We start from the raw sequence: 230,686 nt of genomic DNA on the forward strand, positions 1-230,686 counted from the left end.
GATGCTGAAAACTCTTTTATTTCTGCTTATCGGCATCACCCCAATAACGATGAGCATTTTGAAATTGTAGTAGAATACCTGGCCTCTCCTTCTCTGGAGGGAAAAACCCTTATCCTTGCCGATCCTATGCTGGCCACAGGTAAATCTTTTGTGAATGTAATGAAAGCTTTAAAGCAAATGGGCACTCCAAAGGAAATTCATTTGGTAGCTGTTATTGGTGCTGAAGAAGGTATAGCTCTGTTAGAAAAAGAATTCCCAAAAGATTCAAAACTTTGGATCGCTACTATTGATAAAGAGCTTAATGATCACGGCTATATTTTACCCGGTTTGGGCGATGCAGGAGACCTTTGTTATGGCGGAAAAATGCAACACTAATCTTTTGTAGTCTTCTTAAGTGGCAGATGCCCTTATGTTCACCTTGGAAATTAGATGGAAAATTTTAAAATATAGCTTATGAAAGCCGTCGGAATAAAAAAATCATATCCCATAGACCATAAGAACAGTTTTATAGAGTTTCAAACCGATGAACCGAAACCCGAAGATTTAGATCTTTTGGTAAGAATTAAATCAGTTTCCGTTAATCCGGTAGACTATAAAATTAGACAAAACGCTGCTATAGAAAAGGAATTGAATCAGCCAAAGATACTTGGCTGGGATGCTTCCGGGATTGTTGAACGAGTTGGTAATAAGGTTACAAAATTTCAACAGGGAGATGAAGTTTTTTATGCCGGTGAAATAGGCCGGCCAGGTTGTAATGCAGAATTTCAGTTGGTAAATGAAAACATTACTGCGCATAAACCTAAGAATGTTTCTTTTGAAGAGGCTGCTGCCCTACCCCTAACTTCACTTACAGCCTGGGAATGTATTTTTGAACGTTTAAAAATTGAAGAAAACTCGGGAGAAAATCAGGATATTCTTATTATTGGCGGCGCCGGTGGCGTTGGTTCTATAACCATTCAACTTTTAAAAAAACTAACAAAATTTAATGTTATTGCCACTGCTTCCCGTAATGAAACCGCAAACTGGTGTAAAAATATGGGAGCTGATGTAATTGTAAACCATAAAAATTTGGTGGAACAAATGAAGGCTAAAGGGCATGAAGAGGTAGATTATATTCTAAACTTTGCCGATACCGATATGCATTGGAATGCAATGGCAGAACTTATAAAACCGCAAGGAAATATTTGTGCTATTGTGGAAACCAAAAATCCGGTAGACATAAACAAACTGAAAAATAAAAGCGCGGCTTTTCACTGGGAATTTATGTTTACCCGAACAAAGTTCAAAACATCAGATATGGCTCGTCAGCACCAAATTTTACAAAAGATTTCGAAGCTTTTAGAAGAAGGAACCATAACTACAACTCTTCATAAAACTTTTAGCAAGCTAAGCCCGGAAACATTTAAAGAAGTTCATAGCCTACAGGAATCGGGGAAATCGATTGGTAAGAATGTAATTTCATTTTAAGAAGAAAACTTCAGGATTCAGGCTGCTTTGAACGCCAATACACTAGATCTAATAACGAATTTAGAATGATGGGGATCATTAAAAAGGATAGCCAATAGCAAAGTTTAACACAGGATTTGCGTAATCAAATTCCCAACGCTCGCCTTCTTTCAGACTAGGGTCGTGCAGTGGTGCCGCGAGATCTACCCGAATCACGAAACTTTGAATATCTACCCTTAGTCCAAAACCGGTACCAATCCCCAATTCATTCATAAAATCTTTACTGAATTTCCCGCCTTCTAGAGTACTATTTTCACCTGTATACCAAACATTGCCGGCATCGGCAAAAACAGCCCCATATAAATATGGGAAAAGCGGAAAACGATATTCTAAATTTGCCTCAAGTCTTATATTCCCTGCCTGGTCGAAAAAAGCACCATCTTCCCCGGGCGGTGTGTAGGTTCCGGGGCCCAAAGAGCGAGTATTGAAGGCCCTTACGCTATATGGTCCCCCGGCAAAATATTGTTTGGTAAATGGTAAAACATCAGAATTTCCGTAAGGCAAACCATAACCGGCAAACAACCTTGATGCTATTTTTGAATCCCGGCCTGTTTTTAAATGATATCTAAAATCAATATCGGCCTTTGCATATTGTGCATATTTTAAACCTAAAAATGTTTGGGGATCTTCTTCGCTATGGCCGCTAATTGCATCTACTAAATTTCCGGCAATATCAAGGGTTGAATTAAGAAAAAACTGATGTCTTTTATTTTCATCTATATGCCCATTGTAAGTAAAAGAATAGGTTAAACCGGCAATAAATTCTTGATTAAAACTGTTTTGTAAAAAAGGATTATCCTCAAGAATTTTTTCAAACTCTTCACTGGTTTTTCCCAGGTTTACATAGTTTACCGAGACAGGATTAAACTCGTGGGTAACATATCTATTAGCATTCCAGATATAACCAAACCTGGCCGATACCGAACCAAGCCTGAAAAGTTGACTTCTATTAAGATAATCAAAGCCTAAACTGGCTTTGGTTTTAGGGATGGAATACGAAAAATAGTTTTTATCAAATTTTATTGGAAATAGCATTCGTGGAAAAATCAAATCGCCTTCTAATCCTATCTGAATACTGTTTAAACCTGCCTGGGTGCCTCCACCTACCTGAAATTCATACCCGAAATCTCCGGTAATATTTAAAACTTCACCTCCTTTAAAAAGATTTCTATTGGTATAACCTAAAGCCAGGCTTGGCCCGGTAAAACCGTTAGATTTTGTTACTGCCCTAACTTCTGCACGTAGAGATCGTTTGTTTAAAGGAGACAAATAAATATTGGTTTCCAAAACGCCAAGGCTATCTGTAGAAAGGCTATCTATTTCCCGGTAATTGATATTCACAAATTTGTAAGCACCTATGTTCCCCAACCTTCTCGCAGTATTTCTAGAGGTTTCTGGATCGTAAAGCTGACCTTCCTCAATTAGCAAATAAGGGTCTAAGTGCTTAGGTTTAAAGAAAAGCTCTTTTTGAAAAAAGTTCTTTTCAGCATAGCGTGTTTTAGCTGTAGAACTATCGGTTCCAACCTCGTATTTGGGGTATACGTTAACGCTATTAATTTTATAAGGAATAATACTTTGAGTTGGCACATCTTTTTTTAACCTCAGAAATAAATCAAATTTTTTTTGCGCATATTGATTAGTATCGGCCTCAAATATTAAAAACCCTGAATTAAAATTGTAATATCCCCTGGCCTTTAATTCCCTATCAATCCTTTCCCTTTCCAGTTTCATTGCAGAAAGATCAAATCGCATTCCTTTTTCAATAGGTGAGTTTTTTAAACTAGTACTTATCTCCTTATAAATTTGAAGACTATCTGAATCTAACTTATATTTTTCTAGCAAGTACGGCGTGGGAACTTCAACAGCATAAGCCACTTGCATCTCCTTTTTCTCTTCATTTTTATTGGTTGTAGAAACTATTGAACTATAAAAGAACCCCCGGTTTTGAAGCCTGTTCTTAATTAAATCCTCGGTTCGAACCGGCTCTACATCACTGGCATACACCGGCTCCTCGCCAATTTTCTTATTTAGAAACTTATTGATAAAGCCCGGTTTCTCCCGCTGCGCTTTATAATAAAAATATAAGCCCGGTTGCATTCCTAAAAAAGAGCTGTTAGGCTCCGGACTTAAAACAGACTCCAATTCGGCTTTCAACGAAGACTTATTTTTAATTATGGTATCACTTTCTAGTGTAATTTCAGCACCCGTATATAGCAATTCTCCCTCGGGAATAAATTTCTTTACGCTACAAGCCTGAAACAGCAAAGACATTAACCAGATGCTAATAATATTTTTAAAATGAATTTTCATTTATACCTAATTTCTATCTCGTATTTTAAATTTCCTATACCCCAATATACTATCGCTAAAGCTTCGCTACTTTTCAGTTGAAAATCAATAGAATTTATTCCTTTTTATCTTCGATTGTAATTTCTTCCTCTTCTTTTAAAAAGAAATTATCCCATAATTCCTGAAATTCGTTGAATTCACGGGTGAAAATAAAAGCAATTCCGCTAACAATGAGTTGCCCATCTATAACATTTTCAAACTCATTTCTTCTAAAACCTTTTAATCTAAAACGACCATTTTCGGTTAGTAAATACTCAATACTTATATTTCCAATTAGTGGGCTGGTTTCTTCTCCAGGCCTGTTGCCGCCCTGCACGTCAACTTCGCTCCCCACACTTACAATTAAACGGTCATCAAGTAAAGACTTTTGCGCTTCTATATCTACCTGTGTGCGTTGTGTTGCCGTATTTCCCTGGTAATCGGTATAGCTGTCTACGCCAAAATTAAGCTGCACCCCAGTATCACCTAATAATTTATCGGAAAACATATTTAATTGATCGGCCAGAGCCTGGTTTAGGTTATCGCGTGCAATAGAAAGGTTTCCACCACTATCGCCTGCATTATTAGATGAAGGATAAAAGCGATTAAGCACCAATAAAGAAAAAACCTGTTTGTTAAGTTCAGCTTCCTGGCTATTTAATTGTTGTAACCTACCATAGACTTCTCCCCCACCTGCACCTCTTTCTTCTTCAGGCATTTGTAAGCCAAAAGATAACTCTGGTTGCATTAATTCGCCGCCAACATTTAAATAAACCAAAAATGGCAAATCTCTTCTAAATTGATCACTTCCGGCTCCCTGTACTGCCATAAGCGATGCAGGAGAGGTCTCCACTTTATAAATTGCACTAACATCTAAATTAGCATCAAATGGATCTCCTGCCCAGGTAATTCGGCTGCCTTCGGCTATTTCAAATCTTCTTTTCACTAAATTATAAAGGCTCATTTCGTAATGTCCGCCATTCATTATATAACGGCCAGAAAGTGACATTCTTCCATTAGGTGAAATATTAAAGTTTAGCTCACCTTCCCCTTTCACTCTAAAATTATCACCGGTTTGTTCATTTATAATGATGTTAAACGCCGCCTTTTCATTAATATTAATTCGGGTATTGATATTATATCCGGTAAGTGTGGCCGATTCCTCCTCTTCATTTGCAGTTAAAATATCATCGGGATTTTCACGATTGGTAAAAATTACTATCCCATCCCGTTGCTGCATTGCCAGTTCTTCTTCGGGCATTACATATGTAAAATCGGTGTTAGCACCTATACTCAGGTCCATATCCAAATTAGGTACATTAAGATCTCCGGTAAGGCTGGCGTCAGCATCAAAAGTGGCCGTACCGTAAAACAATTCGTTGTCTTCTTTTGTTGAATTGAGGGCCTGAAAATTCCTTGCCTTAAAATTAAGGTCAAATTCAGGGTTAAGAAGATTCTCTAAAAGAACTTCACCGTTTACTACAAATGAGTTTGCATCTTTATCCTCTACTTTAAATTCACTAAAATAAATTCCTTTATTATCAAATTTCAATGTTTCCGACGGGAATTTAAAAGGGGCATTAAGCAGGGCCAGTTTTATTTGCGCTTCATCAAAATAAAGTTCACCATTATATTTTGGATTTGTGGTTGTACCGCCAAGACTTAAATTTCCCGAAAGACTTCCTTCTCCATTGGTTATTGCTCCCATAGAAAGACCTTCCAGGGTTTTCATACTAATTTTATCGATATCCATTTTCATATCTACCACGGTGGTAGAATCTAGCGCCTGGATATCCCCATTCATATTAAGATTTACATTATCTCCTTTTATAGCCAGGCCAACATCATAAAAGAAATCGGCTTTTGGAGTAGAGTTTAAACTTAATGTCCCCATAGGAACTTCTAAAACATTAAGTTGATTAATTTCCAGTCCCGCTAAAATTCCAATTTTCTGCAATGGATCTTCAAAAACCAGGTGCCCATTTAAGCTACCAGTAGCAAGCTCTTCTTCTGAATTCAGGTAATTAAGGAAAAGCCCCAAATCAAAATTAATGAACTCTAAGCCAATATGGTTCTTGTCTGAGAATGCAAGTTTATCACTTAAGTTTAATTCCTGATCCTTATTGCTTAATCTAAAATTATTAGCCTTTATTTCACTATCAAAAACAAGTAGTTCATTGTTAGCAGGAATGTTCCATGCTTTTTTGTTGAGAATTAAATCCTTAGGGTTTATGTGTAACTTAAGATTGTTTTGAGGCTTTGTGATTTCTGAAGATATATTAAATAATTGTTCTTCGCCCTGGATAGATGTGATATCAAGAAACAGCTTATCTTCTGAAAGGCTTCCACTAATGTTAGTTTCTTGAATAGCTATGGGCCCGGAGTTAATTGAATTAAACCCAAAATTAAAATCGAAATTTTCGGCATCTGAATTTAATTTGAATTCAAGGCTGTCAATTTCACTATCATAATAATTTATATAAGGTAAGCTAACCAGTGCATCAAGCTTCTTCTCTTTTTCATTAAAATTGGCCTCAATATTCACAGTATCCAATTGTTCTAGATTAGCCAGGAAAACTTCACCCAAAACAGGCGCATTCGTAATGCTGGCACGTAATTTTAATTTTACCGGATTTTGGAGTGTATCCACTGTTTTTTCTTCATTAAAATAAGACTCATAATGCCTATTCAAAGCTGCAATAAAATCTGCAGGGTCTGCATTAGATTTTAAGTCTAATTCCAGTATTTTATTAGTAATCTGCACCGAAGTGGAATCTGGCAGAACAAAAGCCCGGGCATTCAAATTTCCCGGAAGATATGTGTTATTATCATAAACAACCACTGCCTCGGTAACATCGGCATAGGTTTTATATTCCTTAGCATTCCCTTCAAAGGCCGCATTTAACTTGAGTCCTAACCTAATATCCCGGGACGCAATGCCTAATTCTTGCAATCTTGCCCCTTTAAGATCCAGAGTAAGGTCGGCTTTTGGATTTACAGAATCTAATTCTACCCGCGAATTAAGCTCTAATTCTAGGTTTTCATCTTTATAACTTGAAACTATATCACCATTTCCATCTATGATTTCTCCGGAAATTTTAAGGTCTTTTATTATATAATTATTGTAAGAAAAGGATTGTATGTTTGCGTCTAGATTGGCGTTTAATGTATTCACGCTACTTCCGCTTCCAATAGCTTTTAACTCCAGGTTTAAAACACCCAGGCTTTCATTTTTCAAAAGGTTTCCAAGCTCAAGTTCCTCAGAGGTTAGTTTTCCTTTAAATGCAATCTCTTCATTATTGCTAAAGTTTCCGTCTACACGAATATTCCCGTTAGAAGTTTGCAAAAATGCTTTTGTAGACAAGTCTTTCAGGTTTCCATTGAGGTTTCCGCTTAGTTGAATATTTTCAGGAATTTGTATACCAAGATCTTTTTCGCTTATAAAACCGATAAGATCTGTTTTTTTAGATTCTGCCCTAAAATCAGGAATATCAAAGCCTATTTCATTGGGATTGTTGGCATTATAAATAGTCCCTTTAGCAAAAAATGAAGTGTTTTTCCAATTAAGCTTAGCTCTGGATATCCCAATAGCAGAGAGTTTACCGGAGGCTTTAAGATTCCCATAGAGCTTATTAGAGGCCAATTTTTTTACATAAGGATTGGATTTTAAACCCGGCTGAAAACGAAAAACTTCACGTATGTCTACTAAAAACTTTGGTAAATCGACCGAAATTTTTGCTGTTTCGTAATTAGCAATCAACTCTTTAACCGAATTATATTGCAACCCGATATTGCCGGCCAATTGATTTCCATTTAGGGCCATTTCAAGATCGGAAAGGCTTGCATTTGTATCTTCAAAGTTTAGATTAAACTGAAGTTTATTTAAATTTAGCCCTGAAGCTTCCTTAAAATTTAAAGCAGCTACTTCTACTCCTGCTTTCTTGTTTTTAAGGAATATGTTATTTGAACTAAAATTTAGGGAATCCAAAACCAGGGCGTCAGCTTTAAATTCTCCCAATTTTGGTTGTGCCTGGTCAACCAAATAACTTAGCTTATTATTAGCAAACTTTATTTCATCTACATTTACTTGCCATTCTGGCCAGCTAAAAGGAGTTGCTTCGGTTATACTATCTTGCGCACTTCCCAGATCTTTCATGCTAAGCTTTATTTCAGAATTTTGGAGTGCGATTGTATTGATCTTAATATCCTGTTTTTTAAGATCAATCAAAGGAGCTTCGGCTAAAAAATCCTGTATATTTAGGTTGGCGTTAATTCCATCGGGAGCAGCATTATAATTCAACAAAACATTTTCCAGCTTTAGGTTATCTACCACCAAATATGGCATGGGCGCAGGCTCTTCGTTTTCTGTTGCGGGAAAAGCTTTATTTTGGGAATAGGTTATTGTTGTATTCCTAATACCGGCATTTTCAACCCGAAAATCCATTTTTTCAAGATCGGTTTTTTCAAATTCCAGGAAAAGTTCGCCCAGGGATAATCTGGTATCAATGCCCATAACGTCGTCCTTAAAATTAATATCGAAATCCTTTAAGTTTATATTTCCAATATTAATTTCCTGGGAAGCTGAAGTGTCTTTTGAAGTTTGGTTAGCATTGGCCTGCTGAGTAGTATCGCTTGCAAAAGCTTGCATTAAAAACTCGTAATTAAATCCGTTAAGGCTGTCATTTCTAACAACATTAGCTTTTAGACCATTCCAATCTAAATTGTCTATGCTTATGGCGTTTCCTTTTATAATTGGCCAAATAGGAATATCAGCTTCTATAGATTTCGAGTAAATTAGAGTGTCTCCTTTTTTGTCTTCAAGGTAAAGACCATCGAGTTGAATATCTCCGGAAAAGGTAATAAAAAGTTTATCTATAGAAATCTCAGTATCAGTCTTAGCAGTAATATTATTAATCACCTGATTTTTGATGACATCCTGCCCCCACGGACTTCTAATAAAAAGCAATAAAAGCAGTATAAAAATAAAAAGCCCCGCAAAGAATTTTACGAGGATCTTAAAAATACGATATCTACCTTTTTTTTCCTTTTGTCTTTTTTCCAAATCCTAATATCACTTAGTATATCAAATTTATTCTATTGATAAGATAAATTAAACTTTTTATGCTTAAGATTTAGTTAATATAAAGGCGGCTGTGCTTAACTTCAATTCTTGCTCCCTCATAAAAGTTGTGGTTTTATTGCACAGTTTTTGTGATATTTCTACAAAAGAAAAAGTTAAAACGATTTTCTACAAAAACCTTCAAAAGACCCCTTTATTCTTCAAAAGTATCTGAAAATCAACAAACAAAAATTGTTAATATTATTCACAAAGACGAAGTTCACAGGTTTTGGTATAGTTCTGGCTCGTTTTTGAGCGCCTAAAAAATTTAAAAGGCCTAATTAAAAAATCCGAAATAATTATGAAAAGAACAATCACAGTTACAGTATTAGCTGCAGCCATGTTAAGCTCGTGTGTATCTAAGAAAAAGTATGTTGCTTTAGAGAGTGAATTAGACGACACCAGAAGCTCGCTGCAAAAAACACAGGTGGAAAAAGAGGAAATAGAAGATAAATATGCTCGTATAGAAGCGCGAGTGGCAGATTATAACGCAAAAATTAATTCTTTGCGTGAGGAAAATGATAGTAAGATGGAAATGAACGATCTTACTGTTATGTCTAATAATAATAAGGAAAAAATGAGGGCTACCATTGCTAAAATGGACCCCGAAAAAGTAGCAGAAGCTAAAACTTTAGAAGACTCTATTAATTTAGCTGTTTCCCATAACCTAAAAAGCAATATCTCAGAAGGATCTGATGACGAAGATATTGATATTACTGTAGATGAAACGGTTGTTATGATTAATGTTTCTGATAAATTATTATTTGGAAGCGGTAGTTACAGAGTTTCAAGAAACGCACAGCCATTATTGAAAAAGCTTGCCGAAGTAATTAACTCAGAGCCTGCAATGGAAGTTATGATTGAGGGTCACACCGACGATCGTACTATGGTAGAAGGATCTTACATCCAGGATAACTGGGATCTTAGTGTAAGAAGGGCAACTTCTATAGTTCGAATACTTCAGGATAAATATGATGTCGCACCAGAAAAACTTATTGCGGCAGGTAGAAGTAGTTACCAACCTTTAGTAGATAATACTAATAATGAAAACAGAGCCAAAAACAGAAGAACCAGAATTGTAATTATTCCTAATCTGGACAAATTCTTCGCGATGTTGGAGTCTGAATAAACTAATAATTTCAAAGATTTAAAATAGACGGCCTGAAAAGTCAATTCTTTTCAGGCCGTTTTTATTTAACCAGAGATTTCAACCTGATATTTTCCTTAAGTTTCCTTCTAGTTATTAATAAAAAAACAAGTTATGTATAAATAAGAAAAAGTATAATTCTGACGCTGAAGATAAATAGGATCTAGTAAATTTAAAAAACTACCGGTTGAATTAAAAAGGAACTTCTGATTAAAATAAATACCTGTAAGATGATAACAATAAACGAGATAAATAATCTATTTTAAATAATAACTTTAAAAACCCTCCTGTAATTATAGTTAATTTTAGGAAGATTTTTTTATGAATCTTATGTGGTACTTCAACTGTAATAAGGATGAGAAAATTTATCCTTAGAACTTAAACCTTTAGATAAATTCGTCAATTCAAGTGAAATTTGTATCGAGAATAAGAATCTTTCACTTAGTTCTCAATACGATTTTTCGTAACTCAAAATCACTCGAACTGACGTTTCAAAGTAGTTTTAGTCTTTCTTTAAAAGGTGATAATCCAGGGAAAATTTACCGGCACCGGTAAAAAAAAGTAAAAGAAAGCCCGCCATGTATAATAGAGGTAACTCCTGGCTACCAAAACCATCTGTCCAGTGTACAATAATGGCAGCTACAGCCATGGTTAGAATTAATGGAATTGCAGCAAAACGTGTTGCCCATCCAAGAATAATAAGGATTGTACACACAAATTCTGCAAAAACGGCAAACGTAAAAGTAACAGTTTCACCAACGCCTATAGGATCTGCAAAAGCAATCTCACCCTCTCCAAAGAACTTAAGAAGCTTAGGCACTCCGTGGGTAAGCATTAAACCTCCAATAAAAAGCCTAAATAATAAAAGTCCGAAATCAGTATTTTGAAGATTAAGACTTGTAGTGTAAACGTTTTTCATAGTTTTCTAGATTAAATTTTAAAACCCCTAATTTACTTATATTCTTTTCACCACCTAAATATTTTATGCTAAGCTATATGTACTCTGCTCATTCGTGAATGTTCTAATCTAAAATGAAAAATGGTGATTCTCAAAAAGCAAAGCTGACGTTTTAGAACAAAAACATGCATTTCGTCGATTTTTAATGTATTTCATCGATGTAATTTGGAATTAATTTATATCTTTGAATTACGAAAATCAAATTACGCAGCTTAACGATGTTACGATTCTATACCATAGCTTTTATTTTTTCTGTGTTTGCAGTAAGTCCATTGTTTTCCCAGGCTTCTGCATCGGCAAATTTTTCTGCATCGGCAACAATTATACAACCGATTGGAATTAACACCACCAGTCATATGCAGTTTGCCAATATTGACGCGAAAAATGGCGGATCAGTAACTCTAACTCCCGAAAACACCAGAATTACTAATGGGGACCTTGAACTTGCTGAAGGCGGGACCGTTTCAGCAGCTACTTTTGAAGTTACCGGGCAAAACGGATTTGCTTTCGCTATTAGCTTACCTAAAGGAAGCCATCGTCTATCTAATGGTTCTGAAAGTATGCTCCTACAAGATTTTACTACAAATTATGACGGATCTTCATTGTCAGGAGAAAATAAAACGATTAAAATTGGGGCAAGTTTAATAGTAAACCCAAATCAAAAACCCGGTGACTACAAAACCAACGGGGATATACAGGTTACCGTAAATTACAATTAAAGAATCTTCAATTAAATCTATCTTTTTCATTTTAGTTTTAAGGAAAATTCATTGAAACGTGCATTTCAACGATTTTTTTATTTTGATTATCGAAAATGTTTCTTTCCTATAAGGGTTTACCCCCATATTTGCACTGTTAAACATTTGAACCCAAATCAAAATTAAATAAAACTAAAATGAAAAAAATTACTTTTATCCTACTTGCTCTTATTTCCGGAACTACTTTTGCTCAAGTAAAAGAATCTACAGCATCTGCTACAGCTAATGCAGCTGCAGATATTGTTAGTCCTATTGCAATTGAAGCCAGTCAGGATCTCAATTTTGGTAAAGTTGCCAATAACAATGCTGGTACCGTAGTTGTTGCTACCGATAGTGATATAAGCTCATCTTCTTTATCCCAAATCGGTACCACTACACCAACTGCGGCTATCTTTAATGTGACTGCAGCGAATGGCTTTAGTTACTCAATTAGCTTACCGCAATCTGTTGAACTTACTAATGGAGCAGAAAATATTACAGTAGATAACTTTAATCACGATGCTACAGGAAATACAACAGGATCAGGTTCTGCTCAAACTGTTGGAGTTGGAGCTACTTTAAACGTTGCTACAAATCAGGCTACCGGAAATTATAAAGGTACTTTTGATGTAACTGTAACTTACGAATAATCCAATATAATATTTTTATATAAATAAAACGCCGCCCGCTGTGGCGGCGTTTTTTAGTTTTAATTAGATGGTATAAGCATTATTAAATCTCTTATGAAAAATTATGTTTTTCTTTTATTTATTGGCTTATTCGGACTTAGCGTATCTGCGCAAAACTCTGCATCTGCCAGCGTGAATAGTAGGGCAACGGTAATAGACCCTATTAAAATTGATAAAACTGTAGATCTGGATTTCGGCAATATTATTAGTGCCTACAATCCGGGGCAGGTAATTTTATCTCCCGATGGTTCGCGTGTGGCATACGGAGTACAAATTTCTAATGCTATTCCTGGTACGGTAAACCCCGCAGAGGCCGTAGTTACACACGGTAATAATAATTATGCCATTACCCTACCTGAACAATTTACGCTGTATAATCAGGAAAACCCAAACCAAGTACTGGTTATAGATAGGTTTACGGTGCAACCACAGGAAGGTAATATTGTAGATATTATAAAAATAGGTGCTACTTTAAACCTTGAGGCTAATCAAACTTCAGGATTTTACACAAATTCAACAGGCTTTAATGTAACCGTTTCTTACAATTAAACTTGATAAATTGCTTTAAGGTGTAAGTTCTTATTTATTATCTTTGAAATCAAAGAATTAATATTAAATCCAGCCCCACGGATATGATAAAAAAACTACTTAGTCCACTACTCCTTTTTTTCATTTTTATTTTTTCAGGATTTGCAAGCTATGCACAGGGAGATCTTATGATTATGCCCAAACGCCTGGTTTTTGATGGCTCACAGCGCTCTCAGGAAATAAATCTTGCCAATACCGGGAGCGACACTGCTGTGTATGCTATTTCGTTTGTAAACTACAAAATGACCGAAACCGGTGATTTTGAACAAGTTGAAAAACCTGAAAAAGGTCAGCGTTTTGCAGAAGATTTTCTAAGATATTTTCCAAGACGCGTATCCCTTGGTCCCAATGAATCCCAAACAATACGTGTTCAACTTACCCGAACCGGAAATTTAGAACAGGGAGAATATCGTTCACATATGTATTTTCGCGCCGTGGAAGAACAAACGGCCCTTGGTGCCGATGAAGCTGAAGAGAGTGATGGGATTTCCATTAATATTAAAACTGTATTTGGAATTAGTATTCCCATTATTATTAGAGAAGGAGACTCTAATACAAAAATTAAATTAACAGATCTTTCGCTAAATACCGAAGGAGAAAGTCCCAGACTTTCCCTTGTAATAAACCGTACCGGAAATATGTCTGTATATGGAAACCTTAGTGTTACCTATATTGCGCCCAATGGCACTGAAACAGAAGTGGGTATGGTAAAAGGAATTTCGGTATATACCCCAAATACTAAAAGGAGCTTTAGTTTTCAATTAAGAAACGCTGAGGGTATAGATTTAAGCACCGGAAAACTAAAAATTTCTTATGCTGAAGATCAGGGAGATACTTTAGCTACTAGCGAAATAAAATTATAGTTTTTTAGGGTATGAAAAAAAAATACTCCAAACCCTCTATCTTATTAAAAATCACCATTGTAGTGATAGGTTTGTTGTTTTTTGATTTTTCATTTGCCCAAAATATAACTTCTACTGAAGATGGCAACTGGCACCAAATAGTATGGAGCCCCTCTCAACTTCCCCAAGCCAGCGACAATGTAATTATCTCAAATTCAGTAGTAATTGAACAGGGTACCATTGTTGAAATAAATAATTTAAACATTGGAAGGAGCGGTTCGTTGACCATTAATGGTACTTTAATAGTCAATGGAAATATAAATATGGACAATAATGGCTCCTATTTTGAAATGGGGGCTAGTTCACGCGTAATTATTTTTGGAGATTTTTCAGCATCAAATAAAGTAAACGTATCTATATCAAGCTACCTAATTATTCATGGCAACTTTACCAAAAAAGGGAATGAAGGCAAAGGGAATTTTGATGTAGAAAATGGAAATATTTACATTTATGGAGATGTAGATGGCTGGCCAAACTTTGGAAGTTGTGATACAGGAGAAGATTATACCGGCACCCCTCAGGAAAGCGGTTCTTGTGATTATGGTAACGAAGATGATTTTGCAAACAATCCAGATATTCCGGATGATATCATTGAACTAAGCAATTGCTACGACCTAAAGGTAAACGATCAATTTATTTCTATAGGTGAAAATGCAGTATTTACTGCTTCAGATAAAGAACTTCAAGATGTGGCTTCTTACCAATGGCAAACTAAAAATAGGGATGGAAAGTGGATAGATCTTACTGGAGAAAATCAATTTCAACTAGAAATCCCAAATGTTCAGTTAGAAAATGCAAACTCAATATATAGGGTTATTGTTCGTGGAAATAGTAACAAGTGTAGAATATCTATTTCTAATGCTGCCTTATTAAAGATAAAGAACCCCATAATAATTAATTCACAGCCTAAAAGTAATACAACTTGCCAGGGTACTGCGGTAAACTTTTATGTAGATGCCTCTGGACAAAACCTATCTTATCAATGGGAAAGAAATGATGGTGGTGATTCAGAAAATTATTTTGCTATAAAGGACAATACTTATTTTCAAAATTCGCAAACTTCCAATTTAACTGTAAATGCTCAGGGAACCTGGTTAAATAATATACGTTTTAGAGTTGTTATTAAAGATGAATATGGAAACGAAATAACTTCTGATTTTGCAACTCTAAAAGTAGATGAAAGCCCAGGAGGTGTTTATACACAACCTAAAAATCAGGTTGTTTGTGAAGGTCATAATATTTCTTTTCAAACCTATACATCAAACGATCAACGCCAATGGCAGGTAAGTGAAGACAATGGAAACTCCTGGAGGAATCTAACCAACAATGATTTTTATAAAAATGTAAACTCCGAACGCTTAGATATCACCAATGCCCCTGCCAGTTTTAATGATAATCTATATCGTATAGAGGTTTCCAATGAAAACTGTAAGGTATACTCAAACCCAGCAAAATTAAAGGTAGATCCAGACCCAATTACAAAACAACCACAGGATGTTACTGCAGAATTTGGTAGCAACGCCCTTATTGAAGCAGGAGTTACCGGTAATAACCTAACTTTTCAGTGGCAGACCTTTAGTAGCAACTGGTACGATATTGAGGATGGTAGCCATTATGCAGGTACAAAAACCAAATTGCTGGAACTTATTACAGTTGGTTATTGGCCGGAAGATGGTTCGCGCTATAGATTATTGGTAACCAATGAAAATGGCTGTATCTCCATCTCAGATACCGCAGTTTTGAATATAGGTGAAGATCTATGTAAAACAAAAAATACCTGGACGGGTACTGAAAATTCAAACTGGAATAATACCAATAATTGGAGCTGTAATAGCCTACCTACCCTGGAAACCGATGTATTAATTCCAGAAAATATAACTTCCGGAAATTACCCTGAAATAACTGCGGGCGCTAATGCTTTAGCCAGGAACTTAAGTATAGAAAACAATGCATCAGTTATGGTGACCGATAACTGGTTGCGTATTGCCGGAGATTTAACAAACAAGGGTATTTTAGCTACTGAATCCGGTAGCATTTCTTTTGAAGGGACTTCAACTCAAATTATTCCTGTAAATGCTTTTGAAAATAATCGAATTCAAAACCTACAAATAAATAATACTTCGAGAGTAACTTCAGAAGCAATTATTGAAGTGACCGGAACGCTAAATGTTGAAAACGGGCATTTTTATACCGGGAATCAACTCACATTAATTTCAAATGAAATCAAAACAGCCCTTATTGATGGTAGCGGAAATGGCGAGGTAATTGGGCAAGTAAGCATGCAACGTTATTTGGATAAAGCTTTTGGTTATAAATATTTTAGTACTCCTTTTAAAAATACTATGGTGGGAGATTTTGGGTCTTTTATGAATTTTACCGATCCAGTAACTGGTTTCCCAAATTTCTACCGTTATAACGAAAACCGAAGGGTAGAAAACCTAAACCTTGATGCCAGCGGATGGGAAGCATATACAAATACCACAAATGCACTTAATACTGCAGAAGGCTATGCACTTAATTTAGGCAAAAATACAGCCTCTCAAACTATAGAATTAACCGGTGAAGTAAACAATGGTAGTGTTTCGGTACGCCAGCTAGAAAATAATCACCGAAAATATACCCGCGGTTTCCATTTAGTGGGCAACCCCTACCCCTCTCCTATAGATTGGGATGCTCCCCAGGGCTGGATAAGAAATAATATTGATAACGGTATTTACTTTTTTACTGCTAGTGATACCAACCAATATACCGGTACTTACACCGCTTATGTAAATGATATTTCTACAGGAAATATTAACACTCCTAACATTATTCCTTCTATGCAGGGCTTTTTTATTAAAGTGAGCGATTCTGATACTCAAGAGAAAGTAATTGGAAGCTTCGGGATGGATAACAGGGTGCGTACAAACAACTTTGGGCAGCAATTCTATAGGTCTCAAATTAACAGCCAGAAATCCCTAATTCGCCTGGAAGCCGGTTTTAAGGGTGCTAAGGATAGAGATGCCATGATTGTCTATTTTTCGCCTTATGCCACTTCGAATTTTGAAAAGGAAATGGATGCACATAAATTGATGAATACCGACCCCAGGGTACCAAGCCTCTACAATATAAGTCAGGACAGGAAAGAACTGGCTATTAATGCTATTTCTTACCCTGAAACTAAAAGTTACAAAAAAATTCCTTTGGGAATTAAAGCCGATGAAAATGGAGAAATGACTATTGGGCTTGCCCGCATTGAAGGTTTAAATCTTAATTTGAATATTTATTTAATAGATCATTTAAAGGGTATTGGACAAAACCTCAGTAAAAAGCCCGTATATAATTTCAATATCAAAAAAGGAACGCATAATTCTCGTTTTGAATTAATGTTTTCTGAAGAAGAAGTTACAAGTCCTGCAATTGCTTTTAACGAACCTTTTGATGTAAAGGTTCAAAATGGAACTGTAGTGGTTCGCCTTAATTTAGATAAAAATCAAAAAGGTATTTTAAAAGCAACGACCATTACAGGACAAATTCTACAAATAAAAGAAGCTTCAGGAACCAATGAGGTAATTTTTGAGGGTATTACCAGTAATGGCGTGTATATTATTAACCTACAGGTTGGTAAAGCTCTTTACGCAAAAAAAATAGTCATAAAAAAATAAGTAGAGCCCATGCAAAATAGAAGATTTTATAATCATACATTTTTGTTTTTACTGCTTATATTTTCAGTATTAGAAATTAAGGCCCAGGAAAATCCGCCAATTCCAATAGAGGTTGAAGTAAGGACATCCAGAAACCTCAATTTTGGTTCTTTTACCGCAGGAAGTGCAGGAGGAAATGTTACGGTAAGCTACGACGACCAACGTACCGTAGATGGTGATATTTTTGAGCTTAATTTTGGACAACCGGTTTCAGCAGCTTTATTTGATGTGTATGCCAATCCCGGTACCATTATCCAAATTGAAGATATGGGCCCCTTTATTCTGGAAAATCAGGATACCGGCCTGCAAATTCAACTCTTAATTAATAGTTTTAGTACCGGTCATAGAACTTTTGTGACCCAGGCTCCCAATGCACAAGTACCTAATGAGGTTTTTGTAGGTGGCACCTTGCGTATTCCGTCAGATAATTCCGGAAACCTACCCGGAACCTACTTTGGCACATTTACCCTTAATTTTATTCATCAATAGATAAGAAAGCTTCGCTTAATGCAAACACTCTTCTGCTCTTTTTCTGTTGTATTTTATAAAAAATTGCTTTCTGTAATAATATTCGCCTTTATTTCTGTACCAATTATTGCTCAGGAAGATTACCCCGGATATGACGAATTAAGCGTAGAAATGATTGTGCCCAATCTTGGCACTATAGAAATACCAATCGCTATTAAAGGGCAGGATGCCTTTATTCCGGTTAAAGAACTTTTTGATTATTTAAAGATTAAAAATGAAGAAACCGAAGATGGTATAAAAGGCTTTGTTATTCATCCAGATTCGTCTTATAGTATTAATGTGTCCCGCAATAATATAATTTATAAGGACAGGGAGTTTACGCTTAATGAAGGGCAGTACATTAAAACGCCTTTAAACCTTTATTTAAAATCCAATCTCTTTGGCGAAATTTTCGGTTTAGATACAGAATTTTCTTTTAGGAGTCTTTCGGTCACTATGAAAACCGAAAAAGAGCTGCCGGTAATAAAGCAAATGCGACTTAAAAAGTTACGAAAAAATTTGAATCGTGTAAAGGGTATTGTTAAACCAGACACCACCATAGGCAGAAAATATCCTTTTTTTAAAGCAGGAACTTTAGATTGGGGAGTGGTCACAACGCAACAAAGTGAATTTGAAAATGACAATCGATTAACACTTGGCTTAGGGACCATGTTTTTAGGAGGAGAAACCAACCTGATGCTTAATTATTCCACGAGGGTTCCGTTTGATTCCAGGAATCAGTTCTACCAGTGGCGCTACGTAAATAATGAAAGCAAGTTATTTAAACAAGTTACTGCGGGAAGGATTTTTACCCGTGCTACCTCTTCTCTATTTGCACCCGTAAGTGGTATACAGGTAACCAATAGCCCTTTCCAAAATAGAAGATCTTTTGGTACTTATACCCTTAACGATTATATCAATCCCAGGTGGACTATAGAGCTTTATGTAAATAATATTCTTGTAGAATTTACCGAGGCTGATGCTTCGGGGTTTTACACTTTTAATGTGCCCCTAATGTACGGTAACACTGCGGTAAGGTTAAAATTTTATGGCCCCTACGGGCAGGAGCGCGTAGAAGAGCGTATCATTAATATTCCTTATAATTTTGTTCCAAAAAATGAACTAGAATATACACTAAGTGCAGGAATTGTTGAGAATGAAGACTTAAACCGATTTTCCCGAATTAATTTTAATTACGGACTAAGCAATGCCGTTACCATAGGAGGTGGAGTAGAATACCTAAGTGGCCTAAGTTCTGGGGAAGTTATGCCATTTGTAAATTCTTCTATTAGGTTTGCTTCTAATTTTCTCTTTACGGGAGAATATATGCACGGTGTTAAAGGAGAAGGACTTTTAAGCTATAGAACCCCGGGAAATCTTCAAGTAGATCTTAATTATATTAAATACCACGAAGATCAAACCGCAATTAACTTTAATTACCTTGAAGAGCGTAAAATAAGTTTTTCTGCCCCCATTAGAGCTAAAAACTTTTCTATGTTTAGCAGGTTTAGTGTTAACCAAATTATTATGCCCACTACCCAGTTTACTACGGCGCAGTTGTTGTTATCTGGAGCAATAATGGGCATTAGCACTAATCTCACAACCTATGGAATATATAACGACCGGGTAAAAGAACCAACTATTTATACTTCGATTTCGCAAAATTACCGACTTCCGCACAATTTCTTGTTCTCACCGCAGGTACAATACGATTTTAGCCGAAATCAGTTTAATAATATTATTGCAGAATTAGAACGTCCGGTTTTTAAACAGGGTTTTATCAATATAGCTTACGAGCATAATCTCTTACGAAACGCCAATATTTTTGAATTCGGTTTAAGGTATGCTTTTAACTTTGCGCAAACCTCTATGACTTCAAGATTGGGGAATAAAAATAATTCTTTTGTGCAATCTGCGCGTGGAAGTTTAATCTTAGACGATAATACAGGTCATATTATGGCCAACAACCGTACCGCTATGTCCAGGGCCGCTGTAAGCATTATGCCTTTCCTCGATTTTAATACAAACGGCAAGAGAGATCCTATGGAGCCATTGGTAAGCGGTATGGAAATAAAGAATACTTCGGGTAAATTAACATATAACGAAGATGAAACAATACTCCGAATTACCGAACTGCAACCTTATATAGATTTATTATTGGAGATTAATCCTAACAGCCTTGACAATATTGCCTGGAAAGTAAAAAACGAAAAAATAAAAGTACATACTATACCTAATCAATTTCAGGAAATTGAAGTACCAGTAGAAGTTTTGGGAGAAGTTGCCGGCATGGTTTACTTAAAAAAAGGAAATAGTATTAATGGGCAGGGCAGAATTATAGTGAATATTTTAAATAAAAGCGGAAAGTTGGTCAAGGAAATTTTAACCGAAGCTGATGGATATTTTACCTACCTGGGATTAAAACCGGGTGCTTATACCGCTGAAATTGATCCTAACCAAATGAAAAAACTTGGTTATACTGCGGGGAAAGCCATAGAATTTGAAATAAGAGTAGATAAATACGGTGATATTGTAGATACACTGGAATTTATTATTACAACCGATTAATTCAGCATATTATTTATAGGTTATTTTAAGAATTTCAAGTTTCCGGGATTCTTTACCCAGCAAAAAGTCTATTTTATCTCCAACTCTTTTTCCGGTAACCGCTTTGGCAATGGGTGCTATAAATGCAATTTTTTGTTTTTTAACATCGGCTTCATCAACTCCTACAATTTGGAATTCCTGTTTACGTCCGTCCTGCTTTAAAACTACCCAAGCTCCAAAACGAACTTCATCTTTAGGTTGATCTGTTAACTCTAAAAGCCTTGCATTGGTAATTCTTTCTCTTAGTAACTTAAGCTTACCGTCTATCACCGCTTTTGCCCTTCTTCGTTCGGTTTCATTTTCAATATTAATCCCGGCTCGATCTGCTATAAGATTCCCCTCTTCTTCCTTTAGTTCTTTTAGACCATTTGGGGTCACATAATTTGTTTGTCCGGAAGGTAACGCAGCTCTTGGCGGTATAATAGGTGCTTCTTCCTGATCGTCCTCTTTTACAAAACCTCTGCTCATAAGTGTATTTTAAGGTATAAAGTAACAATTATAGAAATGAGGTGAAAATTATCTTTCTATATAAAATCATAAATATTTTAGTAGAAGCCGGCATGCATTATCTATTAGCGTATTTTTATTTTATAAATTTAAATAATGAGTCTGGAGATAGCCATATTGTTTTTTATTATTGTAGTAGTGATAATTTTGTTTGCCCTGGAAGTATTTCCTATAGATAAAATTGCCTTCTTTATTCTTGCAACACTTCTACTCACAAATCTGGTTAGCCCGGAAGAAGCTATCTCGGGTTTTTCAAGTCCTGCAACCATAACTGTTCTCGCTCTAATGATAATCGCCATAGGCCTGGAAGCTAATGGAGTTATAGATTGGCTGGCCGGCGGACTTAAAAATTTAAGAATCCTACCGGTTTTTCTAATGGTACCAGCTTTTATGCTTATTGCGGGTAGTATTTCGGCATTTATTAATACTACAGCAGTGGTTATTGTATTTATTAAAATTATCACCGAATTATCTGCACGATACAATATTCCCAGTTCAAAACTACTTTTACCCATTTCTTTCGCCGGAATTATAGGAGGAAGCTGTACTCTTATGGGTACGTCTACTAACCTTATTGTTAACGCCGTCGCTGTAGAACGCGGTATAGAAAGGTTTAGCTTTTTTGAATTTACCTGGTATGGTGTCATCTTCATGATAATTACAATCATTATGGTGAGTCTTCTAATTAAATTTCTTCCCAGGTCTGGAAAGAATAAGATTAGTGAAGATTATAATTTAGACGAATATATTACCAAAGTAATTATTCAAAAGGATTCCGGTTCTATAGGAAAAAGTATTCAGGAAAGCTTTTTATATGATAATGACGATATTGAAGTTTTAAGATTAAAACGCAACGGCATTATTAACGATTGGCCCGGGAAATTTACTACCCTTAAAGAAGGAGACCAACTACTATTACGCTGTAATCTTGAAAATTTACTAAAATTAAAGGATTCAGAAGGTTTTACGGTTATTAAAGAGGGAGATAAAAGAAAACTGGCAGACCCCATTATCGATTCTGAAGAGTTAGAAGAAAACGTACAGGTAGTAGAAATTTTAATGCTACCCAATTCCCCACTTATAGGAAAAAATATTAAAACCGTTGGATGGTACGACCTACATGGGGCTGTACCGCTGGCAATTAGAAAACGTAGGAATTTTAGAAATCCTAAAAGAAGAATTTTTAACCGCGGAAAAGATGAAATTGAATTAAGGGTTGGAGACCGTCTACTGGTAGAGGTTACCGAAAGTGCTTTAGATGAGTTGCGAAAAATTGAAAATATTACGATACTCGAGCAACACAAAAATATTGAAGTAACTACAAAAACCAAGCGATTCCTTTCGCTATCTATTTTATTAGTGGTTATTGCACTTTCGGCATTTTCTATTTTTCCTATTTTAAAAAGTGCGATAATAGGTTGTTTTCTAATGATTTTCACCAAATGTATAGACCTGGGGAAAATCTATGCCCAGGTAAACTGGCAAATTATTTTCTTGTTGGCAGGAATGATTCCTTTAGGTGTGGCAATGAATAATACCGGAGCCGACCAATGGATATCAGATCAATTACTCCTGGTTTTTGAGAATCAAACCGATACTGTAATTATAGGTATTCTCTTTCTTGTTACTATGATATTAAGCGGGTTTATCTCCAATAATGCTACAGCAATTATTATAACCCCCATTGCTATAAGTATTGCAGCCAGTCTACAAATGGATCCCAAACCCTTTATCTTATCGGTGCTTTTTGCTTCTAATTTTAGTTTCTTCACGCCGGTCGGCTACCAAACCAATACCATAATTTACGGTATGGGTATTTATAGGTTTAGGCATTTTTTTATTATTGGTGGCCTGGTATCTTTAGTGCTTTGGGTAACCGCTTCCCTCCTGCTTTCTACCGGTTTTTAATTAGGAATCCGGTCTAATTTCAGGTATTTTTGAAAAAACTTTATCTCGAATCTATTTAATAATTCCAGATTTAAATGTTTGTATACCTAAGTTCAAACCGGGATTAATTTCTAAATATTTCTATGAGCTTACCTAAAAACCGTCTCCTTGTTATTGGCTGTGTTTGGCCCGAACCTAATTCTTCTGCCGCCGGTAGCCGAATGTTACAATTACTGCAATTTTTTCTTGGCGAAAAATATGAGATCACTTTTGTAAGCACAGCGGCCCGTAGTGAGTTTGCCATAGATCTGGAAAACATGAATATCGCTTCTGAAGTGATTAGAATGAACCATTCTTCTTTTGACGAATTATTAAGGCAAATTCAGCCTAATTTTGTGGTCTTTGATAGGTTTATGACCGAAGAACAATTTGGATGGCGCGTAGATGAAAACTGCCCTGAAGCCATAAAAATACTCGATACAGAAGATCTTCATTTTCTAAGAAAATCCAGAATAGAAGCTTTCAAAAAAAATATACCTGCCGAGAATATTTATTTTGATGCCGACATTACCAAAAGGGAAATCGCCAGTATCTACAGGTGCGATCTTAGCCTTATCATTTCTAAAGCTGAAATGGAATTGTTGCAAAATAAATTTGAAATAAACCCTCGCCTACTTTATTACCTTCCTTTTATGCTGAATTCTATTTCGGAGGAAGAAGCACTGAATTTGCCAAACTATCAAGAGCGTAACAATTTTATAAGTATCGGTAATTTCCTGCACGAACCAAATTGGAATGCGGTGCTATATCTAAAGGAAGAAATATGGCCATTAATACGTAAGGAATTACCGGATGCAAAACTTATTGTTTACGGGGCTTATCCATCGCAAAAAGTATGGAACCTTCATAATGAAAAAGAAGGATTTATTGTAAAAGGACGCGCAGAAACTGCTGAAGCTGTTATGCAACAGGCAAAAGTATGCCTGGCCCCCATAAGATTTGGCGCCGGGTTAAAAGGGAAACTGGTTATGGCGATGCAATGTGGTACTCCTTCGGTTACAACTACAATGGGAGCTGAAGGAATTAACGGAGCTTTAAACTGGAATGGATTTATTGTCAATAAACCTGAACTTTTTGCCGCAGAAGCCGTGCGTTTGTATACAGATGAAAAACTTTGGGCAGAAGCGGTACAAAATGGCCATGCCATAATTAACTCACGATTTAAAAAAGAAAAACATCAACAAAAATTTGCTACAAAGTTAGCAGGGCTTCTTGAAAATAAAGATGTTTATAGAAAAAGGAATTTTGTGGGTAAAATGTTGCAATACCACAAACATAGAAGTACTTATTTTATGGCTAAATTTATAGAAGAAAAGGAGAAAAATAAAAAAACCGCCGGCCATAATTAGCCTCCCGGCGGTTTTTATTACACAAAAGGAACAGTTTCCTGTTCATCAACAGAAATCAAACAAATTGAGGCGTTTCTTGATGTTCAAATAACTTTTGATTTAAACCCTGTAGGGTTTGTATTTTATGTTTAGAAGCTACCAATAAAGAAATATTATTATTACTACCCCCATAAGAAATCATTCGTACAGGAATATCATTTAATAATTCAAACAAACGGCTGGTACTTTTATCTTCAATAAGGCCTTCTCCCACAATACAAATAATACTATGTTCTTTTTCTACGGTAATTTCTCCGTAATCATTCAACTCTTCCAGAATTTGATCTAAATTTCTATCAGAATCTATGGTTAATGAAATTGCAATTTCAGAAGTGGTAATCATATCTATTGCAGTCTCATATTTATCAAAAACCTCAAAGATCTTTTTAAGAAAACCATGCGCCATTAACATCCTGTTAGATTTAATTTTAATGGCGGTAATCCCGTCTTTCGCCGAAATAGCCTTAAGTCCGCGAGAATGTATTTCGTCTGAAATTCTCGTTCCAGGAAGGTCGGGTGTAAATGTATTTTTTAAGAATAACGGGATTTGCCTTTTTATAACCGGCGAAATAGTTTGAGGATGTAAAATCTTAGCTCCAAAGTAAGCTAGCTCTGAGGCCTCTTCAAAACTTAATTCGGCTATGGCATGAGTATTCTCTACATATCTTGGGTCGTTATTATGAAACCCGTCAATATCTGTCCAAATTTGAACTTCGTCAGCCTTTACAGCTGCTGCCAAAATAGTTGCACTATAATCGCTACCACCTCTTTTTAAAGTATTAATACTATTATTTGAATCTATTCTTACAAAGCCCTGAGTAATATAAACCTCAGTGGGTTCCAACTGTGATATGCTTTTTTGAAAAAGTTCCCCAACGAACTCAGTATCCGGGTTTTCCAGATTTGAAACGTGCATAAAGTCTTTGGCATTCAAAAAGTTATTCTGTATTCCTTGCTGAGTAAGAAAAGTAGAAAAAATATAGGTGAGCATTGTTTCACCTGTAGTGACTACTTCTGCGTAAACACCTTCTGAATACTCATTTAGAGTTAGGCTCTTTAAGGTAGTTAAAACATCGTTTACAAAACTCCTGGCATCTGCATTTAAAGTCGCATCGTTTATAAGCGCGTCAATCGTTTCTTCATGCTTATTTTTTAATTCAGAAATAATAGTTGCTATAGCTGAATGATCTTTAACTTTAATAAGGTCGGTTATCTCTACCAACTTATTAGTTACACCAGACATTGCCGAAAGAACAAGTAGCTTCTTCCCTTCGCGACCCGCCAGAATATTTTTTACATTTTTAATACTCTCAACAGAGCCTACAGACGTTCCCCCAAATTTTAATACCTTCATCTTTAAGTGTTTTTAAAATTATTTTAGATCATGCTAAAATAACTTCGTGCATAAATAGAATTTAAGCCTGCTGTGGCAAAATATATCTATCAATTTATATACATTTGCACAAAATGTTTAATATTTAACAATGAAAACAATAACCACCTGTGTTCACGATATTATTAGGCATCAGCCCTTTCTTGACGATGCCATTGCACGAGACATTATAAACTTTAGTGGACTTGCTGAAGACATTCAGCCGCAGGTAGAAAAGGAAATGCGTAAACCTGTAAAGCAAGGTTCTATTATTATGGCATTACGGCGTTACGCACCCCACCGAACCAAAGTTAATATGCAACACTTAAGGGAATTGGGAGATATTGTGGTTAGATCTGGTATTACAGAATATACCTTTTTAAATTCTAACAGCATTATTGCCAATAAAGCAAAACTTCTGGATGCGGTTAAGGATCAAAGTGGGGTATACCTAAATTATTCAAGTAACTACCAGGAAAGTAATATTTTGGTATCGTCCAGCCTTACAAACCTGGTTGAAGATTGTTTTAGGAGTGAAAGACGTGTTTCGGTAAAGGAAGAGTTATCGTCTATAACCATTGCCCTCCCTAAAAATAGTTCACAGTTTGTAGGCCTCTACTTTTATCTCTTTAAGCTTTTAGCTTATGAAGGAATACCGATATTTGAAATGATTTCAACTTCAAATTATTTTGCGCTATTCCTGGAAAAGGAATATGTAAATCAAGCTTTTTTATTGATTAATGAAATAAAGAAGTAGCACGTCTCTCCTATTAAAAAACTATCTAAACTTATTTAAGTTGATACCACCATACAGCATTTTGATGGTTCATAGGTAAAATAAGCTGATTTTCGTTGGTATCGAAAAAGATATCTCCGGCACTTTTTTCTGAAGTTAGGACTTCGGTTAGGTCGCCGTTTTTTCCTGCCAGGTATATTTTCCCACTTGCCCAATCAGATAGGTAAAAGGCTTCTTGCCCTGCCGGTTGTATACCGTCTAGATTTCCTATTCTATTTTTAGAAATCTTTGTTATCTCACGGGTATCTATATCTATTTTTAAAAAATTACCATTTTCGTTCTCTCCCCACGCGGCCGCATAAAGCTGCTTATCCTGTGCAAAAAGCCCGTTAACATACTCCAGCCTTTTGCTATTTAAATACTCGATGATCTCTCCTTCTTTCGCCTCCGGAATCACTAAATCTAAAGCTTTACCGGGCATTAAATAAATAGCACTTTTACCTGAATCAGAAATAAAGATATTTCCCGTTTCATCTACAGTTATATCATTTAGTGATTTGGCACCTTCAACGGGAATTCTTCTAAGAATGCTTTCATTAGGAATACTAATTTCAACAAGTTCGGTATTATTGGTAACATAAAGTGTTTCTTCCTTTACCAATAAACCTTTCGGGTCTCTCAATCCGGTTATCCATTTTAGGTCTATAATTTCTCCTACAGCCGAAACTCTGGAAATAAAACCATCTCCATCTTTTCTATCGGCCATATTTGAAATATAAAATTCATTTGTATTTACATCAAAAACCACTGATTCCGGATGACTAAAACCTTCCAGTTTTTTAATTAAACTGGCCTCAGTACTTTGCGCATAAACGCCACTACTCAGAAAAAGGGTTATTAAAAGCAATTTAAGTTGTGTGTTCATCCTGTTAATTTTTAATTTCAGAATCAGAAATTTAAGTTTTTAGCTAAAATACTGCTAAATATTTACCAATATTTAATTTCAAGAAGACTTTTGAATTAATTTAGTTATTTCAATAATATAATTATGAAAAATATTATAAGAGCTATTTTAGCCGGTTGGGGCGCCAAAAAGTTGGGCGGTGGTTGCGGGTGTTTTGGAATTATAGTAGCCTTTATAATACTTTGGATAATTCTCGGGTATTTGGGATTAGGGTAATTACTCGTATTTGCTCATAATACTATTCCATTCCATAGTTTTTAGTACACTAATAAGCACTGGATTAATCTCATCTACCAGCTCTGAATCTTTTGGAAAACTATAAGCATAATAATCTTTTTTTAGCGTTTTAGGTAAAATTTCTATTTCATCTTCCAGGCCGCTTCTTTTAATTTCATATCTCAAAATAGGCTCATCGTATACAAAGAGTTTTGTTTCTTCATTTTCTAAACGCTTAATACCTTGTTTTTCATTGGCTACCTTAGAATGATCTATATTATAAAGACTTAGCAACTCTTGTGCACTACTGCTTTCTACGCTGGTTATATTAAATTTTGAAAGGTCCTGTACCGAATTTATTTCATCGTTCATGGTTTGTACTGTTAAAGATGAAGCAATTCCTGCAGTTAAACTTGAAATTATTATTATAGCCATAAACATCCATATTAGCGCAATTACACGTCCACCGGTGGTTCTGGGAGATTTATCCCCATAGCCAACGGTAGTCATTGTTACTGCACTCCGCCAAAACCCCTGAAGTATACCCCTTGTACCTGTTCCAAATTCTTCGGCGTTCTTCTTTCTCTCAAAAATCCATACCAAAAAGCCAAAAATAAAGATCACGGCAAGTAGAATTAGGATTGCAGATATAAAATTCCAACTAAATAAATTTGCCAGGTAATTGAATATTTGAGACTCACTTCTTTTAGCCACTCCTGTATGGGAAATAAAATAAGGCTGGGAGAAGTCCATTCGTTTCATGCGGCTATCGGTAACCGTTACCGGGTTAATACTAAAATCTACTTCTTTGTTTTCTATGCCGTTCAATAGTTCTGCCAGCGAACTATATTCTTTAAACTCATAATCCATCCCCATCTCTTCATTTATCAATTCCCAGGAATCTATACTTAAACCGGCATATTGTCCATTCTCTTGCATTACAAATGGCGGAGTTGGTGTTATTCCAATAAGAATTTTTTTAGAAAGTTCCAGGCTATCTGCCGGTTGCTGCGCATTAAAACTTAAACTTGAAATTAAGAGACTAAATAGAAAGAAGTACTTTTTAATCATTTAAAATTATCTTTTTCTGTTTTTGTATTATTTGAAATTGAGTCGGGTAAAACCTCATAATAGATTTTTAATTTCTTCCGACCAAAATTCCTGGCTTTTTTTACATCTTCCCCCATATAAATATCTATTTTATTTTTCCAGCGATAATGCATTTTATCTTTCACAAGAAAGATACTGTCAAAACCTTCAATTTTAACCTTAGTGTTGTGGTCCAAGCCTTTTTTAATTAAATCCCTGGAAACTGCAATGGCTTTTAAACCGGGCCTTAGGGTATCACCCCATGCGGTTATGTTGGCACCGCCCGCCCCTGTTTGCCAGCTCAAAGAATTATATGCTGAAGCGGTAACCTCTAATGTGTCCCAAACTATAGTTGATTCTTTCGAATTTTCACTATTCATTTTACAAGCTAAAAAGCTGAAGTAAAATATAAGCATGCATATAAATACTCCAGCTTTCATAACTTATAATTTTTAAATTAAAATTCTAACTTAATTTCCAACCATCGCGGTAATCTCTACGTACAAACTGGTTTGCTTCATCAAAATTCGTTACCCTCATATTTTCTGAATCCCATAGCATTTTTATATCCCTTCCAGGATATTCAAAATAACGATCTCCGTTGGCACGTTTTTTCTCATTTCTAACATCGTAGCCTCTAATAGCCAAATTAGCAATAAGCAAGGTCTCGGTTAAAGGCCCTGCAATTTCAAATGGAGAACTCAATTCCATTTTTCCATAACCGGCAATAGCTCCTTCTACCCATTGTGCGTAATGTCCTTCCTCTCCTCCAGGTACTCGTTTATATGTTTCTGCCACGTTTACTTCATCGGTTTTTGAAGTAGGTAACAAGCGAGGGTTTCTACCATAAGTACCGCACATAAGCTTACCTTTATCCCCAATAAATAAAACGCCATTTCCACCGTCTCCAAAAGTTTCATTTGGTCCAAGCTCTTCCGGTCTTTTAGGTTTAATTCCGCCGTCCATCCAATGAATGGTCACGTCTTCAGTTGTTTTTTCCGTTTTTGGAAAAGTCATGATCGCATGGCTGGATGGTGGGCAACTTTCGGGGAAATAACCTCTCTTAAATTCATCTACATATACGCTTCCAACACTACACTGAACATCTTTTGGATGTCCAAGGCCCAAAACCCTATAGGGTACTTCAATTAAATGACAGCCCATATCGCCTAAAGCTCCGGTACCATAATCCCACCAACCGCGCCAGTTAAATGGCACCAAGCCTTCTCTATATTTCTTATAAGGTGCGGTGTTTAACCACAAATCCCAATCCAAATCTTTGGCAACTTTGGTATTTTTATCTTTTGGCCAGGGAATTCCCTGGGGCCAAACCGGGCGATCTGTCCAAACATAAACTGTCTTTACATTTCCAATAAGACCGGCATCTATCCATTCCTGAACTTTTCTAACACCGTCACCAGAAGCCCCCTGATTTCCCATTTGTGTTACCACTTTATATTTTTGAGCTGCTTCGGTTAATTGCCTGGCCTCATAAATATCATGGGTTAAAGGTTTTTGCACATATACCGGTTTTCCTAGCTCCATAGCAGCCATAGCCTGCACGGCATGGCCATGGTCTGGGGTAGAAATTGAAACCGCATCTATATGCTTTGCCTCTTTGTCTAACATTTCACGAAAATCGGTATAAAAATTTGCTTTGGGGAACCTTGCTATAGATTTTGCAGCCCTACTCTTATCTACATCACATAGAAAGCCAATTTCGGCCTTTCCAGATTTGTAAAAACTATAAATATCACTCTCTCCTTTTCCACCCACACCAATTCCTGCAACTACTAATTTATCACTAGGAGCTGTAAAGCCGGGACCACCCATTACGTGTCTGGGGATAATACTAATTCCAGCTGTAGCTAAGGCTGTAGTTTTTATAAAACTCCTTCTGGAATTGGGTTTTGGGGATTCTTTTTTCTTCATATTTAATGGAAATTTTTAATTATAACAGGTTCTACTTAATCTAAAATTTTATAAAAGTTAAGTTAATAAATGTATTTACTTATTATGAAAAATCCAATTTTAATATTAATACCTTGTCTCTGAAGACCTAAGAATTCAAAAATAGCAAAACCAAAATGTTAATATTTTTTTAAGATTTTGGGATTATAAGGCCTATAGTTTGGTAGCGGATCTAATAACTGTACCTTTGCCAACTTTAAAGGGCTGCATTCGCATGTCCATGATAATTTTGAAAAACAACATTATGAGTCAAGTAAAAGCAAATGATACGGTAAAGGTACATTACACAGGTAAACTAACTGACGGGCAGGTTTTTGACAGCTCTGTAGAAAGAGGTGAGCCTATAGAGTTTACTATGGGACAGGGACAGTTAATTCCCGGTTTTGAGAAAGGCCTTATCGATATGAAAGTGAACGAAAAGAAAACTATAAATATACCAAAAGAAGAAGCTTACGGAGAGCCAAGAGAAGAGCTTATACAGGAAGTTCAAAAAAGTCAGCTGCCCGAAGAAATTAAGCCTGAAGTAGGTATGGGACTTGTTTCTAAAAGCCCTGATGGTCAGGAAATGAATCTTGTGGTTAGAGACGTAAAAGAAGACAGTATTGTGGTAGATGGAAATCACCCACTTGCAGGTAAAGACCTGGTATTTGATCTTGAAGTAGTAGAGATCAAATAAGTTTTTATAACCTATTTTTTTAAGCCCGAAACCTCCAGGTTTCGGGCTTTTTGTTTTTTAAACTTTTAAGTATACGGGTTAATGTTTTTATAATAGTTTGAGACTGGCAGGAATGATTTTTATCTTAGGTGTAAATCAAAAAATGTTATTATGAAAAGAAATGGAACCGCAATCTGGAAAGGAAATTTAAAAGAAGGACACGGTACAATTAGTACTGAAAGTGGTATTTTAGATAATACACAGTATTCCTTTAAAACCCGATTTGAAAACGGCAAAGGCACCAATCCTGAAGAGCTTATTGGCGCGGCACATTCCGGGTGTTTTACCATGCAGCTTTCGGCAAATTTAACAGAAGAAGGTTTTGAACCCGATACGCTAGAAACCAAAGCTGAGGTTACTTTTGAAGATGGCACCGTTACAAAATCACATCTTATCCTTAAAGCAAAGGTAAAAGATATTGAAAGAGAAAAATTTGCAAATATTGCAAATGATGCAAAAGAGAATTGCCCAATTTCTAAATTACTGGATACCGAAATTACCTTAGAATTTGAGTTGACCCAGTAAACTACCTCTGGGTAAGCCCACGAGGCATTCGTTAGAAACATTTCTTTAATTTCGAGGCAAGCCTCGAGATATTAAAGCCTTTGGTGCTGCCAATAAATTTCAGAAAAAACCTTAAAATAAGGTAAATAGACTATAGGAGGTTGTCTAAAATGTGTACACTTCGTCATTCTGAATTTATTTCAAAATCTAAGCTAATGATTACCAAATTATATTAGAAGCTGAAACATGTTCAGCTTGACGTAATAAAGTTTTAGACAATCTCTTATTTATAATTAATAAATGCTTCTTTTAAAGCAAAAAATATTTGCTTTTTAATAGCTGAGTTCATTTGGTTATTAATTACAAAGCTTTGGTTAACTTCCAATTCAATTCCCATATAATCTTCAGGAAACTTCTTTCGTAAATAGGTGGTAAAACCATCGGCTTTTCCTAAATACGGATAATTAAACCTGATTTTTAAATGAGGATTTTGTTCATTTAAGTATTGTTTGAAATTTTTACAGAAGTGCTTTTCCATCTTTCTTGATGAATCATAAAGCAAGCCAATACCCGTATTTCTTATCTCTTCATTTAAATATGGAGTAAAAGTGTGAACAGAAAGATGTAGCACCTTCTCCCCTTTTTCTATTAAACGTGAAATTTGTGTTTCTACTGAATTTCGATAAGGAAAATAATATGTATCTAAAACTTCTAACTTCTCCCGGCGAGGTAATTTCTTAGTGAATTCTGAAAATAATTGAGGATGTTTTATAGACCTATTTACTTCTACCAAAAGCCTCCCCGTTTCCTGAACCTGGCTAAAATAAGCCAGTTCTTCCAATGTTTTAAATAGTTCTAACGCACCGGGATCATATCCACGATGAGAGTTTAAAATCTTTTCTGCCTTAAGAAATAACCCCTGATATTTTCGGGGAATGTTATTGTATGCATGCTCACAGGTTAATACTAGTTTCACGGCTTAAAAAAATTATTCTCCTCCAGGCAATCGGCTAATTTAAGATAAACCTTTTTTATGTTTTCAGTCGAAAAATTTCCTTGCAGGGCCTTTAAAATACGGCTGGAAAGACTTCCGTTATTCAATAAAAATTGAATATTTCTCCGATATTTACCTGAAAGCTTACTTTCTATTTTTGAAAATAGGATTTTCCATATTTCTAAAACTTCAACTTTACTATTAAGGCCAAATACTTTAAGAAAGGCCAGATTTTCTATTTTGGTAATTTCGGCATCTTTAATAACCGAATCGAAAATTTTAAAAAGCTCGTCTTCATGCCATTTCTTTTGGTCTTCTAAGGAAATTAAATCGCCATTTACCAATAGTTTTAAAGATTCAATAATCAAAATGGCTATAGCCATATCGGCTTTAGGACATTCTTGAATATCTATAACCCTAACCTCTATTGCATTCCTATCAAAGCGGGCAATAGCACCACGAGAATTCAAAAAATGATGATCTAAAATATTTTCAGTATCATAAGGTTTAATCGCCTTATTAATTGGTTCAAATATAATTTTAGAATAGGCTTCTTTAGAAAAAACCTGCTCGGGAATAACTTTTCCCGTCATTAGAGGAATCTCTTTTTGGTTGGTTTTATATACCTGCATGCGGGCATCTTTAAAACCCGTATCATGCCCTTCAAAAATGGGCGAGCTGGCACTCAAAGCCGGAATAATAGGTAAAAGCAAACGAACGGCCGCATGGAGTTTTTCAAATTCAGTATCGTTAAAAAAAGGAAGGTTAATATGCATACTTTGCACATTACTCCAGCCGTGGCCACTGCAATCAAAAATTCGATTATAGAGCGCATAAATTTGATTATAATGGTGTTTCCAGAGCTGGGTTTCTGCTTTTGGGTTCATTAAAGGATGGGCAGCCGTTGGTAACAAACGGGTATTATTTTCCTTTAATAGTAGGTTAACTTCCTTTATGTTTTCAGTAAAAAGAAGGTCTAAATTTTCTAAATCTGTTGTGGGACCGTTGGTTTTTAACTCCACTACGTGGGCTACCAACTCGTTGCTCCACTCAATTTTTCCATTTGCTATATCGGAAGTGATTTCCCCTTTTTTTTGAATAAAAAGTTGATCTACAATTGGGTTCACTTTAAAATTAGAAGCATTAATAAGCATGTATTCCAGCTCAATTCCAAAAACTTCAAAAAGATGATACCTCATATTTATTTCTTTAAAAGCCGGTTTTTTAAAGCCGATAAAATCTCTATATAAATTTGTTCACCATAATAAATATCTTCTACTCCAAAATCTATGTTAGGATTATCATTAATTTCAATAACCAGCGGTTTGCCGCCTACCTCCTTAATATCTATGCCATAAAGCCCTTTTCCCATTAATTTGGCCGACCTTAAAGCAACATTTATAATTTTTTTTGGAACTTTTTCAATAGGCAGGCAATCTGTATTTCCATCCATATCATTTTTTTGCTTTGCTTCCCAATTATAAATTTGCCAATGTCCTTTCGCCATATAATAACGACAGGCATAAAAAGCTTTATTATCTAAAATGCCTATTCGCCAATCGTATTCTGAAGGGCTGAATTCCTGGGCAATAATCAACTCTGACTTCTTTAGCATCGCTGTTACCAATTCCTGAAACTCTACAACAGTATTTGCCTTTTTAACCCCAAATGAAAAGGTAGAATCGGGTGATTTTAATACTACCGGAAGCCCCGTTACTTCCAAAACCTTATCTATATTTTCTTTATGAATTATAATGGTTTTTGGCGTTGGTATATTCGCATTATTTAAAGCTTCAGCCATATACACCTTGTTACAGCATTTAAGAATAGCATCTGGATAGTCTATGATCGCAATGCCTTCTTGCTGGGCTTTTCTGGCAAATGCGTATGCCTCATTATTTACTTCGGTACTTTGCCGAATAAACAAGGCATCAAAAGCCGATAATCTTGAAAGGTCTTTTGGAGAAATAATTTCTACATAAAAATTGAGTTTCTCGGCTACTTCTATAAATTTTTTAATGGCTTTAGCATTACTTGGTGGTGCAATATCATCCTTTTGTACCAGGATAGCCAGGTCAAACTCCGATGTGGTTTTCTTAGGTGTATCGTACCTTTTTTTTGCAAAATACTGAGCTGCAAATTGATGCATACTTTCTATATGTTCCGGCGGAATTTCAGCTTCAGAAATTGCCTTAATACTTTTAATATTCCATTTGGTGGTAAAATTAAATCTCACCCTTAGAAAAGGAATTTGAAAATGTTTATGAAACATCGCGCTTAAATCTTTATATTTTCGTGCGAGGTTTTGCCCAAAATATATACTTAGGGTAAACTCTTGCGATTTGATACCTTTTAAGCTAATTTGAATTAAATCATCAAATTCTTCGGAAACAATTTTTACCAGCTTCGGTGCTCGCAGGTCTACAATATTTTTTACCGTTGGAGTCGCCAAATGGCCTCTGGCCTCAGCCAAAAGTGATACATAATAGCCCTTAGATTGGTAGGAATAGTCCTTACATAAATTAAAAATCCTTGCGTTTTTAAGTTTTGCAAAATCTGGATGGGTAAGGTAAGTCTGAGCTGAAATAATAGTTATATTATCTAGCGTTAATTTCCAATCTTCAGGTTTATTAACAATAATATATTTATTCATTAATTAGATGATAATACCACCAAATGTACACGAAAAACAAATATCTTTTACATTATTCTTTACTCATATAAGTATTCTTTAAGCTATTTTTTTTCTAAACCTGGCACCTGGATTTAATACCTTAATTTTTATTAGTAATTTCAAGGCCTCACAAAACTGAAAAATCATTTATGAAACTAAATCTTTTTAACCTTGCACTAATATTTTCGGCTAACCTTGCAGTTGCTCAACAAGATAATGGAGAAACATTATTAAAAAAAGCAAAAGAAATTCACGAAAACGTAATAACCATAGATACGCATGCCGATATCAATATTAATAACTTTACCGAGGAAAAAAATTACACCATGAATTTAGGAAGCCAGGTAACACTTCCTAAAATGGACGCCGGTGGTCTAGACGTGGCATGGTTTATAGTGTATACCGGCCAGGATGAGCTCTCAGAACAAGGTTTTAAAAGTGCCCATGAAAACGCTATGGGCAAGTTCGACGCCATCCATAAATTGGTCAACGATTTTGCACCAGAACAAATAGGCCTGGCAACTAACGCACAAGAAGTACGTGATTTGGTTGCTGAAGGCAAGAAAGTAGCTATGATTGGTGTTGAAAATGGCTACCCCATAGGTAATAATATTGAAAATGTAGAAAAGTTTTACGATTTAGGTGCCAGGTATATGTCGCTTTCGCACCAGGGCCACAGCCAGCTAAGCGATTCTAATACCGGAGAGGCCAACGATGAATGGCTGCATAACGGACTTAGTAAATTAGGGAAGGAAGTAATTGCAGAAATGAATCGCCTGGGAATGATGGTAGATGTATCTCACCCTTCAAAGGAAGCAATTAAGCAAATGTTTAAACTTTCTAAAGCACCGCTTATCGCCTCCCACTCCTCTGCCCGTAAATTATGTAACCACAGTCGTAATTTAGACGACGAGCTTTTATTGTTATTTAAAGAACATGGTGGCGTGGTACAAACTGTTGCCTTTAAAAATTATGTGGATATTGAGAAAAATAAAGCTTTTAATGCGGCACGAGCTAAAACTTTTGAAGAGGAAGCGAAAAAAGAAAATTTTAAAGCTTTAGACAGAGAGGCTATAAGTAATTTAAATTCTACCGAAAAAGACGCTTATTACGCAAAAGAAGAAAAAGTAAAGCTGGCTGCTGCTGAGGCAATGGAGTTATTAAAACCCGAAATAGCACCTGTAGGAGTCTCAGATTTTGTTGATCATATAGATTATATGGTAGATTTAATAGGCATTGAGCACGTAGGAATAAGCTCAGATTTTGATGGTGGTGGTGGTATTGACGGCTGGGAAGATGCTTCAGAAACCTTAAATATTACCATGGAATTGGTAAAACGTGGATATACCGAAGAAGAAATAGCCAAACTTTGGGGAGAAAACTTACTTAGGGTTATGAATGAAGTTGATGCCGTTGCGGCAGAACTTCAAAAAGGATAAATTCTTCCTTTTCTAAAACTAAAAAATCCTGCCCGGTTAAATATCCGGGCAGGATTTTAATTTTTATCTAAAATCTAGATTATGCATGTTGCAGCTCGTGTTTTCCTTCTTTAATTTCTTCAATCATCTTCGCATTAAATGCCGGAAGATCGTCTGGATTTCTTGAGGTTACAAAAGCTTCATCTACAACTACTTCTTTATCTACCCAAAGGGCTCCTGCGTTTTCCAGGTCTTTCTTAATTGAATTAAAAGAAGTCATTGTACGGCCTTCCACAACCTCTGCATTAATTAAGGTCCATGCTGCGTGGCAAATAGCGCCTACTGGCTTACTTTGCTTAAAAAAGTCTCTAACGAAAACAAGGGCATCTTCGTTTCTTCTTAATTGATCTGGGTTTATCACTCCACCTGGAAGCACCAAGGCATTGTATTCTTTAGCACTCGCTTCTTTTACAGTGCGGTCTACTTCTATTTCACCAGACCAGTTTGTGCCTTCCCAGCCTTTAATCTTACCTTTTTCAAGGCTAATAACATCTACTTTAAAACCTTCGTTTTCTAAAGCCTCTTTTGGAGAAAATAATTCACTTTTTTCAAATCCGTTAGTGGCTAAAATTGCAATTCTTTTTTCCATAATTCTATCTTTTTTTGGTTTAGCACGAAGGTAAAATAAGCTTAAAAGACAGTATATTAAGGTGATTATAAAAAGAGGGCGCTCTAAAGTTAAACTTTATTAATTCTCTTAAAATTTGTAAAATGAACTATGTTTTGCGTTTAGAATTCTCATTCTTTTTAGATTGTTCCTTCCAATCAAGTTTGTTTTTAAGCGTGGCTATAATATCTTTTTCTTCTTCTAAATGGGTACGTTTATCACTTAATTTTTCCAATTCCTGATAAATTGCCGGCTCCCCGAATTTATTGGGTACTACCCTTTCTTTTTTCAGGATAGCATATTGTACGGTAAATTCTGCTCCAAAAAATAAAATAAGGCAGGTATAGTAAACCCATAATAAAATAAGAACTACCGAAGAAGCTCCACCATACACCGAAGCCGGTTCACTTTGCCCAAAATAAAAACTAATAAGTGCTTCGCCCAATAAAAATAAGATAGTAGTCACAGCCGCACCTAAATAAGTAATTTTCCATCGTAATTTTATATCAGGAAGAAGTTTAAAAATAGCTGCGAATAAAGTAGTAATGACCAGGAATGAGATGCTAAAATTAGCCAACTCAACCATAAACTCGGTTATGTTTGGCGCGTATCGTTCAATTTCGTCTTTGAGAACCCTAATTAAAGCTGAAATCACAAGAGATAGCAAGAGTAAAAGCCCGATAACCATTACCATTCCAAAAGAAATCAACCGATCTAACAAGACCCCCAGAAAATCTGTTTTTTTGGCTGCTACGTTCCAAATATTATTCATGGCTATTTTAAGCTGAAAAAATACTCCGGTAGCACCAAAGAGCAGCATTCCCACGCCAAAAATAATGGCCCAGGTAGAATCACTGGAAAGTGCAGCGTTGGCAATCATATTTTCTATAGCCTCTGCAGGCTCTTTTCCTATAAAATTGCTGATTTCTGAAGTTAGCCTTCCCTGAACAGCCTCCTGCCCAAAGAAATAACCTGCTGTGGTCACTACAATAATTAATAAAGAAGGTAATGAAAACAAAGCATAATAAGCTATAGTAGCACTGCGCGCGTAGGGTTCGTTACGCATCCAACTTATATAAGCCTGTTTAAAAAGCGACCATGAGGTTTTAAAAAACTTCATATAATTTGATAATTATCCTTAAAAAACTCAATATGATGTTTGGTATGGCCTGCCACAATAAAGCCTAATGCACGGCAGCTAGTAGCACTTCCACCTACAAAACCCTTACTTGTAAGCATTTCTTCCGAAAAGCTTTCATAAAGGCCAATCCCCGCATCTCTTACCGCAATAAATTCATTTTTAAAAGATTGTATATCCCTGTTTTTTACTGAGCTTGCTGTTACATAAGCATTATGATCAAAACCGGGTAACTCTACACCGGGATCTCTTGCCAGTGTAAGCGATCTATATTGAAAAATTCTTTCAACATCTATTAAATGCTGAATTACTTCGGCCACGCTCCATTTTCCTTTTGCATAACTATAAGTTAAGTCTTCAGGCTTCAATTTTTCTAAAAAGCTAAGAAACTCTTGCTTGTTTTCCAAAAGTAAAATCCCCAGCGCTACGTGGCCGGGGATTTTCTTTAAATACCTATTATAGTACGCATCGTACTCATTGGAATTTAAATTATTTGCTATCATATTAAGCAGAATTTCTACTGGCATTTATGTTTCCGTAAAGGGAACGTGTTACCATTTTTTCATAAACTTCCAGCATTTCTTCTGCACTTTCACCCTGTTCCTGTAATTCCTGAACTTTTCTAAGTGCATGTTGTTGTATAGTTAACAATGGTAGTACAATACGCTCTCTTGCTTCAATAGAAGCTTTTCCGGCCGGTTGGTTCTCCATAAGTTCCTCATAACCGGTTATTTTCAACAACATTGCGTGAGTACGTTTATATTCGGTATAAATAATCTTCCAAAAATCTCCAAACTCTTTATCTTTCTCCATATAGGCCGTTAGCGCAAAGAAAGATTTAGTAAGACTCATCATAGAGTTTTCCAGTAAAGTTTTAAAGAAAACCGAATTTTCATAAAGTGCTTTCACTTTATCAAATTCTCCTGCTTTTTCATACTGCTCTAAAGCAGTTCCCACTCCAAAGAACCCAGGAACATTTTGTTTTAACTGGCTCCAGCTTCCTACAAATGGTATAGCCCTAAGATCGTCTAAATTAAGCTTTGCCGATTTATTCCTTTTGGATGGACGGCTACCAATATTGGTTTTAGCATAATATTTAAGCGTACTCATCTTCTCCAGGTAAGGAATAAACTTTTCGTGCTGTTTAAAATCGGTATATGTTTTATAACTTATTTCAGCCAGATTTGTCATGGTTTCCCGGTCTTCATCGGTCAACTGGTTTTTATCTTCACTAAAAATTTCATTAGAAACACCAGAACTTAGCAATTGTTCCAAATTATACCTACAGGATTCCCTGGTTCCAAAGTTAGAGCTAATGGTTTGCCCCTGTACGGTTAATTGAATTTCTTCATTTTCAATTCCAGAACCTAAAGAAGCGTAGAATTGGTGAGTTTTTCCACCACCACGTGCCGGTGGTCCACCTCTACCATCAAAGAATACTACTTTAATATCATATTTTCTGGAAACTTCTGTAAGCATTTCTTTAGCTTTATAAATACTCCAGTTTGCCATTAAATATCCGCCATCTTTAGTACCATCACTAAAGCCAAGCATAATGGTTTGTTTGTTCCCCCTTCTTTCCAAATGCTGTCTGTAAACAGGGTTTTGGTAAAGGGTTTCCATCACGTTTGGAGAAGCTTTTAAATCGGGTACAGTCTCGAACAACGGAATAATATCTACTGTTGGTTTATCCCATCCGCAAAGCCTTAAAAACGCAAATGGTTCTAAAATACTTTGTGGTACTTCACTATGGCTAATTATATACCTATTGGCTCCGTTTTCTCCATTTTTCTGCTGAATCTCCTGCATCGCGTAAATAGATGAAAGTGTAGATTTGGTAATTCCATCTTCATACTTTTCAGGATCAATATTTCCTTCAACCTTAGTTAGTATATCAATTTGCTCTTCGTTAGAAAGCGAAGCATAGTTTTCAGGGAAGATTTCAGGGTGAGTTTTAATTACTTCCTCTAAAACTTCGGCGTGCTTGCCCGAATCCTGGCGAATGTCTAGGGTGGCAAAATGATAACCAAAAATATTTACTTTATTGATAAGGTCGTTAATTTCTTCTACAAATAAGCCCTGGTGCCTGGTTTCTACAATATTTTTTATTTTATACAATCTGGCTTTAAAATCTTCCAGTGACATTTTGATCTTGCCAGATCTAGAGATTGCACTTTGGTAAAGCGCAGTCTCCATTTCGGCAATAATTACATCAACTTCATTAAAAGTTACTCTTCTTTTAAGCTTTCTTAAATCACGGTAATAATTTAATAAAATAGTGCTTCGTAATCTTTGGGCTACTTTTAAGGTTATTTCAGTAGTCACAAAAGGGTTTCCATCGCGGTCTCCCCCCGGCCAGAAGCCCAAATTAATCACTTGATTACCCAGGTCTTCTCCTTCAAAAATATTTTGCTGGATATAATTATAGATCTTACTTACACTTTGGTAGAATACATTTTCAAAATACCAAATAAGGCTAACAGCTTCATCATAAGGAGTTGGTTTTTCTTTTTTAAAGAAAGGAGTCTTTCCTAACTGTGCCAACAATTTCTTGATAAGGCTAAGATCATTTTTTTGAATTGCTTTATCTAAATCGGTAATAATACCTAATACAGCTCCCGGATAAAACTGCGTAGGGTGTGCAGTTAGGGTTGGTCTCACATTAAAACGTTTAAGGTATTCTCGTAACTCTGGTGTTTTACCTTTGTCTTCGGCTTCCTCTTTTACATTTCTAAGGGTTCCGCGACCATCCATATTATTTACTATAGGAAAAGAAGCATCTTCAATAGCATCAAAAAGCACTACCTGTCTTTCTATATACTGAATAAATCTAAACAGAAGGCTTATTTGATCTTTTTCGGAAGGATTGTCCTGGTATTTACTGAAAAAACTTTCAATAATCTCTGAAGGATTTTTGTTCTCCTTAAAGCCTGCTTCACATAATTCCTGAAAAAGAGGCAGCAGGGATCCTGTTTTACTAATATCGTCAAAGGGCAGCGTTAAAAATATACTGTTATAAACCTGATATTTTGAAAGTACGCTCTCATTGAAACGCTCTAGTCTTGGTTCTCTGTGCATAATAAATTTTAGTTGATTAAGGTTATTTCTAAAAATGTTAAAAAAAAACCCTTTAAACAAGTAGCCTAAAGGGTTTTATATTAAGTTTAGGGCTACTTACATATCCTGAAAAATAGAATGCATTAAACGTTTTTTATCGTTTAAGCTTTCCTCTAAAGAAATCATTGTTTCTGTTCTGTAAACACCTTCAATATCATCTAATTGGAAAATAACTTCCTTAGCATGTTGGGTGTTACGAGCTCTAATTTTACAGAATACGTTAAATTTGCCTGTAGTGACGTGGGCTACGGTAACAAAAGGAATTTCATTAATACGTTCTAGCACAAACTTAGTTTGTGAAGTATTCTTTAGGAATACGCCAACGTAGGCTATAAAGGCATAACCCAGTTTTTTATAATCAAGGGTAAGAGAAGAACCCTTTATAATTCCTGCTTCTTCCATTTTTTTCACCCTTACGTGTACGGTTCCGGCCGATATTAAAAGCTTCTTAGCAATATCGGTAAATGGGGTCCTTGTGTTCTCAATTAACATATCGAGAATCTGATGATCTGTTTCGTCTAATTTAAACTTGGCCATTTTTTAAACTTCTTTGTTTATATGAAATTCAAAATTAATACAAAATCCTTGAATTATTACTAAAGTTTTTGAGAATTATCCACATTTAAGAGCCAATTCTACCCCATTTAAGACTATTTTATTAACTATAACGTTTTCGATGAGTTTAGATTTATTGTTAATCGCAACTTTTTTCTTTTCACAATGAACTTCTTTGTGCGCAAATTTTTCTATTTTATAAGCAATTTTTTCAATTTCAGGCACAAAAATCAACTTCCCGTCCGTTAATTGCTCTTTGTACTGAATCGCAATGTCCACTATCCCATTTTCTGTATTGGCTTCTCTTAAAATAATATCGTTGAATAGTTTTTCATTCTCCGGTATTTCCTGGTATTTACGATAGTCTATATTTTCAAAACTAGCATCGCTTATTGATTTTAAAACCGAAATCAATGCCAAAAACACATATTTCCGGGTTTCTTCCCGCTCATAATCATTCGGAAAGTGACCGGCCTCAAAAAGTATAGTGGGTGTTTGAGTACTCTGAAAAGTATCTCCCGTACAATTTATATTAAAAGCATCATCATACCTTCCTATTCTACTTGGCAGTAACTCAGAAAGATCTTCAGCTATTTTAGCGATTAGCTGCATACTTTTAACTCGAGATGGATAAATTTGCCTGTCTTTATCCATTGAAGGCGTTAAAAATGATAAAACAGCAGGATTGGGTTTATTTCCAGCACTAAATATAGTTCGCTGATCGTGTAGATTAAGACAAAAATCTGGTTTGAAATTTTTAAAAACCTGTTTAAGTACTTTACTTTCCGGCTCATTCAAATTTTGAGCGTCCCTATTAAGATCTATTTTATTTGCATTAACGCGGGTATAAGCTTCAGCACCATCAGGATTTAACATAGGGAGAATACATAAACTACAATTATTTAAAATTTCCCGCACAAAAGCTTTGTCTTTATACATACCTATATATTTAAGGAGGTCAAAAACAGCCTTAGTGGTTGTAGCTTCATTTCCGTGCATTTGTGACCAGGCCATAACTTTTATGGGTCCGCTACCAAATTGAATACTATAAATAGGCTTACCCAAAACCGATGCCCCAATTTCCTTTAAAGTAAATTCTTCCCCTAAATCATGCAGTAAAATTTCTATATCAAATAAACATATATGCCTACCAAAGAGCTCCTTGTTTTTAAATGAATTATAATTATTAAAGAGGTCTATAATAAATCTTGATTTTTCCATGTTTACAAAAGTAAACAAACCAAAATTCACAATTGTAAACAGCTGAAATTACTTTTGTAAGTTACAAGTGTAAACACCAGTTCAGGCCTACAAACCAGAGCTATGGAATAAATCCAAGATAGATTATATCAACATTTATAATAGTGTTTTTTAGTGTTTTACACATTATTATTTAAAACAAAGATTTAATACTAATCTACTGGTTGCATTTGTAATTTGGTTGCTAAAATCAGTTTGATTACATTTGTAAACCACAAATAAACCTCATGTAATTTACAATGGTAAACACAGAAGACTTCTCAAGGAGGCTGCATAAAATACTCGATTATTACGAGCTATCTGCTGCCGGTTTTGCCGACAAAATAGAAGTTGGTCGTTCCTCTATTTCGCATATTTTGTCTGGCAGAAATAAACCGAGTTTAGACTTCGTAATGAAGGTTATTAAATCCTTTCCGGAGGTAGAATTATATTGGCTTTTAAATGGAAAAGGAAGCTTCCCTCCCAATAATGAATATTTAGCTTCAACTGAAGCAAAAGAGCAAGTAAATGCAAACGCAACTTTACCCGAACAAAAAATTCAGGAGAAAAACGAAGCTCCATTCACTTTAGCGCAGCAAGGCAAAAATAAACCTATTCGAAAAATTGTTATTTTTTATGAAGATGGGAGCTTTGAAGCCTTTGAAAATTGATAATTCAAGTAAAATAAGCTTATTTTGCATTACAAAGAAATTGCAATAATGAAAAAGCTCTTACCTCTATTAAGTTTTATTTTTGTTTTCACAGGCTGTTTTGAACCGGAAAGAAATTGTGCCGATTACAGAACCGGTACTTTTGAATTTAAAACCTATTTAAATGGTGATTTAGTTACTTCCACTTTTATTAGAAACGATTCTATTGAAATCGATAAATTTCAAGGCAAATCTGATACCTCATCGGTAAGATGGATAAACGATTGCGAGTATATACTTAAGAACCTCAACCCTGAGAGTATGGCCGAGGAAAAACCTATTCATATAAAGATATTAACCACTAATAAAGATGGCTATATCTTTGAGTATGGTATTGTTGGTAAGGATAAAAAGCAAAGAGGCTCTGTAGAACGAGTTAAATAAATTAACTCATTTTCCCAAAGAGGCATTCAGTGGAATTATTTTTTTTGGATTTTGAGACCAATCCCCGAGGTCCCGATAACTATCGGGATGAACCCTAACTATGGAGTGGACTACTCTTTTTTCGAAAAATTCTTTTTAAGTAATTGATTTTGCTCTTCCATTAACTGGTTCATCTTCGCCAAAAGTTCTATATCTTTTGGGGTAACTTCGCGCTTGTCTTTAGGATTTTCGGCTTTGGCCCTAAACCTATTCATAAATTTAATAACAAGGAATATCGTAAAACCAATTATAAGAAAGTCCAGAAAAGCTTCAATCAAAGCTCCATAACCTATTGCTACTTCCTCTATAACCGATACACCTTCTGCTTCTGGAGTGCCAGGTCGCAGCACCCATTTTTTATCGGCGAAATCAATTCCATTGGTTAAAAGACTTAGAGGCGGCATCACCACCTCTTTTACCAGGGTATTTACAACAGAATTAAAGGCAGTACCTATTATGATACCTACTGCCATATCTACCATATTTCCTTTTATGGCAAACTCTTTAAATTCTTTTATTATACCCATTATTCGTCAAATAAGGTCCCCTGGCTTTCAGAAGACTCCCCTTTGTTTTCCTTTTTTCTAATATTGTTAATTTTTATTTTTTCGTCTGAAACGGCTTCATCATCAATTACCTCAATCTCTTCCGCAGGGGTTTCTTCTTCCTCTTCATAAGGTAAAGGATCCAATGGATTTATCTGTTTTACTTTTTCCGTAGTTAACTGGTTTCCAAGAGCCTTAATCCCTTTTATTGAAATAAACTCTTCAATATTAATTTCTTCGTTAGGACGCTGATCTTTACCTCGTTGTTTGGCAAATACAATCTCTGCCTGGGGGTAAAAATCAGTAGAAACCAATTCCAAATAAGAGTTTTCATGATCACTAATAAACTTCTCTTCCTTCTCCGGATTTTCAATTAAAAAACGTTTCACATAAAAGCGTTCTTTTTCCGGTTCCCAGTAAATTGCCGAAATAGGTTTTTTAGGCATCCATTTTTCTAAAACTACCATTTCTTCATCAAAACGAGTGGTTAGTTCAGGAGTTATAGTTTTTGCAGTACCATCCTGAGTAATGATTAAAATTCTATCTTCTCCTCTAAATTCTCCCAAAAGCTCACCCCGTTCATCTACGTTTAACCTTTTTACCGTTTCATCAAACCAAATTTTTCTGGGTTTTAGGGTAGACACCCCTTCTTCTTTAAGTTCTATACGTTTTACTGCATATTTGGTAACAATATTTCCTTTTACGTTTCGGCCTTTAATAAGCATATCGGCAAAGTCTACATCAAATTTCAACTTTTTTATGCTGCCCACCTGTCTTAAAAAGATCGTAACTACTTCGGCCTCACCGTTAGGGTTTGCTGTAAAATAATGAACTTTTGAGTCCTTTTTTCCCTGAGTTAAATCATATTCCCTATCTCTGGTTACAGAAGTTACCGCAAAACGTTTAATGTAAGACGCACCACCTTTACCATCACGGTAAATCATATTATAAATGGTACGCTTATCTTTTTTCTTAAAAATGGCAACATGAATAATATCTTTTCCTATAAAAGTTTTGGTATCCACCTTAGTGACCATCATCTTACCATCGGCAGTAAAACAAATAATATCATCTATATCACTACAGTCGGTTACATATTCGTCTTTTTTAAGCGCAGTACCAATAAAACCTTCTTTACGGTTTACATAAAGTTTAGAGTTTCTAATCACCACCTTAGTGGCTTCAATATCATCAAAAATACGAAGCTCGGTTTTTCTGTCTTTTTCCTGTCCGTAATCTTTTTTAAGTTTAGTAAAATAGGCTACGGCATAATCTACTAGATTATCCAGATGATGTTTCACCCTGGCAATCTCATCTTCCAGTGCCTCTATTTTTTGCTGTGCCTTATCTAAATCGAATTTTGAAATTCGTTTAATTCTAATCTCGGTAAGCTTAGTAATATCTTCCCTGGTTACGGCACGTTTTAAATGTTTTATATGTGGTTTTAATCCTTCGTCTATCGCGTTAATAACTCCATCCCAGGTTTCCTCTTCTTCAATTTCCCTATAGATTCGTTTTTCGATAAATATTCGTTCTAAAGATGAAAAGTGCCATTGCTCTTCCAGTTCTTCGAGCGTGATCTCTAACTCCTTTTTTAACAGGTGAAGGGTATGATCTGTAGAGCTTCTCAATATTTCTGAAACGCCAAGGAAAATTGGTTTGTTATCTATAATTACACAACCAAGTGGCGCAACCGAGTTTTCACAATACGTAAATGCGTAAAGAGCATCTATAGTTTTATCTGGAGAGATATTGTTTGGTAAATGGATAAGGATCTCTACTTCTGCAGCAGTGTTATCTTCAATCTTCTTGATCTTAATTTTACCTTTATCGTTTGCCTTTAAAATAGAATCTATAAGACTTGTGGTAGTGGTTCCAAAGGGAATTTCAGTAATAGCCAGGGTATTTTTATCATACTGGCTAATTTTAGCCCTAATTCTAACCCGTCCACCGCGTTTTCCATCATTATAATTAGAGATATCGGCAATACCACCGGTTGGAAAATCTGGGAATAAAGTAAATTTTTTACCCTTTAAATGCTTTATAGAAGCATCTATAAGTTCATTAAAATTATGCGGAAGTATACGCGTGCTTAAACCAACTGCAATTCCTTCGGCTCCCTGTGCCAGTAACATAGGAAACTTTACCGGTAAATTAACCGGCTCTTTCTTTCTACCATCATAAGAAAGTTGCCACTCGGTTAGCTTCGGGTTAAATAGCACTTCCAGGGCAAATTTAGATAATCTAGCCTCGATATATCGAGGTGCTGCAGATCGGTCTCCGGTTAAAATATTACCCCAGTTCCCCTGCGTATCTATAAGAATATCCTTCTGGCCCATTTGCACCATGGCATCACCAATACTGGCATCACCGTGTGGGTGGTATTGCATGGTATGCCCAACAATATTGGCCACTTTGTTATAACGCCCATCGTCCAAATCTTTCATGGAGTGCATGATACGGCGTTGCACTGGTTTAAAACCATCTTCCATTGCGGGCACTGCACGTTCCAGAATCACGTAAGAAGCATAATCAAGAAACCAGTCTTTATACATCCCGGTAACTTTTATAAGTTCTTCTTTTGGTTGCTCTAAATGTTCGTCTTTAGCTTCTCCCTGGTTGTCTTCCATTAAGCTGTAGTTTTTTGATTTTCCACTATTTTCTGCATCGAAGCTACCATGCCTCGCTTCTTCTTTTTAGTAAGAAAAGTAGTGTTAAAAGTATATTTCTTGTAACCGCGTCTTCTACGCGAGCTTATATATATTGTAACTGCGGAATAAAAAAAGTAATCGCTAAACCTAAATTTCCCTAATTTTCTTTTTGGAAATTCTGCTTTCTTTACTCGATATTCCATAAATTTTGAAAAGAAAACCCCATTATTCTTTAGGTTAAGCGTCTCCCCATCACTGTCAAATTCAAAACTCTGACCTACCTTATGCACATAGAAACCAAGTATGAGTACTACAATATTGGGTACATAATGACTAAACTTAACCGGCTCGTCGGCACCCATTAGCTCTATATTTACAAAAATATTGGTCACGAACACCGCCACCAGAACAATGTAAATAGAAGGAATTATTTTTACTTCGTTTCTATTGGTGAACCTCATAGGCCTAACTCTTCAATAAGATCAAGTTCAACTTTAAGGTTGTCTATAATAAACTCCTGCCTGTCGGGTGTGTTTTTTCCCATATAGAAATTAAGCATTTCGTCTATAGACTTTTCTTTATCTAACATCACAGGGTCTAAACGAATATCTTCTCCAATAAAATGCTGGAATTCATCGGGAGAAATTTCACCCAAACCTTTAAATCGGGTTATTTCCACTTTTCCGCTTAACTTATCTACCGCATTTCTCCTTTCGGTTTCACTATAGCAATAAATAGTTTCTTTTTTATTTCGCACCCTAAATAGCGGTGTTTGCAAAATATATAGATGGTTTTCTTTAATTAACTCAGGAAAAAATTGAAGGAAAAAAGTAATAAGCAATAATCTAATATGCATACCATCTACATCAGCATCAGTAGCTATTACTATATTGTTATACCTAAGATCTTCCAGGGATTCTTCAATATTTAGTGCGGCCTGTAGTAAATTAAACTCTTCATTCTCATAAACAATTTTTTTACTTAGTCCATAGCTATTTAAAGGTTTCCCTTTTAAACTGAAAACAGCCTGAGTATTTACATCGCGGGATTTGGTAATAGAACCACTGGCCGAATCTCCCTCGGTAATAAACAAGGTAGTTTCTAAATAGCGCTCTTTTTTACTATCTCCAAGATGAATGCGGCAGTCACGTAATTTTTTATTGTGTAAGCTGGCTTTTTTCGCTCTGTCTTTTGCTAATTTTCTAATTCCCGAAAGGTCTTTACGCTCTCTTTCGGCCTGTAAAATTTTTCGCTGAAGCCTATCTGCAGTCTCCTGATTTTTATGTAGGTAGTTGTCGAGCTGTGTTTTTATAAAATCGTTAATATAGGTACGTACAGTGGGCATATCTCCGCCCATATCTGTAGAACCTAATTTTGTTTTGGTCTGACTTTCAAAAACAGGCTCCATTACTTTAATGCTTATCGCCGCAACTATAGATTTTCTAATATCGCTTGCATCGTAATTTTTACCAAAGAATTCACGTACAGTTCTCACAATAGCCTCCCTAAAAGCTGCCAAATGTGTCCCTCCCTGAGAGGTATTTTGTCCATTTACAAAAGAATGGTATTCTTCGCTATATTGAGCCTTACTGTGTGTAATGGCAACTTCAATATCATCGCCTCGTAAATGAACAATTTCATATAAGCGTTCATCTTCATGGATACTGTCCTTTAAGAGGTCTTTAAGTCCGTTTTCTGAATAAAACTTTTCACCATTAAAAATTATGCTTAGCCCGGGGTTCAGGTACACATAATTCTTAAGCATCTTTTCTATATATTCATTTCGGAATTTAAAGTTTTTAAAAATAGTCTCATCTGGCACAAAAGTTACCTTAGTTCCTCTACGGCGAGAAGTCTCATCAAGATGTTCTTCATCTTTTAATTCTCCTTGTTCAAACTCGGCTGCCCGAGATTGACCATTTCTGGAAGATTCTACCCTAAAATAAGATGAAAGTGCATTTACGGCTTTTGTACCAACACCATTTAAACCTACAGATTTTTTAAAGGCACGGGAATCATATTTACCTCCCGTATTCATTTTTGAAACAACATCAACCACCTTCCCTAGCGGGATACCACGACCATAGTCCCTAACAATAACACGCTGATTTTGAACTGAGATCTCTATGGTTTTTCCAGATCCCATTACAAATTCATCTATACTATTATCCAGCACCTCCTTCAAGAGAATATAAATTCCATCGTCTGCACTGGAACCGTCCCCCAGCTTACCAATGTACATTCCGGGACGCATTCTAATATGTTCTTTCCAGTCTAAAGACCGTATATTATCTTCAGTATACTTTGTTTCCTGGCTCATAAGTAATTCATGGAGTTGTGCTGCTAATATAAGGCATAGCCCAAAAAGTTAAAACAAACCCGGGCTATTTTAATTAACAAAGATTTAAAATTAATGTTAACTATAATTTAAGTGATAACTATTTTGAAGGAAGTTTTACCAAATTAACCCAAAACTCTTCAATTTTTGCGACGGCTTTTATAAAATCATCTACTTCTAAGGGTTTTGTTATATAGCAATTTGCATAATTTCGATATGAGTTATCTATATCTTCTTTTGATGAAGAAGTGGTAAGCATAATCACCGGAATTTTACGGAAATCTTTATGCTGCTTTATATATTTTAAAAGTTCATGTCCATTCATTTTTGGCAGATTTACATCTAACAAAATTAAATCGGGCGCAATAGCTTTCACGTATTTCCCTTCTTTGTTCAAAAAGTCTTTAGCCTCTTTTCCATCTCTAACCACACTTAATTTATTCAGAATTTTTCCCTCCTCCAATGCTTCAGAGGTTAAGAGTACATCCCCTTCATTATCTTCAACTAAAAGAATGTGGATAGGTTCCATAATTTTTTAGACTTTTTGTTATATGGTAAAGATATTAATAATTATCGCTAAATAAAATCAATGTAATTTTACAGAAAAACACACAAAAACATTTAATTAACGTTAATTTTCAATAAAATTCTTCGATATAGTAAAATAAAACACACTACCCGTTCCTTCTTCTGATTCCAACCATATTTTACCACCAAGATTTTCTATGATTTTTTTGGTTACCGCTAATCCCATTCCTGTACCGGAATATTCTTCGCGATGATGTAAGCGTTGAAAAATAACAAAAATACGCTCAAAATATGCTGCATCTATGCCAATACCATTATCTTTTATACTAAATTCCCAATAATCTTTAGTTTCCTTAAATTTTATGCTTACCTCGGCTGCTATTCCTTCTTTACTATATTTAATTGCGTTGCCAATTAGGTTCTGAAACACTTGTCTAACCGGACTTTTAGGTGCTTTGATTAAAGGTAGATTAGCGTTTATGATCTTTACCTTTTTATCCAGAATTTTTTTTCTATATAAATGCTTTACATCATCAATTATCTCATTTATATCAATTACCTCTAATTTATCTTCGGTTCTACCAACCCTTGAAAACTCAAGAAGATCCAGGATAATTTGGCGCATGCGCTTTGCTCCATCTACGGCAAAATCTATATAAAGCAATCCTTTTTGATCTAACACTTCAGCGTATTTCTTTTCTAATTGCGTAAGAAATCCGGTTATCATGCGCAAAGGCTCCTGAAGGTCATGAGAAGCTACGTAAGCAAATTGTTCTAGTTCTGCATTTGAAACAGCTAATTCTTTAGCTCTCTTTTTTAAATCTGAATTTAACTTTTCAAGAGATATTTCATATTGCTTTTTACGGGTGATATCCTGCATTGCCCCTACCATTCTAATTGCTTTCCCATTATTTCTAACCACAAACCCCCTGTCAAAAACATCTAAATACTGTCCGCTAATATTCTTGTACCTGTATTCTTCTTCCCATAGCTCACTATTATCATTTATAGCATTTTTAAAACTTTGGTCTACTCTTTCACGATCATCGGGATGAATATTCTCATACCAAACACTTAAATTAGGTGGTAATTTTTTAAGGCTATGGCCAAACAATTTTTTAAATCCTGCTCCCCAAACTACACTTTCATCTATTAAATTGTAGTCCCAAATAGCATCAGATGTTGCGCGGGTAACATAATGGTACCTTTCGTTAGCTGCTTCCAGCTCCTTTTCGTAAACCCTTAATTTTGTAAGATCCCTAAGTACCCCAATCATTCTTTTAGCCTCCCCGGATTCATCCCTAATGATATAGCCATTTTCAATAATATCAAGAAAATTACCCGCTGAAGTCTGAAAACGATATTCTGCATACCACTTATTTGTATTCTTATTTTTAAGGGTGATCTCTAAGCCCCTGGTTATTTCATCTACATCTTCAGGGTGTATTGATGATAGCCATTTACTAAAAGGAAACTTTTCTTCCTGTTTTTGAAATTTAAACATCTTATAAAACCCATCACCCCATTGTATATCATCTGTTGGGATGTCCCAATCATACATCGCATCTTCGGTGGCCTTATTAACAAACTCATACAATTGATTGCTGCGTTTCAAAGCAATTTCATTAAGTTGAAACTCTATAATTAATTGTAATAAACCTATAGAGCGACTAATCTTTCTTTCTTCCTGAATTTTATTAGGTTCAGGGTCATGTTTGTAAAAAACAGCCAAAACCGCCATGGTGTTTCCCATTATATCAACCAGGGGATAGGACCAACAAGAATCGATTTTATTTTCTTTTGCCAAGGTTTTTAGGTTAGAATCTACTGCATTATCAATTTTTGAAATTAGTGATTTCCCATTCTCACCTAAAGCACATATTTCTGTACTATCGTTTATTTCACGCCCATTTAATGCTTTACTTAGTTTAGAAGGTATAGCTCCTGAAGCCCAATTAAATAGTTTATTTTTTTCAACTTTTTGTATTACGAAGTAAGTATTGGAGTTTATTTTTTCCAGATTTTCTAAATAAAAATTAAGAATTTTAGTTAAGCGAAAAGCGTTGTTAAAATTCATTTCCAAAACCTCACGTTCCAGGTTCTCCTGTTCACGAAATTGTTTCTTTTCGGTAACGTCCCTGGCATTAGAAACTATACCTTTAACAGAAGAGTCCTCTAATAAGTTTGTAAGGGTGGTTTCCAACCATAACCAGGTATTATTTTTATGCCTAATTCTAAAGGGCTTAATCGGCACTCTCTTTTGGAAAAGCACCTCATTATATTTTGCTTTTACCCGGTCCACATCGGCAGGATGAATTAAATCGAAAGCATTTTTATTCTTGATGTCTTCTGAATTATATCCCAGAACATGGGTTGACGTTGGACTTACATAGTGATACCCCCCATCCTTATCTAATACAGCTATGAGATCACTGCCATCCTGAACCAGACTTTTAAAACGTTTTTCACTTAAATGAAGCTTCTCTTCTATTTGTTTTCTTTGAGATATATCTGTCAATATCCCTCTTAACCATCTTACTTTCCCATTTTCCTTGACTACCGATACCATATCGCTCAACCACAGATAAGTACCATCTTTTTTGAGCATTCGATATTCAAAACTATGATTTTGACCTTTTTTTGTTTGATTAAGACAAAATTGAACCGCTTCCTGCCTATCTTTCGGATGAATATGATCCTGCCAAAAAGAAGCATCATAATACCACTCTTCCGGTTCATAGCCTAAGATATCGGTAACCTGATGACTAACAAAAGTAAACTCAAAGGTTTCAGCATCCATTTCCCAAAAAACACCTTGAATACTTTGAATTAAGCTACGGTATTTTTCTTTGGTTTTATTAAGCTCAAGCTCAGTTTTGTATTTTTCAGAAACATCTATTCCAATGCATTGGATCTCGGTAGGATGACCTTCTGAATTTGTTAAGCTTACAAAATCCCAAAGTGTTGTTCGTATGCTACCGTCTTTTCGCGCTTTTTCTAACTTTATTTGAAATATTTGGTTTGGATTTTCTTTACACTTACTTACAGTTTTTTTTAGTTTTTCATGATCTTTCTTTATAACTGTTGTTAAGCAACTTTTACCGAGTAAATCACCTCCTTCTGCGATCCAATTAAAATCTTCCTCAAATTTTTTATTATAATAAGTATAATTCCCTTCAATATCGGTTCTAATCACATAGTTGGTTTGTGATTCTAATAAATTTCGCTGTCTGGATTCGTTTAATTGAAGTATATCATAAGCTAATTTTTCTTGCGTAACATCCATAATTATAGCATCCCAAATTACACTACCATCAGAAAACTTATTAGGAGAACCAACACTTCTATTCCACCTAATACCTTTTTCAGGATGCTTTATACGCCACTCGTGAGACCATAAATTTAAATTTTTAGATGAATCTGCAAAGCTTCGTCTAATTTCATCCATATCCTCTTCATGAAACAGCTTCCATACTTTATCATTATCCCCAACTGCATCTTTTGATGAAATCCCCCAAAGATCTATAGCACCTTCGCTTACATATATTAGCTCATCTTCCCCATTAGGTTTTAGCTTATACCTAAAAACAACGCCGGGGATATTATTATTTATATTTTTAAGTCTTTTTTCTGCCTGTTTGCGTGAAGTAATGTCTTGTGTAGCTCCATATATCCGAACACATTTACCTTCCTTAAATTCTGCTTTACCTGTAGCCCTTATCCATTTATCATTCTTTTTTGCGGTAGTAATTTCTAATTCAAGATCGAACTCCTCCCCTGTTTCTACTGCCTTCCTTACAGCGCTCCTTATATTAGTTTGATCTCTTTTAGTTTTATAAAAATCTATAGCAACCTCCAATTTTGGCTTGAAATTTTCAGGCACCTCATGAATCTGTTTTACCATACTGGACCAGTATACCGTCTGACTTTCCAGGTTAAATACCCAACTACCTATTTGGGCAACTTCCTGGGTCTCTTCTAATAACCTTTCATTATCCTGAAGCTTTTTTAATGAGGTCTGCTCTTTTTTCCTGGCTAGAACCAGTTCAGTGATATCTCTAAATCTCTGTAAAATTAATATCACCCCATGCTTATCTTTAATAGGAATATTATCTACTTCCAAAACTTTAGTCTTTAAACTACCGGTTTCAGTATCACGAGATTTATACTCCAGTTCCAAAATCTGATCTGCCTCTACCGACTCCAAAACTTTGGCCAAAGATTTTTTAAGTATGTCAAAACCCTGCTGCCCAAGGCTTAGTTTTTCAAAAAACTCAAACAAATCGTTCCCTAAAATTTTATGTTTTGCTATTTCAGTTTTTTCCTCAAAAGACCGATTTGCTTCCAATATTTTAAATTCTCCATTATGTGGTTGCAACAATAGACAGCTATCTGGAAAAGAATGAAATATCTCCTTTAATTGACTGGGGTTCATCATTATAAATAGAGTTATGGGGCTTAATATTTAAATGAAGTTTATTTCTTGTTTAAATTACTTAAAATCTACTAAAAAACTCATCTACTTAAGGAAAAAGAAACGGTTTATATTCGGTTATTCACTTTACTTAATAAAAGAAATTTATCCTATTAGTTATCGAGACTCCAGGGTTGCCTCAAAATGAAAAAATATTGCCATTTAAAATCTCGTTCAATTGCCGTAAGGTAATTTACTTATAAAGATAGTTCACTTTAATTTATTTGTCTAAGCCACTGAGCAATTAAATTACCTCGGGTTTTACACCCTTTGCCGGTGCCAATAAAGATTTTCTAGCACTAAAAAATTAGGTATTAAACAAAAAAGATCCTGCTTTATTAAAACAGGATCTTTTTTAAAATTGTATCTAATTAAACTGTACGGAGGTTTTCCCGTGAGAAATTAATTAAACTTCCTCAGGCCAAGCCCAGGAGGCATTTGTTAGAAACAAACTTCAATTTCCAGGCAAGCCTTGGGTTAATATAATCTTTGGCAGTGCCAATAAAAAATTATCGAATTTCAAGACAAGCAATAGTAGTTAAGTCTCTACTTTTCGGCAAATAAGTTTATTACTCTTCGTGCATAAACTTTTGTTTCCCAAGTAATTCTTCTTCACTCTCTACATGCTCATCATCGGGAACACAGCAATCTACCGGACAAACCGCTGCACACTGTGGTTCTTCGTGAAAACCTTTACACTCTGTACATTTATCGGGTACGATATAATAAATCTCATCGCTAATAGGTTCTTGAGCCTCATTAGCATCAGCTTCCTTTCCATTAGGTAATACTATATTTCCTTCTAAATCGGTGCCATCGGCATAACGCCAATCGTCTGCACCTTCATAAATAGCCGTGTTGGGGCATTCGGGCTCGCAGGCTCCGCAATTTATGCATTCATCTGTTATAACAATTGCCATAGCTTTATTTCTTTCTAAATTATTAAACGTAAAACTTATGTGGTATTTCCCAGGTATTTTTAGGAGTTTGCCTGCTTAAGTTTTAATTTCGCGTTACAAATTTAAAGCCATTGGCTATCATAACCAAATATGGAAATGACAATCGAAGAAAGAAAATCATATTTTGTTGAAGTAGGAAAATTCTTGAGCCTATTTGGAGACAATTCTAGTGATTCAATAAAAATCACACCACAAAACGAAAGATTTTTTAATGAATTAAATGATAAAATAGATCAGGCTATTCATTATAATGGTTGGTTTACTCGTGAAAATGTGATTTTTTCACTTCAACAGTGGAGCAAGGCCTTAACCCCAAATAATTTAGAAACCTGGCTAAAACCTTACACGTTTAATCAGGAAAAACAAAAAACCGTAGCCATTGTAATGGCAGGAAACATCCCTTTGGTTGGATTCCACGACTTTATTTCGGTTTTAATTTCAGGACATAATGTACTGGTGAAACAGTCTTCAAACGACAAGCAATTATTACCGGTTATTGCCAGTTTTTTAATAGATATCGCTCCCGAATTTAAAAACAGAATAAAATTTACTGAAGACAAGCTAGGCAGTTTTGATGCCGTTATCGCTACCGGTAGTGATAATACGGCACGTTATTTTGAATATTACTTTAAGGGAAAACCAAGTATTATTAGAAAAAACCGAAATTCGGTTGCCATTCTTACCGGTAAAGAAAGTACAACTGAGCTGGAGGCCCTGGGAGAAGATATTTTCAGGTATTTTGGATTAGGTTGCAGAAATGTATCGAAATTATACGTCCCTGAAAATTACAATTTTGATGACTTTTTTAAAGCAATTTATTCCTGGAAAAATTTACTCAACTCAGCAAAATACACCAATAATTACGATTATAACAAAGCGGTGTATTTAATGAGTGAATTTAAACTTTTAGAGAATGGTTTTCTTATTTTAAAAGAAGATGAAGGCTTTGGCTCCCCCATCGCAACCTTGTTCTATGAAAAATACCAAAATAAAGCCCAGCTTCAAAAAAACCTCAAAGAGCATCAGGACAAACTACAATGTGTTGTTGGTAATGAAACCGAAGTAGGTTTTGGACAAACCCAACACCCCAGGTTATGGGAATACGCCGATGGAGTAGATACTTTACAATTTTTAGAAAAAATTTAAGTTAGGAAAGCTGAAACTTTAGATTTAAAATAATCAAATAAATTCAAGATAAATATCAATAGATTAACCCTCTTTTTTAAACCAACTATGAAAAAACATAATTATAGCGCCGGTCCTTGTATATTGCCGCAAGAAGTTTTTAAAGAAGCCGCCAATGGTATTTTAGATTATCAGGGATCTGGCTTATCTATTATGGAAATTTCCCATAGAAGCCCTGCTTTTGTAGAAGTTATAGAAGAGGCTCGAAGCCTATCTTTGGAGCTTTTAGGACTTAAAGATAAGGGATATAAAGCTCTATTCTTGCAGGGCGGTGCAAGTATGCAATTTTTAATGACTGCTTATAACTTATTAAATAAGAAAGCAGCCTATTTAAATACGGGTACCTGGTCTTCTAAAGCTATAAAAGAAGCTAAGCTGTTTGGTGAAGTAATTGAAGTTGCTTCTTCAAAAGATAAAAACTTCAACTATATCCCTAAAGATTATAAAGTTACAACAGGAGTAGATTATTTTCATTGCACCAGCAATAACACCATATTTGGCACCCAAATAAAAGACTTTCCTCAAGTTGATGCGCCACTGGTTTGCGATATGAGTAGCGATATATTTTCCAGGGAATTAGACTTTACAAAATTTGATCTTATCTATGCAGGGGCCCAAAAAAATATGGGACCGGCGGGAACTACCCTGGTAATAATCAAAGAAGATATTTTAGGAAAAGTAGAGCGTGAAATTCCATCTATGCTAAATTATAAGGTGCATTTGGAGAAAGACAGTATGTTTAACACCCCGGCTGTATATGCCATTTATGTTTCTCTTCTAACCCTTCGATGGATTAAAAAGAACGGCGGAATTGCAGCTATGGAAAAAAGAAATGCTGAAAAAGCCGAGCTTTTATATAAAGAGATAGATCGTAATCCTTTGTTTAAAGGTTTTGCTGAAATAGAAGATCGCTCTATAATGAATGCTACTTTTAATCTTACAGACGAAAGTAAAAAAGAGGCTTTCGATAAACTTTGGAAAGAAGCTGGTATTAATGGACTTAATGGACATAGAAGCGTAGGTGGTTACCGTGCCTCTATGTACAATGCACTGGATATAGAAAGTGTAGAAGTACTTGTTAATACCATGAAAAAACTAGAAGAACAATCTTAAAAATCATTTTATTAGGCCAATATACTATTGACTAATATAATTTTATACAGGATAAATAAGCATAAACCTGTCTCATATTCCCGTGCAAGGGATTAAACTATAAACCTATGAAGCCTGAAGATTTTTTTAAACAGCCCGCAACTAAAACTGAAAATATAAAAATACTTGCAAACGACGGACTTTCCGAAGAAGGTGTTACACAACTTGAAAATGCAGGTTTTAAAGTAATAGCTGTTAAGGTAGCCCAGGAACAATTAGCTGAATATATCAATTCAAAAAAAATACAGGTTTTATTGGTTAGAAGCGCAACTACCGTAGATAAAGAGCTCATAAATGCCTGTAAGAATTTAAAATTAATAGGTAGAGCTGGTGTTGGCCTGGATAATATAGCCGTTGAATATGCCGAGAGCAAAGGAATTAAAGTTATAAACACTCCCCTTGCAGCTTCAGATTCTGTGGCCGAATTGGTGTTTGCTCATCTTTTTAGCGGAGTTAGGAGCTTATTTGATTCTAATAGGAATATGCCTCTGGAAGGAGAATCGCGATTCAGAGAACTAAAAAAATCTTATTCAGCAGGAATTGAGCTAAGAGGAAAGACCCTTGGAATTATAGGTTTCGGCAAAATTGGACGTAAAGTGGCTAAAATAGCTTTAGGCCTTGGAATGAAGGTTATTGCTAGCGATAAAGAAGAGGGAGAAGTAAATATTACTTTAGAATTTTACAATCACCAAAATATAGCTATCCCAATTAAAACAGAACCTGTTGAAGAACTAATAAAACATTCAGATTTTATAACATTACATGTACCGGCCCAAACGGAACCACTAATAGGTAGTAAAGAGTTTGAAGCCATGAAACCCGGCGTAGGTATTATTAATACAGCACGTGGCGGAGTAATTGATGAAGTTGCACTTTTAGATGCTATAGAAGATGGAAAAGTTGCCTTTGCAGGACTTGATACTTTTGAGGCTGAGCCAAGACCGGCGATCAAGCTCTTAATGAACGAAAAGCTTTCTTTAAGCCCACATATAGGAGCCTCTACCCTCGAAGCGCAACATCGTATAGGTATAGAGCTGGCCCAACAAATAATTTCGTATTTCAAAAAATAGAATATAGTAAAGCTTTAACGTATAAAATTATTTAAAAACCGTAAATTCAATTAATTAAAGACAAAATATATGGCTTCTATATTAGATTTATTAAAGACACAAATTGGCGAACAGTTGGTAAATAAGGCCAGTGAAAAAACTTCTGAAGATAAAGAAAAGGTAAGTACAGCACTTGGAATGGCTTTGCCATTAATTATCGGTGCAATGAAGCGAAACACAAGGGATCCCGAAGCTACCAAAAATTTGGATAAGGCACTGCAAAGTGAAAAGCATAATGGAGATGTTTTAAACAATCTGGAAAATAGGGAAGCTGAAGAACTCAGCCAGGAAGGCAGTAGCATTTTAAGTCATGTTTTAGGTGCTAAGCAAAATGGAATAAGCAAAACCTTAGCCGCCAGCTTAAATATGGACGAAAGTTCGGTTAAAAATATTCTTGAAATGGCAGCACCGGTTATTATGGGGCTTTTAGGTCAGCAGAAACGAAAAGATAATGTAAGTGCATCAGGTTTATCTGGTTTATTAGATTCGGTGTTGGGTTCTAACTCTTCACACGACCAATCACTCCTGGAAACTTTATTAGATTCCGATGGAGACGGTAGTGTTATAGATGATGTAGCAGGAATGGTATTAGGCGGTAAAAATAAAAAAGGCGGAAGCTTACTTGGCGGTATGTTCGGCGGCAAATAAAGGAAAGCATCTGTAAGTATATATAAGATTTTTTACATAGGTCTTTTAAATTAGCTCCATTGAAACAAGCATGAAAATTATCGTTTATTAAGAATTACAGATTCTAATCGGAATATATTTGAGGCAATTATAAAGTTTATCAAGCCTACAAATTGAATTAAAAAACAAAAATGAAAAACCTCATTTACATATTATTATTAGGTTTATTTTTATACAGTTGCGGAAGTACCAAAAATAGAAAGTTGGGCGATTCCCAAATCAATGAAGATACCGTACGTATTGCAAACGACAGTTTAGAATATGAAATTATTATTATTGAGCCCGGTTTTAATTTATTTATAAATTCCGTTGCCAAACCAGAGGGCTATTACTCCCAACAGTATTTGGAAAATAAAAATCAATTATTAGTTTCAGAATACAACCAACGGGTTAGACAACCTCAAGTTTATAATCCAGACCTATATCTTCAGGAAATAAACTACGATCCCTCAATAGATTATGGTTACGAAGTTAATTATTTACTCTACAATTATTTCGTATACTTTAGTCGACATTACAATCAAAGGTTCTCAGTACCTACGCGCATTTAACAATGTTTATTTTAATTCTTCGAAGCTTTTAGTATTTTTGCCATATGAATAAATTAAAAAAGCGTTGGGGTATAGATTCTAACTGGCAAATATTTATCATTATTATAGTATTTGCGATCACAGGATCTGTATCGGCTAAATTAGCCGGGCCCCTTTGTAATTTTTTAGGTATTTATCAAACTACTTCTCACTGGGCTGTTTATTGGAGTGTTAGAATTTTACTCATTTTCCCTATCTATCAGGTATTATTGGTTAGTTTTGGTTGGATCTTTGGCCAGTTTACATTCTTTTGGGCTTTTCAAAAGAAGATGTTAAGCAGGTTAGGTCTCTCAAAATTGTTTCAACAGTAACATTTGAAATTATTTAAACACATATTTGTTTGCCTAATTGCGGCGATGCTATTAATGCCTTCGGCTTTAAGTTTTTCGCATATTTTTAGTGGCCACGGTCATGAATTATGCGATAATTATGCCGATGAACATTTTCATGCAACCAGTATTGATTGTGAGCTACACTCATTCAATAACAATCCGGCTCTCATTGCAAGCTTCATTAATTTTGAAACCTTCGATGAGAAGCATGTAAAAAAACAATTTTTCGACTTTTACCAATTTTTAAGTGATTATCAAAGGCTTCCGTTTGAGCTTCGCGGCCCGCCTATGCCTGCCTAACATTTCGTTTTTTATTTGTTAGAAGTATAATTATTTAAAGATTTTATATGAAAAGTTTACTTTTCTCATTGCTATTCATAGCAGTGACCCCTATTATATATGCCCAAAATACTTTTTCGGGCAAAATTACCAATACTGCAACCGGAGAACCTATATTTAGTGCCAACATTTACTTTCCTGAACTCAATAAAGGCGATATGAGTGATATGGACGGGAATTTTAGTATCGCTAATATTCCGAATGGAACATATAAAGTATTGGTTTCATCTATAGGATTTGCGACCTATTCTAAAGAATTGAATTTTCCTGAAACTTCTAATTTAAATATCGCACTGGAAAAATCGGCTATAGAAATGGAAGAAGTGATCGTGTCTACTCCTTTTCATCAATTACAAAGTGAAAATGTAATGCGGGTAGAACGAGAAAATATCGCAGACTTAAATCAAAAAGGCGCCGTTACCTTAAGTGATGGAATTGCTCAGATAGCCGGGGTAGAAAGCTTAACTACAGGCGTGGGTATTGGAAAACCGGTAATAAGGGGCTTAAGCTCTAATCGCGTTTTGGTATATACCCAGGGAGTGAGGTTGGAAAACCAGCAATATGGAGACGAGCACGGACTAGGAATAAGCTCTAAAGGAATTGAAAGTGTTGAGGTTATAAAAGGTCCTGCTTCCCTACTCTATGGCAGCGATGCCATTGGCGGGGTCCTTTACTTAAACCCTGAACGTTATGCCGCTGCAAACAAAACCAACGCCGAAGCAGATGTCAACTATTTTAGCAATACACAAGGCTACCAGGGAAGTTTAATGGCAAAAACTTCGGGAGAAAAGATAAAGTTTCTTGCGCGTGGAGGTTACGCTACTCATAGCGATTATAAAACGGGAAATGGCAAAAGAGTTACCAATACCCGTTTTAATGAAACCGATTTTAAAGCGGGCATTGGCTATCAGGATGCTAAATTTAAAACCGATTTAAGGTATAACTTTAATAAATCTAATATTGGAATACCCGAAGAAATTGGTGCACAATCTACAGCTAAAGACCCTCTCCTTCCTTATCAGGAAATAGATAACCATATTGTAAGTTTAGACAATAAAATTTATTTTAAAAATTCAAGTCTGGATATTAAAGTAGGTTATCAATATAATAACAGAAAAGAATTTGAAGAGCATCACCATGAAGAAGAGCACGGCACGGAAGAAGGTGAAGAACATGCTCTTGAGGAGGAAGGTGAAGATCACCCTGCTTTAGAAATGCATTTGGAAACTTTAAACTATAACCTTAAATATAATCTACCAAGAACCGGTAAGTTTGAAACAATTATAGGAGTGCAGGGAATGCACCAAACCAATACCAATTATGGAGAAGAACTTTTAATTCCTGACGCCACCACAACAGATTTTGGCGTATTTGCCACTACCCATTTGCATTTTGAAAAATGGGATTTTCAGGGCGGAATTAGGTATGATTTGAGAAATATTGATAGTAAAGCAGTAGAAGCTCATGAAGAAGCACATATGGAAGAAGAGCACGAAGAGGAACACGAGCACGAAAGTGGTGAAATTGCAGCCTTAAATAATTCATATAAAAGTATTAATGGTGCTTTAGGGGCAAAATATAATATTACAAGTAAACTTAGCGCCCGTTTAAATTTGGCTACCGGGTTTCGCGCTCCAAACCTATCTGAATTGACTTCTAATGGTTCTCACCACGGCACCAATAGATATGAGGTTGGGGATAATGCTCTGGAAAACGAACAAAATTTTCAGTTAGACCTTTCTTTAGAATGGCGAAATAAGCATTTTGAAGCTTTTGTTAATGGCTTCCACAACACTATTAAAGACTATATTTATCTACAGCCTACCGGAGAATTAATAGACGAAAACCCTGTTTTTCAATACACACAAAACAATGCCGAATTATACGGAGGCGAAATAGGGCTTCATATTCATCCGCATCCACTAGACTGGTTACACCTGGAAAGTAGTTTTGAAACTGTTACCGGTAAAAGAAGCAATGGAGAATACCTACCTTTAATTCCTGCAAATTCTATTACAAATACCTTTAGAGTAGAGTTTGAAGACCCGGTAAAAAAAGTATACAGTAAATATGCGTTTGTACGCTTAAAAAATGTTTTTGATCAAAATAATGTAAGTGCCTTCGAAATCCAAACCGGAGGCTATGGCCTGCTAGGAGCCGGATTTGGAGGAGAGTTCTCCGTTAACTCTACCAAAATGAGAGTTGGAGTTAGTGCAAATAACATTTTAAATAAAAATTATATTTCGCATCTATCCCGTTTAAAACCAGACGGTATATCAAATATTGGAAGAAATATTTCAGTTTCGGTTAACTGGATGCTCTAAGTTTAGAGTTCAAGAATTTTTATAAATTGAAAATATTTAAATTGAAACAAAAAATGCCTCACAATTTTAAAATTGTGAGGCATTTTTTAATCTTTTAAATCTTCTTTATACCACGATTTTCTTTTTTCCTTCTATTTCGGGGTTATTATTTTCTATATCATCTATATGGGTTAAATTCTTTTTATGATCTTTTTTAAAATAGCTGTAAGCAGCCACGCCCGCACCAGCAGCTAGCGCACCAACGGCAAAAACACCGGCAGGTTTCCTGAGAATTATTTTTCCTGCTTTATAAATAACAGCTCTCTTAAGCCACACTATCCCATTTTCAATTACCTGATTATTCATAATTTTGTTTTATTACTTAGTACTGATTTACACTTTCAATATCGTAGTAATCACTTGATAATAACGTTAAAAAGTTTTCAAATAACACAGTTTTAACTTCTTTAGGCCAGTAAGTATTGATAATTAGAAATAAAAAAAGAGGCCAATATTAGCCTCTTTTATAATACTTTAAAAGCATCTTAATAGCTTTCTACTTCTATAGTTCTAGGTTGCGAGTGTTTATTCTTTTTCCAAACAAATGTGTAAAAATACATAAGGGTAAATGTTGGTATAATATCGGTTCCTGGAAGAATTTCTTCTAAAAAAACCAATACCGAAGCTACTTTTCCTTTTTTACCGGGGTACATATCTCCCATTTTCTTTGCAGCATATGGAGCCCATACTAAATCCAGAAACGGCCCAATTAAGGGAATTGCCACAGTAATCATCCCTATCGCGTCATACGCAAGGCTTTTTACAAATAATTTATCTTTTAATAATTTCATTTTAAATGCTTTTTAAGTTAATGAAGCAAATAAAGTGCCAATTCTCTATTTTAAATCTGAGCTAATGAGCTTTAAAAATTCATTTCTGGTTTCTATTTTTTCAAATTGCCCTCTAAAGCCAGATGTTGTTGTAGCACTATTTTGTTTTTGTACGCCACGCATCATCATACACATGTGTACTGCCTCTATAACCACAGCCACTCCTTTTGGTTTCATTGTTTTATTTATACACTCCAAAATATCGTGGGTTAAGCGTTCCTGCACCTGTAACCTTCTTGCAAAAACATCTACCACCCTTGGTAACTTACTTAAACCTACAATATGGCCGTTAGGGATATAAGCTATGTGGGCTTTTCCAAAAAACGGTAGCATATGGTGTTCACACATAGAGTACAACTCAATATCTTTTACCACTACCATTTCATCATAACTCTCCTTGAACATGGCTTTTTTTAAGATGGCTTCAGCATCCATTTTATAACCCTGGGTTAAAAATTGCATGGCTTTGGCCGCTCTTTCTGGTGTTTTTTCAATTCCCTCGCGCTTCACATCCTCTCCAATACCTTCAAGGATATTTTTGTAATTTTCCTGAAGGCCACCGGTAACTTCAATATTATATTCTTCTTTAAATTTATAAGCCATTTTTATTATTTCAATTTGTCTGAAAAGACTTCGGTTAGTTTTTTTATTTTAGGGTCTATTATATATTGGCAATAGGGTTGATCTCTGTGTTCATTATAGAAATTCTGATGCTCCTTTTCGGCGATATAAAACTCTTTTGCCGAGGTAAACTCTGTAACAATCTTATTTGTAAAAACCTCTTTTTTGTCAAGTTCAGCAATTATGGATTCAGCTTGCTCTTTTTGTGATTCTGAATGATAAAACACAGCACTTCTGTATTGCGTGCCTACATCATTTTGCTGCCGATTAAGCGTGGTAGGATCATGTATTGCAAAAAAAACATATAACAATTCCTGAAAACTTATTTCCTGTGGGTTAAACTTAATTTGAATTGCTTCGGCATGACCGGTCCTTCCAGTTATTATTTCGCGATAAGCAGGATTTTTAATATTTCCACCTGTAAAACCTGAAACTACTTCCACTACTCCATTTAAACGTTGAAATACAGCTTCGGTGCACCAAAAACAACCTCCTGCTAAAGTTGCTACTTCTAAATTTCCTGAATTCATAGCTTAATTTTGTTTAGCAAATCTAAATAATTAATAAACAGAAATGATAGATTTAACTTGATTTTAATTTAATGGTATTAGTGCTTACAAATAATCATCTTAATTTAATTCATTTAAAATCATCTTTAACACCTAAAATGATCAATCTACTTGAATTCATCAAAATTATACTATCTGCCTTTCATAGAAAAACAGATGACTTGAAATTAAATAATTGAAAGTTTAACATGGAAACTCCATTCTAAAAAGATCACACGAAAAAAATAGCAATATCAAAACATATTCTATTCTTAACTTGGGCATTCTGCTTAATTTGGCTAATTTTCACCAATTCTAAAACAAACGTAAATAAGATAATAAAGATAGTAGTCTTAGCGTTATTTTGATTTCTTAAAGCCCGTGAGGGGCTTTTAATTTTGATATTAAGCCAACAAATGATTATAGCCAGGAATATTCATAAGTATTACGGAGACCTTCACGTATTAAAAGGTCTTGATCTCCATATTAAGAAAAGTGAAATTGTCTCTATAGTAGGAGCTTCCGGAGCCGGTAAAACAACTTTACTTCAAATTTTAGGAACCTTAGATAAACCAGAGAAAAATAAAGCCTCTTCTCTTAAAATTAACGATACCAATATTTATCAACTTTCTTCAAAGGAATTATCTAAATTTAGAAATAAGAATATTGGTTTTATTTTTCAATTTCATCAACTACTGCCTGAGTTTACTGCACTGGAAAATATTTGTATCCCGGCTTATATTCACAATACACCAAAGAAAACTGCCGAAGAACGTGCAATGGAGCTTTTAGGCTTCCTGGGACTTAAAAACAGGGCTAATCATAAACCGGGAGAGCTTAGTGGTGGTGAACAGCAGCGTATTGCGGTAGCCCGCGCACTTATTAATAATCCTTCAGTTATTTTCGCCGATGAACCATCGGGAAATTTAGATACAGAATCTGCCGAAAACCTTCATCAGCTTTTTTTTAAACTAAGGGATGAGTTTGAGCAAACTTTTGTAATCGTAACTCATAACGAGGAGCTTGCGGATATGGCCGATAGGAAAATTACCATGCAGGACGGGAAAATTATTGATAAAAAAGAAATTTAATCAACTTGAAAAAAAGTGAACTGAAATCTTTTCTGGATTTCAAAGCCGAACAATACAATACCCCGGAATTTATTGAAACAGATCCAATACAAATTCCACATCTGTTCAGTAAAAAGGAAGATATTGAGATTGCCGGATTTCTTACCGCAACAATTGCCTGGGGCAATAGAAAGAGTATTCTTAAAAATGCCCATAGGTTAATGGAAATGCTAGACCAGAGTCCGTATGATTTTGTTTTAAATCATTCAACAAATGATCTTAAAAACCTATCTGGCTTTGTGCATCGCACCTTTAACGAAACAGATCTGAGATTTTTTATTTCAGCTTTGCAAAACATCTATAAAAACCATGGTGGGATGGAAAATGTTTTTACGAAAAATGCTGAAAAAAATTCGCTGCAATCGGCCATACACGTATTCAAAAAAAAGTTCTTTGAAATTCCACATGAGCCCAGAACACAAAAACATGTGAGTGATCCCCTCAAAAATTCGGCAGCCAAAAGAATTAACATGTATCTGCGCTGGATGGTACGCAATGATAAAACGGGAGTAGATTTTGGTTTATGGAAAAAACTTAATACTTCACAATTAAGCTGTCCTTTAGATGTCCATTCGGGGAATGTAGCACGTAAGTTAAACCTTTTAAAACGTAAAGCCAACGATGCAAAAGCTTTAACTGAGCTGGATAGTTCATTAAGAGAACTTGATACTGTTGATCCTGTGAAATATGACTTTGCTCTATTTGGCTTAGGAGTTTTCGAAAAATATTAATAAAAATTTAACAAAATCCATTAAATTAGTTAAATTTGTTTCAATTCAATTATTTAGTTTATGTTAAGTCCGGCAATTCCTGAGAACGAAAGTCAACGTCTAAAGGCGCTTCAGGATGCTAATATTTTATATAGTCCTTCCCAGGAGGAGTTTGATAATATCACACAATTAGCTTCCTTTATATGCAAGACACCAGTTTCCCTTATTTCATTGGTTGGGGAACACGAGCAATGGTTTAAGTCTAAGTACGGCACTGAATTATGCTCCTCGAAACGTGATATCTCTTTTTGTAGCCATGCAATTTTAAATCCGGAAGATTTAATGGAGGTTCAGGATACAAGACTGGATAAACGTTTTGTAGACAATCCGTTTGTACTTGCAAAAAATGAGCCTATTCTTTATTATGCCGGCATGCCTTTAAAGGATTTTAACAGGATGCCATTAGGCACACTTTGCGTGATAGATACCAAACCCAACAAACTGGATGAAAATCAAAAAAAGGCTTTAAAATCTCTTGCCAAACAGGTTGAAATTCTTCTGGAGCTAAAAAGAAAAAATGATTACCTGGAGAATGTAAAAAAAGAATTGAACGACCATAATGCTATGCTAAAAAACTTTGCAGGTGTCGTTTCTCATGATATGAAAATGCCATTGGCAAACATGATTATAACTGCTGATATTCTTAAAGCTAAATTTGGTGAAAAGCTAGGAGTTGAAGGTTTATCTTATTTAAAAAACCTAAAACAAGCCGGATTAAGACTTAGTGGCTACATAAATGGTATTCTAGACCATTACGAAAGCGATAGTATTGCTGCCTCAAATTGTGAAGAATTTGATGTTCATCAGTTATTGGAGGAAATTATAGACATCCTAAATATTACCGAAGATTGTATAATAAACCTACCGGAAAATAACACCATAATTAGTTCTAACCGGGCGGCTTTAGAACAAATATTTTTAAACCTACTGGGTAACAGCCTTAAATATAATGACAAGCCAAAAATTATAATTGATATTGAGTTCTCGCAAACTCCAGATTTTTATTATTTCAGCGTAAAAGATAATGGGATTGGGATTCCGAAGGAAAAAGAAGAAGATATTTTTAAACTTTTTACCATTGTAGCTAAAAGTGATCGTTCTGGTAATAAAGGAAATGGCATCGGATTGTCTACGGTAAAAAGACTGGTTGGCAATTTAGGTGGAAATTTAAATATAGAGTCTGAAATTGGTAAAGGCACCAGGTTTAATTTTTCCATTAGACGAAAGCTTTCATAAAACTTATCCTTTTAATAGAGGGAAAGATTTTTTATCTTATAGGTTATAACCTTTAAAAGATATGCAGCAACACTATATTTCTTCAAAAGAAAAATCACGTAGGGCAGCTCTTGCTGAATATGCAATCTTTAATTCGGGAGAAGATAAAGATTATGACCAGCTAACCTTTTTAGCAGCACAAATATGCCGGGTTCCAGTAGCAAAAATTAGTATTATTGGTAAAAACAAGATTTGGTACAAATCTATTTATGGCGCTCAGCAAGACAGGATATCCAGAGAAAATACTTTTTGCGAGCATACCATTTGGGCCGAGAAAAAAATCTTAATAATTAATAGCAAAGATCAACCCATAATTTTTGAAAAAGCCAAAGCGATTTACTCACAGGAATACCATTTCTATGCCGGTGTGCCTTTACTGAGCGAGAATGGCCACGCAATAGCCGTATTTTGCATTTTTGACACAGAAATTAGAAGTTTAGATCAGGTACAAAAAAAATCATTACTGGCTTTAGCTAACCAGTGTATGAATCTTTTTGAGAGTAGAAAGCAAAAAACAAAACTGCAACATATTCAGCGCAAATTAAAACAGAAATATAAAGAACTTGAAAAATTTGCCAGTCTGGTTTCCCATGATATCAAATCACCCTTAGCCAATATTATTTCTTTAACAGAATTACTAAAGGAAGAAAACAAAAAAAATCTAGATGAGCAAAGCAAACAGTATCTTGATTTTCTGGTAGAATCTTCTTATTCGCTTCGCAATTATGTAGATGGAATTTTAAAATTTTACCGTAGCGATCATATTTTGGAAAAGGATTTTGAAGACGTACACCTTCCCGGTCTACTTAAAAAAATTACTGATTTATACAGCTGGAACGAAAAGGTAGAATTTACATACCCAGATAGCGGACTTTTAAAAAATGTGAATAAGGCCGCACTTACCCAGGTTTTCATGAACCTTATAAACAATGCTTTAAAATACAACAGTAAAACTATTAGAAAAGTAGATATTGGTTTTGAAACCACAGACACTCATTATTGTTTTTCAGTAAGTGATAATGGCAATGGAATAGAAAAAGAAAATTTTAAAAAGATCTTTAAACTCTTTACTACATTAGATGTAAAAGATAGGGATGGTAATCCCGGTAGCGGAATTGGTCTTGCTACTGTAAAAAAGCATATAGAGCAAATGCAAGGCAATATAGATGTTATTTCTAAAAAAGGTAAAGGCAGTACTTTTAAATTCAAGATTAAACGCCCTTAGCTTAAATTCCATTTCCTATATTTGAAAAACTTTTTAAAACCTTATGGAATTTAAACAGCCGGAACTTCTTTACGCACTGTTTTTGCTACTTATCCCGTTGGCTGTTCATCTATTTCAATTACGTCAATTTCAAAAAGAAGATTTTACAAATGTAAAATTCCTGAAAAAAGTTATTCGCCAAACCAGAAAAAGCTCACAATTAAAGAAATGGCTGGTGTTAACTTGCAGAACATTGTTGCTAACTTTCTTAATTTTAGCGTTTGCCCAACCCTATTTTCCTGCTAAAAACCCAAAAACAAGTTCAAGGGAAAAAGTAATTTTCCTGGATAATTCTTACAGTATGCAGGCCGGCGGTAAAGACGGTGAACTCTTTACAGCAGCTATTCGGGATTTAATAAAGAATCTTCCAGAAGAGCAAGAGCTCGACCTTTTTACCCATAATGAAGAATTTAAAAATCTTTCTTCATCAAATTTAAATACTACGCTTCAAAACCTGGAATTCACCCAAAAGCCTTTAGACTTTAATACTCTTAAACTAAAAGCATCGCAATTATTTAAAGATTCTACACAAGAAAAAGATTTTATTTTTATCTCAGACTTTCAAAAAAACCTTGGAATAAATAAATCTTTAGATACAAGCTACACTTATCACTTTATACCTGTATTTCCCGAAAGCACAGAGAATATTAGTATAGACTCTATGTACATTAAGCATCGGGAAGTGAATGAAATTGATTTTCGGGTTTTGTTAAGCAGCACCGGTAATTTCAATAGTCCCCAAAGTGTCTCCCTTTTTAGTGGTGAGGATCTTTTGGCAAAAACTTCGGTAAACTTTCAGAAGGCTGATACTGTAACCGCAAACTTTAAAGTTAATCAGGTTGAAATCCCTAATGGTGTTATTAAAATTGAAGATGCTTCTTTGGATTATGACAATAGCTTATTTTTTAGCCTGAATAAGCCTAAGCCTCCTAAAGTGGTGATTATTACTGAAAATGCCGAAGCAACTTTCTTGAGACGTATTCTTAGTGGGCCGGAGTTTATTACTGAAATATTTAAAAAAGATCAGCTTGATTTTAATAAACTAAACACTGCCGATCTTATAATCTTGAATGAACTTGAATCTATTTCAGGGCCGTTACAAACAAACTTAACCAACCTACATGGTAATGCGGTCCCACTGGTAGTTATTCCATCAACTAATAGTAATCTTAATTCTTATAATAGCTTTCTTAATAGGTTGAATGCTCCCCAATATTCTGAAGTAAAAACAAGAGAAGCCCTAATCACCGAATTGGCTTTTGACCATCCGTTACTTCAGGGGGTGTTTCAGGAAAAAGTTGAGAATTTTGATTATCCTAAGGTGCAAACGTACCATAAAGTACAAAATGGAAATAAAATTATTTCTTTTCAGGATAATTCGGGTTTTTTAGTAGAAGAAAACGAAGTTTTTCTATTTGCAGCAGCCCTTAATGAGAAAAATTCCAATTTCAGAAATTCACCTTTAATAGTTCCTGTAATTTACAATATAGGGCTCAAAGCTTTTAAAAGTCCAAATTTATACTACGAAACGGGTAAAAATGAAAAAATTAGAATTCCAATCGATGCCCAAAAAGATAAGGTTGTTCATGTTATTTCAGAAAACATAGATTTTATACCTAAGCAAAGATCTCTTGGTAACACGGTAGTTATAAGTACAGATTTACTGGAAGTCCCATCCGGGAATTATACCGTAGAATACAATAAAAATCCAAAAGCTTACCTTAGCTTTAATGCCCTCAGAAACGAAAGTGATTTGGAGTATTTTCTCCCCGAAAATGCAAAAAACATACATATTTACCAGGATATAAACACTTATTTTAATGAGCTAAAACTAGCCAGCCAAAGCAATGAGCTTTGGAAAAGCTTTGTTATTTTTGCATTGATATTTTTAATCATAGAGATGCTACTTTTAAAATATCTAAAATAACCAGTGCGGTAATAGACTTTAAATCTATACAGGAATTAGGTTATAAGCGCGTAATAAAATTCCCGATTTGGGATTAAATTTATAAAGAAATGAGACTACTATTAAAATCGGCCACTATCATCGATAAGCAATCGGTTTACCACAATAAAAAACAAGACATTTTAATTGAAAACGGAATAATTAAAGAGATTGCAGAAGAGATTTCCATCACGGTCGATAAGGTAATAGACAAAAAGAACCTTCATGTTTCCAGAGGATGGTTTGATAGTAGTGTTAGCTTTGGGGAACCCGGTTTTGAAGAAAGGGAAACCATAGCAAACGGATTAGACACTGCTGCTAAAAGTGGTTTTAGCAGTATTGCCTTAAACCCCAATACTGCTCCGGTTATTGATAATAACGGGGCAATAACATCGGTTAAATCCAAGGCGGCCCATCACCCGGTTAAGCTATTTCCTATTGGTGCGCTTAGCCTTAAAGGAGAGGGTGTGGACCTTGCCGAGCTCTATGATATGAAACAAGGCGGTGCGGTAGCATTTGGCGATTATAAAAGCCCTATTAAAAACCCAAATTTACTTAAGATAGCACTTCAATATGCACAAAATTTTGATGCGCTTGTACAATCCTTCCCTCAAGAAAATCGCATTGCCGGAAAAGGAATGGTAAATGAAGGACAAAGTAGTACTTCGTTGGGATTGAAGGGAATTCCTAATTTAGCAGAAGAGCTGCAAATTACTCGAGATCTTTATTTATTGGAGTATACCGGTGGTAAAATACATATCCCGACTATTTCAACAAAAAAATCTGTAGCACTCATTAGGGAGGCCAAAAACAAAGGTTTGGACGTTAGCTGTAGTGTTGCCGTTCATAATTTAATTTTCACCGATGAACTCCTACAGGATTTTGACACAAATACTAAGGTTTTACCACCCCTAAGAATAAAAGAGGATACTGAAGCTTTAATTGCAGGTGTAAAAGATGGCACTATAGATATGGTTACCAGTGACCACAACCCTATCGACTCTGAAAACAAAAAAGTAGAATTTGACAATGCACTATATGGCACTATTGGCCTGGAATCTGCATTTGGTGCTTTAAACACCTTGTTTTCTACCGAAGAAGTGATTGAAATCTTAACTAAGGGAAAACAACGTTTTGGTTTAAAAGATGTAGCAATAGAAGAAGGAAATGTTGCCGATTTAACATTGTTTGATCCAGACAAGCAATATAAATTCACTGAAGTTCATATTTTTTCAACCTCGCAAAACAGTATATTTAAATCCTATTCGCTTAAAGGTAAAGCCTTTGGTATAATTACTAAAACGGGGGATTTCGGTTTATAATTCCGGGCTAAATTTAATATCTTTGTTTTACAAATTAATAGTTATGAAAACAGTGGTCGAAGAAGGAAAAACGGCGGCTATAGTGGCCTATATTACAATAATTGGTACAATAATAGCCTATTTCATGAATAATGACCATAAAAATCCTTTTGCTTCATTTCACATAAGGCAGGCCTTTGGTATCCATATTACTTTTTACGTGCTGGGAGTTTTGGTTGGTTTATTTGACAGCTGGCTAATTTCATCGGCCTTTTATGTTTTTATTGCCGTTTCGGGTATTTATGGGCTGGTGATGGCAATACAGGGCGAACAAAAGGAAGTACCAATTCTTGGTGCTTATTTTCAAAAATGGTTTAGTACAATACAATAAATGAATACCAAAGAACTTTCCCTTCAACATCTTATTAGAAAACCTAAAGTAGCTTCAGAAAATCCACCGTTGCTTTTAATGTTGCATGGATATGGGAGCGATGAAAAAGATCTCTTTTCTTTTGCTGAAGAATTACCCGATGAATTATTTGTGGTTTCAGTAAAAGCGCCTTACGCAATGCAGCCTTATGGAAACGCATGGTATGCGATTCACTGGGATAACCAGGAAGGTAAATTTAGCGATGATGAACAAGCCAAAGAATCTCGTGAAAAAATAGTTGATTTTATTGATGAAGCTGTTGAAGCCTACCAGTTAGATGCTAAAAATGTGACACTTTTAGGCTTTAGCCAGGGTAGCATTTTAAGCTATGCCGTAGCACTCTCCTACCCCAATAAGGTTAAAAATATAGTTGCGTTAAGCGGTTATATTAACGAAGGAATACTAAAACCGGGTTTCGAGAAAAACGATTTTTCTAACCTGGCGTTTTATTGTTCTCACGGTTCGGTAGATCAGGTTATACCTGTAGAGTGGGCCCGTAAAACCAAGCCTGTTTTAGACACGCTTAATATTGAAAACAGCTATTCAGAATTTCCGGTGGGTCACGGAGTAGCCCCGCAAAATTTCTTTGAATTACGGGAATGGCTTAAAAAGAGAATCTAATTTACAGGGTATAAAAACGATTTTTCTGCAGTAAGGTTTAATTTTCCTTTTTCATCTACCTCGTAGGTAAAAAACACCTCGCCCCAATACTTTCCATCGGTAAAGTCGGCGATGATCCATTTATGGTTTAAAATCTTGATTTTGTTGATACGCATACTGCCTTCCATCCCGGCAAAAGGAACAAAAGCATTATCATTATCTACCTTATTTTGGCTTATCAGTTCATTCTCTATAGTTTCGGCAATAGTTGCTGCCTCTATTCCCCTATTTTCAAAATAGCTCATCGCATCTTCATTATCGAGTAAAGAGAAATAAGCTGTTCCTTCGTTTTCTTCAGCTAAAGAATCATTTTCAAACTCAAGCCGCTCCACCTCGCTTTTCAATTCCTTAATAGTTTCATCTCTAGAATCCAGTATTTTTTTATCGTTCACATAGATGAAAATGGTAAACAAAAGAGAAAAAATAAAAAGATAGAGTACTAAATTTTTCCGCATATTAAAGAGTGATTTCAAGATTATCGTAAGCTAAAAAAACATTTTCAGGAAGCTTTTCCTGTACTTGGTCATGAAAGCCAAGTAAATGGCTTATATGTGTTAAGTAAGCTCGTTCTGGCTTAACCCGATCAATAAAAGCCAGAGCTTCTTCCAGGTTTAAATGAGAATGATGTGGTTCAATTCGTAAAGCCGTAACTACTAATACTTTTACACCATCCAGTTTTTGAATTTCTTTTTCTTCAATAGATTTTAGATCTGTGAGATAAGCAAAATCTTTAAGCCTAAAACCAAAAACCTGCAAACGATTATGTTTATAATCTATTGGAATAATTTTTAAATCATTAAAGAAAAAAGGTTTGTTTTCAATTTCATTTTCAATTACACCTGGAGCACCGGGGTACTTATTGGTAGAAGTAAAAATATATTCAAAGCGTTTTCGCAGTGAATTCAATACACGTTTATGGGCAAAAACCGGAATATCTCCCTGCCTAAAAAAGAAAGGCCTAATATCATCTAAACCGGCAGTATGGTCGTTATGCTCATGGGTATATAATATGGCATCTAGTTTTTCTATAGGGTTTGTCAACATTTGCATCCTAAAATCGGGGCCACAATCTATAAGTATATTATTGCCCTCCCACTTAACTAAAACCGATACACGTAAGCGTTTGTCTTTAGGGTTCTTACTAAGACATACCGGATGCTTACTACCAATTATTGGGATTCCCTGAGAGGTGCCAGTGCCTAAAAAAATTACTTCCAAGAATTACATGTTTTGCTGCAAAAGTAAAGATTATTTTTTTCTATACCCTACTGTTTTTAGTACCTTTGGTATACACAAAAAAGAAATCACACTTAAAGAAGAAATTATGCCAATTACAATAATGGGCGATAAGGAATTTGAAAATGTTCCCTCTATAAAAAGTAAAGCGCTACGCATTAATTTAAATGAAAACATCTACGGAACTTTTTCTGAAATTGGTGCCGGGCAGGAAACTGTGAGAAATTTTTTCAGGGCAGGTGGCGCTTCGGGTACTATTGCGAAAGCCATGAGCGCTTATGATAAAGATTTTAGTGATGCAATTTATGGAGTTGAAAACGATCGAAGATATGTAACTGAAGCTCGATTAAAAAAAATGCTTTCTCACGAAATTGGCTTAATAGAACAGCGAATTTCTCGTGAAAAACATCCTAATAAACTTTTTTTTAGCTATGCCAACACCGTGGCGACCATAGACTTTGCCAAAAAATATAAAGGCCATGGTTGGGTAGGAATTAAATATCAGGTAAGGCCTGAAGAAGATTATAATGAAATTAGCTTACACGTAAGATTTCACGAAAATGATGCAAGACATCAGCAGAATACTTTAGGTATACTGGGTGTTAATCTTATTTATGGTGCTTATTATAAATATGATAATCCCAAAAAACTACTACGCTATTTGTACGATCATATAGACAAAGATCAAATAGAAATTGATACTATAAATTTTAGCGGCCCCAGGTTTGAAGGGGTAGACAACCGCTTAATGAGCCTACAATTAGTAAAAAACGGGATGACAGATGCCGTTATGTTTGCTCCCGATGGGAATAACGTACTTCCGGCCAAAATTTTATACAAAAAAAATATTCTGGCATTTCGCGGAAGTTTTAGACCCGTAACCAAGGTTAATATGGATATGTATGAGCGTTCGCTCGAGCTATTTTTAAAGGAAAGTAAGGTTGAAAAAGAAAACACCGAAGTTATTTTTGAAATCACACTTTCTAACTTAAGGGCTGAGGGTGAAATAGATGAACGTGATTTTATGGACAGGGCAGAGCTTTTATGCTCCCTGGGACAAACCGTAATGATATCTAACTTCCAGGAATACTATCGTGTAGTTGAATATTTCTCAAGATATTCAAAACAACGAATGGGATTAAGTATGGGAGTAAATAACCTTATTGATGTATTTGATGAAAAGTATTACAGGCACTTAAGTGGTGGGATCCTGGAAGCTTTTGGAAAATTATTCTTTAAAGACCTTAAGGTTTACCTCTACCCTCTTAAAGATCCTGAAACAGGCGAAATTACTACCAGTGACAACCTAAAAGTTCATCCAAGAATGAAGGAATTGTATAAATTCTTTAAATACAATGGCAGGGTTGAGGATATTAAAAATTACAATCCTGAAATCCTTGACATTTATTCCAGGGAAGTATTGCAAATGATTAATGAAGGTAAAGAAGGTTGGGAAGATATGTTGCCTGAAAAAACCACAAAAATGATTAAAGAACATAATCTTTTTCATTATAAAGAGAGCAAGAAAAAGGCAAAAACTGAAGCCTAAAAAGTTAGACATTAAACATAAAAAAATCCGGATGATTATATAAATTATCCGGATTTTTTATTTCAGCTTTGAAAGCTCTAGGCTATTCGCTTTATTCTAGCACCAATATTTTTAAGGCGTTCTTCTATATTTTCGTAGCCTCTATCTATTTGTTCTATATTATGGATAGTAGATGTTCCTTTGGCAGAAAGCGCAGCTATAAGCAAAGAAATACCCGCCCTAATATCTGGCGAAGTCATAGTAGTAGCTTTTAACTGAGACTGGAAATCGTGCCCAATTACGGTTGCACGGTGCGGATCACATAAAATAATCTTTGCCCCCATATCAATGAGCTTATCAACAAAAAACAAACGACTCTCAAACATTTTTTGGTGAATAAGTACACTACCACGCGCTTGTGTAGCCACTACCAGCAAAATACTAAGTAAATCTGGAGTAAACCCAGGCCATGGCGCATCACTAATATTCATTATAGAACCATCGATAAAGCTTTGTACTTCATAACCATTGGTATGTGCAGGGATAAAAATATCGTCCCCTTTCCGTTCAATAGTTATTCCCAATTTTCTAAAAGTAGTTGGAATAATACCTAACATATCCCAGCGAACATCCTTTATGGTAATTTCGCTCTTAGTCATTGCTGCCAGGCCTATCCACGATCCTATCTCAATCATATCGGGAAGGATGCGGTGTTCACAACCTTTTAAAGAATCTACACCTTCTATAGTTAAGAGATTAGAACCTACACCACTTATCTTTGCCCCCATGGCATTAAGCATGGCGCAAAGTTGTTGTAAATAAGGTTCACAAGCAGCATTATAAATAGTAGTAGTACCACTGGCAAGAACAGCTGCCATCACAATATTGGCTGTACCGGTAACCGATGCTTCTTCCAGGAGCATAAAGTCTCCTTTTAGTCCGTTTGGAGCTTCAACCCCATAAAAACGTTCTTCTTTATTATATCTAAATTGAGCTCCTAGTTTTATAAATCCTTCAAAATGGGTATCTAGCCTTCTTCGCCCAATTTTATCACCTCCCGGCTTTGGAATAAATCCTTTACCGAACCTAGCCAATAAAGGGCCAACAATCATAATAGATCCTCTAAGCCCACTACCATCTATTTTAAACTGTGCACTGCTTAAATAGTCTAAATCGAGATCGTCACTCTTAAAAGAGTAACTACCTTTTCCTAGTTTTTTAATTTTAACTCCAAGATTTTCAAGAAGTTTAATCAGTTTATTTACATCCAGAATATCTGGTATATTATTAATTACTACCTCTTCAGAGGTTAATAATACGGCACAAAGAATTTGCAGGGCTTCGTTTTTGGCTCCTTGTGGCTGAATTTCTCCACTAAGTTGCTGCCCGCCTTCAATTTGGAAAGTTCCCATGAAAGTAAAATGTTTTTTTAGTAGCGCTTACGTCCGGATCCTCCTTTACGGTTGGACTTTTTAGAATGATTGCTTTTACCGCTGTGTTTCTTTTTATTTCTAATTAAATTTGAAGCATCACTAAGATCTTCATCGGCATTTTTAAGGTTAATTTTACCATCACTAAGTTCTCTAAGGTGTTCAAAAATAATACTATCTTCTACCGTATCACGATTCCAGTTTAGATAAGACTTTTTCATATGGTTGGCTATTGTTAAAACCAAACCTTCTTTTAATGGCCCTTCTTCCCAATCTTTAACTTCATCTATCATTCGGTAGATATTATTCCCGTAGAAACGATATTTTGGGAAATTTTGTGGATAATCTAACATCTCGGGACGCTCTTCCAACAATTCTTTACTGGGCTTGGGAAAAGGTGATTCCACATCGAGTTTAAAATCACTAATTATAAATAACTGGTCCCATAGTTTATGCTGAAAATCGGGCACATCGCGTAGATGTGGATTCATATTTCCCATTACAGAAATTATAGATTTTGCAACCTGGTTACGTTCTTTATCGTCCTCTATCTCAACGGCTTTTTCCACCATTTTTTGAAGATGTCTCCCGTATTCAGGAATAATTAAGTGGCTCCTTTCAGAGTTATATTCTAATGCGTGTGTCAAAATTGAAATTTATATGGTAATACTTTATTCGATAATCGAGACTTAAACACCTTGAAGTTTGTTTCAAAATCAAATTTCTTCCATTTAATGCCTCTCAGGCCCTCCTTTTAGAAATTCGCCTGTGATAGTTGAGAACGGCAAAGTACTAAATATTATTGAGATAGATAAAAAATTAATAATTTAAAAAGACAGAAACTTCAAATGCTAAAAGGCAAATTTAAAAATTCTCGTTTTAAAATTTATAAGAATTATAGGGAAATTACACCCTCTACCTTTGCTGCCACTTCCTTATATTTTTCAATAACTGCATCGGGATTTCTCATACGAACATTAATTGATGCACTAATATAAGTTCCCTTTTTAGATTTTTTGGTAGTAATTACCGCTCCCATATTATCAAAAATCTCTTCAATCTTTTCTATGCGATTAGAATTAGCTGGCACTATAAACTTATATAAATATTCGGTTGGCCATAGCGAGGTATCTTGTAATTGACTTTTTAATTTACTGTAAAACTCTTCCTGATCTTTCGTTCCACTCATAGCTTTCTAACTTAAATTTAGTTTGCAAAGATACAAGGATTGCAAACATTTTTATAATCAATTTCAAATGTCGAAATTTGAAGCGTGAAAAAGCAAAAAATAGTAATAACCGGTGGCCCCGGTACAGGAAAATCTTCTATCATTCGCCAACTTGAAAAACACGGGCATGAATGTCTACATGAAATTTCAAGACAGGTTACCCTAGAAGCACAAAAGCAAGGGATTTCTCAGTTATTTCTGGAAAAGCCCGTACTTTTTAGTGAAAAATTACTGGAAGGAAGAAAAATACAGCATCGGGAAGCCGATATGATTCCTACTTCCCCTATCTTTATAGATCGCGGTATTCCAGATGTACTGGCGTATATGGATTACTTCAATACAGCATATTCAGCATATTTTACCAATGCCTGTAAAGAGTATCCTTACGATAAAATATTCTTTTTACCACCCTGGGAAGAAATTTACCAAAGTGATAACGAGCGTTACGAATCTTTTAAAGAAGCTAGTTTAATTTCAAAACACCTTTTTGAAACCTATAAGAAATATGGTTATAGCCCCATTGAGGTTCCAAAAACTTCAATTAAAGAAAGAGTTCAATTTATATTAAACCAAATTGAATAAGCTATTTGCAAGACGCACATTACATATTAAAAAAATATTGGGGACATTCGTCCTTTAGATCGCTACAGGAACCTATAATAGCAAAAGTCCTTAAGCAAAAGAATGTCCTGGCACTAATGCCAACAGGGGGCGGAAAATCACTTTGTTTTCAAATCCCGGCTTTATTACAGGAAGGAATATGCATCGTGGTCTCGCCGTTAGTGGCCTTAATGGAAAATCAGGTAAATGCCCTTCAGCAAAAGGGAATAAAAGCCATGGCTTTAACCGGGGGAATGACTTACCAGGATCTTGATACCGCCCTGGATAATTGTATCTACGGAAATTATAAATTTCTTTACCTATCGCCTGAAAGACTCCAACAAAACCTGGTGAAGGAGCGTATTAAATTGATGAACGTCAATCTAATTGCCGTAGATGAAGCACATTGTATTTCACAGTGGGGCCATGATTTTAGGCCGGCTTACCGAAATATTTGTCTATTAAAAGATTTAAAACCTGAGGTGGTATTTATAGCACTAACAGCCACTGCAACCCCTTTAGTTGTAAAAGACATTATAAAAGAGTTAGAGCTAGAAAATATAGATGTACTTAAAGACTCTTTTTATAGGGCAAATATTGCCTATAATGTATTAAAAGCGGAAGACAAATACTACCATCTTAGTAAGCTACTAAAAACTAAGAATGAACCGGCAATAATTTACGTTAGAAGCCGAAAAGCAAGTCTTGAAATTGCCGGTTTTTTAAATAAAAAGGGCTATAGTGCTGATGCGTTTCATGGTGGTTTACAGCCAAATGAAAAGACCCGAAGACTTAATGAATGGCTGGAAAACAAACACCAAATCATGGTAGCCACCACTGCTTTTGGTATGGGGATAGATAAAGCCGATGTACGCCAGGTTATTCATCTAAATCTTCCAGAATCTTTAGAAAGCTATTTTCAGGAAGCCGGAAGAGCCGGAAGAGATGGGGAAAAAGCCGTTGCCACTATTTTAACCAATAAAGGTGATATTCCGGTTTTAAAGAGTCAATTTTTGGCAAATTTACCCCAACTGGAAGATGTAAAACTGGTCTATAAAAAACTAAACACTTATTTTAGGATAGCTTATGGCGAGGGTGAACAAACCGAGCACAACTTTAGCTTTTCCAAATTTTGTGCTCAATACGAATTACCGTTTTCAAAAACTTACGAAGCTCTTCAGCTCTTGGACCGCTGTAGTATTTTGAAGCTTTCTAAAGAATTCCATAAAAAAACCAGTATCCATTTTAGCGTTTCAGGAAAGCAGCTTCAGTTTTACTTAGATCAAAATCAAAAATATGAAGAATTTGTTCGTGCACTTCTTAGGACCTATGGTGGGATTTTAGAGAATAAAACCAATATAGACCTGGCTTCAATTTGTAAAAAATCGAGTATAGATCAAAATACAGCACTTAAATACCTTGAAGAACTTGAAAAGGCTCAACTATTGGAATACGTATATGCCGAACATGATGCTACGGTTTTATTTTTGGTACCGCGGGAAGATGATTCGGTTATTTTTCCACTCGCACCCTATATAAAACAATATAATAATTCTAAAAAAGAAAAAATAGATGCGGTATTAGATTATTTGGAAAACGACAATTTATGCCGAAGCAGACAACTTCTAGCCTATTTTGGAGAAGAAAAAGCAGGAGACTGTAAAATTTGTTCTGTATGCCAAAAAAACGTAACACCGCTAACGCGAGAAGTTAAAAATGCTATTTATATAGCGATTACAAAAGTTTTAAAAATTAAAAATGCTTCATCCCGGGAACTAACTGAAGCAATAAATTACCCTGAAGATCAGGTTTTAGAGGTTTTACGCCTATTAATAGACAAAGAAATAATTTTCAGAGAAACGGGGAATATCTATAAAATAAAAAATTGATGAGTGAAATAAGAATAGTATTTATGGGAACACCAGACTTTGCTGTTGCAAGTTTAAGTAGCATATTAGAAGCTGGGTATAATGTGGTAGGTGTAATTACCGCTCCCGATAGGCCAGCGGGTCGTGGTAGAAAAGTACAGGAAAGTGCTGTAAAAAAATTTGCAAAAGATAAAGGATTAAAGCTCTTGCAGCCTACCAATTTAAAGGACAAAAGTTTTCTTGAAGATTTAGAAGCTTTAAACCCAACCATACAGGTGGTAGTTGCATTTAGAATGCTACCTAAAGCGGTTTGGGATTTACCAAAACTTGGAACTTTTAACCTTCACGCTTCGCTGCTTCCGCAATACAGAGGTGCAGCACCAATTAACTGGGCAATTATTAATAACGAGCCAAAAACAGGGGTTTCTACTTTTTTTCTGGATGAAAAAATTGATACCGGTGCAATGATTCTTCAGAAGGAAGTGAATATAGGTACAGAAGAAACCGTAGGTGAATTACATGATAAACTAATGGGTTTAGGGGCTCACCTGGTGGTGGAAACACTCACACTAATTGAAAAAGGAAATGTAACCCCTACCCCACAGCCGCTTAATTTAGAGCTAAAAGAAGCCCCCAAACTAACTAAGGAAAATACCAAAATTAACTGGAACGACTCTTTAGATCAAATTTACAATTTAATACGCGGACTTAATCCTTATCCCGCCGCCTGGTCTTATTTTTTTAATGGTAAAAAAGACGAAAAGGTTAAGATCTATCAATGTAAAAAAGAAAATTACGATCATAACTTAGAAAATGGTAGTATTCTCATTGAAGATAAAAAGTTGAAAGTAGCTGTGCAAGATGGCTATTTAATAATTGAAGAGTTACAACTTCCCGGAAAAAGAAAAATGGATGTAAAATCACTTTTAAATGGTTATGCCTTCCTCAATGAGGCAAAATTCTTCTAAGCCCTTATGGTTATTGAAACGGAAGAAAATCAACTAAATGGAGACTTCTTTATCAACAAAATGCCCGACTTATTAACAAAATCCTGCATTTCCCTTGATATTACTTGCACGGCCGAGAATTCCATATAAATTTGTAAGGCAATTTAACAGAATGTTTAACCAACAGTTTATTTAAAATTCAAATTATGAACAAAACAGATTTAATTGACGCAATGGCCGAAAATGCTGGTATTTCTAAAGCAGCAGCTAAAAAAGCACTAGAATCTTTCTTAGAAAACGTAGAAGGTTCTCTTAAAAAAGGAGATCGCGTTTCTTTAGTAGGATTTGGATCCTGGTCAGTTTCTAAAAGAGCTGCAAGAGAAGGAAGAAACCCACAAACCGGAAAAACTATTAAAATTGCTGCTAAAAATGTAGTTAAATTTAAAGCCGGTGCAGATTTACAAAAAGCTGTAAACTAATAATTTAAATTAGTAAAGCACTAAAAGCTTCCCATTTGGGAGGCTTTTTTAATGAAAAATTTTAGCATTTTATTTGATTTTTTTTTCAAATAATGGTAGCTTAGAGTAAAACAATGCTAAAATGATTGCTTTAAAACCAACCAAAGGCCATCTATTGGTAGCAGAACCATCGATAATTGGAGATGTTGCATTCAACCGATCTGTGGTATTGCTCGCCGAGCATTCTAATGCAGGTTCGGTTGGTTTCATACTTAATAAAATTTTAGACTTCACCCTACAAGACCTTGTTCCCAATCTTTCCGGTAACTTCAAAATATACAACGGCGGACCTGTAGAACAAGACAACCTATACTTTATTCATAAAATCCCGGACCTTATTCCGCAAAGTATAGAAATAGCCAACGGGATTTATTGGGGTGGCAACTTTGAGGTCGTTACCGAACTTATTCAGCAAGGGCTTATAAGCGAGAAAGAAATACGTTTCTTTTTAGGCTATTCTGGCTGGGATGCCAATCAATTAAGTGAAGAGCTCGATTCACATGCCTGGATAATTACTACAAATGATGACACCAAAGACATTATTGAACGTCCTTATGGTTCTTTTTGGAAAGACAAGATGATGCAATTAGGAGGCGAATACCTTTTATGGTCTAATGCTCCAGAAAACCCAAGTTATAATTAACCCAATCTTGCCTTTACATTTAACTTTGAAAGTAAATCCTTAGCCGATTTGTTCTCAAATTTTTTCTTACGATATTTTGTAACAGGTTGAATACCGCAAATAACATTTGTTATAAATAATTCATCTGCTTTCTGAAGTTCAAATGGAGAGATAGAAGCTTCTTCTATACTTAGATCTGGTAGAGTTTTTATTATCTCTAAAAGTTTTTTTCTGGTAATTCCGTTTAAAGCACCATCTGAAAGCGGTGGAGTTTTAATCTTATCACCTTTTCTAAGAAAAAGGTTTCCATTAAGAGCTTCTACAACATTTTTCTTTTCATTGATTAAAAAGCAGTTTTCGTATCCATTTTCTGAAGCAAAAATACTGCCCAATACATTAATAGCACGATTATTAGATTTTATTGTAGAAAATAGACCACTGGTAATGTAATGGTCTTTAAAGAGCTCTACTTCATAATCCTCTTCATTCAATAAATAAAAAGCATTTTGGAGTTCTTCGGCAGTTATAATAAAACCAATTTCACGTGTGGTAGGCTTATAATATCCGCCTTCTTGACGAAATGCAAAAAACTTTACACGAGCGGCGTGAGTATCCAGTCCGTTTTCTTTTACTAAACTCAATATTTCCTTTTCTAAAAATTCGGGAGAAAAACTCGCCGGAATTTCCATTCGCATAATACGCATAGAAGCCATTAACCTAAAGTAATGATCTTCCCAGAACATTACTTTTCCATTAATTGCCCGAATGGTTTCAAAAACAGCATCTCCATAGGCAAATCCTCGATTCGCTATAGAAAGTGATGCTTGATTCTCTTCTACTAATTTTCCGTTTATATTTATCATAAAAAAACCCCGTTTTAGAACGGGGCAAATGTAATGTTTATCTTAGAAATATTAAACTGATCCTAAAACGTGTTTTAGATCTGAAATCATATTTTCCCAAAGCATCTTTCCCTCTTCAACTTCATCTTCATCATCGGCAAAATCAGTAATCATTATAGAAACATCTTTAGTGATTTCATCTACCTGTATTCTTATTTCAAAAAAATATGGAGTATCTTCATCGTCCAACCACTTAAATTTTATGCGTTCATCGCTCTTTTTACTTACCAATTTGGCTTTTTCTTCACTTCCTTCCCAAATAAAAGTAAATAATTCACCTCGTGAATTTACATTATCTGCATACCATTCGCTTAATCCTGAAGGAGTTGATATATATTGGTATAACAATGAAGGAGAAGCTTGAATGGGAAATTCCATTTCGTACTTGATCTTATCTTCCATTTTTAGATATAATTAGTTTTGGGCAATATAGATATTAATTAGAAGGATAAAAAGAAAACAAAATAAATATTTTAGAAAATAAAGTTTGCGTCAATACAAAATGTTTATATATTTGCACCCGCAATCACAGTTGGTGAAAATGCTCGTTAAGTCAGGCCAATAGCCGGCTAACAAGAAAATGGCGAGGTAGCTCAGTTGGTTAGAGCGTCGGATTCATAACCCGGAGGTCACGAGTTCAAATCTCGTTCTCGCTACAAAGAAATAAAAGCTCCACAAAGATGTGGAGCTTTTATTTTTTATACTAGTCCCGCATAATCAAAATGGATCAAGACCATTTTCTGGGTTTTTGCTTTTTTAAGCAAATAATTTTTCGAGTCTAAATAAGAAGAACTCGGTATTTCCTACTCCTCTTAATTGTGCTCTAAAGGCTTTTATTTTGGCATTGAAAGTATTCTACTGATTCGCTAGCTAATGGTGTTTAAGCTATTTCTAAAAGCCAATAAACCCTGTTCCCTGCATATATCTCTATTTTAACAAACAAGTTTTATTCAAGAATCTATATCGAGATTGATTTTTGTAACTATTAAAAAGTACCTTATAAATAATTCGTTAAACAAGACCTTTACTGCATATATACAACCGCAATAAGTTTTATATGCAGAAAAACTTTCTAAATATTTTACTCCACTTCAAAATAGAAATCCAATATATATTTCCGTTTGATGACCAATAAAATTAAACAGAGAAGGCAATAGTTTAGGTAATAAAACCTTGACCAGGCCTGTATAGTGATTAGATACTTTTAGTTTAAAATCAAACTAATATTTCAATTCACAACCAATTTTTGAGATGTAATCTTGAATTATAGTTGGTTATACTTAAAAAAAAGACAGACTCAAAAAAGTCTGCCCTGTTATTTCAATCTTAAATACTTTCAATAGACAATGTTTAAGAAGATCAATTACTTAAAAAAAGAAACATTTCCTCATACATCATTTTTTCAAATCTACTTCTCCACCATTCTATCAAAATACTTAAATAATTCGCCCTTAGTAATGTTGCTCCCCTGTTTTATAAGCGCAAATATATCTTTGTTCCTATCATCACTTAAAGCTTTAGAAGAGGTGTATATATTCACAGATTCATCCAGCAAGTTAGTTTGCAACCAACTATAACCTTCTCTTGTAGTAAGATCTACCCCCTCGTGCTCAATCTTTATAGCAATAAGATGAATACTCACCTCTGTTATATGAAATAGATAGATTTGATTGGCTGAAAAATGCTCCAGGTACTCTACTTTATTCAAAACACCTTCCCAAATAAGATCACTAAAAACATCAAGTTCCTGCTCTGCAACTTTTGGCTGGTCTTTTTTTATATTCTCCCATTCATCCGCAGTAATAGATTGCGAAGCAAGGAAATTTATAAATTCCTGCTTCATTTCTTCAAACTGCTCTTTGGTTAATCTGGAATATTTCATCTTCAAAAAAATTATTATAAATCTACAAAATCGTCATCTTAAATTTGTTTTAGTGCCTGACTGGGTTGTACCTCTATGCTCTTTAAGAGTCAAAACCAGGTTAGCTTGACGAAAATAATACCCCGAAACCTCAATTACAGTAGGGGCTCATTAAAATAAGAAAAGCCCACTACTTGAGCGGGCTTTCAACTTTATTATAAAATAAATTAAGCTTCAGATACTACATCAAAATTGTAAGTAGTAACTACCTCACGATGAAAACGTAAAGTTGCTTCATACTGGCCCAATCTCTTGATGTTTCCACCTGCGATGCTAATAAATTTCTTGTCGATTTCAATTCCTTCCTTAGCAAAAGCCTCAGCAAGATCGCCGTTAGTAATAGATCCAAATAATTTGTCTCCGGCACCAGCTTTAGCAGTTAACTTAATCTCTACATTATTAAGTTTTTCTGCCTGCTTTTTAGCTTCATCGATATGTTTTTGCTCTTTATAAGCTCTTTGCTTCAGGGTTTCTGCTAAAACTTTTTTAGCAGAAGGAGTAGCAAGATGTGCATACCCCTGAGGAATAAGATAATTTCTGCCGTAACCATTTTTAACGTTTACAACATCATCTTTAAACCCTAAATTATCTACGTCTTTTCTAAGTATCAATTCCATAATTGCTTCTTTTTATTTTAATAAATCACCAACATATGGCATTAACGCAAGATGACGCGCTCTTTTAACAGCAACAGCCACTTTTCTTTGGTACTTTAAAGAGGTACCTGTTAAACGACGAGGTAAAAGTTTCCCTTGTTCGTTAACAAAGCCCATTAACCAATCTGGATCTTTATAATCTATATACTTAATTCCAGATCTTTTAAAACGACAATACTTTTTCGTTTTGCTTGTCTCTATATTAAGAGGAGTAAGATATCTAATCTCTCCATCTTTTTTTCCTTTTGCTTGTTGTTCAATAGATGTAGCCATACTTACGCTTTTTCTTGTTGTCTTCTATTTCTTCTTTTTTCAGCCCAGGCGATAGCGTGCTTATCTAACTTTACAGTTAGGTAACGCATCATACGCTCATCTCTTCTAAAAGCAAGTTCCAATGGCTCTATAGCCTCTCCTGGAGCTTTAAATTCAAACAGATGGTAAAATCCGCTTTTTTTGTGCTGAATTGGATAGGCTAATTTTCTAAGCCCCCAATCTTCTTTAGATACCATCTCGGCCCCTTTAGAAACAAGAAATTCTTCGTATTTCTGAACTGTCTCCTTTATCTGCTCATCAGATAAAACGGGATTCAAGATGAAAACAGTTTCATAAGTGTTCATAAAAATTTACTTTAAATTAAATTGGCTGCAAAAGTAACTTATTTATTTCTTTTCTCAAAGCATACTTCTAAAGTAAATTTCCTTCTTAAAAATTATAAGGAATCAAATAATATTTTTAGAGCTCGAACCTGGATCCAGGCTTACTTAATTTAACCTTATTAAATGAATGCTATCTTCTGTTATTCTAATTTATATGAAATTTATTGCTATTATTGCTTTTTATATGGATAAAATATGAGTTAAAAATTAGAGATATAGGTTAGAAAAATTCTTAAATTAATCTTAACTTATACTAAGTTTATCTTGTAATTACGATATTTTATGTTTAATATTGTTTCTACTTAACCTGAATTACCGTGGAAGAAATTTTACTCAAATGCCTTGTTGTTGACGATTCCAGCTTACAGCGCCTAGCTATTGTAAAGTTGATTAAAGATCATGCTAACTTAGAACTTGTAGCGGAGTATAACAATGCTATTGAAACTAAAAACGGCCTTCTTGATAACGAAATTGATCTAATATTTCTCGATATCGAAATGCCGGTGCTAACAGGTTTTGAACTTTTAGATGACCTTCCCAATAAACCGCAAATTATTTTTGTAACTGGAAAAACACAATATGCTTTTAAAGCATTTGATTATGATGCAGTAGATTACATTCACAAACCGGTAACGAAAGAACGTTTTAACAATGCGGTTAATAAAGCCATAAACCTTTATAAGCTAAAGCATCAAATTGCTTCTGCCCCTGAAGATGATGATTATATTTTTGTAAAAAGCAACCTCAAAAATCGTAAGGTCTTTTTAAATAAATTAAAGTACATCCAGGCTCTTGGAGATTATGTGAAATTTGTAACTGAAAAAGAAAATTTTGTAGTGCTCGCTACTATGAAATCATTTGAGGAACAACTACCTACTAACAAGTTTCTTAGAACACACAAATCTTATATAGTTAATTTAGATAAAATTGAACGCTATAACTCTAAAAATATAGAGATAGACAAACAAAAATTACCTCTTAGTCGTCATAAAAAAACAAATCTGGTAGAAGCCTTAAGTGCTATTCAGTAAATTTACCGCTGGCAAGCCCAAAAGACATTAAATAGATTTTTTAATTCTGATTCAAATCCTGGAATCCCTAAGGTACCGGTATATGCATCTATAAACGAATAAATTAACGCAGTACAATTTCAGAAAATATTAAAAGAAAAAACTAAGCAAGTCCTTATTGCTTTAACTTTTTAATAAACCAGATTTTCTAAAAATGGTTCTTAGTTCCTAATTATAGAAAGGCTATCCAACTCAACCTATATAGGATCTACGTTAATCACAATTTTTACACCTCTAAAAGCACCAATAGCCCTAAAGCTTTCCATAATTCGTTGCAGGACTTTTTTTGTTTTCCCTAAGGATTGCTGCTGTGGGATTTTAAGTAAAATATTCTTATAGTACTCATTTCTAATACGTGCAACAGGAGGAAATTCAGGTCCCAATACATTTTCTTTAAAAACATTTTTCATTCCTGTGGCCAGCCATTCAGCAGCATCGTTTGTTTTAGAATAGTCCCTGCACTTAAGTGTAATTCTAATTAAGCGATGAAACGGTGGATACTTATAATTATAGCGTTCCTCCAGCTGATCTTTATACATCCCGGAATAGTCTCCGGTCGAAACTTGTTGAATAATTTGGTGATGAGGGTTGTAACTCTGAATTAAAACCTTCCCACGCTTCTTTGTTCTTCCTGCTCTTCCGGCAACTTGCAACATTAATTGAAAACTACGCTCATGAGCCCTAAAATCGGGGAAATTCAACAAATTGTCGGCATTCATAACCCCTACGAGATTTACCTTTCTAAAATCAAGTCCTTTAGAAAGCATTTGAGTACCAATTAAAATATCTATTTCCTGCTGCTCAAAAGCATTAATCAATTTTTCATAAGCATACTTCCCCCGGGTAGTATCCTGATCCATTCTTGCCGTTTTATAATCGGGAAAAATAGCTTTTAGTTCGGTTTCAATTTGCTCGGTCCCAAAGCCTTTAGTTGTAATTTCGGGGCTATCGCATGCCATACATTTTTTTTGCATAGCAATATGGTAACCACAGTAATGACATCGCAATTGATTATTATGGCTATGATAGGTTAAACTTACATCACAGTTGGGACATTGCGGAGAATGCCCGCAGGTATTGCATTCAAGAACCGGGGAAAACCCTCTTCGGTTTTGAAACAAAATAACCTGTTCTCCCCCATCCAGGGTATCTTTAATTTCAGTAAGCATTCTATCGGAAAAATGCCCTTTCATCTCCTTCTTCTTATATTTAGTCTTTATATCTACAATTTCAATTTCAGGATCTAAAACATTCGCATACCTTCGGTTTAATTCTACAAAAGCATATTTATGATGTTGCGCGTTGAAATAAGATTCTAAGGAGGGGGTGGCAGACCCCAGTATAATTTTTGCTTTAAATAATTTCGCCAAAACCACCGCAGCATCCCGGGCGTGATAACGCGGTGCCGGATCAAATTGTTTAAAAGAGGTTTCGTGCTCTTCATCTACCACAACCAAACCTAAATTAGCAAAGGGTAAAAATATTGATGATCTCGCTCCTATTACTATGCGGGCTTTTTCCGAATCCTGCAAAATATGCTGATATACCTCTACCCTTTCATTAACTGAATACTTGCTATGATAAACCAAAACTTTATCCCCAAAATAAGCCCTTAATCTATCTATAAGTTGCGTTGTTAATGCAATTTCAGGTAAAACATAAAGCGCTTGCTGCCCCTTGTCAATTACCTTTTCAATGAGCTTAATATAAATTTCAGTTTTTCCGGAAGAGGTTACCCCATGAAACAAACATACATCCTGCTCTACCAAACCAGCTTCAATTTCCGAAAATGCTTTCTGTTGTATTTCACTCAGCTTGATATTAGTTAAAGAGCTTTCTTCTTCAAAAGATACCCTATCGGTTTTTTTATAAAATTCCTCAAGGATTTCTTTTTTAATCAAACTTTTAATAATTGCTGCAGAAACACCAGATTTATCACTAAGCTCTTTCGCTTTTAAAGGCTTCTTATGTTGTGCTTTAAGGCTAAAGTAACTTAATAAAGCTTCTTTTTGTTTTGGTGCATTCTCAAGTTCATCAAGAAGCCTATGCATATTAGCTTCATTGTCATACATCGAATTTAATCTAACATAGCGTATTTTCTTTGGTTTATATTGTTCATAAATCTCCTGGTTAAGCAACACCAAGCCTTTCTGTACAAGCTCATTAAGAATAGGTAATACATTTTTCTTATCCAGAATCTTTGCTACTTCCTGAATTTTTATCGAGGATTGACGTTGCAGAGCTTCAATTACCAGGTATTCTTCGTCTTTTAATTCCGTTTCTTCAATATTTGCTTCTTTGGTGAGTTGCACAATACTTTCACTTTCCAATAAAAAAGCCCCGGGTAATGCTGCTTTTAACACCTCACCCTCGGCACACATATAATAAGACGCAATCCAGTTCCAAAATTTTAATTGATGATTGGTGATTAAAGGTGCCTTATCTAAGATTTGATTTATAGGTTTAGCCTCATAAACCTGTGGTGGATTTTGATGAATTGCAGCCGTAATCGCTGTATAAATTTTAGATTTACCAAATGGCACGGCTACGCGCATTCCTTCTTGTAGAAAATTAGCTTCAGCTTCAGAAATTGCGTAGGTAAAACGCTTTTGTAAAGGCAATGGTAAAATAACATCTATAAAATACGGCATACATAATAAATAAATAACCTGAAGGAAAACCTACGAGGTATTAAGTGTTTTAATTAACAAGGGGGCAAGCCCCGACATATTTGAATCATGATAGTAGCATAAACTACTTTACAAAAAACCACAAGACATAAGCCAACTAACCACCGTATCAACCTAAGGGCCATAAATCTTATCGATGATTAGTTTATTCAAAAATAAAAACCATCCTCAAAAAAGAATGGTTTTTAAACTATTTAATTTCTTAAAAACTTACTCTGCCCGTTCCCAAACTTTAGTCTTATAAAAAAAAGCAATATATCCTCTCACGTTAAGTTTGTTAGGCTCTGCTTCATCAACCCATAGCTTTCCTTTATATTCCTTTCCAGATTTTGGATCTATTAAAGTGCCATCTACATACTCATCTCCTTCCTTTTTAAAGTCACGAATAACATTTAAGCCTTCGATAGGCTTATTTTTTAGTTCCCCTGGGCATTCAGTGCATTTACGATCGCGGTCTTCTTCTTTTGTTATTCTTATAACTTTACCATGAACAGCATTATCTTTTTTATAAATTTCTACTATAGAATTTACACGACCTTCATCATTCACTACTTTCCATTTCCCAAACACTTCCTGTGCCTTAGAGTTTGAAGATATTAGCATAACTCCAATAAAAAATAGATTAAGCAGGTTAAATTTTATTCTCATTTTATCAGTTTTTATCCATTACCCAGCATTCCCTTTTTTAGGTCTTTATCGGCTGGTTTATTTGAAAGCCATATACCGAATAAAGCTTTTTTAAACGCCAATCCCTGAATGGTACCACTTTCATTTCCATTTTTATAGATTACCATACCTCTTTCAGGCAGGTAAACCAAATCAAAAATATCGCCTTTATTGATTTCTTCCTCAAAAAAGCTTATAAATTTCTTGATTTCATCGGAAAGCGGAGCCGTATTTCCTCCGGTAGCATTTTCAAAACCTTCGTTTACAGCGTCAATCATTCTTTCACTGGTAATCATTTTAGAGACTATATGCAATTTAAGTGCCATGGCCTCATTTTTATTCATTATTTCGGATGCATTTCCCGATTTGGTTTTAAGGTAAAGTCCACCGGCATACATATCCATCCAAAATTTCTCTCTTACTCCGGCTCCATTAAGAACTAGTTTTTCTGAGCCAAAATTTAAAGTATTGGGCAATGTTGCACCCCCTATTTCAGTTTGTGCTGAAATAGAATGTAAGCTGAAAACAGCAATAAATAAGAAGATTATTTTTTTCATGTTCTTTAGGTTTTAAGTGGTTAAGTTATTTAATTTTTTTCTTCATTTTTATCAATGATGCATTTAATTCAAAACCTAACAGCAATATATTTGAATTTAACCAGATATATACCATTAAAATTAATAATGCACCAATTGAGCCATATAGCTCGTTATAGGTAGAAAAGTTTTCAATATATAATCCAAAAAGATATGTGAAAATTAAAATCAAAAAAGTAGTAAAAAAAGCACCTATAGAAAAGAATCGAGCCTGCCGGGCCTCTTTGGTGCCAAAATAATAGAGAGTAGCCACTGCTGTGTAAATTAGCAACACAAAAACCAGGTATTTTACAAAAGCGGCACTAAAATCGCTAAAACCTACTCCTAAATTATTAAAATCGTTTATTGCATAGGTTAAATAAACAGCCAGGATAACGGTAAGCAATAAAAGTAAAGCCATTATAAGCGAAACCCCAACTGCTACAAGGTATTGTCTTACAATAGAGCGGTTGGTATTGGTATGATAAGAAAACTCAAAACCGGTAAAAATGGCATTTACCCCATTAGTCATTAAAAAAATAGAAATGATAAATGCTAACGAAAGTAAGCCACCACGCGGCGTATTGGCAATATCCAGAAATATATCATTAAAAAAATCTGATGTATTGGGTGGCAACAATGAGTCCATAAAAATTAGGAACTGCAGCTGAAAATCGTCTATAAAATTAATGTAGGGAATTAGGTTAAGCATAAATAGCAAAAACGGAAATAGCGCCATAAAAAAACTAAAAGCAATGGCACTTGCCCTGGTAGAAAAAGTTCCTTTTATAATTCCGCCAGAATAAATTTCCCAAAGATCATAAAAAGACAAGCCATCAAATCCGGGCAGAATCATACCCTTGGTGGTATTTTCCCACCAATTTGAAAATTGTTCTATTTTTGATAGAAGGGCTTTTTTGGGCGCCATACATTATATTGCTTTTAAACTGAGGTCTAAATTATATACCGAGTGGGTTAAAGCGCCACTGGAGATATAATCTACCCCACATTCGGCATATTTTCTAGCCGTATCAAGCGTAATACCTCCACTAGATTCGGTTAAGCATTTTCCATTAATAAGTTTTACCGCCTGCCGGGTATCTTCGTAACTAAAATTGTCAATCAAAATACGATATACACCTTCACTTCTTAGAATTTCTTCAATCTCCTTTAAATTTCTTGCTTCTACAATAATTTTAAGGTCCAGTTTATTTTCCTTAAGATAATCATTTGTCTTCTTGATAGCTTTTGTAATTCCGCCAGCAAAATCTATATGATTATCTTTTAGCATTACCATATCATACAACGCAAATCTATGGTTTTCTCCGCCTCCAATTTTTACGGCCCATTTTTCTAAAGCTCTAATCCCGGGCGTGGTTTTCCTGGTATCTAAAATCTTAGTTTTTGTACCCTCTAATTTACGAACAAAAGTGTTGGTTTTGGTCGCTATGGCACTCATTCTTTGCATAGCATTTAAAACCAGCCTTTCTGCTTTTAATATAGATTGTGAGTTTCCCTCAACATTAAAAGCAATATTTCCAGGCTCTATAACATCGCCGTCTTCCATTAAAGCTTCAACTTCTAATTGAGGGTCTACTTCTTTAAAAACCCGTAAAGCAAAATCAATACCGGCTATAATCCCTTTATCTTTAACTAATAATTTAGCCTTTCCCCTGGCGTCAGGCGGGATACAGGCCAAAGAACTATAATCGCCATCGCCAACATCCTCTCTAATGGCATTTTTTATAATTAAATCTATTTCTTTTTCAAATTGTTCTTTTGAGATCATTTGCAATACTTATTTTTGTAAATGTAGCAAAGTCTGCGTAAAATCTAGTGAATGACCATAAAATTACTCTGTATAGGAAAGACCGATAAGCGAGAATTAAATCAACTTATCGAGATTTACAAAAAACGACTTCAGTTTTATAATAAATTTGAGATTGAAATTATTCCAGATCTTAAAAAGACAAAAAATCTAGATGAAAATCAGCAAAAAGAAAAAGAAGGTGAATTAATACTGGCTAAAACTCAGAATTCAGATTTCCTGGTGCTTCTAGATGAAAACGGAAAAGAGTTTTCTTCTGAAAAGTTTTCGGAATATATTCAGAAACGATTAAACAGCGGATTAAAACAGCTTATTTTTGTAATTGGCGGCCCTTATGGGTTTTCTGATGCTGTTTACCAAAGGGCCAATAGTAAAGTTGCGCTTTCACAAATGACTTTTTCTCATCAAATGGTAAGACTCTTTTTTACCGAACAACTCTATAGGGCTTTCACCATTTTAAAAAACGAACCCTATCACCATAAATAAAACCTGGCTTATGAAACTTGTATTTGCAACGCACAATAAAAATAAATTAATTGAAGTAAAAGCACTTTTACCACATTATATTGAGCTATTATCTCTAGATGATATTGGATGTACTGAAGAAATTCCGGAAACCGCAGATACCATAGAAGGTAATGCTATTTTAAAAGCAGAACATGTTAGGCACCGCTATGGATATGATTGTTTTGCCGATGACACCGGTTTAGAAGTAGATGCCTTAGATGGAAAACCGGGTGTTTTCTCGGCCCGCTATGCCGGAGAAGGAAAAAATGACCAGGCAAACGTCACTAAATTGCTCAATAAATTAGAAGGCAAAAAAAATAGAAAAGCACAGTTTAAAACTGCGATAGCTCTAAACTTAAATGATAACCAAAATCTTTTTACAGGAATTTGTAAGGGAGAAATCTTATTAGAAAAACGTGGAGACCAGGGCTTTGGTTATGATCCTGTATTTATACCCAAAGGTTTTTCAAAAACATTTGCCGAAATGAGCTTAAGTGAAAAGTCTGAAATTAGCCATCGCGGGATCGCCTTTAAAGAGCTAATTACCTATCTTTCAAAATAAAAGAAGTAGATAGGCATATATTGCCAGCTAAGCCTTACCTTTGCCGCTTATTTAATTTTTTATATGAACAAATTTGAACAATTAGGTTTAAACCCTTCTATTCTTAAAGCAGTCGAAGATATGGGTTTTACAAGCCCAAGTGAAATACAGGAGAAAGCGATTCCTGTTTTATTAAATGAAGATACCGATATGGTGGCATTGGCCCAAACCGGTACAGGAAAGACAGCTGCTTTTGGATTCCCGCTTATCCAGAAAATAAATGTAAGTAAAAAACATACACAGGCATTAATTCTTTCGCCAACTCGTGAACTTTGCCTGCAAATTACCAACGAATTAAAAAATTACTCGAAGTTTGAAAAAGGACTTAATCCGGTAGCTATTTATGGTGGAGCCAGTATTACAGAGCAGTCCAGACAAATTGAGCGTGGAGCACAAATTATTGTAGCTACCCCCGGGCGTATGCAGGATATGATAAATCGTAACCTTGTAGACATTTCTAAAATTGAATTTTGCGTTTTAGATGAGGCAGATGAAATGCTTAATATGGGCTTCTTTGAAGATATTAAAGCAATTCTTTCCCATACCCCAAAAGAAAAACACACCTGGTTGTTTTCTGCTACCATGCCTAAAGAGGTGGCAACTATTGCCAAAAAATTTATGCGTACTCCTATTGAAATTACAGTAGGTTCTAAAAATCAAGGAACCTCTAATGTTTCTCATGAGTACTATCTTGTTAATTCAAGACAACGTTACGAAGCTCTAAAAAGGCTGGCAGATGCAAATCCAGATATTTTTTCAGTGATTTTTTGTCGCACAAAAAGAGATACTCAAAAAGTAGCTGAAAAGCTTATTGAAGATGGTTATAGCGCTGCTGCATTGCACGGAGACCTTAGCCAAAATCAAAGAGATTTGGTTATGAAGAGCTTTCGAACAAAGCAAATTCAAATGTTGGTAGCTACCGATGTTGCTGCCCGCGGAATTGATGTAGACGATATTACACACGTAATCAATTACCAACTACCAGACGAGATCGAAACCTACAACCACCGTAGTGGCCGTACCGGTAGAGCCGGTAAAAGCGGAGTTTCTATGGTAATTGTTACCAAAAGCGAAATGCGCAAAATAAAAAGTATTGAGCGTATAATTCAGCAAAAATTTGAGCAAAAAGATATCCCTGATGGGATGGAAATTTGCAGGGTACAATTATTTCATTTGGCAAACGATATTAAAGAAACAAAAATTAACCACGAAATTGATACCTACTTACCGGGCATCAATGAAGTACTGGAAGATTTTACCAAAGAAGAACTTATTAAAAAGTTCTTTTCAGTAGAATTCACCCGATTCTTTAATTACTACAAAAACTCCCAAGGCTTAAGTTCTCCTTCTGCTCCAGCAGATGGAGGTGGTTCTGGAGATTCTACCCGATACTTTATAAATGTAGGTGCCAAAGATGGTTTTGACTGGATGAGTCTAAAAGACTTCCTTAAAGCAACACTAGATTTAGGCCGTGACGATGTGTATAAAGTTGATGTAAAAGATAGTTTTTCTTTCTTTAACACAGATGCAAAAAATACCGAAGCAGTTTTAAGCATTTTTAAAGACTTTAAACATCAGGGTAGGTTTATTAATGTTGAAGAAACCACAGATACCGGTGGACGTGGAAAACGCGGCGGCGGTGGCGGAGGCCGAAAAGGCGGGAAATTCAATAAAGGTGGCAAAAAACCTGATTTTAAATCTGGTGGCCGCAGGCGCTCAAACGATTTTAAAGGAGGTTCTGGAAAAGGAAAAAAATCAGGGAACCGAAGCAAAAACATAGAGAGCTCTATAAAAAGAAGACGCAACAAAAATTAAATTTACAGAAGGCGCCTAATTTCTAATTTATGGCATTATTTTTTATAAGTATTTTATAAATTAGGCGCTTATTGTTATGAAAAAAATTCTGTTTACCCTTTTACTGTTTAGCTTAGCTTTTCAAGCATTCTCCCAGGATGTTGTTTCCGGAACGGTTATGAATGCTGCCAATGATAAACCTATTGAAAAAGTTCATATCGTGAACCTCAACCAGGTTAAAGGTGCCGTTAGTGAAGAAGATGGAAGTTTTGAATTACAGGCCACCGTAAACGATACCCTATATTTCTCATATCTTGGATTTAGGTCAATAAAGGTTAGGGTTACTAACGACTGGCTTAAGTATGGAAGTGTAAAAGTAAAAATGACAGAATTGGGCATTGCCTTAGAAGAAGTTGTTTTAAAACCGGTTACCCTTACCGGATATTTAGAGATTGATGCAAGGAATATCCCAATTTACGAAAATAATCGCTACAGCATATCTGGCTTGAACGCAGGCTATGAAGCCGGCGACAATTCTGCCAGCGCAATTTCCCGGAACCTGGGAGCCATTTTCAACCCTGCCGATTTAATGCATAATATTTTTGGAAAAAAACCAAAGCAAATGCGTAAATTAAGGCAAATGAAAGAAGATGATGAAATTAGAAACTTGCTTAGAAATAAATTTGACAGGGAAACATTAATTGCCTTGCTCCCCTTAAACGAGGTAGAACTTAATGAAATTCTGCAAAGATGTAGTTACTCTAAAGATTTTTTAAAAACTGCCAACGATCTACAAATTCTAGATGCTCTAAATGGATGTTACGAAGAATATAAAGTTTTGAAGCGAAATTAAGATTTTACTTTTTTCTCCATCTGGGTTTTTAAATTAATAAGTCCTTTTTCAATATCATCTCCCATCAATTTATTAGGGCTGTAAAAAAGACTTATTACCGAGAGAGGAAAAGGCAAACTCCCTCTAATTCCCCAAACCACTTTAGATTTACCGGGTTCCAGCTCTTTTATAGCAAAATAAGTAAGCATACTTACTTTTACAGGTTTCACGAAAAGTACCCTTGTTTCAAAAACCCTGGGATGCTTCACCTTTATAATTTTTTGAATGCCCTCTCCTATTCCCTTATTATCTCCTTTCCAGTAAATAGCAGAACCAACTTTACCATCCTCTCCTTTTTGCTTTAAAACAGTCTTAGGATATTTAAAAAACCAGGGGACCCAAAATGGGTGATTTTTTAGTCTTCTTATAAAACTAAATACTACATCCCTGGGTGCATTAATCACCATAGTTCGGCTTATATCGTATTTCTTTTTTGCCCAGGCGTGCAGAAAAGCAATAAATGTAATAAATGCAATAAGTAGATAGAAAAAGAGGGTCATTTGTTAAAATTATTCAACTAAATTAAACATTTTCTGAAATGTAACGTGATATTATTGTATCAGAATTTTTAATACATTTCTTCAACCACTCATATTTAAGGTTTTCTTTTTCCTCAATAGATAATTCCCAATTGATAGTACTATTTTTTAATACCGAAGTAATATGCTGTAAAATAATAGCGGCCGAAACCGAAATATTCAAACTTTCTGTAAACCCTACCATAGGAATTCTAATACTACAATCGGCCTCACTTAGAATTTCTTCACTTAATCCATCTTTTTCAGTTCCAAAGAAAATCGCAGAAGGTTTATCTATATTAAAATCATGCAGTGCCGTACTTTCTCCGTGCGGTGTGGTCGCTACAATCTGATATCCTCTATTCCGTAATTCCTGAATACATTCTTTTGAAGTTGAATATCGATTAACATCTACCCATTTTTGAGCACCCATTGCTATTTCCCTATCTATTCTCTTAGGTTTTCGTTCCTCTATTACGTGGATATTTTGAATGCCAAAAACCTCGCAGCTTCTTATAACAGCACTGGTATTATGAAGCTGATAAACGTCTTGGGTTGCCACGGTAAAATGATTGGTTCTTTCTTGAATTACCTTATCGAATAAAGCAATACGCCTTGGTGTAAGAAAGGTTTCAAGATGAGATAGAAGCTTATTTTTTTGCATAGGCTAAAATAAAAAACCCAACAATAACCTGAACATTTAAAAAAAGAAATATTTGTATGAAATATTTCTTTTTGCTACCGCCAAAGGGTATAATACCCCCTAGGCTTAATTCGATTTTAAAATTTGTTTTCTAAAGATAAAGTATTCGCATAAAAAAACCCGGTCTTATCGAGACCGGGTTTATACTTATATTTAATTGATAATTACTAAGAGTTAGAACCTACATCTCCCTGCGCAACCAGGGTCTCTAAATCTTCAGCACTTAAATGCACATTTATATAACCATCGTAATTCAGGAGTCCGTTATAGTCTATAGCTTCCCCATCTTCACCATTAAATTTAGTTACATTAGTCATACTCATTCCGGTAGTACCATTAACTGAATTTAAGGTAATTGCAATAGCTCCGGGAGCTTCAGAAACAGAACCTACGTGAATATGTGCAGGATGCATTCCACCATCAGGTGTTCCATCTAACATAATACTAACCAAAGTTTCTCCATTTTTTCTTTCTTCAAAAACTACTGAACCACTTATACCATCTACATCTTTTTCATCTAACTGATAGGTTTTGCTTTCGCCGGTTAGTTCATTAGCACCTATATCTCCCTGTGCTACAAGCGTGGTTAATACTTCGGCGCTTAAATGTACATTTACATAACCGTCAAAATCCAAAACATCGCTATACATAAACGAAGTTCCATCGTTTAGCTCAGCTATATGAGTCATACTCATTCCCGTAGTTCCATTTACGGGGTTAAAAGTAAAGGCAATATCACCAGGCCCCTCGGCAGCAGTTCCCATATGAATATGCGCTGGGTGCATACCTCCATTAGGAGTTCCATCTAGCATAATAGTAGCCAAAGCTTCTCCACTCATTCTTTCTTCAAAAACTACTGAACCACTTATACCGTCTACAGCTTTTTCATCTAACTGGTAGGTTTTGCTCTCGCCGGTTAGTTCATTATCACCTATATCACCTTGTGCTACAAGTATGGGCAATTCTTCGGCACTTAAATGTACATTTACATAACCGTCATAACTAAGAATATCACTATACATAAATGCAGTACCGTCGTTTAGCTCAGCTATATGAGTCATACTCATTCCAGAGGCTCCATTTACTGGGTTAAAAGTAAAAGCAATGTCGCCAGGACCTTGAGCTGCTGCGCCTATATGAATGTGCGCTGGGTGCATCCCACCATTAGGAGTTCCATCTAGCATAATAGTAGCTAAAGTTTCTCCACTCATTCTTTCTTCAAAAATTACCGAACCACTTATACCGTCTACAGCTTTTTCATCTAACTGATAGGTTTTGCTTTCGCCGGTTAGTTCATTAGCACCTATATCACCTTGCGCTACAAGGGTAGGCAATTCTTCGGCACTTAAATGTACATTTACATAGCCATCATAACTAAGAATATCACTATACATAAATGCAGTACCGTCGTTTAGCTCAGCTATATGAGTCATACTCATTCCGGTGGCTCCATTTACAGAATTAAAAGTAAAGGCAATAGCTCCAGGACCTTCGGCTGCAGCGCCCATATGAATATGTGCCGGGTGCATCCCATCGTCTGGAGTTCCGTCTAGCATAATAGTAGCCAAAGCTTCTCCACTCATTCTTTCTTCAAAAACTACTGAGCCACTTATACCGTCTACGGCTTTTTCATCTAACTGATAGGTTTTACTTTCGCCGGTTAGTTCGTTGGCTCCAATATCACCTTGTGCTACAAGGGTAGGCAATTCTTCGGCACTTAAATGTACATTTACATAGCCATCGTAATTAAGGACATCGTTATACATAAAGGCAGTTCCATCATTTAACTCGGCTATATTTGTTTTACTCATTCCGGTAGCTCCATTTACAGGATTAAAGGTAAAGGCAATAGCTCCCGGACCTTCGGCTGCAGCACCTATATGAATATGTGCCGGGTGCATCCCATCTTCTGGAGTTCCATCTAGCATAATAGTAGCTAAAGCTTCCCCATTCATTCTTTCCTGAAACATCACATTTCCTGAAATACCATCTACAGCTTTTTCATCGAGCATATAATTTTTAGATTCCCCGGTAAGTTCGTTTTCGCCGATATCACCCTGGACAACTAGTGTTGTTAATTCATCTCCACTTAAATGTACATTGATATACCCATCAAAGCTTATGGCTTCCTGATAAGTAATATCTGTACCATCATCTAAGGAAGAAAAAGTTGTAGAACTCATTCCTGTAGAACCATTTACAGATTCAAAGGTAAGTGCAATATCCCCACCTTCTGCAGCCGTATTGTAGTGAATATGTGCCGGGTGCATTCCCCCATCTGGAGTGCCATCTAGTTCAATTTCAACCGTGGTACTGTTGTCTTCATTTTCCATAAAAGTTGCAGTTCCAGAAATAGAAGGATCAGCAACCGAAAAAAGCTGGAAAGACTTTGTCTCTCCCTGAAAATTGTCATCATCAGAGCCGCCGGCATCATCATCGCTACTGCAACTCATAAACATAAATGGTAGTGCTATAAAAATAGCAAGTAAAAATTTTCTCATAATTTAAATTTTTGGTTTTTAATAATTTAAATGCATCAGAACAGCATTTCTACTAATTCTAATCCACAACTCACCAATATTTACGAGAGGAAGGTTTTTAGCGGATGTTAATATTTTTAAAAAGTAATCCTAAATTGTGTTAATAAACACTTCGGGAACTGATAAGGTTAAATAGAGAAAGTAATTGAATCTTTAAATTATCTTTAAGCATTTCTGGAAGAGCGATTTTAAATAAGTTATTTCAAAGCTTCCACCTTTTAATAATAATGATAGCAGACTTAGCTCATTTAAAAAAATCATTTTAAAATAAAAAAGCCCGACATGTTGTCGGGCTTTTAATTGATTAAATATTAAAGAATATTATTCTTCAGAAGCATTTGCTCCCATATTTCCTTGTGCAGCAAGTGTTTCAAGATCATCTGCACTCGCGTGTACATTAATGTATCCGTTGTAAGTTAGTAAGTCTTCGTAAGTAATAGCCTCACCTTCTTCTTCCTCAGTACCATCAGTCATAGCGATGTTGGTCATACTCATACCGGTAGCTCCATTTACAGGATTAAAGGTAATAGCAATAGCTCCAGGAGCATCTTCTACAGATCCTACATGTATGTGGGCTGGGTGCGAACCTCCTTCTGTAGTACCATCAAGGTCTAAAGTAGCTAAAGTTTCACCATTCTCACGTTCTTCAAATACAGCTACACCGCTTACACCAGCGATGTCCATTTCATTAAGATCGTAGCTAACAGACTCTCCGGTAAGTGCATTTCCACCGATATCGGTTTGTGCAACAATTGTTGGTAAATCATCTTCGCTTAAATGTACATTGATATAACCATCGTAGGCAACTAATTCTTCGTAAGTAATAGGTTCACCATTTAATTCAGAAACCTCAGTAATGCTTTCTCCATCGGTAATTGGATTGAAAGTAACTACAATCTCACCTGTTTCAACAGCAGAATTCATATGAATATGTGCCGGATGTACACTTCCGTCTTCTGTACCTTCCAGGTCAAATTCTACAGTAGTAGATCCGTCTTCATTTTCATTAAAAGTAACGGTACCACTAACGCCAGAATCTCCAATAGTGTTTAGGGTGTATTCTTTTGTTTCTCCTTCAAAAGGAATGTCTACACCATCATCGTCACTATCACAACTTGCGAAACCTGCGACCATCATTAAAGCAAATGCTAATTTTTTCATTTTAAATTTAATTTTTGTGTTATTAATTTATTCAACTTGTAGATACGAATAACAGTAAATGGTTGCGTGTTATTATGAGTGTTGCGAAGACTTTAACAAGAAAAAAAACTTACTTTCCTGACTGTAAGCAAAATCGCTATGTGCCTTTAACATTTTTAATTATCTAAGATTAACATTATCTTAGAAATTACAATAAATACAACCGCATGTTAGAAAAAATAGTCGTGCTAACCGGTGCCGGCGTAAGTGCCGAAAGCGGCATAAAAACATTTAGAGATGCCGGGGGGTTATGGGAAGGTCACGATGTAATGGAAATTGCCTCACCGGCAGGCTGGAAAAACAATCAAAAAAAAGTTTTAGAATTCTATAACCAACGAAGACGCCAATTACTAACAGTAAAACCCAATGCTTCGCATTTTGCCTTGGCAGAACTTGAAAAAGAATTTCAAGTAGAGATTATCACTCAAAATATAGATGATCTTCACGAAAGGGCCGGAAGCACCAAGGTTACCCATTTACACGGCGAACTTTTAAAAGCCAGAAGTACGTTTAATGAAAACCTGGTATTAGATTGGAAACAGGATATTAATATAGGAGACTTTTGTGAATTTAATTATCAGCTGAGACCTCACGTGGTATGGTTTGGTGAAGCCGTACCCATGTTTGAAAAAGCAATGGAAATTGTAAGTGAAGCAGAAATGCTAATAATTATTGGCACCTCTATGCAGGTATATCCGGCGGCAGGACTCCTGGATTTTGCTCCAAACGGGATTCCTATTTATTTTATAGATCCTAAACCTAATATTTCAGAAAAAGGAAACCTGCAAATTATTGCTAAAAAAGCTTCCCTGGGAGTTCCCGAGTTGGTCAAAAACTTGTTAAATCCCTCCTGAATATTGTCTTCTATTTCTATACAATAAAGTTCTTGGCAAACGAAAAAAGCATCTAGCCCTGATTCTTGAAAACAAGAATTGATTTTTAAGTAAACTACCTCGGGGCAAGCCCACGAGGCATTCGTTGAAAACAAATTTTTAATTTCGAGGCAAGCCTCGGGGTATTACACCCTTTGGCTGTGCCAATTAACTCCAATAGCACTATGCTCATTTATCACACAGGCTTTTATAAAAATTTAGCTAAAAAGAAATGCTGCCGTAGTTTTAAAGATTGGCTGGAAGCAGTATCTTTATGGCTTTTAATTTCTAATTTAAACCCATGACACCGCTAACAGCTATTTCTCCTATAGACGGAAGATATCATTCCAAAACAAAACAACTTTCTGCTTATTTTAGCGAAGAAGCTTTAATAAGATACCGCGTAAAGGTTGAAGTTGAATATTTTATTGCGCTTTGTGAATTACCCTTACCGCAATTAAAAGATATTGACCATTCGATATTTCCGGAATTACGTGCTATTTATGAGAATTTTACAAGCATAGATGCCCAGGCCGTAAAGGAAATTGAAAAAACTACCAATCACGATGTAAAAGCTGTAGAGTATTTACTAAAAAATAAGTTTGATGAATTGGGGTTGGAAAAATCTAAAGAGTTTATCCATTTTGGACTTACTTCTCAAGACATCAATAATACGGCAGTCCCTTTAAGTTTAAAAGATGCAATAACCGCCCATTATCTTCCCGAAGTTGAAGAAATAATAGCGAAGCTAACGCAGCTTTCGCAAGATTGGGCTAATGTTCCTTTATTGGCCAGAACCCACGGTCAGCCTGCCTCTCCTACCCGATTAGGAAAAGAAATAGAGGTTTTTATAAATCGCCTGGAATCTCAACTCGATCTTTTAAATAAAGTGCCTCACGCGGCTAAATTTGGAGGTGCTACCGGTAATTTTAATGCACATAAAGTAGCCTATCCTAATACCGACTGGAAAGAATTTGGGACAAATTTTGTACAGGAAAAATTAGGCTTACACCATTCTTTTCCAACTACTCAAATTGAGCATTACGACCATATGGCCGCTTTATTTGATACCTTAAAAAGAATCAATAATATTCTAATAGACCTGGATCGCGATATTTGGACCTATGTTTCAATGGATTATTTTAAGCAGAAAATTAAAAAGGGGGAGATTGGTTCTTCGGCTATGCCACATAAAGTAAACCCAATAGATTTTGAAAACAGCGAAGGAAATTTAGGGATTGCCAATGCCATTTTTGAACATTTAGCAGCTAAGCTTCCAATTAGTAGATTACAACGCGACCTTACCGATAGCACGGTGCTAAGAAATATTGGAGTGCCCCTTGGGCATACCAGTATCGCTTTTAAAAGTACCCTTAAAGGCCTTGATAAATTATTATTAAACGAAGAAAAGCTAAACGAAGATCTAGAGGCTAACTGGGCTGTAGTAGCTGAAGCAATTCAAACCATTTTACGCCGTGAAGGATTTAAAAATCCGTATGAAACCCTTAAAGGCCTTACCAGGACCAACGAAAAAATTAATAAAAAGAGTATCGCCGATTTTATTGAAACCTTAGAAGTTTCAGAAACAGTAAAAGAGGAACTCAAAAAAATAAGTCCGCAAAATTATACAGGGATTTAAGATAAAAAGAGGTTGTTTGAAACGAATCGTCAATCTGAACTTGTTTCAGATTCTAAGTTCATTAACCCCTGAAACAAGTTCAGGGTGACGTCCATAAGTTTTCAAACAACCTCTTCAATTATTAACTAAAAACTACTTTTCAATTTCGGTTTGAAGCATACCGGAAATCCCTTTTAATCCTGCAACATCTATATCACCTTTGTCAAGGGATTTCATAAACTCCATTAATTTTTGTGGATTCATATCTTCTCCCAAAACACGTGCTACCCCAACACCTTTCGTATCGTCATAACCATATACGATAATTTCGTCTATAGCATCTTCATTTCCGGTAAAATAAATTTCAGCTTTACGGGTATTTGAGCCATATCGCATTAAAAGCTGGTACTTTTCATCTTTTAAAATTTCAGCCAACCTGGCTTTTTCAATTTCATATTCTTCTTTGCTATCTTTTACCGGTAACGCCAGAACATTAATTTTCTTTACGGTTTCCAGAGTTTCTTTTTGGGTTTCATCCAGTTCCTCGGTATTTGTAAACATACTGGTAGGTATATCTACCGCTATAAATTTATTATCCTGTTGATTTTCTACATAGTACTCCTGCAAACTAGCTTCGTTAGCACAGGAAACAAAAGCTGTAGCAGCAAGCGCAAGGCTTAATATTTTTATTACTTTCATTGTTATAGATTTAATAGTATTATTCTAGGATTTATTTTCAACATTCTTGAGCTCTTCAGCTCCCGGAATTTTAAGATCGGAGGTTAAGCGGGATAACTGAGAAAGATCTATTTCGCCGGTAATACTTAAAATTACCGAAATTGGATCTCCTTCTTTTTCACCTTCCATAAACATAAAAAGTTCACTTACATAGTTATCGCTTTTCCCACTTTTTGAATAAAACCGAATGTTCTTACCATCTTCTTTTACCCGCATTAACTGGTCTAATTTATTAGAACTTAAATAAGATGCTACATCTTTTTGCATTTGACTTCTTACTGATGCGGTGGTACTGGTAAACATTTTAATTTCATCCAGGTTTTCAATAAGTTTTAGATACTCCCTGGCTTCAGGGTTATCGTCGCTTAGGTCTACTTTGGCAAGCATTTTAAACATCTTACTGGTCATTACCATCGCATCTACATCTTTCATGTTTTCATACTTGGCAAAAGATTGGGCCTGCGTTATTAGTGGTAACAACCCAATGATAATTATTAGTGCTATCTTTCTCATGGTTATTCGGTTTTGATAAATTTATTTTTAGTGTTATTAAATTCTTTTAAATATTTAAGGTCTTGTTTTCCTTCATTCATTATTTCGGAAACCATTTTTAATGCTTCCATACTCTTTTGTAATGCCTCTTCCCTATCCTGAATAGTGCTAACATCCTTATCATTCATTTCCAAAGGTTTATTCTGAAAAAAGAAAAGGCCTATTACTAAAATTATACTGGCCGCAATAGCCGTCCAGAGATATCTATTCTCTTGTTTGTTAGCAGGCAAATTAATCTCCCGGTCATAACTTTCTCGATTCTCTTTTGCAGAAAAGGCAAACATTAGCTGATAGGGCTTTAAATTTTCAGAAACTTCGTTCCTTTCAAAATATTTCCTAAGTTGCTGCTCTTCGGCCAAAGAAGTTTCCCCGGCATCATACTTCTCAAGTAAATCTTTAATTTTTTGTAATTCCATAATCGTGCTTGTTTGTTAAGCGCTCTCTTATTTTCTTTCTTGCACGCGATAAGGCCACCCTTACCGCTGTACTTTTCATTTTTGTTATTTCTTCTATTTCTTCAAAATCCAGTTGCTCTATATCTCTAAGCTGAAAGACAATTCTTTGTTGTTCGGGTAAATCGGCTACAATATCCTGTATCCAATTCATTTCATCTTTTAGCTCCAAATCTCTTTGAGGGGAAATAGATTTATTTTCATAATTTTGATGAACAATTCTTAAATTATTATTCTTTTTAGCCTTCAATTCATCTAAACAGTGATTTTTTACCACCATCATTGCAAAAGCTTCAAGGTTGGTATAATCCTTGAGTTTATGTTTTCGGTTCCACAATTTTAGAATCACCTCCTGGGTAGCATCTTCGGCCGCTTCTTTAGAAACAAGTAGTCTTAATGCAAGCCGGTACATTTTATCTTTTACCGGGTTTATTTTATCCAGGAAGGCTTGTTGTTTCATATATGTGTTGGTTTATTAACCTTCTTATCCTTTAAACGATTAGTGGTAATATTTGTTACAATAAGATTTTGGTTTTAAGTAATTGTAGGTATTTTTAGCAATCTAAAACAAACTTAACATTTATGAAGATTAATAAACTAATTTTATTTTTAGGCTTATCGCTGGGAATATTAAGCTCCTGCTCTACAGATAATGATGATGAGCGCTTTCCTGTGGTAAAAGGTGAAGAAGATCCCGATTTAGAAATAGAGAATTATCTATATAATGCCATGAGTATTTTTTATGTTTACGAGGCAGATGTTGCAGAACTTGACGAAAATTATTTTGATTCTGAAGCCGATAAAGATGAATGGCTCGCCAGTTTTGATTCGCCGGAGGATCTTTTTAATGAAGGATTAAAAGTTCCCGCTCCAAAAGACCGATTTAGTTTTATTCTTGACGATTATACAATCCTTGAAAACAGCCAAAGCGGTATTAGTACTACCACCGGAATGGACTATGGTCTTGTAGCTTATGGAGAAAATGGGGTTTTTGGTTATGTACGCTATGTAATTCCCGGAAGCCCTGCCGATGAAGCCGAAGTAAAAAGAGGAATGCTTTTTACCGAAATTGATGGAGAAGCCATGAACCGATCTAACTATCAATCGCTTTTGGCACGCGATGGTTATGAAATTTCTTTAGCTGAAGTAAATGAAAATGTAATTAGTGAAACCGGTGAAACAATCGCTTTAACCAGGGAACAAATTACCGAAAACCCGGTTTTTATTTCTAAGACCATGGAAATAGACGGTATAAATGTGGGGTACCTAATGTATAATAGTTTTACTGCCGATTTTGATGATGAATTAAATGCTGCTTTTGGAGATTTAAAGGCTGAAGGCGTGGACGAGTTGGTTTTAGATCTTAGATATAATGGTGGCGGTTCTGTAGAAAGTGCGGTAGACCTTTCCAGTATGATTACCGGGCAGTTTGAAGGTGAAATATTCTCTAAACAAACCTGGAACGATCTTTTACAAAGTGAATTTACCCAGGAAGAATTGGTAGATAGGTTTAACGATAAAATTAGAACTGGCGAGTTGATTAATAGCTTAAACTTAAATAAAGTTTATGTTATTGGAACAGGTTCTACGGCATCAGCCAGTGAGTTGGTAATGAATGGCCTGGCGCCCTATATAAATGTAATACACGTAGGCTCATCTACCGTTGGTAAATTTCAGGCGGCCGCTCCTTTGTACGATTCGCCAAACTTTAACAAACAAAACCGTAATCCTAATCATAAATATGTAATTCAACCACTCATTTACGAATCAAAAAATGCTAATGAAGACGCTTATTATGAGGAAGGTTTAATCCCCGATATTGAGGCTGAAGAGGATATTGTTAATCTTTTACCTTTAGGCGAAGCTAGCGAAACACTTCTAGCTGCTGCTTTAGCCGATATAACCGGAAACAAAATGGCTATTCCAGCAGTTTCTTACGATACCAGGTTTACTAAAATTGGAGAAAGCGGAGAGTCTAATGTAGATTACCAGAGAATGTATATTGATAAAATCCCAGAAGAAGTTAGGAAAAAAGCAGTAGAATTACAGAAGTAATTCTTTAAACTAAAAGGAAAAGCCCCGTCTCATTAATGAAACGGGGCTTTTTTATATAAGCAAATAACAGAAAAACAATATACTTAGTCGTTAAAGTAGAAGCCATTAGGGTTTACCCCTCCAGAGTCTATTTCATCTACCAATTCACCATTCATATTATAAATTCTTATTGTGCCATTAGAACTATAATCATTGGCATCTCCTGTATAGAAGTAACCATCTTCTAACTCGAATCCATAAAGAGCAAAAATATCTTCACTTAAAGTAAAAAAACTTTCAGTAGGTAGCTCTTCAGCAGAAGTTTCCATAGAATAAACAGCACCATTAAGGAAATAATAAATTTTATCATTCTCAATTTCAAAGCTTGATGGATGATCTGTTATATTTGGAAAAATTATTTCATCAGATATCTCGTTAGTAGACAAATCTATTTTAGAGATACGCCCAGCCGTTTCTTCAATATCTTCAGGCCAAGATGGTATCCCGCTAGACATAACCCATAAGTATCCATCTTCAATCTCTAAAGAACTAGGTACATCTCCAACTTCTATACTTTTCTCAATAGAGTTAGAAACGGGATCTATAACCAAAATCTTATTATTAAAATTATATCCACCTTGTAAATTCACATATAGCTTATCATTCTCAGCAATAATCATCTCCGGCCCCTCCTCTACACTAATAGTTCCGGTAGTTTCATAGTTTTCCAAATCATATATTGCGATATAATCATCATTTGCATCAAAACCATCTCCCCAGTTAGTCACATAAATATGATCTTTGTAAACTACAACATCCCGTGGATAACTTAAACCGCTCTCTATTGTATGAACAAGCTCCATAGAGTTTCTATTTACAATATGAATTAAGTTTGAATAATTCATAACAATAAAAGCATAATCTTTTGTAAATGTAATATTCTGCCCGGTATCGCCCATTGGCTGATCATTCACTTTAGAGAATATCTCGGTATCAATGATCGAAAAATCATTACTTACGTAAGTTATCGTACTATTATTTTTACCAATTCCCCCCTCATTCAGTACAAAAAAACCATTGGTATAATCTCCTTCTGCTTGTGGCCCATCGGGATCAACAATATCATCGTCACTACTACAGGAATTTAATAAAAGCCCTCCTATTAAGGCCATAGACAATAGTTTGCTAATTCTCTTCATTGTTTAAAAATTAAGGTTTAGGTATATATTAAAATTTCTACCGGGCATCCACCGGTTTTCTACACTTTGGTATGCTTCATCAAAAATATTGAGTACTCTTGCCCCAATTTTATAGCTATGTCTTTTTCCAAAATCATAGCCTATTCCCAGGTTTGAAACCGTATAGGCATCCATATTATAACGGGAATTATTGTCTGATCTGGTAAAGGCTTCTCCATTATATAAAAGCTGATAATCCAGGCTTAAATTTTTAAAAGAATAGGTAAATGCCACCGTAGCTTTATGAAAGGGTACATAAATAAGCTGGTAGCCGGTATTCATATCTTCTGAAACGGTATAAGCATAAGTTGCAGAAGCACCTATACTATGATTTTTTAAAATATTTTTTTGCCAATTAGTGAGTACCTCAAAGCCATAGGTTTCTACTTTCTCTTCATTTATTGGACGCCAGGCCCCTGTTTCTGAGGGTAGCCAACGAATCATATCATCAATTTGGTTGTAATAACCGGTAAGGCTAAAATTTAAATTTTTATAGTTAAAATGGTTTCCAAGTTCTATTTGGTTGGAGGTTTCGGGATTAAGATTGGGATTTCCGGCGCCCGTCCAATACAGGTCGTTATACGTTGGAATTCTAAAATTTCTGGAAGCGTTTATTTTAAAACTATATAAATTGGTTACATCATAATTAAGACCCGCCGAAAACAATAACGGACTCTCATAATTATTGGTAACTTCTTTTCTTAAACCCAATTCGTACTGAAGTTTCTTAAACGGCCGGTGTTTCATTAAAAATGCCGAAGAAAAAATATTCCTGGTATTTTCAGTAATTCCCGATCCCGTTCCATCGGTATAGGTATTGGTTAATACAGCATTAAATTGCAATGTATTTGAAGGTGTGTATTTTATATCATACTTTCCTATGGTAGTCTTTGCTCCTCCAAACGTATAATTATTGGAAGCAATATTTGGATAATATCTATAGTTTTCATCCAAATAGGCCAACCTGGCTACCGAGATAAAATTGCCAAACTCACTAACCCATTCCAATAAATTCCGTGAATTTACATTACTGTATTTGGTTTTAGTTTCTGAAGGCCTTATCAATGAAAAATGACGTTCTCCTTCAAAAACTTCACTGTAAAACTTTAAGGTATTTCTTTTAGTAAACCTATATGCCAAACCAATATTTAGGTTATTGTTATAAAAGCTCCCATTTACGTTCTTCTTTCCTTTCAGCGGCCATTCATAATCATTATCTGAAGAGTTTCTGGCAAGAGCGGCACTTAAGCTCCATTTTTTGGTTGAAGTTTTAATTTTATATCGAGCATCTAAGGTGTTAAAACTCCCGTATTGTAAAAATAAATCCTGTTTTGTTTTTCCACTAAAATCAAGTTGGGTATTTAAGTGAATACTTCCGCCAATAGCCCCAGAGCCATACACAACACTTCCACCCCCACCACGAACACTTATATTATCAAATCCGCCCGCGTTTATGGTATTAAAGTCGGTTTGACCGTTAAATTGAGAATTAATATTAATTCCATTCCATAAAACCGCGGTTTGAGACGCAGTTGTTCCACGAAAAGATGGCGAAGAAACCATTCCCAGGCCATTTTCTTTAAAATAGATATTGGTATTAAAATTTAAAGCTGAAGTAAGTAGTGCTCCGTTTTTCTTTAAAACCGAATCGTTTAAAACGCTCACATGCTGTCCGGTAGAGAAATCTCTTAATTTAATATCGGTTAAAAACACCTCGTCCAAAACGTTTATAGTATCGTTTTGAGCCCATAATGGCAAGCCACAAAGCAAGCCAAGAAATAAAATATAAAATTGTCTATTTTTCATCTGCCCCTGACTTTTATCCCGAAAGTCTAAGAATTAATTAGTACTATTTTGGCAGGTCTCCTGGCTCGCGTCTTGTTGTTTACCTTCCCATCCTTAACTAAGAACAGTGGTTTTTGAAGTGATAACAACAAGCATTCTGATTTAAAAATCAGAACTTAGCTTACAGTTGCGGGAACAGCTCAGGCTTAACAAAAGTTTGAAGAAGAAGTTTGAAATACGAATAAAACATTCTTGCTTCGTATTTTGTACTTCTAACTTCGTACTTTTTTCCTGATTCCCTTTTAATCGGCGTGATAAAACACATCCGAACCAAAAATTTCAGTGCGAAATTAAACATTTATACGAGTTGTAACTATTAAATTCTAAATAATATTACTTTTGACAATTCCTCTTCCAAAAATACCTGAAACACTATGTTCAAAACAAACAAGGTTTCAGTCTGGAAAATGAGAAAAAGCAAATTTCAGCCAATTAGATTTAAGCGTATTAAAATGAAAAATAAGTTTACCTGGATTCTTAATTTTGTTATTCTATTTCTATTCCTAACTGCATGTAAGAATAACCAGAACGAACAAAAAACAACTTCTAAAAAGCTTGAAACAGCGCTTGAATTAAGTTACGCTAAGAGTTTTAGTATCAAAACATTTAATGATTTCTACCTAATAGAACTAAAATCTCCCTGGCCTAATGCCAAAGAGCCCTTCACTTATCTTCTTTTTAAGGAAAATGCTCAAATCCCCGAAGATTTGGAGTACGATCAAAAAGTGCAAATTCCGGTAAAAAAAATGGTTGTTACTTCTACCACTCATATTCCGGCACTCGAAGCTTTAAATGAAGAAAACAGCCTTATTGGTTTCCCGGGCTTAGATTACATCTCTTCTGAAAAAACCAGAAAACTGATTAATTCCGGCAAAATTAAAGAGTTGGGGAAAAACGAAAATATCAATACCGAAATACTTATAGACCTGGAACCCGAAGTAGTTATTGGTTTTGCTATAGATGCGAATAACAAAACCCTGGAAACAATTCAAAAAATGGGAATTCCGGTGATGTACAACGGCGATTGGACAGAAAAAACTCCACTTGGAAAAGCAGAATGGATCAAGTTTTTTGGTGCTTTTTACGATAAGTTAGCTGAAGCCGAAGAAGAGTTTGAATCTATTGAAAAAGCTTATAAAGAAGCTAAAGATTTAGCAAAGTCGGCTAGAAATACCCCAAAAGTCTTAAGTGGTGCTATGTATAAAGACCAATGGTATTTACCTTACGGAAACTCATGGCATGCACAGTTTATTAAAGACGCCAATGCTAATTACGTATATTCTGACACCCGTGGAAACGGCAGCATGGCATTATCTTTTGAAAGTGTGCTGGAAAAAGCCCAGGACGCCGATTTTTGGATAAGTGCCGGACAGTTTACTTCTTACTCGCAACTTTTAGAAGAATCGGAACATTACAGGCAATTTGAAGTGTTTCAGAAAAAAAATGTTTACAGCGTAAGCCTTACTAAAGGTGAAACCGGCGGAGTAATTTATTTTGAACTTGGCCCGCAACGCCCAGATTTAGTACTAAAAGACCTGGTTGCTATATTTCACCCAGATCTACTTCCTAATTACGAAACTACTTTTTTTAAGGCCCTGGAAGAGTGATTTAGCAGCTTCAAGGCACTGGTTAAAACCTTATCTAAAAGTTTTTTTGAATTTCCGGGTAAGTATCATTGTGCATAAATCTTTTATATTGAGCACCCGGAAGTTTAAAATGGCCTTATATAGGCATCCATTTTTTATTATGCTTCTTCATTAATTTTATCTCCTCATTTTATTTCAGATATTTACACCCAAATAAATAACCGGTCTTGTTACATTCCCAAAAATATGTTCTTCCGCTGGTACTCCTTTTTCTGGGAGTGCTATTTCTTGGATTTTTGAATATTAGCCTTGGCTCAGTAAATATTCCATTTAAAGATGTTTTTGCTTCTATCTTTAACCTGGAAGTCTCTAAAGAAACCTGGCGATATATTATTGTGGAATATAGGTTACCAAAAGCCATCACAGCCATTATAACCGGTTCTGGATTGGCCATTAGCGGGTTATTGATGCAAACGCTATTTAGAAATCCATTGGCCGGGCCATATGTTTTAGGGTTAAGTAGTGGCGCAAGTTTAGGCGTAGCCATTGTAATTATGGGAGCTTCTATTTTTGGAGGTGTTTTTGCAGGAGTACTGTTATCTAAATGGAGCCTTGTAATAGCATCCAGCCTGGGAAGTTTATTGGTTCTTATGGCAGTAATACTGGCTTCAATAAAGCTTAGGGATACCATGGCCATCTTAATTATAGGCTTAATGTTTGCCAGTTTAACCGCTGCAGTGGTAAGTGTTCTCTCCTATTTTAGCCCTGCAGCACAACTACAGCAATATATATTCTGGTCTTTTGGAAGTTTAGGAGACCTTTCGTGGAACGAAGTTGGCATTTTAACCATTTTTTGGCTGGTAGGTTTGGCACTTGCCATGTCTTGTATAAAAAACCTGGATACCTTACTGCTTGGGGAACAATACGCTAAAAGCCTGGGGGTAAGTATTAAAAGAAACCGATTTGTAATTATTATTGCTACCAGTTTACTTGCGGGCAGTATTACTGCTTTTGCCGGGCCTATTGCTTTTGTAGGTTTGGCTGTTCCGCATTTAATAAGACAGGTAATTCCTGTAAACAATCACCAAATTTTAGTTCCCGCAGTTATTTTAGGCGGAGCTGCATTAATGCTTATTTGTGATATTGCAGCCCAATTACCGGGGCAGGAATATACCCTCCCCATAAATGCCATTACTTCTTTGATTGGTGCCCCGGTAGTGATTTGGCTTTTAGTTCGCAAACGAAAATTTCTATTCTAACATTGGAGAAATCCCAACAACATAGCATTCTTAAAACCACTAACCTGGATATTGGCTACAGCACAAAAGCTAAAAAAACCATTATTGCTAAGGCTATTGATATTGAAGTAAACCAGGGAGAACTTGTTGCCGTAATTGGTGTAAATGGAGTTGGAAAGTCTACATTTCTACGAACATTAAGCGGTGTTCAGGATGCACTTCAAGGCGAGGTTTTAGTAAAACACCAAAAAATTAAACAAATAGATTCCCTGGAACTAGCCTCTTTAATAAGTCTTGTGCTTACCGAGCAACCCATTTCTAAAAATCTGAGTGTTTTTGAGTTGGTGGCACTGGGTAGGCAGCCGTATACCAATTGGATTGGCCGATTAGGTAAAAATGATCTTCGCCAAATAAAGAAAGCGTTGCAGCATGTAGGCATTGAAGACCTGCAAAACAAAAAATGCTACGAATTAAGTGACGGGCAATTACAAAAGGTATTAATAGCCCGTGCTATAGCTCAAAACACCCCCCTGGTTATTCTGGATGAACCCACCACCCATTTAGACCTTTACCATAAAGCTTATGTGCTAAAACTGCTAAAAAAGCTTACCAGGAAAACAAACAAAGCTATTGTGTTTGCTTCGCATGAAATCAATCTAGCCATTCAGCTGTGCGATAAGATAATTTTAATGCAGCCTGACAAAGTTAGTACAGGTTCTCCCCGGAAACTGTTGGAGTCTGGTGCCTTTTCCAGTGTCTTCCCTGAGGGCTTAATTGTTTTTGATAAAGCTTCCGCTTCTTTTAAAATTAAGCCTTAATTCTCCTTAAAAATATATTTTAAACCAAATGTAAAGTTATTGGAGTAAAAGTTTTTTAGTGTATAAAATTCGGCCCGGGCATCAAAATAAAGATACTTTGAAATAGGCCAGGTTATATTTCCGCGGTAGCGTTGGAATTCATCAGAAAAAGTATCGAGGAAATAACCCGCATCCAGATTAATTTTCCAAAAATTATTTTCATCTAAATATTCGTATGCCAGTCCCATTCCGCCATATAATCTTTTATCTAAGGTCCAGTAAGGATATCCGCCCGTTCTGGTTGAATTTCCCAACATTCCTGAGATTTCGGAATAAGGTTTAAATTTAGACTTATCATTAAGGACAACATCCATAGAAATACCGGTTAAAGCCTGTATATCCTGCACATCGTCGCTAAAATGATTCCCCTCCAGGTAAAGAATTGCGCGAAATTTTTTCTTAAACTGAAGTTCTTCGTAAATATTTAATTGGGTTTGGTAAATATCCAGGGAATAGGCCGGTCCTGTAATAGCAGGTTTCCTGGAAAGTTGCACCGAACTATACAGGCTGTCTATAGAAATAGAGGCCGAAGCATTTAAATGCAAATAAGCTTTCCCTACTTCATTAAACTCCAAACGGGTACCAAAACCATAATTAATCTTTTCAAGCCTTTCCCGTGATTTAAACCTATAAATCAAACCGGGCAATTGCTCATCTATATTGTTTTTTAAACTTTCCTGCACAGGTATGGCATAGGCTTTATAATAGCTAAGTCCGAATTGATGTTGATGTAACTTTTTATCCCGGATACCATACACAGCCTCGGTGCCAAAAGAAGTAGGGTCTAGCCTATCGCTAATAATATTACTCTTCAAACTTAGAAAATCACCTTCGGTAATTCTTAGGTTATGTTTTAGTTGTGCGGCCACTTCCGGGTAAAAAAGAGGTGGATATCCCTTCAATAGCATTCGTTTTTCCAGGGAACTTAAATAGCGAACATCTTTGTTGAGCTGTCTTCTTAAGCGTTCTTTTTTCTCTGAATCTACCAATTGTGAAGTTAATTTCCAGGCCTTGGTTATCTGGCCCCGCCCCAAATAATATTCCGCCATAAATGCCTGGATAAGCTCTTTTTCCTTCAAATTATTTTTTATGGAATAATTAGCGTACAAACGTTCTACTTCGTTATAATTCTTTAAGGCATACAACCACTGCATTCGCTCTACAACAGGAAAATTATCGGCACAGGCAGACCACTCCAATGCTTTTCTAAAACTTCCCTGGTTGCCATAGGTGTAGGCAATTGTAGCTGCCAGCGGCTTGAGTCCTTTATCACAAGCTTTTATCTCCAAAAGTTCCTGAGCCGCTTTTTTATTATTATCGGCAATAAGATATTCTATATAAATAGGAAAATTCTTCTCTTTAAAAAATTCGTAATCCCCAGATTGCAATCGCCAATTATTCACTGATTCTTCACCAATTTCTTTGCTGCATTTAGACCATAAAATGGCTTTTTCATATTCTCCGGCATCAGCAAAAATCCAGGAGATAGTTGAAGCGGCAGACCTAAAATCTTCCCGGCAGGGTGCAATGTCCTTAACAAGATTAAAGGCAGTTTCAGGAAATTTTTCATTTAAAAGTGATAAATAGCCAAACCTGTCCTCAGCCGAATTGGCATTGTCAATTAATTTTAATAATTCATTACGGCTTAGCTGAACTTCGGTATCACTACCAAAATAAGCAATAAAATCTTTCCTGAGATCTACATTTTTCGGATATAATTCTATTTGCCTTAACATCCATCGTCTTCTGGTTTCCAAATTTGGGTAATCGCTTTGGGCTATAAATTCTACAGAAAGCGCAACATAAACCGAAGATGCATTTTTGGAATATTTTTGTTCTAGTAAAGGCCATATTTCATTCTGACGTCCCTCCCAGCCCAGATACTTAAATAAATCTATCCAGGTTTGCCGATTAAAATTATTAGCAATGCTAATTTCAGACTTTAACTCTTCGATTTTCCTTTCTACCTCTATATCACCTTGATTTTCTGAAGGTTTTGTAGACAAATAAACCTTATACTCCTGTAGCAACGAATTTTGTAAATTACGAGGAGAATTATTTTTAAATTTAGGTAAGCTCAGTTGGTTTTTAAAAGTTTGAATATTATATAGAAAACCTTCCAAAAGAGGTGTTTTAGTATATTTACGCTTATTCTGAGTAAGATAGGACTCTATTTCATTATTATTTTCTGCGGATATATAAACAAACCAAAAATTTTCATTTTCTGCTGAATTTTTGGTCTGGGCAGACACCTGGACAGTCTTTTCCCCTTCCGAAAATTGATACGTAGTCTCTCGCCAATTTTTGGTGATTTTTGCCGCTTCTGAAACCTTTAAAAATCGAATAAGAGGAAAGGTTTCTTTTACTCCTTGTATATAATCCCTAAATCTGGGCAGCAAACCGGGAGAACCATCATCTGAAACCCTCCAACCATAAGCGTTTATATTTCTCAAAATATAATCTCCAGCGCTGTCCAAACCTTCGTCCCCGGGAATTTGATAAATATCATCGGGATGGATAAAATGGGTCCAAATACCGGTATAAAGATACAATGACTGTTGATTAAATTCCTGGGTTGATGTTAGGGCATAACCACTTGTTATCCTGGGGAAATTAAAGAAATGGTAATTGTAAGGTTCGGGATCAAACTCCCGATATCCCCCATCCTCAAAGTCCCCCAAATAAATGCTGGCATTATATACAATATTGGGAATATTTTCTTCTAAAGCAACAAAACCGGTACTATCTATAATATTTGATGGCGGCACATACGATTTAGGTAACTCGCCATAACCACGTGCAGCCCAACGTTTTTTAACCGCCTGCAAACTTAACCCCATATAGCTTTTGCTAGGCCAATCTGCCTGAGTAAGTGAAACGTGATTATATCCGTGCAGCTCCAATTCATGATTAGAGTTTTTTATACTCAACATCAATTTATCGGCTCCATTTACTCCATTCAAAACAGATCTCTCCCATTCCCTAAAGTTAAAGGGAGGGGTGGTGTGATTGGAATAATCGAAACAAACATAAGCCGAATAAGCAATATCTTCTTCTTTAGCCAATTTCAACATATCTTTCCACCAAACTTTTGAATAAAAGTCGGCCTGGCTTAAGTCCATCTCCGATTGCACCGGCTCCATTTTGGCATTATAAAGCGGTGCCGGAAAATCATCTAACATAATACTTGAGGCATTTGCTATTGGGTAAGGAACCCCTTCTAAACCTTCTAAAATGGCAGCAAAAAATAAACCACGCTCCTGCTTTTGCGAAAATTGTTCTGTGTTAAAGGAAATAACCGTCCCCTTTTCTATTCTATTCTTAATGATAAGCGGATAACTTTCTTCAGAAAATGCAGTTGCCAAAACCTCAACCTCTTCTTTAAAGTTATTTTCTTTTAATCCATAATGAATGGTACTGTTCCTGTAGTGCTTTCCTTTTAATCCGGGTATAAAATCTGTTTTAAATAGAAATCCCTTAGCGGTAGTGTTTATTTGTAAATCGGCGTCTGCTTTTACTCCGGCTAAAAACCCAAAATTTTTATCTACTCCGGTCGTAGGAATAAAAAGATGTCCGCCATTTGCAACAAAATTGATAAGAAAATCCATAGCCCGGGGGTTTAATTGGGCCAGATTATAAATTACTATGCTTTTTACCGAACCCGGTATGCCGGGTTCTTTATTAAAATCTTCCTGTGAAATTTCACCAAAAGGAATTTTTGCATAATTAAGGGTCTTTCGAATGTGCCTACTGTTTTTTAGGCTTAAATCATTCTCTGCATCTAAAATATAAGCTACCAGGGGCGTATTGCTAATTTCATCATAAAGTACCCGAGGATTGCTCTTTATACTTTTAGAGTCTTCACCATCGGCCTCACAGCCCGCTATAAAAGATACAAGAAAGCCTAAGGATATATATATTAATAAATTGATTAGTAGTTTTATTCTCATCAAAATAATAATTCATTAATGTTGCTGGAACGAGGCCTATTCTCTACCTTATATACTTTTAAAAGCCTGGTATTATAATAGACACTTACTGCCCTACCTTTGGCTTTTAGTAATTCTATTCTCTCTTTTGTTAATGATTGCTGTGCTTTAAAAGCTTCTTTTTCGGTAGTATCTTCATATACAAAAACAAACAAGGTTTCAGGCAAGATAATATCTGGATTATTCAAAAGATAGGTTGCATTATTTCTATACGTGTTGAACCTTCTATCACGTTGAATATAATTTTCATTAAAATAATCGTAGTTATAATAATAATGGTCGTTATTACTAAAGCTATAATAGGGCAAAGAATTTACAATAGCATAAGAATAGGGCAAATTTTCTGATTGTATCTTTGCATAAGCTTCAAATACATTGTTTTCTGTTTTATTAGACTCAAAATTGAAAGTAGCTTCCTGCGGAAATGTGTATATAGCAAAACCTAAAATTATTGCGGCACCACTAACAACTTCAATAATGGTGCTCAATGGACTTTGCTTTTTAAAAATAGCAATTAGATTTACTACAATGTTTAGTATTATTCCGAAGAAAATTGGAATAAACACACATAGCACCTGACTTAAAAGATCCAGATCTAATAAAACCTCGTCTATATGGTAAAGACCGAATAGTATATTAAGGAAAATTAAGAAAATAAGACTCGCAAGCCATTTATGTGGTTTCTTTAGGTATTTAAAGATGGTGATAACTAAAAAAACAACTGCTGCAACCTGGTAATAATAAATAAGTTCTTTGAATGGAAGAATTAAACTGGAATTGTATGTATAAGCATCAAAAGAAAAAAGATTGGAAACAATAAAAGCCCCCATATCTTCTTGCTTTATAAGAGCTGCCACTCCATAAATAACAGCAATTAGACTAACCGAAGCAAGATATGCGAAAATAACTTGAGACACCTGCTTTAAGTTATCCCTAAATTTAAAGAAGAACAAAATAAATAGGAAAAGAGGAATTATTAGCAAGCCTACAAACAAGTCTAAAATTAAAATAGTTGTAAAAAGAACCACAAACCATCCAAATATGAGCTTTCTATTAAAACGAAAACTTTGTGGATAAATACCAAAAAACATGGTAGGCACTGCAATAATTAGGGCCGTAAAAACAGACTTGTGTTCCGCTACTAAATCTAAATTCATTGGCAGAAAGGAATATAGTAAGGCAAAACTTAAGCCTGCCAATATACCCGGGGCGTGTTTTCGGGAAATCTTATAAACTACCCAATATATAACCAGGGAGAGCAAGGCAGATTCCAGAAGTCCGAAAGATTGCAAAGCCTCAGCATTCGTGATACTGGTTATTTTTGCATAAAGATTTATAATTAAGTAATCTCCCATCATTTCACCCGGATGGAAAAACCACGTCTCAAAAGAAAGGTCATTAATTAGGTTTAACTTTTTAAACCAGTGGTACGAAAGCGTGAATACATCTTCACTAAATAACGAGCTTCGGGAAACATAAGTTATTATAGGCAATAAAAAGCCAATTGCCAATTGCCAGTTTTTATGGTATTCAGATAATCCTTCCCCTCTATTCTTATATGTGGGTTTTATAATGTTATCTCTATCCAAAAAACTCTTTCGCCTTTCTAGCTTGATTACGGCATACAGAATAGTACGGGTATATATTCTTTGTAGCTGATCCCTAATTGGTTTTCTGTAATTAAGGTTCATAAAGGTTAAGCTAATAACGGCAATAGCAATACAAATTATAACAAATAGATCAAATGTATTAGTAAGCACTAATATAAAACCTCCTAAAAGCACGGAAGCAAGAATTAAGGTGATGGTAGGAATTAAGAAGTTTAATGCTGTTTGCGCAGAGACACGGGCAGAAATTATTCTATGTATTAAAAGAATTAATACAAAGAACAAAATAATTCTTAAGGGTCCGGCAAGTAGGTAGGGCTCTAAAAACATAATTCACTTCAGTTTTTATCAGGAATACTTTGTAAATCTATTTTCCCAATAAAATAGGGCCAGTTATTTTCTTCCAATCTTTGGTCTATGGCCTTTTTTAATTTCTTAGTTTCGGCATATTCTATTAAAATTACGGGGACTTTATAATTCCTATAAGCTTCTTCAAGTTCGTGTAAAAGTCGTAAATAGGTTTCTTCTTCCCTTAATTGATATTTATTTTTACCGAAATCATAATCGGTTACCACACTCTCTTTGGCTACCGAATTGATATACGGATGAGTATCTTCAATTATTGATACACCTGCATTCTGCATTAAATAAATCTCAGGGAAAAGAATCTTTACAGTTTTTAGAAAGTCTAAAAGAGCAGGTTTCTTTTCTGGAGTTGGACCAAATTTGGTATAGTTGTCTATGTTGTCCAAAAACATTCCGTCCAATCCCTTTTTCATATTAAATTTAATAATATCCATAAGAGATTTACTGGTCTCCTTATTTTCTATATCCAAAATATGACTATTCCATATATTGTTTTTTCCCAGGGAAAAATCTTTTATTTCAGGATAATGGGCCGCCGATTCATTGACCTCCCCTAAACTTATATATCCTAATACTGTATTATTTTGCTGCTTTAGTACCTGAATATCCTTACTATCGAAATGAGCACTTTCCAATACCACTATTTCATATCCTGAGACATCTTTGGGGTAAAAATCGCCATAAGTAAAAAGTATTTGCTTTTCTTTAGTAAGTTGCTGAGCTAAAGCCTGGGCAGTTTGGAATAAAATTGCGCCTGTAATCATGAAAATTTTAATAAGATGCATAATAGTAATAATCCAGGTTTTTAAAGAAACTGTATGTTTCCTTTGTAGTAAGTAGCATAAACACAAAGGATCCTATCAACATACCTACCACACTATATTCGTAAGAGACCCATCGACTTAGTAAAATTCCTATAGTAATATTTACCAAGAAGGCAATCACTATATTTAACAAAGGCCTTCTATGTTGACCCAGTGTGTAGAGATATAAAACATTAAGCATACCAAGGCTTAAAAACAAGTATCCTACACTTCCCAAAATACAAACCCTAAGGCTCAATTCACTAAGATTCTCATCAAAACCCGAAGTATATCCCCAGGGCTGGGTAATTAGCAAGTATAGGAAAATTGCAATCCCCAGTGCACTAATTGCAAATAATCGTAAATGTTTAAAATACATTTTTTTCATCTTATCATTAAAGGTTTGAAAACTGGAGTACTTTGTTTCCAATTGATGAAAATCCATATGCCTTATATAAGAATGAATGGCGTATTCCATAACTCCTCCTAAAAGAAAGAAAATTAAAATTGCAAGATCCATCCCTATTTCATAATCCTTTTCGTAATAAATAATGTAAGGTATATCTCTATTTAATGTAGAGGACCATGCTACAAGCCTATCCAGAAATACAAATGTAAACAAAAAGGTACCATAAAGGAAATAATTAAAATTTCTGTATAAAGAGAGCATAACCTTAGGCTTCTTCTTTTCGGCTTTGTTTTGTTTTAACTTAAACTGTAGAAAGAAGTAAATATATCCCACCGATATTAGAGAAGCGGTAAGAATACCTATCCAATGCACAAAATAGGGATGAATTGCGGTATACCAATGTAATGCCAGTGCCAATCCAGTACCTACAGAAACGCTTAAAGATAATACCCACCTTTGTTTTAAAGCATACAAAGGCGCCAACACCAAGAGTAAAAATCCGATAAATAAAGCATATAAAAACGTGATTATTACAAAAAGAAAACTATAAAGTGGAACAACCATATTTACCAACAGCGAAAAAATAAAAAAAACTATTATAGTAAATGTTCCGTTTATAATAATTTTCCTGGTAGAATAACTAGCCATATGGTAATCTTTATTATACCAATAGTAGGAAACCTGTTTACCTATAACCTGAACAAAACCAGCACTTAAAATAAAGCCAAAAATTACTCCCAATACTACTGCCGTAGATTGCAGGTTGTTGAATTTTGAATAGGTCCAGAGCGAAAAACCAAATATTATAATAGAAACCACCTGTAGGAAAACAGGAAATAAGTGGATTAATCCAGAACTATAATCTGCAATAAATCGTTTGGTGTTTTTTGTCGTGATATATTCGGTAAGCGCTAATCGTTTAAATGTCTTTGCCTCTGCTATACGCTGATTATTGTTTTTAAGGTTTGCCAGGGTAATCGCGTCATAGGCCTTATAAATATATTTGGAAAGTTGAAAAATATCATCAAAGCCATAGTCCTTTTTCACATCTACGTCCCTAATCCCAAAAGATTCTATGGTAGCAGCTACTACATAGACATTTACAGGTTTACCGTTGCGCTCTTTAACAGAAACCACAAGCTTGGCAATAGCTTTAATTTGATCCTTGTTCATCCTCAGTTAAAATCTTTAATCTTAGTCAGTTTAGCTTTTGAACCTTCAGCCTTCATCATATCCTTATACACATCTTCATACTCCCTTATAAACTTATTTAAGGTAAAGTTGTTTAAGACTTTTTCCCTTGCACTTTCCCCCATGTTTTTTCTTAGGTCCTCATCTAAAAGCAACTTCGCTACATAGCTTCCAATTTCTTCGGCATCTTTTGGTTTACAGGTAAATCCGCAACTTTCATCAAGCGCTTCTTTCACACCGCCAACATCGGTAGATACCACCGGGATTCCACAGCTCATAGATTCTATAACAGTATACGGAAAGCCTTCAGAAATAGATGTTAAAATAGAGATATCACCTTCCAGAAATATTTCCTGAGGATTGTTTCGAGGCCCCATAAACTTAAAATTATCCTGTAAACCTAATTCTTTGATAAGCTGAAGACATTCCCTGGTGTAATCCGGAACCGCTGTATCATCTCCATAAACCATATATTGCACATTAGGAATGGTGTTTTTTACCACTGCACAAGATCTAATCATTGTTAAAATATCTTTTAACTCAAAAACCCTTGCTAAGGCAACTACGGTTGGAACATTTTTTAAATGAGACGGTTTAGGCCCGGGTTTAAAAACCTCGGGATCTATTCCATTATAAATTACTTTAAATTTTTTAGGATCTGCACCATACCATTTTTCCCATTTTTGATTAAAGGTAGTTACCGAAATAATCACATCAGATTTATAATAGGCTAAACGGGCAATAGCCTCGGAGAAACGAATAAGTAAGCTCTTTAAAAAATAGGGATATTCAGATTTATTAATAGCCAGTAACCTTTCCCTTATAAAAACCCCATGCTCTGTTAGCATGATCTTTGTCCCATATTTATAATTGGCAATAAGTGCGGGAATAAGAGGGAAACCACTTAGTGTAAGATGCGCAATATCTACCCTGGGAATATTTACAATGGCAAGCGGAATTAGAAATCTATAAATCCAGCGTAAACCCACAGTTATATCTATCAAAGAGGCATCAGGGTTGCGTTCACCAATAATAAACCTGGCTAGAATATCACGGTAAGTAAGCCAAACATGCTTATTCCTCATGGTTTCTTTAAAATCGTAGTCTTCAAAGTAAAACCATAATTGATGAAAAATGATATCCAGATCTTCTATTTGTTGGTCTTCACTATATATAAACTCAAGTAAACTTTTAAAGAGCGGGATAAATTTTTGTTCAACCACCGCATCTGTGGTCCATTCTTTTTTAGCTACTGTTTTATAATATTCTTCTCCATAACTTATATAATCGTAAGGCTCGTCTGGTGTCCAAAGAGGTACCTGTATAACTTCACTTATGTTGCTACTTAGTTTATACTTTGTTTCCTTTTCAAACGAAGCATTTATGGAATACAACTTAAAATCTATATTACCAACCTTGTTACATAAGTGATGTGCCCAGGTTGAAACACCACCACCATTAAAAGGGTAGGTACCTTCTAAAATAAGTAATACGGAGGGCTTCGGCATTAAATTATCTTTTAATTCAAAAATATAGGAAAAAATGTCATTTATACACTTCCAAACCAGAAATTATAAGCGCCTTTCTAGCTATTAAACTTTTTTCAATGAAACTTCTTTAGCGTTAAAAAATATGGCTTTTTAAGCATAATAAATACAAAATCCACAATTAATCGTTTGGTAATTTCACATATCTTTGCCTTAAATTTCAATAAGTAAATGAATTTAGCCCGAATTCCAATATTTATTTTTAGTTGTTTACTCTTTTTATGTCAGAATAGCACAGCTCAAGAGGTAAATTACCGCCAGCAGATGCGAAATTTAGTTATTGAAATTAGTGAAAACGCAAAAGCTAAAAATGAGAATTTCCTTGTAATTCCCCAAAATGGTATAGAACTCATACTTTCCGAATCCAAAAATCCCGCTTTAAACTATTTGAAAGCTATAGACGCGGTAGGACAGGAAGATCTCTTTTATGGTTACCCTGAGTTTAACCAACCTACCCCTAAGCCAGACATCACTTATTTGCTAAAGCATCTTGAAATTGCAAAAAATCAGGGAAAAGAAGTGTTGGTAACAGATTATTGCTCTACTTCCAAAAAAATAGCCAATTCCTTCTGTTTAAATAAAAAAAATGAATTTATCTCTTTTGCAGCCACTCGAAGGGAATTAGATGAAATCCCGGACTATGCCATTTTTAATGAAAATAAAGCAGATATAAAACATATTTCTGAAGCTAAGAATTTTCTGTACCTGCTCAATTACGCCAATTATCCAGGCAAAAAAGATCTTATAGCTGAAATTGCATTCACCAATTACGATTTAATTATTATAGACTTGTTTTTTAATAAGGAAGCTTTCACTGCTGAAGAAATAAAGAAATTAAAAAAGAAAAAAAATGGTGGAGACCGACTGGTAATAGCCTATATGTCTATTGGCGAAGCAGAAGAATATAGGTATTACTGGAAAGACTCCTGGAACAAAAATCCCCCAATCTGGTTAGCGGAAGAGAACCCATATTGGAGCGGGAATTTTAAAGTGAAATATTGGCATCCCGAATGGAAAAGACATATATACAGGAATAAAGATGCTTATTTAAAAAAAATAGTTAATCTTGGCTTCGATGGCGTCTATCTGGATATTATAGATGCTTACCAATATTTTGAAGCAGGTAATTAATTTTCTTTCCCCTTAAATAAGCATTAAACTAAGCCCAGAATTTTAGAACAATTCGGGCAAATAAGTATCTTTGGGAAAACTGCTAATTTCCCATGATTAACTACCTACTTGTTACTGCCATTTTTATTGCCCTCTTCCTCGGAATTTACTTTGGCAAACTAATTTCTGGTTTGAAAAGTAAAAATAAGGAAGCTGTTTTGGAGGAAAAAAACAATCAACTATTACTTCAGGTAGAAGAAATTAAAACCCAACTAAACAACAATTTAAACAATTATAAGACTGAAATTTCAGAACTACAAAATAAAGCCCAAATACAATCTGAAAAAATAGAGAACGAGCGTGAAGAAATACGCCGCGAAAAAGATTTTCTTAATACTGAACTAACAAAAAGAAACGCCGAGTTTAGAAACCTGGAGCTTAAAAACAAAGAACAAAAGGCCGAGGTTGAGAAACTTCAGCAAAAATTTGAAAAAGAATTTGAAAACCTTGCCAATAAAATTCTGGAGCAAAAGTCAGAAAAATTCACACTTCAGAATAAAGAAAACATTCAGAATTTATTAAATCCTTTGCAGGAGAAAATCCTTCATTTTGAAAAGCGTATCGAAGAAGGAAATAAAGAAAGCATAGACCGCCACGCCATGTTAAGGCAACAAATTATTGGTCTTAAAGAGCTTAATGAGCAAATGAGCAAGGAGGCCACCAACTTAACCAAAGCTCTTAAAGGCGATACCAAAACCCAGGGGAACTGGGGCGAAATGATCTTAGAGCGTGTCCTGGAGCGCAGCGGACTTAAAAAAGGAAGTGAATATTCAGTTCAACAAAGTTTTACCAATGCCGATGGCAAAAGGGTTTTACCCGATGTGGTGATTAACCTACCCGGTGACAAAAAAATGATTGTAGATTCTAAAGTTTCGCTTAATGCTTACGAACGTTATAGCAATGAAACTCGCGAAGAAGAAAGCAAAAAGCATTTAAAAAATCATTTAACCGCCATAAAAAACCGTATCAACGAGCTAAGCAATAAAAATTACCACCAGTTATATCAAATGGACAGCCCAGATTTTGTTTTGCTTTTTATCCCTATAGAAGCTGCTTTCGCCGTTGCTTCCAACGAATATCCCGGATTGTATGCTGAAGCATTTGATAAAAATATTATTTTGGTGACCCCCACCACCCTACTGGCTGTGTTAAAAACCATAGATAGTATGTGGCAAAACGAAAAGCAAAAACAAAATGCAATCGCTATCGCAACACAGGCCGGTGCATTATACGATTCCTTTACTGCTTTAACCGAAGAACTCACAAAAATAGGCAGGCAATTGGGAACTGTACAAAATTCTTATGATGTAGCCATGAAAAAGCTTTCAGGCAAGGGTAATTTACTACGAAGAGTAGAAAATCTTAAAAAACTTGGTGCGAAAGCCAGCAAACAAATAGATCATAATATGCTATCGACTATAGAAGAGAGCGATATTGAAGAACCCAACAAATAGACTAACTTGCAACCAATTTAAAATTCGGAAAGCAGAAAGATTATTTTGATTTCCAGGCAAACCCTGGATCTTTTTAACTCGATTATCAAACGAAAAAATACTTAGCTATCAAAACATCGAAAAAATGAAAAAGACACTTTTTGGAATTTTAGGAGTCATTACACTTCTTTTTATCGCCTGGTTTGCTTTTATCTATTTTGTGCCCTACAGCGAGGGCACAAGAAGCGGTGAACTTATAAAATTCAGTAAAAAAGGCGTTATTGCCAAAACCTGGGAAGGTGAAATTAGCCAGGGAATTAGCGGTGCGCAAATCTTCCAGTTTTCGGTTTTAGATAATAACCAGGAGGTTATTCAAGCTCTCCAGGAAAACGAAGGCAATTATGTAAAGCTTAAATATAAAGAGCGCTACGCTACCTTCTTTTTTTGGGGAGACACCAAATATTTTATAACCCAGGTAGAAGAAGCCCAATCCCCACATTTTAGAGACAGATAAATTATGGACCATTTTAAAAAAGTAAAAGATTCACAGGTAGATATTTCAGAATTAATGCTGCCTTCCCATTCTAACTTTAACGGTAAAATTCACGGAGGTTACATTCTATCCCTTATGGATCGTATTGCATTTGCCTGCGCCTCTAAACATTCGGGTGCATATTGCGTAACGGCCAGTGTAGATACGGTAGACTTCTTAAAACCTATAGAAATTGGCGAGTTGGTAACTATGAAAGCCTCGGTAAATTACGTAGGTAACAGTTCTATGGTTATCGGGATTCGGGTTGAAGCCGAAAATATTAGAACAGGAATAAAAAAACATTGTAATTCTTCTTATTTTACGATGGTTGCCAAAGATAAAGATGGAAAATCTATTGCCGTACCAGGATTACACCTAACTACCGATGACGATATTAGACGTTTTGCCAAAAGTATAAAGCGAAATAAAATGACGATAAATAGAAAACAAGAATTCAGCGAAACCGATTTTTCTTCAGAAGAATATGTGCATTTACTGGAGAATTATAAAGTTAAAATAGATAAATAGCTTGGCAATTGAAGTTTAACGGATTTATAGTAGCCATTTTTTTAGCGATCCTTATCGCCTATCTATTTCCTGAAGGTGTCGTGCTTTTCCCACTTAAAACCATCACGGATATTGGAATTGGATTTATCTTTTTATTCTACGGATTAAAATTATCTCCAACAGAATTTAAACTGGGCTTTTTAAATTATAAAGTTCATATTGTGATTCAATTGACCACATTTGTAGTGTTTCCGTTACTCACACTCTTATGCCTACCACTGTTTGAAAACGGAACCGCTTCAAACCTTTGGATAGCCCTATTTTTTCTTGGCACCCTTCCTTCTACCGTTTCATCTTCAATTGTAATGGTTTCCCTGGCAAAAGGCAATTTACCTACCGCGATCTTTAACGCCAGTCTTTCAGGAATAATAGGGATTTTTGTAACTCCAATTTGGTTAAGTTTTTTTCTTAGCCATAATGCCAGTTTTGAGTTTTTAGATGTACTTTTAAAACTATTCCTGCAAATAATTCTTCCCTTAATTCTAGGGTTAATCCTGCAAAAATTTCTTGGTGAATTTGCCAGGAAGCACAACAAAAAACTTAGCCTGATAGATAAAACTACCATTATACTAATTGTTTACTCCAGCTTTAGTAACTCCTTCTCCTCCAATATTTTTAGCAGTGTAGCTACCCAGGATTTATTAAAACTGACCGGAATAGTGGTTATACTCTTTTTTGTAGTTTACTTTGGACTGGCTTTACTCAGTAATTTTTTAGGCTTTAAGATAGAAGATAAGATCACTGCACAATTTTGTGGCACGAAAAAATCACTTGTTCATGGCTCTGTAATGGTAAAAGTGATTTTTGGAAATGCCGCCAATACCGGGCTTTTACTTTTACCCATTATGATCTACCATTCCCTGCAGTTAATATTAATTGCTTTTTATGCTGAAAAATACCGAAAACGGGTATTGCGTGCTGAAACTTTAGAAAATACTGCTTAGATGTAAGTTTATGCTGATTCTTGTTAGATGCTGAAACAAGTTCAATATGACGATTTACTCAATAATAGTAATATCATCAAATTAGACCTCCTAATAAATTTCGGAGCTAGCTTTGAATCAGGATGACATTTATATCTTAAAACATTTAAAGATAACTTGCGATTTCAGCAATATTGATTGTAAAAAAAATCCAGCCAAGAATAAGCAAAAGTCCGCCAAGTGGTGTTATTGGCCCTAAAACTTTTATTTTCCTTCCTGCTGAAGTGCTTAAGGTTAATCCATAAATGCTAAAGGAAAACAAGAATATTCCTATAATAAAAAACCAGGCAATAAGCTGCTGGGAAACCCCGATAAACGGAAAAACAATTCCCGATATAATAAGCATAATCGCATGGTACATTTGATATTTTACGCCAGTCTCAAAACTTTTTAACTGGTCTTCAGAAAAACGTTTTTTTAAAGCGTGTGCTCCAAAAGCTCCAAAAACAACCGCAAGTGTGCCGTAGATTCCACCAGTTATAAGTACAAATTCTTTCATAAATATTTTTTAAAGGCTAAGAGGTTAACTACTTAAATTAGAAAAACCTACAAGATATTAAAATCTTGTAGGTTTTTGGTTTATTGTGTTGTCTAAAAAGACCCGGCTTCGTCAAGCTTAACTTGTTTCAACTTCTAGCATGTTTGAACTTTCAATGAAACAAGTTCAGAATGACGATTTATAAAATCTTTTCAGATAGCCTATTCTTTAAATACTATTTCTTATTTACTCAAATACATTTTTCTTCTACTGTAAAGCTCGTAAAATGCATCATCTCTAAGACTATCTATAAAAAGAATACTTTCCCCGGTACTCTTCATCTCTGGCCCAAGTTGTTTATTCACTTTATGGAACTTATTAAAAGAGAAAACCGGTTGTTTTATAGCGTAGCCTTCTAACTGCGGGTTAAAGTTGAAATCTTTAACTTTCTTCTCACCCAGCATTACTTTAGTAGCATAGTTTACATAGGGTTCTTTATATGCCTTGGCTATAAATGGAACCGTTCTGGATGCCCTTGGGTTAGCCTCTATAATATAAACCTTATCATCTTTTAAAGCAAACTGAATATTGATTAAGCCCACCGTATTAAGTGCTAAAGCAATTTTACGGGTATGATCTTTAATTTGCTCCATTACCAGGTCTCCAAGATTAAATGGAGGTAGCAGCGCATTAGAATCTCCCGAGTGAACCCCACAAGGTTCAATATGCTCCATAATTCCTATAATTTGTACATCTTCGCCATCACAAATCGCATCTGCTTCAGCTTCAATAGCACCATCCAGATAGTGGTCTAACAATAATTTATTATTCGGAATTTTTCGAAGTAAATCCACCACCGTTTCTTCCAGCTCATCTTTGTTGATCACAATTTTCATTCCCTGCCCTCCTAATACATAAGAAGGTCTTACCAGGATAGGAAAATCCAGGTCATCGGCAAGTGCCAGGGCTTCATCTGCAGTTTCGGCAGTACCAAATTCAGGGTAAGGAATGTTATTTTCCTGAAGCAGTTTAGAGAAGCTTCCTCTGTCTTCGGCCAGATCCAGCGCTTCGTAACTGGTTCCCATAATTTTAATACCGTAACGCTCTAATTTTTCAGCAAGCTTTAAAGCAGTTTGACCTCCAAGCTGTACAATTACCCCTTCCGGTTTTTCGTGACGAATTATATCGTAGATATGCTCCCAGAAAACAGGTTCAAAATAAAGTTTATCGGCTACGTCAAAATCTGTAGAAACCGTTTCGGGATTACAGTTAATCATTATCGTTTCATAACCACACTCCGATGCCGCTAAAACACCGTGCACACAACTATAATCAAACTCAATTCCCTGGCCAATTCGGTTAGGACCAGAGCCCAATACTACAATTTTCTTCCTGTCGCTAACCTTGCTTTCGTTATCTACATATCTTTTGCCATCTGGAGTTTCAATTTCAGCTTCGAAAGTAGAATAGTAATAAGGAGTTTCGGCTTTAAACTCGGCTGCACAGGTATCTACCAGTTTATACACCCGGTTTATTCCTAAATCTACCCTTTTATTATAAACCTCACTCTCTAAACAGTCAAGCATATGGGCTATTTGTCTATCGGCAAAACCTTTTTGTTTTGCTTCCAGTAATAACTCTTTAGGTAAAGAATCTTTATCAAATTTTGAAATTTCTACATCCAGCGCATAAAGTTCTTCATACTGGCGCAGGAACCACATATCTATTTTAGTGATCTCGTGAATTCGGCTTAATGGAATTCCGGCCTTAATCGCATCATAAATTACAAACACACGATCCCAGCTGGCATAAGTAAGTTTTTCTATAATTTCGTCGTACTTGGTATAGCTTTTTCCATCTGCTCCAAGTCCGTTTCTTTTAATCTCCAGAGATTGTGTAGCTTTATGCAGTGCTTCCTGGAAAGAACGACCTATTCCCATTACCTCTCCTACAGATTTCATTTGTAGGCCTAAAGTGCGATCTGCTCCTTCAAATTTATCGAAATTCCAACGTGGAATCTTTACGATCACATAATCTAAAGTAGGTTCAAATAACGCCGATGTTGACTTTGTAATTTGGTTTTCAAGTTCATCTAAGTTATAACCTATAGCAAGTTTTGATGCAATTTTTGCAATTGGATATCCGGTTGCTTTAGAAGCCAAAGCCGATGACCTTGAAACCCTTGGGTTAATTTCTATGGCTATAATATCTTCTTTTTCGTCTGGACTTACCGCAAACTGCACGTTACACCCACCGGCAAAATCTCCAATGCTACGCATCATTTTTATTGCCATATCACGCATACGCTGGTAGGTAGAATCGCTAAGCGTCATAGCCGGTGCAACCGTAATTGAATCTCCGGTATGAATCCCCATAGGGTCCATATTTTCTATTGAACAAATAATAACTACATTATCGTTCTTATCCCTAAGCAATTCCAGCTCATACTCTTTCCAACCTAAAAGCGCTTTATCTATTAACACCTCGTGAATTGGTGATGCCTCGAGCCCATAGGTAAGCATTTCATCAAATTCTTCGGGACCGTGAACAAATGAAGCACCACTACCACCCAGGGTAAAAGAAGCACGAATTACTAATGGAAAACCAAATTCCTGTGCTACTTCTTTCCCTTCAAGATAAGAAGTTACCGTTCTTGCCGGTGCCACAGGAACTCCAATTTCACCCATAAGTTGCTTAAACTTATCCCGGTCTTCGGTAATGTTTATGGCGTCTATATCTACACCAATAAGTTTGATTCCAAAATCTTCCCAAATTCCCTTTTCATCGGCTTCAATACACAGGTTAAGTGCAGTTTGTCCACCCATAGTAGGCAAAACAGCATCTATGTTTGGATGTTTTTTAAGAATTTCAATAATAGATTTGGTCGTTAACGGCTTTAGATAAACGTGATCTGCCATAGACGGATCGGTCATTATCGTTGCCGGATTAGAATTAAGCAGGATAGTTTCTATACCATCTTCACGTAATGAACGCAAAGATTGGGTTCCTGCATAATCAAATTCACAGGCCTGACCAATAATAATAGGCCCTGAGCCAATAATAAGAATACTTTTAAGGTTGTTGTTTTTAGGCATTTTTTGTAAATTGTAGCATATTAAACTTAAAAATAAGGAAGCGCTTGGATATAAAAAAAGGCGTTACTAAAAAAAGTAACACCTTTAAATATTTTAAAAACTAATTATCATTAGTGCTTATGTCTGTTTTCAGAAGAGACAGATATTTTCTTTCTACCCTTAGCCCTTCTTCTGGCAAGGACTTTCCTTCCGTTTGCACTAGCCATTCTTTCTCGAAAACCGTGCTTGTTCTTTCTTTTTCTCTTAGATGGTTGAAACGTTCTTTTCATTTTAAATATCTTTAAATCTTCTGTATAATCGTTTTTTAGCTCTCTGTAAAACTGCGTGCAAATATACAAAGCTTTTTAACTATTACAAGAGGTATTTTAAATTATTTTTAATTGTTTTTGCTACCTTTGCCGCTTTAAAAATAAATACATTTATGTTTAACAAGAATATCAAGTTAGTTTTAGCAGGAGCTGTATTAGGCGTTGCAATTTGGCAGTTTGTAGAAGGAAACATTGGAAATGGTATCATGTTTATACTTCTTTCCTTAATTTTTGTATTCCTGTATTTTAAAAACGAAATGATATTACTTGCTTTCTTACGCTTAAGGAAACAAGACTTCCCCGGAGCAAAAAAGTGGCTGGATAGAATAAAGAACCCCGAAGCTGCCCTTACACAAAAACAACAAGGCTATTATTGGTATCTACACGGCCTTATGGTTTCACAAACAAATATTACACAGGCTGAAAAATTCTTTAAACGCGCTATTAAATTAGGTCTTTCTATGGATCAGGATTTAGCTATGGCCAAACTTAATCTTGCCGGTATTGCGATGACCAAACGCCGAAAAAGAGAAGCAACCAATTTACTTGCCGAAGCTAAAAAGCTTGATAAACACGGTATGCTTAAAGACCAAATGAAGATGATGAAGCAACAAATGAAGAAAATCTAACTTTATTATAATTTTAGTTAATTTCTATTTTTATTGATAATTCAAAAAATCACAGTGCATATATCGCCCTCTTATCGATAATATCTCAATACCTTCTTCTACCGAAGTACTTTTGTTAAATGTAGACTAGAAGAACTTGCATAAAACATTTTTTACTCTTTCTTTTTATAATTTTCAGATTAAATGTCCAGGCACAAACTGAAAAAAGCGATAAGCTTTACTTTTCTGATGCGCTTGCTATGCACTTACCTAAATATGCTGTAAAAGCAAAAGAAGCTTATAGGCATAGGGAGTTTAAAAAAGCAAAACACTTGTTTGACACGCTGGTAGAAACAAAATTAAAAGGAACTTATATAGATAATTTTAAATTTTTAAACCTGAAAGATAAAACTGTTGCTTTATACGATTTTAAAAAGCCGGTTTATCTCTTAACTTATGTTTCCTGGTGTATTCCCGGCAAAAAAAAAATTCCTGTCCTAAATGAGCTTGCTAAGAAATACCAGGATAAAATAGATTTTGCAATCTTATTTTGGGATACAAAACAAAAAGCTAATGAACATAAAAAGAAGTGTTTTTCACCATATAACTTATCGAAGGAAGCTTCTTTTAAACTTAATTACGAGGCTATTAATTCTGCCATAAGCAATAATTTGCTTGGAAAGTCAGGGCAAGAAGCTCCTGAAAATTTTAGGGAAATATCCCCACAATAGAAATTGATCGTAAAGTCTATTAAAAAACATACTTTAACACCCTTACAGTAAAGGAGCCCACAGTCTCGCAAGTGCTTCCCTTATTTTTTCCGTTGAAGGGCGCTTTAACCAATCTTCTAAAATCAATTCGGTAGTTTCCTCAAGGTCAACATTATACACTTCAGTCATTTCTTGTGCCACCCTAGTATCATATAAAAAAGCATTGATTTCAAAATTTATATCAAAACTGCGATTATCAAGGTTACAGGAGCCAATACTGGTTAGCACACCGTCTACCACCATAGTTTTGGCATGAACCATCCCTTTATGGTAATGATAAACCTGAACACCAGACTCCAGTAATTGCTCTATATAAGAATTGGTAGCGTAGCGCGCAATCACTGAATCTCCCTTTTCCGGAATAATAATCTTTACATCAATACCAATTCGGCTGGCCATACAGAGCGCGGTAAGAATCTGATTATTGGGAATAAAATAAGGTGTGGTAATATAAATATATTCTTCAGCCGTGTTAATTGCCGTTAGAATGGCTTCCATAATATTCTGCCAATCGGTATCAGGGCCACTGGCAGCAATTTGAACTGCTGTCCTTTCTGGTATTCCAATCTTCGGGAAAAACTCCTCTTCAACTTTTAAGACTTTTCCGCTAATAAAATTAAAATTAAGTAGAAATTGTACCTGTAAAGATTTTACCGCATGCCCTTCCACTCTTAGATGTGTATCCCTCCAAAACAATTTTTCTTTTGGATTTTCTTCAAAATTCACATATTCATCACAAATATTAATGCCGCCAATAAAGCCTATATCACCATCTATAATGGCCATTTTTCTGTGATTATGATAATTTAATTTACGTGTTAGATTTGGAAACCAAACCGGCATAAAAGGAAAAATTTCAATCCCATAGGATTTCATTTTCTTTACCGCTTTAGAGGAAAGCCTGCTAGCTACATAATCATAACTAACCCTTACCTTCACCCCTTCTTCCGCCTTTTCGCAGAGTAATAAAATGAGTCGGTTTCCTATTCTACCGCTGTTAAAAATATAATATTCAATATGAATATGATGCTTTGCCTTTTTAATATCTTCAAATAAGGCTGAAAACTTATTTTCGCCATTTATAAGAACCCTGACTTTATTTTTAAAGGTGACCGGCTTTTTTTGATTATTCTGAAGCAAACGAACCAGTTTCATTTTTTCCTCGATAGTACCCCTCCCACGATACTTCTCGATAAGTTCCTGCTCATTAAGTATTAACTTTTCTTCCCAGCGCTGAATGATATTTTTATCATAAAGTTTCTTTCGGTTAAACAGCTTACTTTTTCTAAATTCCTGGGCAAAAAAGTAATAGACCAAAAGGCCTATTACCGGTAGGGCTAATAATGCAAAAATTAGGGAAATACTTTTTACAGGCTCTCTAAAATGCATCAATTCGTAGCCAATCGTTATAAAAACGATAAGGAAGTTGGCAGAAAGTAAAATCCACCAAATATTATCCAGGAAATAATTCATTTATTTCACAGCCGTATAAGAATTTTCTTCAGGAATCTTAATTTCATATTCTTTTCTTGAGGCATTATTTAAATGCGCTTCCCTAAGCCAGGGATTATGGATCTTTAGGATTTTATAATTGATGTTAAAATGTTTCGCAAAATCAGCGAAATCATTCACCACGGTATCTACCTTTACGGTTCTGGTTGGAATATTTTTATAAAGATGTTTTTCTTCAAAATTAAAACCGTATTGCTCCGGATTGGTTAATATTTCTTTTAAAGCCAAAATCCTAAACATATAGCGGCCGGTTTCTGTGTTTAACAATAATTCGTAATAGTCATTTACCTTTTGTCGTTCCAGTTGCCTTTCAACTCCCCTGTTCCCGGCATTATAAGCGGCAGCTGCCATTGTCCAGCTACCAAATTTTGCTTTAGACCTCTTAAGATAATCGGCGGCAACACGGGTAGATTTTTCAATATGGTAACGTTCATCTACATTATCATTTATTTCAAGGCCGTAATCTCTTCCGGTTCCTTTCATTATTTGCCAAAAACCTCTGGCACCGGCCGGAGAAACTGCCTGGGTTAAACCACTTTCTATCACGGCCAGGTATTTAAAATCGTCTGGAACACCTTCTTCCTTTAGAATAGGCTCTATAATTGGAAAGTATTTATTTGCCCTTTTTATTAAAAGCAAGGCATTAGATTGCCAGTAAGTATTCACCAGTAATTCCCTGTCCATTCTCTCATAAATGTCTGGATCATCTAAAGGCACTTCTTCTCCGGCAAAATTTATATTTTCTGGCATCGGTAAAGCGTAAATATTGTAGTCTTTTACCGGCCTATCGTTTGCGTTGGTTTTTACATATTCCTGTATTTTGGAATTGGGGGCCTGTTGGGTTGCATTAACACTTACAAACACAATGGTAAGTAATCCCACTATTATTAAAGCAGATTTTAAAATTCTCATAGCAATTATTTTTTATTTTATTTTTCTTCAATTTTTCCTGAAAGTATTAATTCAGGTAGGTACTTATTAAACCAACGGTAACGATTTAAAATCATTATATGCGTACCGTTTTTAACATTGATATAATTTGAAATATATTTAGCGGGAAAAATCTCATCTTTATCCCCATGAATATGAACAATATCTTTTCGAGCTTTTGCACAACTCCATAAAACCATATTTTTTATGGCCCAGTCTAGATACCGTTGATTTCTAACCGAAAGATACTGTCTATACAGTTTTGCTCTTTTTTTTATAAAGTCTCCCACCGCAATTTTCTCAAAATGGTCTACATAGTCTAATAAGCTTGTAGGTATAAGTTTAAATAAACCTGTACTTGCCGCATACCGCATACGTCTTGGCAACTCTGCCCTACATTTTACGCTAGAAACTATAATAAGCCGTTTTAAGTCTAGGTTTTTAGCCATTTCCTGCACAATAACCCCACCAAAAGAAACCCCTATTAATACCGGGTTTTCGTGTTTTACATATTTATTCATACGTAGGGCATAGCTTTTTAAGCTTTCGTCCTTTTTAGGAATAATCCATTCTAAAAAATGCATTTTAAAACGATCTTCGGGAAGTTTTATAAATTCAAAAATAGATGAATTTGCAGCCATTCCCGGCATAAAATAAACATGAATCAACTCTTTTTCATTAGTCATTTTAACAAGTATATAACACTCTCAATTAGCCTAAAACCGTAAATTTACTTATCAAAATTACTGCTAATTATTTGGCTTTCACAATTGAAAGATTAAAAATAATATACAAATCCTCAAAGCCTTTTATTTTTATGATTCTTATCAGGATTTCAACTTTCAAAGCTTTATTTAACTACCTTTATATCAAGAACTAAAAGTAACTTTTATTGGTCCATTTTTATTCTTATTTAGGATAACCTATACTGTTTTAAAATAGCTATCACAGAAAAAAAGAGAAATGATGAATGCTGAAGAAATTATAATTACCGACAACGAGTTCTTAAGACAATTTGAAACTACCATTAACGATCAACTTGCCACCATAGAATACTCTCAACAAGAACGAAAAATTTTCCTTACAAGAGTTTTTATGCCCGAGCCTTTAAAAGAACAGGGATATATGGATGCTTTTATTGAAGCCGTGCTGGAGGAAATAAAAGATCGAAACACGCGTGTAATGCCCACCAGCCCCGATATAGCTAAATTTATGAGAAAGAACAGAAGAAAATATAAAGACTTGTTACCGGTAGGAATTAATATTTAAAGCGCTACCTTTTCTGCAGCAAACTCAAATCTAACTATACCATCTTCATCAATTGAGGTGAGTTTTATTTGATGTAGTGTATTTACCAATGCAGGGTCCCAGGGAGCTTTCACTTTTACATAGTTTTCAGTAAATCCGTGAATATAACCTTCTTTATTTTCGCCTTCAAAAAGTACGGTGCAATTACTTCCTAACTGGCTTTCATAAAAAGCCCTTCTTTTCTTAGCCGAAAGCCCACGTAGCATTTTACTTCGTTTTTTTCTAACTTTATTAGAAACCACGCCTTCCATTTCTGCTGCAGGAGTATTATCCCTTTCAGAATAGGTAAAAACATGCAGGTAAGAAATGTCTAATTCATTTAAATAATTATAGGTTTCCAGGAAACGTTCTTCTGTTTCTCCGGGGAAGCCTACTATAACATCAACCCCAATACAGGCATTAGGCATCACTTTTTTAATTTGTGCCACTCTATCGGTATAAAGCCCACTCATATAGCGTCGCTTCATAAGCTTTAATAACTCATCGCTTCCACTTTGTAATGGAATATGGAAATGAGGAACAAAGGTCTTGCTTTGTGCAACAAAGTCTATGGTCTCGTTTTTCAATAAGTTGGGTTCAATAGAAGAGATTCTTAAACGTTCAATCCCATCAACCTTATCTAGAGCTTTTACAAGATCAAGAAAAGTATGCTCGTGTTTTTTATTACCAAATTCTCCTTTGCCGTAATCGCCAATATTTACGCCGGTAAGCACGATTTCCTTAATTCCTTTTGCCGAAATCTCAGCAGCATTGGTAAGTACATTTTCCAGTTTATCGCTTCGTGAAATTCCTCGAGCTAGCGGGATGGTGCAATACGTACACTTATAATCACAGCCATCCTGAACCTTTAAAAAGGCTCTTGTCCTGTCGCCAATAGAATAAGCTCCCACATAGAAATCGGCTTCATCAATTTCACAAGAATGAACTTCACCCATCTCATTTTTAGAAAGGTCGTTAAGATAATCGGTAATTTTAAATTTTTCAGTAGCTCCCAGCACCAGGTCTACCCCCTCTACATCGGCCAGTTCCTCGGGCTTTAATTGCGCATAACAGCCAACAGCAATCACAAACGCATCCTCATTTACTTTTTGCGCTTGCTTTACAATGGTTTTAAAACGTTTATCGGCATTTTCGGTCACCGAGCAGGTATTAATCACATAAATATCAGCTGCTTCAGAAAATTCTACACGCTCAAAACCTTCATCTTTAAAAGATCTTGCAATAGTAGAAGTTTCTGAAAAATTGAGTTTACAACCCAGGGTATAAAATGCGACCTTCTTAGTATTCATACATCTGCCTGTTTCTGTAGAAGTTAAATGTTTTTTGGGGCTACAAAGATACCAACAATTATTGTTTTAGGAAAACATTGTTTTGGTTATCGGTTTTCAGTTATCAGTTCTCAGTTCTCAGTTTTGAGTTATCGGTTTATGGTCATCATCGAGGAGGCGATAGCCAACGTGACATTCTGTTGTTGAAATTCGCCTTCAAGTGTCATTCTGAACCTGCCCGTCAAGGCAGGCTTTCTTCAAAATGACGCAATGCACAAACAATTAAAAAAGATTGTCGCGCTCTTTACTCACTAGTTGTTACTTTGAAAACCACTATACTTCTACCGATGCAATTTTAATTTCTGGTTCCAGAATAATCTTAGATTTTATAGAGTTGGAGATCAAGCAGGCTTTTTCGCTCTTTTCAAGGATGCGTTTTGCCCTTTCAGCATTATTTACGTTAGAAATCTCCAGAACAGGTTTCAATATAATCTCTGTCATTTGAAACTTCCCATCAACTTTATCTAATTTTCCTATAGCTTGAGATTTAAAACTGACAAATTCAAGTTTAGAATTTTCAGCAATTGCCAAAAAAGTAGTCATCAAACAACTTTCTACAGCAGCAACCAAAAAATGTTCGGGAGACCAAATATTAGGGATTCCTTTTGGAAAATCGGGCGGGGTTGCAGTTTCAATTATATCGCTTAATTCGGGAGAAGAAACTTCCCCCTTTCTATCTTCTTTCCAGGTTAAGTCTACCCGGTATTCGTGTTTATGGGCCATTACTATTTATTTTAATCCCAAAAAAGGGTAATTACATAACAAAGTAACGGCAATTTAAAACCTTAAAATATGACCTCGATCAGCCTCTTAAAGACTAATTTTGAATCTTTTAAGATTCAATAAAGTCTTTTAGGGTATTTACCACGTAGTCTAATTCTTCTTTGGTATTAAAACGTGAAAATGAAAAACGAACCGAGGGCTTTTTAAGATCTTCATCATCTAAAAATGCGTTTAAAACGTGAGAACCTTTATCGCTTCCACTTTGGCAGGCGCTACCCTTAGAGCAGGCAATTCCTTTTAGATCCAGCTGAAACAATAGCATTAGTGCTTTATCTTCCGGTACCGGCAAACATATATTTACCAGCGTATAGGTACTTTTTTCTAAATCGGCACATTCACCATTAAATTTCACACCGGGAATTTCAGCCTTTAACTTGGAAATAAAATGAGCTTTTAAATCACTAACATAGGCTTTTTCTTCGGCTAAATTATCTAAAGATAGTTTTAAAGCTTCTTCCAGGCCTACAATATTATGAACTCCTTCGGTGCCGGCACGATGGCCACGCTCCTGCTCTCCTCCAAAAATAAGTGGTTTTAATCCACTGTTTTTTCTAACAAAAGCAAATCCCACGCCTTTGGGACCATGAAATTTATGAGCGCTTACCGCTGTAAAATCTACCGGGATTTCACTAAAATCAAGATCATAATGACCCACCGACTGTACACAATCTGAATGAAAAATTGCACTGTGCGTTTTACACAGTTTTCCAATTTTTTTGATATCTATTTTATTGCCAATCTCATTATTTACGTGCATCAGACTCACCAGTGTTTTCTTATCTGATGCTTTCAGCAACTCCTCTAAATGAGTTTCCTTTATATTTCCGCAGGAATCTAAATCAACATAAGCCACTTCAATATCAAAACAATCTTGAAGCTGTGCTACAGTATACAAAACTGCATGATGCTCAATTTTAGACGTAATAATACGTTTTACGCCAAGATCTCGTAAAGCAGAGTTTAGGACAAGATTATCGGCTTCGGTACCTCCGGAAGTAAACACAATTTCAGATGCTTTAACATTTAAATAACCGGCTACGGTTTTACGCGCCTGCTCAATTAAAGATTTGGCAGACCGCCCAAAAGAATGTGTAGAAGATGGGTTCCCATACACCTCTTTCATTACAGAGGTCATTTTATCTATTACTTCGTCACGCATTTGCGTGGTTGCGGCAGAATCTAGGTATACATTTTTCATCGCTGCAAAATTAAACGAAATAAAATTATTTAAAAGAACCTACCCTAAAAATCCTTAATTCCGCTATTTTTGTTTCAGTTTGAATATATGCGCATACCTATGAAAAAGATTTTTGCAGCCCTGTTATTTAGTTTCACCCTCTACTCCTGTGACGATGGGGACATTACCGTAACCAGTTTTGATTTGGAAGACAGTGATTTAAGCATTTGTGAAATTGATGATAAGAAGGTACTTTGGGTAGTGAATAATGAAGATGTTTATGAATCTATGTCGTTAGAACTGGACGACAACGCTTTAAACGACAGCCTTACAAATGTCTTAACTTTAAATGTTGAGGATACTATAGAGATTAGTCTTAGCGGTGAAAAAAACCGATTGGTTTATAGAATTTACGATGCCGAAATTAATGGAAGGAAATATTTTTGCCAGGGAGTCCCTCCCGGATCCCCAAGGGTTTTAGAGGAATATGTCTCTGCAGGAGGAACTGTAACCATCACTACCAGTTTTAACGATCTTGGCTTAAATGAAGATGCAGATGCCGATGGTGATGGCATACCGAATGCTGAAGAAGGTTTTGACCCCAATGGAGGTAATCACCTGGATACCGATGGTGATGGTATCCCTGATTATTTAGATATTGATGACGATAATGACAATGTCCCGACAGAAAGTGAAATAACTGCGAACCCGGGAGAACCAACCACAGAAGAAGGCTTTTTGAATACCGATGGTGAAGATAATCTTCCCGATTATCTAGATCCTGACGATGATAAAGATGGTATATTAACAAGGCACGAGGTAAGGCAATCTGATGTGGAAGATGGAAATATAGACCCCCGATCATTGATAATTGCAGAAGACGGCATTCCAAATTTCCGCAAAAAAGAACTTAGCGAGATTAGTTTTGAGCACGAGCTTCAACTAGACCATTCTATTGAACGGGATTATAGATCTGTTATAGTAATAAGAAATTTCAACCTAATTCGCCAGGACGGTAGCGGGGAAGATATTCGGTTTGATTCTTATAACCTGGGGAGGTTGGTAGCAAACGGTATTCTCTTTAAACAACTAACAAACCGCCAACAGGAATTACAGGATGCAGAAGAGGAGAATGAAGAAGGGACAGAAGAAAACCCTGGTAACTAAGCATTCTGAAAAATATAGACTTCGGTAGCGCCCAGACCATATTTTTGATAATCGGCGTCATAGAATTTTAGATTATCGTAGCGACCCAGGAAAAAGTCGAGTTCAGCTTTGAGCACGCCTTCGCCTACCCCATGAATAAACACAATTTTTTGAATGCGTTTGCTTATTGCAAATTCCAGTTGTCTTTTGGCAGTTTCCATTTGCAGGTTCAACATATCGTGATTACTCATTCCGCGGGAAGACCTGGTTAGTTTTTCTATATGCAAATCTACTTCCATAGGAGGTAAATTTCGCTCTTTGGGCTTTATACGTCGGGATTTGGGTTTTGGAGGTAATTTCTTTTCCTTTAAAACCTCATCAAAATCTACGTCTCCCGGCATTACATCTATAGAAGTTTCTATTTTCACCAATTCTTCCCTGTTAAAATCCATTTCAAAACCATCGGTGGTCTCTATATAAACTTTATCGGCTTCAGTTTTTAATACATAGCCTTCTAAGACATCGTCTAAAACCGCAACTTTATCTCCCTTTTTGAACTCCATTATTCCTTATTTTCATCTTCTTTATGATCGTCTTTCGTTTCTACCCAAAAATTGGTAGCACGATATAGACCTAGCATAATAGTAATCAGGCCAATAATCTTAAAATATGGATGGGCATTTTCAGCAGCGATAGCATATAGTAAAAGGCCACCACCTACTACGATTAAAATTGTATTTAGTACTTGAGAATTGTTCATTATTTTACCTGTTATCCCTTATTTTACAGCTGTTAAAAAAAACGGTTATTGTATTTGCTGCAAAGTTACAGGAATTATGAGGCAAATTTACTTCTTAGCTTTTATTTTCTCGTTTTCCTACGGAAATGCCCAACTGTATATTGCTCCTTCCCAAACGGGAGATTCTTATATTTACCTTAGTGATAGATTGTTGTATGTTGAAGATAATATTAACTTAGAAAAGAACCATTCTCCCGATACTGAAGCCAGTATTTATTTACGCAAGGAATCTCAATTACTACAAGGTGTAAAAAGCACTAATAATAATTCGGGGAACGGTTGGATTTCGGTTTTTCAGGAAGGCACCTCTAATGCTTTCGATTATAATTACTGGTCGCTACCAGTTAGTAACAATATAAGCGCTAACCAATTTGGCGCAGTAATCTTCCAGCCAAAAACAAAAACCAGAAGCCTCCCCGCATTGATTACCAATAATTTAGAGGGGAGTGCTAATCCTTTAAAAATTTCTACACGATGGATTTATAAATTTTCGGGTAGCAGCTACGAAGATTGGACATATATAGGAAATAATTTTGATGTAAAACCGGGAGAAGGTTTTACGATGAAAGGTGTAAATGGTAGCGATCACAACCTAATAAATGGTATAGAAAACAATCCCGGAAACCGACAACGCTACGATTTTAGAGGTTTACCCAATGATGGAGAAATAAAAGTCCAAATAAAGAATAATAAAAGCGTTTTAGTAGGCAACCCTTATCCTTCGGCCCTTCATTTACAAAGTTTTTTGTTAGAAAATCCCAACAGTACAGGAATAGCCTATTTCTGGGACTCCAGGGATAATGGAAACTCCCATTATCTAAAAGACTATGAAGGCGGTTATGGTTCGTATTCCCCGGGTGCCAATGCCTATGCACCGGCTGTTTTTAAAACTTATAATGATGGCGGTGCAGAAACAGGAAATTCTGGAGCAAATGGCAAGCATATAGCCCGGGAGTACAGTCCCATAGGCCAGGCATTTATGCTTACAGGAAAAAGTGACGGCTATATTTCGTTTAAAAATTCACATAGAAGATTTCAAAAAGAAAATAACCTAAATTCCGAATTTAAAAATCAACAAAGAAATGAGTTTCCTTTATTAAAGCTCAATGTAAATTTTAACGATTTATATACGCGCAAGCTTTTATTGGCTTTTAGGGAAGATTCTTCCAAAGAAGAAGATTGGGCTATGGACGCAAAAATTTATGGCATGCTAGACAACGATGCCGGCTGGAATATAGCAGAAGCCTTATATAATATTCAGGTTAGGCCTTTTAGAAAGAACGATAAGATCCCATTGTACATAAACTTATCTGAAGCCTCCAAATTGAGTTTCAGCATGGAAAATATTCAGGGTTTTAAAGCAAAAGAAATCTTTGTCTTTGATGCCTATTTAGAGACCTATAATTCTATTTCCGAAAACGAATTCACGATAGATTTAGAAAAAGGAAACTATAGTACACGTTTTTTTATTAGTTTTATGCAGGAAAAAGAGTACAGTCCTTTACCAAAGGAAAATGAAGTTGACTTGGAAATTACATCCCCGGAAGTAATTATTGCTCAAAATAATTCACTTTCACAATTGGAGGTAAAAATGCTGCAAGCCAATTTAAAACAAATATTACTTTATAATCTTAATGGGCAAATGATATTTAAACAAAACATAGCAGCTGGAGGCAAAGGCTATAAATTATCTACTTCCGGTATTCGGGATGCCATCTATATTGTAAAGGTAATTTCTTCTGAAAACCTGGAATTCACCAGTAAAATTAGCATCAAAAATTAGTGATGGAAGAATTTATGCTGCCTTGTCTTAACAAGAGCCTTACCGGGGTAGATTGCTTTGGTTGTGGGGGGCAACGTGCTTTGCTTATGATTTTTAAAGCAGAGTTTACCCAGGCATTTTTTATGTTTCCTGCTATTTATCCTATTTTGGCATTACTCGCTTTTCTAATTGTAAACCTATTTGTAAAATTCAGATATGATTTTCAAATAAAAATTGCCCTCATTATTTTTAGTGGTGCAGTGATGCTTATAAGTTATTTAATAAAAATGAACACGTATTTTCAACTAACCCAATAAACCAAACTTTATGGAAAGACAACAACTACCTAACTCAACTTTAATTTTAATTTTCGGGATCCTCTCTATCATTGGCTGCTGCTGTTATGGCGTACTCGGTATAATTTTCGGGATCATCGCCCTGGTTATGGCAAAGAGAGCCACAGAAATATACAACGCCCAACCTGAATCATACACCGGTTACCAAAATGTAAAAACCGGAAAAATTCTTTCTATAATTGGTCTTGTATTAAGTGTAATTTATGTGATTTTTATGATTATAGCTTTAATTATATACGGTGGATTTGAAGGGTTGCAGGAAATACAAGAAGAGTTTGTAAGAGAGGTGCAACAAAATCAATAAATTATCTTAATTCTAAAAAATAAAAAAAGCCTTTCTAAATAGGCTCTTTTGAGTAAACTGCCTCGTGCGATGCATTAAAAAGCCAGCTAAAATAGCTGGCTTTTATGTTTTAGGTTATGAAGATGGAAAATTTAATGTCGCTTTTCCAAAACTTTGGCAATATCTTTTAAAGAAAAACCTTTGGCCTGTAATAAAATTAAATAATGAAAAAGCAAATCGGCACTTTCATTTAAAAACAAATCATCGTTATTATCCTTCGCTTCAATAACCGTTTCTACGGCCTCCTCGCCTACTTTTTGAGCTATCTTATTCATTCCCTCATCAAAAAGGGAAACTACATAAGAGTTTTTATCCTCACGTAACCCGGGCTCTACCTCACTCATTCTTTTTCGCCTGGCGATAATTCCTTCTAATTGAGATAGAAATCCAAAATTAGGCTCATTTTCTTCAGCCCAACAAGTATCTGTTCCCTTATGACAGGTTGGACCTTCAGGATTCACCGAGATTAACAAGGTATCTTTATCACAGTCGTTTTTAATACTTACCAAATGGAGGTAATTACCGCTTTCTTCACCTTTTGTCCATAAACGATTTTTAGTTCTGCTAAAAAAAGTTACTTTTTTTGTTTCATTTGTTTTCAAAAAAGCCTCCTCATTCATATACCCTAACATTAGTACCTTTTTTGTAGATGCGTCCTGGATTATCGCCGGTACAAGTCCGTCGTTATTCTTATTAAAATCTATATTCATGTCTACTTTTCTTTTTATAAATGTCATCCTGAATTTCTTTTCAGTGCCTGCCCCGATTTTTATCGAGATCTAATTATATTTTTTTGAATAGGAACTTTTTTTAAAAGCTTTAAAAAACATCATCTTAGACCGTAGTTTCGGGATTAATTTCAGGATCCAATATTTTATTTTAAACCACTTAGAAGCTGAAACAAGTTTAGCTTTACGAAATATAGCACTAATCAAGCTTGTTTCTCTATTCTATCTTCTATTCTCTTTTTTCTTGCTATTATTTAAAGCCTAACTTCCACGCCATTTCTACGAAGTTCTTCTTTTAAGTCTTTAATTTCAATCTCCTTAAAGTGAAAAACACTAGCGGCAAGGGCGGCGTCTGCTTTTCCTTTTATAAAAGCATCGGTAAAATGCTGCATAGTTCCCGCACCTCCTGATGCGATTATGGGTATATTTAAGTCTGAAGATAAAACTGCCAATGCTTTATTGGCGAAACCTTCTTTGGTTCCATCGTTATTCATGGAAGTAAATAGAATTTCCCCTGCTCCGCGTTCTTCCACTTCTTTTGCCCACTGAAACAAATTTACATCGGTGGGCACTTTTCCGCCTACCAGGTGTACTAACCATTCACCGTTTACCTGTTTGGCGTCAATAGCCACGGTAATACATTGACTCCCGAATTTAGCAGCAAGCTCATTAATTAGGTTTGGTTTTTTGAATGCTGAAGAATTTATGGAAACTTTATCGGCTCCATTTTTAAGCAAAATATCCACGTCTTCTATAGATGAAATTCCACCACCAACGGTAAAAGGAATATTAACTTTTTCGGCAACCCGCCTCACCAAATCGGCCAGGGTTTTTCGTTTTTCTTCCGTAGCCGAAATATCAAGAAAAACCAATTCATCTGCACCGGATTTTGCGTAGATTTCTGCTAGTTCAACCGGATCTCCGGCATCCCTTAAATCTATAAAATTTACGCCTTTTACGGTTCTTCCGTCTTTAATATCCAGGCAGGGTATAATTCGTTTTGTAAGCATTGTTTGTATATTAAAGTTCCTTTCTTTTTTAAGGGAAAGTAACCGGGGTACATTTAATTCTCTAAAATAAACTTCTCCAATTCTTTCATTTGAATACGACCTTCATAAATTGCCTTTCCAATTATGGTGCCTTCACAACCAAGTTCAGCCAGTTTGGGTAATTCGCTAAAGGTAGAAATTCCTCCTGAAGCTATAAGTTTTAGCTTTTTATCGTCTGAAGAAGTTTCTTCCAGAATTCTGCGGTACAGTTCAAAAGAAGGACCTTCCAGCATCCCATCTTTAGAAATATCGGTACAAATCACATAGTTTATACCTTCTTGCTGGTATTCCCTAATAAAAGGAATGAGTTCTTTATTAGATTCTTCCTGCCAGCCGCTAACCGCAATTTTTTCGTTATTGGCATCAGCTCCCAGGATTATTTTTTCAGGACCAAATTTCTTAATCCAGGATTTAAAAACTTCAGGATCTTTAACAGCAATACTACCACCGGTTATTTGCTGTGCGCCACATTCAAAAGCAATTTGTAAATCTTTATCGGTTTTTAATCCGCCACCAAAATCAATTTTTAAACTGGTTTTAGAAGCTATTTCTTCCAAAATTTTATGATTTACAATATTTTTTGATTTAGCACCATCCAAATCTACCAAATGTAAATACTGAATCCCGTGCGCCTCAAAGTTTTTGGCTACTTCTAGCGGATTTTCATTATAAATTTTCCTGGTATTGTAATCGCCTTTTGAAAGACGAACACATTTACCTTCAATAATATCTATAGCTGGAATTATTCTCATTTAAAGTACAAAGTTAGAAGTTTGAAATATGAAGTATTAAAAATTAAAATTATGTTTTCTTGTTTTGTTGTTTTCGTCTTGCTGTATTTATTGAGGCTACTGTAATGGCCAAAATCTCTTCCGCTTCACGGTGTAAGTTTTGAGCTTTTTTAATGTCTTTACCTTTCATGATTTCCATAAATAATTCAAGAAAATACATACTCTCGTCTGCTTCTTCTTCAACGATTTTAAGTTTATTTATAAAATCGGCAGTAGATTTGGCACGTTGAGAAGCTCTATAATTTGCTCCCACAGAACTTGAACAACGGATGAGTTGATTGGCAAAAGCATTATACTCTCTGGAATAAGGTATTTCTTTACAGAAAAACCAGCAATCTAATGCGAACTGTTTTGTTCTTTTTTTTAAGTCGTTCATTACTTCGTACTTTTAATTTCGTACTTCTAACTTCAAAAAATTTCCCAGAATTTTCTCGCCCGCTTCACTACTTTTCTCGGGATGAAATTGTACTCCATAAAAATTATCTTTTTGGATAGCCGAGGTATATTCTACTCCGTATTCAGTAGATGATATGGTTTCTGAACATTCCTTAACGTAAAAACTATGTACTAAATACACGAATTCTCCTTCTGAAATTCCGCTAAACAATGGGGATTTTAGATCATAAATTTTATTCCAACCAATTTGCGGAACTTTTAATTTATTATCGAATTTCACTACGTTGGCGTGAAAAATTCCGAGGCCATCTGTATCTCCTTCCTCGCAATATGTACACATTAACTGCATTCCAAGGCAAATTCCCAATACCGGCTGTTCTAAAGTTGGAATTAGCTTATCTAAACCGGTAGACTTTAGCATTTTCATTGCGCTGCTGGCCTCACCTACTCCGGGGAAAATCACTTTATCTGCCGTTTTAATTTCTGCGGGATCGCTACTTAAAATCGCCTCGTAACCCAGTCGCTCTATCGCAAATTTTATACTTTGAATATTACCCGCCCCGTAATCTATTATTACTATTTTCATATTTTAGTTTTCAGTAGTAAGTATTGTGTATTGAGATTCTTTACATCTTTTAACACACTACTTATATCTGTCATTTATTGGCATTGTTAAAGGGTGTAATACCCCCAGGCTTGCCTCGAAATTAAAATTTTGTTTCCAACAAATACCTCGTGGCCTTACCTCGAGATAGTTTACTATAACATTCCTTTGGTTGATGGCAGAATCATTTTTTCGGCATCTCGTTTTACCGCCACTTTAATTGCCTTGGCAAAAGCTTTAAATATAGCCTCAATTTTGTGGTGCTCATTTTGCCCCTCAGCTTTTACATTTAGGTTGGCCTTAGCACCATCGGTAAAAGATTTAAAGAAATGATAGAACATCTCTGTAGGCATTTTCCCCACCATTTCACGGTTAAATTCGGTTTCCCACACTATCCAATTTCTTCCGCCAAAATCTATAGCTACCTGGGCCAGGCAATCGTCCATAGGTAAGCAAAATCCGTAGCGTTCTATACCAAGTTTATTGCCCAAAGCTTTGCTAAAAACTTCTCCCAGGGCAATGGCGGTATCTTCAATAGTATGGTGCTCATCAACCTCTAAATCGCCCTTTACCTGAACCGTTAGATCCATTTGACCGTGACGGGCTATCTGATCTAACATATGGTCAAAAAATGCAATTCCGGTACTAATATCAGATTTTCCGGTTCCATCTAAATTTAGTTGAATAAAGATATCGGTTTCATTGGTTTTCCTTGAAATTTCTGCCCTTCTATCCTTCAGCTTTAAGAATTCATAGATATCTTTCCAACTATCGGTATTAAGAACTATAGCTTCTTTAATTTTCTCCTGGTCATTCTTCACTTCATCGGTGGCCAAATCTTCATGTGTATCTATAAAAATACCTTTTCCACCAAAATTATAGGCAAACTCAATATCTGTAAGCCGATCGCCAATCATAAAAGAATTCTTTAGGTCGTATTCTTTTTCATTATTTAAATACTTTCCTTCTAAAAGCCCCGTATTAGGTTTTCGGGTAGGAGAATTATCTTTTGCGAAAGTACGGTCCATTAGAATTTCACTAAACTCCACGCCTTCATTTTTGAAAGTTTGAATGATAAAATTTTGAATAGGCCAAAAGTCTTTTTCCGGATAAGAATCTGTGCCCAGGCCATCCTGATTGGTTACCATCACCAATTTAAAATCCAGTTCTTCAGCAATTTTTTTTAAATAGTACAAAGCTTCAGGATAAAATTCCAATTTTTCAATACAATCTACCTGATAATCTTCCGGCTCGTGAATTAGGGTTCCATCACGATCTATAAATAATACTTTTTTCATAACTTACCTTGCAATTTCCGCAGCCTGTGCTGAATTTATTTCAGTAAAGGCGGAAATCTTTTATTTTCAAATCTTTAAACTAATATCTCTGAGTTATTTAACCAGCCAAATAATAGGCTTTATAAAATTACTTAATTCGTCATCCTAATTTTACTTCAGGATCTATGCTGTTTGGTATCGAGTATCTTAGAAGCTGAAACAAGTTCAGCTTGACGAAAACTATACTTTTTATTATTCTATACTCTTCAAAGCTTCTATTAACTTTTTATTTTCCGCTTGGGTTCCAACAGTTAAGCGTAGTGTATTTTCGCAAAGCGGTTGCGTAGTACGGTTTCTAATTACTATTCCTTTTTCTAACAATTGCCCATATCTTTTATTGGCATTATCTACTTTTACCAAAATAAAATTAGCATCAGATGGGTATATTTTCTCAACAAACCCAACATTCGCTAGAGCCTCACTTAAGAGGGTTCTTTCTTTAATTAAATCGGCTATTTCAGAAACTACCTGCTCTTTTTTAAGCACTCTATCTAAAGCCCTTACTTGCGTTAATTCATTTACATTGTAAGGAGGTTTAATTTTATTTAAGATTTCAATAATTGCTGTAGAAGCATAGCAAATTCCTAAGCGTATTCCCGCCATACCATATGCTTTAGAAAGTGTTTGGGTAACTACCAGATTTTGATATCGCTCGAGTTTATGTAACCAGCTTTTTTCTTCTGAAAAATCTATATAGGCCTCATCTACAATCACTAAACCATTAAAACTTCCCAGAATTTGTAAAATCTTTTCTTCTGAAAATGAATTACCCGTAGGATTATTGGGAGAACATAAAAAGATCATTTTTGTATTTTGATCTACCGAATTCAGAATCTCTGTTACATTAGGTTCAAAGTCTGAATTTAGCAAAACTTCCCTATTCTCTATGTTATTGATATTGGCCAGTACTTTGTACATACCATAGGTAGGAGGCAAGGTAATTATATTATCATCTCCCGGCTCGCAAAATGCACGAAACAGCAAATCCAGTACTTCATCGCTTCCATTGCCCAGTAGAATATTTTCTGAAACAATACCTTTTAATTTTGCCAATTCAGCCTTTAGGTTACGTTGCTGCGGATCTGGATACCGATTTACATCGGTTTGAAACGGATTTTCATTTGCATCTAAAAAAACCATTTCAGAACCCGTAGACTGGTATTCGTCCCTGGCGGAAGAATAAGGCTTTAAAACGGCCACATTAGGCCTTACCAGATTATTTATATTAAATTTATTCATTCTATTTGAATGGTCTTTAATCTTCATTCTGAAATTATTTCAGAATCTAATATGTTCTAACAGTCTATATCTTAGACCCTGAAACAAGTTCAGGGTGACGAAGAGAATAAATTCAGAATGAAGATATTTTTAGTATTACTTTAATTCTTTTAACCGTAAGCTCACCGCATTTTTATGGGCTGCCAAACCTTCGGCTTCTGCCATTAACTCAATGGCAGGACCAATTTCACGAATACCTTCTTCAGATATTTTTTGAAAAGTCATACTCTTCATAAAACTATCTAAGTTCACTCCGCTATATTGTTTGGCATAAGCATTTGTGGGCAGGGTATGGTTGGTTCCCGAAGCATAATCTCCGGCACTTTCGGGAGTAAAATTTCCTATAAAAACCGAGCCTGCATTCTGAATACCTTCGGTGAAAAAACTTTCGTTAGTCGTACAAATAATAAAGTGTTCCGGGCCATATTCATTAATTAAATCCAGAGCATCTTTCTCTTTTTCAACATATATTAGCCTGGAGTGGGCTATGGCCTTTTCGGCAATATCCTTTCTTGGTAAAACTGCTAATTGATTGGTTACTTCCTTCTCTACCTCTTCCATTAAACTTTTAGAGTTGGAAACAAGCACTACCTGGCTATCTGCCCCGTGTTCGGCCTGGCTTAACAAATCTGAGGCAACAAAAGCTGCATTGGCAGAATCATCGGCTAAAACAAGTAATTCAGAAGGACCTGCCGGCATATCTATAGCCACATTATAACGAGTTGCCAATTGTTTCGCCACGGTAACAAACTGATTACCGGGACCAAAAATCTTATAGACCTTTGGGATGGTTTCGGTACCAAATGTCATTGCAGCAATTGCCTGAATCCCACCAACTTTATATATTTTAGTCACACCACATAATTCTGCGGTATATAAAATGGCTGGATGTACATTTCCATTTTTATCTGGCGGCGTACACAGTACAACTTCTTCACAGCCGGCAATATTTGCAGGAGTAGCCAACATTAAAATTGTAGAAAATAAAGGAGCACTTCCACCCGGGATATATAATCCAACTTTTTGAATAGCCCTTTTTTCCTGCCAGCACTTTACTCCATTAGTTGTCTCAACCTCTATTCTATCGGTTTTTTGTGCAGCATGAAATTTTTCGATATTGCTTTTAGCCAATTTGATAGCATCTTTCAATTCGTTGGAAACCTTAGCGGCAGCAGTAGTTACTTCTTCTTGTGTAACTTTTGTTTGCAAAAGATTTATTCCATCAAAAAGTTCGGTATATTTTGATACTGCGGTGTCCCCTTTTGTTCTTACTTCACTAAAAACCTGGTTTACGGTTTCTTCAATATCTTCTATAGTTTGCGTAGGCCTTTTTAAAATTTTGGCCCATTCAGACTTAGCAGGATTATAAAATTTTTCCATCTTAAAGTACCATTTTTTCTATAGGTGCAACTAAAATACCTTCGGCACCATTTTGTTTTAATTCATCTATTACCTCCCAGAAACGTTCTTCATTAATCACGGTATGAATAGAACTCCAGCCTTCATCGGCAAGCGGAAGAATTGTAGGACTTCTCATTCCAGGCAGTAATTCGATGATCTTTTCTAAATTTTCATTGGGAGCATTCAGTAAAATATATTTAGAAGTACGCGCATTTAAAACCGATTTCAATCTAAATTGCAATCTCTCTAGAATTTGCTGTCGTTCTTCTGAAATTTCAGGAGAAATAGCGAGCACGGCTTCACTCTTCAACATAATTTCTACCTCTTTTAATCCGTTTTTAAACAAAGTGCTACCGCTGGAAACAATATCACAAATACCATCAGCTAACCCAATATTAGGAGCTATTTCTACCGAACCATTAATGATATGAAGTTCGGCTGTAATACCTTTCTTCTCCAGGAATTCATTTACCGTGTTAGGATAAGAAGTGGCAATTTTTTTGCCGTCAAGATCTTTAAGGCTATTGTACTCCATAGATTTTGGCACAGCCAAAGAAACACGACATTTTGAAAACCCAAGTTTTTCACCCTGAATAATATCTTTTCCTTTCTCAATTAGCACATTCTCGCCAATTATGGCTACATCAACCACTCCATCTCTTAAATACTGTGGTATATCACCATTTCTAAGATACATTACCTCTAACGGAAAGTTACGTGATGAAGCTTTAAGTTGTTCTTTTCCATTATCTATAGAAATACCGGCATCTTTCAGTATTTTGAGGGAATCTTCATTTAATCTACCCGATTTTTGAATAGCAATCCTTAATTTTTCCTGGCTCATTTTTTAAATTTCTTTTACGCTTTAGTTGTTGGTTATAAAGTAAACTATCTCGGGGCAAGCCCACGAGGCATTCGTTGAAAACAAATTTTTAATTTCGAGGCAAGCCTCGGGGTATTACACCCTTTGGCGGTGCCAATAAAAAAACCCGTTTGAATAGCTCAAACGGGTTTCAAATATGCTGAAAATTACAACACACCAAATTTACCTCGCCTGAGCGCAGTAATAAATATGATGGTGATGTAATTGAAAATTCTTCATTGTGATTACAAATCTAAATATAAATTTTAAACTGCAAAACAGCTTTCTTATTTTTTATCAATTTTTGTCTAAAACAATATAATTAATTCTCGAATTTCAAATTAATCATCAATAGCACTAAAAAGCATTTGCCTGAATTTCCAGGCGGTTTCATCGCCGGTATTTCCTTGTGTTTGCTTCAACAAAATACCGATTACCTGCTCCTGGGGATCGGCAAAATACTGCGTGTTAAAATAGCCACCCCAATCGAAAGTACCGGCACTTCTCTGCCCTCCGGTTATTTCTCCTATTTCTGTTATCACGCCAAAAGCGAGACCGTAATACTGATTCGGAAAATTAAACTTTTCCCCAACCTGGTTCCCCATAATAATAGCTACTGTTTTTCGGCTTAACAAACGAGTACCATTATACTCCCCTCCATTTAAATACATTTGAAGAAATTTGGCGTAATCTTTTGCCGTACCCGATAGCCCTGCACCACCTGAAAAATAAGTACCATCTTTTGTTAATGGATAATTCGTATTATAAAATGTATTCGGAAAATTTCTCCAATTGCCATCTTTTCTATGCTGAATCGCCACCAGACGATCTTTTTTTGATGAAGGCTGATAAAATCTTGTGTCGTTCATTTGTAGGGGATCAAAAATTCTTTCTTTCAGAAATGTATCAAAATCCTGCCCTGAAATTACCTCGATAAAATAACCCAAAACATCTAATCCTACACTATATGTAAATTTTTCACTGGGCTCATGGTGTAAGGGCAAAGCGGCCATTTTCTTTACATTTTCACCAATGCTAATGTCTTCTTCGGTAAATAACTCGACTATTCCTGCCCTGGAGTAAATTTTCTTCATACGCTGATCGCCATCTATCCTTCCATAACCCAAGCCCGAAGTATGGGTTAAGAGATGCCGAATAGTAATTTCATTTTTAGCCGGTGTCGAGGTGTAACTACTGTCTGCTTCGTTAAAATCTTTTAAAATTACTGGATTTTCAAATTCGGGAATATACTTAGAAATAGGGTCGTCTAAACGAAACTTCCCTTCCTCCCATAGCATCATAACTGCAGTGGCTGTAATGGCTTTTGTTTGTGAGGCCAATCTAAAAATCGCATCTTTTTCAAGTTCTTTTCCCGATGCATTTGCATCTCCATAGGCTTTATGAAGAACAATTTTCCCATCCCTGGCAATTAGGGCAACTGCACCCGGTACTTGATTTTCATTTATGGCAAATTGAAGCATCTCTTCAATTTTCTGTATTCTTTCTGAAGATATTCCTACTTCAACAGGACTAGCTGTTTGAAGTGTCCCGGAATTGGTAACCGAAGTGGTTTGGGCAAAAACAGCAAGGCTTCCTATAAAAATAGAAAGCCTTGCAAAATTTAAGAAAATAGATTTCATTTTCATTATTTTAATTTCCTCCACCTAAAATTAAAGGCATTCCATCTTCACCCGAACCTATAATCACGGTTTTAGAATTACCCGATCTGGCCAATTCCAGCGTTGCCTGAATTCCTTTTTCTTTCAGGATATTTGGGGTTAAAGAGGCATTCAAGATATCGTTGGCTCGTGCTTTACCTTCAGCATCAATACGCTGTCTTTCAGCTTCTTGCTCAGCTTTAGTTAAACGAAATTCGTATTCCAAAGATTCTTGCTCCTGGCGTAGTTTACGCTCAATTGCATCTTTAATATTTGGCGGAAGGGATACATCTCGCACCAAAACTTCATTTACCTGCACATATTGATTTCTAAGTAAAATTTGAGTTTCTTCTAAAATTTCTTTCTGAATCGCTTCTCTTTTACTCGCATATAATTGCTCAGGATTATACCTTCCTACCACCGCCCTTGCGGCCGATCTAACTGCGGGCTGAAGTAAACGCTGAATATATTGCTCGCCTTTTTCTCTATGTAGTTTTCCCAGTTGCTCATAAGAAGGTTGAAACCAGGTAGAAGCATCTAGCTTAATTTCAAGACCATTAGAACTCAAAACCTGCATTTTTTCTTCTAAAGATTGTTGCCTTACTTCATAAACATACACTCTATTCCAGGGTGCTACAAGGTGAAAACCTTCATTTAAAGGCGGTTCATCGGTAACCACACCACCTCCAAAGGTTTTATACAAAACCCCTGCCTCACCAGAACCAATTGTAACGGTAGATTTTGCGACAAAAATTATTAAAATAACGATTCCTATAAGAATAGGAACTCCAAGCTTGGGTAATCTTTCCATATATAAATTAAATTTAAATTAATCCTTTATACTTTCTGTAAAACCATTCTATTGCCAGTATTAAAACCAGCAGAAATAGAAGGTAAAACCAGTCTATCAAAGGTACGTCTTTTTGTTGGCTTTTTTGAACAGGCTTGTATTTATCGGCATTTAAAAGCCTATTTATAAATTCTTGCGTTTGATTTTGGTAAAAAATCCTCGTTCCAGAATTTTCAGCTAAGGCCTGCATTGCATTTTTGTTAGCTGAAATAAATTTTTGCTCAATATTATAACTTATTACTCCAAAACTTCCCGAACGAGAAAGCCCGGTTTCTGCTTCGTTAACCTGAAAAGTATAAATACCTGGTGGTAAACCACCTAAATCTACCTGGTAGGTATTATTTTTTAAGATAAATTGGGACTCAAAGCTGTTTAAAGAATCTTCTACCGTAATTAGTAAGTTAGCCTTTGGATCGAACTGATAGTTTTGATCGAAAAAATTCGCATTAATTATAGCCGATTCATTTTCATAAAAAAAAGACTCGTAATCTAAAGTTAATCGCTCTCGTTGCTTTGTAGAGGCCAGGTTTTGAACCAGTTTTCCGAAGAAATTATCAAAAGCTTCAAAAGATTTATCTTCCAAAAAGCTAGCCGAACGCCAACGCCAGATATTTTCTCCAAAAATATAGCCTATTTTACGCTGTGCATTGCCCTGTATAGCCAATAAAGGTTGTGTGGTTTCTACATTTTCAATTTCCTGAAAATAAATACTTTCAATACTATTACTTTCAAACTCAATATTACCAAACTTATCTTCAAGCGGGGGGAAATTTGAAAAAACAGCATCTTCAAATTGAAACTGGTTGAAATTTGGATTTCTCACCGCGAATATTTCCTGATTTTGATTCGTAAAATCTTTTATTATAAAATCCTGAATATTATTTATAAAATTCCAATTGGTTTTTGTGCCGGTAATAAGAAGATAGTTTTGGTTATTCTTCTTCAACTCTTCAAAGACAGATAAAAAACCAGCATTGGGCTGGTATAATATTACTAACTGATAGTCTTCCAGGATAAGGTCATTTTCACCAATATACTTAATGGCAAGCTGCCGTTGCTTGTTGGTTTCTACAGCCTTTTTAATGGCTCCTAAATCTGGATGCGACATAGCACTTAGCAGCAAAATTTCAGTACGCTCATCAATTACTTCTATCGCGAAACTTTTAATGTTGTTCGCCTGGTTTTTTTCGGTTGCCAAAGGCGCAATTTCAGCTTTATAAGAAAGTACTCCTAAATTTGTGGCGGGAAGTTCAGCCTGGATTATTACAGAATTATTATCGTTATCTAACGAAACCTCTTCAGAGAAAATAACCTTTTCGTTTTCTTTAATAACAAACCTGGTATTTACCGCATCTTCTCCCGAGTATGAAATAAAGGCTTCTACCGGAAAACGATTATCCAAAAATGCGTAATTATTTAGGTTTAACCTGGTTAATTCCAGATCGGGATATTGTGTGGTATCGCCAATTACAAGGGGGTAAATTTCTGTATTTTTAGAATTAAAGTATTCAAAATTACGACCGGAAGTTTGATTTCCATCGGATATTAGTGCAATAACCGATTTCCTTTTTTTAGAAAGTGCTTCAACCCCTTCTAATGCCGAAAAAATATTGGTTTCAGTATCCTTAAAGTCATTAATATCGCCCGATTTGAGTTCTTTTCCGAAGTTATACTGAACGAGATCAAAACGTTTATTTAATTTTTCGTTAGACTTAAAGCTTTCCAGTATAAGTTTAAGGCTATCTTCCTGCTTAAGATGATTTATAGACCAGGAATCGTCTGCCAACAAAATAAGCATAGGTTTTTCTAACTTATAGCTGGTAAAACCAATTTTAGGGTTAATAAGCAGCAAAAGAAGTATAAAAACCGAAAAAAAGCGTAATGAAAAAAGAATATAAGTATCCCTACCTCTTTTTCTAGACTTATAGAGGTATTGAAAAAAAGCAAACCCCAGCGCAATCAATGCAGCCAGGGCGATAAATAAAATTTTAGATAACTCCATTAAAGTGAAGATAGTTAATCCTTTCCGGGTAAAAGTTAAAAGTTCTAATAACTAATCACTCTTAACTTCTAACCTATCTATGTATGCATCCCCCCATCTACGTGAAGTACCTGCCCGGTAACATAAGCACTTAAATCGCTCCCTAAAAACACACAGGCGTTAGCTATATCTTCTGGGCTTCCACCTCTTTTTAAAGGAATTGCCTGTCTCCAGCCATCAACTACTTTGTCGTCTAACTTTTGAGTCATTTCTGTTTCTATAAATCCGGGGGCAATAACGTTGGTTCTAATATTTCTTGAACCAAGTTCCTGGGCCATAGATTTAGAAAAACCAATAATTCCGGCTTTTGAAGCAGCGTAATTTGCCTGACCCGCGTTACCGGTTACACCTACTACAGAACTCATATTAATAATGCTTCCCTTACGCTGTTTTAACATGGTACGTTGTACAGCTTTGGTCATATTAAAGATCGACTTTAGGTTCACTTCAATAACCTTATCAAAATCTTCTTCGCTCATTCGCATAAGGAGATTATCTTTTGTGATACCTGCATTATTTACCAGAATATCTATAGCCCCAAAATCTTCGGCTACATCTTTTATAAGTTGTTCGGCTTCTTTAAAACTCGCTGCGTTAGATTGATAGGCTTTGGCTTTTACCCCCAATTCGCCCAATTCGTCTGCCAATGCATTGGCAGACTCAGCTGAAGAATTATAAGTGAAAGCTACGTTAGCACCGTGCTGGGCAAAAACTTTAGCAATTCCCTTGCCTATTCCACGGCTACCACCGGTTATTATGGCATTTTTCCCTTCTAATAATTTCATATTTATAAAAAGATTGATGTTAATTAAACAGTTTCAAATATAACAAAAGCTAATACCAAGAAATAAAAAATCCTCCTGTATTTGGTGAAACACTAAATACAGGAGGATTTCAATATGATTTAGGAAGGTTTTAGCCCTTCATTACCTCGGCTACTTTTTTCCCAATTTCTGCCGGTGAATCTACTACATGAATTCCATTTTCTTTAAGAATAGCTTTCTTTGCTTGTGCAGTATCTTCGCTTCCACCTACAATAGCTCCTGCATGTCCCATAGTACGGCCAGCAGGTGCTGTTTCTCCGGCTATAAAACCTACAACCGGTTTTTTGTTTCCATTTTCTTTAATCCAGGTTGCGGCATCTGCCTCTAATTGACCTCCAATTTCACCGATCATTACAATACATTCGGTTTCCTCATCGTTCATCAATAATTCTACAGCTTCTTTGGTGGTTGTTCCAATAATTGGATCTCCCCCTATACCAATTGCAGTTGTGATTCCAAGACCTTGTTTTACTACCTGATCTGCAGCTTCATAAGTTAAAGTACCAGATTTAGAAACAATCCCTACTTTACCTTTTTTGAAAACAAAACCTGGCATAATACCAACTTTTGCTTCTCCGGGAGTTATTACACCTGGACAGTTAGGCCCTACCAAACGGCAATCTCTATCCTGAATATAATCGTAAGCTTTTACCATATCTGCCACCGGAATACCTTCGGTAATCGTGATAATTACTTTTATTCCGGCATCTGCTGCTTCCATAATAGCATCTGCTGCAAAAGCTGGTGGTACAAAAATTATAGAAACATCGGCTCCAGTTTTTTCAACAGCATCAGATACCGTATTGAAAACAGGCTTATTAAGGTGTTTTTGACCTCCTTTACCAGGAGTTACACCTCCAACCACGTTGGTTCCATACTCTATCATTTGTTCAGCGTGAAAAGTACCTTCACTACCGGTAAATCCCTGAACTATTATTTTTGAATCTTTATTGACTAAAACGCTCATATTTTTTTTGATTTTGCGATTACAAAAGTAAGTTTTTAAAAATGAAAGATAAAGTGATTTATGAAGTTTATTAAGGCTTTAATCTTAAAATTAAGTAAAATTCAAGCCTAAAAATCAGATTATTTGAGAACTCAAAATTAAGTCCATGGACTACCGTCTATTTCTTCACCCAGTTGTGAAATTTGAACACCCTTAAGAAGTTTGTTATCTTTTAATTCCCAAATAGCCATAAAGTGGGCCAGTGGCATTTCTTCGTCGGGATTTTCTATTGTTTTTACATGGTAGGTAAAGTGTATGGCTATTTGATTGTCTTCTTCGACAATCTTTTCCACTTCGGCCTTAAGCGATTCGAAACTCTTTCCTAGATTATCCCTAAGCTCTAATATTTTGTCGAAATCCAGCTTTTTAAATCCGGTGGTACCGTACCAGGAAAGATTTACATTGGGATGTAAGTAATTGTCTAGAGCTCCTTTTTCGTCTTTAAATAGGGATATATAAAAATTCTCAACAATCTCTTTACTTTGTACGCCCATAAATTTATTATTTTAATTTCTCAAGCAATTTAGGTAATTGCTTTAAAAGCGCCAATTCTTTTAATTTAGCCCTGGCTTCCATTGCTGGGTTTCCTGTATATACTTTGTTTGCTTTAGTAGATTTTGTAATTCCAGCCTGCCCCATAAGAACACCACCTTTTTCTACGGTAATTCCGCTACGCATTCCTACCTGCCCCCAAACGGTCACCTCGTCTTCGATAATTACTGCCCCGGCAATCCCTACCTGACTGGCAATAAGACATCTTTTGCCAATAACCGTATCATGGCCAACCTGTATTAAGTTATCAAGCTTAGTACCCTCTTTTATGGTAGTATCTCCGGTAACACCTTTATCTATAGTGCAATTAGCTCCAATTTCAACATTATCTTCTACTACTACGCGTCCACCAGATCTTAATTTATCAAAGCCTTGTGGTCTTGTTTTATAATAAAAAGCGTCTCCTCCCAAAACAGTTCCGGAATGAATAATTACGTTATTTCCAATAATAGTATTATCGTATATACTAACATTTGAGTGAATTAGGCAATTACTGCCAATCCTTACATTATTGCCAATAAACGTGTTGGGCTGAATATGAGTACCCTTTCCTATTTGAGCCGACTCTGATATAGATTTATCAGCTTTTTTGAAAGGTTTAAAGTACTGAGTAAGCTTATTAAAATCGGAGAAAGGATCTTCTGAAATCAACAAAGCCTTACCTTCGGGACAAGCTACTTTTTTATTAATCAAAATTACAGTAGCAGCCGAATTTAAAGCCTTATCGTAATATTTTGGATGATCTACAAAAACAATATCCCCGGGTGTCACCACATGAATTTCATTCATCCCGGTTACCGGGAAATTAGCGTCACCAATATACTCGGCATCAATAATAGTTGCTATTTGTTGTAAGCTATGTTCCTGGGGAAATTTCATATACTAATTATAAAAAATTAGCCATCCTGCTCCGGTATTTGGAGATTATCTCAGAGTCTAAGCGTTTAATATCTAAACAAACTAGAAGCTAAAACAAGTTCAGTCTGGCCTAAAACTTTTTGAAAGACTAAAAAATTATTCTTTAATTCTTTCTTTATAAGTTCCTTTATCTGTTTCTACTTTAATTTTATCACCTTCATTTATAAATAAAGGAACATTCACCTCTGCACCTGTCTCTACAGTTGCCGGTTTAGTGGCATTGGTGGCAGTATTTCCTTTTACACCAGGTTCGGTATGTGTTACTTCCAATATTACACTTGCAGGCATTTCTACTGAAAGCGGTGCATTATCTTCGGTATTGATTATTACTGTAACCACTTCGCCTTCCTTTAAAAGTTTAGGTTGATCTAAAGCTTGTTCCACCAAACGAATTTGAGTGTAATCCTCCACATTCATAAAATGATAAAATTCATCATCATTATATAGATACTGAAATTTATGAGTTTCTACACGAACATCGTCTATCTTATGTCCCGCTGAAAATGTATTTTCTACAACTTTCCCTGTGGTTACACTTTTTAGTTTGGTACGTACAAAAGCAGGACCTTTTCCGGGTTTTACGTGTAAAAATTCAACTATCTTATAAATATCGTGGTTGTAACGAATGCATAATCCGTTTCTAATATCACTTGTACTTGCCATTTAAATTTCTTTTAATTTGAACTAAAGTATCCTTTCATGATACCTCGTTGTGAGTTTTTAATGAATTCTAAAATTTCGTCTCTTTCTGCCGTTGCTTGCATTTCGGCTTCAATAATAGCTACAGCTTGTGTATTATTATAGTTTCTTTGATAGAGAATTCTAAAAATATCCTGAATTTCCCTAATTTTTTCGGTAGTAAACCCTCTTCTACGCAAACCTATAGAATTGATACCAACATAAGATAAAGGCTCCCTTCCCGCTTTAACAAACGGAGGAACATCTTTTCTAACCAAAGAGCCTCCTGTTACAAAGGCGTGTCTTCCAATACTGCAAAATTGCTGAATTGCCGCCATACCTGCCAATACTACGTGGTCTCCCACATTTATATGGCCGGCAAGCGTACTGTTATTAGAAAAGATACAATTATCGCCCACAATACAATCGTGCGCAATATGGCAATAAGCCATTATCCAACAGTTTTTCCCTATTACGGTTTTCATTCTGTCTGTAGTCCCCCTATTAATGGTTACACATTCTCGAATAGTAGTATTATCACCAATAACCGTAATAGTATCTTCATCATCAAATTTTTTATCCTGCGGAATGGCAGAAATAACGGCTCCCGGAAAAATACTACAATTCTTTCCTATTCGGGCACCTTCCATTATAGTTACGTTAGACCCTATCCAGGATCCCTCGCCTATCACTACATTATTATGAATAGTGGTAAAAGGTTCTATTACTACGTTCTTAGCAATTTTGGCTCCGGGATGTACGTAAGCTAAAGGCTGGTTCATATAATTTATTTTGATTTTACAATTTGCGCCATTAATACGGCCTCGGTGGCTAATTTTCCGTTTACATAAGCAGAGCCTTGCATTTGGCAAATTCCCCGGCGAATAGGCGCAAGTAATTCTAATTTAAATATTAAAGTATCTCCAGGTACTACCTGTTGTTTAAATCTTACATTATCTATTTTCATAAAATAAGTAAGGTAATTTTCTGGGTCTGGAACAGATTTCAATGCTAAAATACCACCAGTTTGAGCCATTGCTTCTACCTGAAGTACACCGGGCATTACAGGTTTTCCGGGGAAATGCCCCACAAAGAAAGGCTCATTCATGGTTACGTTCTTCAAACCAATCACGCAACTATCGGTACAGCTATAAATTTTATCAACTAAAAGGAATGGTGAGCGATGGGGCAAAATATCCATAATGGCATTCACATCCATTAAAGGTTTTTGATCCAAATCTATTTTTGGAACATTATTCCTTTTTTCAGTTTTAATTATTTTAGATAGTTTTTTAGCAAACTCGGTATTTACATAATGTCCCGGCTTATTGGCAATTACTTTTCCACGAATACGTGTACCTATAAGTGCCAAATCTCCCAAAACATCTAAAAGCTTATGTCGTGCTGCCTCATTAGGATAATGCAGCGTTAAATTATCAAGAATTCCATTGGGTTTAACGGAAATATCATCTTTTTCAAAAGCTTTTCTTAGTTTCTTTAAGGTATCTTCGTTTATCTCTTTATCTACATAAACAATAGCATTGTTTAAATCACCTCCTTTAATTAATCCGTGGTCTAAAAGTGCTTCAAGTTCGTGTAAAAAGCTAAACGTTCTTGCATTAGCAATTTCATCCTTAAATTCTGAAAGATGGTTAATCGAAGCGTTTTGAGTGCCCAGTACTTCTGTGCCAAAGTCTACCATAGCAGTGACCTGGTACTCTTCTGATGGCATCACGATAATTTCGCTTCCACTTTCTTCATCATGATAAGAAATCACCTGATCTACTATATACTCTTCCCTTTCTGCTTCCTGGCTAACTATTCCTGCTTTCTCTAAAGCTTCTACAAAAAACTTTGAAGAACCATCCATAATTGGTGGCTCTGAAGCATCTAACTCAATTAAAATATTATCTATATCAAGCCCTACACAAGCTGCAAGCACATGCTCTGAGGTTTGAATTTTCACCCCATTTTTCTCAAGGTTTGTCCCTCTTCTTGTATTCACTACATAGCTTACATCTGCTTCTATCTGAGGTTCTCCCTCCAGATCCATTCTTTTAAAAACATAACCGGTATTCTCCGGACCAGGTTTAAAGGTCATTTTTACTTTCTGACCGGTATGCAGCCCAACCCCTTCAAGGGAAACCTCCCTATCTATAGTATGTTGTTTCGCCTGTTTATATGCCATTTTTAATCTTTTTTTCTAATTGGTTAAGTGTATCTATAGTTTTAGGTAAGTTCTTAAAATGCACGTAAGATTTATTAAAATCTCCGTAACCAAAGGCTGGAGAGCCTTGCAACATTTCATCATCTTTCACATTTCGGCCAATACCAGCCTGAGCTTGTATTTTCACTCTATCTCCTATTTGAAGGTGACCAACAATACCAACCTGCCCTCCAATTAAGCAATTTTTACCAATTTTAGTAGAACCGGCTATACCTGTTTGTGCCGCTATGGCCGTATGAGAACCAATTTCTACATTATGGGCAATTTGAATTTGGTTATCTAACTTCACCCCTTCTCTTATAATTGTAGATCCTAAGGTTGCACGGTCTATAGTGGTCCCGGCACCAATATCTACATAATCTTCAATTATCACGTTTCCAATTTGGGGTACTTTTGTATACTTCCCATCTTCTCCCGGACTAAAACCAAATCCATCGGCTCCAACAATAACTCCGCTATGAATAACACAATTATTACCCACAATGGTTTCAGAATAAATTTTCACCCCCGGGAAAACAATTACATTATCCCCTATTTCCACATTATCCCCAATATAAACGTTGGGATAAAGCTTTACATTGTCCCCAATTTTTACGTTTTCACCAATATAGGCAAAAGCACCTATATAAATATTATCTCCAAATTTCGCCGAATCAGACAGGAAACTCGGTTGTTCAATTCCCTTTTTGTTCAGTTTAATTTGATTGTAATATTCCAGCAAGGTAGAAAATGCTTTATAAGCATCTTTCACCTTAATTAACGTAGTGTTTATAGGTTCTTCGGCTACAAAATCACTATTAACTATTGCGATAGAAGCCTGTGTAGAATATATATATGAAGTATATTTAGGATTGCTTAAAAAGGTTAGGGAACCTTCGCCTCCTTCTTCAATTTTAGCTAATTCTGATACTTCTACATCGGGGTTACCCTCAATTTCTCCCTCAAGTATCTCTGCTATTTGTGCTGCTGTAAATTTCATTCTGGCAAAAATAAAAAAAAAGTGTTAATGTTTGGCCTTCGGATAACACATATAATACTTAATCACGGTTTTTGAAAGCGCTTTTAGGTTCAATTGATCCGATGCTTTCGCTACATCGCTAATCTTCCCATTCTTATGTAAAATGTTAATATTGTTATTTTCGCTTTTATAAGCGGTATTGGTAACCTCCCCACTAAAAACAAAATATGCTGCTTCTTCGGCCGATACATTTGCTTTTTCCTGAAAAGCTTGCCGGCGTTTTTCTAACTTTTCAACAGATGGTTTCTTCTTTTTAATCTTCACCTTCAACAAGTCCCGGTTAATGATCATTTTACATAAATTAGATAATACAAAGTCGTCATGATCTTGCCATTCTTTCATTGCAGAGACAATATCGTAATCGTCTAAACGCGCAAAAACCGATAAAGTTTGAGAAGTGAAGTCTTGCGGCCCAATTCTATTATGCAGAAAATAAGAAAGAGATTTACTTGCGTTTAAATCTTCCCCTTTTTCAACCAATTCCTTCGCCCGTTTTAACATTCTAATTAAAAGTTGCTCTGCCACCAAACTGGTTTTATGCAAATATACCTGCCAATACATTAATCTTCTGGCCACTAAAAATTTTTCTACCGAATAAATCCCCTTTTCTTCAATCACCAAATCATCATTAACCACATTTAGCATTGCAATAAGTCGCTCACTGTTAATATTTCCTTCAGCAGCACCGGTATAAAAACTATCTCGTCTCAAATAGTCTAAACGATCCATATCCAATTGACTGGAGATTAATTGATTTAAAAATCTGCGGCTGTAGGTACCGCGAAAAATCTGCAAAGCCAACGTTAAACTTTGGTTAAAGTCACGATTCATTTCTTCCATAAAAAGCAAAGAAATATTTTCGTGGTCTACCCCTTCCACAATACTATGTTCCATGGCGTGTGAAAATGGACCGTGACCTATATCGTGAAGTAAAATAGCAATTTGCAGGGCCTCTTCTTCGTCTTCAGAAATCACAACCCCTTTGTAGCGAAGCACTTGAACTGCTTTTTGCATTAAATGCACACAACCTAGAGCATGATGAAACCGGGTATGATGGGCACCGGGGTAGACGAGGTAAGACATTCCCATTTGAGAAATTCTGCGTAAACGCTGAAAATAGGGATGTTCAATTATACTAAAGATTCGCTCACTGGGGATGGTAATAAATCCGTAAATTGGATCGTTTAATATTTTAAGTTTATTAGTAGCAGTCAAACTTTTTATCGTGTTAATTCAAAACAAATATACATATATAGAGTTGGGGAGTATAAAAAGCACTACATAAGTTGTAAAAAACTGCAACTCTATAACAATTTATAGGAATTCACGAGTATTAAAGTCGCAAATTTAAAAAAGAGATCAAAACTCAGTTAACGCATAAAAATATAAAGAATGAATAAAATAAAAATACTTTGGGTAGATGATGAAATAGATCTACTAAAACCACATATTCTATTTCTTGAATCTAAAGATTATGAAGTAACCACCAGCCAAAGTGGGACTGAAGCTTTGGAACAAATAGAAGAAGAGAGCTTTGATATCGTTTTTCTTGATGAGAATATGCCGGGACTTACCGGTCTTGAAACACTTGCTGAAATAAAAGAAAAAAGGGAAAATCTTCCTATTGTAATGATTACAAAAAGTGAGGAGGAATATATTATGGAAGAAGCTATTGGCTCTAAAATAGCCGATTACCTCATAAAGCCGGTAAATCCCAATCAAATTCTACTTAGTATAAAAAAGAATTTAGACCATTCCCGACTTATTTCTGAAAAAACAACATCAAATTACCAACAGGAGTTTAGAAAGATTGCCATGGACCTAAGTCAGGTAAATACGTTTGAAGAATGGGGCGAACTTTATCAAAAATTAATCTATTGGGAGCTACAGCTTGAAGACCTGGAAGACAGTGGTATGTTCGAAATTTTAGAATCACAAAAAAATGAAGCAAATACCCAATTTTGTAAATTTATAGACAAAAATTATACACACTGGTTCGAAAATAGCGCTGAGGCACCTATAATGTCCCACACCATTTTTAAAGAGAAGATTATCCCTGAAATTTCCAAAGATCAACCTACATTACTTGTTGTTGTAGATAATTTAAGATATGACCAATGGAAAGCATTAGAGCCGGTAGTAGCTAATTACTACAAAAAAGAAAAAGAAGAGCCTTACTTTAGTATTTTACCAACCGCAACACAGTACGCCCGTAATGCTATGTTTTCTGGTTTAATGCCAGCCGATATGGAAAAAAGGTTTCCGCAATATTGGAAAAACGATACAGATGAAGGAGGAAAAAACAACCATGAAGCCGAGTTTTTAGAAGAGCAATTGAAAAGGTTAGGAAAAACCTTTAAACATGAATATCATAAAATTACAAGTTTAAAAGGTGGAAAAAAACTTGCTGAAAACTTTAAAACCCAAAAGGATAATGATCTTACAGTTGTGGTTTACAACTTTGTAGATATGCTATCACATTCTAAAACAGAAATGGAAGTAATTAAGGAATTGGCTTCCAACGATAAGTCTTATAGATCCTTAACTCATAGTTGGTTTAAAAATTCGCCTCTACTAGATATTATTCTACAGGCAAAACAATTAGGGTTTAAATTAATTCTTACCACAGACCATGGTACGATAAACGCAAAAAATCCATCAAAAGTTATAGGTGACAAGAATACCAGTTTAAATTTAAGATATAAAACGGGTAAAAGCCTCACTTATGAAGAAAAAGATGTTTTGGCTATTTCAAACCCTAAAAGTGTTCATTTACCCAGTATAAATATGAGTAGCTCTTTTATTTTTGCTAAAGGAGACCTCTTTTTTGCTTATCCCAATAATTATAATCATTATGTAAGTTATTACCGGAACACCTACCAACACGGCGGTGTATCCTTAGAGGAAATGATCATTCCTTTTGTTGTATTAAGCCCAAAATAAACACATTAAACACTGATTTACAGCAAATTATAGGGAATATAAAATTATTCCCTATCTTTGTTATGCCAAAAATCTTTTTTTTGAAAATGTCTATAACCTACAATTTAGCCCAAATTGACGAGGCTGTTCAATTTATATTAAATCATACAAAAAGTAAGGTCTTACTTTTTTATGGTGAGATGGGTGCAGGTAAAACCACTCTTATAAAATCTTTAACTGCAGCCTTAAAAAGTATAGATAAGGTATCTAGCCCCACGTTTTCGTTAGTCAACGAATATCACACCCCCCAGGAAAATATTTATCATTTCGATTTTTATAGATTAAAAGACGAAAATGAAGCTTTAGATATAGGTATTGAAGAGTATTTGAGCTCCAATAATTGGATTTTTATTGAATGGCCACAAAATATTAGTAGCTTTTTAGAAAATGAATTTCAAAAAGTGGAAATTTCAGCTATAGATGAAAAAACTAGATTGTTAAATTTATGTTAATAAAAACCAAACACTTTCTTAAATTAACAAAAAAGCTTTGTGTTAGCTGCAACAGATAATTTTGTTATAGTTCAAAATTAAAAACAGCAAAAAAACAATATAATTCTAAAATATAGTTATTTATTTTTTATTAGTATAAAATATATTTTGTTAAAATATCCTCATTTTTTTGCTTAAAAAAAGCTGCAAAAGTACGATTAATGTATTAATTTTTAGCGTTTTATATTTCTCTAGGTTTGCTTCAGTAAACAAAACGAAATAACAATTTAAAACCCTATATTATGAAACTTAAAGCATTACTTTTTACAGCAGCAATTTTTGGAGCAAGTTTTTTTGTAACTTCAACTTCTGATAACGATACTAATAATGACCAAATTAAAGAACAAGCTGTCGACGTACGCAAGATCAAAGTTCCTGCTGCTGGGTAGTATTATAGCCCTTTTAATAGCGTTTTCACCATATTTATTTTATTTATATGAAATTTTCCCAAACGGTCGCGTTTGGGAAACTTCTTTTTTTACTTATGAGAGTAAATATTATGAAGATGTTTTGACTGCTGCCTGGACTTTTCTAGGTAAATTAACTCCTTTATTTTTATTACTAATTTGGTTTTTCACCTGCAAACATTGGTGGTATCACTCAATACTAATACCAGTAGCAATGTACATGTACCAATTAGTAATAGCCTTTTATCAAGATGCTTACGCACATACATATACAATTGATACGAATCAACTTATTTATCTTGCACCTTTTTTTATAGTAATTCTTTCTATTGTTTATCTAATTCGAATAAAGATATTTGATCGTGTCTACGGCATCGATCTTAGCGAGATTGATGAGACCGATGTTTCTGTATTTTCTTCTGTTTCCGAAACCGATAGGCGCCAATTAAAATTCTTCCAAAGTGAAGAAGAATATTGGGAGCCCACCGAAGAAGATTATTATAGCCGACTTTAATCAGGGCTATTTTTAAAAATAGTTGTAATTTTCCTATTATAAAGTTTTAGCACCTAAATATGGGCAAACAAGTCTCGCCTTTTACCAAAGAACAATTAATTCCGCAGGAGGAAACCCTGGAAATGTATAAGAATAAGGGAGAATTGTTTATAGGAATTCCCAAAGAAACTTCTTACCAGGAAAAGCGAATTTGCTTAAGTCCTGACGCTGTGGCCGCAATAACCGCTCACGGCCATAGGGTAATGATAGAATCTGGGGCTGGAAAATGGGCACGCTTCAGTGATAAGGATTATGCAAATGCCGGTGCAGAAATTACCACAAACACTAAAAAGGTATTCTCCTGCCCTACTATATTAAAGATTGAACCTCCTTCCATTAAAGAACTTGATTTAATAAATCCGCAAACAATTTTAATTTCTGCACTTCAACTTAAGACCCAGTGCAAAGAGTATTTCCAAAAATTAGCTTCAAAAAGAATAACGGCTCTTGGGTTTGAATTTATAAGGGACGATGACGGCAGTTATCCTATTGTTAGAGCTTTAAGTGAAATTGCAGGTACTGCTTCTGTTTTAATTGCTTCTGAAATTATGAGCAATAATGTTAACGGAAACGGTTTAATGTTTGGCAACATTAGCGGTGTTCCACCTGTAGAAGTAGTTATTCTAGGAGCAGGCACTGTTGGTGAGTTTGCAGCCAGATCGGCTTTGGGGTTGGGAGCAGGGATAAAAGTTTTTGATAGTTCTCTTACCCGACTACGAAATATTCAGGCTAACCTAAATCAAACTTTTTATACATCAACTATTCAGCCCAAAAATCTAACAAAAGCAATAAAACGTTGTGATGTTCTTATTGGTGCAGTTCGGGGCAAGAATCGTTCTCCGGTTCTTATAACAGATGATATGGTTAGTACTATGAAACGTGGGGCTGTAATTATAGATGTAAGTATAGATATGGGGGGCTGCATAGAAACCAGTGAAATTACAACTCACGATAAGCCTATTTTCACCAAACATAATGTACTGCATTACTGCGTTCCAAATATCCCTTCTAGATATGCCAGAACATCCTCGCTCTCAATAAGTAACATTTTCACGCCCTATCTACTGCATATTGCCGAGGAAGGTGGTATAGAAAACACCTTACGTTTTGATAAAGGTTTACGAAATGGTTTGTATTTTTACCACGGAATTTTAACAAATAAATCTATAGCCGACTGGTTTGATCTTTCTTACAGAGATATTAATCTCCTTATTTTTTAGAATAATTTATAACCAGGGCCTCTTCAAACTATTTTAAATGAAATTAATTCATAGAATTGGATATTTCTCTGTTGGATTATTCTTTGGGATAATGCTTTTACTCTTTTTTTTGGGTGGTAAAAAAACCTCTTGTGACTATTCACCAAATGACCGGGTATTAAAAAATATAAGGATAAAAGAACGCGCATTTTCTGCGGAAGCTTTTAATTATTTTGAAACAAATAAATTAGATACCGCTCTGGTTTCTGAAAGCTTAGAAAATGGTAATGTAGATTTTAGCCGAAGCAATACGGAAGGCAAACCCTGTAATGTTTACCTAATCACCAATAAAGTTAAAGAAGCAATACTTGAGCTGCAAATAGAAAACTGCGATAGTACAGCTACTATTCGCCGTGCAATCTTAATTCAGTAAACTAACTCGGGGCAAGCCTCGGGATATTAAACCCTTTGGCGGTACCAAGAAAAAAGAGTTTGTCATTCTGTTTTTGACAAACTCTTTTTTGCTTAAAAGCCATACTACTCAGAAAGAATTTGATCTGTATGGGCTTTGGTTTTTACTTTTTTGATCACTTCATCAATTTTCCCGTCTTCATCTATTATAAAAGTGGTGCGGTGTATCCCTTCATATTCCTTTCCCATAAATTTTTTAGGTCCCCAAACCCCGTAGGCCTGGATTACTTCTTTATCTTCATCGGCCAAAAGTGGAAAAGGAAACTCATATTTAGTTTTAAAGTTAGATTGTCTTTTTTGAGTATCGGCACTAACTCCCAGGATAGCATAGCCTTTTTCCTGAAAACGCTCCCAATTATCTCTAAGATTACAGGCTTCGGCAGTACAGCCCGGCGTACTTGCCTTCGGATAAAAAAACAAAACCAGTTTTTTCCCTTTAAAATCTGATAATTTAATAGTATTTCCATCCTGATCTGCTACTGAAAAATCTGGGGCCTTATCCCCGGCTTCTAATGTTGTCATAATTTCTATTTTTGTATCTATTAAATCGCGGATATTTTCCAGCGATATACTAATTTCAGTGATTGAGTAAATTTAAACAATATGACCAAACAAGAAAAGGTAGAATTTGTAATTAATACCTTAAATGATATTTATCCCGAAATACCTATTCCGTTAGATCACAAAGACCCTTACACCTTATTAATTGCGGTTTTGTTATCAGCCCAAAGTACCGATGTAAAAGTTAACCAAATCACTCCCAAACTTTTTGAAATAGCCGACAATCCAAAGGCTATGGTAAAACTTTCGGTAGAAGAAATTAGGGACATAATTAAGCCGGTTGGCCTCTCCCCTATGAAGTCTAAAGGAATTCGTGGATTATCTAAAATTCTTTTAGAAGAACATAACGGCCAGGTTCCCGTTAGTTTCGAAGCACTTGAGGCTTTACCGGCGGTGGGCCATAAAACGGCTAGTGTAGTAATGGCGCAGGCATTTAATGTTCCTGCCTTTCCGGTAGACACGCATATTCACAGGTTAATGTATCGTTGGAATTTAAGCAACGGCAAAAATGTAGCTCAAACAGAAAAGGATGCTAAACGTTTATTTCCAAAAGACCTTTGGAACAAACTCCACTTGCAAATTATTTGGTATGGCCGGCAATACTCACCGGCAAGGGGCTGGGACTTGGAAAAAGATATTATAACCCAAAAAATAGGTAGAAAAACCGTAATTAATGATTATTATAAAAAGAAAAAATAATCAAAAAAAGACCTGTGTGCAAACAGGTCTTTTTTTAATTTCTAATTGAGGATGCTTTCAAATTTAATTCCCTGAAAATCTACAATTCTTAAATTTTTTGAATAGCTCAAAAGAAACTGTATGGTTTCTTTTGAAGGTTCTAAATTCTTCAACTCATCCTTTTTAGATTGTTTTTTAGTGTAAAGTTTCCTCATGAGATATTTGTTGCGTTGGTTTCTTATTTTAACGCAATCTTTTGAGGAATATTATAAATTAGTTTGTTAAAACAAGATTATGTTTCTCAATTATTTTTCGAAGATTAATTAAAGCGTAACGCATTCTTCCCAAAGCAGTGTTTATGCTTACTCCGGTTCGTTCAGAGATTTCTTTAAAACTCATGTCTTTATATATCCTCATGGTAAGAACTTCCAATTGATCTTCGGGTAGCTCTTTTATAAGCTCCTTTACATCGTTTTCTATCTGATCTTTAATAATTTGTGTTTCAGCATTTAAATCTGAGTCACTTAAAACCGAAAAAATATTAAAGTCGCCGCTATTATCAAATTTAGGCATTCGCTTATTTTTTCTAAAATGATCTATTACCAAATTATGTGCTATACGCATTACCCAGGGTAAAAATTTACCCTCTTCATTGTATTTTCCTTTTTTTAAGGTTTTAATGACCTTTATAAATGTATCCTGAAAAATATCTTCAGCAACATCGCGATCAAAAACTTTAGAAAAAATAAAACTGTAAATTCTGTGTTGGTGTCTGTTAATAAGAGTACTTAGTGCGGCTTCGTTTCCATTCATGTAGTTGCGTACAAGAACAGCGTCAGTAATTTCAACGTTATTCATATTAGTTACTTTTGTTCAGGATGGTAGGGGCTCCCGAGGTTAGGTTATTTAGTTTCTAAAAGTAACTTTATGCGATAGGCGAGTGTTTTTTATTAAAAATCAATGGCCAAATATAGTAAGATATCTGCTACAAAAGCAAACAAAAGTTTAAAATTTTAACAATACAATAAGATTTTCAGGGCTTTAAAGCCTGCTGCTTATTAAGTATCTTTGCATCCCTGAACTAGAAAAATGAGCATGAATATTGACGTTGCCAAGGTAAATCCTAAGGAGAATATTATTATAAAAGGTGCAAAACTGCACAATCTTAAAAATATAAATGTAGTAATTCCCAGAAATAAATTGGTGGTCATTACTGGACTTTCCGGTTCCGGGAAATCCAGCTTAGCTTTTGATACTTTATATGCAGAAGGCCAACGTAGATATGTTGAAAGTCTATCTTCCTACGCCCGTCAGTTTTTAGGCAGGTTAAACAAGCCTAAAGTAGATTATATAAAAGGAATTGCTCCCGCTATTGCCATAGAGCAAAAGGTAAACTCTACCAATCCCCGTTCTACCGTAGGAACTTCCACCGAAATTTACGATTACCTTAAACTGCTTTTTGCCAGAATTGGAAAAACATACTCTCCCATCTCCGGTAACCAGGTAAAAAGAGACAGGGTTGCCGATGTTATAGACCATGTTAAAACTTTCGATGAACGTGAAAAGTTATTGCTTTTGGCACCCATTAATATTGAAGAAGGCCGTACACTTTCAGAAAAAATAAAAGTTTTAGCCCAGCAGGGTTATAGCCGTATCAAGCTTAAAGATAACGTACTAAGGATAGATGAAGCTAATCTTGAAAAGGCTAAGCCCGAAGATACTTTATTAGTGGTAGACCGAATTATCACAAAAGATGAAGAAGATTTTTACAACAGGCTGGCCGATGCTACCGATGCTGCTTTCTTTGAGGGCAAGGGCGAACTTTATATTGAAAGCTTAAAATCGGGAGAAAAGAGACATTTTAGCAATAAATTTGAACTGGATGGGATGAGTTTTCTAGAGCCCAATGTTCATTTATTCAGTTTCAACAACCCTTATGGCGCCTGCCCTACCTGCGAGGGTTATGGGGATGTTATAGGTATTGATGAAGCCCTGGTAATTCCTAATACCGGACTTTCAATTTACGAAAATGCGATTTTCCCCTGGCGCGGTGACAGTATGAGTTGGTATCGGGATCAATTGGTTAATAATTCGCATAAATTCGATTTTCCAATTCATAAGCCATGGTTTCAGCTTACGCAAGAACAAAAAGATTTAGTTTGGAATGGAAATAAACATTTTGAAGGTTTAAACGATTTCTTTCAATTTTTAGAAAGTAAGGCTTATAAAATTCAAAATAGGGTAATGCTTTCCCGCTACCGCGGAAAAACACGTTGCGGAACCTGTAAAGGAAAACGCTTAAGACCCGAGGCAGATTATGTAAAGATAGATAAGCATAGCATCACCGACCTTGTAGAAAAACCTTTAGATAAGGTTAGGGAGTTTTTCGATAAGCTTACATTAAATGAATACGATCAACAAATAGCTAAAAGGCTATTAACTGAAATTAGGAACAGGCTTAAATTCCTATCAGAAGTTGGTTTAGATTACCTCACTTTAAACAGGAAATCCAATAGTCTTTCTGGTGGGGAATCGCAACGAATTAACCTGGCAACTTCTTTAGGGAGTAGCTTAGTGGGATCTATGTATATTTTAGATGAACCTTCTATTGGTTTGCACCCTCGCGATACAGAACGTTTAATTGGAGTGCTACAAAACTTGAGAGATCTTGGCAATACTGTAATTGTGGTAGAGCACGATGAAGATATTATGAGCGCTGCCGATGAAATTATTGATATAGGCCCCGAAGCAGGAACCCACGGCGGTGAAGTTGTGGCTATGGGAACATTAAAACAAATTCTAAAATCTAAATCGCTCACCGCACAATATCTTAATGGAAAAGAGGAAATTTCGGTGCCCGAAAGCCGTAGAGAAGCTTCCGGTGAAATTAGGCTTTTGGGAGCTAGAGAGAATAACCTTCAAAATATAGATGTAAGTTTTCCGCTTCAAACATTTACGGCAATCACAGGTGTTTCCGGTAGCGGGAAAAGCACCCTGGTTAAAAAAATATTATATCCTGCAGTACAAAAGAAAATTGGGGGTTATGGAGAAAAAGCCGGGCAATACACCGATATTGAAGGAGATTTTAAAAACCTTGGAAGCGTAGAATATATTGACCAAAATCCTATTGGTAGATCTTCGCGCTCCAATCCGGTAACTTATATTAAGGCCTACGACGATATTAGAAACCTTTTTGCCGATCAAAAATTATCGAATATTAGAGGTTTTAAACCTAAACATTTCTCATTTAATGTTGAAGGCGGCCGCTGTGAAGTTTGTAAAGGTGAAGGTGAAGTAACCATAGAGATGCAGTTTATGGCCGATGTTCATTTAGAATGCGAGGCCTGTAACGGAAAACGCTTTCAAAAAGATGTGCTGGAAGTTCAGTTTGAAGGAAAAAATATAGACGATGTGTTGAATATGACCATTGACGATGCTACTCATTTTTTCGCCGAACACAAGCTGGATAAGATCGTTAGAAAATTAAAACCTTTACAGGATGTGGGGTTGGGTTATGTTCAATTAGGTCAAAGCTCTTCTACCCTTTCCGGTGGGGAAGCACAGCGAATAAAACTAGCTTCATTTTTAGTAAAAGGGGCAACCAAAGAAAAAGCCCTGTTTATTTTTGATGAACCAACTACAGGACTTCATTTTCATGATATTAAAAAGTTACTAAAATCCTTTAATGCCCTTATTAAAAAAGGACACAGCCTGGTAGTAATAGAACATAATATGGATTTGGTAAAATGTGCCGATTATATAATTGATATTGGCCCTGGCGGTGGAGTTAACGGCGGAAATATTGTTGCTACCGGAACCCCGGAAGAATTAATCAAATCTAAAAATTCGGTTACAGCAAAATATCTAAAAGAGAAATTATAAAGATTATTGTTTCAGAAAAATTTTTTTCTTAATTGCAGTTTTATTAAATATTCGATATCTAAACAATTGATTTACAATAAAAAAACCTCTAAAACAAGCTTTTTTTAGAGGTTTCCCTTTTTTGGCACGTGGTTTGTATTTTATGAAGTAATTCTCACCGAGAGTTTTCTTTAGATCACTTAAAAACGCAAACTATGAAAAATATCACCTTTTTAATCAGCTTTTTATTTATTGGCCTTTCGGCTAAAGCTTCTGAATCTATAATTCATAGAGCTTATAATGATGCTTTTATTTTTATTGAGAATGGTGTTGAGTTTGCCGTTTATCCTAACGGGGAATTTGATTTTTATTACAACCCCGATTTCAGAAGCTCAAGTGTTATAAATATTTCTACGCCAAATATAAATATTAGTTATAATTCAGGTTATAACTATGATGCTTACGTTCAATATGACGATTATGGTGCTGTAATTCAAATTGAAAGTGTTCCTATTTATTATGATTATTACGGAAGAATAATAAGAGCAGGTAATGTTTTTATAGATTATAACCGTCGCGGCCATATTGCAAGAGTTGGAGGTTTATATATTCACTACAACCGTTTTAACCGAATCACCAATTATACCGGGTTTATAAACCACTATAATAGCAGTTATGTTTACAGGCCCTGGCATAGGTATTATTCCAGGCCAAGAAGCAGTGTAAGTATTGTTTTTGGTAAACCTTACCGGGCTTATTATCAACCAAATCGCGTTACTTATGTGCAGCATGTAAGTTATTACAATAACTATTATACTAAAAACGTGCATCAAAACTTTTACAGGCCAAATCAAAAGAGGGTCTCCTATAATAAAGGAAGAAGAACTTCTGGTAAACGTGATTTAAGAAAGATTAGGAATAAAGAAGCTGAATTTGCTTCCAGGGGAAATACCCGGAGAAGTAATATAAAAGCTCAAAGATCTAATGTTGCTAAGTCCAGAGAAAACATTACGAGATCTAAACGAAATACAAGTATCAGGGCACGCGAAAACAATGTAAGATCTTATAGAGGTACAGCCAATAGAACTGCTGTGAAAAACAACAGAACACGTTCTAAAACTGAAGCAAGAAAAGTAGGTAGGGAGTCAAGGAATACTGCAATAAACAGGAGGTCTAATTCCAGAAAAGTAAATGCTTCCGGTAGAAGTAGCAGAACTGTAAAAAGTACCCCTACAAGACGCTCCAGTAGCGCCACTAAAGCTTCTTCTGCAAGAGAATCAAGAACTACTACCAGAAGAGCCAGTAATAGAAATAGTAATACAAGAGCGGTAAAAAGCAGTAATAATAAAAGATCTTCTGCTAGAACATCAAATTCTTCTTCACGGGGAAGAAGTTCGGCACGGAATGTGGATAGGAGATAATTAAGAATTCATAATTTAATTTTTTGGTTGGTTAGTTGGAAACCCCTTGAAGCTTCAAAAGTTTCGGGGGTTTCCCGTTTTTAAGAGGTTTTGATCTTTAAAACCTTATTAATTATACTATTTACTTCCGAAGAAAAATTCAGAAAATAGGCTAAAACTATATAAGTAACTCCTATTAAAATAGATTTAAGAATAATATTTAATACGGGATGAAAATTAAAGTCCCAGAAATAAAAACCAAGGGATAATAAAACTCCAATTAGTAGGATAAGCCAGGTTTTAGAAGTAAAAGGAAGGAAATTAAATTTTTTATGTACCAGCCATATTTTAATTGAATTATAAATAAAAAAAGCTATAAAACTGGCTATAGCGGCTCCTTCTATTCCAAGAGCAGGAATAAAGAGCAGATTTAATATAAAAGCCAGTAGTACCAGAAGAACGCCAATAAAAAGTACTATTCTGTAATAATCTGAATTAAAAAGAATGCTGTTATTGTTCCCCAGGAGATTATCGTAAAGTTTCACCAAAGAGATCAACAAAACCACCAGAATACTTAATTGATACTCATCTGGAATTAGCTCATAGAGTTGTTTTACATTGGTAATTATCAGAATAAAAATTAATAAACTTACAATCAATAAATTTAAAGAGCTCCTTTTATACAAATCTTTAAGACCACTAGTATTTTTTGTATTAAGAAATTCAGCCGTCATGGGGTTTGTAATTTGGTGCATTGCCTTTTGCGGCACCGAAATAACCGTTGCAATATAAATGGCAATTCCATAAATAGCTACATTTTCAATAGGCATAAAATATTCTATCATTACTTTATCAAGATCTAGTAAGGCTGTGGCAACAGATGCGGCGATAAGGATTAGGGATGTATACTTTAAAACCGGAGACAATTGCTTCGGAAATTTAAAATCAAGTTTTGGAAAATGGAGCGAGAACGCATAGATTTTCATAGCAATGAGTCGCAATACAAAAACCCCGGCAATGCAATAGATAAATTGATGCACTGTAATCCACTTAAAATATACCGCCAACAGTAACAAACTAATACAAAACCTATGAAATACTTCTTTCATAAAATTCCCGAAAACACTTTTGTAATAAAGTTTAGACCATGCAAAGAAAATTTCAAAATAAGAAGTGGCCAGGGCAATTAGAAAAATCAACCATATATAAGGCCTTACAAGTCCATTGCCTTCTGTAAAATAATCAATTAAAAAAGAATAATTTATAAAGCCAATTAGGCCTAAAACACTAGCAACCGACAAGGGCAAAAACAAGACTAAATTTAAGAGTCGGTCTTTTTCTTGTCTTGTTTTGTAAAAACTAAAGAATTTTATAAGGGTGCTATGTACGCCAAAAGCCATAAACGGCCATAATAAACTAGCCGCCGAAAGTAAAAAAGTGACCAGGCCATAATACTCCTGTTCTAAAAAATAAGTAAATAAAAACAGGGTGTTTACAGCCCCAATTGCAAAACCAAAATAGGTAGTAATTAGGTTCTTAAACGATTGCTTTATAATTACCCCCATCTTATACGCTCTTTATCAAATTAGCCAGTTGCTGAGTTAAATATTTTCTTTGATATTGCTGAATATTACCAGAAACAAAATTAGTTTCTCCGTTTTTATATTTGCTATAATGAGCTAAAATTATACTTTTAAGTTTTTCTTTTTCTGAATACTGAAAATATGCTCCTGAACCGGTCACATTTAAAATTCGTTCAACATCCCATTTTCTGGGGCCAATAGCTAAAATTGGCCTTCGTGCCATTAAATACTCAAATAATTTACCTGGAATAATCCCCCTGGTTTCTTTGCTGTTAATCTCAATTAATAGCAATAACCGACTTTCTTGTTGAAGCTTAATGGCTTGTGAATGATCTACATAACCTAATACTTTAAGTTTCTCACCTAAACCTTCAGATTTAATTGAAGCGATCACCTCTTCGCTTAATGTACCTGCTAATTTTAGCTCAAGGTCTTCAGCAAACCTAGAATTCTCTTTACACAGCTCGGCTATGGCCTGCCACAGGTTTAGCGGATTTCTTTCAGAAAGTAAAGAGCCAATATGGGAAATACTGAACTTTTTATCTAATTTACCAGTATTTTTTAGATCGTTTTCTGTTGCATCAAACCCATTGGTGATTACACTAATTGGTTTACGGGTTTTTTCTGCAAATTCGGCTTTTGTGGTAAAACTGGTAGTAATAATATGATTGGCTGTATTTAGTACCTCCTGCTCCAACTCTATATGCTTTTGCGCACTTTTTTTGGTAAGTCTTAACTTTTTATGATAGCCAATTTGCGTCCATGGATCCCTAAAATCGGCTATCCATTGTAATTTCAGTGCTTTCTTAAGTTCTAATCCAATAAGATGTAAGCTATGTGGCGGGCCGGTTGTAATTATTTTTTTAATCTTCTGCTCTTTTAAATAAGTTTTCAGAAATTTTACCGAAGGTTTTACCCAAAATTTTCGAGCATCGGGAATAAATAGGTTACCGCGAATAAAAAGTAACGACTTTTGTAGCAAAGATTGATTTTCTTCTGCAGCAATAATTCCCTTACTTATAGTTTCTGTTTGATTTTTAGCAAATATTCCGGCTAGTTGATAAGGCTCAAAAATAGGTTTTTTCAGGATTGTGATTCCTTCCGGAATTTCGGCCTCAAAAGAGGCATCCAACATAGGATAATTAGGATTCTCGGGAATAAACACCACAGGCTCAACGCCAAAATCCCGTAAGTACTTTACAAACTTTAGCCAGCGTTGCACACCGGGACCTCCGGCCGGTGGCCAATAGTAAGTTATAATGAGTACTTTTTCCATGAAAAGAGCTTATTCCCTTTTTCGGGATTTATACTAAACTACCTCGGGGCAAGCCCACGCAGCATTTGTTTGAAACAAATTTTTAATTTCCAGGCAAATCTCAGGTTTTTACAGCCTTTGGCGATGCCAATATAATCCTCCTAAAATAATTAAAACCAAAAGAATAGAACTGGCAAGGGCAATGCTACTACCGGTATTTACTACTTCGGGCTCAAACCTAAAAGTTAGGGTATGCTCCCCGGCCGGAATATTCATAGCACGCAACACGTAATTTACACGCACATGCTCCACTTCTTCTCCATCGAGATACGCCTGCCAACCCGGCTGATAATACATCTCGGAAAAAACTGCAAATTGAGCTTCTGATGTGTTGGTTTTGTATACCAATTCGTTAGGCTGATAGCTGGTTAATTCAATTTCAGCTTTTTCAGCAGCCTTAAAATTTTTAGAAACTTCCTCCTTAAATTTTGAATTTATAATTGCAGTCTTTTGAAGATCAACCTCTTTTAAACTTAATATTTCTTCATTAGCAGATTCAACCCACTTAATATTATTTACAAACCATGCATTACCAAAAGCATTCGGATTTTGCTGCGCCTGTGGTTGGCCACTTTCAGAAGGAACAATAAAGTACTTTGCATTTAGCATATTTAGCACTGCCATATTATTCTTCGAAATATAGAAATCATATAAGTCCTGTATCCTTCCGGGTTTGGCAGCGTGATAACCACCTATGGCATTATGAAAGTAAGAGGTACGCCCTGTATTAAAAGGGCTACCGGAAACATCAAAAACCCTGTAATGCCCTTCATCCTGTAAAATTTGCTGGTCGGCTTCATTTGGTTGAAATGGCCTATCCATTTGACTTGCATTTACAAAATCGTCCTTATTTACATAGCGCTTATCTACAGGAATCAAATCTATAAGAATTAAGAGTCCCAAAGCCGGAACCAACCAATTCTGTGTGATCTTCTTCTCAATATATAGCCAAATTACGGCTGCTGTTAAGGCTGAAAAAATAAGCGACCTAATAAGATCTTCGGTATAAATAGCTTTTCTATCTTCTTTAAGCGCTCTTACAAAATCGGCACCCAGTTGTTGAATTAAAGTTGAATCTCCTGCTCCGCTAAAATCAAAAAGCACAGATCTGAAAAGCAATAAAGCAAGACCCACTCCTCCAACAATAATACCTGACCATTTTAATGCGTGCAGCTTGGCTTCTTTTTGAAGCTTTGGATCAAATAATTTATAAAGTCCGTAAACGGCCAGTATGGGCACACATAGTTCTATAATTACCTGTATAGATGAAACCGCTCTAAATTTATTGTACAAGGGCACATAGTCTATAAAAAATTCGGTGAAAAACCTGAAATTCTTACCCCAGGAGAGAACAAGTGCCAAAACACTTCCGCCAACAATCCACCATTTTAAACGGCCTTTCACCAGATATAGGGCAAAAATAAATAGGAATAATACTGTGGCGCCAATATAAGCAGGAGCACCCACATAAGGTTGGTCTCCCCAATAGGTAGGTGCGTTTTCAGCAAAATCGCCCGCCTGAACCGGGGAAGCTCCTAATTTAAGCAGGGCATCATAAATTTCGGTGTCTTTACCAATATCTTCAGCATTAGAGCCACCCATAAATCGGGGGCTAAAAAGATTTAAAGACTCCATTATTCCGTAACTATATTCAGTAATATAATTAAAGCTTAAACCAGCCGCAGGCTTATCAGATCCATCTGGTGAAATTGTTAAACCGGTATCTCCCCGGGTACTGTAAGCCGTATATTCCTGGGTGGCCAGTAAATTAGTAGCATTTGCTCCTATGGCTAATATCACAGCCCCTACCATTACCCCTAAAGCCTTAAAGAATTTAGGAAGTATATTTTTTCGGTAGGCATCAATTAAATATGCGATTCCCAGTACAATAACCAAGAGGAGCAAGTAATAAGTCATTTGAAAGTGATTGGCTCCAATTTGCAAGGCCATTGCTAGTGATAGCAATAAGAACCCCCACAAATACTTTTGCCTAAAAGTGAGAATAATGCCGCCTAAAACCATAGGCATATAGGCAATTGCGTGGGCTTTAGCATTATGCCCAACACCAAGAATAATAATTAGATAGGTAGAAAACCCGAAAGCAAGCGCACCTAAAAGTGCCAATCTAAAATCTAGTTTTAAACAGAGTAAGAGAATATAAAAGCCTAAAAAATAAAGGAAAAGATAGTCGGCCGGTCGTGGTAAAAACCGTAAAACATTATCTAGTTTTTTCACATAGTTATGCGGATAATACGCTCCTAACTGAAAAGTGGGCATTCCTCCAAAAGCCGCATCGGTCCAGTAAGGTTCTTCCCCGGTTTGGTCCCGAAAATCATTCTGCTCTTTGGCCATCCCGATATACTGAACAATATCGCTTTGAAAGATTTTTTTCCCTTCAAGAACAGGACTAAAATAAAATAAAGAAACTATTACGAAGCCTACCAAAACAAGAAGATGTGGTAGAAACTTTTTAAGATTGGCCATCTGATTTTTTTTAGATCACATTTATTAAACCTGAAAGGGAGCTACCTCCCTATTCATTATAAAAAATTGATCCCGAAATTAATCAATTTCCTCGTAATCTATATATTCACCAACGTTTTTATTAGATTTTCTACCGCTTTTTGGGCCTTTATCAATACTAACTTTTCCCTCCTTTTTTTGAGAGTTAGGGTCTTGCTGCTGCCTAAATTGTTGTTCAAAACGCTTTCCCACTTTTCTTAGAAAATATTTAAGTATAAGTGGCCCAAACCATTTAATTAGTATTTTAAAAGCAAAATATACTAATAGAATGATTAGAATCGTTTGTAATACATCGGAAAAAGAAGCTTCTAACATTTTAAGGTCTTTTTGCAAAAGTAAAAATAAGCCTTGAGAATGGTCGCTTTCTATTCCTAAAAAAATAATAAATCTGCTATCTTTGAAAGTAACAAACCAATCTAATATGCACTATTTAAAAGTAGGTATCGCTTTTATCTTCTTCGGAATTTTTACTGCAAACGCACAATACACTGAAACCATTAACTCCAATAGACCCGGGGAATCTCAGGGAGCCTATGCCGTGGGAAAAAATGTACTACAATTGGAAGCAGGTGGATATTTGGGAAACGATAATCACACACTTTTTAATAGTGACACAGATATTCTGGGAGCAAGTTACGGTATTCGGTTTGGGTTTTTAACCGAAATCCTGGAGCTTAACTTATTTGGTTCCTTTCAGGACCAGGTAACTTCTATTCCTTCAGGAAATGGTGTAGATGAATTTAAAGTAACCAACTTTAAGACAAATACTATAGGTGGTAAATTTTTAATTTTTGATCCCAATATAAGTGTTAAAAAACGAGAAGTAAATCTATATAGCTGGAAAGCTAACCAACGTATGGATTTACGCAGTCTAATCCCTGCCGTTTCGGTTTATGGTGGCGCCAATTTTAGCTGGTGGGAAAACCCATATATGTTTGAAGGAGAATCTTCGATTAGTCCCAAAGCAGCCATTATTACTCAAAACAACTGGGGACGTTGGGTATTGGTCATGAATTTTATAGCCGATAAATTTACGGAAGAATATCCTTCTTACGGAGGAGTGTTTACCCTTACCCACGCGGTTACCCCCAGATTTGCCGTTTTCGGGGAATTTCAAACCTATATAAGCGATTTATATGCCGATGAGTTATTAAGAGGTGGGGCTGCTTACTTATTTGGAAAAGATTTTCAGGTTGATATCTCCGGACTTGTAAATTTTAAAGACACTCCTTCCAGGTGGCAGGTAGCTGCAGGAGTTTCTTATAGATTCGATTTCCATGAAGATGACGAATATATTGAAGACACTTACGAAGGAAAACGCAATCAAAGAGGGGAAGAACTGGAAGAAACCGGTTTTTATAAAGAAAAGGAAGAAGAAAATGGTTCAGGTAAATAGATCTTAACCTGATTTTTCTTGAAAACAAGAAACAAAAAACCGTTTAAAGAATAATCCTATTGACGGCAAACTGAATTTATTTCAGCTTCTAAGTTTAAATGAAACTAGACCCTGAAACAAGTTCAGGGTGACGTAGAAAAATAACTTCTAAACGGTTTTTTAAGCTTTATTCCAATAAATTAATACCTACTCTTTACTTGCCATTGCGGCAGAAACTGAAGCAGATAATCTTTTGTAGGTTCCATTTTCTAAACGTTCTCGAATAGCTGAAAAAGCTTGTAGGGTTTCTTCTACATCTTCGAGAGTGTGAGAAGCGGTAGGAATCATTCTCAATAAAATAAGTCCTTTTGGAATTACCGGATATACCACAATAGAACAGAAAACGCCATGGTTTTCCCTAAGGTCTTTAACCAAAGCCATAGCTTCTGGAATACTACCCTTAAGGTACACAGGAGTTACACAGCTTTGTGTAGTTCCTATATCGAAACCATTATCCTTAAGTCCGTTTTGAAGTGCATTTACATTCTCCCAAAGCTTTTCTTTTAGCTCAGGCATTGTTCTTAACATTTCCAAACGTTTCAATGCGCCAACCACCAATTGCATTTGTAGGGATTTAGCGAACATTTGAGAGCGCAAATTATATTTCAAATAATCTATAATTTCTTTATCGGCGGCAATAAATGCTCCTGTACTGGCCAAAGACTTCGCAAACGTAGCAAAATAAACATCTATTTCATCCTGTACTCCCTGCTCCTCACCGGCACCGGCACCTGTTTTTCCAAGGGTACCAAAACCATGAGCATCATCTACAAATAACCTAAAATTATATTTTTTCTTAAGCTCAACAATTTCCTTTAATCTTCCCTGCTCTCCACGCATTCCAAAAACCCCTTCAGAAATCAATAAAATCCCTCCTCCTGTTTGTTCTGCAATTTTCGTGGCACGTTGCAGGTTTTTCTCTATACTATCAAGATCATTATGCTTGTAAGTAAAGCGCTGCCCCAGGTGTAGTCGTACACCGTCTATAATACAGGCATGAGCATCTACATCATAAACAATTACATCCTGTTTAGAAACCAGCGCGTCTATGGTAGAAACCATTCCCTGGTAACCAAAATTTAACAAATAAGCAGATTGTTTATGAACAAAAGAAGCAAGTTCATCCTGTAGTTTTTCGTGAAGATGCGTATGTCCACTCATCATTCTGGCTCCCATAGGATATGCCGATCCATATTCTGCAGCGGCTTCAGCATCTACTTTTCTTACTTCGGGATGATTAGCAAGCCCCAGGTAGTCATTAATACTCCAGGTAATTACTTTTTTCCCTCTAAACTTCATTCTGTTTGAGATAGGGCCTTCAAGTTTTGGAAATACAAAATACCCCTCTGCCTGCTCTGCCCATTTTCCTAATGGTCCTTTATCCTTATATATCTTATCAAATAAATCCCTCATCAAAATTTTTTTAGTCAAGCCGCAAAAGTACTTAAAATTGGCTCAATTGTACAAAGTTATTTTTTTCTTAAAATTCAAATAAAAGAAAAGCATCCTAGGGGGATGCTTTTTTAGTCTCTATTTCTGAATCAATTTCAAAATATTCTTTATTTAATTATTTCTATAGGTTGTGCCTCAATTTCATTTTTGGTGTCAAAAAAGCCTTGCTCTTCCATCCAATTATCACTAAAAACTTTTCCCATATAACGTGAACCGTGATCTGGAAAAATAACCACTACTTTACTATGCTCATCAAATTCGCCTTCTTCAGCAAGTTGTTTTAAGCCTTGGGTAGCAGCTCCACTGGTATAACCTACAAAGAGTCCTTCGGTTTTAGCCAGCTCTCTTGCCGTATGGGCACTATCTTCATCACTAACCTTTACAAAACGATCTATAATTTCAAAATCTGTAGCCGAAGGAATAAGGTTTTTACCCAAACCTTCTATTCTGTAAGGATAGATTTCATTGGCATCAAACTCTTTAGTTTCATGATACTTCTTTAAAACAGAGCCATACGCATCTATCCCAATAACCTTCAAATCAGGATTCTGCTGTTTTAGATACCTTGCAGTTCCCGATATTGTACCACCTGTACCACTACAAGCAATAAGATGAGTTATTTTTCCTTCTGTTTGATTCCAAATTTCAGGACCGGTAGAATTAAAATGCGCGTCTATATTCAAATCGTTAAAATATTGATTGATATAAACCGAACCTTTTGTTTCTGCGTGAAGGGTTTTTGCCACCTGGTAATAAGACCTGGGATCGTCTGCCGATACATGTGCAGGACAAACATAGACCTTGGCCCCCATGGTTCTTAACATGTCTATTTTATCGTTAGAGGCTTTAGAGCTTACCGCTAAAATGCATTCGTAGCCTTTAATAACACTTACCATAGCAATGCTAAAACCGGTATTCCCGGAAGTAGTTTCTATAATAGTGCTACCAGGTTTTAGAATACCTTTTCTTTCTGCTTCTTCTATAATATAAAGTGCAATACGGTCTTTTGCAGAGTGTCCCGGATTAAAGGCTTCGACCTTAGCGAAAAATTCTCCTTTAAATTTTTGAGTGATTTTATTAAGTTTTATCAAAGGTGTATTGCCTATAAGCTGCAATACGTGATCGTATACTTGCAAATCTTCTTTCATAAATCGAAGTTCTTTACAAAATTTGGGTTAAAGATTTTGCCCAATTCTTGAGCGTGAAAACATTTCAGAAATACTGAAAAATATCTTATTTTTTATTCCGAACCAATCGAAATAAAACACTGACATTCAATGCCAATTTTATTTCTATTCTATTATAAACCTTCGAATATTTAGAGGCTTATCCCTCTATATTCAAATTCTCTTTGCAATACTTCTCAAACCTCCAAAGAGGCGATTTTTCCTAAAAACACAGAAGTAAAACCGTCCAAATTTAAGGTAAATTTTTTAATTAGTGGTCAATTCCTTCCAAATCCAGTAAAAATGCATATTCTTCAGCCACCTCTTTTAAAGCTTCAAAACGTCCTGAAGCCCCACCGTGGCCTGCATCCATATTGGTATGAAAAAGTAACAAATTATTGTCGGTTTTCAGGTCCCTTAATTTAGCTACCCATTTCGCAGGTTCCCAGTATTGAACCTGAGAATCGTGCAAGCCCGTTGTTACCAACATATTAGGGTAGTTTTGCGCCACTACATTATCATAAGGTGAATACTGCATCATATAATCATAATAATCTTTGTTATTAGGATTACCCCACTCATCATATTCACCGGTAGTTAATGGAATGCTATCATCTAACATTGTTGTTACCACATCTACAAAAGGTACGGCAGAAATAACACCATTGTACAGTTGCGGAGCCATATTTACAACCGCCCCCATAAGCAAACCACCTGCAGAACCACCCATAGCATAAAGATGTTCTGCAGAAGTATATTTTTCCTGAATTAAATATTCTGAAACATCTATATAATCGGTAAACGTATTCATCTTATTGAAAAGCTTCCCATCTTCATACCATTTACGACCAAGGTATTCCCCGCCACGAATATGTGCTATGGCATAGATAAAACCACGGTCTAACAAGCTAAGCCTCACTGTAGAAAAATAAGGATCTATGGTAGAGCCATAAGAGCCATAAGCGTATTGTAAAAGCGGACTATTCCCATCTAATTTGGTTCCCTTTTTGTAAACCAGGCTAACCGGAATTTTAGTACCATCTTTTGCCGTTGCCCAAATTCTCTGTGAGGTATAATTATTCTTATCAAAATTTTTATCTAAAACAGCTTGCTCTTTTAAAACCGTCTTCTTTTGGGTTTCCATATTAAAATCTACCACCGATGTTGGCGTTGTCATGGAGTTATAGGTAAACCTTAAAATTTCCGTATCAAAAGCAGGGTTTATTGAGGTATAAGCCGTATAGGTCTCATTATCAAAAGGAATATAATATGCATCAGAATTATCCCATCGCATTACTTTTATCTTATTCAAGCCATTGTGTCTTTCACTAACCACCAGGTACTTTTTAAAGATATCTATATCTTCCAATAAGTAATCTTCCCGATGTGGAATTACATCTACCCAATTTTGCTGACTTGTCTTTTCAACCGGAGTTTTCATCAATTTAAAATTGGTAGCACCATCTTTATTGGTCATCACGTAAAAGCTATCTTCAAAATGTGCAATGCTATATTCCAGGCCACGTTCCCTGGGCTGAAAAACCTTAAACTCGCCATTGGGGTCATCAGCTTTTAAAATGCGGTATTCAGTAGTTAAGGTACTATGGCTCCCAATAATAATATACTCTCTGGATTTCGACTTATAAACATAGGTGTTAAAAGTTTCATCTGCCTCTTCATAAACTAGCTCATCTTTAGAAGAGTCTGTACCTAAAATATGTTTGTAAATTCGATAAGACCTTAAGGTTTGATCGTCTTTTTTGGTATAAAAAAGCGTTTTATTATCTGCGGCCCAGGTAGAACCACCGGTAGTATTTTCTATCTTATCAGGATAAATTTCTCCGGTTTCCAGGTCTTTAATCTGAATGGTATATTTTCTTCTACTTAAGGTATCAACCCCAAAAGCGACCATTTCATTATCCGGACTCACATTTAATCCGCCAAGGCTATAATATTCAAAGCCTTCGGCCATTTCATTTACATTAAAAAGCAAATCTTCAGGCGCTTCCAGGCTTTCTTTTTTACGCGAGTAAATAGGATAATCTTTTCCTGTTTCAAACCGGGTTAAATACCAATAACCATTTAATTTATAAGGAACCGACTCATCGTCTTCCTTTATCCTGGACTTCATTTCTTCAAATAACCGCTGCTGAAAATCACTGGTGTGAGCCGTCATTTGTTTATTATAAGCATTTTCCTGATTTAAATAATCTATTACCTCGGGGTCTTCCCTATCGTTCATCCAGTAATAATTATCTACTCTCACATCTCCGTGAAACTCCAGCTTTTTAGCTATTTTCTTCGCTTTAGGCGGTATAATTTCTTTTTTCAAATCTGCATTATTTTGAGCGCCTGCAAAGGTAATGCTTCCCAGTAAAATACATAATAGTCTCTTCATATTAACAGGATTAATCCTGTAATTTAGTAAATTTGCCTTTCATAAATTTTAAAAAAAGAGACTATGTTTGGAGATATGATGGGTATGATGAATAAAATAAAAGAAACCCAGCAAAAAGTTGAAGAAACTAAAGAACGATTAAAAACCGTTAGCATTGAAGAGAAATCAACCGACGGCTTACTAAGTGTAACCATTACCGCCACTCGTGAGATTAAAAATATAAATATTGCCGACGAGTTACTTGAGGATAAAGAGCAATTAGAAGATTATTTGGTACTTACTTTAAACAAAGCTATTGCCAAAGCTTCTGATATCCATGAAAAAGAACTTGCCGCAGTTGCCAAAGATGGAATGCCAGACATTCCGGGAATGGATATGCTTAAGTAGTTTTATTCGAGAATCGAGATTTATCCCGATAATTATTGAGACTTCTAAGAGGCTCACCACGGGTTATTTACTATTCAGTTAAAAAAATAAACACCTCACAGACTCTAAAATCTGTGAGGTGTTTATTTTTAGGTTAATTCATCTAAGTCTCTTATAGTTTAAGTTCCTTAAACACCTTCAAAAATTTCTGGTGCATTTCTTCGGAATAATCTAAATGGGTGACTATTCTTAATTTTCCCTGCCCCATATTGCTTATCCTAATATTTTCTTTTGCCAGATTTTTCATAAATGCAGCTTCATCTGAAGCCTTTTTAAGATAAAAAATAACAATATTGGTTTCTACTTCTTCCACTTCGCCAACATAACTAGCGTTTTCCAGTGTTTTGGCTATATCGGCTGCCCTTTTATGATCTTCGGCCAGACGTTCTACATGGTTATCCAGAGCGTAAGTACCGGCTGCTGCCATAAAACCAACCTGTCGCATTCCGCCGCCTAAAACTTTACGAACCCTAATGGCATTTTTCATTATTTTTTCGCCTCCAATTAGCACAGAACCCATAGGGGCTCCAAGTCCTTTTGAAAGACAAACCGAAATAGTGTCGAATAATTTCCCGTAATCCCTGGGATCTTCATTTTTAGCAACCAACGCATTAAAAAGCCTTGCCCCATCCAGGTGAAGGCCCAGGTTATGGGTATTACAAACTTTTCTTATTCTTTTAATCTCCTCCAAATCATAGCAGGCTCCGCCCCCTTTATTAGTAGTGTTTTCCAAACAAACCAAACTGGTAAGCGGGCTATGATAAAAATCTGGAGGGTTGATACTTCCTTCAACCTGTGCAGCAGTAATCATTCCACGGTCGCCGTCTACCAATTTACAGGAAACTCCGCTGTTAAACGAAGCTCCTCCCCCTTCATAATTAAAAACATGCGCCCATTTATCACAAATAAGCTGTTCGGCCGGTTGTGTATGTAATTTTATAGCGGCCTGGTTCGCCATACTCCCGGTTGGAAAAAATAACGCTTCATCCATTCCAAACATTTTTGCCAGCTTTTCTTCCAAAGCATTTACACCAGGGTCTTCCTTGTACACATCATCACCAACTTCAGCACCTATTATGGCTTTTAACATCCCACTGGTAGGACGGGTTACAGTATCACTTCTAAGATCTATTTCTTTCATAAAATATATTTTGACTTAATTCGAAATATAAATATTCATTTTTTATAGGAAGTATAAGCTCTTAAGCTCTAAAAATCCAATTTAATACTTTCCCTATTATTCTCTTAAATTTTCCTTCTTCAAAATGAAATGATCAAATTTTAGCAAGTGAGAAACTGACTAACAGGAGAATAAGTCTAAAGCCTTTCTTTTAGGGCAATTTCAGGAAATTTTAAAACTATAAAAATATCGTTAAATAGTTTCCCGGCCTATTCTTAAATTCTATTTTTACTTTAAAATTTAGATGTATGATTACACACGAGCATATTAGAGATCTTAGAGAGCGCCTTGGTGCGTTAAGGAGGTATCTTTGACATTGATGCCAAGAAAATAGAAATCACCAATCAGGAAGAAAAAACTTTTGCTCCAGATTTTTGGGATGACCCAAAAAAAGCCGAGATCATTATGCGTGATCTTAATTCTGAAAAACAATGGGTGGAAGAATTTGAGAAATCTGAAACCCTGGTAGAGGACCTGGATATTCTTTATGAGTTTTATAAAGAAGGTGAAGCAGGCGAACACGATGTTATTGAGAAGAATGAGCAGGCTTTGTCGCTTATTGAAGACCTTGAGTTTAAAAATATGCTTTCTGAAGAAGGCGATAAGCTAAGCGCTGTTTTACAGATCACTGCAGGCGCGGGTGGTACCGAGAGTTGCGACTGGGCTCAAATGCTTATGCGCATGTACCTGATGTGGGCCGAAAAACGCAATTTTAAGGTCAAAGAATTAAACTATCAGGCAGGGGATGTTGCGGGCATAAAAACAGTTACCATAGAGATTGAAGGGGAATTTGCATTTGGATGGTTAAAAGGTGAGAATGGTGTACATAGATTGGTAAGGATTTCTCCATTTGATAGCAATGCAAAACGACATACTTCTTTTGCCTCCGTTTATGTGTACCCACTGGCCGATGATTCTATAGAAATAGACATCAATCCGTCAGAAATTTCCTGGGAAACCATGCGTTCCTCAGGTGCGGGAGGACAAAATGTGAATAAGGTAGAAACAGCAGTTAGGTTGCGCCACGCTCCTACCGGGATTGTTGTTGAGAATTCAGAAACCCGATCTCAACTGGAAAACAAGACCAAGGCTATGCAGCTTTTAAAGAGTCAGTTATATGAAATTGAACTTCAAAAGCAACAGGCACAACGTAGGGAAATTGAAGATTCTAAAATGAAGATAGAATGGGGATCACAAATTAGAAACTATGTGATGCACCCATATAAACTGGTAAAAGATGTAAGAACAGCAAAGGAAACAGGAAATGTAGATGCCGTAATGAATGGAGAAATTGATGTTTTCCTGAAAGCTTTTTTAATGATGATGGGACAACGGCAGGAAGATTGATAGATTTCTGCCATTATATTTTAGATTTAAAATTTATTGTTTATTTTAAAATCGTAAAAAACAAATTATGATTACTGTTTATCACAATCCAAGATGTAAAAAATCTAGAGAGGGCTTGGAACTTGTAAAAAACTCTGGAAAAGAATATCAAGTTAGAGAGTACCTAAAAGAGCCTCTTTCAGAAGAAGAACTAGGTAAAGTTTTAGAAAAATTAAGCTTTTATCCAATGCAACTAATTCGTAGTAATGAGAAAATTTGGAAAGAAAATTATAAAAACAAAGATTTAAGCGACAAAGAGTTAATTACTGTAATGGTAGAGAACCCAAAACTTATTGAAAGGCCCATTGTAGAAACATCTAATACAGCTGTAGTAGGTAGACCTAGCTCTAATATTGAAGATATATTGTAAGTAAAGTAAATATATCAAAGCACTAAAGAAATGAAAACTCAACATAAAATAGCAATAGTAGGTGGTATCGCCGGTTTTATAGCGGCAGGCTTTATTTATTCCCAATTTCACCTAAACAGAAAAAGCAGAAAAGAACTTATTGAAATTGCCAGGGAGCTTGCCTATACCTGGAAAAAAGAACTGGATCTTAATTTTGAACAAACCGAAAAACTTGAGGATCTAATAATTGAATACACGCTTAAGAAAAATGAAATTATAAATGCTACTGCATTACATGAAGATGATATTATTTTCAAACTAAAATCTATTCAACAAGCAGAACACACAAAGCTGCAAAAAATAATGACAGGAAAACAATTTCAGAAATACTTAGAATTAAATAAAAAAATTAGTCAAAGGTCTTAAGAACTGATTTTCAATCAAAAAAACTCGATTTAACAATCTAAATCAATATTTAACGTGAGTTTAACCCACATTGCGTTAAACCATTTTAAGAATTGAAGGTCTAAGAATAAAAAATTCTATGACCACCAAAATCTTTTACACGCTAAGCCTGGCGTTTTTTCTTTGTTTTAATTTAAGCAGTTTTGCACAAACTTCCGGGAATTCTTACGAAATCTCCGGAAAAGTAATGGACAACGAACTAAATGTTCCATTAGAATATGCAACAATTTCTGTTGTTGATGTTAATAATCCAGAAAATGTTAATGGAGGCATCACTAACAATAAGGGTGTTTTTAAAATTGAAGTAGCACCCGGAACTTATAATATTGTTGTAGAATTTATTTCTTACGAAACCAAACGATTCAATAATCGTAAGATTAATGCAGATTTAAATCTACAAACCATAGAACTTGGAGTAAGTTCTGATAATCTGGATGAAGTAATTGTTCGTGCTGAGACCACTCAGGTTGATATTAGGCTGGATAAAAAAATATATAATATCGGAAAAGACCTTACCACTGCAGGTGGTACTGTAAGTGACGCCCTAAACAATGTCCCTTCTATTTCGGTAGATATTGAGGGCGGAATAAGCTTAAGGGGAAATGATAATGTGAGAATTCTTATTAATGGTAAACCTTCAGCAATGGCAGGTTTTGGCAATACCGATGTTTTAAGTCAATTACCGGCTGAAGCTATAGAGCGCGTAGAAGTAATTACATCTCCTTCTGCCCGGTATGATGCCGAGGGTACTGCAGGTATTATCAATATTATTCTTAGAAAAAAAGAAACACTTGGCTTTAATGGCTCTGTTACTGTAAATGGTGGGATTCCTGAAAATGGGAGTATTTCTGCCAACCTAAACTATCGTACCGATAAATACAACCTGTTCACCACTACAGGGTACAGGTATTCAGAGTCGCCCGGTTATGGTTACTTCGACACACGATTTTTTGACCCAAGAACAGATATTATTTTAGACAGCCTAAAGTACGATCGAAATATTGAAGATAGGGACTACAACAGGATAAACCGTGGTTTCAACACTAATGTTGGAATGGAATACTACCTATCTGACATGTCTTCAATAACCGGTGCTGTATTTTATAGACTTGGTGATGACAGAGATGTTACCAATAATATGAACGACTACCTATTGGGAGATACCGAGCTTTTAGGAACTAACAGAAGGGAAGTTGAAAATGAAGAGGATGAAAGTATCCAGTTCTCCCTTAATTATGTAAAAAAGTTCGATAATAAAGGGCATAAACTTACCGCCGATTTTCAGTTTGAAAATGATAGTGAAACTGAAGACGCTTTCATAAATGAGTTCACCACCTATAACAATACAGAAAATGCAACTATAGATATACCATCTGAATCTACCCTTACCAAAGAAGATAAAAAAGAATATTTAATACAGGCAGATTATGTATTACCTATTGGCGAGGAGTCACAATTTGAAGCGGGATACCGTGGTAATTTTGAAAACGAAATAACAGATTATAAACTATTTCAGGAAAACAATCCTGGCGAGTTTATACTGAATAAAAACCAGACCAATGTTTTTGACTATTCTGAAAATGTGCAGGCTTTGTATACACAATACGGTACTAAATTTGGAAACTTCAGCTTTCTTCTTGGTTTAAGATTAGAAAACACTAACCTACAAGGAAAAATTGATTCAGAATTAACTGAAGCCGAATTGCAGGAAGAGTTTTCATTCGATATAGATACAGATTTTGACAACGACTATCTTGGCCTATTCCCTACCCTAAATCTTATTTATGAGCTTGGTGAAGATGAAAATTTGACCCTGGGGTATAACCGAAGAATAAACAGACCAAGAGGTTGGTATATAAACCCTTTCCCCTCAAGAAGCAGCCGTAATAACATCTTCCAGGGAAATCCAAATCTAAATCCGGCATTTTCTAACGCTTTTGATTTAGGCTACTTGAAAAAATGGGATAAGTTCACCCTAACTTCTTCTATTTACTATCAAAGAGAAACCGATGCTTTCCAAAGAGTAAGAGAAGAAGTCTTTATTAGCGGCCCATCTGGAGAACAAATTGAGGTGATAAGAAGCATCCCATTTAATCTTGCGACAAACGACAGAATGGGTGGTGAATTAGGTTTTCTTTACAATCCGGCAGATTGGCTAAGACTTAACGGAAGCGTGAATGTTTTCCGTTTTAAACTGGACGGAGAATTTAATGGAAACGATTATAGCCAGGATAACTCAAGTTGGTTTGGTAGGTTTAGCTCAAAAGTTACCTTACCACTAAAAATAGATTGGCAAACCAATTTATTTTATCGCGGGCCTTCAGACGAAATTCAGGGAACCCAGGATGGAATTCTAAATGTGGACCTGGCATTCAGCAAAGAAATTCTAAACGATAAAGCTACACTTTCCTTAAACGTAAGGGATATATTTAACGGTAGAAAAAGAACCAGCTTTACCTCTACAGAATTTTTTAACCAGGATAGTGAATTTCAGTGGAGACAGGGACAGTCTGTAAATGTTTCTCTAATTTACAGGTTTAACCAACAAAAACGCGAACAGCGACGTAGTAATGGAAATCAGGACTTTGATGAAGGTTTTGAAGGGTAATTATAAGAAGCTGTCTGAAAAGGTTTTAAAACCGTCATCTTGAATTTATTTCAAAATCTACCGTGTTGGTAATTAAAAACATGTTAGAAGCTGAAATAAGTTCAGCTTGACGAGAATAGACTTTTCAGACAGCCTCCTTCTAATTTCACAAAAACAAAGCATAAAAAAAGGGACTTTAATAGTCCCTTTTTTTATGCTTTTTCTTCTTTTGCCTTTTTCCTTGCTTCTTTCTTTTCTTTAAGCAATTCTCCAACCGAACCGCCTATCCAATAAGGTAAAATAGCCATTAGGAAAATCATAAGCCAGAATCCCATAGTTAAAATAACCAGGAAAGCCAGAAAACCGAGATATTGATCGAATTCGAACATAATTACCAAATTTTTTTGATCTGGTCAAATATACTAAGCTTTGGCGGCTTATCACAATTAAATTTTCAGAAATTACAAAAGACCTGATTAACATTAGGAAAATTAAAGTCTAAATTCTCTTTATTTATTCCTTTAAAATGCCGTTAACTTGTAAATTTGTGTTGTCACAACTAATATAACAATTATGGATTATAGAATAGAGAAAGATACCATAGGTGAAGTAAAAGTACCCTCAGATAAACTTTGGGGTGCTCAAACCGAACGTTCCAGAAACAATTTTAAAATTGGGCCTGCCGGGAGTATGCCATTGGAAATAGTTTACGGCTTTGCTTACCTAAAAAAAGCCGCTGCATATACAAATAGCGAACTAGGTGTTTTACCTGAAGAAAAAAGAGATTTAATTGCCCAGGTATGCGACGAAATACTTGAAGGCAAACACGACGATCAGTTCCCATTGGTTATTTGGCAAACCGGTAGTGGAACTCAAAGTAATATGAATTTAAACGAGGTAATTGCCAATCGTGCCCACCAATTGGCAGGAAAAAAACTTGGAGAAGGCGAAAAAACACTTCAGCCTAACGACGATGTAAACAAATCGCAATCTTCTAATGACACCTTTCCTACCGGAATGCATATTGCCGCGTATCAAAAAATTATAGCTGTAACACTTCCAGGTGTAAAACAATTACGTAATACACTTAAGAAAAAATCAGAAGAGTTTAAAGAGGTTGTTAAGATAGGTCGAACCCATTTTATGGATGCCACTCCCCTTACCTTAGGACAAGAGTTTAGCGGTTACGTAGCCCAGTTGGATTACGGTATTAAAGCACTTGAAAATACCCTACCGCATTTGGCTGAATTAGCACTTGGTGGCACCGCTGTAGGAACCGGACTCAATACACCCGAAGGCTATTCTAAAAAGGTAGCTGAGTATATTGCCAAGTTCACCGAACTTCCTTTTGTTTCTGCCGGAAATAAATTTGAAGCTCTTGCTGCCCACGATGCATTTGTTGAAACTCATGGTGCCTTAAAACAACTGGCCGTATCTTTAAACAAAATAGGAAATGATATTAGAATGCTTTCTTCAGGGCCTAGAAGTGGAATTGGAGAAATAAACATTCCTGCAAACGAACCCGGTTCATCTATTATGCCCGGAAAAGTAAATCCAACCCAATGTGAAGCTTTAACAATGGTTTGCGCCCAGGTTATGGGTAACGATGTTGCCATTGGTGTTGGCGGAATGCAAGGCCAATTTGAATTGAACGTTTTTAAACCGGTTATGGCCGCTAACCTTTTACAAAGCGCAGAACTAATTGGTGATGCCTGTGCATCTTTTGATGTAAATTGCGCAAGTGGAATTGAAGCAAATACACCAAGAATCCAGGAGCATTTAAATAATTCTTTAATGTTGGTTACCGCTTTAAATACTAAAATTGGGTATTATAAAGCTGCAGAAATAGCCAATAAAGCTCATAAAGATGGAACCACCCTTAAAGAAGCTGCGGTAGCATTAGGCCATCTTACTGAAGAGCAATTTGATGAGTGGGTACAACCTAAAGACATGGTTGGAAATATAGAATAATTAATTCAAATTTCATAAAAACTAAAAAGCCTGTCTAAGAATTTTAGACAGGCTTTTCTTATTAATATTCTTCATCCTGAATTTATTTCAGAGCTCGCCCCGATTATTTATCGGGTATCTAAGTTGTTGACATTCGAAGCACATTAGAAGCTGAACCAAGTTCAGCTATACGAAAATAGAATTCAACAACTCTTCTCTAATTTAAGCTCAAAACTTATTTCGTTATATTCTTCTTGCCTTTTTTGGCATAAAACTTTTGAAATCTCCAGTAAGACACAGCTCCCAATAATGCTACTATTGCAACGGCATAGTAAATAAATGTTGGAGTAATCACTTTATCCCCACTAGCATACGAGTGTAAACCGGCCAGGTAGAAATTCACTCCAAAATAAGTCATTAGAATACTGGCAAAGGCAACAATAGACATAAAATTAAAGAACCATCTGCTTCTAAGTCCGGGAACTAAACGCATATGAATCACGAAAGCATACACCATAATACTAATTAAAGCCCAGGTTTCTTTAGGATCCCAACCCCAATAACGTCCCCAGCTTTCATTGGCCCACTGTCCCCCCAGGAAATTACCTATAGTTAGCATAACCAAACCTACGGTTAAGGCCATTTCAGTAATAATAGTTATCTCTTTAATATTAAGGTCCATTTTTTTCTTATTCCCCTCTGTGGTAAAAATCATTAACAATAATGCCACGGCACCTAGAATCATTCCCAGGGTGAAAGGACCATAACTTCCCACTATTACCGATACGTGAATCATTAACCAATAAGAGTCCAAAACAGGCTGTAAATTGGCAATAGAAGGATCCATCCAGTTCCAGTGCGCAATCATTAAAATCATAGAAGTTACAAATGCTGTAGAAGCAATAGTTAAACTACTCTTTCTTCCAAATGCTAAACCAAAAAACATGGTAGCCCAGGCAACATAAATCATAGACTCATAAGCATCACTCCAGGGAGCGTGCCCCGAAATATACCACCTGGCAATTAAACCTAAGGTATGTATTACAAACAGAACTATAATTACACCGCCACTTATCTTAACCAGCCATTCTGTAATCTTGTTGTCTTTAAAGATTCGAACAATAACTATTACCAGCATAAATAGCCCTGCAACCATGTACATCCAGAAAAGATTTCTAAAAACATCGTATTTATTGTAAAGGATTTCGGCGTTTATCCTGTCTTTTGATGGCATTACCTCCTCTCCAAATTTCTTTTGAAAGCCTTTAATGCTTTCAAGATATTGATTGGCTTTGCTATAATCCCCGGTTTCACTTGCATCGGAAAGGGCTGTCATATATAACGGTAGAATTTGTTTGGTATAAACAGAATCCATCCCCTTAAATACCACACCTTCATCTTCCAATTCAGGATAGGAAACCCATTTGTTGTTCTCATGTCCCGGAATTGGGAAAATTCGAAGTATTTTTCCCTGTAGAGCCCTGTATAATAAGTTTACCTTTTTATCGGTATTAATAAAATCTTTTTCAAATTTATTGGGTACTGCAGCTTTATAAGCCTTCTCCAACATTGGAGAAAGTTTATAGTTCCCCATTTCATCAAAAAAATTACTAAGGGTTAAGTACTTTTTACCTTCTTCTACATCCAAAATATGATGTAAACTATCATTATGCTTTTCAACATAAATGATAGGTACATTGTACCAAATCATTGGATTTTGGGTTAATGATACCAATACCTGGTCTGAACTTAAGCCTTCATATTCATCAGATTTACTTAACTTTCTAAGTAATTCAGAAGAATAAGTATTAGCCGGTTTCATCCTACCACCTGCATCCTGAATAACCAAACGGCCAAATTCTGCTGCATGTTCTTTGCTTATAGCATTAGACTTAAGAATAGAGTCTACTTCTCTCTTTGCCGATTCAGCATGTTGATGGCTATCATTTGGAGCCTGGGCAAACATAGAACCTGCCAGCATAAAGAAAGCCAGCACTGTGGTTAACCTGCTCTTTTTACTTTTTACTTTTTCCAACATTTCTTTCAGCTTTCCAAATCTTGACCCCCTATCAAACAGAATAAGCATAAGGCCTATATAAAGTAGCGTATAGCCAATATACGTTACCCAGGTTCCCCAAAAATCATGATTTACAGAAAGTACTGTTCCGCTCTCATCTGGCATAAAACTAGCCTGGAAAAACCTAAAACCCTTATGGTCCAACACGTGGTTCATATAAATTTCATACGGCACATTTTCCTTTCCTTCTTCAACTATTTCCACTTTACTTTTAAAAGAGGAGTAGCTATTTTCGGTACCCGGATATTTATCAGCAATAAAATCATTGAGTTTTAATGCAAAAGGAAGTTCAATTTCCTTACTACCGTAATTTAGGTAAAACTCGAGACCTGCCAGTTCTACTTTATGAGGCTCACTGGGAATTCCCTGGCCACCCATTATAGTTACTGTTTCAGACTCCCCTTGTGAAGAAACCTTCACTGTTAAGGCATCAGACTGGCCATCTGTTTTTTCTGGTGTTTTAACAATATCATATTTCCCTTTAATTACGGGCTCGGGTATTACAAATTGCATAGCACCAATATTATAAAGCGAACGCAACATTAAAGTTTGGGTAGAATCCTGCAACAAATTTCCTCGCTCCTGGTCGGCCATTCGCATATAATCACCTTCAAAAGGTGAGTTTATGGTATATTTACCTGTTTCTTCATCATATTGTATATTAATAGCGCCATCTGTAGGTTTATTTAAGGCAAATAATACATTATGAACATTTTGTACCTCCCCTTCTTTTAAGTAGTGATCGTGACGTCCACCACCACCACCAGATTCAACCAGTTTAAGGTAAACATCGCCATCTTCAGTAGGAACCAACTCTTCCTTAGCACCATAAATAAAATTAGTTGCCTCTATAGTAACCGGCTGCCCGTTATAATCGGTATTCAACACATATTCATTCTCTGTTTCCGGAGCAAAAAGCACCGGTTCTTCCAAAACCCTTCTGCGAGGCTCTCCATCTATTTCGCCGTCTATAAAAGCGCTAAAATAGGTTTTTTGAGAAAGCATAATGTTAGTGGTTTCCCCTTCTTTAATAGGCATTATCCCCTCATAACTAATATAGCGGGTTATAAAAGCCCCAACTAAAATTAATATAAAAGACAAGTGCAGTAAGAGGGAAGACCATTTTTCACGTTTATGAAGATTATAACGTTTAATATTACCTATAAAATTAATCACAAAAAACAGCATAATACCTTCAAACCACCAGGTGTTATAAATTAACACTCTTGCCGTTTCTATACTATACCAACTTTCTATAAATGTTCCGAACGCCATGGCCACTGAAAAGACCACAAACAAAACTGCCATGATACGGGTAGAAAATATGACAGAGGCTATTTTATTTTGCATGAAGTAGCTATTTTAAGCCTGCAAATTTAGGGATTTTTAATGGTTTGCATAAGGAAAAACAAAGACATTTCCCGACACAAATGTTAATTTTATTGCCTGATTATTTTTAATAATTTAGCCGAATGTTAGAAGTTGTCATTTTAGGAACCGGGAATGTTGCATCTCATCTATTCAAAGCTTTTTCTGAAAAAGAAAATATAGATGTTATACAGGTATATAACCATAATAAAGAGAGCCTAAAAAGCTTCTCCAATCTTACAAATACTACCACAAATATCCAGCAATTAAAAAAGGCAGATTTTTACTTTATAGCTATAAAAGATGATGTTATTGCTGAAATTGCCCAGCAACTAAACAAATACAAAGGCATTATTTTACACACCTCGGGAGCCGTAGGTATAAATAGGTTAAAACATACAGCCAACTATGGTATTTTTTATCCTTTGCAAAGTTTTTCCAGGAATACTACTATAGATTTCACTGAAATTCCAATTTGCATAGAAGCAAATTCCGCAGAAAACCTGGAAAAAATAAAGACCCTAGCTCTTACAATCTCAAAAGATGTACGTGAAGTTAATTCTGAACAGCGAAAAGCTTTACACGTGGCCGCAGTTTTCATAAACAATTTTAGCAATCATCTATATGCTATTGGAGCTGAAATTTGTAATGAGCACGCTGTAGACTTTAGCATTTTAAAGCCACTTATTAGTGAAACGGCTTCAAAAATTCAAACTTTATCGCCTTACGAAGCCCAAACCGGTCCTGCACTAAGAAATGATCATAAAACAATAGAAACACATTTAGCAATTTTATCGAATAAACACAAAAACCTATACAGGGAAATAACCCAATCTATTCAAGATTTACATGGAAAAGAACTATAAAGAATATCTAAATCACATCAACACTTTTGTATTTGATGTAGACGGCGTGTTAACAAATGGAAGCATTCAGGTTAGTACTGGCGGAGAACTACTGCGCACTATGAATATTAAAGATGGTTATGCACTTAAAGCTGCAAAAAATGCCGGCTATACGGTTTGTATTATTTCTGGCGGCAAAAATGAAGGAGTAAGAAAAAGGCTAAGAGATCTTGGAATAAATGATATTTATTTGGGTATTCACGATAAAGTGGAACAAATGGATGAATTCTTTGATATTTATAATATAAATGCCGAAAACGTACTCTATATGGGAGACGACATCCCAGACTATTACCCTATGAAACTTGTTGGCCTGCCTTGTTGCCCGCAAGATGCAGTAGCAGAAGTTAAAGAAATCTCCAGGTATGTTTCTCATAAAAAGGGAGGTAAAGGTTGCGTTCGCGATGTAATAGAACAAGTAATGAAAGTTCAGGGTAAATGGATTGACAAAGCATAATGAACTGGGTTTTATTAATTCTCGCCGGACTTTTTGAGGTAGGCTTTGCCTTTTGCCTGGGAAAAACAAAGCTTACCACCGGTTACAGCTCTAATCTTTGGTTTGCAGGTTTTTTAATATCCCTAAGCATCAGTATGTTTTTGCTCTATAAAGCTACCCAAACACTACCCATTGGCACTGCCTATGCAGTATGGACAGGTATAGGTGCCGTTGGCACTGTTTTACTTGGGATTTTTATATTTAAAGAACCTGCCAACTTTTGGCGTATTTTCTTTCTAAGTACGCTAATAATTTCAATTGTAGGTTTAAAGTTTGTTTCTGAATAATCTAGTATATGATCGCCTATTTAAAGCTGGTAAGATGGCCTAACCTTATTTTTATATGCCTCACCCTGCTCCTTATAAAGTTTTCGTTTTTTGAGGGCTTTGGTGCTGCTATTACACTAAATGCGTTTGGCTATTCGCTTTTAACCCTGGCCACCGTTTGTATTGCGGCCTCGGGCTATGTGATTAATGATATTTATGATATCCAGGCCGATAAAGTCAATAAACCCGAAAAACTAATTGTTGGAAATAAGATTTCAGAAAAAAAAGCGAACAACCTATTTATAATTTTAAATATTATTGGCGTTGGGTTGGGCTTTTACCTGGCAAACCTGCTTGAAAAACCCGGTTTTGTAGCCATATTCATTTTTTCTTCGGCGCTTCTCTATTTATATGCGAGTTATCTAAAACAAATTCCTTTTTTAGGAAATATTATCATTAGTTTTCTGGTAGCTTTCGTAGTACTATTGCCCGCTATTTTTGATCTTTTCCCGGCAATTTCCCCTCAAAACAAGCAAATACAATCCTTATTGTTTTCTATTCTAACAGATTACGCAGTATTCGCCTTTTTACTAAATTTATTACGGGAAATGGTAAAAGACCAGGAAGATATTAAAGGAGATCATAATGCCGGTATACAAACACTCCCTATTATTTTAGGACATAAGCGCACCAATAAGATAATTTTTGCACTTGGCATCCTACCAGTAGTTTCGATTATATATTATATCTATAATTATCTTTTTGAAAATACTTTTCTGGTAATCTACACCTTAACCTTTATCCTGGCGCCCCTACTCTATTTTCAGGTGCGTATTTGGGAGGCTAAGAAAAAGAGTGATTACTCTCACTTGAGTTTAGTATTAAAAATTATTTTATTTTTCGGACTTATTTCTATCGGTTTTCATCAATTTTTACGTTAATCCTATTATGTTAAAAGAACTTTTAAAAAATAAAGAAATAATTCTTGCTTCGGGCTCACCAAGACGCCATCAATTCTTTAAAGATCTTGACATCCCTTTTAAAATAGATGTAAGACCGGTCAAAGAAGTTCATCCAGAATATCTTCAAAAGGAAGAAATAACCGATTTCCTCGCTCAATTAAAAGCCGAAGCTTTTCAGAAAGAATTAAAAAAAGACCAAATTTTAATTACAAGCGATACTATTGTTTACAATGATAGCAAGGCAATGGGAAAACCGTCTACCGCACCTGAAGCTAAAGAAATGCTTAGATCTCTTTCAGGTAAAAGCCATAGCGTTTTCACTTCGGTTTGCTTTACTACATATACGCATCAATCTACGGTAAATTGCGAAACCAAAGTAAGCTTTAAAGAGCTTACGCCCGGTGAAATTGATTATTACGTAGAAAATTTTAAACCTTTTGATAAAGCAGGAGGCTATGCAATACAGGAATGGATTGGACTTATAGGAATCACTAACCTGGAAGGAAGTTATTTTAACGTGGTAGGCCTACCCACACACCTGGTATACCAGGAGTTACTAGATCTAGCTTAAGGTATTTGTTGTTCTGGTTCTACAGCAAAAGTTTATAAAAGTCAACCCAAATTTTAAATAGCTTTTACCTTGATAATTTTAACCGGACAGGCATTTGCTGCCGCTTCAGCCGGTGCCAGGATACTATAATCTGGAGATTTAAGGGTATGAAAACCTTTATTATCTTTAGCTTTTAGCAAAACCGATTTCCCATCTTTTTTAGACATCTGAAATTGTGCAGGGGCAAGCTCTACACAATAATTACATCCAATACATTTATTGCGCTGTAGCGTTACTACCACCATTAAGCTTCTACTATTTTATAAAGTTTATCTGAAAGCCTTACCCTAAAAGGCAGTTTTATTGTGCAAGAATCTCCTTTTATGGCTTTTTCCACACTGGTTTCATCTACAAATAACTCTTTCAAATCAATTTCTTTGGCTCCTGTACTGGGGCCGGTAATTAATAGCTTATCACCTTTTTTGATATCGTAAGCTTCTATTTTAAATTCAGCCACTTCCGCTTTAGGGAAGTAATGTACACCTTTGCCCACATAAATCTTTTTCTGGGTGGCCTGAGATCCCGAGGTATTGTTCCATTCTCCAAGTTTTTGCCCTAAATAATAACCACTCCAAAACCCCCGATTATAAACCGTAGTCAACTGCTTCATCCAAATTTCAACCTTTTCAGAAGTAAATGTATCTTCATATAGCGCATCTAAAGCTTCTCTATACACCCTGATTACGGTAGCTACATATTCAGGTGCACGACCACGTCCTTCAATTTTTAAGATATTTATACCGGCACCCATTACCTGGTCCAGAAAGTCTAAAGTACAAAGATCTTTTGGTGACATCATATATTCATTATCTACCTCAATCTCAAAACCGGTTTCCTGGTCTATAACGGTATATTTCTTTCGGCAATTCTGTTTACAAGCACCCCTATTTGCAGAAGAATTATGTGAATGAAGGCTTAAATAGCATTTTCCTGAAACCGCCATACATAAGGCACCGTGGCCAAAAACCTCTATCTTCACCAATTCGCCTGAAGGGCCTTTTATTTGTTCTTTTTGAATCTGTTCTGTGATCCTTTTAACCTGTCTCAAACTTAACTCCCGGGAAAGCACCATAGTTTCGGCAAAAAGACTGTAGAATTTCACCGTTTCAATATTGGTAATATTAAGTTGTGTAGAAATGTGTACTGCTATTCCCTGCTCTCTTGCAGAAGCAATTACCGCCTGATCGGAGGCAATAACAGCCGTTACCCCGGCATCTTTTGCCTGCCTTAAGAGACTTTTAATAAGCGATAGGTCGTGATCGTAGATAATAGTGTTAAGGGTAAGATAGGTGCGTACATTTTTAGCACTACATCTTTTAGTAATTTCAGGTAAATCTTCCATCGTAAAATTCACAGAAGCCCTGGCCCTCATATTAAGCTGGTCTATTCCAAAATAAACTGAATCTGCGCCATTATCCAAAGCCGCCTGCAGAGATTCAAAATTTCCCGCTGGGGCCATTAGTTCCATCTTTGTCTTCATTCAAAAATTTATTAGTGCTTACTTTACCAGGATTACAAAAAGTATCTTATCTATAAAAAACACTGCAAAAAAAGTAAAAAGCCAATTTTCACATACTGACCACGATCATATTTTAGCACATTTTTGGTTCTTTTTTAAAATTTCTATACACGCTTTTAAAATTAACCTCGAGTATAGAATTAGTAATTTACTTTGTTAGCTATACTTCATTAATCTGCATATACTAGCCACCTAAAAATCGAGCTTCTGTATTATAATTGAAAGTATACAAAACACCATCATTCACGAATAGGTTCAAGCTATAAAAAACAAACAAGACACGCACATAAAATAACACAAACACCTAATTAAAAGCAATTTAAACTTACTTACATTAACTTATAATTCACGATAATAATTTAAAAAATTGTTTCTTCTATTTCTATTTAGAACTGGCTTTTTAGATTAACTTTGTATCAAAATTTAGTATAAGTTATGTACGAAGTGTTTTCAATATATAAAACCGAAATCTCCTATACGGTAGCCACCATTTTTGTTTTATTAATTGTTCAATTTCTTTTAAAAAAAGCAGCCCATAAAGTAGGGAAACGCAGTGAAATTAATTTTACGAGAACCAGGCTAATGTTCAAGTATATTAATATTTTAATTCTACTTATTGCTGTATTCTTACTTTCATTAGCCTGGGGGGTTGGCCTTACAGAAATCTCCCTTATCTTTTCTTCGGTTTTTGCAGTGCTGGGAGTAGCACTTTTTGCCATCTGGTCTATACTGAGTAATATTACTTCGGGGATTATTCTATTCTTTTCTTTCCCATATAAAATTGGGGATAAAATAAAGATTCATGACAAAGACCTACCTGTTGAAGCTGTTATTGAAGATATAAAGGCTTTTCATTTACACCTCAGGACATTAGACGGTGAACTTATCACATACCCCAATAACCTTATTTTACAAAAAGCAGTATCCCTGGTGGCCAAAGACGTTTTTCTTGATGAAGGTAAAAGCAGCCTGTAATTTTTATTAAAAGCACTCTTTTCAACTTAGGTCACCAATAATTCAACGATATTTTGCGACCTGAAAAAGTTCAAAAAACGTTTTTAAATCGTTTAACTCAAAAACTTAAGATCTTAGGCTTAAGCTCCTGCTTTATAACAAACAAATATTAAATTTAATGAAAGTTCCCAGACATTTACCTCCTATTATCCGGTAAAATCTTATCTTCAGGCGGCTAAAGTTTTTATATTTGGTAACCTCATTTAACTGCCTTAAGATTTATGCGTAACTTACTTAGTTTACTTTGCTGCTTTTTTTTGCTGAATATACACGCCCAGCAACCCGAAAAATTAAATGCTTCTGAAATTTTTCAGAAAATAAAGAAACTAAACTTCCTGGGATCTGTCTTATATATTGGCGCTCATCCAGATGACGAAAATACTCGCTTAATCTCCTATTTTTCTAACGAGAAAAATGCAAGAACTGCCTACCTCTCTTTAACCCGGGGCGATGGAGGCCAAAATCTTATTGGGTCCGAATTAAGAGAACAATTAGGCGTAATTAGAACCCAGGAATTGCTTGCAGCCAGACGAATAGACGGTGGTGAACAATTTTTTACCCGCGCTAACGATTTTGGCTATTCTAAAACCCCGGTAGAAACTCTAAAAATATGGGATAAAGAAAAAGTACTTGCAGATATGGTATGGATTATTAGAAATTTTAAACCCGATATTATAATTAATAGGTTTGATCATAGAACTCCGGGTACCACCCACGGGCATCATACATCTTCTGCTTTATTAAGCCTGGAAGCTTTTGAAGCGGCAGCAAATCCGGCCAAATTCCACGAACAGTTAGAATTTACCAAACCCCATCAATCTAAACGCGTTTATTTTAATACTTCCCCCTGGTTTTATGGCGGCCAGGAAGCTTTTGAAGAAGCCAATAAAAACCAATTTATAAGTTTTGATACCGGAACCTATTTCCCACTTCTAGGGCTATCAAATCCAGAAATTTCTTCTTTAAGCCGAAGTCAACACCAATCTCAGGGCTTTGGGAGTACGGGCTCTCGGGGCAGTCAAATGGAATACTTAGAACCTATTAAAGGGGATACCCTCCGGTCACAAAATGTGTTTAAAAACATTGATACCTCCTGGAATAAGCTAGAAGGTGGTAAAGCCATTGGTGAAATCCTAACCCAGGTTGAAAAAGATTTCAATTTTAAAGATCCCTCAGCTAGTTTGCCAAAACTTTTAGAGGCTTATACTTTAATACAGAAACTTCCCAATAGGCACTGGCGAGAACAAAAAACCAAAGAAATTAAAGACATTATCTATGCAAGCGCAGGTTTATTTTTAGAGGCAGTAGCCAGCCGGGCTTCGGCTACACCGCAAGATAGTGTTCAGGTAAAACTAGAAGCGATAAATAGAAGTGATTTTCCAATTAGTTTAAATTCTGTAGAGTTAAGTCCGAATAACACCAAAACCCACCCCCAAATAAACTTGAAAAATAATACCGCCTGGCACAGTGAAGTAAGCCTAAAAATCCCTAAAAACACGCCATACACCACGCCATATTGGTTAAAAGAAACTGCCAATAACGGAATATATATAGTAAAAGACCAGCAATTAAGAGGACTTCCAGAAACACCTGAACTTAGCAAAAGTCTTTTTGAACTGGATTTTAATGGACTTAGCCTAACTTTTGAAAGGCCAATAGTTTATAAATTCAACGACCCTGTGTTTGGAGAAACCTACCAGGCATTTGAGGTGATACCCGAGGTTTCTATTTCTTTTGAAGAGGAGGTTGTAATTTTTGAAAATGCCGAACCCAAAAAAATTTCGGTAAAACTTACTTCGGGAAAAGCAAATGTACAGGGAGAAGTTAGTCTTTCGGCCGGAGAAGGCTGGACTATAAAACCTGAAGAACAAAAATTTCAGCTTCAACAAAAAGGTAGCACTCAAATACATTCTTTTCAGGTTGTACCGCCCAAAAATCAAAACGAAACATTTATTAGCCCCACGGCCCTTGTGAACGGAAAGGAATTTTCAGAAAAATTAATCACCATAGACTACAAACATATTCCAAAGCAAAACCTGGTAACTCCTTCAAAATTAAAAGTTGCTCGTTTGGAGATTGAAAAAAAAGGAAAACTCCTTGGTTATATTGAAGGCGCAGGCGATATGGTTCCCGAAAGTTTAGAGCAAATAGGCTATAGTGTAGAAAAATTAAATGCGGCTTCAATTTCCGCTTCTTCCTTAGAAAAATACGATGCTATCGTCCTGGGGATTCGTGCATTAAATACGCTTAAAGACTTAAAATTCAAGCAAAAAATACTTTTTGATTATGTAAAAAGTGGCGGAAATTTAATCGTACAATACAATACCAGTCGCGGTTTGGTTACCAATAAAATAGCTCCCTTCCCATTAGAATTATCTCGCGATCGTGTAACCGATGAAACCGCTGAAGTTAGGTTTTTAGCCGAAAATCATCCGGTTTTAAATTTCCCCAATAAAATCACCAAAAATGATTTTGATAACTGGGTTCAGGAGCGCGGGCTTTATTTTCCGGATGCCTGGAGCGAGGAGTTTACCCCTATCCTATCTATGCAAGATGAAAACGAGTCACCTAAAAATGGAAGTTTATTGGTTGCGCAATATGGAGAAGGTTATTTTATTTATACCGGATTAAGCTTTTTTAGGCAATTCCCCGCTGGAGTAGCCGGAGCTTACAGGCTTTTTGCTAATATGATTTCAATTGGAAAATAATGAAAAAACCCGAAAAATTTACATGGAATAAATCCTATACCATGGTTCTTCTAGCCAATGCTGTTTATATTCTAATTTTTTATTTCATCATGTCCCTATTCTCATAATATGCAATTAATAGACTGGATAATTCTTTTTGGTACCCTGGCCTTTATTGTGGCATACGGCGTATATAAAACAAAAAATGATAAAGGTGCCCGCAATTTTATTGGCGGTGGAAGTGAAACCCGCTGGTGGACCATTGGGCTCTCTACCATGGCCACGCAAGCCAGTGCAATCACCTTTCTTTCTACTCCTGGGCAGGCTTTTAACGACGGAATGGGCTTTGTGCAGTTTTACTTTGGGCTGCCCCTGGCCATGGTGGTTATTTGTATGTTTTTTATTCCCATTTATAAAAGGCTGAATGTTTATACCGCCTACGAATATTTAGAATCTCGTTTCGATAGAAAAACCAGAACACTGACCGCTATTTTATTTTTAATTCAACGAGGATTGGCAGCCGGGCTCACCATATTTGCCCCGGCCATAATCTTATCGGCTGTTTTGGGCTGGAACCTTTCTGGCCTTACTGTACTTATAGGTTCGCTTGTTATTATTTATACGGTTGCAGGGGGCACTAAAGCTGTAAATGTTACCCACAAACAGCAAATGGCCGTGATCTTAACCGGGATGTTTGCAGCATTCTTTATTATTCTAAGTTACCTTCCCGAAAACATAAACTTTAGCAATGCATTAGAAATTGCCGGTGCCAGTGGTAAAATGGAAATTTTAGATTTTTCATTCGACTTTGAAAACCGCTATACTTTTTGGAGCGGAATTATTGGAGGTGGTTTTTTGGCCCTTTCTTATTTCGGAACAGACCAAAGCCAGGTACAACGCTATTTAGGCGGTAAGTCGGTTAAAGAGAGTAGAATGGGAATGATTATGAACGCTATGCTAAAAGTACCTCTACAGTTCTTTATTTTGCTTGTGGGCGTGATGGTTTTTGTGTTTTATCAGTTTAACAATGCTCCGCTTAATTTTAATCCTGCGGCTACCGAAACTGTTTTGAATTCAGATTATGGCCGGCAATACGAAGATTTAATGCAGGAGCACGATGCCATTCAGCAAAAAAAGCAAAACCTTCATATAGCATTCGCAGAGAATAATGATTTTAATAAGGAAAATAATGCAGTATACCGTGAAAATCTAGCTTCGTTACAGGCTTCTGAAAACAAAACCAGACAAAAAGCGAGGAAATTAATAGATGCTTCAGATAAAGATGCAGAAAGCAACGATAAAGATTATGTTTTTATTCACTTTATCCTTAATAATCTGCCAAGAGGACTAATCGGGCTCTTACTGGCGGTAATCCTGTCGGCTGCCATGTCCTCTACCGCATCAGAACTAAATGCTTTGTCCTCTACTACTTCTATAGATCTTTATAAAAGAAGTAGAAAAACAGAAAAATCTGATGAACATTATGTAAAAGCATCTAAATGGTTTACGCTTATTTGGGGACTTATAGCTATTGCTTTTGCCAGTTTTGCTAATTTATTCGACAATCTTATTCAGCTTGTAAATATTATTGGCTCTATTTTCTATGGCAATGTTTTAGGTATTTTCTTACTGGCCTTTTTTATTAAAAGAGTGAATAGTAATTCTGTTTTTATAGCGGCTATAATTACACAGTTTATAATAATTGTCATCTTTACTTTAGATGTAATGCCCTACTTATGGCTTAATTTGGCGGGATGCTTACTGGTTATGGCACTTGCCTTAATTTTAGAATTATTCATAAAAACCCCCGAACATAAAATAAAAGAGTATCGCTAATAATGCCGTTCATTAAATTGATGGCAAAAGACAAATTATATTTTAGATGAAAAAAATTAAATGGGGCATTCTTGGCCTCGGAAAAATAGCAGGAAAATTCGCCACTGCATTAAAAGATGTAGAAGGTGCCGAAATATATGCGGTAGCCAGTAGGTCTAAAACCAAAGCTGAAAGTTTTGCCAAAACACATGGAGCTACAAAATTATTTCCCAGCTACGAAAGCATGCTGGCAGACGAAGCATTAGATGTGGTTTATATTGCCACTCCTCATGTTTTTCATTATGAACATACATTACTATGCCTGGATAATAAAAAAGCGGTTTTATGCGAAAAACCTTTTGCTATCAATAAAAAACAGGTAGAAGAAATGATTGCCAGGGCACAAAAACAGCAAGTTTTTCTAATGGAAGCCATGTGGACTCAATTTTTACCACATTTTAAATATGTACTTGATTTAATTGAGTCTGAGAAATATGGGAAGATTAAGAGCTTAGAAGCAGATTTTGGTTTTCCGGCACCGGTAGATTTAGACAAACGACTCTATAATAAAAGCCTGGGAGGTGGTAGTTTGTTAGATATTGGGATTTATCCGATTTTTATGGCGCTAAGTGCATTGGGAGTTCCGGAAGATATTGAAGCACAGGCAATATTTAGTGAAACCGGCATAGATAAAGAATGTAACATGGTTTTTAAATATCCAAAAAATGTTAAAGCCAATTTGCGCAGCTCTATTATAGAACAAACATCTACTGCGGCCATCATTCAGTTTGAAAATGCTAAACTTACCTTACATAAAAGGTTTCATGAACCTACAAGTATCACTATTCAAACTCCAGAATTGGAAGACACCAAAGAATTTAACGTAAGCTCCAACGGTTATAATTTTGAAGCCGAACATGTTCAAAAAATGTTGTGTGAAGGCAAAACCGAAAGTACCGAAATGACTTTCAAAAAAAGCTTGCAACTAATTGATTTATTAGATAAGGTTAGAACCAAAATCGGTTTAGAATATTAGTAGAACTAATTGGCAAACATATTCCAAAAACAAAAAAAACCTCACAGCTCTTATAGATTTGTGAGGTTTTTTACTATAATTTTTCAAGAAATTAAGCTCCTACTTTTTTGGTAGTTTTCACTTCTTCTCCTTCTTCGCTTTCCACTTCTGCCAAATAACGTTCAGCATCTAAAGCAGCCATACATCCGGTACCTGCTGCCGTTACCGCCTGACGATAAATCTTATCCTGAACATCACCCGAGGCAAAAACTCCCGGTACATTTGTTTTTGTAGATTTACCTTCGGTAATAATATAGCCGGTATCATCCATCGTTAATTTGTCTTTAAAAATATCGGTATTTGGCTTGTGGCCAATAGCAATAAACAAACCTGTAATCTCAATTTTCTCTTTTTCACCGGTTTCTTTATTCAGCATACTTAAACCTTCAACCACTTGCTCCCCAATAACTTCATCAACTTCGGTGTGGTAACGAAGATCTATATTTTTAGTGTTATTTACACGATGCTGCATAGCTTTAGACGCACGCATTTGATCACCGCGAACCAACATCGTTACTTTATTACAGATGTTTGCCAAATAGGTCGCTTCCTCGGCAGCGGTATCTCCACCTCCAACGATAGCAACATCCTGACCTTTATAGAAAAAACCATCACAAACAGCACAAGCAGAAACTCCACCACCTCGTAAACGTTGTTCACTAGGCAAACCTAAATATCTTGCAGTAGCGCCGGTAGAAATAATAACAGACTCGGCTTCAACCCAGGTAGAATTATCTATACAGGCTTTATGAATTCCGCCCACCTTATCACTAAAGTCTACTTCGGTTACCATTCCCATACGCACTTCGGTTCCGAAACGTTCGGCTTGTTTTTGCAGATCCATCATCATTTTTGGACCATCTACGCCTTCGGGATATCCAGGGAAATTATCTACTTCGGTGGTTGTAGTTAACTGCCCTCCGGGTTCAAGACCGGTATACATTACAGGTTTAAGATCGGCTCTTGCTGCATAAATCGCCGCAGTATATCCAGCTGGGCCAGATCCTATAATCAACGTCTTTATTCTTTCTAGTTTATCGCTCATTTTATATTGTTTTTCTATGTTACAAAAGTAGTAAGTTTCCTTATAAACTTACACGAATCTAATTAAGTTTTACTATTCAGTAATAATTGGAAGGTATAGATTTGGTTCAAAAAAAGAAAAAATTCTTAGCTTTTCATAATTAACTATACCTTTGCCTAAAATCATCTATCAAAAAGATAGGCCAAGCATTTGTATTATAACCTATAATTTCGGGAAAAGCCCCGGGATTTTTAATTCTCGAATATCAAGTAAATGGAATTTACCTTATTTAATATTCTAGACATCCTGGGAACCATAGCCTTTGCAATCTCCGGTGCCCTGGCAGCTATGGACCGCAGGCTGGACCTTTTCGGAATTTTTATTATTGGGTTTGTTACTGCCATTGGTGGTGGTACCCTAAGGGACACCCTTATTGGCAATACTCCCGTTACCTGGATGGAAAATACCATTTATGTGTATTTAATTGGAGCAGTTACCATTTTAGCCATAATTTTTCGGAACAAAATTAATTATCTTAAAAAGTCGCTATTTCTTTTTGATACTATTGGTTTAGGAATCTTTACCATTACCGGAGTAGAAATAGGCATAAGAAATGATCTCGATCCTATAATTTGTGTTGCCATAGGAGCCATGACAGGTACTTTTGGCGGTGTTATTCGTGATATACTTTGTAATGAAATTCCGGTTATCTTTAGAAAAGAAATCTACGCTACTGCCTGTATCGTTGGCGGACTGGTTTTTGTAATTATGCACGATTTGGAGGTTAATCGGGATATTATATATCTCACCACCTCAATAATTGTAATTGCCATTAGGTTAATTGTAGTAAAATATCATATTTCACTCCCCTATTTCTATATTTCTTCCGAAAAAAAGTGACCTACCTAGGGGCAAGCCCAAAAGGCATTCGTTGGAAACAAATTTTTAATTTCGAGACAAGCCTCGGGGTATTCTACCCTTTGGCGGTACCAATAAATTAAAGTACCTAATGCCCCCCCGGCTAATTAAATTCAAAATATAGCCGGGAAACATTTTTATTTTAATGCGGAAGTTTTTTACGAAGTAAGCCATATAAAAAAGTACCGAGTAGTGATCCGGCAAAAACAATTAATATAGGCATAAAACCTGCACCTATTAAGGTAAAGATGGGGCCGGGACAGGCACCTGCAAGCGCCCAACCTAATCCAAAAATAATCCCTCCATACATATAACGGCTAAAACTTTTCTCCTTAGGAATAAAAGTGATTCGTTGCCCGAAAAAAGATTTTAGGTTATTCCTTTTAATAACCTGAACACCAATTACACCTAAAACCAAAGCAGAACCTATAATTCCATACATATGAAAAGATTGAAACTGGAACATCTCATAGATTCTAAACCAGGAAGCAGCTTCAGATTTAAACATTACGATTCCAAAAAATATACCTATCAATAAATATCCTACACTTCTCATAATTTCAATTTAAAATATTAACGGAAATAAAATGTGCACCATTAGTAACCCACCTACAAAAAAGCCGATTACGGCTATTAAAGAAGGTAATTGCAGGTTACTTAAACCTGAAATTGCGTGACCAGAGGTACAGCCCCCGGCATAACGCGCACCAAAGCCAATTAAAATTCCTCCAACTAAAAGAATGATTAAAGCTTTGATACCACCTACAGATTCCCAGGTAAAGAGTTCGGTAGGTAAATAAGCCTCTCCTGCACTATTAAAGCCCAGTTCCTTTAAGTTGCTAACGGTTTCTGGATTTATAGCCACAGAAAGATCATTGCTTAAAAAATTTGCGGCAATAAAACCACCAATGATGGCTCCAACAACTACAATAAGGTTCCAACGTTGCGATTTCCAGTCGAAATCAAAAAAATCGGCTTTAGAATCTGCCCCGCAAAGCGTACACATAGTCCTTAGGTTAGAAGACATCCCAAAACCTTTACCGATAAAGATTAGTAAAAACATTATTAAAGCAATAAGTGGTCCTGCTACATACCAGGGCCACGGCTCAAAAATCCATTCCATAGTTTCTTTTTTTTTTTCGAAATGCAAATTAACTGCAAATTTTCAATTAAGACAGTAACAATTGTTACAGGAAAAACCTATTAAAAAAATAGATTGTCTGAAAAGTTTTTAAAATCGTCATCCTGAATTTATTTCAGAGCCTGCCCCGATTATTTTTTCGGGGATCTAAGATTTTGATAATCAAAACATCTTAGAAGCTGAAAACAAGTTCAGCTTGACGAAACCAGCCTCTTCGTACTAATGTCTATAAATATTCTCTCGAACTAATTAAAATAAGATTTTAAATTCTCCAGTACTTTTTTAGATAGACGCTCCTGGGTTTCGGCAGTCCAGCCGGCACTTTTTTGATAGGAAATAAGTCCACTCATCTCTTTTACAGCTTCAGAAAGTGACGCACCTCCATCCCCATCAAAAATCCCATAATTAGTCTCAATTTTTAACCAATCAACAAAAGCTTTTTCATTAAAAGGTAGCCCCAATGAAGTATTGATTAGGATTTTACCTGAACCTAAGTGTTTAAACTCTCTCGCTCCCAATATCCTGGTATTTTTAGGAAGATGTAGCGAGATTATTTCTGAAGTTTTTAGTAGTTCTTCCAATGGTAAATAGGTAAGGCCTTTAGCTTCCCAATCTTTTTTTCGGGTTCTGCTAAAATAATAAATATCGGCGTTGAGGGCCAGTAAGGCTTTCGCCAATAATTGACCGGTAGTACCCAAACCTATAATTCCAATCTTTTTACCGGTGATCTCTACCGGCATTTCACGCCATTGGTTTTTACCAAATCCATGAAGCAAACGAATTAATTCAGAGATTATAAACTCTACCACTCCGGGATCTCCATAGTCAAAAATTCCTTTTACGCTAATTCCTTTTTCCCTCGCAAAATCTACGGCTACATTCGCCGATTCATCGTCATAAAGACTGCAAGCCATGCCTATATATTTAAGCTGACCGCATTTTTTAATTACACTTTTAGGGATTTGTGTTTTCCAGGAAACGATAATTGCTTCGGCTTCCCCAATCCTGTCAATAAGTTCCTTTTCTGAATCGGGGCTATCTTTAGAGACGGTAACCTCAGCGCTACTATATTCCTGGAGCTCTTCTATGGCCCAATCTTTAAGTTTAGTATGGTCTACACAAACAACTTTATTGAATTTCATATAATCTACACTAACGTATCCTTGAAAATTATCTTAAGAATGGTATTCTAAGCACATATTTAGGGCTTTTGGACTTTTTTATTCTAATTGAATTATAAACAATCAAAGTTACATTCAAAATATAAAGAATAACAAAATATGCCGTAATCACTAACGGGTTTAAACGCAACGAAATAGAAATATCAAAAATAATCCTAACAAAAATTAACAGGTAAAATAAAAATATGAAAAGACACCACGTTATTTGAAAATTGACTACTTCCTTTCCAACTTCGTCCACTTTATGAACATTATTTTTCTTAGAAACCCACATCACCAACGGAATTAGAACACCTAAAATTGGGAAGAAAAGAAAGCTTAGTGCCGAAGTATTAAGCAAAACCAAATAAGAGCTGTTCTTTTCTAACTTCCAATCAATAAGCTCCTCTGAAGTTACACCAAGCCCTTTAGCTATGCGTTGTAAAGTATCTCCTCTTGGTTGGGTCTCTCCTTTCTCAATACGTTGAATGGTTCTTAAACTAATACCGGATTCTTCTGCTAAAAACTCCTGGGAAAAACCTTTTCTCTTTCTTAGTTCAATTAATCTATTTGCTAACTCATTATCTTTCATAAATATTATTTAATGTTTTAGCAAATCTATACTGAAGCCTGGAAAAATCTTGCGACACACTTATGACATATTTACGCCAGGTCTGTCCCACAGCAGGATAAGACACATTTTTGTTGGTTTAAATTTAAGTAAACTACCTCGAGGTGTTACACCCTTTGGCCCTGCCAATAAACCTAAGTTTTAATGGTACTTATAAAAAATCTTATATGTATTATTATTCCCATTCAGGAAGGATTGTTTCATCGTAAGCCTGGCTTAATAATATATCGTCTTCATAAACTCTATGAGCGATTTCAAATTCCAACTCTAACTTTTTTCTTTCAAGCTTTATATTTGATGTAGTAATTTTAGACATATTCTTTAATCTTTATGTGTTAGTTGTTCTAAAAATAAACAAAAACAAATTAATTTATAGGGGAATATTCCCATGTTTACGCTCTGGCCTTAGTACCTCCTTGTTTTCCAGCATACTAAAACCTTTCAGCAATTTTCTACGTGTTTCCTGTGGCATAATCACCTCATCTATAAATCCGCGTTGCGCAGCTTCAAAAGGATTGGCAAAAGTCTCGGCATATTCAGCTTCCTTTTCGGCCAGTTTTGCTTCACTATCTTCAGCTTCTTTAATTTCCTTTCTAAAAATAATCTCACTAGCTCCTTTGGCTCCCATTACGGCAATTTCGGCAGTTGGCCAGGCAAAATTAAGGTCGGCACCAATATGCTTGGAATTCATTACATCGTAAGCCCCACCATAAGCTTTTCGGGTAATTACGGTAACTTTTGGTACCGTAGCTTCACTAAGTGCATAAAGTAACTTGGCCCCGTGTAAAATAATACCGTTCCATTCCTGGTCTGTACCCGGCAAAAACCCCGGAACATCTACCAATACCAACAATGGAATATTAAAGCAGTCGCAAAACCGGGTAAAACGAGCTGCTTTTTTAGACGAATCTACATCTAAAACCCCGGCCAGGCTCATGGGTTGGTTGGCAACAATTCCAATACTTCTTCCGCCCAGGCGGGCAAAACCAACAATAATATTTTCGGCATAGTCTTTATGGATTTCAAAAAACGAATCTGTATCAATAATTCCCTTTATTACCTCATGCATATCATAAGGCTTTGTAGAACTGTCGGGTACAATACTATCCAGTTCTTCCCGAATTTCGTCTCCCATTGTATAGGGAAGTTTTTCCGGTGTTTTTTTGTTATTCTGCGGCATATAGCTTACCAGTTTCCTGATATCTTCCAGGCAGGCAATATCATTAAAAGAAGTGATATGTGTAACCCCAGATTTTGTGGCGTGGGTGGAAGCCCCGCCTAGCTCTTCGGAAGTCACTTCTTCGTTGGTTACCGTTTTTACCACATTTGGACCGGTTACAAACATATAGCTGGTATCCTGCACCATAAGGGTGAAATCTGTCATGGCAGGCGAATAAACAGCTCCGCCGGCACAAGGCCCCATTATAGCTGAAATTTGTGGAATTACACCTGAAGCTTTTACATTTCTATGAAAAATATCGGCATAGCCTCCCAAAGATTTTACTCCCTCCTGAATTCTGGCTCCTCCTGAATCGTTTAAGCCAATCATGGGGGCTCCTACCTTTACCGCAAGATCCATTACCTTACAAATTTTCTCTGCATGTGTTTCTGAAAGAGAACCACCAAAAACGGTAAAATCCTGGGCGAAAATATAAACCAGTTTTCCGTTAATGGTACCGTATCCGGTTACCACGCCATCCCCATAAAATTTTTGATCTTCCATTCCGAACCCGGTAGTTCTATGGGTTACCAAAATCCCCATTTCTTCAAAAGAACCTTCGTCTAATAGATAATCTATACGTTCGCGGGCCGTAAGTTTCTTTTTCTCATGTTGCCTGGCTATTCGATCTTCTCCTCCACCTAGTTTCGCCTTCTTAATTTTATCCTGTAACTTTTCTATATTCTGACTCATCAATATTTTCTTTTACTCAGTTATCGAGATTCACATACTTCAAGGTATCACTCGAAATTGATTTTTTCTTTAATATTTTATGGACAAGAGATGCTTTATGCTAACTCAAAAAGAATTATTATTTCAGTTTTGAGGGATACGCAACTGCTGCTTATCTTCAAGGTATTTTTTTAAAGCTACCAATGCCGCAAGTTTTGCTTCTTCCTGAATTTCATCTTCAAGTTTTTCAGCGGAATAATACTTTTTCACAAAATGTGTGTCAAAGTTTCCACTCCTAAAAGCCTCATGTTCAAAAACAAACTTACCAAAAGGAAGCGTGGTCATTAACCCTTCAACTTCGTATTCATGTATGGCCTTCAGCATTAATTGAATTGCTTCCTCGCGGGTTTTCCCGTACGTAATTAATTTTGATAACATGGGGTCGTAATAAATAGGAACTTCCATCCCTTCTTCAAAACCATTATCAACCCGAATATTTACTCCTTTTGGAATAGTATATTTTTTCAATTTACCTACGCTTGGCATAAAATTATCCATAGGGTCTTCAGCATACACTCGAAGTTCAACTGCGTGTCCTCTAATTTTTAAGTCTTCCTGTAGCAAATTTAATTTTTCGCCCCGGGCTATTTTAACTTGCTGCTCTACCAGGTCTATCCCCGTTATATATTCGGTAACGGGATGTTCTACCTGCAAACGGGTATTCATCTCCAGGAAATAAAAGTTTTTATGTTCGTCGAATAAAAATTCAACCGTACCGGCACCTACATAATCACAGGCCTTTGCCACCTTTACGGCTGCTTTTCCCATTTGTTTCCGCAGTTTGTAGTCTAACACCACCGAGGGTGCTTCTTCTACTACTTTTTGATGTCTACGTTGAATACTGCACTCACGTTCAAAAAGATGAAAGTAATTTCCGTGGGAATCGGCCAGCACCTGAATTTCTATGTGCCTGGGTGATGAAACATATTTTTCGATAAAAACGGCCCCATCACCAAAAGCCGACTCAGCCTCGCTAATAGCACGTTTCATTTGGTCTTCAAGGTCTTTTTCTTCTTCTACAATACGCATTCCCTTTCCCCCACCACCGGCAGAGGCTTTTATAAGAATAGGAAAGCCAATTTTCCTGGCAATTTCTTTGGCTTTATCCACATTGGTTATGGCCTTGTCTATACCGGGAACCATAGGAATATCGTATGCTTTTACTGCATCTTTAGCGGCCAGTTTACTTCCCATAATTTTAATGGCTTTAGAGCCGGGACCTATCCAGGTAATACCATTCTTTTCAACATTTTCGGCAAAATTGGCATTTTCACTTAAAAAACCGTATCCCGGATGAATGCCGTCTACCCCTAAATCTTTCGCAACTTCAATTATTTTATCTCCTTTAAGGTACGACTCGTTAGACGGTGCTTCACCAACGCAAACGGCTTCATCGGCAAATTTTACGTGGGGTGCATTCCTGTCGGCTGTAGAAAAAATGGCCACGGTTTTAATTCCCATTTTTTGAATGGTCTTCATAAGCCTAAGTGCAATCTCTCCCCTATTTGCTACTAATATTTTCTTCATTTTAATAATTTTGAATTTAAATTCAGTAAAAGCTTTTTAAACCTTATTTTCTGAATTATTCCATTTCAATTAACAACTGATTCTTTTCTACGGTTTCCCCTTTTTGAACTGAAACAGATTTAACTACTCCATCTCTGGGAGCTACAAGTGTATTCTCCATTTTCATGGCCTCTAAAACCAACAGGTAATCTCCTTCGTTTACCGTATCACCTTCCTTAACATTTACTTCAAGGATAAGTCCCGGCATTGGTGCTTTAAGATCATTGACCTTTTGGGCAGCACCAAGGGAAAGCCCCATTTCTTCTATAAGTAAATCCAACTCGTTAGAAATGGCCACTTTATAGGTATTAGAATTAATTTTGATGTCGTATTGTCGCTGCAGGAAATCTTTGGAAACAACTTCAGCTTTAAAACTGCGGTTTTCCTGCAATAAGTGGTAATGTTTATCTGTAATTTGTTGAGTATCTAGAGAAGCAATCTGGTTTTTAGTAAATTCAAATGTATAGGCATCATTTACGGTAACCTTATAATTTTTATCCATAGTTTCTTTTTTCAAATTTAATTTGAAGCTTGTTTTGTAAATATAGAAAATCGTTTGAAACTAATTTAAAGACAAATCAGAATTACCCGGTATAAATTCACAAAAGTTTAAAATAACCCTGAATTACATTTCTTATTTTAGGGTAAAACCAAAAAACTAAGAATTATGAAAAAATTATTTTTAACAGGCTTATTGGTATTTTTAGGAATCACTTTTGGGCATGCTCAAAAATCTGAATTACCCGAAATGGTATCGGCCTACGTTTCGCAACTTTTTCCGAATGAAAAAATTAAAACTGTAGAAATTGATAAAGGAGATAATTGGAAAAAATTTGAAATTAAAATGTCTGAAGGTACCGAACTTAGTTTCGACCAGAATAACCAGCCAACTGAAATAAAGTGTAAAAGCGGAATTCCTGCACCAGCTTTACCCCTTAATATTGCTGGTTACATAACTAAAAACCATCCAAATATCAAAATTATAGAATATGAAATGGATAAAGAAGGACACGAAGTTAAACTGGAAAATGGAGATGAACTGGAATTTGATTCAAAAGGAAATTTTGTAGAAATGGATTAATAGATTTTTCCCTTTAAATTAAAAAATCCCCGTAGAGAATAATTTTACGGGGATTTTTGATTAAATAAGTGCCTAAAGATTATTTGTCGCTAAACTCTTTAATTGCTTCGCTTAAATCGTATACTTTAGCATCTTTGAATTTATTTTCAAGAATACTGCTTCCGGCAGCCGAACGATACCCACCTGCGCAATGCACCATAAAAGGTTTACCTTCGGGAAGCTCATCGGCACGGTTTCTTAGTTCGTTTAATGGAATAGCTACCGCATCTTCAAAAATCTTACCTTCTGCAACTTCACCTTCATTTCTAATATCTACAATGGTATAGTTTTCTTTATTTGCTTTAAAATCTTCCAGGTCGAAATTATCTGAAGTTTTAGAAGCTTTTTCAGATAAAGTTAATACACCTTTCATCTGCTTTTCATAACCAATTTTTGCAGTTCTTTCCAATAAATCATCAATTTGATCTACACTTTCAACTACCAGGTAAAAAGCTTCATTGGGCTCTATAATTGCGCCCAGCCAGGTTTCGTATTTATCACCTTGAGATCTGGCCATAATATTGATACTGTTGGATAGATGACCTTTTTTGTAAACATCTCCATCACGAGCGTCTACAACAGTTACCCCCTCTTCTGGTGCTTCATCTACATTAAGTTTTACCGGCACGCCATATTTTGCTTTTTGTACATTTAAAGCACCACTTCTATTCAAGTCTACATTAAACCCAAAATAAGAAGGAATAAAAGGCTGATCTTTTAAGATTTCTGCTACAAACTCTTCTTCGGTTTGGTCTTTAAAAGCCCAGTTACCCTGGCGCTCATTACCTAAGGTACTGGAAGAAGCATCACTCATATTTTTCCCACAAAGGGAACCTGCACCGTGTGCCGGGTAAATTAAAGTATCATCGGGCAAATGAGTAAACTTGTTTTGCATGGTGTGGTACATTTGCTTTGCCAATTCTACGCGTTTTGCCTTCATATTCCCGGCTTTTTCGCGTAAATCTGGTCTTCCTACATTACCAATAAACAGGGTATCTCCACTAAACATAGCTGTTTCGCCATTTTCTTCAGCTATAAAAGTTAAACTATCTGGCGAGTGACCCGGCGTGTGCAAGGCTTTTACACTAACACTGCCTATTTTAACATCATCTCCTTCATCAAAAGCTGTATGTGGATAGTCTACCCCAACTTTCTCGCTGATATAAATTTTAGCACCGGTTTCTTGCTGGATTTGTAAATGCCCACTTACAAAATCGGCGTGCGGATGCGTTTCAAAAACTGCCACAATTTTCGCCCCGTTTTCTTCGGCATATTTGTAATACTGCATAGGATTACGGCTGGGATCTACCAGTGCCATTTCACCATTACTTACAAGGGCATAAGAATAATGCGCTAAGGCTTCGTCTTTAAATTGTTTTATTTTCATTATATATACTCTTTTTATTGTTATTAAATTGATTCTTTACTTTACTTTTTCTAAATGGAAAAGCCATTTGATTTTTAAAGTCTTCAGGAAATTCTTCATCTCCTTCAAAACCCAATTCTATACTCTTCCCTTCCTTCGGAATATAAGCCGTGCCAAATAAATAATCCCAAATACTAAGGCTTAAGCCAAAGTTCATACCGTATGGCCTATCTTCCGGAAGCGCTTTTGCGTGATGCCAAATATGCATCTTCGGATTGTTGAGAAGATACCCAAACACCCCATAGTTCCAACCTACATTGGCATGATTTAGATGTCCTATAAAGACTGCGAACATATGTACAACAAAAAATTCCTGAATTCCAAAGCCTATCATAGCCAGGGGAATATACTGCACCGATTTATATATTATGGTTTCCATAAAATGAAACCTAAACTGTGCTGCAAAACCCATTTCCTTTACGCTGTGATGTACTTTATGGAATTCCCATAGCCAGGGCTGTTTATGCAATTGCCTATGAACGTTCCATTGTATAAAATCTGCAATCACAAACATAATTAGTAACTGTACCCAAACCGGGAAATCCTGAACTTCGATAGCTACAATATTGGTAATTCCAAAAAGCCCCAGAAAATCATTAAATAATTCTACAGCCACATTAGAAAGTGCATTATAGCCAACCAACGAAAACAGGAAAAAATTAAATAAAATATAGAACGTATCCAGCCAGAACCCTTTACGGAAAAGCTTTTGATCTTTTCTCCAGGGAATCACTATTTCCAGCATCCAAACCAGAACTGACAACCCTATAAGCCAATAAAAATAATTGGTCCAGGATGGATTACTAATTTCATTTACCAAATAATTAAAATATCCGGTAAAAGAATTGGTTATTATTTGAATGTACTTTTCCAAACAGTTAAAAATTTCTTGCAGCAAAAATATAATAATCTTACACTTCGGGCAGTAACTTTTGTTACAGTTGCCATAAAGCAGCTTTGTAAACTACCTCGGGGCAAGCCCACGAGGCATTCGTTGGAAACAAATTTTTAATTTCGAGGCAAGCCTCGGAATATTAAAGCCTTTGGCGGTGCCAATAATATGACTTTAAAAGCTTAAAGGCTGTATTAGTTCCGGGATATATACTAATAAAATAGAGGCTGTCTGAAAAGTCTATTCTCGTCAAGCTGAACTTGTTTCAGCTTCTAACATGTTGTTAATTACCAACACGTTAGATCCCCGATAAAGAATCGGGGCAGGCTCTGAAATAAATTCAAGATGACGATTTTAAAACCTTTTCAGACAGCTTCACCCAACAACAAGTTCTTCTTTTTAAAGTTGAATAGAATTCTAAAGCCTATATTCTTTAACAACTATTTGTAACATTTGTAACAAATAGCTTATACGGTTTGTTTTATCTTCGCGCATTAAATGCAGTTTAAAACTTACATAGCAATTTTTTTTGCCGCTATTTTCCTCGGAAAATTCCTGGTACTGGATGCCCGAATGCTTCACAGCGTAATGGATGCCGAAGGTATTGCATTGATAAATCCCTTTTGTAAGAAAAGTGCCCAACAAACTACCGACGATATTTTAAGTCAGGATTCTTCTGTTTTGGTCATATCCAGTGATGCTGTATGCAATAGCTTCTTTTATTTTAGCAGTCCTTATTTACCTGGACAGGAGATTAAAAATAATTTTCACGATTTTAATTATCAAAACCCAGCTGTAATTTCCAGCTATTTCTCCAAAGACTACCCCCCTCCAAAGGCATTAGTGACATACATGATATAAAATCTGGGACCTTTTCCCGGAACCTATTATTATTCACTAATTCTAAAGTTTTATGAATTCACAAATTTTAGTGAGTCGTCGCTCTATTCAATTATTACGGGTGATGCTCAGCGGGATATTTCTCGTGGCCAGTTTACATCATTTACTTAATATCGAAAAAACAGTAAAAAGAATAGACCAGGCCAATTTTAAAGGAATCGCCTATTTTTTTGGAAACCCCGAAATATTGGTAATTCTGTCTGGTGTAGTTATGCTTATCGCAGGTTTTGGCCTTCTTATAGGCTTTAAAACACGCTGGGCAGCAATAATTCTAATGCTTGTTTTAATCCCGATAACCCTTACCGTACAGGTTGGACAAATTACGAGCCTGGGGCCACTTTTTAAAAACATCGCCATTGCAGGCGGACTCCTGTTTTTTATCCTAAACAATTTTAAAGATCAACAAACAACAAAAATATAAACGGCTGCTTCAGCCATAAAATTTATCAAAAATGAAAAATTCAATTTTAATATTCACGGCCTTAATTATGCTGTTCTCTGTAGGCTCACAAGCCCAAGATCACAATCCTAAAAAAAACAACTATGTGGTTTTAACCAAAAAGATTCCGCAGCTAAAACCTATTTTAATTACAGTAGAAGAATTACAGAAAGAAGATGGGCATCATTTTGGTGACTTTCAGATTATTGTTTGCGGTAAGACCGTAAAAGGCTTAACCGATAAAAACCAAATACAAGGCTTTGTGCAACAGGCAAAAGAACTGGATATTAGTCTTATGGCCTGTGGGTTCTCTCTCAATAAATTTGGTGTAGACCCTAAACAAATTCCGTCTGAAATGGATATTGTGGAAAATGGCATTCTCTATAATTTTCAACTTCAGAAAAAAGGATATACCAGTATAGAGCTATAAAAGAATTTGATTTTAACGAAATAATATAATAGAGATGAAGAATAAAATAGGAATTCTATTCATTTTAATAATCTTGGGGGTTTCGGGGTTT

213 protein-coding genes, 1 tRNA gene and 1 riboswitch (2 of these 215 only partly in view) are annotated in these 230,686 nt (G+C 35.6%); of the genes, 96 read left to right on the forward strand and 118 right to left on the reverse strand.

Annotated features, from left to right (window positions below):
- Window positions 1-375 carry the 3' portion of a uracil phosphoribosyltransferase gene (upp, locus tag I6U50_RS02510; RefSeq protein ID WP_198637733.1) on the forward strand. 285 nt of this gene lie to the left of the window's left edge, so 375 of the gene's 660 nt are visible here — the last part of the coding sequence; its start codon lies beyond the left edge, outside the window; it ends in the stop codon at window positions 373-375.
- Window positions 376-453: 78 nt separating this feature from the next.
- Entirely contained in the window at window positions 454-1,467 is a 1,014-nt protein-coding gene (locus I6U50_RS02515; protein WP_198637734.1) for a zinc-binding alcohol dehydrogenase family protein, read from the forward strand.
- A 78-nt stretch (window positions 1,468-1,545) separates the two neighbouring features.
- On the opposite strand, the gene tamL is transcribed toward I6U50_RS02515, so the two are convergent.
- Window positions 1,546-3,816 (reverse strand): translocation and assembly module lipoprotein TamL, encoded by a 2,271-nt coding sequence (gene tamL, locus I6U50_RS02520; protein WP_198637735.1) that lies wholly within the window; start codon window positions 3,814-3,816, stop codon window positions 1,546-1,548.
- 94 nt (window positions 3,817-3,910) lie between these two features.
- A complete protein-coding gene (locus I6U50_RS02525; RefSeq protein WP_198637736.1) occupies window positions 3,911-8,896 on the reverse strand; it encodes a translocation/assembly module TamB domain-containing protein in 4,986 nt (1,661 codons plus the stop codon).
- 358 nt (window positions 8,897-9,254) lie between these two features.
- Between I6U50_RS02525 and I6U50_RS02530 the strand changes: the two genes are divergently transcribed.
- Window positions 9,255-10,082, forward strand: coding sequence for an OmpA/MotB family protein (locus I6U50_RS02530; protein ID WP_193709553.1), 828 nt, complete (start codon window positions 9,255-9,257; stop codon window positions 10,080-10,082).
- A gap of 520 nt (window positions 10,083-10,602) precedes the next feature.
- Here the strand turns inward: I6U50_RS02530 and I6U50_RS02535 are convergent.
- Entirely contained in the window at window positions 10,603-11,019 is a 417-nt protein-coding gene (locus I6U50_RS02535) for a DoxX family protein (RefSeq protein ID WP_198637737.1), read from the reverse strand.
- A 257-nt stretch (window positions 11,020-11,276) separates the two neighbouring features.
- Between I6U50_RS02535 and I6U50_RS02540 the strand changes: the two genes are divergently transcribed.
- The 7 genes from I6U50_RS02540 (at window position 11,277) to I6U50_RS02570 (ending at window position 20,732) form a co-directional block, all read left to right on the forward strand.
- Window positions 11,277-11,777 carry a DUF4402 domain-containing protein gene (locus I6U50_RS02540; protein WP_198637738.1) on the forward strand — a complete coding sequence of 167 codons (501 nt, stop codon included), beginning with the start codon at window positions 11,277-11,279 and terminating at the stop codon, window positions 11,775-11,777.
- A 176-nt stretch (window positions 11,778-11,953) separates the two neighbouring features.
- Window positions 11,954-12,445: a DUF4402 domain-containing protein gene (locus I6U50_RS02545; RefSeq protein ID WP_198637739.1), complete on the forward strand. Its 492-nt coding sequence runs from the start codon at window positions 11,954-11,956 to the stop codon at window positions 12,443-12,445.
- A 93-nt stretch (window positions 12,446-12,538) separates the two neighbouring features.
- Window positions 12,539-13,033 (forward strand): DUF4402 domain-containing protein, encoded by a 495-nt coding sequence (locus I6U50_RS02550; protein ID WP_198627167.1) that lies wholly within the window; start codon window positions 12,539-12,541, stop codon window positions 13,031-13,033.
- Window positions 13,034-13,116: 83 nt separating this feature from the next.
- Window positions 13,117-13,935, forward strand: coding sequence for a fimbrial biogenesis chaperone (locus tag I6U50_RS02555; protein ID WP_198637740.1), 819 nt, complete (start codon window positions 13,117-13,119; stop codon window positions 13,933-13,935).
- 11 nt (window positions 13,936-13,946) lie between these two features.
- On the forward strand, window positions 13,947-17,618 hold the full coding sequence (locus tag I6U50_RS02560; protein WP_198637741.1) for a T9SS type A sorting domain-containing protein: 3,672 nt from the start codon (window positions 13,947-13,949) through the stop codon (window positions 17,616-17,618).
- 9 nt (window positions 17,619-17,627) lie between these two features.
- On the forward strand, window positions 17,628-18,146 hold the full coding sequence (locus I6U50_RS02565) for a DUF4402 domain-containing protein (RefSeq protein WP_193709560.1): 519 nt from the start codon (window positions 17,628-17,630) through the stop codon (window positions 18,144-18,146).
- Window positions 18,147-18,164: 18 nt separating this feature from the next.
- On the forward strand, window positions 18,165-20,732 hold the full coding sequence (locus I6U50_RS02570; protein ID WP_198637742.1) for a hypothetical protein: 2,568 nt from the start codon (window positions 18,165-18,167) through the stop codon (window positions 20,730-20,732).
- Between the two features lie 9 nt (window positions 20,733-20,741).
- Here the strand turns inward: I6U50_RS02570 and I6U50_RS02575 are convergent, their stop codons facing one another.
- The gene (locus I6U50_RS02575; protein ID WP_198637743.1) at window positions 20,742-21,239 is read right to left on the reverse strand and encodes a GreA/GreB family elongation factor; all 498 of its coding nucleotides are present in this window, start codon (window positions 21,237-21,239) and stop codon (window positions 20,742-20,744) included.
- 135 nt (window positions 21,240-21,374) lie between these two features.
- Here I6U50_RS02575 and I6U50_RS02580 point away from each other — a divergent pair, with 135 nt between their 5' ends.
- Window positions 21,375-23,186, forward strand: a complete 1,812-nt coding sequence (locus I6U50_RS02580) for an SLC13 family permease (protein WP_198637744.1) — start codon at window positions 21,375-21,377, stop codon at window positions 23,184-23,186.
- 122 nt (window positions 23,187-23,308) lie between these two features.
- Window positions 23,309-24,574 (forward strand): glycosyltransferase, encoded by a 1,266-nt coding sequence (locus I6U50_RS02585; protein ID WP_198637745.1) that lies wholly within the window; start codon window positions 23,309-23,311, stop codon window positions 24,572-24,574.
- Window positions 24,575-24,629: 55 nt separating this feature from the next.
- On the opposite strand, the gene I6U50_RS02590 is transcribed toward I6U50_RS02585, so the two are convergent.
- Complete coding sequence (locus I6U50_RS02590) at window positions 24,630-25,967, reverse strand: aspartate kinase (protein ID WP_198637746.1); 1,338 nt, start codon at window positions 25,965-25,967, stop codon at window positions 24,630-24,632.
- Window positions 25,968-26,097: 130 nt separating this feature from the next.
- Here I6U50_RS02590 and I6U50_RS02595 point away from each other — a divergent pair, with 130 nt between their 5' ends.
- Window positions 26,098-26,742 carry a hypothetical protein gene (locus I6U50_RS02595; protein ID WP_193709566.1) on the forward strand — a complete coding sequence of 215 codons (645 nt, stop codon included), beginning with the start codon at window positions 26,098-26,100 and terminating at the stop codon, window positions 26,740-26,742.
- A gap of 31 nt (window positions 26,743-26,773) precedes the next feature.
- Here I6U50_RS02595 and I6U50_RS02600 read toward each other — a convergent pair whose 3' ends face one another.
- On the reverse strand, window positions 26,774-27,646 hold the full coding sequence (locus I6U50_RS02600) for an SMP-30/gluconolactonase/LRE family protein (RefSeq protein ID WP_198637747.1): 873 nt from the start codon (window positions 27,644-27,646) through the stop codon (window positions 26,774-26,776).
- Between the two features lie 123 nt (window positions 27,647-27,769).
- On the opposite strand from I6U50_RS02600, the gene I6U50_RS15980 reads away from it, so the two are divergent.
- Complete coding sequence (locus I6U50_RS15980) at window positions 27,770-27,901, forward strand: hypothetical protein (RefSeq protein WP_262894723.1); 132 nt, start codon at window positions 27,770-27,772, stop codon at window positions 27,899-27,901.
- Here the strand turns inward: I6U50_RS15980 and I6U50_RS02605 are convergent, their stop codons facing one another.
- From I6U50_RS02605 to I6U50_RS02615, 3 genes are all read right to left on the reverse strand, one after another.
- A complete protein-coding gene (locus tag I6U50_RS02605) occupies window positions 27,902-28,972 on the reverse strand; it encodes a transporter substrate-binding domain-containing protein (RefSeq protein ID WP_198637748.1) in 1,071 nt (356 codons plus the stop codon). It lies immediately after the preceding gene.
- A complete protein-coding gene (locus I6U50_RS02610) occupies window positions 28,969-29,370 on the reverse strand; it encodes a 3D domain-containing protein (protein WP_232805862.1) in 402 nt (133 codons plus the stop codon). The genes I6U50_RS02605 and I6U50_RS02610 overlap by 4 nt, the downstream gene beginning before the upstream one ends.
- Window positions 29,371-29,455: 85 nt before the next feature.
- A complete protein-coding gene (locus tag I6U50_RS02615; protein ID WP_198637750.1) occupies window positions 29,456-30,922 on the reverse strand; it encodes a Gfo/Idh/MocA family protein in 1,467 nt (488 codons plus the stop codon).
- Between the two features lie 283 nt (window positions 30,923-31,205).
- Between I6U50_RS02615 and I6U50_RS02620 the strand changes: the two genes are divergently transcribed.
- Both I6U50_RS02620 and I6U50_RS02625 read left to right on the forward strand, forming a co-directional pair.
- Window positions 31,206-31,637, forward strand: coding sequence for an FKBP-type peptidyl-prolyl cis-trans isomerase (locus I6U50_RS02620; RefSeq protein WP_198637751.1), 432 nt, complete (start codon window positions 31,206-31,208; stop codon window positions 31,635-31,637).
- A 150-nt stretch (window positions 31,638-31,787) separates the two neighbouring features.
- On the forward strand, window positions 31,788-32,201 hold the full coding sequence (locus I6U50_RS02625; protein ID WP_198637752.1) for an OsmC family protein: 414 nt from the start codon (window positions 31,788-31,790) through the stop codon (window positions 32,199-32,201).
- A gap of 262 nt (window positions 32,202-32,463) precedes the next feature.
- On the opposite strand, the gene I6U50_RS02630 is transcribed toward I6U50_RS02625, so the two are convergent.
- From I6U50_RS02630 to I6U50_RS02640, 3 genes are read right to left on the reverse strand one after another with little or no spacing between them, the layout of a single operon-like run.
- A complete protein-coding gene (locus tag I6U50_RS02630; protein WP_198637753.1) occupies window positions 32,464-33,156 on the reverse strand; it encodes an N-formylglutamate amidohydrolase in 693 nt (230 codons plus the stop codon).
- Entirely contained in the window at window positions 33,153-34,373 is a 1,221-nt protein-coding gene (locus I6U50_RS02635) for a carboxylate-amine ligase (protein WP_198637754.1), read from the reverse strand. Before I6U50_RS02635 ends, I6U50_RS02630 begins: the two co-directional genes overlap by 4 nt.
- 2 nt (window positions 34,374-34,375) lie before the next feature.
- Window positions 34,376-35,827, reverse strand: coding sequence for a RimK family protein (locus I6U50_RS02640; protein WP_198637755.1), 1,452 nt, complete (start codon window positions 35,825-35,827; stop codon window positions 34,376-34,378).
- Between the two features lie 170 nt (window positions 35,828-35,997).
- Here I6U50_RS02640 and I6U50_RS02645 point away from each other — a divergent pair, with 170 nt between their 5' ends.
- Window positions 35,998-37,287 (forward strand): dipeptidase, encoded by a 1,290-nt coding sequence (locus I6U50_RS02645; RefSeq protein ID WP_198637756.1) that lies wholly within the window; start codon window positions 35,998-36,000, stop codon window positions 37,285-37,287.
- Between the two features lie 79 nt (window positions 37,288-37,366).
- Here the strand turns inward: I6U50_RS02645 and I6U50_RS02650 are convergent, their stop codons facing one another.
- From I6U50_RS02650 to I6U50_RS02675, 6 genes are all read right to left on the reverse strand, one after another.
- Window positions 37,367-37,915, reverse strand: a complete 549-nt coding sequence (locus I6U50_RS02650) for a type 1 glutamine amidotransferase domain-containing protein (RefSeq protein WP_193709577.1) — start codon at window positions 37,913-37,915, stop codon at window positions 37,367-37,369.
- A gap of 127 nt (window positions 37,916-38,042) precedes the next feature.
- Window positions 38,043-39,053 carry a YihY/virulence factor BrkB family protein gene (locus I6U50_RS02655; RefSeq protein ID WP_198637757.1) on the reverse strand — a complete coding sequence of 337 codons (1,011 nt, stop codon included), beginning with the start codon at window positions 39,051-39,053 and terminating at the stop codon, window positions 38,043-38,045.
- Window positions 39,050-39,574, reverse strand: coding sequence for a DinB family protein (locus tag I6U50_RS02660; protein ID WP_232805863.1), 525 nt, complete (start codon window positions 39,572-39,574; stop codon window positions 39,050-39,052). The genes I6U50_RS02655 and I6U50_RS02660 overlap by 4 nt, the downstream gene beginning before the upstream one ends.
- Window position 39,575: 1 nt before the next feature.
- Complete coding sequence (locus I6U50_RS02665; protein ID WP_198637758.1) at window positions 39,576-42,149, reverse strand: phosphoenolpyruvate carboxylase; 2,574 nt, start codon at window positions 42,147-42,149, stop codon at window positions 39,576-39,578.
- 96 nt (window positions 42,150-42,245) lie between these two features.
- Window positions 42,246-42,725 (reverse strand): Lrp/AsnC family transcriptional regulator, encoded by a 480-nt coding sequence (locus tag I6U50_RS02670; protein ID WP_037314044.1) that lies wholly within the window; start codon window positions 42,723-42,725, stop codon window positions 42,246-42,248.
- 75 nt (window positions 42,726-42,800) lie between these two features.
- Window positions 42,801-43,964, reverse strand: coding sequence for a M14 family zinc carboxypeptidase (locus I6U50_RS02675; protein WP_198637759.1), 1,164 nt, complete (start codon window positions 43,962-43,964; stop codon window positions 42,801-42,803).
- Window positions 43,965-44,242: 278 nt separating this feature from the next.
- Between I6U50_RS02675 and I6U50_RS02680 the strand changes: the two genes are divergently transcribed.
- Complete coding sequence (locus tag I6U50_RS02680) at window positions 44,243-44,653, forward strand: helix-turn-helix domain-containing protein (RefSeq protein ID WP_198637760.1); 411 nt, start codon at window positions 44,243-44,245, stop codon at window positions 44,651-44,653.
- Window positions 44,654-44,701: 48 nt separating this feature from the next.
- Window positions 44,702-45,076 (forward strand): DNA topoisomerase IV, encoded by a 375-nt coding sequence (locus I6U50_RS02685; RefSeq protein ID WP_198627188.1) that lies wholly within the window; start codon window positions 44,702-44,704, stop codon window positions 45,074-45,076.
- Between the two features lie 110 nt (window positions 45,077-45,186).
- Here the strand turns inward: I6U50_RS02685 and mscL are convergent, their stop codons facing one another.
- From mscL to I6U50_RS02720, 7 genes are all read right to left on the reverse strand, one after another.
- On the reverse strand, window positions 45,187-45,642 hold the full coding sequence (gene mscL, locus I6U50_RS02690) for a large-conductance mechanosensitive channel protein MscL (protein WP_198637761.1): 456 nt from the start codon (window positions 45,640-45,642) through the stop codon (window positions 45,187-45,189).
- The gene (locus tag I6U50_RS02695) at window positions 45,642-48,290 is read right to left on the reverse strand and encodes a DNA gyrase/topoisomerase IV subunit A (protein WP_198637762.1); all 2,649 of its coding nucleotides are present in this window, start codon (window positions 48,288-48,290) and stop codon (window positions 45,642-45,644) included. The genes mscL and I6U50_RS02695 overlap by 1 nt, the downstream gene beginning before the upstream one ends.
- Window positions 48,290-48,772: a hypothetical protein gene (locus I6U50_RS02700; RefSeq protein ID WP_198637763.1), complete on the reverse strand. Its 483-nt coding sequence runs from the start codon at window positions 48,770-48,772 to the stop codon at window positions 48,290-48,292. The genes I6U50_RS02695 and I6U50_RS02700 overlap by 1 nt, the downstream gene beginning before the upstream one ends.
- A complete protein-coding gene (locus I6U50_RS02705; RefSeq protein ID WP_193709586.1) occupies window positions 48,769-50,631 on the reverse strand; it encodes a DNA topoisomerase IV subunit B in 1,863 nt (620 codons plus the stop codon). Before I6U50_RS02705 ends, I6U50_RS02700 begins: the two co-directional genes overlap by 4 nt.
- A gap of 118 nt (window positions 50,632-50,749) precedes the next feature.
- Window positions 50,750-51,178: a response regulator gene (locus tag I6U50_RS02710; RefSeq protein WP_198637764.1), complete on the reverse strand. Its 429-nt coding sequence runs from the start codon at window positions 51,176-51,178 to the stop codon at window positions 50,750-50,752.
- A 102-nt stretch (window positions 51,179-51,280) separates the two neighbouring features.
- The gene (locus I6U50_RS02715; protein ID WP_198637765.1) at window positions 51,281-55,615 is read right to left on the reverse strand and encodes a PAS domain-containing protein; all 4,335 of its coding nucleotides are present in this window, start codon (window positions 55,613-55,615) and stop codon (window positions 51,281-51,283) included.
- Between the two features lie 605 nt (window positions 55,616-56,220).
- Entirely contained in the window at window positions 56,221-56,571 is a 351-nt protein-coding gene (locus I6U50_RS02720; RefSeq protein WP_193709589.1) for a 4Fe-4S dicluster domain-containing protein, read from the reverse strand.
- Window positions 56,572-56,706: 135 nt separating this feature from the next.
- Between I6U50_RS02720 and I6U50_RS02725 the strand changes: the two genes are divergently transcribed.
- The 8 genes from I6U50_RS02725 (at window position 56,707) to I6U50_RS02760 (ending at window position 64,328) form a co-directional block, all read left to right on the forward strand.
- Window positions 56,707-57,756, forward strand: coding sequence for an acyl-CoA reductase (locus I6U50_RS02725; RefSeq protein ID WP_198637881.1), 1,050 nt, complete (start codon window positions 56,707-56,709; stop codon window positions 57,754-57,756).
- 87 nt (window positions 57,757-57,843) lie between these two features.
- Complete coding sequence (gene serC, locus I6U50_RS02730) at window positions 57,844-58,908, forward strand: 3-phosphoserine/phosphohydroxythreonine transaminase (protein ID WP_198637766.1); 1,065 nt, start codon at window positions 57,844-57,846, stop codon at window positions 58,906-58,908.
- A 155-nt stretch (window positions 58,909-59,063) separates the two neighbouring features.
- A complete protein-coding gene (locus tag I6U50_RS02735) occupies window positions 59,064-60,017 on the forward strand; it encodes a D-2-hydroxyacid dehydrogenase (protein ID WP_198637882.1) in 954 nt (317 codons plus the stop codon).
- 69 nt (window positions 60,018-60,086) lie between these two features.
- Window positions 60,087-60,704, forward strand: a complete 618-nt coding sequence (locus I6U50_RS02740; protein WP_198637767.1) for a DUF937 domain-containing protein — start codon at window positions 60,087-60,089, stop codon at window positions 60,702-60,704.
- A gap of 170 nt (window positions 60,705-60,874) precedes the next feature.
- The gene (locus tag I6U50_RS02745) at window positions 60,875-61,294 is read left to right on the forward strand and encodes a DUF6146 family protein (protein ID WP_198637768.1); all 420 of its coding nucleotides are present in this window, start codon (window positions 60,875-60,877) and stop codon (window positions 61,292-61,294) included.
- Window positions 61,295-61,338: 44 nt separating this feature from the next.
- Entirely contained in the window at window positions 61,339-61,644 is a 306-nt protein-coding gene (locus I6U50_RS02750) for a DUF6787 family protein (RefSeq protein ID WP_198637769.1), read from the forward strand.
- A gap of 3 nt (window positions 61,645-61,647) precedes the next feature.
- Window positions 61,648-61,965 carry a hypothetical protein gene (locus I6U50_RS02755; protein WP_198627197.1) on the forward strand — a complete coding sequence of 106 codons (318 nt, stop codon included), beginning with the start codon at window positions 61,648-61,650 and terminating at the stop codon, window positions 61,963-61,965.
- 47 nt (window positions 61,966-62,012) lie between these two features.
- Window positions 62,013-64,328, forward strand: coding sequence for a TonB-dependent receptor (locus tag I6U50_RS02760; RefSeq protein WP_198637770.1), 2,316 nt, complete (start codon window positions 62,013-62,015; stop codon window positions 64,326-64,328).
- A gap of 105 nt (window positions 64,329-64,433) precedes the next feature.
- Here I6U50_RS02760 and I6U50_RS02765 read toward each other — a convergent pair whose 3' ends face one another.
- The 4 genes from I6U50_RS02765 to msrA all read right to left on the reverse strand — a co-directional run bounded on the left by I6U50_RS02765 (window position 64,434) and on the right by msrA (window position 66,348).
- The gene (locus tag I6U50_RS02765; protein ID WP_198637771.1) at window positions 64,434-64,673 is read right to left on the reverse strand and encodes a hypothetical protein; all 240 of its coding nucleotides are present in this window, start codon (window positions 64,671-64,673) and stop codon (window positions 64,434-64,436) included.
- Window positions 64,674-64,852: 179 nt separating this feature from the next.
- A complete protein-coding gene (locus tag I6U50_RS02770; RefSeq protein ID WP_198637772.1) occupies window positions 64,853-65,158 on the reverse strand; it encodes a hypothetical protein in 306 nt (101 codons plus the stop codon).
- 45 nt (window positions 65,159-65,203) lie between these two features.
- Window positions 65,204-65,800, reverse strand: a complete 597-nt coding sequence (folE, locus tag I6U50_RS02775) for a GTP cyclohydrolase I FolE (RefSeq protein WP_193709598.1) — start codon at window positions 65,798-65,800, stop codon at window positions 65,204-65,206.
- Window positions 65,801-65,805: 5 nt separating this feature from the next.
- Window positions 65,806-66,348, reverse strand: a complete 543-nt coding sequence (gene msrA / locus I6U50_RS02780) for a peptide-methionine (S)-S-oxide reductase MsrA (protein ID WP_198637773.1) — start codon at window positions 66,346-66,348, stop codon at window positions 65,806-65,808.
- 434 nt (window positions 66,349-66,782) lie between these two features.
- On the opposite strand from msrA, the gene I6U50_RS02785 reads away from it, so the two are divergent.
- From I6U50_RS02785 to I6U50_RS02820, 8 genes are all read left to right on the forward strand, one after another.
- Window positions 66,783-67,457 (forward strand): ABC transporter ATP-binding protein, encoded by a 675-nt coding sequence (locus I6U50_RS02785; RefSeq protein WP_198637883.1) that lies wholly within the window; start codon window positions 66,783-66,785, stop codon window positions 67,455-67,457.
- A gap of 5 nt (window positions 67,458-67,462) precedes the next feature.
- The gene (locus tag I6U50_RS02790) at window positions 67,463-68,227 is read left to right on the forward strand and encodes a TIGR02757 family protein (RefSeq protein WP_198637774.1); all 765 of its coding nucleotides are present in this window, start codon (window positions 67,463-67,465) and stop codon (window positions 68,225-68,227) included.
- Between the two features lie 60 nt (window positions 68,228-68,287).
- Complete coding sequence (locus I6U50_RS02795; protein ID WP_198637775.1) at window positions 68,288-69,502, forward strand: GAF domain-containing sensor histidine kinase; 1,215 nt, start codon at window positions 68,288-68,290, stop codon at window positions 69,500-69,502.
- 61 nt (window positions 69,503-69,563) lie between these two features.
- Window positions 69,564-70,766: a GAF domain-containing sensor histidine kinase gene (locus I6U50_RS02800; protein ID WP_198637776.1), complete on the forward strand. Its 1,203-nt coding sequence runs from the start codon at window positions 69,564-69,566 to the stop codon at window positions 70,764-70,766.
- A gap of 43 nt (window positions 70,767-70,809) precedes the next feature.
- Window positions 70,810-72,732: a BatA domain-containing protein gene (locus I6U50_RS02805; RefSeq protein WP_198637777.1), complete on the forward strand. Its 1,923-nt coding sequence runs from the start codon at window positions 70,810-70,812 to the stop codon at window positions 72,730-72,732.
- Window positions 72,733-72,821: 89 nt separating this feature from the next.
- Window positions 72,822-74,072, forward strand: coding sequence for a dihydroorotase (locus tag I6U50_RS02810; RefSeq protein WP_198637778.1), 1,251 nt, complete (start codon window positions 72,822-72,824; stop codon window positions 74,070-74,072).
- Between the two features lie 43 nt (window positions 74,073-74,115).
- Window positions 74,116-74,442: a DUF4870 domain-containing protein gene (locus tag I6U50_RS02815; RefSeq protein WP_198637779.1), complete on the forward strand. Its 327-nt coding sequence runs from the start codon at window positions 74,116-74,118 to the stop codon at window positions 74,440-74,442.
- Window positions 74,443-75,102, forward strand: coding sequence for an alpha/beta hydrolase (locus I6U50_RS02820; RefSeq protein ID WP_198637780.1), 660 nt, complete (start codon window positions 74,443-74,445; stop codon window positions 75,100-75,102). It begins immediately after the preceding gene.
- Here I6U50_RS02820 and I6U50_RS02825 read toward each other — a convergent pair.
- Window positions 75,099-75,596 carry a hypothetical protein gene (locus I6U50_RS02825; RefSeq protein ID WP_193709607.1) on the reverse strand — a complete coding sequence of 166 codons (498 nt, stop codon included), beginning with the start codon at window positions 75,594-75,596 and terminating at the stop codon, window positions 75,099-75,101. The two genes, I6U50_RS02820 and I6U50_RS02825, sit on opposite strands and share 4 nt — an antisense overlap.
- 1 nt (window position 75,597) lies before the next feature.
- Window positions 75,598-76,359 carry an MBL fold metallo-hydrolase gene (locus tag I6U50_RS02830; RefSeq protein ID WP_198637781.1) on the reverse strand — a complete coding sequence of 254 codons (762 nt, stop codon included), beginning with the start codon at window positions 76,357-76,359 and terminating at the stop codon, window positions 75,598-75,600.
- A gap of 106 nt (window positions 76,360-76,465) precedes the next feature.
- On the opposite strand from I6U50_RS02830, the gene I6U50_RS02835 reads away from it, so the two are divergent.
- Window positions 76,466-77,926 carry a TonB-dependent receptor gene (locus I6U50_RS02835; RefSeq protein WP_193709609.1) on the forward strand — a complete coding sequence of 487 codons (1,461 nt, stop codon included), beginning with the start codon at window positions 76,466-76,468 and terminating at the stop codon, window positions 77,924-77,926.
- A gap of 77 nt (window positions 77,927-78,003) precedes the next feature.
- Here the strand turns inward: I6U50_RS02835 and murA are convergent, their stop codons facing one another.
- The 3 genes from murA to I6U50_RS02850 form a co-directional block, all read right to left on the reverse strand.
- Complete coding sequence (gene murA, locus I6U50_RS02840; protein ID WP_198627210.1) at window positions 78,004-79,317, reverse strand: UDP-N-acetylglucosamine 1-carboxyvinyltransferase; 1,314 nt, start codon at window positions 79,315-79,317, stop codon at window positions 78,004-78,006.
- Window positions 79,318-79,334: 17 nt separating this feature from the next.
- Window positions 79,335-79,982 carry a DUF4290 domain-containing protein gene (locus tag I6U50_RS02845; protein ID WP_198637782.1) on the reverse strand — a complete coding sequence of 216 codons (648 nt, stop codon included), beginning with the start codon at window positions 79,980-79,982 and terminating at the stop codon, window positions 79,335-79,337.
- A 248-nt stretch (window positions 79,983-80,230) separates the two neighbouring features.
- Window positions 80,231-80,524 carry a DUF493 family protein gene (locus I6U50_RS02850; RefSeq protein ID WP_193709612.1) on the reverse strand — a complete coding sequence of 98 codons (294 nt, stop codon included), beginning with the start codon at window positions 80,522-80,524 and terminating at the stop codon, window positions 80,231-80,233.
- Between the two features lie 84 nt (window positions 80,525-80,608).
- Here I6U50_RS02850 and I6U50_RS02855 point away from each other — a divergent pair, with 84 nt between their 5' ends.
- The 5 genes from I6U50_RS02855 to I6U50_RS02875 all read left to right on the forward strand — a co-directional run bounded on the left by I6U50_RS02855 (window position 80,609) and on the right by I6U50_RS02875 (window position 85,139).
- Complete coding sequence (locus I6U50_RS02855; protein WP_198637783.1) at window positions 80,609-81,145, forward strand: AAA family ATPase; 537 nt, start codon at window positions 80,609-80,611, stop codon at window positions 81,143-81,145.
- 5 nt (window positions 81,146-81,150) lie between these two features.
- Window positions 81,151-83,052: a RecQ family ATP-dependent DNA helicase gene (locus tag I6U50_RS02860; protein ID WP_198637784.1), complete on the forward strand. Its 1,902-nt coding sequence runs from the start codon at window positions 81,151-81,153 to the stop codon at window positions 83,050-83,052.
- Entirely contained in the window at window positions 83,052-83,999 is a 948-nt protein-coding gene (gene fmt, locus I6U50_RS02865; RefSeq protein WP_198637785.1) for a methionyl-tRNA formyltransferase, read from the forward strand. The genes I6U50_RS02860 and fmt overlap by 1 nt, the downstream gene beginning before the upstream one ends.
- 185 nt (window positions 84,000-84,184) lie before the next feature.
- Complete coding sequence (locus tag I6U50_RS02870; protein ID WP_057483012.1) at window positions 84,185-84,457, forward strand: HU family DNA-binding protein; 273 nt, start codon at window positions 84,185-84,187, stop codon at window positions 84,455-84,457.
- Window positions 84,458-84,578: 121 nt separating this feature from the next.
- The gene (locus I6U50_RS02875) at window positions 84,579-85,139 is read left to right on the forward strand and encodes a YqgE/AlgH family protein (protein ID WP_193709616.1); all 561 of its coding nucleotides are present in this window, start codon (window positions 84,579-84,581) and stop codon (window positions 85,137-85,139) included.
- On the opposite strand, the gene I6U50_RS02880 is transcribed toward I6U50_RS02875, so the two are convergent.
- Together I6U50_RS02880 and I6U50_RS02885 are read right to left on the reverse strand one after the other, a co-directional pair.
- The gene (locus I6U50_RS02880) at window positions 85,136-85,981 is read right to left on the reverse strand and encodes an aminotransferase class IV (protein WP_198637786.1); all 846 of its coding nucleotides are present in this window, start codon (window positions 85,979-85,981) and stop codon (window positions 85,136-85,138) included. The genes I6U50_RS02875 and I6U50_RS02880 overlap by 4 nt on opposite strands.
- A gap of 51 nt (window positions 85,982-86,032) precedes the next feature.
- Entirely contained in the window at window positions 86,033-86,422 is a 390-nt protein-coding gene (locus I6U50_RS02885; RefSeq protein ID WP_193709618.1) for an START-like domain-containing protein, read from the reverse strand.
- A gap of 180 nt (window positions 86,423-86,602) precedes the next feature.
- Between I6U50_RS02885 and I6U50_RS02890 the strand changes: the two genes are divergently transcribed.
- A tRNA-Met gene (locus tag I6U50_RS02890) sits at window positions 86,603-86,676 on the forward strand.
- A 752-nt stretch (window positions 86,677-87,428) separates the two neighbouring features.
- On the opposite strand, the gene I6U50_RS02895 is transcribed toward I6U50_RS02890, so the two are convergent.
- The 4 genes from I6U50_RS02895 to rpsF all read right to left on the reverse strand — a co-directional run bounded on the left by I6U50_RS02895 (window position 87,429) and on the right by rpsF (window position 89,214).
- Window positions 87,429-87,902, reverse strand: a complete 474-nt coding sequence (locus tag I6U50_RS02895; protein ID WP_198627216.1) for a DUF6495 family protein — start codon at window positions 87,900-87,902, stop codon at window positions 87,429-87,431.
- A 206-nt stretch (window positions 87,903-88,108) separates the two neighbouring features.
- The gene (gene rplI / locus I6U50_RS02900; protein ID WP_198637787.1) at window positions 88,109-88,558 is read right to left on the reverse strand and encodes a 50S ribosomal protein L9; all 450 of its coding nucleotides are present in this window, start codon (window positions 88,556-88,558) and stop codon (window positions 88,109-88,111) included.
- Window positions 88,559-88,570: 12 nt separating this feature from the next.
- The gene (rpsR, locus tag I6U50_RS02905) at window positions 88,571-88,870 is read right to left on the reverse strand and encodes a 30S ribosomal protein S18 (RefSeq protein ID WP_193709621.1); all 300 of its coding nucleotides are present in this window, start codon (window positions 88,868-88,870) and stop codon (window positions 88,571-88,573) included.
- A 2-nt stretch (window positions 88,871-88,872) separates the two neighbouring features.
- A complete protein-coding gene (gene rpsF, locus I6U50_RS02910) occupies window positions 88,873-89,214 on the reverse strand; it encodes a 30S ribosomal protein S6 (protein ID WP_075327083.1) in 342 nt (113 codons plus the stop codon).
- 356 nt (window positions 89,215-89,570) lie between these two features.
- Here rpsF and I6U50_RS02915 point away from each other — a divergent pair, with 356 nt between their 5' ends.
- Entirely contained in the window at window positions 89,571-90,284 is a 714-nt protein-coding gene (locus I6U50_RS02915; protein ID WP_193709622.1) for a LytR/AlgR family response regulator transcription factor, read from the forward strand.
- A gap of 236 nt (window positions 90,285-90,520) precedes the next feature.
- Here I6U50_RS02915 and priA read toward each other — a convergent pair whose 3' ends face one another.
- From priA to nadC, 5 genes are all read right to left on the reverse strand, one after another.
- Window positions 90,521-92,974, reverse strand: a complete 2,454-nt coding sequence (gene priA / locus I6U50_RS02920; RefSeq protein WP_198637788.1) for a replication restart helicase PriA — start codon at window positions 92,972-92,974, stop codon at window positions 90,521-90,523.
- A 249-nt stretch (window positions 92,975-93,223) separates the two neighbouring features.
- Window positions 93,224-93,661: a DUF2147 domain-containing protein gene (locus I6U50_RS02925; RefSeq protein WP_227740267.1), complete on the reverse strand. Its 438-nt coding sequence runs from the start codon at window positions 93,659-93,661 to the stop codon at window positions 93,224-93,226.
- 11 nt (window positions 93,662-93,672) lie between these two features.
- Window positions 93,673-94,236 carry a chalcone isomerase family protein gene (locus I6U50_RS02930; RefSeq protein ID WP_198627219.1) on the reverse strand — a complete coding sequence of 188 codons (564 nt, stop codon included), beginning with the start codon at window positions 94,234-94,236 and terminating at the stop codon, window positions 93,673-93,675.
- Window positions 94,237-94,261: 25 nt separating this feature from the next.
- Complete coding sequence (locus tag I6U50_RS02935; RefSeq protein ID WP_193709625.1) at window positions 94,262-95,182, reverse strand: YihY/virulence factor BrkB family protein; 921 nt, start codon at window positions 95,180-95,182, stop codon at window positions 94,262-94,264.
- Window positions 95,183-95,185: 3 nt separating this feature from the next.
- Window positions 95,186-96,043, reverse strand: a complete 858-nt coding sequence (gene nadC / locus I6U50_RS02940; protein WP_198637789.1) for a carboxylating nicotinate-nucleotide diphosphorylase — start codon at window positions 96,041-96,043, stop codon at window positions 95,186-95,188.
- Between the two features lie 51 nt (window positions 96,044-96,094).
- Here nadC and rlmH point away from each other — a divergent pair, with 51 nt between their 5' ends.
- From rlmH to I6U50_RS02960, 4 genes are all read left to right on the forward strand, one after another.
- Window positions 96,095-96,568 (forward strand): 23S rRNA (pseudouridine(1915)-N(3))-methyltransferase RlmH, encoded by a 474-nt coding sequence (rlmH, locus tag I6U50_RS02945; protein ID WP_198627221.1) that lies wholly within the window; start codon window positions 96,095-96,097, stop codon window positions 96,566-96,568.
- Between the two features lie 10 nt (window positions 96,569-96,578).
- On the forward strand, window positions 96,579-97,151 hold the full coding sequence (locus I6U50_RS02950) for a non-canonical purine NTP diphosphatase (RefSeq protein ID WP_198637790.1): 573 nt from the start codon (window positions 96,579-96,581) through the stop codon (window positions 97,149-97,151).
- A gap of 63 nt (window positions 97,152-97,214) precedes the next feature.
- Window positions 97,215-99,005 carry a DEAD/DEAH box helicase gene (locus tag I6U50_RS02955; protein WP_198627223.1) on the forward strand — a complete coding sequence of 597 codons (1,791 nt, stop codon included), beginning with the start codon at window positions 97,215-97,217 and terminating at the stop codon, window positions 99,003-99,005.
- Window positions 99,006-99,081: 76 nt separating this feature from the next.
- The gene (locus I6U50_RS02960) at window positions 99,082-99,837 is read left to right on the forward strand and encodes a carboxypeptidase-like regulatory domain-containing protein (protein ID WP_193709630.1); all 756 of its coding nucleotides are present in this window, start codon (window positions 99,082-99,084) and stop codon (window positions 99,835-99,837) included.
- On the opposite strand, the gene I6U50_RS02965 is transcribed toward I6U50_RS02960, so the two are convergent.
- From I6U50_RS02965 to I6U50_RS02980, 4 genes are all read right to left on the reverse strand, one after another.
- On the reverse strand, window positions 99,834-100,376 hold the full coding sequence (locus I6U50_RS02965) for an SRPBCC family protein (protein ID WP_193709631.1): 543 nt from the start codon (window positions 100,374-100,376) through the stop codon (window positions 99,834-99,836). The genes I6U50_RS02960 and I6U50_RS02965 overlap by 4 nt on opposite strands.
- A gap of 22 nt (window positions 100,377-100,398) precedes the next feature.
- Window positions 100,399-101,058 carry a TrmH family RNA methyltransferase gene (locus I6U50_RS02970; protein WP_198637791.1) on the reverse strand — a complete coding sequence of 220 codons (660 nt, stop codon included), beginning with the start codon at window positions 101,056-101,058 and terminating at the stop codon, window positions 100,399-100,401.
- Window positions 101,059-101,264: 206 nt separating this feature from the next.
- Window positions 101,265-103,598 (reverse strand): hypothetical protein, encoded by a 2,334-nt coding sequence (locus I6U50_RS02975; RefSeq protein ID WP_198637792.1) that lies wholly within the window; start codon window positions 103,596-103,598, stop codon window positions 101,265-101,267.
- Window positions 103,599-103,958: 360 nt separating this feature from the next.
- A complete protein-coding gene (locus I6U50_RS02980; RefSeq protein WP_198627227.1) occupies window positions 103,959-104,798 on the reverse strand; it encodes a CHRD domain-containing protein in 840 nt (279 codons plus the stop codon).
- Between the two features lie 206 nt (window positions 104,799-105,004).
- Here I6U50_RS02980 and I6U50_RS02985 point away from each other — a divergent pair, with 206 nt between their 5' ends.
- Together I6U50_RS02985 and purB are read left to right on the forward strand one after the other, a co-directional pair.
- Window positions 105,005-105,691 carry an SIR2 family NAD-dependent protein deacylase gene (locus I6U50_RS02985; RefSeq protein WP_198637793.1) on the forward strand — a complete coding sequence of 229 codons (687 nt, stop codon included), beginning with the start codon at window positions 105,005-105,007 and terminating at the stop codon, window positions 105,689-105,691.
- A gap of 319 nt (window positions 105,692-106,010) precedes the next feature.
- On the forward strand, window positions 106,011-107,348 hold the full coding sequence (purB, locus tag I6U50_RS02990; protein ID WP_198637794.1) for an adenylosuccinate lyase: 1,338 nt from the start codon (window positions 106,011-106,013) through the stop codon (window positions 107,346-107,348).
- A gap of 132 nt (window positions 107,349-107,480) precedes the next feature.
- Here purB and I6U50_RS02995 read toward each other — a convergent pair whose 3' ends face one another.
- Genes I6U50_RS02995 through I6U50_RS03010 form a run of 4 tightly spaced genes read right to left on the reverse strand, consistent with a single transcriptional unit; the run spans window position 107,481 to window position 109,529 of the window.
- Window positions 107,481-108,026: a DUF4252 domain-containing protein gene (locus tag I6U50_RS02995; RefSeq protein ID WP_198637795.1), complete on the reverse strand. Its 546-nt coding sequence runs from the start codon at window positions 108,024-108,026 to the stop codon at window positions 107,481-107,483.
- A 24-nt stretch (window positions 108,027-108,050) separates the two neighbouring features.
- Complete coding sequence (locus I6U50_RS03000) at window positions 108,051-108,578, reverse strand: DUF4252 domain-containing protein (protein WP_198627231.1); 528 nt, start codon at window positions 108,576-108,578, stop codon at window positions 108,051-108,053.
- A gap of 2 nt (window positions 108,579-108,580) precedes the next feature.
- Complete coding sequence (locus I6U50_RS03005) at window positions 108,581-109,033, reverse strand: hypothetical protein (RefSeq protein WP_198637796.1); 453 nt, start codon at window positions 109,031-109,033, stop codon at window positions 108,581-108,583.
- Window positions 109,014-109,529 carry an RNA polymerase sigma factor gene (locus I6U50_RS03010; protein ID WP_198637797.1) on the reverse strand — a complete coding sequence of 172 codons (516 nt, stop codon included), beginning with the start codon at window positions 109,527-109,529 and terminating at the stop codon, window positions 109,014-109,016. Before I6U50_RS03010 ends, I6U50_RS03005 begins: the two co-directional genes overlap by 20 nt.
- A gap of 122 nt (window positions 109,530-109,651) precedes the next feature.
- Here I6U50_RS03010 and I6U50_RS03015 point away from each other — a divergent pair, with 122 nt between their 5' ends.
- Window positions 109,652-111,124, forward strand: coding sequence for a S41 family peptidase (locus I6U50_RS03015; protein ID WP_198637798.1), 1,473 nt, complete (start codon window positions 109,652-109,654; stop codon window positions 111,122-111,124).
- Window positions 111,125-111,207: 83 nt separating this feature from the next.
- On the opposite strand, the gene I6U50_RS03020 is transcribed toward I6U50_RS03015, so the two are convergent.
- Both I6U50_RS03020 and I6U50_RS03025 read right to left on the reverse strand, forming a co-directional pair.
- Window positions 111,208-112,302, reverse strand: a complete 1,095-nt coding sequence (locus I6U50_RS03020) for a YncE family protein (RefSeq protein ID WP_198637799.1) — start codon at window positions 112,300-112,302, stop codon at window positions 111,208-111,210.
- 3 nt (window positions 112,303-112,305) lie between these two features.
- The gene (locus tag I6U50_RS03025) at window positions 112,306-114,147 is read right to left on the reverse strand and encodes a TonB-dependent receptor plug domain-containing protein (RefSeq protein ID WP_198637800.1); all 1,842 of its coding nucleotides are present in this window, start codon (window positions 114,145-114,147) and stop codon (window positions 112,306-112,308) included.
- A 33-nt stretch (window positions 114,148-114,180) separates the two neighbouring features.
- Window positions 114,181-114,476: riboswitch (cobalamin riboswitch) on the reverse strand.
- Window positions 114,477-114,638: 162 nt separating this feature from the next.
- Here I6U50_RS03025 and I6U50_RS03030 point away from each other — a divergent pair.
- The 3 genes from I6U50_RS03030 (at window position 114,639) to I6U50_RS03040 (ending at window position 117,828) form a co-directional block, all read left to right on the forward strand.
- Window positions 114,639-115,793 carry an ABC transporter substrate-binding protein gene (locus I6U50_RS03030; RefSeq protein WP_198637801.1) on the forward strand — a complete coding sequence of 385 codons (1,155 nt, stop codon included), beginning with the start codon at window positions 114,639-114,641 and terminating at the stop codon, window positions 115,791-115,793.
- Window positions 115,794-115,999: 206 nt separating this feature from the next.
- Window positions 116,000-117,031 carry an iron ABC transporter permease gene (locus I6U50_RS03035; RefSeq protein WP_198627238.1) on the forward strand — a complete coding sequence of 344 codons (1,032 nt, stop codon included), beginning with the start codon at window positions 116,000-116,002 and terminating at the stop codon, window positions 117,029-117,031.
- Between the two features lie 2 nt (window positions 117,032-117,033).
- Entirely contained in the window at window positions 117,034-117,828 is a 795-nt protein-coding gene (locus I6U50_RS03040; protein WP_198637802.1) for an ABC transporter ATP-binding protein, read from the forward strand.
- Here I6U50_RS03040 and I6U50_RS03045 read toward each other — a convergent pair.
- The 5 genes from I6U50_RS03045 to pelF are packed head-to-tail and all read right to left on the reverse strand — an operon-like array spanning window position 117,825 to window position 127,740.
- Window positions 117,825-121,817, reverse strand: a complete 3,993-nt coding sequence (locus I6U50_RS03045) for a DUF2194 domain-containing protein (protein WP_198637803.1) — start codon at window positions 121,815-121,817, stop codon at window positions 117,825-117,827. The genes I6U50_RS03040 and I6U50_RS03045 overlap by 4 nt on opposite strands.
- A complete protein-coding gene (locus tag I6U50_RS03050) occupies window positions 121,817-123,793 on the reverse strand; it encodes a hypothetical protein (RefSeq protein WP_198637804.1) in 1,977 nt (658 codons plus the stop codon). The genes I6U50_RS03045 and I6U50_RS03050 overlap by 1 nt, the downstream gene beginning before the upstream one ends.
- Before the next feature lie 8 nt (window positions 123,794-123,801).
- Window positions 123,802-124,593, reverse strand: coding sequence for an endo alpha-1,4 polygalactosaminidase (locus I6U50_RS03055; RefSeq protein ID WP_193709649.1), 792 nt, complete (start codon window positions 124,591-124,593; stop codon window positions 123,802-123,804).
- A 7-nt stretch (window positions 124,594-124,600) separates the two neighbouring features.
- Window positions 124,601-126,214 carry an exopolysaccharide Pel transporter PelG gene (pelG, locus tag I6U50_RS03060; RefSeq protein WP_198637805.1) on the reverse strand — a complete coding sequence of 538 codons (1,614 nt, stop codon included), beginning with the start codon at window positions 126,212-126,214 and terminating at the stop codon, window positions 124,601-124,603.
- 2 nt (window positions 126,215-126,216) lie between these two features.
- Window positions 126,217-127,740: a GT4 family glycosyltransferase PelF gene (pelF, locus tag I6U50_RS03065; protein WP_198637806.1), complete on the reverse strand. Its 1,524-nt coding sequence runs from the start codon at window positions 127,738-127,740 to the stop codon at window positions 126,217-126,219.
- Window positions 127,741-128,043: 303 nt separating this feature from the next.
- On the opposite strand from pelF, the gene I6U50_RS03070 reads away from it, so the two are divergent.
- The 5 genes from I6U50_RS03070 to I6U50_RS03090 all read left to right on the forward strand — a co-directional run bounded on the left by I6U50_RS03070 (window position 128,044) and on the right by I6U50_RS03090 (window position 132,425).
- Complete coding sequence (locus tag I6U50_RS03070; RefSeq protein WP_232805865.1) at window positions 128,044-128,910, forward strand: endo alpha-1,4 polygalactosaminidase; 867 nt, start codon at window positions 128,044-128,046, stop codon at window positions 128,908-128,910.
- Between the two features lie 92 nt (window positions 128,911-129,002).
- Complete coding sequence (gene rmuC, locus I6U50_RS03075) at window positions 129,003-130,403, forward strand: DNA recombination protein RmuC (protein ID WP_198637808.1); 1,401 nt, start codon at window positions 129,003-129,005, stop codon at window positions 130,401-130,403.
- A gap of 124 nt (window positions 130,404-130,527) precedes the next feature.
- Window positions 130,528-130,896, forward strand: coding sequence for a 6-phosphogluconate dehydrogenase (locus tag I6U50_RS03080; protein WP_198637809.1), 369 nt, complete (start codon window positions 130,528-130,530; stop codon window positions 130,894-130,896).
- 3 nt (window positions 130,897-130,899) lie between these two features.
- On the forward strand, window positions 130,900-131,442 hold the full coding sequence (locus tag I6U50_RS03085) for an acyl-CoA thioesterase (RefSeq protein WP_198637810.1): 543 nt from the start codon (window positions 130,900-130,902) through the stop codon (window positions 131,440-131,442).
- Window positions 131,443-131,450: 8 nt separating this feature from the next.
- Window positions 131,451-132,425: a bile acid:sodium symporter family protein gene (locus tag I6U50_RS03090; RefSeq protein ID WP_198637811.1), complete on the forward strand. Its 975-nt coding sequence runs from the start codon at window positions 131,451-131,453 to the stop codon at window positions 132,423-132,425.
- A gap of 145 nt (window positions 132,426-132,570) precedes the next feature.
- On the opposite strand, the gene I6U50_RS03095 is transcribed toward I6U50_RS03090, so the two are convergent.
- From I6U50_RS03095 to rpmH, 3 genes are all read right to left on the reverse strand, one after another.
- Window positions 132,571-132,963 (reverse strand): DUF423 domain-containing protein, encoded by a 393-nt coding sequence (locus I6U50_RS03095; protein ID WP_193709657.1) that lies wholly within the window; start codon window positions 132,961-132,963, stop codon window positions 132,571-132,573.
- A 221-nt stretch (window positions 132,964-133,184) separates the two neighbouring features.
- On the reverse strand, window positions 133,185-136,037 hold the full coding sequence (gene carB / locus I6U50_RS03100; protein ID WP_198637812.1) for a carbamoyl-phosphate synthase large subunit: 2,853 nt from the start codon (window positions 136,035-136,037) through the stop codon (window positions 133,185-133,187).
- Window positions 136,038-136,147: 110 nt separating this feature from the next.
- Complete coding sequence (rpmH, locus tag I6U50_RS03105; RefSeq protein ID WP_075327124.1) at window positions 136,148-136,306, reverse strand: 50S ribosomal protein L34; 159 nt, start codon at window positions 136,304-136,306, stop codon at window positions 136,148-136,150.
- A 152-nt stretch (window positions 136,307-136,458) separates the two neighbouring features.
- Between rpmH and I6U50_RS03110 the strand changes: the two genes are divergently transcribed.
- Window positions 136,459-136,974: a tetratricopeptide repeat protein gene (locus I6U50_RS03110; RefSeq protein ID WP_193709659.1), complete on the forward strand. Its 516-nt coding sequence runs from the start codon at window positions 136,459-136,461 to the stop codon at window positions 136,972-136,974.
- 239 nt (window positions 136,975-137,213) lie between these two features.
- The gene (locus I6U50_RS03115; protein WP_232805866.1) at window positions 137,214-137,684 is read left to right on the forward strand and encodes a TlpA family protein disulfide reductase; all 471 of its coding nucleotides are present in this window, start codon (window positions 137,214-137,216) and stop codon (window positions 137,682-137,684) included.
- Between the two features lie 42 nt (window positions 137,685-137,726).
- On the opposite strand, the gene cls is transcribed toward I6U50_RS03115, so the two are convergent.
- Genes cls through I6U50_RS03130 form a run of 3 tightly spaced genes read right to left on the reverse strand, consistent with a single transcriptional unit; the run spans window position 137,727 to window position 140,851 of the window.
- The gene (cls, locus tag I6U50_RS03120) at window positions 137,727-139,196 is read right to left on the reverse strand and encodes a cardiolipin synthase (RefSeq protein ID WP_198637813.1); all 1,470 of its coding nucleotides are present in this window, start codon (window positions 139,194-139,196) and stop codon (window positions 137,727-137,729) included.
- A complete protein-coding gene (locus I6U50_RS03125) occupies window positions 139,197-140,147 on the reverse strand; it encodes a lytic transglycosylase domain-containing protein (RefSeq protein ID WP_198637814.1) in 951 nt (316 codons plus the stop codon).
- A 17-nt stretch (window positions 140,148-140,164) separates the two neighbouring features.
- Entirely contained in the window at window positions 140,165-140,851 is a 687-nt protein-coding gene (locus I6U50_RS03130) for an alpha/beta hydrolase family protein (protein WP_198637815.1), read from the reverse strand.
- 280 nt (window positions 140,852-141,131) lie between these two features.
- Between I6U50_RS03130 and I6U50_RS03135 the strand changes: the two genes are divergently transcribed.
- Window positions 141,132-141,434, forward strand: a complete 303-nt coding sequence (locus tag I6U50_RS03135; RefSeq protein WP_198637885.1) for a GNAT family N-acetyltransferase — start codon at window positions 141,132-141,134, stop codon at window positions 141,432-141,434.
- Here the strand turns inward: I6U50_RS03135 and mtaB are convergent.
- From mtaB to I6U50_RS03150, 3 genes are all read right to left on the reverse strand, one after another.
- Entirely contained in the window at window positions 141,431-142,762 is a 1,332-nt protein-coding gene (gene mtaB, locus I6U50_RS03140; protein ID WP_198627253.1) for a tRNA (N(6)-L-threonylcarbamoyladenosine(37)-C(2))-methylthiotransferase MtaB, read from the reverse strand. The two genes, I6U50_RS03135 and mtaB, sit on opposite strands and share 4 nt — an antisense overlap.
- A gap of 312 nt (window positions 142,763-143,074) precedes the next feature.
- Complete coding sequence (locus tag I6U50_RS03145; protein ID WP_198637816.1) at window positions 143,075-143,524, reverse strand: OsmC family protein; 450 nt, start codon at window positions 143,522-143,524, stop codon at window positions 143,075-143,077.
- A gap of 109 nt (window positions 143,525-143,633) precedes the next feature.
- Complete coding sequence (locus I6U50_RS03150) at window positions 143,634-144,782, reverse strand: cysteine desulfurase family protein (RefSeq protein ID WP_198637817.1); 1,149 nt, start codon at window positions 144,780-144,782, stop codon at window positions 143,634-143,636.
- 99 nt (window positions 144,783-144,881) lie between these two features.
- Here I6U50_RS03150 and I6U50_RS03155 point away from each other — a divergent pair, with 99 nt between their 5' ends.
- Window positions 144,882-145,928, forward strand: a complete 1,047-nt coding sequence (locus tag I6U50_RS03155) for a hypothetical protein (RefSeq protein WP_198637818.1) — start codon at window positions 144,882-144,884, stop codon at window positions 145,926-145,928.
- Here I6U50_RS03155 and I6U50_RS03160 read toward each other — a convergent pair.
- Entirely contained in the window at window positions 145,925-146,470 is a 546-nt protein-coding gene (locus tag I6U50_RS03160; protein WP_198627257.1) for a Smr/MutS family protein, read from the reverse strand. The genes I6U50_RS03155 and I6U50_RS03160 overlap by 4 nt on opposite strands.
- Window positions 146,470-146,667 (reverse strand): hypothetical protein, encoded by a 198-nt coding sequence (locus I6U50_RS03165; RefSeq protein ID WP_193709669.1) that lies wholly within the window; start codon window positions 146,665-146,667, stop codon window positions 146,470-146,472. The genes I6U50_RS03160 and I6U50_RS03165 overlap by 1 nt, the downstream gene beginning before the upstream one ends.
- A 76-nt stretch (window positions 146,668-146,743) precedes the next feature.
- Between I6U50_RS03165 and I6U50_RS03170 the strand changes: the two genes are divergently transcribed.
- From I6U50_RS03170 to I6U50_RS03180, 3 genes are read left to right on the forward strand one after another with little or no spacing between them, the layout of a single operon-like run.
- Complete coding sequence (locus tag I6U50_RS03170) at window positions 146,744-148,489, forward strand: T9SS type A sorting domain-containing protein (RefSeq protein WP_198637819.1); 1,746 nt, start codon at window positions 146,744-146,746, stop codon at window positions 148,487-148,489.
- A gap of 2 nt (window positions 148,490-148,491) precedes the next feature.
- On the forward strand, window positions 148,492-148,785 hold the full coding sequence (locus tag I6U50_RS03175; protein ID WP_198637820.1) for a DUF2752 domain-containing protein: 294 nt from the start codon (window positions 148,492-148,494) through the stop codon (window positions 148,783-148,785).
- A 10-nt stretch (window positions 148,786-148,795) separates the two neighbouring features.
- The gene (locus tag I6U50_RS03180) at window positions 148,796-149,128 is read left to right on the forward strand and encodes a CCC motif membrane protein (RefSeq protein ID WP_198637821.1); all 333 of its coding nucleotides are present in this window, start codon (window positions 148,796-148,798) and stop codon (window positions 149,126-149,128) included.
- Between the two features lie 131 nt (window positions 149,129-149,259).
- On the opposite strand, the gene hisIE is transcribed toward I6U50_RS03180, so the two are convergent.
- The 21 genes from hisIE to I6U50_RS03285 form a co-directional block, all read right to left on the reverse strand.
- Window positions 149,260-149,877, reverse strand: a complete 618-nt coding sequence (gene hisIE, locus I6U50_RS03185) for a bifunctional phosphoribosyl-AMP cyclohydrolase/phosphoribosyl-ATP diphosphatase HisIE (protein ID WP_198637886.1) — start codon at window positions 149,875-149,877, stop codon at window positions 149,260-149,262.
- 272 nt (window positions 149,878-150,149) lie between these two features.
- Window positions 150,150-150,905: an imidazole glycerol phosphate synthase subunit HisF gene (gene hisF / locus I6U50_RS03190; RefSeq protein WP_198637822.1), complete on the reverse strand. Its 756-nt coding sequence runs from the start codon at window positions 150,903-150,905 to the stop codon at window positions 150,150-150,152.
- A 53-nt stretch (window positions 150,906-150,958) separates the two neighbouring features.
- The gene (gene hisA / locus I6U50_RS03195; RefSeq protein ID WP_193709673.1) at window positions 150,959-151,696 is read right to left on the reverse strand and encodes a 1-(5-phosphoribosyl)-5-[(5-phosphoribosylamino)methylideneamino]imidazole-4-carboxamide isomerase; all 738 of its coding nucleotides are present in this window, start codon (window positions 151,694-151,696) and stop codon (window positions 150,959-150,961) included.
- A gap of 49 nt (window positions 151,697-151,745) precedes the next feature.
- Window positions 151,746-152,111, reverse strand: a complete 366-nt coding sequence (locus I6U50_RS03200) for a four helix bundle protein (protein WP_198637823.1) — start codon at window positions 152,109-152,111, stop codon at window positions 151,746-151,748.
- 12 nt (window positions 152,112-152,123) lie between these two features.
- A complete protein-coding gene (gene hisH / locus I6U50_RS03205) occupies window positions 152,124-152,717 on the reverse strand; it encodes an imidazole glycerol phosphate synthase subunit HisH (protein ID WP_198637824.1) in 594 nt (197 codons plus the stop codon).
- 173 nt (window positions 152,718-152,890) lie between these two features.
- On the reverse strand, window positions 152,891-154,033 hold the full coding sequence (hisB, locus tag I6U50_RS03210; RefSeq protein ID WP_198637825.1) for a bifunctional histidinol-phosphatase/imidazoleglycerol-phosphate dehydratase HisB: 1,143 nt from the start codon (window positions 154,031-154,033) through the stop codon (window positions 152,891-152,893).
- Between the two features lie 231 nt (window positions 154,034-154,264).
- Window positions 154,265-155,311: a histidinol-phosphate transaminase gene (gene hisC, locus I6U50_RS03215; protein WP_198637887.1), complete on the reverse strand. Its 1,047-nt coding sequence runs from the start codon at window positions 155,309-155,311 to the stop codon at window positions 154,265-154,267.
- 135 nt (window positions 155,312-155,446) lie between these two features.
- Window positions 155,447-156,730: a histidinol dehydrogenase gene (hisD, locus tag I6U50_RS03220; RefSeq protein ID WP_198637826.1), complete on the reverse strand. Its 1,284-nt coding sequence runs from the start codon at window positions 156,728-156,730 to the stop codon at window positions 155,447-155,449.
- Between the two features lies 1 nt (window position 156,731).
- Window positions 156,732-157,595, reverse strand: coding sequence for an ATP phosphoribosyltransferase (gene hisG / locus I6U50_RS03225; RefSeq protein ID WP_198627269.1), 864 nt, complete (start codon window positions 157,593-157,595; stop codon window positions 156,732-156,734).
- 359 nt (window positions 157,596-157,954) lie between these two features.
- The gene (locus I6U50_RS03230; RefSeq protein ID WP_198637827.1) at window positions 157,955-159,253 is read right to left on the reverse strand and encodes a serine hydrolase domain-containing protein; all 1,299 of its coding nucleotides are present in this window, start codon (window positions 159,251-159,253) and stop codon (window positions 157,955-157,957) included.
- A 10-nt stretch (window positions 159,254-159,263) separates the two neighbouring features.
- Window positions 159,264-160,082: a prohibitin family protein gene (locus I6U50_RS03235; RefSeq protein ID WP_198637828.1), complete on the reverse strand. Its 819-nt coding sequence runs from the start codon at window positions 160,080-160,082 to the stop codon at window positions 159,264-159,266.
- A gap of 13 nt (window positions 160,083-160,095) precedes the next feature.
- Entirely contained in the window at window positions 160,096-162,123 is a 2,028-nt protein-coding gene (locus I6U50_RS03240) for a VWA domain-containing protein (protein WP_198637829.1), read from the reverse strand.
- Window positions 162,124-162,200: 77 nt separating this feature from the next.
- Window positions 162,201-162,947: a 3-oxoacyl-[acyl-carrier-protein] reductase gene (gene fabG, locus I6U50_RS03245; protein WP_198637830.1), complete on the reverse strand. Its 747-nt coding sequence runs from the start codon at window positions 162,945-162,947 to the stop codon at window positions 162,201-162,203.
- Between the two features lie 130 nt (window positions 162,948-163,077).
- On the reverse strand, window positions 163,078-163,953 hold the full coding sequence (gene sucD / locus I6U50_RS03250; RefSeq protein ID WP_198627273.1) for a succinate--CoA ligase subunit alpha: 876 nt from the start codon (window positions 163,951-163,953) through the stop codon (window positions 163,078-163,080).
- A gap of 137 nt (window positions 163,954-164,090) precedes the next feature.
- Complete coding sequence (locus I6U50_RS03255) at window positions 164,091-164,486, reverse strand: nuclear transport factor 2 family protein (protein ID WP_193709685.1); 396 nt, start codon at window positions 164,484-164,486, stop codon at window positions 164,091-164,093.
- A gap of 7 nt (window positions 164,487-164,493) precedes the next feature.
- Window positions 164,494-165,423 (reverse strand): UDP-3-O-(3-hydroxymyristoyl)glucosamine N-acyltransferase, encoded by a 930-nt coding sequence (locus I6U50_RS03260; protein WP_198637831.1) that lies wholly within the window; start codon window positions 165,421-165,423, stop codon window positions 164,494-164,496.
- 135 nt (window positions 165,424-165,558) lie between these two features.
- Window positions 165,559-166,125, reverse strand: a complete 567-nt coding sequence (gene efp, locus I6U50_RS03265) for an elongation factor P (RefSeq protein ID WP_193709687.1) — start codon at window positions 166,123-166,125, stop codon at window positions 165,559-165,561.
- 11 nt (window positions 166,126-166,136) lie between these two features.
- Entirely contained in the window at window positions 166,137-166,922 is a 786-nt protein-coding gene (gene lpxA / locus I6U50_RS03270) for an acyl-ACP--UDP-N-acetylglucosamine O-acyltransferase (RefSeq protein WP_193709688.1), read from the reverse strand.
- Between the two features lie 5 nt (window positions 166,923-166,927).
- Window positions 166,928-168,328 (reverse strand): bifunctional UDP-3-O-[3-hydroxymyristoyl] N-acetylglucosamine deacetylase/3-hydroxyacyl-ACP dehydratase, encoded by a 1,401-nt coding sequence (locus I6U50_RS03275; protein ID WP_193709689.1) that lies wholly within the window; start codon window positions 168,326-168,328, stop codon window positions 166,928-166,930.
- Window positions 168,318-169,346 (reverse strand): UDP-3-O-(3-hydroxymyristoyl)glucosamine N-acyltransferase, encoded by a 1,029-nt coding sequence (lpxD, locus tag I6U50_RS03280; RefSeq protein WP_198637832.1) that lies wholly within the window; start codon window positions 169,344-169,346, stop codon window positions 168,318-168,320. The genes I6U50_RS03275 and lpxD overlap by 11 nt, the downstream gene beginning before the upstream one ends.
- A gap of 24 nt (window positions 169,347-169,370) precedes the next feature.
- The gene (locus I6U50_RS03285; RefSeq protein ID WP_193709691.1) at window positions 169,371-170,600 is read right to left on the reverse strand and encodes an HD domain-containing protein; all 1,230 of its coding nucleotides are present in this window, start codon (window positions 170,598-170,600) and stop codon (window positions 169,371-169,373) included.
- 177 nt (window positions 170,601-170,777) lie between these two features.
- Here I6U50_RS03285 and porX point away from each other — a divergent pair, with 177 nt between their 5' ends.
- The 6 genes from porX (at window position 170,778) to I6U50_RS03315 (ending at window position 175,450) form a co-directional block, all read left to right on the forward strand.
- Window positions 170,778-172,328, forward strand: a complete 1,551-nt coding sequence (gene porX, locus I6U50_RS03290; protein WP_198637833.1) for a T9SS response regulator signal transducer PorX — start codon at window positions 170,778-170,780, stop codon at window positions 172,326-172,328.
- Window positions 172,329-172,414: 86 nt separating this feature from the next.
- Window positions 172,415-172,819, forward strand: coding sequence for a tRNA (adenosine(37)-N6)-threonylcarbamoyltransferase complex ATPase subunit type 1 TsaE (gene tsaE / locus I6U50_RS03295; protein WP_198637834.1), 405 nt, complete (start codon window positions 172,415-172,417; stop codon window positions 172,817-172,819).
- A 281-nt stretch (window positions 172,820-173,100) separates the two neighbouring features.
- Window positions 173,101-173,247 (forward strand): hypothetical protein, encoded by a 147-nt coding sequence (locus I6U50_RS03300; protein ID WP_198637890.1) that lies wholly within the window; start codon window positions 173,101-173,103, stop codon window positions 173,245-173,247.
- Between the two features lie 232 nt (window positions 173,248-173,479).
- On the forward strand, window positions 173,480-173,779 hold the full coding sequence (locus I6U50_RS15895; RefSeq protein WP_232805867.1) for a hypothetical protein: 300 nt from the start codon (window positions 173,480-173,482) through the stop codon (window positions 173,777-173,779).
- A gap of 59 nt (window positions 173,780-173,838) precedes the next feature.
- Window positions 173,839-175,038, forward strand: coding sequence for an alanine dehydrogenase (locus I6U50_RS03310; protein WP_198627281.1), 1,200 nt, complete (start codon window positions 173,839-173,841; stop codon window positions 175,036-175,038).
- A gap of 37 nt (window positions 175,039-175,075) precedes the next feature.
- Window positions 175,076-175,450, forward strand: a complete 375-nt coding sequence (locus I6U50_RS03315) for a DUF4258 domain-containing protein (RefSeq protein WP_198637836.1) — start codon at window positions 175,076-175,078, stop codon at window positions 175,448-175,450.
- Between the two features lie 104 nt (window positions 175,451-175,554).
- Here the strand turns inward: I6U50_RS03315 and bcp are convergent, their stop codons facing one another.
- On the reverse strand, window positions 175,555-176,010 hold the full coding sequence (gene bcp, locus I6U50_RS03320) for a thioredoxin-dependent thiol peroxidase (RefSeq protein WP_193709698.1): 456 nt from the start codon (window positions 176,008-176,010) through the stop codon (window positions 175,555-175,557).
- Between the two features lie 81 nt (window positions 176,011-176,091).
- On the opposite strand from bcp, the gene I6U50_RS03325 reads away from it, so the two are divergent.
- On the forward strand, window positions 176,092-176,748 hold the full coding sequence (locus tag I6U50_RS03325; RefSeq protein WP_193709699.1) for an endonuclease III domain-containing protein: 657 nt from the start codon (window positions 176,092-176,094) through the stop codon (window positions 176,746-176,748).
- Between the two features lie 41 nt (window positions 176,749-176,789).
- On the opposite strand, the gene I6U50_RS03330 is transcribed toward I6U50_RS03325, so the two are convergent.
- Entirely contained in the window at window positions 176,790-176,942 is a 153-nt protein-coding gene (locus tag I6U50_RS03330; RefSeq protein ID WP_193709700.1) for a hypothetical protein, read from the reverse strand.
- Window positions 176,943-177,000: 58 nt separating this feature from the next.
- Window positions 177,001-177,585 (reverse strand): RNA polymerase sigma factor, encoded by a 585-nt coding sequence (locus tag I6U50_RS03335; RefSeq protein ID WP_193709701.1) that lies wholly within the window; start codon window positions 177,583-177,585, stop codon window positions 177,001-177,003.
- Window positions 177,586-177,822: 237 nt separating this feature from the next.
- Here I6U50_RS03335 and uvrA point away from each other — a divergent pair, with 237 nt between their 5' ends.
- Both uvrA and I6U50_RS03345 read left to right on the forward strand, forming a co-directional pair.
- Window positions 177,823-180,609, forward strand: coding sequence for an excinuclease ABC subunit UvrA (gene uvrA, locus I6U50_RS03340; RefSeq protein ID WP_198637888.1), 2,787 nt, complete (start codon window positions 177,823-177,825; stop codon window positions 180,607-180,609).
- A gap of 194 nt (window positions 180,610-180,803) precedes the next feature.
- Window positions 180,804-182,009 carry a hypothetical protein gene (locus tag I6U50_RS03345; protein WP_198637837.1) on the forward strand — a complete coding sequence of 402 codons (1,206 nt, stop codon included), beginning with the start codon at window positions 180,804-180,806 and terminating at the stop codon, window positions 182,007-182,009.
- Between the two features lie 80 nt (window positions 182,010-182,089).
- Here the strand turns inward: I6U50_RS03345 and I6U50_RS03350 are convergent, their stop codons facing one another.
- The 4 genes from I6U50_RS03350 to I6U50_RS03365 all read right to left on the reverse strand — a co-directional run bounded on the left by I6U50_RS03350 (window position 182,090) and on the right by I6U50_RS03365 (window position 187,724).
- On the reverse strand, window positions 182,090-183,553 hold the full coding sequence (locus I6U50_RS03350; protein WP_198637838.1) for a polysaccharide biosynthesis C-terminal domain-containing protein: 1,464 nt from the start codon (window positions 183,551-183,553) through the stop codon (window positions 182,090-182,092).
- Between the two features lies 1 nt (window position 183,554).
- Window positions 183,555-184,847 (reverse strand): glycosyltransferase family 4 protein, encoded by a 1,293-nt coding sequence (locus tag I6U50_RS03355; RefSeq protein WP_198637839.1) that lies wholly within the window; start codon window positions 184,845-184,847, stop codon window positions 183,555-183,557.
- Between the two features lie 108 nt (window positions 184,848-184,955).
- Entirely contained in the window at window positions 184,956-187,370 is a 2,415-nt protein-coding gene (locus I6U50_RS03360; RefSeq protein WP_198637840.1) for a YfhO family protein, read from the reverse strand.
- Window positions 187,371-187,448: 78 nt separating this feature from the next.
- Window positions 187,449-187,724 (reverse strand): DUF4834 domain-containing protein, encoded by a 276-nt coding sequence (locus I6U50_RS03365; RefSeq protein ID WP_193709706.1) that lies wholly within the window; start codon window positions 187,722-187,724, stop codon window positions 187,449-187,451.
- Between the two features lie 106 nt (window positions 187,725-187,830).
- Here I6U50_RS03365 and I6U50_RS03370 point away from each other — a divergent pair, with 106 nt between their 5' ends.
- Window positions 187,831-188,805: a transporter gene (locus tag I6U50_RS03370; protein WP_193709707.1), complete on the forward strand. Its 975-nt coding sequence runs from the start codon at window positions 187,831-187,833 to the stop codon at window positions 188,803-188,805.
- A gap of 186 nt (window positions 188,806-188,991) precedes the next feature.
- On the opposite strand, the gene I6U50_RS03375 is transcribed toward I6U50_RS03370, so the two are convergent.
- From I6U50_RS03375 to I6U50_RS03385, 3 genes are all read right to left on the reverse strand, one after another.
- Entirely contained in the window at window positions 188,992-190,257 is a 1,266-nt protein-coding gene (locus I6U50_RS03375; protein WP_193709708.1) for an aminotransferase class I/II-fold pyridoxal phosphate-dependent enzyme, read from the reverse strand.
- A gap of 146 nt (window positions 190,258-190,403) precedes the next feature.
- Complete coding sequence (locus I6U50_RS03380) at window positions 190,404-191,444, reverse strand: PLP-dependent cysteine synthase family protein (RefSeq protein ID WP_193709709.1); 1,041 nt, start codon at window positions 191,442-191,444, stop codon at window positions 190,404-190,406.
- A gap of 289 nt (window positions 191,445-191,733) precedes the next feature.
- A complete protein-coding gene (locus I6U50_RS03385) occupies window positions 191,734-193,860 on the reverse strand; it encodes a S9 family peptidase (protein WP_198637841.1) in 2,127 nt (708 codons plus the stop codon).
- 63 nt (window positions 193,861-193,923) lie between these two features.
- On the opposite strand from I6U50_RS03385, the gene I6U50_RS03390 reads away from it, so the two are divergent.
- The gene (locus tag I6U50_RS03390) at window positions 193,924-194,247 is read left to right on the forward strand and encodes a YbaB/EbfC family nucleoid-associated protein (protein ID WP_193709711.1); all 324 of its coding nucleotides are present in this window, start codon (window positions 193,924-193,926) and stop codon (window positions 194,245-194,247) included.
- A 151-nt stretch (window positions 194,248-194,398) separates the two neighbouring features.
- On the opposite strand, the gene I6U50_RS03395 is transcribed toward I6U50_RS03390, so the two are convergent.
- Window positions 194,399-195,427 (reverse strand): threonine aldolase family protein, encoded by a 1,029-nt coding sequence (locus I6U50_RS03395; RefSeq protein ID WP_198637842.1) that lies wholly within the window; start codon window positions 195,425-195,427, stop codon window positions 194,399-194,401.
- A 287-nt stretch (window positions 195,428-195,714) separates the two neighbouring features.
- Between I6U50_RS03395 and prfB the strand changes: the two genes are divergently transcribed.
- From prfB to I6U50_RS03415, 4 genes are all read left to right on the forward strand, one after another.
- Window positions 195,715-196,813 (forward strand): peptide chain release factor 2 gene (prfB, locus tag I6U50_RS03400; RefSeq protein ID WP_198637843.1). Its coding sequence is split into 2 segments (ribosomal slippage): window positions 195,715-195,777 and window positions 195,779-196,813, totalling 1,098 coding nucleotides; the frame shifts between segments, so codons are not numbered across the junction.
- A 67-nt stretch (window positions 196,814-196,880) separates the two neighbouring features.
- Entirely contained in the window at window positions 196,881-197,222 is a 342-nt protein-coding gene (gene arsC / locus I6U50_RS03405; RefSeq protein ID WP_193709714.1) for an arsenate reductase (glutaredoxin), read from the forward strand.
- A 30-nt stretch (window positions 197,223-197,252) separates the two neighbouring features.
- Window positions 197,253-197,627: a hypothetical protein gene (locus I6U50_RS03410; protein WP_193709715.1), complete on the forward strand. Its 375-nt coding sequence runs from the start codon at window positions 197,253-197,255 to the stop codon at window positions 197,625-197,627.
- A gap of 118 nt (window positions 197,628-197,745) precedes the next feature.
- On the forward strand, window positions 197,746-200,274 hold the full coding sequence (locus tag I6U50_RS03415) for an outer membrane beta-barrel family protein (protein ID WP_198637844.1): 2,529 nt from the start codon (window positions 197,746-197,748) through the stop codon (window positions 200,272-200,274).
- Window positions 200,275-200,465: 191 nt separating this feature from the next.
- Here the strand turns inward: I6U50_RS03415 and I6U50_RS03420 are convergent, their stop codons facing one another.
- Window positions 200,466-200,642 (reverse strand): hypothetical protein, encoded by a 177-nt coding sequence (locus tag I6U50_RS03420; RefSeq protein WP_176132705.1) that lies wholly within the window; start codon window positions 200,640-200,642, stop codon window positions 200,466-200,468.
- A 184-nt stretch (window positions 200,643-200,826) separates the two neighbouring features.
- Between I6U50_RS03420 and fumC the strand changes: the two genes are divergently transcribed.
- Entirely contained in the window at window positions 200,827-202,224 is a 1,398-nt protein-coding gene (gene fumC / locus I6U50_RS03425) for a class II fumarate hydratase (RefSeq protein ID WP_198637845.1), read from the forward strand.
- Between the two features lie 214 nt (window positions 202,225-202,438).
- Here the strand turns inward: fumC and ccsA are convergent, their stop codons facing one another.
- Window positions 202,439-205,630, reverse strand: coding sequence for a cytochrome c biogenesis protein CcsA (ccsA, locus tag I6U50_RS03430; RefSeq protein WP_232805868.1), 3,192 nt, complete (start codon window positions 205,628-205,630; stop codon window positions 202,439-202,441).
- A 122-nt stretch (window positions 205,631-205,752) separates the two neighbouring features.
- On the opposite strand from ccsA, the gene I6U50_RS03435 reads away from it, so the two are divergent.
- Genes I6U50_RS03435 through I6U50_RS03455 form a run of 5 tightly spaced genes read left to right on the forward strand, consistent with a single transcriptional unit; the run spans window position 205,753 to window position 208,848 of the window.
- Window positions 205,753-206,514: a Rossmann-like and DUF2520 domain-containing protein gene (locus I6U50_RS03435; protein WP_198637846.1), complete on the forward strand. Its 762-nt coding sequence runs from the start codon at window positions 205,753-205,755 to the stop codon at window positions 206,512-206,514.
- The gene (locus tag I6U50_RS03440; protein WP_193709719.1) at window positions 206,498-207,010 is read left to right on the forward strand and encodes a KdsC family phosphatase; all 513 of its coding nucleotides are present in this window, start codon (window positions 206,498-206,500) and stop codon (window positions 207,008-207,010) included. The genes I6U50_RS03435 and I6U50_RS03440 overlap by 17 nt, the downstream gene beginning before the upstream one ends.
- On the forward strand, window positions 207,010-207,336 hold the full coding sequence (locus I6U50_RS03445) for a DMT family transporter (RefSeq protein WP_193709720.1): 327 nt from the start codon (window positions 207,010-207,012) through the stop codon (window positions 207,334-207,336). Before I6U50_RS03440 ends, I6U50_RS03445 begins: the two co-directional genes overlap by 1 nt.
- An 8-nt stretch (window positions 207,337-207,344) precedes the next feature.
- Window positions 207,345-208,256: a geranylgeranylglycerol-phosphate geranylgeranyltransferase gene (locus I6U50_RS03450; protein WP_198637847.1), complete on the forward strand. Its 912-nt coding sequence runs from the start codon at window positions 207,345-207,347 to the stop codon at window positions 208,254-208,256.
- Between the two features lie 7 nt (window positions 208,257-208,263).
- The gene (locus I6U50_RS03455; RefSeq protein WP_198637848.1) at window positions 208,264-208,848 is read left to right on the forward strand and encodes a Maf-like protein; all 585 of its coding nucleotides are present in this window, start codon (window positions 208,264-208,266) and stop codon (window positions 208,846-208,848) included.
- 53 nt (window positions 208,849-208,901) lie between these two features.
- Here I6U50_RS03455 and I6U50_RS03460 read toward each other — a convergent pair whose 3' ends face one another.
- The gene (locus I6U50_RS03460; RefSeq protein WP_193709723.1) at window positions 208,902-209,132 is read right to left on the reverse strand and encodes a ferredoxin; all 231 of its coding nucleotides are present in this window, start codon (window positions 209,130-209,132) and stop codon (window positions 208,902-208,904) included.
- Window positions 209,132-210,367 (reverse strand): U32 family peptidase, encoded by a 1,236-nt coding sequence (locus tag I6U50_RS03465; RefSeq protein ID WP_198637849.1) that lies wholly within the window; start codon window positions 210,365-210,367, stop codon window positions 209,132-209,134. Before I6U50_RS03465 ends, I6U50_RS03460 begins: the two co-directional genes overlap by 1 nt.
- 474 nt (window positions 210,368-210,841) lie before the next feature.
- Here I6U50_RS03465 and I6U50_RS03470 point away from each other — a divergent pair, with 474 nt between their 5' ends.
- The 4 genes from I6U50_RS03470 to I6U50_RS03485 all read left to right on the forward strand — a co-directional run bounded on the left by I6U50_RS03470 (window position 210,842) and on the right by I6U50_RS03485 (window position 216,958).
- Window positions 210,842-211,381 (forward strand): mechanosensitive ion channel domain-containing protein, encoded by a 540-nt coding sequence (locus tag I6U50_RS03470; RefSeq protein WP_198627298.1) that lies wholly within the window; start codon window positions 210,842-210,844, stop codon window positions 211,379-211,381.
- A 260-nt stretch (window positions 211,382-211,641) separates the two neighbouring features.
- Complete coding sequence (locus I6U50_RS03475; protein WP_198637850.1) at window positions 211,642-214,128, forward strand: PIG-L family deacetylase; 2,487 nt, start codon at window positions 211,642-211,644, stop codon at window positions 214,126-214,128.
- A gap of 108 nt (window positions 214,129-214,236) precedes the next feature.
- A complete protein-coding gene (locus I6U50_RS03480; protein WP_198637851.1) occupies window positions 214,237-215,943 on the forward strand; it encodes a sodium:solute symporter in 1,707 nt (568 codons plus the stop codon).
- A gap of 46 nt (window positions 215,944-215,989) precedes the next feature.
- On the forward strand, window positions 215,990-216,958 hold the full coding sequence (locus I6U50_RS03485; protein WP_198637852.1) for a Gfo/Idh/MocA family protein: 969 nt from the start codon (window positions 215,990-215,992) through the stop codon (window positions 216,956-216,958).
- A 91-nt stretch (window positions 216,959-217,049) separates the two neighbouring features.
- Here the strand turns inward: I6U50_RS03485 and trxB are convergent, their stop codons facing one another.
- Complete coding sequence (trxB, locus tag I6U50_RS03490; RefSeq protein ID WP_198637853.1) at window positions 217,050-218,042, reverse strand: thioredoxin-disulfide reductase; 993 nt, start codon at window positions 218,040-218,042, stop codon at window positions 217,050-217,052.
- Between the two features lie 252 nt (window positions 218,043-218,294).
- On the opposite strand from trxB, the gene I6U50_RS03495 reads away from it, so the two are divergent.
- A complete protein-coding gene (locus I6U50_RS03495; protein ID WP_193709730.1) occupies window positions 218,295-218,921 on the forward strand; it encodes a trimeric intracellular cation channel family protein in 627 nt (208 codons plus the stop codon).
- 160 nt (window positions 218,922-219,081) lie between these two features.
- On the opposite strand, the gene I6U50_RS03500 is transcribed toward I6U50_RS03495, so the two are convergent.
- The 8 genes from I6U50_RS03500 to I6U50_RS03535 all read right to left on the reverse strand — a co-directional run bounded on the left by I6U50_RS03500 (window position 219,082) and on the right by I6U50_RS03535 (window position 225,890).
- Window positions 219,082-219,495: a YeeE/YedE family protein gene (locus I6U50_RS03500; protein ID WP_198637854.1), complete on the reverse strand. Its 414-nt coding sequence runs from the start codon at window positions 219,493-219,495 to the stop codon at window positions 219,082-219,084.
- 9 nt (window positions 219,496-219,504) lie between these two features.
- The gene (locus I6U50_RS03505; RefSeq protein WP_198637855.1) at window positions 219,505-220,062 is read right to left on the reverse strand and encodes a YeeE/YedE family protein; all 558 of its coding nucleotides are present in this window, start codon (window positions 220,060-220,062) and stop codon (window positions 219,505-219,507) included.
- Window positions 220,063-220,325: 263 nt separating this feature from the next.
- Window positions 220,326-221,222: an NAD(P)-dependent oxidoreductase gene (locus I6U50_RS03510; RefSeq protein ID WP_198637856.1), complete on the reverse strand. Its 897-nt coding sequence runs from the start codon at window positions 221,220-221,222 to the stop codon at window positions 220,326-220,328.
- A 28-nt stretch (window positions 221,223-221,250) separates the two neighbouring features.
- Complete coding sequence (locus tag I6U50_RS03515; protein WP_198637857.1) at window positions 221,251-221,832, reverse strand: helix-turn-helix domain-containing protein; 582 nt, start codon at window positions 221,830-221,832, stop codon at window positions 221,251-221,253.
- A 214-nt stretch (window positions 221,833-222,046) separates the two neighbouring features.
- Window positions 222,047-222,187: a hypothetical protein gene (locus I6U50_RS03520; RefSeq protein ID WP_193709735.1), complete on the reverse strand. Its 141-nt coding sequence runs from the start codon at window positions 222,185-222,187 to the stop codon at window positions 222,047-222,049.
- 54 nt (window positions 222,188-222,241) lie between these two features.
- On the reverse strand, window positions 222,242-223,783 hold the full coding sequence (locus I6U50_RS03525) for an acyl-CoA carboxylase subunit beta (RefSeq protein WP_193709736.1): 1,542 nt from the start codon (window positions 223,781-223,783) through the stop codon (window positions 222,242-222,244).
- Window positions 223,784-223,906: 123 nt separating this feature from the next.
- Window positions 223,907-225,349, reverse strand: coding sequence for an acetyl-CoA carboxylase biotin carboxylase subunit (gene accC, locus I6U50_RS03530; protein ID WP_198637858.1), 1,443 nt, complete (start codon window positions 225,347-225,349; stop codon window positions 223,907-223,909).
- A 55-nt stretch (window positions 225,350-225,404) separates the two neighbouring features.
- Window positions 225,405-225,890, reverse strand: a complete 486-nt coding sequence (locus tag I6U50_RS03535; protein WP_198637859.1) for an acetyl-CoA carboxylase biotin carboxyl carrier protein subunit — start codon at window positions 225,888-225,890, stop codon at window positions 225,405-225,407.
- A 165-nt stretch (window positions 225,891-226,055) separates the two neighbouring features.
- Here I6U50_RS03535 and I6U50_RS03540 point away from each other — a divergent pair, with 165 nt between their 5' ends.
- A complete protein-coding gene (locus I6U50_RS03540; protein WP_198637860.1) occupies window positions 226,056-226,469 on the forward strand; it encodes a PepSY-like domain-containing protein in 414 nt (137 codons plus the stop codon).
- Between the two features lie 79 nt (window positions 226,470-226,548).
- Here I6U50_RS03540 and I6U50_RS03545 read toward each other — a convergent pair whose 3' ends face one another.
- Complete coding sequence (locus tag I6U50_RS03545; protein WP_198627310.1) at window positions 226,549-227,895, reverse strand: MBL fold metallo-hydrolase; 1,347 nt, start codon at window positions 227,893-227,895, stop codon at window positions 226,549-226,551.
- Window positions 227,876-228,808, reverse strand: a complete 933-nt coding sequence (locus I6U50_RS03550) for a sterol desaturase family protein (protein ID WP_198637861.1) — start codon at window positions 228,806-228,808, stop codon at window positions 227,876-227,878. Before I6U50_RS03550 ends, I6U50_RS03545 begins: the two co-directional genes overlap by 20 nt.
- A 516-nt stretch (window positions 228,809-229,324) precedes the next feature.
- On the opposite strand from I6U50_RS03550, the gene I6U50_RS03555 reads away from it, so the two are divergent.
- The 4 genes in view from I6U50_RS03555 to I6U50_RS03570 are tightly spaced (at most 52 nt apart) and all read left to right on the forward strand, a layout consistent with a single transcriptional unit that may run on beyond the window.
- Window positions 229,325-229,687 (forward strand): hypothetical protein, encoded by a 363-nt coding sequence (locus I6U50_RS03555; protein WP_198637862.1) that lies wholly within the window; start codon window positions 229,325-229,327, stop codon window positions 229,685-229,687.
- A 52-nt stretch (window positions 229,688-229,739) separates the two neighbouring features.
- Window positions 229,740-230,147 (forward strand): DoxX family protein, encoded by a 408-nt coding sequence (locus tag I6U50_RS03560; RefSeq protein ID WP_198637863.1) that lies wholly within the window; start codon window positions 229,740-229,742, stop codon window positions 230,145-230,147.
- Window positions 230,148-230,178: 31 nt separating this feature from the next.
- Window positions 230,179-230,595: a DsrE family protein gene (locus tag I6U50_RS03565; protein WP_198637864.1), complete on the forward strand. Its 417-nt coding sequence runs from the start codon at window positions 230,179-230,181 to the stop codon at window positions 230,593-230,595.
- Window positions 230,596-230,629: 34 nt separating this feature from the next.
- Window positions 230,630-230,686, forward strand: partial view of a DsrE family protein gene (locus I6U50_RS03570; RefSeq protein ID WP_198637865.1) — the start only. 363 nt of this gene lie beyond the right edge of the window; the window shows 57 of its 420 coding nt (coding positions 1-57); it begins with the start codon at window positions 230,630-230,632; its stop codon lies off the right edge, out of view.

The sequence above is a fragment of the Salegentibacter maritimus genome (assembly GCF_016236975.1).
Taxonomy (GTDB): Bacteria; Bacteroidota; Bacteroidia; order Flavobacteriales; family Flavobacteriaceae; genus Salegentibacter; species Salegentibacter maritimus.

Excerpts from the sequence above, each read along its gene's own strand:
- I6U50_RS03515 (WP_198637857.1), bottom strand. The coding sequence starts at position 221,832 with ATGAAAGATAATGAGTTAGCAAATAGATTAATTGAACTAAGAAAGAGA.
- I6U50_RS03045 (WP_198637803.1), bottom strand. The coding sequence starts at position 121,817 with ATGAGAATAAAACTACTAATCAATTTATTAATATATATATCCTTAGGC.
- I6U50_RS02760 (WP_198637770.1), top strand. The coding sequence starts at position 62,013 with ATGAAAAGTTTACTTTTCTCATTGCTATTCATAGCAGTGACCCCTATT.
- I6U50_RS03135 (WP_198637885.1), top strand. The coding sequence starts at position 141,132 with ATGAATGCTGAAGAAATTATAATTACCGACAACGAGTTCTTAAGACAA.
- I6U50_RS02675 (WP_198637759.1), bottom strand. The coding sequence starts at position 43,964 with ATGGAAAAATCAAGATTTATTATAGACCTCTTTAATAATTATAATTCA.
- I6U50_RS03415 (WP_198637844.1), top strand. The coding sequence starts at position 197,746 with ATGACCACCAAAATCTTTTACACGCTAAGCCTGGCGTTTTTTCTTTGT.
- I6U50_RS03385 (WP_198637841.1), bottom strand. The coding sequence starts at position 193,860 with ATGAAGAGACTATTATGTATTTTACTGGGAAGCATTACCTTTGCAGGC.
- I6U50_RS03230 (WP_198637827.1), bottom strand. The coding sequence starts at position 159,253 with ATGAAATCTATTTTCTTAAATTTTGCAAGGCTTTCTATTTTTATAGGA.
- I6U50_RS03025 (WP_198637800.1), bottom strand. The coding sequence starts at position 114,147 with ATGAAAAATAGACAATTTTATATTTTATTTCTTGGCTTGCTTTGTGGC.
- I6U50_RS03085 (WP_198637810.1), top strand. The coding sequence starts at position 130,900 with ATGGACCATTTTAAAAAAGTAAAAGATTCACAGGTAGATATTTCAGAA.
- I6U50_RS02695 (WP_198637762.1), bottom strand. The coding sequence starts at position 48,290 with ATGGAAGACAACCAGGGAGAAGCTAAAGACGAACATTTAGAGCAACCA.
- I6U50_RS02995 (WP_198637795.1), bottom strand. The coding sequence starts at position 108,026 with ATGAAAGTAATAAAAATATTAAGCCTTGCGCTTGCTGCTACAGCTTTT.
- I6U50_RS02880 (WP_198637786.1), bottom strand. The coding sequence starts at position 85,981 with ATGATAAATATAAACGGAAAATTAGTAGAAGAGAATCAAGCATCACTT.
- sucD (WP_198627273.1), bottom strand. The coding sequence starts at position 163,953 with ATGAGCGTTTTAGTCAATAAAGATTCAAAAATAATAGTTCAGGGATTT.
- I6U50_RS03010 (WP_198637797.1), bottom strand. The coding sequence starts at position 109,529 with ATGAAACAACAAGCCTTCCTGGATAAAATAAACCCGGTAAAAGATAAA.
- arsC (WP_193709714.1), top strand. The coding sequence starts at position 196,881 with ATGATTACTGTTTATCACAATCCAAGATGTAAAAAATCTAGAGAGGGC.
- I6U50_RS02975 (WP_198637792.1), bottom strand. The coding sequence starts at position 103,598 with ATGAGAAAATTTTTACTTGCTATTTTTATAGCACTACCATTTATGTTT.
- I6U50_RS03130 (WP_198637815.1), bottom strand. The coding sequence starts at position 140,851 with ATGACTAATGAAAAAGAGTTGATTCATGTTTATTTTATGCCGGGAATG.
- I6U50_RS03540 (WP_198637860.1), top strand. The coding sequence starts at position 226,056 with ATGAAAAAATTATTTTTAACAGGCTTATTGGTATTTTTAGGAATCACT.
- I6U50_RS02590 (WP_198637746.1), bottom strand. The coding sequence starts at position 25,967 with ATGAAGGTATTAAAATTTGGGGGAACGTCTGTAGGCTCTGTTGAGAGT.
- mscL (WP_198637761.1), bottom strand. The coding sequence starts at position 45,642 with ATGGGTATAATAAAAGAATTTAAAGAGTTTGCCATAAAAGGAAATATG.
- msrA (WP_198637773.1), bottom strand. The coding sequence starts at position 66,348 with ATGAATTCAGGAAATTTAGAAGTAGCAACTTTAGCAGGAGGTTGTTTT.
- I6U50_RS03070 (WP_232805865.1), top strand. The coding sequence starts at position 128,044 with ATGCGAAATTTAGTTATTGAAATTAGTGAAAACGCAAAAGCTAAAAAT.
- I6U50_RS02560 (WP_198637741.1), top strand. The coding sequence starts at position 13,947 with ATGAAAAAAAAATACTCCAAACCCTCTATCTTATTAAAAATCACCATT.
- hisH (WP_198637824.1), bottom strand. The coding sequence starts at position 152,717 with ATGAAAATAGTAATAATAGATTACGGGGCGGGTAATATTCAAAGTATA.
- I6U50_RS02680 (WP_198637760.1), top strand. The coding sequence starts at position 44,243 with ATGGTAAACACAGAAGACTTCTCAAGGAGGCTGCATAAAATACTCGAT.
- I6U50_RS02750 (WP_198637769.1), top strand. The coding sequence starts at position 61,339 with ATGAATAAATTAAAAAAGCGTTGGGGTATAGATTCTAACTGGCAAATA.
- ccsA (WP_232805868.1), bottom strand. The coding sequence starts at position 205,630 with ATGCAAAATAAAATAGCCTCTGTCATATTTTCTACCCGTATCATGGCA.
- I6U50_RS03260 (WP_198637831.1), bottom strand. The coding sequence starts at position 165,423 with ATGAAATTTCCCCAGGAACATAGCTTACAACAAATAGCAACTATTATT.
- I6U50_RS03510 (WP_198637856.1), bottom strand. The coding sequence starts at position 221,222 with ATGAAATTCAATAAAGTTGTTTGTGTAGACCATACTAAACTTAAAGAT.
- I6U50_RS02930 (WP_198627219.1), bottom strand. The coding sequence starts at position 94,236 with ATGAAAAAAATAATCTTCTTATTTATTGCTGTTTTCAGCTTACATTCT.
- I6U50_RS02550 (WP_198627167.1), top strand. The coding sequence starts at position 12,539 with ATGAAAAATTATGTTTTTCTTTTATTTATTGGCTTATTCGGACTTAGC.
- I6U50_RS03145 (WP_198637816.1), bottom strand. The coding sequence starts at position 143,524 with ATGGCCCATAAACACGAATACCGGGTAGACTTAACCTGGAAAGAAGAT.
- I6U50_RS03000 (WP_198627231.1), bottom strand. The coding sequence starts at position 108,578 with ATGAGAAAGATAGCACTAATAATTATCATTGGGTTGTTACCACTAATA.
- I6U50_RS02655 (WP_198637757.1), bottom strand. The coding sequence starts at position 39,053 with ATGAAGTTTTTTAAAACCTCATGGTCGCTTTTTAAACAGGCTTATATA.
- I6U50_RS02595 (WP_193709566.1), top strand. The coding sequence starts at position 26,098 with ATGAAAACAATAACCACCTGTGTTCACGATATTATTAGGCATCAGCCC.
- I6U50_RS02540 (WP_198637738.1), top strand. The coding sequence starts at position 11,277 with ATGTTACGATTCTATACCATAGCTTTTATTTTTTCTGTGTTTGCAGTA.
- pelG (WP_198637805.1), bottom strand. The coding sequence starts at position 126,214 with ATGAACAAGGATCAAATTAAAGCTATTGCCAAGCTTGTGGTTTCTGTT.
- I6U50_RS02870 (WP_057483012.1), top strand. The coding sequence starts at position 84,185 with ATGAACAAAACAGATTTAATTGACGCAATGGCCGAAAATGCTGGTATT.
- I6U50_RS02565 (WP_193709560.1), top strand. The coding sequence starts at position 17,628 with ATGCAAAATAGAAGATTTTATAATCATACATTTTTGTTTTTACTGCTT.
- I6U50_RS03420 (WP_176132705.1), bottom strand. The coding sequence starts at position 200,642 with ATGTTCGAATTCGATCAATATCTCGGTTTTCTGGCTTTCCTGGTTATT.
- I6U50_RS02980 (WP_198627227.1), bottom strand. The coding sequence starts at position 104,798 with ATGAAAAAATTAGCATTTGCTTTAATGATGGTCGCAGGTTTCGCAAGT.
- I6U50_RS03465 (WP_198637849.1), bottom strand. The coding sequence starts at position 210,367 with ATGAAGACAAAGATGGAACTAATGGCCCCAGCGGGAAATTTTGAATCT.
- tamL (WP_198637735.1), bottom strand. The coding sequence starts at position 3,816 with ATGAAAATTCATTTTAAAAATATTATTAGCATCTGGTTAATGTCTTTG.
- rpmH (WP_075327124.1), bottom strand. The coding sequence starts at position 136,306 with ATGAAAAGAACGTTTCAACCATCTAAGAGAAAAAGAAAGAACAAGCAC.
- fabG (WP_198637830.1), bottom strand. The coding sequence starts at position 162,947 with ATGAAATTATTAGAAGGGAAAAATGCCATAATAACCGGTGGTAGCCGT.
- I6U50_RS03050 (WP_198637804.1), bottom strand. The coding sequence starts at position 123,793 with ATGTTTTTAGAGCCCTACCTACTTGCCGGACCCTTAAGAATTATTTTG.
- I6U50_RS03115 (WP_232805866.1), top strand. The coding sequence starts at position 137,214 with ATGCACTTACCTAAATATGCTGTAAAAGCAAAAGAAGCTTATAGGCAT.
- porX (WP_198637833.1), top strand. The coding sequence starts at position 170,778 with ATGAATAAAATAAAAATACTTTGGGTAGATGATGAAATAGATCTACTA.
- I6U50_RS03375 (WP_193709708.1), bottom strand. The coding sequence starts at position 190,257 with ATGAGGGATTTATTTGATAAGATATATAAGGATAAAGGACCATTAGGA.
- bcp (WP_193709698.1), bottom strand. The coding sequence starts at position 176,010 with ATGACAACATTAGAAGCCGGGGATAAGGCCCCAGATTTTTCAGTAGCA.
- I6U50_RS03055 (WP_193709649.1), bottom strand. The coding sequence starts at position 124,593 with ATGATTACAGGCGCAATTTTATTCCAAACTGCCCAGGCTTTAGCTCAG.
- I6U50_RS02710 (WP_198637764.1), bottom strand. The coding sequence starts at position 51,178 with ATGGAACCTATCCACATTCTTTTAGTTGAAGATAATGAAGGGGATGTA.
- I6U50_RS02620 (WP_198637751.1), top strand. The coding sequence starts at position 31,206 with ATGAGTCAAGTAAAAGCAAATGATACGGTAAAGGTACATTACACAGGT.
- hisB (WP_198637825.1), bottom strand. The coding sequence starts at position 154,033 with ATGAAAAAAGTATTATTTATAGATCGTGATGGAACCCTAATTCACGAG.
- I6U50_RS02895 (WP_198627216.1), bottom strand. The coding sequence starts at position 87,902 with ATGAAATATTCCAGATTAACCAAAGAGCAGTTTGAAGAAATGAAGCAG.
- rpsR (WP_193709621.1), bottom strand. The coding sequence starts at position 88,870 with ATGGCTACATCTATTGAACAACAAGCAAAAGGAAAAAAAGATGGAGAG.
- I6U50_RS03005 (WP_198637796.1), bottom strand. The coding sequence starts at position 109,033 with ATGGAATTACAAAAAATTAAAGATTTACTTGAGAAGTATGATGCCGGG.
- I6U50_RS02700 (WP_198637763.1), bottom strand. The coding sequence starts at position 48,772 with ATGAGGTTCACCAATAGAAACGAAGTAAAAATAATTCCTTCTATTTAC.
- I6U50_RS02740 (WP_198637767.1), top strand. The coding sequence starts at position 60,087 with ATGGCTTCTATATTAGATTTATTAAAGACACAAATTGGCGAACAGTTG.
- I6U50_RS02795 (WP_198637775.1), top strand. The coding sequence starts at position 68,288 with ATGTTAAGTCCGGCAATTCCTGAGAACGAAAGTCAACGTCTAAAGGCG.
- I6U50_RS02955 (WP_198627223.1), top strand. The coding sequence starts at position 97,215 with ATGAACAAATTTGAACAATTAGGTTTAAACCCTTCTATTCTTAAAGCA.
- I6U50_RS02970 (WP_198637791.1), bottom strand. The coding sequence starts at position 101,058 with ATGCAAAAAAATAAGCTTCTATCTCATCTTGAAACCTTTCTTACACCA.
- I6U50_RS03390 (WP_193709711.1), top strand. The coding sequence starts at position 193,924 with ATGTTTGGAGATATGATGGGTATGATGAATAAAATAAAAGAAACCCAG.
- I6U50_RS02640 (WP_198637755.1), bottom strand. The coding sequence starts at position 35,827 with ATGAATAAATATATTATTGTTAATAAACCTGAAGATTGGAAATTAACG.
- I6U50_RS15980 (WP_262894723.1), top strand. The coding sequence starts at position 27,770 with ATGAAAAATATTATAAGAGCTATTTTAGCCGGTTGGGGCGCCAAAAAG.
- I6U50_RS03475 (WP_198637850.1), top strand. The coding sequence starts at position 211,642 with ATGCGTAACTTACTTAGTTTACTTTGCTGCTTTTTTTTGCTGAATATA.
- I6U50_RS02570 (WP_198637742.1), top strand. The coding sequence starts at position 18,165 with ATGCAAACACTCTTCTGCTCTTTTTCTGTTGTATTTTATAAAAAATTG.
- carB (WP_198637812.1), bottom strand. The coding sequence starts at position 136,037 with ATGCCTAAAAACAACAACCTTAAAAGTATTCTTATTATTGGCTCAGGG.
- I6U50_RS03300 (WP_198637890.1), top strand. The coding sequence starts at position 173,101 with ATGAAACTTAAAGCATTACTTTTTACAGCAGCAATTTTTGGAGCAAGT.
- I6U50_RS02965 (WP_193709631.1), bottom strand. The coding sequence starts at position 100,376 with ATGACCCTCTTTTTCTATCTACTTATTGCATTTATTACATTTATTGCT.
- I6U50_RS03445 (WP_193709720.1), top strand. The coding sequence starts at position 207,010 with ATGAACTGGGTTTTATTAATTCTCGCCGGACTTTTTGAGGTAGGCTTT.
- lpxA (WP_193709688.1), bottom strand. The coding sequence starts at position 166,922 with ATGAACCAGCCTTTAGCTTACGTACATCCCGGAGCCAAAATTGCTAAG.
- I6U50_RS03520 (WP_193709735.1), bottom strand. The coding sequence starts at position 222,187 with ATGTCTAAAATTACTACATCAAATATAAAGCTTGAAAGAAAAAAGTTA.
- I6U50_RS03165 (WP_193709669.1), bottom strand. The coding sequence starts at position 146,667 with ATGAACAATTCTCAAGTACTAAATACAATTTTAATCGTAGTAGGTGGT.
- I6U50_RS03480 (WP_198637851.1), top strand. The coding sequence starts at position 214,237 with ATGCAATTAATAGACTGGATAATTCTTTTTGGTACCCTGGCCTTTATT.
- I6U50_RS03365 (WP_193709706.1), bottom strand. The coding sequence starts at position 187,724 with ATGTTAGAAGCTTCTTTTTCCGATGTATTACAAACGATTCTAATCATT.
- hisD (WP_198637826.1), bottom strand. The coding sequence starts at position 156,730 with ATGGAAAAATTTTATAATCCTGCTAAGTCTGAATGGGCCAAAATTTTA.
- I6U50_RS03325 (WP_193709699.1), top strand. The coding sequence starts at position 176,092 with ATGACCAAACAAGAAAAGGTAGAATTTGTAATTAATACCTTAAATGAT.
- I6U50_RS02810 (WP_198637778.1), top strand. The coding sequence starts at position 72,822 with ATGAGACTACTATTAAAATCGGCCACTATCATCGATAAGCAATCGGTT.
- I6U50_RS03440 (WP_193709719.1), top strand. The coding sequence starts at position 206,498 with ATGGAAAAGAACTATAAAGAATATCTAAATCACATCAACACTTTTGTA.
- I6U50_RS03555 (WP_198637862.1), top strand. The coding sequence starts at position 229,325 with ATGCAGTTTAAAACTTACATAGCAATTTTTTTTGCCGCTATTTTCCTC.
- I6U50_RS03535 (WP_198637859.1), bottom strand. The coding sequence starts at position 225,890 with ATGGATAAAAATTATAAGGTTACCGTAAATGATGCCTATACATTTGAA.
- I6U50_RS02625 (WP_198637752.1), top strand. The coding sequence starts at position 31,788 with ATGAAAAGAAATGGAACCGCAATCTGGAAAGGAAATTTAAAAGAAGGA.
- cls (WP_198637813.1), bottom strand. The coding sequence starts at position 139,196 with ATGAATTATTTCCTGGATAATATTTGGTGGATTTTACTTTCTGCCAAC.
- I6U50_RS02545 (WP_198637739.1), top strand. The coding sequence starts at position 11,954 with ATGAAAAAAATTACTTTTATCCTACTTGCTCTTATTTCCGGAACTACT.
- I6U50_RS02950 (WP_198637790.1), top strand. The coding sequence starts at position 96,579 with ATGAAACTTGTATTTGCAACGCACAATAAAAATAAATTAATTGAAGTA.
- I6U50_RS02580 (WP_198637744.1), top strand. The coding sequence starts at position 21,375 with ATGAGTCTGGAGATAGCCATATTGTTTTTTATTATTGTAGTAGTGATA.
- rmuC (WP_198637808.1), top strand. The coding sequence starts at position 129,003 with ATGATTAACTACCTACTTGTTACTGCCATTTTTATTGCCCTCTTCCTC.
- fmt (WP_198637785.1), top strand. The coding sequence starts at position 83,052 with ATGAGTGAAATAAGAATAGTATTTATGGGAACACCAGACTTTGCTGTT.
- pelF (WP_198637806.1), bottom strand. The coding sequence starts at position 127,740 with ATGCCGAAGCCCTCCGTATTACTTATTTTAGAAGGTACCTACCCTTTT.
- trxB (WP_198637853.1), bottom strand. The coding sequence starts at position 218,042 with ATGAGCGATAAACTAGAAAGAATAAAGACGTTGATTATAGGATCTGGC.
- I6U50_RS03275 (WP_193709689.1), bottom strand. The coding sequence starts at position 168,328 with ATGGCATATAAACAGGCGAAACAACATACTATAGATAGGGAGGTTTCC.
- I6U50_RS02615 (WP_198637750.1), bottom strand. The coding sequence starts at position 30,922 with ATGAAGAAAAAAGAATCCCCAAAACCCAATTCCAGAAGGAGTTTTATA.
- I6U50_RS03485 (WP_198637852.1), top strand. The coding sequence starts at position 215,990 with ATGAAAAAAATTAAATGGGGCATTCTTGGCCTCGGAAAAATAGCAGGA.
- I6U50_RS02650 (WP_193709577.1), bottom strand. The coding sequence starts at position 37,915 with ATGGAAAAAAGAATTGCAATTTTAGCCACTAACGGATTTGAAAAAAGT.
- I6U50_RS03565 (WP_198637864.1), top strand. The coding sequence starts at position 230,179 with ATGAAAAATTCAATTTTAATATTCACGGCCTTAATTATGCTGTTCTCT.
- accC (WP_198637858.1), bottom strand. The coding sequence starts at position 225,349 with ATGAAGAAAATATTAGTAGCAAATAGGGGAGAGATTGCACTTAGGCTT.
- I6U50_RS02715 (WP_198637765.1), bottom strand. The coding sequence starts at position 55,615 with ATGATGAACCCCAGTCAATTAAAGGAGATATTTCATTCTTTTCCAGAT.
- I6U50_RS03125 (WP_198637814.1), bottom strand. The coding sequence starts at position 140,147 with ATGAGAATTTTAAAATCTGCTTTAATAATAGTGGGATTACTTACCATT.
- rpsF (WP_075327083.1), bottom strand. The coding sequence starts at position 89,214 with ATGAACACTTATGAAACTGTTTTCATCTTGAATCCCGTTTTATCTGAT.
- I6U50_RS02885 (WP_193709618.1), bottom strand. The coding sequence starts at position 86,422 with ATGGAAGATAAGATCAAGTACGAAATGGAATTTCCCATTCAAGCTTCT.
- I6U50_RS02835 (WP_193709609.1), top strand. The coding sequence starts at position 76,466 with ATGCCAATTACAATAATGGGCGATAAGGAATTTGAAAATGTTCCCTCT.
- I6U50_RS03470 (WP_198627298.1), top strand. The coding sequence starts at position 210,842 with ATGTACGAAGTGTTTTCAATATATAAAACCGAAATCTCCTATACGGTA.
- I6U50_RS03345 (WP_198637837.1), top strand. The coding sequence starts at position 180,804 with ATGAAAAATATCACCTTTTTAATCAGCTTTTTATTTATTGGCCTTTCG.
- I6U50_RS03500 (WP_198637854.1), bottom strand. The coding sequence starts at position 219,495 with ATGAGAAGTGTAGGATATTTATTGATAGGTATATTTTTTGGAATCGTA.
- I6U50_RS02875 (WP_193709616.1), top strand. The coding sequence starts at position 84,579 with ATGATTGCTTTAAAACCAACCAAAGGCCATCTATTGGTAGCAGAACCA.
- I6U50_RS03175 (WP_198637820.1), top strand. The coding sequence starts at position 148,492 with ATGGAAGAATTTATGCTGCCTTGTCTTAACAAGAGCCTTACCGGGGTA.
- I6U50_RS03435 (WP_198637846.1), top strand. The coding sequence starts at position 205,753 with ATGTTAGAAGTTGTCATTTTAGGAACCGGGAATGTTGCATCTCATCTA.
- lpxD (WP_198637832.1), bottom strand. The coding sequence starts at position 169,346 with ATGAAATTTACAGCAGCACAAATAGCAGAGATACTTGAGGGAGAAATT.
- I6U50_RS03315 (WP_198637836.1), top strand. The coding sequence starts at position 175,076 with ATGAAATTAATTCATAGAATTGGATATTTCTCTGTTGGATTATTCTTT.
- I6U50_RS03355 (WP_198637839.1), bottom strand. The coding sequence starts at position 184,847 with ATGGAAAAAGTACTCATTATAACTTACTATTGGCCACCGGCCGGAGGT.
- I6U50_RS02665 (WP_198637758.1), bottom strand. The coding sequence starts at position 42,149 with ATGCACAGAGAACCAAGACTAGAGCGTTTCAATGAGAGCGTACTTTCA.
- I6U50_RS02820 (WP_198637780.1), top strand. The coding sequence starts at position 74,443 with ATGAATACCAAAGAACTTTCCCTTCAACATCTTATTAGAAAACCTAAA.
- I6U50_RS02705 (WP_193709586.1), bottom strand. The coding sequence starts at position 50,631 with ATGAGCCAGGAAACAAAGTATACTGAAGATAATATACGGTCTTTAGAC.
- I6U50_RS02725 (WP_198637881.1), top strand. The coding sequence starts at position 56,707 with ATGACAATCGAAGAAAGAAAATCATATTTTGTTGAAGTAGGAAAATTC.
- I6U50_RS02805 (WP_198637777.1), top strand. The coding sequence starts at position 70,810 with ATGGAATTTAAACAGCCGGAACTTCTTTACGCACTGTTTTTGCTACTT.
- I6U50_RS03020 (WP_198637799.1), bottom strand. The coding sequence starts at position 112,302 with ATGAAGAGAATTAGCAAACTATTGTCTATGGCCTTAATAGGAGGGCTT.
- hisC (WP_198637887.1), bottom strand. The coding sequence starts at position 155,311 with ATGAATAAATTTAATATAAATAATCTGGTAAGGCCTAATGTGGCCGTT.
- I6U50_RS02555 (WP_198637740.1), top strand. The coding sequence starts at position 13,117 with ATGATAAAAAAACTACTTAGTCCACTACTCCTTTTTTTCATTTTTATT.
- hisIE (WP_198637886.1), bottom strand. The coding sequence starts at position 149,877 with ATGAATATAGATTTTAATAAGAATAACGACGGACTTGTACCGGCGATA.
- I6U50_RS02585 (WP_198637745.1), top strand. The coding sequence starts at position 23,309 with ATGAGCTTACCTAAAAACCGTCTCCTTGTTATTGGCTGTGTTTGGCCC.
- serC (WP_198637766.1), top strand. The coding sequence starts at position 57,844 with ATGAAAAAACATAATTATAGCGCCGGTCCTTGTATATTGCCGCAAGAA.
- I6U50_RS02720 (WP_193709589.1), bottom strand. The coding sequence starts at position 56,571 with ATGGCAATTGTTATAACAGATGAATGCATAAATTGCGGAGCCTGCGAG.
- I6U50_RS03455 (WP_198637848.1), top strand. The coding sequence starts at position 208,264 with ATGTTAAAAGAACTTTTAAAAAATAAAGAAATAATTCTTGCTTCGGGC.
- I6U50_RS03505 (WP_198637855.1), bottom strand. The coding sequence starts at position 220,062 with ATGGAATGGATTTTTGAGCCGTGGCCCTGGTATGTAGCAGGACCACTT.
- I6U50_RS03560 (WP_198637863.1), top strand. The coding sequence starts at position 229,740 with ATGAATTCACAAATTTTAGTGAGTCGTCGCTCTATTCAATTATTACGG.
- purB (WP_198637794.1), top strand. The coding sequence starts at position 106,011 with ATGACACCGCTAACAGCTATTTCTCCTATAGACGGAAGATATCATTCC.
- I6U50_RS15895 (WP_232805867.1), top strand. The coding sequence starts at position 173,480 with ATGTACATGTACCAATTAGTAATAGCCTTTTATCAAGATGCTTACGCA.
- I6U50_RS02785 (WP_198637883.1), top strand. The coding sequence starts at position 66,783 with ATGATTATAGCCAGGAATATTCATAAGTATTACGGAGACCTTCACGTA.
- I6U50_RS02985 (WP_198637793.1), top strand. The coding sequence starts at position 105,005 with ATGTTAGAAAAAATAGTCGTGCTAACCGGTGCCGGCGTAAGTGCCGAA.
- I6U50_RS03310 (WP_198627281.1), top strand. The coding sequence starts at position 173,839 with ATGGGCAAACAAGTCTCGCCTTTTACCAAAGAACAATTAATTCCGCAG.
- hisA (WP_193709673.1), bottom strand. The coding sequence starts at position 151,696 with ATGAGAATAATTCCAGCTATAGATATTATTGAAGGTAAATGTGTTCGT.
- I6U50_RS03360 (WP_198637840.1), bottom strand. The coding sequence starts at position 187,370 with ATGGCCAATCTTAAAAAGTTTCTACCACATCTTCTTGTTTTGGTAGGC.
- I6U50_RS03395 (WP_198637842.1), bottom strand. The coding sequence starts at position 195,427 with ATGAAAGAAATAGATCTTAGAAGTGATACTGTAACCCGTCCTACCAGT.
- I6U50_RS03095 (WP_193709657.1), bottom strand. The coding sequence starts at position 132,963 with ATGAAAGAATTTGTACTTATAACTGGTGGAATCTACGGCACACTTGCG.
- I6U50_RS02610 (WP_232805862.1), bottom strand. The coding sequence starts at position 29,370 with ATGAATAGTGAAAATTCGAAAGAATCAACTATAGTTTGGGACACATTA.
- I6U50_RS03525 (WP_193709736.1), bottom strand. The coding sequence starts at position 223,783 with ATGAGTCAGAATATAGAAAAGTTACAGGATAAAATTAAGAAGGCGAAA.
- I6U50_RS02765 (WP_198637771.1), bottom strand. The coding sequence starts at position 64,673 with ATGAATAATCAGGTAATTGAAAATGGGATAGTGTGGCTTAAGAGAGCT.
- I6U50_RS03330 (WP_193709700.1), bottom strand. The coding sequence starts at position 176,942 with ATGAGGAAACTTTACACTAAAAAACAATCTAAAAAGGATGAGTTGAAG.
- mtaB (WP_198627253.1), bottom strand. The coding sequence starts at position 142,762 with ATGAATACTAAGAAGGTCGCATTTTATACCCTGGGTTGTAAACTCAAT.
- I6U50_RS03170 (WP_198637819.1), top strand. The coding sequence starts at position 146,744 with ATGAGGCAAATTTACTTCTTAGCTTTTATTTTCTCGTTTTCCTACGGA.
- I6U50_RS02660 (WP_232805863.1), bottom strand. The coding sequence starts at position 39,574 with ATGATAGCAAATAATTTAAATTCCAATGAGTACGATGCGTACTATAAT.
- I6U50_RS03155 (WP_198637818.1), top strand. The coding sequence starts at position 144,882 with ATGAAAAAGATTTTTGCAGCCCTGTTATTTAGTTTCACCCTCTACTCC.
- I6U50_RS02770 (WP_198637772.1), bottom strand. The coding sequence starts at position 65,158 with ATGAAATTATTAAAAGATAAATTATTTGTAAAAAGCCTTGCGTATGAC.
- I6U50_RS02645 (WP_198637756.1), top strand. The coding sequence starts at position 35,998 with ATGAAACTAAATCTTTTTAACCTTGCACTAATATTTTCGGCTAACCTT.
- folE (WP_193709598.1), bottom strand. The coding sequence starts at position 65,800 with ATGGCTTATAAATTTAAAGAAGAATATAATATTGAAGTTACCGGTGGC.
- I6U50_RS02850 (WP_193709612.1), bottom strand. The coding sequence starts at position 80,524 with ATGAGTGGAACGAAAGATCAGGAAGAGTTTTACAGTAAATTAAAAAGT.
- I6U50_RS03460 (WP_193709723.1), bottom strand. The coding sequence starts at position 209,132 with ATGGTGGTAGTAACGCTACAGCGCAATAAATGTATTGGATGTAATTAT.
- I6U50_RS03160 (WP_198627257.1), bottom strand. The coding sequence starts at position 146,470 with ATGGAGTTCAAAAAGGGAGATAAAGTTGCGGTTTTAGACGATGTCTTA.
- I6U50_RS02685 (WP_198627188.1), top strand. The coding sequence starts at position 44,702 with ATGAAAAAGCTCTTACCTCTATTAAGTTTTATTTTTGTTTTCACAGGC.
- I6U50_RS03110 (WP_193709659.1), top strand. The coding sequence starts at position 136,459 with ATGTTTAACAAGAATATCAAGTTAGTTTTAGCAGGAGCTGTATTAGGC.
- I6U50_RS03350 (WP_198637838.1), bottom strand. The coding sequence starts at position 183,553 with ATGGGGGTAATTATAAAGCAATCGTTTAAGAACCTAATTACTACCTAT.
- I6U50_RS03545 (WP_198627310.1), bottom strand. The coding sequence starts at position 227,895 with ATGAAAATAAAACAATTTAAAGACGAAGCCTTAGCGCATTATTCTTAT.
- I6U50_RS03200 (WP_198637823.1), bottom strand. The coding sequence starts at position 152,111 with ATGAACGACTTAAAAAAAAGAACAAAACAGTTCGCATTAGATTGCTGG.
- I6U50_RS02815 (WP_198637779.1), top strand. The coding sequence starts at position 74,116 with ATGAAAACAGTGGTCGAAGAAGGAAAAACGGCGGCTATAGTGGCCTAT.
- I6U50_RS02925 (WP_227740267.1), bottom strand. The coding sequence starts at position 93,661 with ATGAGAATAAAATTTAACCTGCTTAATCTATTTTTTATTGGAGTTATG.
- I6U50_RS03235 (WP_198637828.1), bottom strand. The coding sequence starts at position 160,082 with ATGGAAAGATTACCCAAGCTTGGAGTTCCTATTCTTATAGGAATCGTT.
- I6U50_RS03240 (WP_198637829.1), bottom strand. The coding sequence starts at position 162,123 with ATGGAGTTATCTAAAATTTTATTTATCGCCCTGGCTGCATTGATTGCG.
- I6U50_RS02575 (WP_198637743.1), bottom strand. The coding sequence starts at position 21,239 with ATGAGCAGAGGTTTTGTAAAAGAGGACGATCAGGAAGAAGCACCTATT.
- I6U50_RS03030 (WP_198637801.1), top strand. The coding sequence starts at position 114,639 with ATGAAAAATAAGTTTACCTGGATTCTTAATTTTGTTATTCTATTTCTA.
- I6U50_RS02600 (WP_198637747.1), bottom strand. The coding sequence starts at position 27,646 with ATGAACACACAACTTAAATTGCTTTTAATAACCCTTTTTCTGAGTAGT.
- tsaE (WP_198637834.1), top strand. The coding sequence starts at position 172,415 with ATGTCTATAACCTACAATTTAGCCCAAATTGACGAGGCTGTTCAATTT.
- I6U50_RS03180 (WP_198637821.1), top strand. The coding sequence starts at position 148,796 with ATGGAAAGACAACAACTACCTAACTCAACTTTAATTTTAATTTTCGGG.
- I6U50_RS02605 (WP_198637748.1), bottom strand. The coding sequence starts at position 28,972 with ATGATTAAAAAGTACTTCTTTCTATTTAGTCTCTTAATTTCAAGTTTA.
- I6U50_RS03080 (WP_198637809.1), top strand. The coding sequence starts at position 130,528 with ATGAAAAAGACACTTTTTGGAATTTTAGGAGTCATTACACTTCTTTTT.
- murA (WP_198627210.1), bottom strand. The coding sequence starts at position 79,317 with ATGGGAACTTTCCAAATTGAAGGCGGGCAGCAACTTAGTGGAGAAATT.
- I6U50_RS02960 (WP_193709630.1), top strand. The coding sequence starts at position 99,082 with ATGAAAAAAATTCTGTTTACCCTTTTACTGTTTAGCTTAGCTTTTCAA.
- I6U50_RS03410 (WP_193709715.1), top strand. The coding sequence starts at position 197,253 with ATGAAAACTCAACATAAAATAGCAATAGTAGGTGGTATCGCCGGTTTT.
- uvrA (WP_198637888.1), top strand. The coding sequence starts at position 177,823 with ATGAATATTGACGTTGCCAAGGTAAATCCTAAGGAGAATATTATTATA.
- I6U50_RS02635 (WP_198637754.1), bottom strand. The coding sequence starts at position 34,373 with ATGAGGTATCATCTTTTTGAAGTTTTTGGAATTGAGCTGGAATACATG.
- fumC (WP_198637845.1), top strand. The coding sequence starts at position 200,827 with ATGGATTATAGAATAGAGAAAGATACCATAGGTGAAGTAAAAGTACCC.
- rlmH (WP_198627221.1), top strand. The coding sequence starts at position 96,095 with ATGACCATAAAATTACTCTGTATAGGAAAGACCGATAAGCGAGAATTA.
- I6U50_RS03255 (WP_193709685.1), bottom strand. The coding sequence starts at position 164,486 with ATGGGCGTACAAAGTAAAGAGATTGTTGAGAATTTTTATATATCCCTA.
- rplI (WP_198637787.1), bottom strand. The coding sequence starts at position 88,558 with ATGGAATTGATACTTAGAAAAGACGTAGATAATTTAGGGTTTAAAGAT.
- I6U50_RS02515 (WP_198637734.1), top strand. The coding sequence starts at position 454 with ATGAAAGCCGTCGGAATAAAAAAATCATATCCCATAGACCATAAGAAC.
- hisG (WP_198627269.1), bottom strand. The coding sequence starts at position 157,595 with ATGAGCCAGGAAAAATTAAGGATTGCTATTCAAAAATCGGGTAGATTA.
- hisF (WP_198637822.1), bottom strand. The coding sequence starts at position 150,905 with ATGCTTACAAAACGAATTATACCCTGCCTGGATATTAAAGACGGAAGA.
- I6U50_RS02670 (WP_037314044.1), bottom strand. The coding sequence starts at position 42,725 with ATGGCCAAGTTTAAATTAGACGAAACAGATCATCAGATTCTCGATATG.
- I6U50_RS03015 (WP_198637798.1), top strand. The coding sequence starts at position 109,652 with ATGAAGATTAATAAACTAATTTTATTTTTAGGCTTATCGCTGGGAATA.
- I6U50_RS02535 (WP_198637737.1), bottom strand. The coding sequence starts at position 11,019 with ATGAAAAACGTTTACACTACAAGTCTTAATCTTCAAAATACTGATTTC.
- I6U50_RS02935 (WP_193709625.1), bottom strand. The coding sequence starts at position 95,182 with ATGGCGCCCAAAAAAGCCCTTCTATCAAAAATAGAACAATTTTCAAAT.
- I6U50_RS02800 (WP_198637776.1), top strand. The coding sequence starts at position 69,564 with ATGCAGCAACACTATATTTCTTCAAAAGAAAAATCACGTAGGGCAGCT.
- nadC (WP_198637789.1), bottom strand. The coding sequence starts at position 96,043 with ATGATCTCAAAAGAACAATTTGAAAAAGAAATAGATTTAATTATAAAA.
- priA (WP_198637788.1), bottom strand. The coding sequence starts at position 92,974 with ATGCCGTATTTTATAGATGTTATTTTACCATTGCCTTTACAAAAGCGT.
- I6U50_RS02825 (WP_193709607.1), bottom strand. The coding sequence starts at position 75,596 with ATGCGGAAAAATTTAGTACTCTATCTTTTTATTTTTTCTCTTTTGTTT.
- I6U50_RS03335 (WP_193709701.1), bottom strand. The coding sequence starts at position 177,585 with ATGAATAACGTTGAAATTACTGACGCTGTTCTTGTACGCAACTACATG.
- I6U50_RS03450 (WP_198637847.1), top strand. The coding sequence starts at position 207,345 with ATGATCGCCTATTTAAAGCTGGTAAGATGGCCTAACCTTATTTTTATA.
- I6U50_RS03150 (WP_198637817.1), bottom strand. The coding sequence starts at position 144,782 with ATGAAAAATGTATACCTAGATTCTGCCGCAACCACGCAAATGCGTGAC.
- I6U50_RS02530 (WP_193709553.1), top strand. The coding sequence starts at position 9,255 with ATGAAAAGAACAATCACAGTTACAGTATTAGCTGCAGCCATGTTAAGC.
- I6U50_RS03370 (WP_193709707.1), top strand. The coding sequence starts at position 187,831 with ATGCACTATTTAAAAGTAGGTATCGCTTTTATCTTCTTCGGAATTTTT.
- I6U50_RS02745 (WP_198637768.1), top strand. The coding sequence starts at position 60,875 with ATGAAAAACCTCATTTACATATTATTATTAGGTTTATTTTTATACAGT.
- efp (WP_193709687.1), bottom strand. The coding sequence starts at position 166,125 with ATGGCAAGTACAAGTGATATTAGAAACGGATTATGCATTCGTTACAAC.
- I6U50_RS03495 (WP_193709730.1), top strand. The coding sequence starts at position 218,295 with ATGGAATTTACCTTATTTAATATTCTAGACATCCTGGGAACCATAGCC.
- I6U50_RS03380 (WP_193709709.1), bottom strand. The coding sequence starts at position 191,444 with ATGAAAGAAGATTTGCAAGTATACGATCACGTATTGCAGCTTATAGGC.